At 39.5% G+C, this 162,253-nt stretch carries 151 protein-coding genes and 2 pseudogenes; 89 read left to right on the top strand and 64 right to left on the bottom strand.

The genetic code is table 11. From position 1 onward, the window contains the following. Together E0H94_RS18565 and E0H94_RS11235 are read left to right on the top strand one after the other, a co-directional pair. Window positions 1-183: hypothetical protein (locus E0H94_RS18565; protein WP_205679298.1), on the top strand; the 183-nt coding region annotated here is incomplete at its 5' end. Between the two features lie 324 nt (window positions 184-507). Continuing rightward, window positions 508-1,686 (top strand): MFS transporter, encoded by a 1,179-nt coding sequence (locus tag E0H94_RS11235; RefSeq protein WP_131326607.1) that lies wholly within the window; start codon window positions 508-510, stop codon window positions 1,684-1,686. On the opposite strand, the gene E0H94_RS11230 is transcribed toward E0H94_RS11235, so the two are convergent. Both E0H94_RS11230 and E0H94_RS11225 read right to left on the bottom strand, forming a co-directional pair. After that, on the bottom strand, window positions 1,676-3,166 hold the full coding sequence (locus E0H94_RS11230; RefSeq protein ID WP_131326606.1) for an amidase: 1,491 nt from the start codon (window positions 3,164-3,166) through the stop codon (window positions 1,676-1,678). The genes E0H94_RS11235 and E0H94_RS11230 overlap by 11 nt on opposite strands. A 35-nt stretch (window positions 3,167-3,201) precedes the next feature. After that, the gene (locus E0H94_RS11225) at window positions 3,202-4,428 is read right to left on the bottom strand and encodes a GGDEF domain-containing protein (RefSeq protein ID WP_227548581.1); all 1,227 of its coding nucleotides are present in this window, start codon (window positions 4,426-4,428) and stop codon (window positions 3,202-3,204) included. On the opposite strand from E0H94_RS11225, the gene E0H94_RS18705 reads away from it, so the two are divergent. Together E0H94_RS18705 and E0H94_RS11220 are read left to right on the top strand one after the other, a co-directional pair. Continuing rightward, on the top strand, window positions 4,418-4,585 hold the full coding sequence (locus E0H94_RS18705; protein WP_227548580.1) for a hypothetical protein: 168 nt from the start codon (window positions 4,418-4,420) through the stop codon (window positions 4,583-4,585). The two genes, E0H94_RS11225 and E0H94_RS18705, sit on opposite strands and share 11 nt — an antisense overlap. A 278-nt stretch (window positions 4,586-4,863) precedes the next feature. Then, entirely contained in the window at window positions 4,864-5,364 is a 501-nt protein-coding gene (locus E0H94_RS11220) for a hypothetical protein (protein WP_205679297.1), read from the top strand. Window positions 5,365-5,446: 82 nt separating this feature from the next. Here the strand turns inward: E0H94_RS11220 and accC are convergent, their stop codons facing one another. The 5 genes from accC to E0H94_RS11195 form a co-directional block, all read right to left on the bottom strand. Next, entirely contained in the window at window positions 5,447-6,817 is a 1,371-nt protein-coding gene (gene accC / locus E0H94_RS11215) for an acetyl-CoA carboxylase biotin carboxylase subunit (RefSeq protein ID WP_131326604.1), read from the bottom strand. A gap of 17 nt (window positions 6,818-6,834) precedes the next feature. Next, window positions 6,835-7,257: an acetyl-CoA carboxylase biotin carboxyl carrier protein gene (gene accB, locus E0H94_RS11210; protein WP_131323339.1), complete on the bottom strand. Its 423-nt coding sequence runs from the start codon at window positions 7,255-7,257 to the stop codon at window positions 6,835-6,837. Between the two features lie 22 nt (window positions 7,258-7,279). Further along, window positions 7,280-7,729 (bottom strand): type II 3-dehydroquinate dehydratase, encoded by a 450-nt coding sequence (gene aroQ / locus E0H94_RS11205; RefSeq protein WP_116763306.1) that lies wholly within the window; start codon window positions 7,727-7,729, stop codon window positions 7,280-7,282. A gap of 237 nt (window positions 7,730-7,966) precedes the next feature. After that, a complete protein-coding gene (locus E0H94_RS11200; protein WP_131326603.1) occupies window positions 7,967-9,295 on the bottom strand; it encodes a Y-family DNA polymerase in 1,329 nt (442 codons plus the stop codon). A gap of 9 nt (window positions 9,296-9,304) precedes the next feature. After that, on the bottom strand, window positions 9,305-9,901 hold the full coding sequence (locus tag E0H94_RS11195) for a LexA family protein (RefSeq protein ID WP_131326602.1): 597 nt from the start codon (window positions 9,899-9,901) through the stop codon (window positions 9,305-9,307). A gap of 141 nt (window positions 9,902-10,042) precedes the next feature. Here E0H94_RS11195 and E0H94_RS11190 point away from each other — a divergent pair, with 141 nt between their 5' ends. Further along, complete coding sequence (locus E0H94_RS11190; RefSeq protein WP_131326601.1) at window positions 10,043-10,381, top strand: hypothetical protein; 339 nt, start codon at window positions 10,043-10,045, stop codon at window positions 10,379-10,381. 256 nt (window positions 10,382-10,637) lie between these two features. Continuing rightward, window positions 10,638-11,132, top strand: a complete 495-nt coding sequence (locus E0H94_RS11185) for a winged helix-turn-helix transcriptional regulator (RefSeq protein WP_131326615.1) — start codon at window positions 10,638-10,640, stop codon at window positions 11,130-11,132. 11 nt (window positions 11,133-11,143) lie between these two features. Here E0H94_RS11185 and E0H94_RS11180 read toward each other — a convergent pair whose 3' ends face one another. Genes E0H94_RS11180 through tusD form a run of 4 tightly spaced genes read right to left on the bottom strand, consistent with a single transcriptional unit; the run spans window position 11,144 to window position 12,539 of the window. Then, complete coding sequence (locus E0H94_RS11180) at window positions 11,144-11,455, bottom strand: TusE/DsrC/DsvC family sulfur relay protein (protein ID WP_131326614.1); 312 nt, start codon at window positions 11,453-11,455, stop codon at window positions 11,144-11,146. A 19-nt stretch (window positions 11,456-11,474) separates the two neighbouring features. Next, the gene (locus E0H94_RS11175; RefSeq protein WP_131326600.1) at window positions 11,475-11,759 is read right to left on the bottom strand and encodes a DsrH/TusB family sulfur metabolism protein; all 285 of its coding nucleotides are present in this window, start codon (window positions 11,757-11,759) and stop codon (window positions 11,475-11,477) included. A gap of 16 nt (window positions 11,760-11,775) precedes the next feature. Then, complete coding sequence (locus tag E0H94_RS11170; RefSeq protein WP_131326599.1) at window positions 11,776-12,126, bottom strand: hypothetical protein; 351 nt, start codon at window positions 12,124-12,126, stop codon at window positions 11,776-11,778. A 44-nt stretch (window positions 12,127-12,170) separates the two neighbouring features. Beyond that, window positions 12,171-12,539 (bottom strand): sulfurtransferase complex subunit TusD, encoded by a 369-nt coding sequence (tusD, locus tag E0H94_RS11165; RefSeq protein ID WP_131264952.1) that lies wholly within the window; start codon window positions 12,537-12,539, stop codon window positions 12,171-12,173. 71 nt (window positions 12,540-12,610) lie between these two features. Between tusD and galE the strand changes: the two genes are divergently transcribed. The 4 genes from galE (at window position 12,611) to E0H94_RS11145 (ending at window position 16,616) form a co-directional block, all read left to right on the top strand. After that, window positions 12,611-13,615: a UDP-glucose 4-epimerase GalE gene (gene galE / locus E0H94_RS11160; protein ID WP_131326598.1), complete on the top strand. Its 1,005-nt coding sequence runs from the start codon at window positions 12,611-12,613 to the stop codon at window positions 13,613-13,615. 124 nt (window positions 13,616-13,739) lie between these two features. Continuing rightward, window positions 13,740-15,134 carry a class II fumarate hydratase gene (fumC, locus tag E0H94_RS11155; RefSeq protein WP_131326597.1) on the top strand — a complete coding sequence of 465 codons (1,395 nt, stop codon included), beginning with the start codon at window positions 13,740-13,742 and terminating at the stop codon, window positions 15,132-15,134. 90 nt (window positions 15,135-15,224) lie between these two features. Beyond that, the gene (locus tag E0H94_RS11150; RefSeq protein ID WP_131326596.1) at window positions 15,225-15,719 is read left to right on the top strand and encodes a hypothetical protein; all 495 of its coding nucleotides are present in this window, start codon (window positions 15,225-15,227) and stop codon (window positions 15,717-15,719) included. Between the two features lie 294 nt (window positions 15,720-16,013). Further along, window positions 16,014-16,616 (top strand): nitroreductase family protein, encoded by a 603-nt coding sequence (locus E0H94_RS11145; RefSeq protein ID WP_131326595.1) that lies wholly within the window; start codon window positions 16,014-16,016, stop codon window positions 16,614-16,616. 238 nt (window positions 16,617-16,854) lie between these two features. On the opposite strand, the gene E0H94_RS11140 is transcribed toward E0H94_RS11145, so the two are convergent. Then, window positions 16,855-17,772 carry a LysR family transcriptional regulator gene (locus E0H94_RS11140; protein ID WP_131326594.1) on the bottom strand — a complete coding sequence of 306 codons (918 nt, stop codon included), beginning with the start codon at window positions 17,770-17,772 and terminating at the stop codon, window positions 16,855-16,857. Window positions 17,773-17,864: 92 nt separating this feature from the next. Between E0H94_RS11140 and E0H94_RS11135 the strand changes: the two genes are divergently transcribed. The 8 genes from E0H94_RS11135 (at window position 17,865) to E0H94_RS11100 (ending at window position 26,102) form a co-directional block, all read left to right on the top strand. After that, entirely contained in the window at window positions 17,865-19,103 is a 1,239-nt protein-coding gene (locus tag E0H94_RS11135) for an acyl-CoA dehydrogenase family protein (RefSeq protein WP_131326593.1), read from the top strand. Window positions 19,104-19,158: 55 nt separating this feature from the next. Beyond that, window positions 19,159-20,280: a phosphotransferase family protein gene (locus E0H94_RS11130; protein ID WP_131326592.1), complete on the top strand. Its 1,122-nt coding sequence runs from the start codon at window positions 19,159-19,161 to the stop codon at window positions 20,278-20,280. After that, entirely contained in the window at window positions 20,277-20,975 is a 699-nt protein-coding gene (locus E0H94_RS11125; RefSeq protein ID WP_131326591.1) for a histidine phosphatase family protein, read from the top strand. The genes E0H94_RS11130 and E0H94_RS11125 overlap by 4 nt, the downstream gene beginning before the upstream one ends. Window positions 20,976-20,989: 14 nt before the next feature. After that, entirely contained in the window at window positions 20,990-21,733 is a 744-nt protein-coding gene (locus E0H94_RS11120) for an SDR family oxidoreductase (RefSeq protein WP_131326590.1), read from the top strand. 472 nt (window positions 21,734-22,205) lie between these two features. Further along, a complete protein-coding gene (locus E0H94_RS11115; RefSeq protein WP_165495603.1) occupies window positions 22,206-23,543 on the top strand; it encodes a glycosyltransferase in 1,338 nt (445 codons plus the stop codon). Next, window positions 23,540-24,496, top strand: a complete 957-nt coding sequence (locus tag E0H94_RS11110) for a hypothetical protein (RefSeq protein ID WP_131326589.1) — start codon at window positions 23,540-23,542, stop codon at window positions 24,494-24,496. The genes E0H94_RS11115 and E0H94_RS11110 overlap by 4 nt, the downstream gene beginning before the upstream one ends. Window positions 24,497-25,144: 648 nt before the next feature. Beyond that, entirely contained in the window at window positions 25,145-25,495 is a 351-nt protein-coding gene (locus E0H94_RS11105) for a DUF3147 family protein (RefSeq protein WP_131326588.1), read from the top strand. Window positions 25,496-25,517: 22 nt separating this feature from the next. Beyond that, window positions 25,518-26,102 carry a uracil-DNA glycosylase family protein gene (locus E0H94_RS11100; RefSeq protein ID WP_131326587.1) on the top strand — a complete coding sequence of 195 codons (585 nt, stop codon included), beginning with the start codon at window positions 25,518-25,520 and terminating at the stop codon, window positions 26,100-26,102. Between the two features lie 26 nt (window positions 26,103-26,128). Here the strand turns inward: E0H94_RS11100 and E0H94_RS11095 are convergent, their stop codons facing one another. Further along, complete coding sequence (locus E0H94_RS11095) at window positions 26,129-26,992, bottom strand: DMT family transporter (protein ID WP_131326586.1); 864 nt, start codon at window positions 26,990-26,992, stop codon at window positions 26,129-26,131. A gap of 138 nt (window positions 26,993-27,130) precedes the next feature. On the opposite strand from E0H94_RS11095, the gene E0H94_RS11090 reads away from it, so the two are divergent. Next, window positions 27,131-28,573, top strand: a complete 1,443-nt coding sequence (locus tag E0H94_RS11090) for a PLP-dependent aminotransferase family protein (RefSeq protein WP_131326585.1) — start codon at window positions 27,131-27,133, stop codon at window positions 28,571-28,573. A gap of 41 nt (window positions 28,574-28,614) precedes the next feature. Here E0H94_RS11090 and E0H94_RS11085 read toward each other — a convergent pair whose 3' ends face one another. Next, window positions 28,615-30,168: a phospholipase D family protein gene (locus E0H94_RS11085; RefSeq protein ID WP_131326584.1), complete on the bottom strand. Its 1,554-nt coding sequence runs from the start codon at window positions 30,166-30,168 to the stop codon at window positions 28,615-28,617. A gap of 122 nt (window positions 30,169-30,290) precedes the next feature. Between E0H94_RS11085 and E0H94_RS11080 the strand changes: the two genes are divergently transcribed. The 4 genes from E0H94_RS11080 to E0H94_RS11065 all read left to right on the top strand — a co-directional run bounded on the left by E0H94_RS11080 (window position 30,291) and on the right by E0H94_RS11065 (window position 35,323). After that, window positions 30,291-31,406, top strand: coding sequence for an S-(hydroxymethyl)glutathione dehydrogenase/class III alcohol dehydrogenase (locus E0H94_RS11080; protein WP_131326583.1), 1,116 nt, complete (start codon window positions 30,291-30,293; stop codon window positions 31,404-31,406). A gap of 240 nt (window positions 31,407-31,646) precedes the next feature. After that, window positions 31,647-32,672 carry a flavin reductase family protein gene (locus E0H94_RS11075; RefSeq protein ID WP_131326582.1) on the top strand — a complete coding sequence of 342 codons (1,026 nt, stop codon included), beginning with the start codon at window positions 31,647-31,649 and terminating at the stop codon, window positions 32,670-32,672. Window positions 32,673-32,696: 24 nt separating this feature from the next. After that, on the top strand, window positions 32,697-33,839 hold the full coding sequence (locus E0H94_RS11070) for a fatty acid desaturase family protein (RefSeq protein WP_131326581.1): 1,143 nt from the start codon (window positions 32,697-32,699) through the stop codon (window positions 33,837-33,839). A gap of 440 nt (window positions 33,840-34,279) precedes the next feature. Beyond that, window positions 34,280-35,323, top strand: a complete 1,044-nt coding sequence (locus tag E0H94_RS11065) for a 3-deoxy-7-phosphoheptulonate synthase (protein ID WP_131326580.1) — start codon at window positions 34,280-34,282, stop codon at window positions 35,321-35,323. A 51-nt stretch (window positions 35,324-35,374) separates the two neighbouring features. On the opposite strand, the gene E0H94_RS11060 is transcribed toward E0H94_RS11065, so the two are convergent. The 5 genes from E0H94_RS11060 to E0H94_RS11040 all read right to left on the bottom strand — a co-directional run bounded on the left by E0H94_RS11060 (window position 35,375) and on the right by E0H94_RS11040 (window position 40,729). Continuing rightward, window positions 35,375-36,550, bottom strand: a complete 1,176-nt coding sequence (locus E0H94_RS11060; RefSeq protein WP_131326579.1) for an MFS transporter — start codon at window positions 36,548-36,550, stop codon at window positions 35,375-35,377. Between the two features lie 257 nt (window positions 36,551-36,807). Then, window positions 36,808-37,182, bottom strand: a complete 375-nt coding sequence (gcvH, locus tag E0H94_RS11055) for a glycine cleavage system protein GcvH (RefSeq protein ID WP_131264932.1) — start codon at window positions 37,180-37,182, stop codon at window positions 36,808-36,810. A gap of 70 nt (window positions 37,183-37,252) precedes the next feature. Continuing rightward, window positions 37,253-38,281, bottom strand: coding sequence for a helix-turn-helix domain-containing protein (locus tag E0H94_RS11050; RefSeq protein ID WP_131326578.1), 1,029 nt, complete (start codon window positions 38,279-38,281; stop codon window positions 37,253-37,255). 142 nt (window positions 38,282-38,423) lie between these two features. Then, window positions 38,424-38,876 (bottom strand): MaoC family dehydratase, encoded by a 453-nt coding sequence (locus tag E0H94_RS11045; RefSeq protein ID WP_131326577.1) that lies wholly within the window; start codon window positions 38,874-38,876, stop codon window positions 38,424-38,426. Beyond that, on the bottom strand, window positions 38,876-40,729 hold the full coding sequence (locus E0H94_RS11040; protein WP_131326576.1) for an ABC transporter ATP-binding protein: 1,854 nt from the start codon (window positions 40,727-40,729) through the stop codon (window positions 38,876-38,878). The genes E0H94_RS11045 and E0H94_RS11040 overlap by 1 nt, the downstream gene beginning before the upstream one ends. Before the next feature lie 298 nt (window positions 40,730-41,027). On the opposite strand from E0H94_RS11040, the gene E0H94_RS11035 reads away from it, so the two are divergent. The 4 genes and pseudogenes from E0H94_RS11035 (at window position 41,028) to E0H94_RS11020 (ending at window position 42,993) form a co-directional block, all read left to right on the top strand. Continuing rightward, window positions 41,028-41,255 carry a hypothetical protein gene (locus tag E0H94_RS11035; protein WP_131326575.1) on the top strand — a complete coding sequence of 76 codons (228 nt, stop codon included), beginning with the start codon at window positions 41,028-41,030 and terminating at the stop codon, window positions 41,253-41,255. Window positions 41,256-41,467: 212 nt separating this feature from the next. Then, complete coding sequence (locus E0H94_RS11030) at window positions 41,468-41,662, top strand: hypothetical protein (RefSeq protein WP_131326574.1); 195 nt, start codon at window positions 41,468-41,470, stop codon at window positions 41,660-41,662. A gap of 282 nt (window positions 41,663-41,944) precedes the next feature. Then, window positions 41,945-42,555 (top strand): annotated as a pseudogene (locus E0H94_RS11025) (LysE family translocator). Window positions 42,556-42,672: 117 nt separating this feature from the next. Then, window positions 42,673-42,993: a hypothetical protein gene (locus tag E0H94_RS11020; RefSeq protein WP_131326573.1), complete on the top strand. Its 321-nt coding sequence runs from the start codon at window positions 42,673-42,675 to the stop codon at window positions 42,991-42,993. A gap of 106 nt (window positions 42,994-43,099) precedes the next feature. On the opposite strand, the gene E0H94_RS11015 is transcribed toward E0H94_RS11020, so the two are convergent. Beyond that, the gene (locus E0H94_RS11015) at window positions 43,100-44,383 is read right to left on the bottom strand and encodes a mechanosensitive ion channel family protein (protein WP_227548579.1); all 1,284 of its coding nucleotides are present in this window, start codon (window positions 44,381-44,383) and stop codon (window positions 43,100-43,102) included. A gap of 284 nt (window positions 44,384-44,667) precedes the next feature. Between E0H94_RS11015 and E0H94_RS11010 the strand changes: the two genes are divergently transcribed. Further along, window positions 44,668-46,824 (top strand): TonB-dependent siderophore receptor, encoded by a 2,157-nt coding sequence (locus tag E0H94_RS11010; RefSeq protein ID WP_131326572.1) that lies wholly within the window; start codon window positions 44,668-44,670, stop codon window positions 46,822-46,824. Window positions 46,825-46,880: 56 nt separating this feature from the next. Here E0H94_RS11010 and E0H94_RS11005 read toward each other — a convergent pair whose 3' ends face one another. The 6 genes from E0H94_RS11005 to plsB form a co-directional block, all read right to left on the bottom strand. Further along, complete coding sequence (locus tag E0H94_RS11005; RefSeq protein ID WP_131326571.1) at window positions 46,881-47,417, bottom strand: DUF2058 domain-containing protein; 537 nt, start codon at window positions 47,415-47,417, stop codon at window positions 46,881-46,883. Between the two features lie 17 nt (window positions 47,418-47,434). Then, complete coding sequence (locus tag E0H94_RS11000; protein WP_131326570.1) at window positions 47,435-48,103, bottom strand: YoaK family protein; 669 nt, start codon at window positions 48,101-48,103, stop codon at window positions 47,435-47,437. A 52-nt stretch (window positions 48,104-48,155) separates the two neighbouring features. Continuing rightward, window positions 48,156-49,349: a serine/threonine transporter SstT gene (gene sstT / locus E0H94_RS10995; protein ID WP_131326569.1), complete on the bottom strand. Its 1,194-nt coding sequence runs from the start codon at window positions 49,347-49,349 to the stop codon at window positions 48,156-48,158. A 228-nt stretch (window positions 49,350-49,577) separates the two neighbouring features. Further along, window positions 49,578-51,311, bottom strand: a complete 1,734-nt coding sequence (locus E0H94_RS10990; protein WP_131326568.1) for a SulP family inorganic anion transporter — start codon at window positions 51,309-51,311, stop codon at window positions 49,578-49,580. A 78-nt stretch (window positions 51,312-51,389) separates the two neighbouring features. After that, a complete protein-coding gene (locus E0H94_RS10985) occupies window positions 51,390-51,710 on the bottom strand; it encodes an ArsR/SmtB family transcription factor (protein ID WP_016168045.1) in 321 nt (106 codons plus the stop codon). Between the two features lie 174 nt (window positions 51,711-51,884). Beyond that, window positions 51,885-54,386 carry a glycerol-3-phosphate 1-O-acyltransferase PlsB gene (plsB, locus tag E0H94_RS10980; protein ID WP_131326567.1) on the bottom strand — a complete coding sequence of 834 codons (2,502 nt, stop codon included), beginning with the start codon at window positions 54,384-54,386 and terminating at the stop codon, window positions 51,885-51,887. A gap of 222 nt (window positions 54,387-54,608) precedes the next feature. On the opposite strand from plsB, the gene rutD reads away from it, so the two are divergent. The 8 genes from rutD (at window position 54,609) to cysK (ending at window position 62,086) form a co-directional block, all read left to right on the top strand. Further along, window positions 54,609-55,424, top strand: coding sequence for a pyrimidine utilization protein D (rutD, locus tag E0H94_RS10975; protein WP_131326566.1), 816 nt, complete (start codon window positions 54,609-54,611; stop codon window positions 55,422-55,424). 341 nt (window positions 55,425-55,765) lie between these two features. After that, a complete protein-coding gene (gene rutA, locus E0H94_RS10970; RefSeq protein ID WP_131326565.1) occupies window positions 55,766-56,884 on the top strand; it encodes a pyrimidine utilization protein A in 1,119 nt (372 codons plus the stop codon). Further along, window positions 56,881-57,636, top strand: a complete 756-nt coding sequence (gene rutB, locus E0H94_RS10965; protein WP_131326564.1) for a pyrimidine utilization protein B — start codon at window positions 56,881-56,883, stop codon at window positions 57,634-57,636. Before rutA ends, rutB begins: the two co-directional genes overlap by 4 nt. A 14-nt stretch (window positions 57,637-57,650) precedes the next feature. Continuing rightward, window positions 57,651-58,040: a pyrimidine utilization protein C gene (rutC, locus tag E0H94_RS10960; RefSeq protein WP_131326563.1), complete on the top strand. Its 390-nt coding sequence runs from the start codon at window positions 57,651-57,653 to the stop codon at window positions 58,038-58,040. Between the two features lie 35 nt (window positions 58,041-58,075). Then, window positions 58,076-58,642 carry an NADH-dependent FMN reductase RutF gene (gene rutF, locus E0H94_RS10955; protein WP_131326562.1) on the top strand — a complete coding sequence of 189 codons (567 nt, stop codon included), beginning with the start codon at window positions 58,076-58,078 and terminating at the stop codon, window positions 58,640-58,642. 32 nt (window positions 58,643-58,674) lie between these two features. Next, window positions 58,675-60,033, top strand: a complete 1,359-nt coding sequence (gene rutG / locus E0H94_RS10950; RefSeq protein ID WP_131326561.1) for a pyrimidine utilization transport protein G — start codon at window positions 58,675-58,677, stop codon at window positions 60,031-60,033. A 22-nt stretch (window positions 60,034-60,055) separates the two neighbouring features. Continuing rightward, window positions 60,056-60,931: an NAD(P)-dependent oxidoreductase gene (locus tag E0H94_RS10945; RefSeq protein WP_131326560.1), complete on the top strand. Its 876-nt coding sequence runs from the start codon at window positions 60,056-60,058 to the stop codon at window positions 60,929-60,931. Window positions 60,932-61,087: 156 nt separating this feature from the next. Beyond that, entirely contained in the window at window positions 61,088-62,086 is a 999-nt protein-coding gene (gene cysK / locus E0H94_RS10940; RefSeq protein WP_131326559.1) for a cysteine synthase A, read from the top strand. A 63-nt stretch (window positions 62,087-62,149) separates the two neighbouring features. On the opposite strand, the gene E0H94_RS10935 is transcribed toward cysK, so the two are convergent. From E0H94_RS10935 to E0H94_RS10915, 5 genes are all read right to left on the bottom strand, one after another. Further along, window positions 62,150-63,052, bottom strand: coding sequence for a hydroxymethylglutaryl-CoA lyase (locus E0H94_RS10935; protein ID WP_131326558.1), 903 nt, complete (start codon window positions 63,050-63,052; stop codon window positions 62,150-62,152). Next, window positions 63,049-65,037: an acetyl/propionyl/methylcrotonyl-CoA carboxylase subunit alpha gene (locus tag E0H94_RS10930; protein WP_131326557.1), complete on the bottom strand. Its 1,989-nt coding sequence runs from the start codon at window positions 65,035-65,037 to the stop codon at window positions 63,049-63,051. Before E0H94_RS10930 ends, E0H94_RS10935 begins: the two co-directional genes overlap by 4 nt. A gap of 19 nt (window positions 65,038-65,056) precedes the next feature. Beyond that, the gene (locus tag E0H94_RS10925; RefSeq protein WP_131326556.1) at window positions 65,057-65,851 is read right to left on the bottom strand and encodes an enoyl-CoA hydratase/isomerase family protein; all 795 of its coding nucleotides are present in this window, start codon (window positions 65,849-65,851) and stop codon (window positions 65,057-65,059) included. An 11-nt stretch (window positions 65,852-65,862) separates the two neighbouring features. Continuing rightward, entirely contained in the window at window positions 65,863-67,515 is a 1,653-nt protein-coding gene (locus E0H94_RS10920) for a carboxyl transferase domain-containing protein (RefSeq protein ID WP_131326611.1), read from the bottom strand. A 90-nt stretch (window positions 67,516-67,605) separates the two neighbouring features. Then, window positions 67,606-68,802: an isovaleryl-CoA dehydrogenase gene (locus E0H94_RS10915; RefSeq protein WP_131264883.1), complete on the bottom strand. Its 1,197-nt coding sequence runs from the start codon at window positions 68,800-68,802 to the stop codon at window positions 67,606-67,608. 143 nt (window positions 68,803-68,945) lie between these two features. Between E0H94_RS10915 and E0H94_RS10910 the strand changes: the two genes are divergently transcribed. The 5 genes from E0H94_RS10910 (at window position 68,946) to E0H94_RS10890 (ending at window position 74,076) form a co-directional block, all read left to right on the top strand. Further along, window positions 68,946-69,575, top strand: coding sequence for a TetR/AcrR family transcriptional regulator (locus E0H94_RS10910; protein ID WP_131326555.1), 630 nt, complete (start codon window positions 68,946-68,948; stop codon window positions 69,573-69,575). 103 nt (window positions 69,576-69,678) lie between these two features. Beyond that, window positions 69,679-71,370 (top strand): AMP-binding protein, encoded by a 1,692-nt coding sequence (locus E0H94_RS10905; protein WP_131326554.1) that lies wholly within the window; start codon window positions 69,679-69,681, stop codon window positions 71,368-71,370. 97 nt (window positions 71,371-71,467) lie between these two features. Next, complete coding sequence (gene bioB, locus E0H94_RS10900; RefSeq protein WP_131326610.1) at window positions 71,468-72,460, top strand: biotin synthase BioB; 993 nt, start codon at window positions 71,468-71,470, stop codon at window positions 72,458-72,460. Between the two features lie 83 nt (window positions 72,461-72,543). Next, a complete protein-coding gene (locus E0H94_RS10895; protein ID WP_131326553.1) occupies window positions 72,544-73,221 on the top strand; it encodes a class I SAM-dependent methyltransferase in 678 nt (225 codons plus the stop codon). A gap of 57 nt (window positions 73,222-73,278) precedes the next feature. Beyond that, entirely contained in the window at window positions 73,279-74,076 is a 798-nt protein-coding gene (locus tag E0H94_RS10890; RefSeq protein ID WP_131326552.1) for a thioesterase family protein, read from the top strand. A gap of 15 nt (window positions 74,077-74,091) precedes the next feature. Here E0H94_RS10890 and E0H94_RS10885 read toward each other — a convergent pair whose 3' ends face one another. After that, window positions 74,092-75,081 carry an ABC transporter substrate-binding protein gene (locus E0H94_RS10885; RefSeq protein WP_131326551.1) on the bottom strand — a complete coding sequence of 330 codons (990 nt, stop codon included), beginning with the start codon at window positions 75,079-75,081 and terminating at the stop codon, window positions 74,092-74,094. 3 nt (window positions 75,082-75,084) lie between these two features. Next, the gene (locus E0H94_RS10880) at window positions 75,085-75,672 is read right to left on the bottom strand and encodes an ANTAR domain-containing response regulator (protein WP_131323402.1); all 588 of its coding nucleotides are present in this window, start codon (window positions 75,670-75,672) and stop codon (window positions 75,085-75,087) included. A gap of 474 nt (window positions 75,673-76,146) precedes the next feature. On the opposite strand from E0H94_RS10880, the gene E0H94_RS10875 reads away from it, so the two are divergent. The 14 genes from E0H94_RS10875 (at window position 76,147) to E0H94_RS10810 (ending at window position 92,400) form a co-directional block, all read left to right on the top strand. After that, window positions 76,147-77,487 (top strand): MFS transporter, encoded by a 1,341-nt coding sequence (locus tag E0H94_RS10875; protein WP_131326550.1) that lies wholly within the window; start codon window positions 76,147-76,149, stop codon window positions 77,485-77,487. A gap of 24 nt (window positions 77,488-77,511) precedes the next feature. After that, complete coding sequence (gene nirB / locus E0H94_RS10870) at window positions 77,512-80,058, top strand: nitrite reductase large subunit NirB (RefSeq protein ID WP_131326549.1); 2,547 nt, start codon at window positions 77,512-77,514, stop codon at window positions 80,056-80,058. 14 nt (window positions 80,059-80,072) lie between these two features. Beyond that, on the top strand, window positions 80,073-81,692 hold the full coding sequence (nirD, locus tag E0H94_RS10865) for a nitrite reductase small subunit NirD (RefSeq protein ID WP_131326548.1): 1,620 nt from the start codon (window positions 80,073-80,075) through the stop codon (window positions 81,690-81,692). A 59-nt stretch (window positions 81,693-81,751) separates the two neighbouring features. After that, complete coding sequence (locus E0H94_RS10860; RefSeq protein WP_131326547.1) at window positions 81,752-84,532, top strand: nitrate reductase; 2,781 nt, start codon at window positions 81,752-81,754, stop codon at window positions 84,530-84,532. Continuing rightward, window positions 84,529-85,140 carry a molybdenum cofactor guanylyltransferase gene (locus E0H94_RS10855; RefSeq protein ID WP_131326546.1) on the top strand — a complete coding sequence of 204 codons (612 nt, stop codon included), beginning with the start codon at window positions 84,529-84,531 and terminating at the stop codon, window positions 85,138-85,140. The genes E0H94_RS10860 and E0H94_RS10855 overlap by 4 nt, the downstream gene beginning before the upstream one ends. A 128-nt stretch (window positions 85,141-85,268) precedes the next feature. Next, a complete protein-coding gene (gene moaA, locus E0H94_RS10850; protein WP_131326545.1) occupies window positions 85,269-86,279 on the top strand; it encodes a GTP 3',8-cyclase MoaA in 1,011 nt (336 codons plus the stop codon). A 1-nt stretch (window position 86,280) separates the two neighbouring features. Next, on the top strand, window positions 86,281-86,544 hold the full coding sequence (locus E0H94_RS10845) for a MoaD/ThiS family protein (RefSeq protein ID WP_131326544.1): 264 nt from the start codon (window positions 86,281-86,283) through the stop codon (window positions 86,542-86,544). An 11-nt stretch (window positions 86,545-86,555) separates the two neighbouring features. Beyond that, window positions 86,556-87,080: a molybdenum cofactor biosynthesis protein MoaE gene (locus tag E0H94_RS10840; RefSeq protein WP_413773012.1), complete on the top strand. Its 525-nt coding sequence runs from the start codon at window positions 86,556-86,558 to the stop codon at window positions 87,078-87,080. A 22-nt stretch (window positions 87,081-87,102) separates the two neighbouring features. After that, window positions 87,103-88,026 carry a bifunctional molybdenum cofactor biosynthesis protein MoaC/MoaB gene (gene moaCB / locus E0H94_RS10835; RefSeq protein WP_131326542.1) on the top strand — a complete coding sequence of 308 codons (924 nt, stop codon included), beginning with the start codon at window positions 87,103-87,105 and terminating at the stop codon, window positions 88,024-88,026. Continuing rightward, complete coding sequence (locus E0H94_RS10830; protein WP_131326541.1) at window positions 88,026-89,252, top strand: molybdopterin molybdotransferase MoeA; 1,227 nt, start codon at window positions 88,026-88,028, stop codon at window positions 89,250-89,252. The genes moaCB and E0H94_RS10830 overlap by 1 nt, the downstream gene beginning before the upstream one ends. A 40-nt stretch (window positions 89,253-89,292) precedes the next feature. Further along, complete coding sequence (gene modA / locus E0H94_RS10825; protein ID WP_131326540.1) at window positions 89,293-90,057, top strand: molybdate ABC transporter substrate-binding protein; 765 nt, start codon at window positions 89,293-89,295, stop codon at window positions 90,055-90,057. Window positions 90,058-90,067: 10 nt separating this feature from the next. Then, window positions 90,068-90,751 carry a molybdate ABC transporter permease subunit gene (modB, locus tag E0H94_RS10820; protein ID WP_131326539.1) on the top strand — a complete coding sequence of 228 codons (684 nt, stop codon included), beginning with the start codon at window positions 90,068-90,070 and terminating at the stop codon, window positions 90,749-90,751. A 3-nt stretch (window positions 90,752-90,754) separates the two neighbouring features. Then, window positions 90,755-91,393, top strand: a complete 639-nt coding sequence (locus tag E0H94_RS10815) for an ATP-binding cassette domain-containing protein (protein ID WP_131326538.1) — start codon at window positions 90,755-90,757, stop codon at window positions 91,391-91,393. Between the two features lie 113 nt (window positions 91,394-91,506). After that, window positions 91,507-92,400 (top strand): LysR substrate-binding domain-containing protein, encoded by an 894-nt coding sequence (locus E0H94_RS10810; RefSeq protein ID WP_131326537.1) that lies wholly within the window; start codon window positions 91,507-91,509, stop codon window positions 92,398-92,400. 69 nt (window positions 92,401-92,469) lie between these two features. On the opposite strand, the gene E0H94_RS10805 is transcribed toward E0H94_RS10810, so the two are convergent. The 5 genes from E0H94_RS10805 to E0H94_RS10795 form a co-directional block, all read right to left on the bottom strand. Then, window positions 92,470-94,281 (bottom strand): monovalent cation:proton antiporter-2 (CPA2) family protein, encoded by a 1,812-nt coding sequence (locus E0H94_RS10805; protein ID WP_131326536.1) that lies wholly within the window; start codon window positions 94,279-94,281, stop codon window positions 92,470-92,472. Between the two features lie 240 nt (window positions 94,282-94,521). Then, the gene (locus tag E0H94_RS18490) at window positions 94,522-94,683 is read right to left on the bottom strand and encodes a hypothetical protein (RefSeq protein WP_165492945.1); all 162 of its coding nucleotides are present in this window, start codon (window positions 94,681-94,683) and stop codon (window positions 94,522-94,524) included. 230 nt (window positions 94,684-94,913) lie between these two features. Beyond that, window positions 94,914-95,702, bottom strand: coding sequence for a crotonase/enoyl-CoA hydratase family protein (locus tag E0H94_RS10800; RefSeq protein ID WP_131326535.1), 789 nt, complete (start codon window positions 95,700-95,702; stop codon window positions 94,914-94,916). A gap of 161 nt (window positions 95,703-95,863) precedes the next feature. Further along, on the bottom strand, window positions 95,864-96,004 hold the full coding sequence (locus tag E0H94_RS18485) for a hypothetical protein (protein WP_165495602.1): 141 nt from the start codon (window positions 96,002-96,004) through the stop codon (window positions 95,864-95,866). 159 nt (window positions 96,005-96,163) lie between these two features. Continuing rightward, on the bottom strand, window positions 96,164-97,579 hold the full coding sequence (locus tag E0H94_RS10795) for an aspartate ammonia-lyase (protein WP_131326534.1): 1,416 nt from the start codon (window positions 97,577-97,579) through the stop codon (window positions 96,164-96,166). Between the two features lie 140 nt (window positions 97,580-97,719). Here E0H94_RS10795 and E0H94_RS10790 point away from each other — a divergent pair, with 140 nt between their 5' ends. Beyond that, window positions 97,720-98,592: a LysR substrate-binding domain-containing protein gene (locus E0H94_RS10790; RefSeq protein ID WP_131326533.1), complete on the top strand. Its 873-nt coding sequence runs from the start codon at window positions 97,720-97,722 to the stop codon at window positions 98,590-98,592. Between the two features lie 176 nt (window positions 98,593-98,768). Here the strand turns inward: E0H94_RS10790 and E0H94_RS10785 are convergent, their stop codons facing one another. Further along, entirely contained in the window at window positions 98,769-99,704 is a 936-nt protein-coding gene (locus E0H94_RS10785; protein ID WP_131326532.1) for a LysR family transcriptional regulator, read from the bottom strand. 89 nt (window positions 99,705-99,793) lie between these two features. Between E0H94_RS10785 and E0H94_RS10780 the strand changes: the two genes are divergently transcribed. Beyond that, window positions 99,794-100,438, top strand: a complete 645-nt coding sequence (locus tag E0H94_RS10780; RefSeq protein WP_131326531.1) for an alanyl-tRNA editing protein — start codon at window positions 99,794-99,796, stop codon at window positions 100,436-100,438. Further along, window positions 100,435-101,073 carry a LysE family translocator gene (locus tag E0H94_RS10775; RefSeq protein ID WP_131326530.1) on the top strand — a complete coding sequence of 213 codons (639 nt, stop codon included), beginning with the start codon at window positions 100,435-100,437 and terminating at the stop codon, window positions 101,071-101,073. The genes E0H94_RS10780 and E0H94_RS10775 overlap by 4 nt, the downstream gene beginning before the upstream one ends. A gap of 651 nt (window positions 101,074-101,724) precedes the next feature. On the opposite strand, the gene E0H94_RS10770 is transcribed toward E0H94_RS10775, so the two are convergent. From E0H94_RS10770 to E0H94_RS10735, 8 genes are all read right to left on the bottom strand, one after another. Beyond that, window positions 101,725-103,479 (bottom strand): tannase/feruloyl esterase family alpha/beta hydrolase, encoded by a 1,755-nt coding sequence (locus tag E0H94_RS10770; protein WP_131326529.1) that lies wholly within the window; start codon window positions 103,477-103,479, stop codon window positions 101,725-101,727. A gap of 32 nt (window positions 103,480-103,511) precedes the next feature. Beyond that, window positions 103,512-103,904 carry a PaaI family thioesterase gene (locus E0H94_RS10765; RefSeq protein WP_131326528.1) on the bottom strand — a complete coding sequence of 131 codons (393 nt, stop codon included), beginning with the start codon at window positions 103,902-103,904 and terminating at the stop codon, window positions 103,512-103,514. A gap of 53 nt (window positions 103,905-103,957) precedes the next feature. Then, complete coding sequence (locus E0H94_RS10760) at window positions 103,958-104,494, bottom strand: DUF3237 domain-containing protein (RefSeq protein WP_131326527.1); 537 nt, start codon at window positions 104,492-104,494, stop codon at window positions 103,958-103,960. Window positions 104,495-104,546: 52 nt separating this feature from the next. Beyond that, complete coding sequence (locus tag E0H94_RS10755) at window positions 104,547-105,800, bottom strand: OprD family porin (RefSeq protein WP_205679296.1); 1,254 nt, start codon at window positions 105,798-105,800, stop codon at window positions 104,547-104,549. Between the two features lie 82 nt (window positions 105,801-105,882). Further along, window positions 105,883-107,022, bottom strand: coding sequence for an acyl-CoA dehydrogenase family protein (locus E0H94_RS10750; protein ID WP_131326526.1), 1,140 nt, complete (start codon window positions 107,020-107,022; stop codon window positions 105,883-105,885). 74 nt (window positions 107,023-107,096) lie between these two features. Next, entirely contained in the window at window positions 107,097-108,983 is a 1,887-nt protein-coding gene (locus tag E0H94_RS10745) for a feruloyl-CoA synthase (RefSeq protein WP_171462067.1), read from the bottom strand. 77 nt (window positions 108,984-109,060) lie between these two features. Further along, complete coding sequence (locus tag E0H94_RS10740) at window positions 109,061-110,578, bottom strand: aldehyde dehydrogenase (protein WP_227548578.1); 1,518 nt, start codon at window positions 110,576-110,578, stop codon at window positions 109,061-109,063. 37 nt (window positions 110,579-110,615) lie between these two features. Continuing rightward, on the bottom strand, window positions 110,616-111,449 hold the full coding sequence (locus tag E0H94_RS10735; protein WP_131326524.1) for a p-hydroxycinnamoyl CoA hydratase/lyase: 834 nt from the start codon (window positions 111,447-111,449) through the stop codon (window positions 110,616-110,618). A gap of 255 nt (window positions 111,450-111,704) precedes the next feature. Here E0H94_RS10735 and mhpT point away from each other — a divergent pair, with 255 nt between their 5' ends. The 3 genes from mhpT (at window position 111,705) to E0H94_RS10720 (ending at window position 114,284) form a co-directional block, all read left to right on the top strand. Next, the gene (gene mhpT, locus E0H94_RS10730; protein WP_131326523.1) at window positions 111,705-112,931 is read left to right on the top strand and encodes a 3-(3-hydroxy-phenyl)propionate transporter MhpT; all 1,227 of its coding nucleotides are present in this window, start codon (window positions 111,705-111,707) and stop codon (window positions 112,929-112,931) included. A gap of 67 nt (window positions 112,932-112,998) precedes the next feature. Next, window positions 112,999-113,475, top strand: a complete 477-nt coding sequence (locus E0H94_RS10725) for a MarR family winged helix-turn-helix transcriptional regulator (protein ID WP_131326522.1) — start codon at window positions 112,999-113,001, stop codon at window positions 113,473-113,475. 125 nt (window positions 113,476-113,600) lie between these two features. Further along, on the top strand, window positions 113,601-114,284 hold the full coding sequence (locus tag E0H94_RS10720) for a GntR family transcriptional regulator (RefSeq protein ID WP_131326521.1): 684 nt from the start codon (window positions 113,601-113,603) through the stop codon (window positions 114,282-114,284). A gap of 48 nt (window positions 114,285-114,332) precedes the next feature. Here E0H94_RS10720 and E0H94_RS10715 read toward each other — a convergent pair whose 3' ends face one another. After that, entirely contained in the window at window positions 114,333-115,277 is a 945-nt protein-coding gene (locus E0H94_RS10715; protein WP_131326520.1) for a PDR/VanB family oxidoreductase, read from the bottom strand. A 10-nt stretch (window positions 115,278-115,287) separates the two neighbouring features. Further along, entirely contained in the window at window positions 115,288-116,364 is a 1,077-nt protein-coding gene (locus tag E0H94_RS10710; protein WP_131326519.1) for an aromatic ring-hydroxylating oxygenase subunit alpha, read from the bottom strand. Between the two features lie 508 nt (window positions 116,365-116,872). On the opposite strand from E0H94_RS10710, the gene E0H94_RS10705 reads away from it, so the two are divergent. Both E0H94_RS10705 and E0H94_RS10700 read left to right on the top strand, forming a co-directional pair. Further along, entirely contained in the window at window positions 116,873-118,219 is a 1,347-nt protein-coding gene (locus tag E0H94_RS10705) for an MFS transporter (RefSeq protein WP_131326518.1), read from the top strand. 33 nt (window positions 118,220-118,252) lie between these two features. After that, window positions 118,253-119,536: an OprD family outer membrane porin gene (locus tag E0H94_RS10700; protein WP_131326517.1), complete on the top strand. Its 1,284-nt coding sequence runs from the start codon at window positions 118,253-118,255 to the stop codon at window positions 119,534-119,536. 139 nt (window positions 119,537-119,675) lie between these two features. On the opposite strand, the gene E0H94_RS10695 is transcribed toward E0H94_RS10700, so the two are convergent. From E0H94_RS10695 to E0H94_RS10685, 3 genes are all read right to left on the bottom strand, one after another. Next, a complete protein-coding gene (locus E0H94_RS10695; RefSeq protein ID WP_165495601.1) occupies window positions 119,676-120,881 on the bottom strand; it encodes an MFS transporter in 1,206 nt (401 codons plus the stop codon). 285 nt (window positions 120,882-121,166) lie between these two features. After that, window positions 121,167-121,295 carry a hypothetical protein gene (locus tag E0H94_RS18915; protein WP_264757559.1) on the bottom strand — a complete coding sequence of 43 codons (129 nt, stop codon included), beginning with the start codon at window positions 121,293-121,295 and terminating at the stop codon, window positions 121,167-121,169. Between the two features lie 378 nt (window positions 121,296-121,673). Continuing rightward, window positions 121,674-122,096, bottom strand: coding sequence for an Lrp/AsnC family transcriptional regulator (locus tag E0H94_RS10685; protein ID WP_131326515.1), 423 nt, complete (start codon window positions 122,094-122,096; stop codon window positions 121,674-121,676). Window positions 122,097-122,307: 211 nt separating this feature from the next. Here E0H94_RS10685 and E0H94_RS18910 point away from each other — a divergent pair, with 211 nt between their 5' ends. From E0H94_RS18910 to E0H94_RS10660, 6 genes are all read left to right on the top strand, one after another. After that, window positions 122,308-122,439 carry a hypothetical protein gene (locus tag E0H94_RS18910; protein WP_264757558.1) on the top strand — a complete coding sequence of 44 codons (132 nt, stop codon included), beginning with the start codon at window positions 122,308-122,310 and terminating at the stop codon, window positions 122,437-122,439. A 90-nt stretch (window positions 122,440-122,529) separates the two neighbouring features. Next, complete coding sequence (locus tag E0H94_RS10680) at window positions 122,530-123,759, top strand: aspartate aminotransferase family protein (RefSeq protein ID WP_131326514.1); 1,230 nt, start codon at window positions 122,530-122,532, stop codon at window positions 123,757-123,759. Continuing rightward, complete coding sequence (gene astA / locus E0H94_RS10675; protein ID WP_131326513.1) at window positions 123,760-124,797, top strand: arginine N-succinyltransferase; 1,038 nt, start codon at window positions 123,760-123,762, stop codon at window positions 124,795-124,797. Continuing rightward, entirely contained in the window at window positions 124,794-126,260 is a 1,467-nt protein-coding gene (gene astD / locus E0H94_RS10670) for a succinylglutamate-semialdehyde dehydrogenase (RefSeq protein WP_131326512.1), read from the top strand. The genes astA and astD overlap by 4 nt, the downstream gene beginning before the upstream one ends. A gap of 518 nt (window positions 126,261-126,778) precedes the next feature. After that, entirely contained in the window at window positions 126,779-128,242 is a 1,464-nt protein-coding gene (locus tag E0H94_RS10665; protein ID WP_131326511.1) for an amino acid permease, read from the top strand. A gap of 241 nt (window positions 128,243-128,483) precedes the next feature. Beyond that, complete coding sequence (locus tag E0H94_RS10660; protein WP_131326510.1) at window positions 128,484-128,954, top strand: hypothetical protein; 471 nt, start codon at window positions 128,484-128,486, stop codon at window positions 128,952-128,954. Between the two features lie 299 nt (window positions 128,955-129,253). On the opposite strand, the gene E0H94_RS10655 is transcribed toward E0H94_RS10660, so the two are convergent. Continuing rightward, window positions 129,254-130,321, bottom strand: a complete 1,068-nt coding sequence (locus tag E0H94_RS10655; protein ID WP_131326509.1) for an asparaginase — start codon at window positions 130,319-130,321, stop codon at window positions 129,254-129,256. 304 nt (window positions 130,322-130,625) lie between these two features. On the opposite strand from E0H94_RS10655, the gene E0H94_RS10650 reads away from it, so the two are divergent. The 3 genes from E0H94_RS10650 (at window position 130,626) to E0H94_RS10640 (ending at window position 133,217) form a co-directional block, all read left to right on the top strand. Beyond that, on the top strand, window positions 130,626-131,915 hold the full coding sequence (locus E0H94_RS10650; RefSeq protein WP_131326508.1) for a dicarboxylate/amino acid:cation symporter: 1,290 nt from the start codon (window positions 130,626-130,628) through the stop codon (window positions 131,913-131,915). Window positions 131,916-132,710: 795 nt separating this feature from the next. Further along, window positions 132,711-132,935, top strand: a complete 225-nt coding sequence (locus E0H94_RS10645) for a hypothetical protein (protein ID WP_131326507.1) — start codon at window positions 132,711-132,713, stop codon at window positions 132,933-132,935. A 168-nt stretch (window positions 132,936-133,103) separates the two neighbouring features. Then, window positions 133,104-133,217, top strand: coding sequence for a hypothetical protein (locus tag E0H94_RS10640; protein WP_116763000.1), 114 nt, complete (start codon window positions 133,104-133,106; stop codon window positions 133,215-133,217). 114 nt (window positions 133,218-133,331) lie between these two features. Here the strand turns inward: E0H94_RS10640 and E0H94_RS10635 are convergent. Next, window positions 133,332-134,195, bottom strand: a pseudogene (locus E0H94_RS10635) (PLP-dependent aminotransferase family protein); the annotation flags it as partial. Window positions 134,196-134,660: 465 nt separating this feature from the next. On the opposite strand from E0H94_RS10635, the gene E0H94_RS10630 reads away from it, so the two are divergent. The 6 genes from E0H94_RS10630 (at window position 134,661) to E0H94_RS10605 (ending at window position 139,027) form a co-directional block, all read left to right on the top strand. Continuing rightward, the gene (locus E0H94_RS10630; protein ID WP_171462066.1) at window positions 134,661-135,176 is read left to right on the top strand and encodes a hypothetical protein; all 516 of its coding nucleotides are present in this window, start codon (window positions 134,661-134,663) and stop codon (window positions 135,174-135,176) included. Further along, a complete protein-coding gene (locus E0H94_RS10625) occupies window positions 135,118-135,549 on the top strand; it encodes a hypothetical protein (protein WP_227548583.1) in 432 nt (143 codons plus the stop codon). The genes E0H94_RS10630 and E0H94_RS10625 overlap by 59 nt, the downstream gene beginning before the upstream one ends. A 28-nt stretch (window positions 135,550-135,577) precedes the next feature. Further along, a complete protein-coding gene (gene rpe / locus E0H94_RS10620) occupies window positions 135,578-136,255 on the top strand; it encodes a ribulose-phosphate 3-epimerase (protein WP_131326506.1) in 678 nt (225 codons plus the stop codon). Window positions 136,256-136,283: 28 nt separating this feature from the next. Beyond that, window positions 136,284-137,345, top strand: coding sequence for a uroporphyrinogen decarboxylase (gene hemE, locus E0H94_RS10615; protein WP_131326505.1), 1,062 nt, complete (start codon window positions 136,284-136,286; stop codon window positions 137,343-137,345). 19 nt (window positions 137,346-137,364) lie between these two features. Beyond that, window positions 137,365-137,802, top strand: a complete 438-nt coding sequence (locus tag E0H94_RS10610) for a MarR family winged helix-turn-helix transcriptional regulator (RefSeq protein ID WP_131326504.1) — start codon at window positions 137,365-137,367, stop codon at window positions 137,800-137,802. A 424-nt stretch (window positions 137,803-138,226) separates the two neighbouring features. Beyond that, window positions 138,227-139,027: an MBL fold metallo-hydrolase gene (locus E0H94_RS10605; protein ID WP_131326503.1), complete on the top strand. Its 801-nt coding sequence runs from the start codon at window positions 138,227-138,229 to the stop codon at window positions 139,025-139,027. A 425-nt stretch (window positions 139,028-139,452) separates the two neighbouring features. On the opposite strand, the gene E0H94_RS10600 is transcribed toward E0H94_RS10605, so the two are convergent. Beyond that, window positions 139,453-142,932 (bottom strand): indolepyruvate ferredoxin oxidoreductase family protein, encoded by a 3,480-nt coding sequence (locus E0H94_RS10600; RefSeq protein ID WP_131326502.1) that lies wholly within the window; start codon window positions 142,930-142,932, stop codon window positions 139,453-139,455. 203 nt (window positions 142,933-143,135) lie between these two features. Here E0H94_RS10600 and E0H94_RS10595 point away from each other — a divergent pair, with 203 nt between their 5' ends. Further along, window positions 143,136-144,074, top strand: a complete 939-nt coding sequence (locus E0H94_RS10595) for a LysR family transcriptional regulator (protein ID WP_131326501.1) — start codon at window positions 143,136-143,138, stop codon at window positions 144,072-144,074. A 605-nt stretch (window positions 144,075-144,679) separates the two neighbouring features. Next, the gene (locus tag E0H94_RS10590; RefSeq protein WP_131326500.1) at window positions 144,680-145,852 is read left to right on the top strand and encodes a Fic family protein; all 1,173 of its coding nucleotides are present in this window, start codon (window positions 144,680-144,682) and stop codon (window positions 145,850-145,852) included. Between the two features lie 455 nt (window positions 145,853-146,307). On the opposite strand, the gene E0H94_RS10585 is transcribed toward E0H94_RS10590, so the two are convergent. Together E0H94_RS10585 and lipA are read right to left on the bottom strand one after the other, a co-directional pair. Continuing rightward, complete coding sequence (locus tag E0H94_RS10585) at window positions 146,308-147,399, bottom strand: transcriptional regulator (protein WP_131326499.1); 1,092 nt, start codon at window positions 147,397-147,399, stop codon at window positions 146,308-146,310. A gap of 233 nt (window positions 147,400-147,632) precedes the next feature. Next, window positions 147,633-148,607, bottom strand: coding sequence for a lipoyl synthase (gene lipA, locus E0H94_RS10580; RefSeq protein WP_131326498.1), 975 nt, complete (start codon window positions 148,605-148,607; stop codon window positions 147,633-147,635). Window positions 148,608-148,949: 342 nt separating this feature from the next. Here lipA and E0H94_RS10575 point away from each other — a divergent pair, with 342 nt between their 5' ends. Genes E0H94_RS10575 through E0H94_RS10550 form a run of 6 tightly spaced genes read left to right on the top strand, consistent with a single transcriptional unit; the run spans window position 148,950 to window position 155,773 of the window. After that, a complete protein-coding gene (locus tag E0H94_RS10575) occupies window positions 148,950-149,912 on the top strand; it encodes a thiamine pyrophosphate-dependent dehydrogenase E1 component subunit alpha (RefSeq protein ID WP_044740668.1) in 963 nt (320 codons plus the stop codon). A gap of 15 nt (window positions 149,913-149,927) precedes the next feature. Further along, window positions 149,928-150,947: an alpha-ketoacid dehydrogenase subunit beta gene (locus tag E0H94_RS10570; protein WP_131326497.1), complete on the top strand. Its 1,020-nt coding sequence runs from the start codon at window positions 149,928-149,930 to the stop codon at window positions 150,945-150,947. Window position 150,948: 1 nt separating this feature from the next. Next, window positions 150,949-152,484, top strand: a complete 1,536-nt coding sequence (locus E0H94_RS10565; protein ID WP_131326496.1) for a 2-oxo acid dehydrogenase subunit E2 — start codon at window positions 150,949-150,951, stop codon at window positions 152,482-152,484. An 11-nt stretch (window positions 152,485-152,495) separates the two neighbouring features. After that, window positions 152,496-153,896: a dihydrolipoyl dehydrogenase gene (lpdA, locus tag E0H94_RS10560; protein ID WP_131326495.1), complete on the top strand. Its 1,401-nt coding sequence runs from the start codon at window positions 152,496-152,498 to the stop codon at window positions 153,894-153,896. 11 nt (window positions 153,897-153,907) lie between these two features. Continuing rightward, entirely contained in the window at window positions 153,908-154,693 is a 786-nt protein-coding gene (locus E0H94_RS10555; RefSeq protein WP_131326494.1) for an acetoin reductase, read from the top strand. Window positions 154,694-154,714: 21 nt separating this feature from the next. Beyond that, window positions 154,715-155,773, top strand: a complete 1,059-nt coding sequence (locus E0H94_RS10550) for a 2,3-butanediol dehydrogenase (protein ID WP_078389304.1) — start codon at window positions 154,715-154,717, stop codon at window positions 155,771-155,773. A gap of 330 nt (window positions 155,774-156,103) precedes the next feature. Here the strand turns inward: E0H94_RS10550 and E0H94_RS10545 are convergent, their stop codons facing one another. The 4 genes from E0H94_RS10545 to E0H94_RS10530 all read right to left on the bottom strand — a co-directional run bounded on the left by E0H94_RS10545 (window position 156,104) and on the right by E0H94_RS10530 (window position 158,417). Then, window positions 156,104-156,340: a VF530 family DNA-binding protein gene (locus E0H94_RS10545; RefSeq protein ID WP_131326493.1), complete on the bottom strand. Its 237-nt coding sequence runs from the start codon at window positions 156,338-156,340 to the stop codon at window positions 156,104-156,106. Window positions 156,341-156,671: 331 nt separating this feature from the next. Next, window positions 156,672-156,968: a hypothetical protein gene (locus E0H94_RS10540; RefSeq protein WP_131326492.1), complete on the bottom strand. Its 297-nt coding sequence runs from the start codon at window positions 156,966-156,968 to the stop codon at window positions 156,672-156,674. A gap of 35 nt (window positions 156,969-157,003) precedes the next feature. Beyond that, entirely contained in the window at window positions 157,004-158,227 is a 1,224-nt protein-coding gene (locus E0H94_RS10535) for a phage/plasmid replication protein, II/X family (protein WP_131326491.1), read from the bottom strand. A gap of 1 nt (window position 158,228) precedes the next feature. Further along, window positions 158,229-158,417: a hypothetical protein gene (locus E0H94_RS10530; RefSeq protein ID WP_131326490.1), complete on the bottom strand. Its 189-nt coding sequence runs from the start codon at window positions 158,415-158,417 to the stop codon at window positions 158,229-158,231. Between the two features lie 130 nt (window positions 158,418-158,547). Here E0H94_RS10530 and E0H94_RS10525 point away from each other — a divergent pair, with 130 nt between their 5' ends. Further along, the gene (locus tag E0H94_RS10525; protein WP_131326489.1) at window positions 158,548-158,745 is read left to right on the top strand and encodes a hypothetical protein; all 198 of its coding nucleotides are present in this window, start codon (window positions 158,548-158,550) and stop codon (window positions 158,743-158,745) included. 2 nt (window positions 158,746-158,747) lie between these two features. Further along, the gene (locus E0H94_RS10520) at window positions 158,748-159,161 is read left to right on the top strand and encodes a hypothetical protein (protein WP_131326488.1); all 414 of its coding nucleotides are present in this window, start codon (window positions 158,748-158,750) and stop codon (window positions 159,159-159,161) included. Window positions 159,162-159,472: 311 nt separating this feature from the next. Here the strand turns inward: E0H94_RS10520 and E0H94_RS10515 are convergent, their stop codons facing one another. Both E0H94_RS10515 and E0H94_RS10510 read right to left on the bottom strand, forming a co-directional pair. Continuing rightward, window positions 159,473-159,802: a hypothetical protein gene (locus tag E0H94_RS10515; RefSeq protein ID WP_131326487.1), complete on the bottom strand. Its 330-nt coding sequence runs from the start codon at window positions 159,800-159,802 to the stop codon at window positions 159,473-159,475. 12 nt (window positions 159,803-159,814) lie between these two features. After that, the gene (locus tag E0H94_RS10510; protein WP_116760561.1) at window positions 159,815-161,290 is read right to left on the bottom strand and encodes a phage/plasmid replication protein, II/X family; all 1,476 of its coding nucleotides are present in this window, start codon (window positions 161,288-161,290) and stop codon (window positions 159,815-159,817) included. Between the two features lie 76 nt (window positions 161,291-161,366). Between E0H94_RS10510 and E0H94_RS10505 the strand changes: the two genes are divergently transcribed. Beyond that, window positions 161,367-161,615, top strand: coding sequence for a hypothetical protein (locus tag E0H94_RS10505; RefSeq protein ID WP_413773011.1), 249 nt, complete (start codon window positions 161,367-161,369; stop codon window positions 161,613-161,615). A 351-nt stretch (window positions 161,616-161,966) separates the two neighbouring features. Here the strand turns inward: E0H94_RS10505 and E0H94_RS10500 are convergent, their stop codons facing one another. Beyond that, window positions 161,967-162,155, bottom strand: a complete 189-nt coding sequence (locus tag E0H94_RS10500; protein WP_131326486.1) for a hypothetical protein — start codon at window positions 162,153-162,155, stop codon at window positions 161,967-161,969. Window positions 162,156-162,253 lie beyond the last annotated feature (98 nt).

The following is a 162,253-nucleotide window of genomic DNA, read 5'->3' as shown; positions in this document are numbered from 1 at the left end:
TATCTTTCTGAAGAAGATGCAGTTAAATTCACTAAATTATTAAAGTTAAATAATTTATCCAAAGACTCGGGCATCAATGTGCAGGCTTTAATATACGGTGATTGGTCCAAAGAGGGTTTACATGAAAATTTTAAAATTAACCTTAATATTTCCAAAGACCTATCTGATTCTGAAATTGAATAATTATGTCGTAAGCGATTTTAGTTTTTCAATCCACTTTGTATAAGCTTGTGTCTGCTGGGGAATGTACTCATAGTAATCATAGTGTGGCTAGAGATGAAAATAGAGCCAACTTTTCATTTTTCTTATACCTTCTATGGCGGCTTACATCTAAAGTGATAAAATATGGCATATTTTTTAAAGTATACAAATTTTGAAATAATTTTCTTAAAAAAGATTTGTATACTATTTTGTATACCTTTTATCTCCTAATTGAGCATTTCAGGTACAAACGGATACAACTTTGAAAAATATTAAGCCCTTGTAAATACTAGAGAAAACGACCTGATGCTAACCCTTCCAATGACTACTAAACTAGGTGGTTTCTATCTTTTTTACTATTGTATTGTTGGGACATTCATGCCGTATTGGAGTCTTTATTTAGAAGATCAAGGCTTCAATTTTCAGGAAATTGGTGTTTTATCTTCTATTGCGATTATCACTCGTTTTTTTGCACCATTCATATGGGGGTGGGTGGCTGATAAGTCTGGAAAACGGATGTTATTGGTTAGAATTGCAACTTGGATGGAAGCGTGTATATGGTTCTTAATTTTTCTTATACCAAATAGTTTTCAGTCGATTGCCTTACTGATGTTAATTTTTAGTTTCTTCCAAAATGCAATTTTAGCGCAATTTGAAGGTGTGACACTATTTTGGTTGGGGGAAAAAAGGGCCGAGTTATATGGCAAAGTTCGAAAATGGGGGTCTATCGGTTTTATCACGGGTGTATTTTGTATAGGGGCATTGTTAGAAATAATCCCTATATCTATGCTGCCCATTCTATTACTTTGTATCTCATTTTTAGCTTTTCTGTGGTCATTTACTATTCATGAACCTAAGAGTGCACCAAAATCACAGAAAAAACTTGAACCGCTATGGCCAATTATAAAAAAACCAGTAGTCGCATCTTTTTTTATTATTGAATTTATTATGTTGCTATCACATGCACCTTTTTATAGTTTTTATAGTAATTATCTTAAACAGGTCGGTTATTCAACAACAGAAATTGGTTTTTTATGGGCGATTGGTGTGATTGCAGAAATTATTATGTTTGCTTTTGCTAATATCTTTCTTAAAAAATTCTCGTGGCGTTTCTTGGTGAGCATTTGTTTGATACTGACGGGTGTTCGATGGTTAATCGTCGGCTTTTTTCCGAATATGTTTTTGATGCAATTATTTGCTCAAACGATTCATGCTTTTAGTTTTGGTCTTTTTCATATGATTGCGATGCGTATTATCTTCGAAAATTTTATGTCTGGACAGCAGGGACGTGGACAAGCACTGTACAGTACAATGTGGGGATTAGGGGTTGCTTCTGGTAGTTTATTGGCAGGTAAGTACTGGACTGAAATTTCAGGTGAACATGTCTTCATGATTGCAGGACTTTCTGTATTTATGGGCTTAATCTTCGTTGTGGGATTGCCCAATAAAGTACAGAAAGACCATTTAGCTGAGCTTAAATCTTAATTTGACTATATTTTTTTGCCCAAGGTTGTGCCTGCTCCAATTGTTGTGCCAATTGTAAAAGTCGATCTTCTCTGCCGAAGGGTGCAACAAATTGTGAGCCTAAGGGAAGTTGATTGTTGTTCCAATAAAGTGGAACGGACATTGCGGGTAAGCCTGTAATATTGGCCAATTGGGTAAATGGTACCCACTTCAGATTTTCTTTAATAATTTTTTCAATAAATTTTCCTTCTGCAAGTCGATGTGCTTGTCCTATTTTAAGAAGAGTTTTTAATAATTGTTTCTGCCATATTGGTGTTTTCACTTCACCATTTTTAGGTGCGGTTGTTGCAGTAGATGGAATCAGATATAAATCATATTGTTCAAAAAAATGATTCATCTGTGCTGCATATTGTCCCCAATTATTAAGGTTATGAATATATTGTAATGCTGTTGTGGTTTCACCAAATGCAGCCAACGCGAATGAATCCAGTTCAAAAGCATCATTTTGAATATTAAGCTGAGACCGTGTTTCCTGAATGGTATAAGCAAACTGGCTAAACCACGTGGTAATAAAGTCTTTGGCTAATGACATGCCATTGATAGGTGGTTGAGCCTCCACAACAATGTGTCCTAAAGATTCGAGTAACTGTGCAGTATGTAAAATGGCTGCTTCTGCTTCACTAGAAACCTTGGTTCCTATAGGAGATTTCACACTATAAGCAATTTTGAGTTGTTTGGGTGGGCGTTGAATAATATCTAAATAGCTTTGTTCTGGGGTGTGAATTGAAAATAGAGAATGTAGTTCAGAGCCGTGTGTAGCATCTAGCATGGCTGCACTATCTCGTACCGATTTAGTCAACACATGTTGCATAGCGGCTCCATGCATGGCTTCACTTAAATGTGGCCCCCATGGTGTTCGACCTCGACTCGGCTTTAGACCGAACAGGCCACAATAAGAAGCTGGGATACGGATAGAACCACCACCATCACCTGCACCTGCAAGTGGCACTATTCCAGCGGCAACAGCAGAAGCAGAACCGCCTGAAGAACCGCCACTATTGTGTTTTAAATTCCATGGATTGTGGCAGGTTCCCCATGCTTCTGGCTCGGTAATGCCTTTTATTCCAAATTCAGGTGTATTGGTTCGGCCAAACGTCACAATACCTGCTTTTTCCCAACGATTAACAATTTCAGAATTGGTTTGTGCAATATAATTTGCCCGTTTAAATGCTTGGCTACCAAAGGTACTTGGATAGCCTTTAAACTCTTGAAATAAATCTTTTACCAGAAAGGGAACGCCTGCAAAGGGGCCTTGAAGAGATTGCTGAGAGCGTTTTTGCGCATAGTCATGCATTGGAATTGTAATAGCATTGAGCTTGGGATTGACTTCAGCAGCCCTTAACAGTGCTGTAAGTAGTAATTCATGAGGATGAACTTCTTTTTTAGCAACCAGTTCAGCTAATCCTAAACCATCGTGCTGTTGATATTCCGAAAACTTCATTATTGTTTTACTCCAGATTTACTGTCTTATATTCATTAAGTTGAAATAATAATCTGATTTCTCCCTTGTGCTTTTGCACTATAAAGGGCTTGGTCTGCTCGAACAATCAGCTGTTGCAATGTTCCAGATAAAGGTAAGGCTTGATGCTCAATCCCAATGCTGATGGTCATCTGAATTTGAAACTGATTTTCAATATTTAGAACAGCGGTTTCGACGGTATGGTGAATGTGTTCAGCTAACTGAATTGCTTCTTCAAGTGATGTATTCAACGTTAACACAGTGAATTCTTCACCCCCAATACGTGCGAATAAGTCATTAACCCCAATTTTCTGTTTTACTAATTTTGCGAACTCTTGTAAGACTAAATCACCTATATGGTGACCATATCGATCATTCATTTGCTTAAAGTGGTCAATATCTATCATGAGAATGCTTACAGATTTGTTCTGTGGCTCTTGAATCAATAATTGACTTTGTTCCAGAAAATATCGTCGATTCAATGTATTAGTTAAACTGTCATGATTGGCATAGTCGAGAACTTGACGATAAAGTTTCTGACGATTTTGGCTGATTGCGCACAGAATAAGCGGTGCAATTCCAAGCATACATAACCCAATACGAATAGATATGGTCGTGCTTAAGAAAGCATTAGATGAAGATGATAAGTAAAAATAGGTTAAGCTATGATAGGTCACTATGCAGACGACACTATTAATAAATGCAACAGAAAATAATCTATAACTCAGTGCTGCCCAAATTAAGGCCGCTAGGGGATAAAGTAATGAACCTGGGCCAAAAAATATGTGTGTGAAAGCGACTGAAATGATAATCGCGATAAAAGGCAAAATGTCACTGGTTTTTAGAGGCTCAGTAAAGAGTTCAAAAATCCATTGCTGGCTTTCTTCCTTTGTTGGAAAAGTAAGAATTAAGGGAAGAAAAGTTACAAAGTTAAAAATTTCTCCTGTCCACCACATGCCAAATTCAGTCCAAAAACGTTCAGGTGACATAAAGCTGTTCGGTACGTGTGTGATCGTCTGAACTGCAAAAATAGCACTTAGCAGACAGCCACCCAAAGTACACATGGCGAATAAATATAGAAAGCTTAAGCCTTTATTATAGTCACGATAATCCAGTTTTGTGAGATGAACCAGAATTAAAGGGATGGAGACACTAATTAAATTCGATATAGTTAAATATAGCGTAATTTCAATTGAATTCCCTGTAATTAAATCAGCAATAGCATAAGCAGTAATGGCACCCAACCAACCTCCAAAGAGATTGAGTTTTGGAAATCGTAAGAATAATCCTAATAACACAGGATTAGCAGGCCATAATAAGGCTAAAAAAGTGATTGGACGTGTAAATATACCAATGAGACAGCAAGCAAAAATGACGGTTGCGATTATTAAAAAAGCATAAGATTGTTTTTGAATTGAAGGAGTTATAAGTTGTCTGATTTGCATTTGCAAATAATTATCCTTAATTTAAGCGTTATGATTTTCTAGCAATTGAAGAAAATAAAAGTAAACTCAATATTAGCTTTGATTTTGAAAGCTGTCGGAAATCATTCTATAGATTTCAAAGAAGAAAGTGCTAGTACTATGATAATGAAAGTGCATTTTTTTATACAAATAGATTGTAGTGAAATGGTTATAAGTGATGGTTTTGCTTAAAAATATGATAACGTATTTGCAGGGATGCAATGGCTGATTAACTATATGAAAAAAGCATATCTTACAGTGGTCTTGATGTTATGTTCAGCAATGAGCATGGCAAATGAAAGTTCTACTGCAACGCAAAATGCTCAAGATGAGGCAGATCGTGGTGCCAATACAATTCGTATTATGACACGACCTGAAATTGTAGGTTTGTGGGGAATGGAAATTCCAAATAATAAAAAATGTATTGAATACTATAATTTTAAAAGTAATAACGACGTATTCATTAAAAGTGGTCAAGAATGGTCTACAGGAATCTATGATTATCAGGCTTCGAGGGATGTTGCAGCTCAACTTCCTGTTTTAATGTTACAGGTGAAATACGATAATAATGAAACAGACTGTTCTGGGTATAAGCAAGACCAGTCAGGTGAAATTTCTCAGTATTTTGTACAATGGAAAAATCCGACGACCATTAACTTTTGTAATAATGAAAAAGCAGGACAATGTTTTGCAACTTTACGCCGGGTCTTACCGTGAGTTTTTTCTGATAAACGACTTTATATGAAGCAATAAAAAGCCAGTCAATTGACTGGCTTTTTATTGAGTAGGGATGTGCTAATTAAGAAGCTGCTTTTTCAGTTTGACCTTCAAGTTGCTTCAACAAATGCTTTTCTAGATAGTGAATATCCATTGCATGTTTGCAGAAGTTTTTGTCTTGTAGAATTAAATCCTTATGTAAAGGAATATTGGTTTTAATTCCAGTCAGGATCATTTCATCTAAAGCTTGGCGCATACGAGCAATACAAGTTTCACGATCTTTACCATGCGCAATTAGCTTGGCGATCATTGAGTCGTAGTAAGGCGGAATGCTATAACCCTGATAGATATGTGAGTCTAAGCGAATGCCTGCACCACCTGGCGTATAGAAATGCTCGATTTTACCTGGAGACGGCATAAATGTAGAAGGATCTTCTGCATTGATACGGCATTCCATGGCATGACCTTTACATTCAACATCTTCTTGAGCAATTTCAAGTCCAAGACCTGCGGCAATACGCAATTGCTGCTCAATAATGTCAATGCCTGTAACCATTTCTGTAACAGGATGCTCTACTTGAACACGGGTATTCATCTCGATAAAGAAGAACTCACCATCTTCAAATAAGAACTCGAATGTGCCAGCGCCACGGTATTGCATAAGCTTACATGCATTCACACATGCTTCTAAAATGTCAGCGCGTGCTTGTTCTGGTAAGTTTGGTGCTGGCGCTTCTTCAAGCACTTTTTGGTGACGACGTTGTAAAGAGCAGTCACGATCAAATAAGTGGATTGCATGACCATTACCATCACCCAGAACTTGGATTTCGACATGACGTGGTTTTTGCAGGAAGCGTTCCATATATACCGTATCATCACCGAACCACATTTCTGCGTCACGTTGAGCTGCTTGTACAGACTCAAGTAGGGTGTCTACCTGTTCTACAATACGCATACCACGACCACCGCCACCTGAAGCTGCTTTCACAATCAGTGGAAAGCCAATTTCTTTTGCTTCAGCAAGAGCATTTTGTGGCGTTACTGCATTTGCAGAACCTGGTACGGTTGGTACACCTGCTTTACGCATTGCAGTAATTGCAGAAACTTTATTCCCCATTAGGCGAATATGTTCTGGGCGTGGACCAATAAAGATGAAGCCAGAGTTTTCTACAATTTCAGCAAACTCAGCATTTTCAGATAAGAAGCCATAACCAGGGTGGATGGCATCTGCACCTGTAATTTCTGCTGCAGTAATAATTGCAGGAATATTTAAATAGCTCTCGCTACTCGCTCCTGGACCAATGCAGACAGCTTCATCACAAAAACGTAAATGCATTAGGTCTTTGTCAGCATCGGAATAGATACCAACCGTTTTGATTCCTAATGTTTTGCAAGCACGGGTGATACGTAAAGCGATTTCACCCCGGTTTGCAATTAGAACTTTTTGCAACATTGTGAGACCCCGTGGTGTTATGCGCGATAGCGGAATAAAGGTTGACCGAATTGGATCACTTCACCGTTTTTCACAAGAATTTCTTCAATTACGCCGCTTTGAGTTGCTTCAATCGGGTTCATGATTTTCATTGCTTCAATAATGCCAAGAGTTTCACCAGCAGTTACAGTTTGACCCACTTTAATAAATGTTGCTTCGCCTGGGCTTGGTGCTGCATAAAACACACCAACCATTGGTGAAGTTTCAACTGCACCACGTGGTGCAGATTTTGGTGCAGATGGGGCACCAGCTGATGGAGTTGGCATTGCAGGAATTGCTGCAGCAACGACTGGACTACGACGAGTCAATGCAATCGATTGATCACCTTCTTTGACTTCGATCGCTTGTAAGTCAGATTCAATCATCAAATCGATGAGTTTCTTGATTTTACGAATATCCATGAGACAGTATTCCTAATTATGATTACTTAGATGGTTGAATTTTTTCGAGGGCGTAATCGAGTGCCGCGGTATAACCCTTAGCACCTAAACCGCAAATTACGCCAACGGCTTTATCGGAAAGATAGGAGTGATGTCGAAATGCTTCACGGGCATGAACATTTGACAAATGCACTTCAATAAAAGGTATTGCTACGCCAAGAAGAGCATCACGTACTGCAACTGAGGTATGTGTCAGTGCGGCAGGATTAATAATGATGAACTGTACGCCTTCTTGTTGCGCTTGATGAATTCGGTCGACAATGGCACCTTCCCAATTACTTTGAAAAGTATTGAGCGTTGTTGATGCTTTTTGCGCTTGAGAGATGAGTTGCTGATTGATATCCTCTAGGGTCAAGTAACCATATACTTCAGGTTCTCGTTTTCCTAGTAAGTTTAAATTCGGTCCATGAATGACCAAAATGGTCGAACTCATTCAGCACGCTCCAATTTTAAGTTTGCAATATTGCTTTGCAAGATCTCTGCAAAGTTTGCTTATTATGGCATAGTATCCTACAAGTCTTTTGATTTTTATTTGAATTGTTGTAGAAAGCATGTACCAGAACTTGGAACATATATTGCGAACTTTGCTAACAATTGGCAATGTTAAAAAATGACAAAATTTACGATATAGCAGTTATTTTCTTTTAAAGTATAAATTGACCAAAACAGCTCATTTACATGTCTTTTGGCTGAATAGAGAATCATCAATTGTTAACATTTCATTCCAACATGTTGTATAACGGGGCGAACGATGCAGTTGTTTCATCTGCCATGTAGTACTGTTGGAATGATAACCAATTTGTATGCAATCTGAACCATAACGATGTTTCATTTTGTACAAGGTTTTCATCAGTTCTTCGCGTTGTTGAATCAAGTTGATGGGTTGCCATAAGTCATCAATATGCTGGCTTTTGGGATGTAGAGCAGAAAGCATGATTGCAACCTTCACATACTTCTTATTTTCTTCAAATAAAACATCAATTTGCTGAACAGAAGCTCTGCTTAAAACTAGAAGATCATCACTGGCATATTCTAAACCTACGGCATGTGAGTGGCTTTTTTTATGTGGTGATTGAGGGATTTTTTCATATAAAGAAACATGGATGCAGGCGCAGAGTTGCTGCTGTTGCATGAGGCGTTTATGTACACGATTGACATGAAAAATCAGTGCTTGTTTTATGATCTCTTTCTGTGACAGTGATTTGGCAAAACTGCGCGATGAAAGTATGTTTTTTGCTGGTAATGTCGGATCATCTAATGCAATACAGGACTGACCTTTTAGCTCACGGATTGTACGTGCAATGAGTACAGAAAACTCTTTACTGAGGTAATGCTCATTGGCAAAAGTTAAGTCAAAGCTATTATGAATTGCATAATGCTGTAATTTTTTACCGATTTTTCGTCCAATACCCCAAATTTCTTCTACAGGCGTTTCGAGTAGCAGCCCTTCAAAACTGCATAAGTCCAATGCAGGCAAAAAACAGACTTGATTAAAGCTCTTTCGTTTCTTAGCAAAATGATTAGCAAGTTTCGCCTGAGTTTTGGAATAACCAATTCCGATACAACACGGTAAGCCAAGCCATTGTGCAATTTTGTTCACAAGTTCTCGACAATATTGTTCGATATCGAAAAGTTGTGCGTAGCTCGTGAGCCGTATAAAACATTCATCAATCGAGTAGGGTTCTAAGTCCTGATCATTAAAGTGCTCACCTAAAATCTCAAAAAAACGACGTGACATATTGGCATAGAGCGGATAATTACTAGATAAGACTTGCACACCTGCTTTTAATGCTTCCCGTTCAATTTCATGCCACGGCACTGCCATAGAAATATTCAGGGCCTTGGCTTCATTGCTACGTGAAATGACACAACCATCATTATTACTGAGCACGACTACAGGCTTATCATTCAATTTTGGGTTAAATACACGTTCACAACTGACATAACAGTTGTTAATGTCAATCAGTGCATAAAGTTGTTGATGATAAAGCTTGTCCATAATCGTCACTTATTTGAGCTTTTTTAAAATACAGATGACAACACCCCAAATTGCAATATTTTCCTCACCACGCGGGTAGATGTCAGGATAGTCAGGATTCTCTGCTTTTAGCCAAAATCTAAAGCCATGATCCGTATGTTTATCTTGCATAAAGCGTTTAACCGTAAATTCATTGTTGATGAGTGCTAATACAATATCGCCATGTTCGGCATTTAATTTACGGTCAATCAGAATTTGGTCTCCAGCATCAATTTCTGCATTTTTCATCGATAAAGAATCCACGCGTAAAATAAAAGTACTGGCTGGGTTTTTAACCAAATACTTATTTAAATCGATGTAATCTTCTATATAGTCTTGCGCGGGCGAGGGAAATCCAGCCGCAACAGATTCGAGTGGGGACGGAATTGATAATTCAGTTTGTAAATGAATTGGATTCAGTTGAATGGTGTTCTGACGGTCATCTTCTGGTACAGGTTTTAGCCATTCTTTAATGGCCATTACTTTAGACTCGGGCACGCGCATAACGACTGTTTTTTCAGTGTAATGAGATTTGCGTCCTGCATTGGCACGTTTGCCGCCGTGAGAGGTTATATTTGACTCGCTCATAATTCACCTTGATAAAGTTACATAATCAAGATTAGCAGAAAAATAAACCGCGTGACAGTATATTTTGTGTAGGGATGACTTGAGGCAAATTGCACTTGGTTCTAAACTGCGGAACATAAATAATTGTATTTGGAATCCACAATGGATTTAATCACGGAACAAAAACTGGTATGTGAAGAATATGGCTCGGCGTATATTGCAGTGCATGAGGATGATGTGATTGCTGTTGCTGTAGATTCATTACACCAAGAGCCAATTGTCGGTATTCGTAACAAGCCAGAAGCTGGGGAAGATGTCACCTGGTTTATTTATGCGGGTGAGCATGATGACCGTGAAGATTTTTTTCAAACGGTTTGTGTAAAGGATTTGCAGGAACTTTTACCCGAAGTGCTCCCATTTTTGGCATTGGAACATGGTTATCGTTTTATGATTGATCGGGAAGAATACGAAGATGTATGGAAAGAAGGTGATGCAATTTAAGCGTATTGCTTAAATTTGACTGAAAATGATATAAAAATGACGGGAAATGATACGTTGAATACGATCAAAATAGTTATGTTGAAAGGGCAAATCCTTTTTAGCGAGCAACTACTTCCCTAATTGTTATTTTTACCTCTTAATAGCCATGTGAATAACATGGCTTTTTTTATTACTGATCTAGATGTAGACAGTAATGTTGTCAAAAACGTCACAATCCGATACTTTTGAAGAAGAAACAGTTGGAATGACGAAATCTATGAAATGGGATGAAATTGGCGAACAGCCTTGTTCAATCGCACGAGCCCTATCGATTGTTGGAGATCGATGGACATTATTGGTCTTGCGTAATGCATTTATGGGCATGCGTCGTTTTGACGATTTTCAGCAGCAATTGGGTGTGACTCGACATGTCTTGGCTGATCGCTTAAAGCGTTTGGTTGACCAGCAAATTTTAGAAAAAAAACCGTATATTGAAAGACAGCAACGTTTTGAATATTGCTTAACCGAAAAAGGTCTAGAACTTTATCCTGTGCTGATGAGTATGGTGACTTGGGCAGATAAGTGGATGGATGATGGTACGGGTAAGCCTATGCAGCTGATGCATAAACAATGCGGTCAAATATTTACAGCCATAACAGTGTGTTCAGAATGTAAAGAACCGTTGAACGCACGGCAGGTGAAACCAATTTTTCGTCATCATCCATTCCAATTAGAGGCTGTTCAGCCTGTTGATCAAACCAAACAGGCTTAAGCATGTTTGGCTTATAAACAATTAGCAGGTTTTGGAATACCAGCAAGGCGACTTAAATGTCGGGCAACAAGACCTGTATTAAATTTTTCTTGCAGAACTGCATTGTTAATATCTGAGCTTACGCTTTTCATTAAAAATTTAATGAGCGGACGAGTTGCAGGGGAATGTCCAAATTGCTGATAAAACTGACGTACAGCATGTAAAATACTCAAATGCCAGTCGGTCAATTCAAGTTCAAGACTATTTGCCAGCTCTTGAGCGACTTGAGGTGTCCAGATGGTGTAATCGACCAAATGACCATCTTGATCAAGTTCTAGATTCATCATGATATTTTTAAACCTATTATTTAATGGTCATGCAGCGCGTATGTGCCAAACAAATGTCGGCAAATTGAGCATAAGAAATGACTTGGATGTGTGTTGGCAATTGTTGAATCAGTAATGCAGCATCCGTATCTAGAACATAGAGTCGCTCGACATGCTGTAATGTATCATGCTGTGCGTGTAAGACAGCATCTCCCATCAGTACGACACTGTCACTGCTTTGTAATACGGATTGGAGCTGAACGAGTTTAGTACTTGCGGAAGAATAATCTGATTGAATTAAAAAAAGTGTAGATGTCAGCATAAAAAATATTCATCCGTTACCAATATAAAACGTGGTCGAAGTCTTGTAAAAACTGGGCATTTAGTTCGACAAATTCAATTTCTTGTTGTGCTTGAGCCACAAAAGGGTGGTTTTGATTCACACTTTCCACCAAAACTGGGGTTAGGTCGTAAAATTCAAAGCTATCAACCATATTGGATGCCAGTTTAAAGGCGTGTTTAATCGCTTCAAACTGTTGTTCCGCTTGTAATAAGCTGAGCGCAGCATTCATGAGTAAAACCTTGACTTCACACCCGAATGTCGCTAAAACCATAGTCGCAGCAAGGCTTTCATGCACGTGTAAGCTGGTTAGGTTGGCTTGGGTTAATATCACGAGTACAGTTTTCACACAATTTACCTTTTAAATGCAACAAATTCGCCAAAAATAACCACTTAAAATTGAATTAGACGTTCAGTGGATTGTACGGCATCGGCAAGTTCACCCAAACCGACCAATTCAAAGCCATACGCTAAGTTATGTTGGTCAATATTGTGTCTTTTTGCATTTTCTTCATCTGTGATACCCCTTGCCAAAGCTGCACTTACACAAACAGGTAAGCGAATACTGAGTTTTTGCCACTCTGTCGTGAGGTTACGTTGGTCATCGGGTACCCATTGCAGGGCGTTGGCTACGGAAACGCCGTCTTGATAGAAGAAAACACGGAATGCTTCTTGCTGTGTATGTAACGCTTGTGCAAGCCCGAGTGCATGCCAAGCATGAATAGATGTAGGAGCAGAGGTAATTAACAGTAATGTACTCATGGAATTCACTTAAAGGCTGTACCAATCGAAACTTGGAACGTCCAGACTTCATAAGAAAAAGGTAGTATACAATGATTTTAGTAACTGGTGGATTAGGCTTTATAGGCTCGCATGTCGCTCTTAGCTTAATGGCTCAGGGGCAGGAAGTCATTATTGTAGATAATTTGTCCAATGCCAATCTACAGACCTTGGAACGATTAGAATACATCTCTGGGATGTATGTTCCATTTGCAAAGCTGGATATTCGCAATACGCCCGCTTTGAATAAGGTCTTTGAACAATACACAGTCAATGCTGTTGTACATACGGCGGGGTTCAAATCTTTACAAGAGTCGGTGTTAAAGCCACTTGAGTATTACAATGATAATGTCAGTTGTATTATGAGTTTAATGCGTGCCATGCAACGAACGGGTGTACGACATTTGGTGCATTTATCGAGTTTAGCGGTATATGGTGAGTCGGGTCTTGATCTTCAGGAAGATATGCCATTTAACTATGCTTACCCCAATCCGTATATTAAGTCTCAACAAATGATTGAGGAAATTATACGTGACACCTTTAAGACCGATGAAGAATGGAATATTGCCATTCTAAGACTGGGTAATGTGGTGGGTGCATTTGAACATGGTGTTCTAGGTGAGTTTGTACAACCATTACCGAAAAATATTGTGCCGTTGGCCATGCAAGTTGCAGCACGACAACGCGAATATATTGATTTACATAAGCAGGCTAAAACGGCTGATGGTACTGTAGAGCGCGGATTTGTACACGTTCTGGATAGTTGTGATGCGGTGATTGCTGCTTTGAAATGGCTATATACCCAACAGCATACGTGTGAGGCGTTTAATATAGCAGGTGCGAATTATTCGATTCAAAGTTTGTTGCAACAGATTGCGCATGTGACAGGTGCTGAAATCAAGACCATGGATACAGATTACTTGATTGGTCAAGAGCTGGATCAGGTTGGAGCAAATACAGAGAAAGCCGAGCAACTTTTAGGCTGGAAAGCACAACGTAGTTTGACCCAGATGTTGGAAGATGAGTGGCGTTTTTATCAAAATACGTTGCGAACTTAAATAAATCAAAATCGGAGTAAACGATAATAATTATCGTTTACTCACTATTGGTATTGCATTAAAATAACAAAGCTATTCAATACCTGAATAAGTAAAAAGATCATAGATAAAGATAGAGGTAAACATGCATACACGTATTGAACATGACACCATGGGTGAAGTTGAAGTTCCCGTAGACGCAATGTGGGGGGCACAGACTCAACGTAGTTTGCAGAACTTTAAAATTGGCGGTGAACGTTTACCTCGACCAATGATTCGAGCAATGGGGCTTGTGAAAAAAGCTGCCGCATTGACCAATTCAGATTTGCAGCAAATACCACAAGAATTAGCACACTATATTGTCGATGCAGCAGAAGAAGTGATTCAGGGGCAGTGGGACAGTCAATTTCCATTGGTGGTGTGGCAAACAGGCTCGGGTACGCAAAGTAACATGAACTGTAATGAAGTCATTGCCAATATCGCGAATCAAAAATTAGGCAATCCTCTTGGTGCACAAAAACCTGTACATCCAAATGACCATGTAAACCGTGCACAATCGACAAATGATTCATTCCCAACCGCAATTCATGTTGCAGCGAGTCTGCAAATTAACGAATTATTGATTCCAGCGGTAACACAATTGCGAAACACCTTAGATGCTAAAGCTCAAGAATTTAATGATATTGTGAAAATTGGGCGTACTCATTTACAAGATGCAACGCCGTTAACTTTGGGCCAAGAGTTTAGTGGTTATGTATCCCAGCTAGATCATGGTTTAAAACGCTTACATCAGGCATTGTCAGGTTTATATGAGTTACCTTTAGGGGGAACGGCTGTTGGTACTGGACTGAACGCGCATCCTGATTATGCGGAAAAAGCAGCAGAGCAATTAGCTCAGTTAACAGGGCTACCTTTTGTCACTGCACCGAATAAATTTGAAGCTCTAGCTGGACGTGATGCAGCAGTGTTTGCATCTGGTGCATTAAAAACACTGGCAGCGAGTTTAAATAAAATTGCCAATGATATTCGTTGGTTGGCCAGTGGTCCGCGCTGTGGTTTTGGTGAAATTCGTATTCCCGAAAATGAGCCAGGTTCAAGTATTATGCCAGGTAAAGTCAATCCAACCCAAAGTGAAGCAATGACGATGGTAGTTGCACAAGTGTTGGGGAATGATACAACCATTAATGTTGCAGGTGCTTCAGGGAATTTTGAGCTGAATGTATTTATGCCTGTAATCGCCTATAACTTATTGCAGTCTATTCAACTGCTGGGTGATGCATGTAATAGCTTTAATGAGCATTGTGCGGTCGGAATTGAACCAAATAAAGAAAAAATAGATTACTTCCTACATAACTCACTAATGTTGGTAACAGCATTAAACCCAGTGATTGGCTATGAAAATGCGGCAAAAGTGGCCAAAACCGCTTATAAGGAAGGAAAAACCTTAAAACAGGTAGCTGTAGAGCTGCAATTGGTCACAGAAGCGCAGTTTGATGAAGTGGTACGTCCAGAAAACATGGTTTCGCCGAACGTAAAATAAGCTTCTGTAAAACGAAATAAGATCAGCGGTTTTTATCTGACGCAGATGTGCGTACAATATGCATTAGATTTTTACCGCTGATGATGACCTATGCTAGATATATATTTGACAGATGTGCAGAAACATGTGCAGTTTAAGGATTACCCTGGCGAGCATCCTGTTAAATTTATTCTTAATTTCAAAAAGATTTTTCCTAGTGTAATGGAGCTGCTACTTCCAGTATTACCGGAAAATGAAAACTTAGAAGAAATGACGTGGGAGTCGACGACTCAAGATTTTGAGCTATTTAAGTTGCTTTTAAGTGGTTGGGGTGTAGTTGAATTACGCTTAAGTGCATTGGCAAAATTTAAAGACAAAAATTTTGCAGATGGATTGGTAAAACGTGCCCAACAAAAGCGCAAAACAGATGCCCAAAAACATGCAACATTGAAAACAGTAGAACTCGATTATCTATTTATGCACGAAATTCATGCTTTGATTGATGCAGAATTGGTTGAGCTGGGTGAGAAGTTTTATTTACCGACACTAAGAGATCTTTGGAAAAACCATATCTCGAATGATGTATTACAAGCAAATTTATCATGAGTTTTGTATAAAAAATCCTCTGATTCAAAAAATGCAGCCATTTAGTAATTGAAGCTAAATGGTTTTCTAGTTTAGAAAATTGCATTGTTAGATCCTAGTATTATGTTGTGATTTACGTTTAATAGAATAAATAAAATTTAAATTGGTTTTTACCAAATATAAAAAATATGAATATGAATTTTCTTAATATTTATAAGTAAATTGGAATTATTTTTGCATAATATTCAATATCAGCAAAGTGCTGGGTAAGCATTCTCATTTTACGAAAACCATCATTCAAACAAGGCAAGCAACATGGCAAATGAATTCCTGAACTTAATTGAACAACGCCGTACCATTTATGCATTGGCAAAAAATGTAGCGCAAACACCTGAATATTTAACGGATTTGATTCAAAGAACGATTCGTGAAAGTCCATCATCATTTAATTCACAGTCTTCACGCGCCGTGATTTTATTGAATGCAGAACATGAAAAATTTTGGAACTTTGTAAATCAAGAGCTACAGACTTATGCAACGGATGAAGCCGCTGCAGCCAAAACAGCAGCGAAGATGGAGAGTTTCGCAGCAGGGTTGGGGACAGTTTTATTCTTTGAAGACATGAGTGTAATTGAAGATTTACAAAACCGTTTTGCCTTATATGCTGAAAATTTTCCAATTTGGGCTGAGCATTCAACCGCAATGGCGCAATTTGCAACATGGACAGCGTTGCATACGGAAGGATTAGGGGCTTCTTTACAGCATTACAACCCAATTGTAGATCAGCAAGTTCATGCAGAATGGAACATTCCTAAAAATTGGAAACTACGTGCTCAACTGGTATTTGGTTCAATAGAGGCAGAAGCCAAAGCAAAAACTTATATTGAAAATACGGAACGATTTAAAGTTTTCCAATAAATCAGATACCACGATTAGGAAATAAGCCTGTGGCTTTTTCCTTTAAGGGAGATGTAGGTTTTAATGGATAGAACACATTAATTTAGATGATAGAAAGTCAATTTATATTTGATTTTCTATCAATCAAGCTTTGACTTTAAAGTGGTTTGCGATGCAAGCCACTTTTTTTGTTACAAAACCACAATCATTTAAAGACTTAAAATAGCCTAAGCAAAATGATGTTTATTAAATAAATAGCCTAAGCAAAAATGGAATTTATCTGCTCACGCAAAAAAATGCACCTTTTATTTTCATTTAAATCTTTATGCCAAAACATACCCATTTTCATATTAGGTAATTCAACTGGCACAGAAAAAATATTTAAAGATAATCCGACTTGTAAATGAGAAAGAATTGTCTCGGGCAAAGTTAAAATCGCTTGAGCATTTTGTTCTAATATTTGTAATGCAGTGGAGTAGTGTTGGCAACGTAACAAAATATTCCGATTGAGTTGCTGGCGTTGTAAGTAAATGTCCTCAAGTAATAATCCCGTACGGCGTGAAGATACGCCTATATGTGGAGATGCAAAATAAGTAGCTTCATCCATCTGGGTTTGTTGGGTGCAAGCAATAAAACGGTCATGTACCAATGCTTGAAATTGAATTTTTTCTCCAAAGTTTTGTTCTAGATCCATCACAAAATCGATTTGCTGGGCAGCCAAATCCGCAACAACCGTTTTACGATCTAATTTAATACTTGTAAATTGAATATCTAAATTCAGTTGTTGGAAATGTTGGAAAATACGAGGAAAGATGATGGGTTCAATTTCATCATGTACTGCAATTTTTAATGTTTTAACCATATCCGGTTCAAAACTTTGTTTCTGAAGTGAAATACTTTGAATAGCATGCAGTGCATTTTTAATGATGGGATAGGATTGTTCAGCAAAAGGTGTAGGTAACATCTTATGACCAGCGCGAATGAATAAATCATCTTGCAGTTGTAAGCGCAAACGTTGTAAGGCGTGGCTAGCAGCAGACTGCGTAATATTGAGCATATGCGCTGCTTTAGAAATACTTTTTAGCTCAAAAATGGCAATAAAAAGAGGATAAAGATTGATATCGATACGGTAAAAGTTTGCTAAGTCCATATCAACATTATTATGAATAGTATTCATAAATTTCTATTAATTAAAATCATTTCATTCATATTAAATTTTAAGCTAATGTTCTGTAAAGCGAATGATTACAAAATCTACAGGATGCACTCATGTTTGAACTTTCACCACGTGCTCAAGACTATATTGAGCGCACAAAAGCTTTTATAAAAAATGAAATTGAACCTGTAGAAAGCGAGTTTTGGAATGAAATACATCATTTAAATCCTAATGGAAATTGGACGCAGTGGCAGTGGCCAGCGCAACTTGAAGTCTTGAAAGCTAAGGCTAAAGCTGCGGGTCTATGGAATATGTTTTTGCCTGATCCTGTATTAGGTGCAGGGCTTTCAGTACAAGAATATGCACATATTGCAGAATTGACAGGTCGAAGCCTAATTGCGCCAACAGTATTTAACTGTAATGCACCAGACAGTGGCAATATGGAAGTGCTATGGCGCTATGGCAGCGAACAACAAAAACAACAATGGTTAACGCCGTTATTGGACGGAAAAATCCGTTCAGTATTTTGTATGACCGAACCTGAAGTTGCTTCCAGTGATGCCACTAATATGCAGGCAACTGCCGTAATTGAGGACAATGAGATTGTTCTGAATGGGCGTAAATGGTGGTCATCGGGCTTGGGTGATCCAAATGCCAAAATTATTATCTTTATGGCGCATACGCCTGATGAAACCAAAGACCGTCATCATCAACATTCTATGGTACTGGTTCCCATCGATTCTGAAGGTGTAACCATTGAGCGCATGTTACCTGTATTTGGTGATTATGATGCGCCACATGGTCACGGTGAAATTAGCTTCAATAATGTGCGTGTTCCTGTATCTAACTTTATTGGTGGTGCAGGTCAGGGCTTTGAGATTGCACAAGGTCGCCTTGGGCCAGGTCGGATTCATCATTGTATGCGCTGTATAGGCGCAGCGGAAAAATCATTAGAACTGATGATTGACCGTGGTATGAGTCGAACTGCATTTGGAAAAGAAATTCTGAAACTAGGTGGCAATTTAGAACGTGTTGCAGAAGCTCGAATTGCGATTGATCAGGCACGTTTATTGACTTTGTATGCTGCCTACAAAATGGATACTTTGGGCAATATGGCTGCCTTAACTGAAATTTCAGCCATTAAAGTGGTTGCACCAAGTGTATTGGAAAAAGTGGTGGATATGGCAATACAAATGCATGGTGGTGCAGGTGTTTCTCGTGACACACCATTAACAGGATTCTTTGCTCAAGCACGTAGTTTACGTTTGGCTGATGGTCCCGATGAAGTGCATAAAGGGATGATTGCCAAACTTGAACTGAAAAAACGTGGATACGGCGCGCGTAAAAAATAAAGCTGTGGTAAAACTAAGTAAAGCATTCATATTCTAAGAACTAGGGATAACGAGTATGTCGGTAATTGATGTTGGTGGCAGCGTGCGTGAAGGTGAAGAACTGGATGTACAAGCTGTAGAAGATTGGCTTAAGTCACAAGGCGTCGTGTTAGAGGGGCAAGTTAGAGTCACACAATACTCGGGTGGGGCTTCAAATTGGACGTATCGCCTAAAATATGACAATACTGATCTTATTCTACGTTGCCCACCCAAAGGGACTAAAGCAAAATCAGCTCATGATATGGCACGTGAATATACGGTGCAGAAAAACTTGGCACCGTTTTATCCTGTCTTACCAGAAATGGTTGGTCTTTGTCAGGATGAGTCTGTATTGGGTTGTGACTTTTATGTCATGAAACGGATTGCGGGTATTATTCCACGCGCAAAACTTCCACCAGAATTACATTTTTCTGAAGCGCAAGTGCATCAGTTATGTGTGAATGTGATTGATAAACTAATCGAATTGCACCAAGTACCCTATCAAGGCACAGAACTGGAAAAACTAGGCAAAGGTGAAGGTTATTGTCGCAGACAGGTTGAAGGTTGGGATCAGCGCTTTGAGAAAGCACATACGCTCAATGTGCCGACCTTCAAATTTGTACGTAAATGGCTGATTGACAATATCCCTGAAGATTCGGCAACCTGTTTAATTCATAACGATTGGCGTTTTGATAATGTCATTTTAGATCCTGAAGATCCAACGCAAGTGATTGGGGTTTTGGATTGGGAAATGGCGACAATTGGCGATCCGCTGATGGATTTGGGTTCGGCATTGGCTTATTGGGTTGAAGAAAAGGATAGTAAAATTTTTAAAGCGACGCGGCGCCAACCCACCAATATGCAAGGAATGTTTACTCGTAAGCAAGTTGTAGAATATTACTTGGAAAAGACAGGATTACAGCCAGAAAATTGGACTTTTTACGAAGTGTTTGGCATTTTCCGTTTAGCGGTTATCGCGCAGCAAATTTACTATCGTTATTTCCATAAGCAAACCAATAATCCTGCCTTTAAAGATTTTTGGGTCATTATTCATGCCTTGCATATTCGTGCGTTGAAATTGATTGGAATGCAAAAGCTGGAAGCCAATGAAATTGCACATAAATATATGGAAAAATTTAAGGACATCTTAGAGAAATGACCACCATTTATTTGATTCGTCATGGACAAGCTTCTTTTGGTGCCAAAAGTTATGACAAACTTTCGGAGAAAGGAGAATTACAAGCGCAACGATTGGGGCAATATTTCAAACAAATTTTAAAAGAATCACCGTATGTGATTGCCGGTTCCATGCATCGCCATCAACAAACAGCGCAATTGGCTTTGGCGGAATGCTTTCCACATAGCCAAGTCGTGACAGATTCACAATGGAATGAATTCAACCATCAGCAAGTTTTTGCTCAGTATGAGCCAAGATTCAACGAGCCGCATTTATTAAAATCTGATGTCGCGCAGCATGTAAATCCGCGTGCCTATCTGGCAAAAATTTTTGAAGGCGCCATTGAACGTTGGACGGGTGGTGAACATCACCATGAATATGAAGAGTCATGGCCGACATTTAAAGATCGAGTCGAAACAGCTTTGCAAGATTTGTGTAATGAATTAGCACAAACCAAGCCACGCTATGCGGTCGTGTTTACCTCTGGTGGCGTCATTTCTGTGGCTGCAGGAAAAATTCTCGAACTGAATCCTAATCGTACATTTGCATTGAACTGGGCGATTACTAATACCAGTATGACCACTTTGCGTTTAGTTGGAAACGAACCGCAATTACTCAGTTTAAATGAGCATCATTTTATTAAAGCAGATGATTCAGAACTTTTAACATGGATATAACAAGGATTTCACCCATGGCAAAAACCATTTTAATTACAGGGGCGAGTTCAGGTTTAGGCGCAGGTATGGCGCGTGAATTTGCACAAAAGGGCTACAATCTCGCCATTTGTGCGCGACGTATGGAACGTCTAGAAGCACTTAAACAAGAGCTTGAAAGTCAGTATGGTATTCAGGTGATTGCCAAAACTTTAGATGTGACCAATTATGACCAAGTCTTTGATGTGTTTAAGGCATTCCAACAAGACTTTGGCAAACTAGATCGAATTATTGTGAATGCGGGAGTCGGACAAGGTCGTCGTATTGGTAAAGGCAATTTTGAGATTAACCGCGCAACTGCAGAAACCAACTTTATTTCAGCATTGGCACAATGTGAAGCAGCGGTTGAAATTTTTCGTGCTCAAAATTCGGGGCATTTGGTGGTGATTTCTTCCATGAGTGCGATGCGTGGCTTGCCAAAGCATCTCTCAACTTATGCCGCGAGCAAAGCTGCGGTAGCACATTTAGCCGAAGGCATACGTGCAGAACTCATTGATACACCCATTAAAGTTTCGACTATATTCCCTGGCTATATTCGTACTGAGTTAAATGAAGGGGCGAAAAAGTTACCGTTTGAAGTCGATGAAAAAACGGGTTCACATTTACTTGCAGAAGCGATTGAGAAAGCTCCTGTCAAAGCGTATATTCCAAAGTGGCCGTGGTTACCAATGAGCTTAGCGATGAAAGTTTTACCTTTGCGGATTGTAAATAAATTGGGGTAACTTTATTTTTTAATTGGAATAAATTTATGGAGTCCATGTTACATATGTGAAGAATAAAAGCCGACTGATTTCAACGTGGACTTTTTTCGGCTAGTTATATTAAAGCAACAGTATTGTTGATTTAACAAGGTTTCAATTCAGTCTGATAGGCTTACTTCCGAGAACGTTTTAACATCTGCTTTCATAAGCGAACGGGCTTGGTCAATTCTGCAGTTTTCACCGAAATTTTTCAGATAAATCAGATCAAAGTGAATCTTGTGACACTCATAATGTTCTCTCCTATACAAAAAGAATAGACTAAATTTGTCTAGGAGAGTGGTGGCAGTCCATATCTAATTAAAAAGTGTCTACAAAGTTGAGCGCATTTGGTACAAAAATAATCAAGACTTCATATAAGTTTGGTAATTATTGAATTTATTTTTGAGCCGTATTAAGTATGATTATAGTTATACTTAATTAATGGAAAAATATAATGATTAGTACTGAGATTGACAAAGGAATATCTCTACTTTATTTTTCGATACGATTAAAATTTTGTATTGCTTTAAGTGGTGCTTGTCTTTGGACTTGGTTTTCAATATGGATAGCACAAGCGTGGATACATGACCTCAGTACACACATTGGTCTGTTTGCTGCTATTTTTCTGATTTATGGGATTGCCATTATTCCAGGCTTTATGAATTCATTCGCTGCTTTGAGCTTGATGATGGATAAAAGGCCTCGTCGACAGACACTTTCATTTTATCCAGGCGTCAGTATTCTGATTGCTGCTTATAATGAAGCTGCTTCGATTAAAGATACTTTGGTGAGTATCAGTCATCAGAATTATCATGGTAAGTTACAAGTCATTGTAATTAATGATGGTTCTAAAGATGAGACAGCCGATATTGTTAAAAATCTACAAGAACAGTTTTCATGGCTTACTTTTCTTGATTTGGAGAAAAATGCGGGTAAAGCGCATGCCTTGAATGAAGGATTTAAATTGGTTGAACATGACCTTGTAGTCACAATCGATGCTGATTCATATTTACATCGTATTGCGTTGATTAATATTGTTGAACGCTATCTTTTAGACCCACCAAATACTCGTGCTGTGGCTGGTAAGATTTTGGTTCGTAACTCTCGAGAGAATTTACTGACTAAAACTCAGGAATGGGACTATTTTCTTGGAATTTCAGCAACCAAGCGCATGCAATCACTTTACCAAGGTACTCTAGTTGCGCAAGGAGCTTTCTCTATTTACGATCGTGCTGCATTGATTGAAGTGGGTGGATGGCCTGAATGTGTAGGCGAAGATATTGTACTCACTTGGGCATTGCTCAATGCTGGGTATAGAGTTGGGCATTGTGAGGATGCCTGCCTTTTTACCAATGCACCTACGACACTCAGAGTTTTTATGAAGCAGCGCCAGCGATGGGCACGAGGCATGGTGGAAGCTTTTATTAAACATCCATCCATTTTAGTCAAGCCACGACTGTCAACATTCTTTATTTATTGGAATCTGCTTTTTCCTTGGTTAGATCTGGCCTTTACCTTTGGATTCTTGCCTGGGTTAGTATTGGCATGTTTTGGCTATTACTGGATTGTCGGCATTATGACGCTGGTTTTGCTTCCAATGGCTTTATTGTTAAGTCTCTTAAATTATTTTATTGAACGTCAGATGTTTAATGAAATGGAGCTGAAAGTTCGGAAGAACTTTGCTGGTTTTTTGATATATGTTCTCGCATATAGCTTCTTATTACAACCTGCTAGTATTCTCGGGTATTTGGATGAAATATTGAGAACGCGAAAAACATGGGGAACGAAATGAAAACAAAACCAACAAATTTATGTATCACTATTCCTTTATTAATGATGATTAGCATGGGCTGTTTTGCTAATGAATTAGAAGAAAAAAAAGGGACCAGTGGGCGTGCTGTTGGAACAGAATTCTTTTTCAGTGATGATAGTGAGGGATTTCAAACCCGTAAGTTATCAGCAGAATTTTTTCCAAAATATGAAAGTGGCGATAGTTATCTAGGTGTGCGTGCTAGTGCTTATCAATATAAGGCCGATAACTGGAATCGGGATGGACAGAAAATATCATTTGTAGGAAGAGATATCGATTCTGCCACTGCGAATGGCTGGTTTTTAGATGCAGGCCTATTCGAGCAAAATAACCATACATTATTAACTCTTGATGGTAGTTATCGGACTCAGTTTTTCGATAAAACTGCCTTAGACGTATTTGTGAATCGTGACTGGGTCGAAACGCAATCTGCTCTGGATCAGGGGATTAATTTCACTTTCGTGGGTGCTGCTCTGGATCAAGGTTTAGGTGATCATGTCACTCTCGTCGGTTTGGCTGGAACCCAATTTTTTTCAGATGATAATCGTCGCGATCATGGTCGAATTAAATTGATTTATCAACCTTCACTCAATCTAGGTCTTACGGTCCAAGCCCGTTATCGAACTTATCATAGCAGTCAAGAGGATGTCGGTGGTGCGTATTTCAACCCAAAGAATTATGAAGAATCTATGCTGGCACTTGGTTGGCGTCAGCGCTTTGCTAAATGGTCTTCAGGCTTAACAGTTGGCCTAGGACGGGAAAAAATCAATGAAGCTCCAAGTCAGTCAACTCAACTTTTTGAACTGAACTTGCAAAGTCCAATGTATGGATCTCAATTTTTTCGCATGAATGCTGGATATAATAAAAGTGCCTCTTTCAACGGCCCGAACTATAATTATCCCTATGTGAAAGGTGAATGGATTTTACAGTTTTAGATATTTTTCATAAGTTAGAAACGATATTCTGGTTGATATTAATCTGTACCGAAAATATGACAGGAATCCTGCATTTCAGTGTATCAAATGCATCAATTTAATACCGTTCTAACTTACTCACTTTTGCTTGGATTGCCTTGGAGCCGTGAATGCTGGTTCTTCTAAAGGAGAACATCAAACTCTTAAATGAAAAAGGTAAATTTGATAACAGGTACCAGTAGGGGAATTGGTCGGAGTATCTGTGAAAAATTATTAAAAATTTACATAAAGCACTGATATTAAAGTAAATATAAGATATGGATTTTTATGGAAAATATTTAAACAATGTTGATCAAACTCACTAATCATCCCGAACCATTAAGTAAAATTAATTTAGAATCATTACATGATGTCAGGAACAAAACGTAGTGAAGCCCTTTATGGAATAAAGGAGCTGCTTATTTATCAATTAGAATACAGACTAATTTTTTTTATCACATAAAACAATGGTTTATATTAAGTATTTGAAATTAAATAAAATTTTTTATTGGTGTGATTATGGATTACTCAGATTATGTCTCTTATTTCGAGTAAATAGTTTTATAAGTCTCTATAAAATTTAAATTAATTAAACTATTCTTGCATAGGTCATTTTACGTGGAGAAGTAAATGCTTCCTCTGATTGTTAAGTATGCAATAACAGCAGGTATGGTTATACTTATTTCCGAAGTAGCAAAACGTAGTGACCGTTTAGGCGGGTTAATTGCAGCATTACCTCTAGTAACAGTTCTTGTTCTGATCTGGATGAAATTAGAAGGACAGGAACCTCAAAAAATTGCCAATCATGCTTGGTATACTTTTTGGTATGTCATCCCGACTTTACCGATGTTTTTAGCATTTCCTCTATTGTATCAACGTTATGGTTTTTGGATTGCTTTAGGTACTTGTTGTGTTATAACGATAATTATATTTTTGCTTTGGGCAAAGCTTTTACAACATTTTGGTATTCATCTCATTTAAATATAAGTGTTAATTTTAAGAAATGTCAGTTATAGAAACCCATCCGCTCGAACCATTTTTACCAGCAAATGCAAAATTACTGATGCTGGGCAGTTTTCCACCACCCAAAACACGTTGGAAAATGGATTTTTACTATCCGAATTATCAGAACGACATGTGGCGAATCTTTGGGCTGATCTTTTTCCAAGACAAAGCGTATTTTCTAGACCTTCCCAATAAGAATTTTTATGAGCAGAAAATCCGTGATTTCTTAATAGAAAAAGGGATTGCTATTTTTGATACGGCATATCAAGTTGTTCGTTTAAAAGAGAATGCCTCAGATAAATTTTTACATATAGAAACGCCGACCGATCTAACTTCGTTATTAGCCAAGATTCCTCTTTGTCAAAACATTGTCACCACAGGGGATAAGGCAACAGACACGCTCATGTTATCCATGCCTGAAAGCACTGAAAAACCTATAATTGGGGCAAGTTCACAGACATTTTTTGCAGAGCGTGTGTTAACTTTATCTCGAATGCCATCCTCTTCGCGTGCTTACCCATTAGCATTAGAGAAAAAAGCTGAAGCCTATCAACAACTTTTCCAAAAAATTGGTTTAATCTAAGTAGATGTATCTTTCAAGTTAGAGCTTTAAGCATACTTTTTGGCATAGAAGACACATATAATGACGGCGAAACACACGACAATCATAGCAAAATCGATAGATTCATGAAGTACTAGAGTGCAAAGTATGAGCCCCAAAAAGGGTTGTAATAGTTGAATTTGCCCAACACGTGCAACGCCGCCTAATGCCAAACCTTTGTACCAAAACACAAAACCAATCAGCATGCTAAATAGGGAAACATAGAACAATCCTGCATATGCTGTAAGAGGAATAGATGCCCAATTGTCAGGATAATAAATTCCAAATAACAACAACATTAAAGGTAACGCAATAATCAATGCCCAGCAAATGACTTGCCAACCACCGAGCTGTTTTGAGAGTTGTCCACCTTCGGCATAGCCTAAACCACAAACCAATACAGCAATCAGCATATATAGATCAGCACTAAGATGAAAACTTTGCTGATCTTGAAACCACATAAATATGGCAACAAAGCTGCTGCCTATGATTGCAGAAAGCCAAAACTTACTCGAAGGTCTTTCGCCTGCACGTAACACGGCAAAAATGGCGGTAGCTAAAGGAAGTAATGCCACAAAAACAAGGGCACGTGCCGCAGTCATGTGTTCTAAAGCAAGTGCTGTGAAAAATGGAAAACCGAACACAACGCCAAATGCAATTACAATTAAAGATTTGATTTGTTTAAAGGTTGGAAAGGGTTGTTTAAACAATAGAAGGCATAACATTGCGAGTCCAGCAGCTATCACAGCACGAGCGCCTGTGAGAAATTCTGGGCTGAATCCCACCACCGCAAGACGTGTAGCAGGCATAGAGCCTGCGAAAATGACCATACCTAGAAAGCCATGTATCCACCCCATATTACTTTGCTTCATGTTCAAATCTCATTTATATATAGCTCAATTACATGCCAAATGAGAAGCTCTAAACAGATACAATCCAGTACAATCTTAAATAACTGTATTGGTATACAATTTGTATTGTCAGTGATCTATTAACTTGAATACTCAGCTATGTATACGCAAAGCAAAATTGATATTGTGATGGAACAAATCAAATCCCAAATTTCAAACCAACGTTTTGTTGCTGGTGCGCGCTTACCTTCGGTACGGCGTTTAGCGCAAGATCTGAATTTTTCAATTTCGACAGTTGTGGAAGCGTATGCACGTTTAGTTACTGAGGGTGTACTTGAGGCAAGAGCAGGTTCAGGGTTTTATGTTAAAGGTCAGATGCAAACGAAGAAAATAGCAGAACATCATGTTCAATATGATCGAGAAATTAATCCTTTATGGATTTCGCGCCAATCTTTGGATGCGAATGAGGAAACGCTTAAACCCGGTTGCGGCTGGCTACCTCCAGAGTGGATGCCTGAAAGTAGTTTACGTAAAGCTCTCAAACATGCAGCGAAATCATCTATAAAGATGCTGGTAGAGTATCCTGTACCGCATGGTCATCTGGGCTTAAGGCAATGGATTGCCCGTAAAAATAATCAATATGAAATACAAGTTGAACCCTCACAAATCTTAATTACAGATTCTGGGACTCAGTCTATCGACTTAATTTTTCGTGTGCATTTGAAAGCTGGGGACGTCATTCTAGTCGATGATCCATGCTATTTTAATTTTCAAGCCTTGATTCAAGCCCACCATTTACAGGCCATTGCCATTCCATTTACAGCTCAAGGTCCTGATATTGAATGTTTTGAACAAGCCTTACAATATCAACCTAAACTCTATTTAACCAACTCTGGAATTCATAATCCGACAGGTGCGACTTTATCTATACAACGAGCCTATCAAGTTGCCAAATTAGCAGATCAAGCGAATCTATTGATTGTGGAAGATGATATCTTTTCAGAATTTGAATATGTTCCCGCACCACGATATTCCACACTTATGGGTTTAGGGCGGGTGATTCAAATTGGCAGCTTCTCTAAAACTTTAACCGCTTCGCTGCGCTGCGGTTATATTGTTTCTAGTCAGCAAGATATTGAAAAATATATTGATTTAAAAATAGCAACTAATTTTAGTAGTGGACATTTAAATGCGGAAATTGTATTTGCAGCACTTATGGATAGTCAATATTTAAAACACATCGAGTCATTAAAAAAGAAACTCAATACCAGTATGGGATTGTGCATTCAACGATTAAGGCAACTGCGTATAGAACCTATACTCATTCCTAAAGCTGGAATTTTCTTATGGTGTAAACTGCCTTCAGATATTGATGCAGCAGAATTATCACGACGTTGTTTAAAACGTGGATTAATTCTTGCTCCAGGACATGCCTTTAGCCAATCAGAAGGTGCAAAACATTTAATGCGTTTTAATGTGGCGCAGTGTATGAATCCCCAAATATTTGAGATCATTGCGCAAGTGATGGATAGTTTTAGTTTTGATCATGAAAAACCTAATTCCGAAATGTTGATCAACAACAATGAAACACAATCGAATTAAGCTTTTTTGATGCGAAAATGGATGATGTAATGATTTTGTCATTACATCATCCATTCAATCGGTAAGTAAGACAAACTTTTAAAAGTAAAACGCTGAAACTTTGTGGTGTGCGGATCAACATTATATTCAGTCACTTGACCATTCTCATGATGTTCTAACCAAATAATTTCACCTTGAGGATTAAGTTTTAATTCGTATGCAATCCGGGGTAAGTAACGATCCATCGCATGTGTGACTTGGTTTTGTAAATGATCCGATTCGACCACCAAGCCCACTTCAGTATTTAAGTTCACAGAGCGTGGGTCAAAATTAAATGAACCAATAAAAACTTTGCCATCTACACCAAAAAATTTGGCATGTAATCTTGACGAACTTTTTCCTTTGGCAGGAATTGCATTACCTGTTAATACCTCATACCAAGTACGCTGTTTTCGTTGAATATCAGGTTTAAACTCATAAAGTTGAATGCCATTTTTAAGCAGCTCTTTCCGATATTTTTGATAGAAAGCATGGACCAAAGCCACATCATTGGCTAAAAAAGAATTGGTTAAAACACGAACTTTAATATTTTGATGTGAAAGATCAGCAAGAAAAGCAGCTCCTTCTTTAGTGGGTACAAAATAAGCCGATACCAATTCCAAATGTTCTTTAGGAATACCCATTGCATGTTTGAGTTGAGAATACAGCAATTTATCTTGAGCAATATTGCCCAGCGTTTTTTCTGGATCATCAGCCAAAAATTGTGCTTTAACCCATTCAACCTGACGTTCCTGCAATTGAGCCATGATGTGTTTCTGCGCCAAATCTAGTTGGTTAATGAACCGTTCTTTTTCATGATCGTTCACCGCATAATTTTTACGAAGTTGCGCCAGTTCATCTGCCGATCCAACCCCAATCAGTTGTTGTACTGAATAACTCAGTTCACTATTCCAGAAGTTAATGAAAATTTGATTGGCAGATTTTACTGCATTACCAAAGAACAAGATGTCCATGTCGGTAAATTGAAAATCATGACCTGCATCAAAATATTCGCGGCTAATATTACGTCCCCCAGTCACTGCAATGGCACCATCGGCAATAATTAGCTTGTTATGCATACGATGATTGATCTGTTTCAACCGAAAAGCATAATCAATAACCCTAAAATTTCGATATTTATAAGGGTTGTAGAGTTTGATTTCGAAATTCGGATGTGTAACTAACTTTTCAAGTAACGGATCTAATTTGGTGCCATTTTGATCATCAATCATGAGGCGGACTTTAACACCGCGATCTGCTGCTTTTAATAGTTCAGCCAATATCATATGACCTAAGGAGTCGTCTTCCCAAATATAATATTGCAAATCAAGCGTATGTTTCGCATCTCGTATTAAATGAATACGTGATGCGATACTCATAAATGCATCATCTAATGCTAAATAGGCAGTAAGTCCTTGCTGGAGTTGGGCATCAACATTTTGGTGTTGTATCCAATGTTCCGTGTGGTAGTTTGAAGCAGATTCTTTCTTTGCCTGGTTTGGTGGAAGGCTACAAGCCGTGAGTAAACCTAAGTTTGCACATAATAATAAAGAGAAATATCTGGTATTTTTTTGCATCTTGTTCTAATTCATTATTACCAAGATAAATACATATTATCATGCGGTTATGGTTGAATTAAGGCTTAAAAAGCGGTTACTGTAGTCCATCTGTTAAATATCGATATAAGGATGAACATGGCATGAAATCACGTGCAGCCGTAGCCTTTGCGCCAGGACAGCCACTTCAAATTGTAGAAATTGATGTTGCACCACCTCAAAAAGGGGAAGTATTGGTTAAAATTACCCATACGGGTGTATGCCATACCGATGCGTTTACTCTATCAGGTGATGATCCGGAAGGCGTTTTTCCTGCTGTATTGGGGCATGAAGGTGCAGGTATTGTTGTAGAGGTTGGTGAAGGCGTAACCAGTGTTCAACCTGGGGATCATGTTATTCCACTCTATACCGCAGAATGCGGTGAATGCTTATTCTGTAAATCAGGTAAAACCAATCTTTGTGTTGCGGTTCGCGCAACTCAGGGCAAAGGTGTAATGCCAGATGGTACGACGCGTTTTTCATATAATGGTGAGCCAATTTATCACTATATGGGCTGTTCTACCTTCAGTGAATACACTGTGGTTGCAGAAGTTTCTTTGGCAAAAATTAATCAGGAAGCCAACCCTGAACACGTGTGTTTATTGGGCTGCGGTGTAACGACAGGGATTGGCGCTGTACATAATACAGCCAAAGTACAAGAAGGTGACACAGTTGCTGTATTTGGTCTGGGTGGTATTGGTTTAGCCGTAGTACAAGGCGCGAAGCAAGCGAAAGCAGGTCGTATTATTGTCGTAGATATGAATCCTGACAAATTTGAATTAGCGAAACAGTTTGGTGCGACGGATTTCTTAAATCCTAAAGACTACGAACAACCAATTCAGCAAGTGATTGTTGAAATGACAGGTTGGGGTGTGGATCATTCATTTGAATGTATTGGGAACACCAACGTCATGCGTTCAGCATTGGAATGTGCACACCGAGGTTGGGGACAATCAGTGATTATTGGTGTAGCGGGTGCGGGTCAGGAAATCTCAACACGTCCATTCCAATTGGTTACAGGGCGTAAATGGATGGGTACAGCTTTTGGTGGCGTAAAAGGACGTACACAGCTACCAGGCATGGTTGAAGATGCGATGAAAGGCGATATTCAACTGGCACCTTTTGTGACCCATACCATGGGCTTAGACAAAATTAATGAAGCATTTGATTTAATGCATGAAGGAAAATCCATCCGTTCAGTCGTTCATTTTTCTGAATAAGTTAGTCTAGTCACGACAAAAGACCGAGCAAATGCTTGGTCTTTTTTTATCTACATCTAAAATTTTTATGTAAGTAGATTGGCAAGAAGTAACTTTTGTTAGACAAAAAATGATAATAAATGCCAAATGATATGTTTTGTCCTCATCTGACATAGAGCACTACCACAGTTAAATTTATTGTAAACTCAGCAATAAAAGACAGTTGTATAAAAATATAGATTGATTCAGATAGGTACAATTATGGGAAATCATGTGCAATATAAGCCAGAGTGGATACGCGAAGACTTTGTCGATTTTATCGCAGAAAAAATTCATCCAATTTGGGCGTGGAAAAAAATTAAGGCTCAAATCATTGCGCGTAAAGCATTAAGTGATGATTTTATTCAGTTAAAGTTACGACCAAATCAAAACTTTAATAGCACTCAAGTGCTTGCAGGGCAAAGTATTTTGCTCACGGTTGTAATTGCAGGCATACGTCAACAGCGCAGTTATTCTATAGTCGACATCCTCGACAATGGTGATGTGCTGATTGCCATAAAACAACAGGGATCTGTTTCAAGAGCTGTAACCGACTTAGCTTTAGGCGCAGTCATTGAAATCTCTCAAGCTCAGGGCGAGTTTGTATTTAAACCACAATCGAATCAAGCAAACTTATTCCTTGCCTCAGGGAGTGGTATTACCGCCATTTATGCTTTAGTCAAACAGGCGCTGAAAAGCACAGAGCATCCTATCGATTTGATATATTTTACCCGTGATACTGCCTACCACACAGAACTAGAAGCTTTAGCAGCACAATATCCACAGTTTAAATATCATTCATTTAACACATTGAAAAATAAGCAACATCTTAGTGAGTCACTACTTCAGCAACTCGTACCAGACTATCAGCAGCGTGAGTGTTATGCCTGTGGTGCGAATAACATGATGAAGTGTGTGCAGCAGCTTTATACCGATCAAAGTATCTCGCATTTGCTCAAGACAGAATATTTTAAAATCCAGATTGATCAAACACTCGAAGCACAACCTGTGACTTTCCTCCGTGCGCAGCAGGAATTTTTAGCAACAGATAATTTGTTGGAAAGTGCTGAAAAAGCAGGGCTTAAACCCGCACATGGCTGCCGTATGGGTATTTGCAATACTTGTTCCTGCACCAAAGTACAAGGGGCTGTTCGAAATGTGCTCACAGGCGAAATTGATGAGCAGTGTAATACTCAGATCAAACTGTGCATTTCACAGGCGATTAGCCCAGTTGTGATTAATTTATAAAAGTTTAATGTAGGGACAAATAAAATGAATAAACCCGTTAATTTCCAAAGCAATAGCAAATCTCGGTATCTAACGGATGAAGAAATTCAGTCCTTTGGAGAGAAGATCGAAGCCATTCGCCGTGAAACGATGCAAAGTTTAGGTGAGCATGATGCCGCTTATATCTATAAAATCCGAAATTTTGTCCGCTATAGTGAAATTGCCTCACGCGGTATGTTGATGTTCGCTGGCTGGTTACCACCTGTTTGGTTATTGGGGACAGGGCTACTGGGGATTTCTAAAATTGTTGAAAATATGGAGTTGGGGCATAACGTGATGCATGGTCAGTTTGACTGGCTGAATGACCCAAGCCTAAATGGTGCAAACTATGATTGGGATACCATCGCAACAGGCGATGATTGGAAATATACCCATAACTATGTACATCATACATATACCAATATTGTTGGAAAAGACCACGACGTCGGCTATGGACTCATTCGAGTAAGTGAAAGCCAACCTTGGGAGCCAAGATTTTTATTTAACATTCCGTTGACTATTCAGCTCATGGTTTTTTTTGAATGGTATGTGGGTGTGCAAAACCTACATCTGGAAGATGTCTATGTATATAAAACCAAAACCTGGCGTGAAGTTTGGCAAGATTCAGTCAAATTACGCAAAAAAGTAACGCGCCAAGTGATTAAAGACTATGTCTTTTTTCCATTGATTGCGGGACCAAATGCTATTCCAGTATTTGCAGGCAATGCCGTAGCCAATGTGATCCGTAGTTTATGGGCATCAGCAGTGATCTTTAATGGACATTTTACTGAAGATGCTGAAACCTTTGAGTTAGACAATACTGAAAATGAAACTCGGGCAGAGTGGTATTTACGTCAAATTCGGGGTTCGAGTAATTTTTCGGGCACGCAAGGGCTACATATTTTAAGTGGTAATTTAAGTCATCAAATTGAGCACCATCTATTTCCAGACATGCCCGCCAATCGTTATGCAGAAGTAGCGCCAAAAATTAAAGCATTGTGTGCTGAGTATGGAATTCATTACAGCGAAGCCAGTTTCACCAAACAGTTTGCAAGCGTTTGGGTTCGACTTGCCAAAAGTTCATTACCCAATGACTGGAAGGAGCAGTTGAAACTGACCATGCAAAATAAATTGAAGCGATGGGTTTAAAATCTCGATCATTCAATGAATTGATAAGTAAAAGTTGTTCTAGACATAACTATTATTCCTAAAATAAAGGTTGTCAAAGGCAATAATAAGGCGTATTTTAAATTTCAGATACTTTTTTGATGAAACAAAGATGTTAAAGCAACCTTTAATCGCAAACGCTTATTTTTATTTCTGGCAGTTTAGCTAATTGCCTGAACGCGTTTGGGCAAAATAAGGTTGCCCACCAGTTGATACCTGATCGGCAACCCCGGTCAGGTTTTTTTATGCTTTGTTTTTTATAAATTTTTAGGAGATTCACATGTACGCATTTAACACTTCATATTTTAGTAACGGTTATTGGTTTTACTTTAGTCAGTTTATGACTCAATCCTTATCATCCCATAGACCCAAAACGCACAAATAAAAGATCGGACTGAACAGACAGTCCAAAGGAAAGACCAATGAATGCTTTAAATACTGCACTACAACATCAAACGAATACACAAGAAGCTCTATTGAGTTTGCCTCAGCAACTCAAAGCACAACTTCCTCTTTCTGCACTACTTGCGGCTCAGATTGCCGAACATCGTCAAATTATTCAAAATATTTTATCTGGTGAAGATTCACGACTATTGGTGATTACAGGACCATGTTCCCTTCATGACCCTGTCGCAGCTTTGGAATACGCGCAAAAACTACAACAATTACAAGCGCAAGTTTCTGATCAAATTTTTCTAGTAATGCGTGCTTATATTGAAAAACCACGCACCACAGTGGGCTGGAAAGGCTTTATGTATGATCCTGACTTAGATGGTTCATCCAATTTACAGTCAGGTTTGGAACAGTCTCGTCAGTTATATTTAAACATTATTGAAATGGGCTTGCCAATTGCGAGCGAAATTTTAAGCCCAATGGCTACAGCTTATTTTGATGATTTATTGGCATGGGGAGCGATTGGTGCTCGCACCAGTGAATCACAAATTCATCGTGAAATTTCGAGCCAAATGCCCTACAGCATTGGTTTCAAAAATGGCACTGATGGTTCTATTCAAATTGCCTTAGATGCCATTCAATCGGCTTCAAATGCGCATCAATTCTTGGGAATGAGTCAGTCCGGTTTACCTTGTATGCTTCAATCTCATGGTAATCCACTGGCACATTTAATTTTACGTGGCTCAAATACCGGTCCGAACTATCAGGCAGAAGAAATCAACAAAATTAAGGCTAAAACCAAAGGGGTTTTACCTGCTTTAGTGATCGATTGCAGCCATGGTAATAGCAATAAGAAGCCAAAATTGCAGTCAGAGGTGCTCCGTCAAATTGTGAGTGAGCGTGAGCAAACCAATGTTCGTGGGGTTATGCTAGAGAGTCATTTGGTCGAAGGGAATCAAAAGATTTCATGCGACATGATTTATGGTCAGTCTGTAACAGATGGTTGTATTGGTTGGGAACAAACTGAACACTTATTGTTAGAAGCTGCACAGCAATTAAGAAAACCACAATAATAAAATATTGATTGTAAAAAGCCCCTGAAATCAGGGGCTTAATTTTGTATGCTATTTTGTGGTCGTGACCACACAGAATTTATAAAACAATAGGCTCAGTAATACGATGATCGCACATAAGATATAGGACATGCTATAACCTTGTGCTGTGATTAGAATCCCTAATAGTATTGAACCCAATGCAATGCCCAAATCGTAAAAAGTGAAAAAGGTGGATGTTGCATGACCAATTCGTTGAGGTGCCGCACGTTGAATAGCCAGTGTTTGTAGGCAGGGTTGTACTGAGCCGAATCCCATCCCAATAAAAATAGCTGCGAGTATAAATCCAATTAAGCTATTGATTTGACTTAAGATAATAAGCCCTACTGAAAACAAAGCTAAAGCTGGGTAAATGACATAGCTTGGCCCCTTACGGTCATAAATTTTTCCAGTGAAAGGGCGCAAGCTAATCATCGAAATTGCGAAAACAATAAAAAATAGACTGGCATAAGCAAGTAAGTTTTTCGATGCGGAATAGGTCGAGATAAATGACATGATGCTGGCATAAGCAAATGAAACCATCATCGCCATAATAGAAACAGGCAGCGCTTTTTTCTCAATAAAATCATGAATGGAGAGTTGTCTTTTTTGTGGAGCTAGCGTGTTCGAAGTAGTGGTATGAATAGGGATTAAAAAACAGAAGATAAAACCGAGACAGACAATTGCAGCGAGAATACTTGCAACAACAGCATAGGATAATGGTTGAATGAGTGATAAACCAATTAATGGACCTAAGACAATCCCTAAGTTGACTGACATGACGAAATAGCCCATACCTTCGCCACGGCGTGAATCTGGAATGAATGCATTGGCAATCGGAACAGTAACTGTCGTTAAAATACTAAACCAAATCCCATGTAAAAAACGTAGCCAGAGTAAAACCTCTAGATTATCTGCAAAGATATAGGCAACGGAAAATAAACAGAACAAAAGCTCAGAGATAAAAAGTGTTTTTTTTCGACCAAACTTTTCAATGATTAATCCACTAAAAGGGCGTACCGCAATAGAAGATACCATAAATAAAGTCATGGCTAATCCAGCTTGAGCAAGGCTGCCATGTAAGTCTTGTAAAATATAGATGGGTAGAATTGTGGTTTGCGCGAAATAAAAGATAAATAGAAATAAGTTATTGGCTAGACACAGTATAAAAGACTTATTCCAAAGCTGAATTGTAGATGAATGTGACATAATTGACCCAGAAGTAGAAAGGGAATCACGACAATGTGGCTATCACTATTTTATGTATTCCCTGCGCATACCAAGGTCATGAAGATGAGGTTTAATCATAACCAAGTAAAGAAGAAAAATAAAGTAAATTGATATTTTGATATATTTTTTTATATTAATATTTCTTATATTTAATAAAATTATCATTATTTGATTATTAGCGAGTTTTAAATATAAAAAATCAGCCCGAAAGCTGATTTTCAAGAAGCGTGGATAACTTAAAGTCCTGCTTCATAGTCCGTACTAGACAACAATGTGTTTACATCATCGATGTTATTTGGCTTGATTTTATAAATCCAACCTTTGCCATAGGGTGCGTCATTTACAAAGTCAGGATCGTCTTCCAGTGCTGTATTCACTTCAACGACAACACCTGAAATAGGCGCATGAATGTCAGAAGCTGTTTTCACAGATTCAACAACACCCGCTTGTTCGCCGGCCGTCACTTGTTGTCCCACTTCTGGCATTTCGACATAAACTAAATCGCCTAAGGCATCCTGCGCATGGTCTGAAATCCCAGTTACAACAAGATCACCTTCAATTTTCACCCACTCGTGCGTGCTCGCATATTTCAAATCTGAAGGATGATTCATGATGACTCCTCAAAAGTATTCATTTATTTTTGTCATGCTTTATACATGTTTTTACCTAAAAACAAAAGGCTTATAGGTATGGATCTTTACGCCAATTACTTGGGCTACGTCCACTCCATCTTTTAAAAGCACGACTGAAATTGGCAACATCACTATAGCCTAGTTCATCTGCAATTTGTTCAAGAGTGTAATCTGTTCGGGAGAGTAGCGACGTTGCATGTCGGTAGCGAACTTCATCGACAATTGTTGAAAAGGAGGTTCCTTCGGTCGCTAACTGGCGCTTCAAGGTTCTATCAGACATATGTAAGCGATATGCTACATTTTCAATACTTAAATAATGCTGCTCTGAATGCGTCAAAATGTCGCGAACCGCCATAGAGAGCCGTCTGCGTTCACCTAAAGCCGAAAGTTCGGCTTCACATTGGTTAATTGCAATTTGGCTCGCAATCGGGTCAGCATTCATCATTTTTAATGCGAGGTATTTTTTATCAAAGCTCATCAATAAATGGGGTTGATCAAAACGAAACTGATGATTTGGAAACTTGGTAATATAGCGTTCAAAACCTTCGGGTTGGGGAAAATCAAAATCAATCTCACCGCCCAAATCTGTGACACCTGTCATGGCTTTGGCCATAGAAATAATGCCAATGGTTAACGTAATACAAATTTCTGAACGTAAGGGTTCTATACTGACATCACTTCGAAGCTGCAAAGTTGCTTGTTCAGCGAAAGTAGAAAAATAGATTTGTAAGAAGGGCAATCGTAATTGCACAAAGCGGTTGGCGAGGACAAGCGCATCGGTAATATCATTTGCAGTCATAATGGCATAACCAATAAAACCATGGATAGAAATACGCATTTGCGTACCTAAATGATAACCAAGTGTTGATTCACCGGTCAGGATCAAGGCATGTTGAATTAATGCATTGGCAACTGACGTCGAGATTCGAAAATCTGGCTCCGCTAATTTTTCACTATTGAGCTGGAATGGAGCAAATAAAGTATCTGCATTATAGCCCCAGCGTGACACGACATCTAAAAGTAACAGACCATAGACTCCCGGAATTCCTTGGTCTTGTCTAGACGAAATAGTATTCATGCGCGATCCATTGCACGTTTAATGTTGTTATATCAGTTAGTTTTTATATTGGCATGAAACATAAGTACACGCCTGATAAATTGTTCGACAAATTAGATAAAGTGGATTCTAAAACCACGAATGATTTTAGAACCATCATCTTTTAAAGATCAGGTTGATAGTTTTTACTAAACACTAAAATTTTGGTATTGCCTAGTAATACTGCTTCACCATTTTGATTGAGTGTTTCGGTGGTATAACTCACAATAGCTCGATCAGGTTTTGATTTTGACAGTTTAATTTCGGTTATTTCTACCTCAACATGGATCTGGTCACCTACACGGGTCGGCCTAGGCCATCGTACTTGCGCTTCGGAACCGATTAAGCCATACGCTACAGGAAAACATTCTGTCCAAAGTCGCATGGTGACTGCGGAAGTATGCCAACCGCTGGCAGCCAAACCTTTAAAAATTGGATGGTTAGCCGCTTCTACCTCATTGGTATGAAAAGGCTGCGGGTCAAATTGATGCGCGAATTGCTTAATTTCATCGACAGTCATTTCATAGGCACGACTAATAAAGCGATCACCGACGTGTAGATCTTCTAAATACAACATCAAGCACTATCCTTATTTTTCAGTTCATGTTGTTCAATTAAAAAACCACCAGTTTGACGTTGCCATAATTGCGCATAAATACCATTTAAAGCAACCAATTCATCATGCGTACCTTGTTCAGCAATTCGACCCTGATCTAAGACAATCAGACGATCCATTTGCGCAATGGTAGAAAGACGGTGTGCAATTGCAATAACTGTTTTATCTTGCATTAAATCATCCAGACTGGACTGAATTGCAGCTTCAACTTCAGAGTCTAAGGCACTGGTGGCTTCATCAAGAATTAGAATCGGAGCATCTTTTAAAAATACTCGTGCAATGGCGATACGCTGACGTTGTCCACCCGAAAGTTTTACTCCACGTTCGCCCACATAGGCGTCATAACCTTTACGACCACGAAGGTCAGTCAGTTGCGGAATAAAATCCTCTGCTTTGGCTTTACGAACTGCATCATACATATCTGCATCACTGGCATCTGGACGTCCGTATTTGATATTTTCTGCAACGGTACGATGCAATAGCGATGTATCTTGTGTGACTAAAGCAATACTTTTACGCAGACTGTCTTGGCTTACGTCCTCTATATTTTGCCCATCAATTAAAATACGCCCTTGGTTAAGGGTATAAAAATGTAATAACAATTGAATCAGCGTAGATTTACCAACACCAGAACGCCCGACAATACCAATTTTTTCACCTGGACGTATGGTGAGATTAAAGTGATCAATGACATTTTTTTCATTGTAGGCAAAACAGACATCTTCAAACTTAATTTCGCCGTGTTTCACCTCAAGCGTAGTTGCATTCGGTTTATCCTGAATACTAATCGGACGCCCTAATGTTTTCATACCATCTTGAATGGTGCCGACATTTTCAAATAAAGCAGATGTTTGCCACATCATAAATTCGGCAATACTGTTGAGTTTTAAAATCATGGCAGTCGTTGCCGCGATAATGCCCAGCTCTGCACGACCTTCGATCCACAACCATAAAGCTGTTCCAAGTACACCGGTATAAAGCACAATACTGAGCGAGTTAATGCTTATTTCATAACCTGAACCCAATCGCATTTGCTTATAGACTGTTCGCATAAACTCTTGCATGGATGACTTGGCATACTGGCTTTCACGGCCGGCATGGGCAAACAGTTTTACCGTTTGAATATTGGTGTAGGCATCGGTTACACGACCTGTCATTACCGCACGAGCATCGGCTTGTTCATTGGAAATTTTGCTGAGTCGTGGAATGAAATACCATGCTGCAAGCAGGAATAAAGCCAACCAGACCAATAGGGGAATAATCAGAAATGGGGAGATTGAGCCGAGTACAATACTGACTGTAAAGAAGTAGATCAGGACATAAGCCAGCATATCCCCCAAAATCATCCAAAACTCGCGCACTGCAAGCGCTGTTTGCATGACTTTGGCAGAAAGTCGCCCTGCAAAATCATTATGAAAAAAATCAAGGCTTTGTTGTAATAATAAATTATGGAACTTCCAACGCAGCCGCATGGGAAAGCTACTAAACAGAATTTGATGTTTAATAATGGACTGGAAGTTAGCAAAAAAGATATTCCCCAGTAATATCATGCTCAGTAGTATTAAATTTTGACGATGTTGTGCCAAGAATGTATCAGGTTGACTTTTACTGAGCCAATTGACTAAGTCGCCAATTTTGGCATACAACAAGGCTTCAAAACTTGCAGCACCTGCGGTACAAAGCACTAAAATAAGCAGGTAAGGGCGTATACCTTTAGATGCACTCCAGACAAATGCAAAGAAAGTTGTAGGCAGTGGATCTTTTAAACCTTTACTAGGATAGGGATCTACACGCTTTTCGAACCATCTAAGCATTAATATTAACCTCTTGGTAAAATTGCATAATTTAGAAATGACAATAAGATAAATAAAATTTTTACAAGAAAAAATCGGGATTATATTTTCAAAGATAATGGATGAGGAAGATGAAAACGTTCATTTATCCTTAATTCACATGTAAAAGTACAACCGAAATTTGCTTGAATTCATTGTAATCCATATCAATCTAACGCACCATCATAAAGTCGGCTAACACGGAAGGTGTTGATGTTCACATTTTTGTCATGTTTTTCAATTATAAAAAAGTAAGCCTAATCCGAAACTTTAAAAACACATGAATGATTTATCTGTAAAGAAAATAAACAAGCAAATTGACGAATTTACACAAACTGGAAAAATACCGAGTGAGTTAGTTTTTGGTTATAAAACTTATGCGGTACTCATGCAAGATGATAAATTCGCAGATCAAATCATGAAAGGAAATGAAGATCCAATCCATAGATTTTATAAAAAACTCAGAATTACTTTGGTTACGGATAAACACTATTTTCAAGTGAAATAACTGGGAATTGAATTGAAAATAATGATCGGTTATTTCTATAGAAATATATTTTAATATGGAATACGCCGTCGATAATTATTAGAAAAATGTGAAAAAAGTCGTATTTTTTCTGGAAAATAATGATAAAATTTTTATCGATACAGGCTTGTTGATAACTTTAATACCCTGTAATTGTTAACTTAAATAATTGAATCAATAATAAAGGTGGCAATATGAGAGGAAGTGTAGAACGATACGATTCTCAAACACAATTGGGCATGATTCGTGATGAGTGTGGTGAGTGGTTTTATTTTGCGGTAGAGCAGTGGAGCGATCCTAATAATTTACCGATTGATGGTTTAATTGTTGATTTTGTCATAGATGGTGCTGAAGTGACTTCTGTTTGGGAAGTAACAAATACGCATTAGTTTTATTATTTTGAGCATTATTCACTTATAAAAGAACATCTATAAAGGTCTACTCAGGTAGACCTTATTCATTGAATATGAATATCTGACTAACAAATTGATGATTACGTTGCGTAAGATTAATATAAATGCGGCAACTGCATTTAAATTTTTTAAAATACTTTAAGTGCTTATATCGACTTTATGGTAATACTCATTTTTACGTGAGTTTACTCATAAATTTTGCTCAATATATATGCATCCACGCCGTATTGAGTCTGTTTGAAAAAAAGTGAGTCAGATATGTTTGAAATACTCATCCCTTATACAATTGCAATCGTTATTTTGACCATTACCCCAGGTTTAGATACCACGTTAATTATTCGTACAGCCACACTTGAAACCCGTCAAAAGGCTTTTCAAACCGCTTTAGGCATTAACTTCGGATGCATGGTATGGGGGATTATTGTTGCATGTGGGTTGGGAGCATTATTGGCAACCTCTGAACTCGCTTTTAATGTCTTAAAATGGTTTGGAGCCGCTTATCTAGCTTGGTTAGGATTACAGTTGTTGGTTAAACCACGTAGTAGTCTAGAAAACAACATCAACATACAAAGAACACCCAATTGGTTTTTAAAAGGATTTTTTTGCAATATTCTTAATCCCAAGGTTGGGCTTTTTTATATCACTTTTTTACCGCAGTTCATTCCAAATGATGTCACCCCCTTTATTTGGGTTATGGGACTAGTTGCCATACATGTTGTGCTAGGGTTCTTTGGTCAAGCATACTTATTTTTATGATGCAGCCAATTTCCAGATTTTTGAAACAACCCAAAATTGTTCGACGTTTAGATCAAATTACAGGAACTATTTTCTTGTTATTTGCCCTAAAGCTTGTAATGAGCAAGCGTTAGTTAAAGTTATGAAACAAAATAAGATGGCAATACTTTCATTTTAGCCCAACAAGAAATTACAGCAGCTTCACATTCCACTTGTTAAAATTGAACTAAAGCACATAAAACAGGTGCATTATGAAAAAAATAATAATGTGTTGCTGCTGTTTGTATTCTGGAGCGTTATTTGCCTCTGTTCAAGATAGCATTAGCTTTTGTCAAGCAATTGCGATTGTTGCAGAGAATGTGATGCAAGAAAGACAAGATGAAGTTCCGCTCAGCCTCCAGAAAAGTATTGCACTTGAATATGAAGATGGGGCAAAGGAGTTGTATGAGGCAATTGTAGAAGATGCCTATGATCTCCCAATATTTCCAAATGAAACCCAAAAGCAGCAAGCCGTAGAAAGTTTTAAATTAGAATATTTTGATTATTGTGAACACGCTGAAGTGAGTGAATAGTTTTTAAGACTCAAGAAGTTATAAAATGCAAATAGATCGAGTCGTTACCTATTTATAACTCGACTTGAACCGAAATAAAAATCCCCTCTTAGTGAGGGGATAAAAGTTATTCACTATGCGATGTAAAACGATTTATATCATGTGCTGTTTGAGCAAAATGCTGTGCCAATGCGTTCATGTCTGAACCAGACGGCGCTTGGTAAATTCTTAAACCGAACTCAGGTAAAATTGCAATTAAATGATCAAAAATATCGGCTTGAATGGCTTCGTAGTCTTTCCATACCGTGGTGTTGGCAAAGCTATAAATTTCCAGAGGTAGGCCTTCGCTGGTTGGTTGCAATTGACGCACCATAATAGTTTGATGTTGTGTGATACCAGGATGTTGTTTTAAGTAAAACTCGACATAGGCACGAAATGTCCCCAAGTTGGTCAGACGACGTTGGTTATAAATGGCCTGATTTGAGAGTTGCAAATTAAACTCTTCTATTTCTTCTTGTTTGCTATTTAAATATTGATCCAATAATAAGAAATCTTTCAATTTTTGTTGCTCGTGATTACTCATGAAGTGAACACTACTCTGATCAATAAAGATCGAGCGTTTGATACGACGTACACCTGCTTGTGCCATACCACGCCAATTTCTAAAGGTATCCGTCACCAGTTTATTGGTGGGAATGGTGGTAAACGTCTTATCAAAGTTCTGTACAGTAACTGTATGTAATGACATATCAATGACATCGCCATCTGCATTTAACGAAGGCATTTCAATCCAATCGCCAATGCGGACCATATCGTAAGATGAAATCTGTACAGAAGCCACCAAGGATAAAATGGTATTTTGGAACACCAACATCAATACGGCTGCCATGGCACCAAAACCAGCGAGTAGCGTAAAGACATCTTTTTTCAAAAATGTGCCAATAATCATCAAAGCACAGACCACAAAAATGACCAGTTTCACCAACTGCAAATAGCCTTTAATAGGCTTGTTTCTGGACTTTGGATTGCGTTGATAAATCGCATTAAAGATATTTAAGCTTTCACCGATGGCAAGCGCGAAGGTGAGAAAAATAAAAGCTTGTGTCGCCATTTGTACCAAGCTAATCAATTTTTCAGATAAATGAGGTATTGTCACAATACCGTTCATGATGACTAAGGCAGGAACAATATTGGCAATTCTACGAATGACATGATGTTGAGTAACGATATCACGATTGGCAAATTTTAGTTTGGAGATGACTTTACGAATACCGCGAACAACAATTTTTTTCGCAATAAAATTGGTTAAAATCGCAAGTAATATCAATAGGCTTAAAGATAAAGACATATCTAACCAAGCATATTGATTTGACCACGCTGTAATACGTTCAATAAAAGTAAAATGCGGCAAAGTTTTCCTCAATGCAAATTTTTAATCGATTTATATTTTATAAATTAACCGCTTCGGAATGAAGTTGAATAACATTTCTTAAACATAGCATGATTTTCTCAAGGGTCTGTAAAGGCTAAAAAACAGTCTGAATTTTTCTAATTTGATTAAAATAATTGAACAATAGTAAAAATTATTTAAAAAAATTACATAAGATAAATAATAAGTATTCTCATTAATATTGGCTGGCGCTAGAATATGCACAAAATTTAAAACACCCCCTCCCAAATCGAGTTTACAACCTAGTGAAATCATTACATCCACTGAGCCTAAGCATTAAAGTTTTTTTAGGATTGACCACGACACTCAGCTCAGTCTGGGTTTATGCAGCCGAGATACAGACATCTGAAATATTAGAAACCATTCATTTAACTGCAAAACAGGCCGAACATAAGAAAATAGGGCAGCAAACGGCAAGTACCTTAAAAGGACAACAAAAGAATTTGGAAACACCACAAACGGTGAATGTGGTTTCAAATCAATATATTGAAGATTTTAAGCCTGCAACTTTAGATGCTGCATTGACTCAAGTCAGTGGGATTACGCAAGGTAACACGTTGGCAGGAACTCAAGATACGGTAATGAAACGGGGTTTTGGTGATAACCGTGATGGCTCTATTATGATTAACGGCATGCCAATTGTACAAGGTCGTGCAATGAATGCTGCGGTTGAGCAAGTTGAGGTACTTAAAGGGCCTGCATCACTTTTATATGGCATTATGGACCCTGGTGGCGTGGTCAATGTGGTGACGAAAAGACCGCAACGTGAACAAGCATCTGAAGTTTCTATTTATGGTTCAAGCTTTGGAAATGGCAAAAATGGTTTAGGTGGCAGCGTAGATACCACAGGTGCTATTGGTCAGAGTAATTTTGCTTACCGTTTCATTGCAGATTATTCAGACCAAGATTATTGGCGCAATTTTGGTTATAACCAGCAAACTTTAATTGCACCATCGTTGGCATGGGATAATGGTCAAACTCAAGTGAACTTGAGCTATCAATATCGTGATTTTGATGTGCCTTTTGACCGTACGACAGTTTTTGACTTGGCTACCAATAAAGCTTTGCCAATTTCAAAATATACTCGTTTAGATGAAGCCTTTAATCAGACCAATGGTGAAGACCATTTGGCTCAAGTGAGTGTCGATCATCAAATCAATGATCAATGGTCAGCACATTTAGGTTATAGCTATAATTATGAAACCTATGATGCAAATCAATTACGTATTACCAAACTGAATACCACTAATCATACAGTCACACGACGAACCGATGGTACATTGGGTGCTGAGAGTGTTGATAGTGCGGGTCAAGCGTATTTAGAAGGGCACTTTAATGCGCTCGGATTTAAACATGACCTTCAAATTGGTTCTGATATCGAATACCGAAAATATTATCGACCAAACATGGTTCGAGGCAGTAACAGCACCCTTGATTATTTAAATCCTGTTTTTGGCAAAGTGACTGCGTCTAGCAGTATTGATGCAAATGCCAGTGAACAAACCGATAAATTGCACACTTATGGCTTCTATTTACAAGATGCCATTCATCTAACAGATCAGTGGATTGCCGTTTTAGGGGGGCGATATACGCATTATCAGCAAATGGCAGGACGAGGACGACCATTCAGCATTAATACCAATACCAATGATGATGCATGGTTACCACGTGCAGGTTTAGTGTATAAATGGAATGATCAGTTATCCGTATACACCAGTTATACCGAGTCATTGAAACCCAACTCTTCAATTGCGCCGTTAAGTGGTGGTCAAATTGATTCAGATGTACAGCCAGAACAAGCCAGATCCTATGAAGTTGGTTTGAAGTATGAATTAGACGAACGCTTAAAAGCTAATTTTGCCTTATATGACATTAAAAAACGCAATGTTTTGGCGAGTGTAACTAATGTTGAAACTGGCGAAAATGAACTACATACCTCAGGTAAAGTGGGGTCTAAGGGTTTGGAGCTTGATGTGACGGGGCAAATTACCGATCAGCTTGATGCCACATTCACCTATGCATATACCGATGCCAAGGTATTACAGGATGAAGATACAGATTTAATTGGCAATCGCTTAAATAATGTGGCTAAAAATACCGCTTCTTTAAGTTTTACTTATGATTATGGCCAATTGGGTCTTGGAAACCTAAGAATGGGACTCAGTGGTAATTACGTTGGTAAGCGAGCTGGGGATACTGAAAATAGCTTTACTTTACCAGACTATACACTAGCCAACGCTTTTGTTAGTTACGACACTCGAATTGCCAAGCAAGATGTCAACTTTAAACTCAATCTCAATAATCTCTTTGATACGACCTATTACACCGCGAGCGTCAGCAATTTAACGGTTTCACAAGGTGATGCGCGACAAGCTGTTTTAAAAGCAACGATGAAATTCTAAAGATATTTTTTATCATTATTGAAAAGGGCGTCTAGATGACGCCCTTTTGATTCTGATTACCACATTAAATCATCTGGAATCACATAAGCCGCGTACGGATCTTCTTCATCTGTCACTTCTTCATTCTTTTCAGAATTGTTCACAATAATAAAGCCCGTCATTTTTTCATTAATGCGATCTGCCAGTGCTTTAGGCAAATATGCATAACTGTCTTGATCTTTGGCAATCACTAAACTGCCAGATACCAATGCGTTATACACTTGCTGCTGTAAATACACTTTTTTGATTTTGGTTTCATCAATAAATTGATAGACCACATCACCAGCAACATCTTTAATTTTATGTTGCTGAATCATTTGCACAATTGAGGCTTTTAATTCTTTCTCTTGTAAAATACTTTTCTTTTCTTGCTCAAGGGCTTGATCTTTTGCCATTTTATCTTGTTTGTCTTGGGCAATTTTTGCTTTGATCTCAGCATCGTCATTTTGTCCAGTGCGTTGCTCATGCACCGCCTGTTTAGACAGTTTTTTTGCCTTTTTATTGTCTACCAGACCCGCTTTTAATAACTGTGCCTGTAAAGCATTTTTAACCATAATAAATTCCAAAAGGGTTAATGATGACGATATTGAAAGTAAATGATCCAGTACACCAGACTTAAGCAGAAACTTAAACCGACTGGAATGAGATACGCGTTTAATTTTAAATAAGGATAAATCAGGCTTGCAACCAGTCCACCTAGCAGAAAGCCAAATAAAATGAGTAAATGCAAAATTATTCGCCGCTGCCCAACTTTTAAACCTATCAATCGGTAACCTAAGGCAAGCCCCAAGTCGGTGAGAACACCAGATAAGTGGGTGGTACGAATAATAGTCCCCTTGTAATGACTGACCATTGCATTCTGGATTCCCATAGCCGCGCAAGCCCACAACAAAGCATAACGCGGTAAATAGGGCAAAATGAGCCAACACAGTAGGATAAAGAGAGCAACTAGACTCAATGGAATACCATAGCGTCGACCCAGTTGGAACGTGCTATTTCCAAGTATAAGTCCGCTATAGCAAGACCCCGCGACATAGCAGAGGATAACCAGAAGGAGATAGAGAATTGAAGCAGGGTCCCAATGGACAATAGCCATCGATAACATACTCACGTTTCCAGTCATGTGAGAAACAGACTGGTGCAATACCGTGACCAGTCCGAGTACGTTAATCATGCCCGCATTAATTGCGAGAAAGAATGCCCCTAGTTGCATCCAAAACGGTAAAGTTTGAAATGGCATATCGCGATACAACCATCCAATAAATGTCTAAATTATTATTTATAAAATAATATTAACGTGATGCACGATCAACTGCTACAGTAAATAAAACATCTGTAGATGAGTTTAATGCCGTTTCAGTTGAGTCTTGTAGAACACTAATCACCATACCAATAGCGACCACTTGCATTGCGATATCAGAAGAAATACCAAATAAACCACAGGCAACTGGAATTAGTAATAATGAGCCACCCGCAACACCCGATGCACCACAAGCCGAGATTGAAGCCACAACAGATAAAATTATCATGGTGGTAAAATCAACTGAAATACCTAAAGTATGGACTGCTGCTAAAGTTAAGACGGTAATGGTCACCGATGCACCTGCCATATTCACAGTAGCCCCTAAAGGAATGGCAACACTGGCTGTCGCTTCATTTACCCCTAAACGTTTTGCCAAATCAAGGTTGACAGGAATATTGGCAGCCGAACTACGGGTAAAGAATGCAGTAATCCCACTTTCACGTAAGCATTGCAATACAAGCGGGTAAGGATTTTGACGAGTTGTTAAAGCAACTAAAATTGGGTTAATGACCAATGCAACAAAGAACATTGTTCCAAGCAATACAGCTAAAAGTTGAGCGTACGTCGATAATGTTTTTAAACCAGAATCTGCAAATGTGACTGCGACTAAACCAAAAATACCGACTGGTGCAAAGTTAATCACAATACGGATGACATGATTTACAGCATTTGCCGCATCTGCAATAAATACTTTGGTGCTGTCATGTGCGTGACGGAAGGCTAAACCAAGAGCAATCGCCCAAGCTAAAATACCAATAAAGTTGGCTTCGCTAATTGCTGTAACAGGGTTTGCAATAAAACTTAAAAGTAAATTCTTTAAAATCTCTGCCAAATTTCCTGGTGGTTGTAATTCACCTTGTGCAGGAACGTCCAAAAATAAAGTACTTGGGAAGACCAAGCTCGCAGCCACAGCACTGAACGCAGCTAGCAACATGCCCACTGCATATAAGATCATAATTGGACGAAGATTTGCACTATGTCCAACTTTAAAATTGGAGATGGATGCCATCACCAATACAAAAACTAAAATAGGTGCAACAGATTTTAGGGCCTTAATAAATAGGTCACCTAAAAGGCTCAAATAAGGAGCAGCATTTGGGAACAAGAAGGCAACTGCCATCCCTAAAATAATGGCGATGAGGATTCGCGTAACTAAACTTAAACGCGCAAAAGCTGAAAACATAGGTTGACCTTGTCAGTACTACGAGGGCAGAGAATAAAATTAAGTGAGCAATTCTATACCTAAAATTTAAAATGGATAAAAGATATTTTGATATAAAAACTAACTTATTCTTTTTAAAGTTGATATTTTTTGATTTAAAACAAGGAAAAACCGAATTTTATTGCAAAAAATACCTTTCTGAAGGAAGCCAATCTGAAATAACAGCTTTGAAATTATTTACTTAGCTTTTCAAGTTAAACTTAAAAATTCTGGATTTAAAGCCTGAATGGCTTGGTAATGGGTTAAATGAATGCGTCCATCTAACTTCTCATAAAGTCGGGAATGAATCAGTTTATCCATTACAGGTCCCTTGACTTCGGAAAGATGCAGTTGAATATTGAGTTTATGCAGTTCAGCATCTAATTCTTCCAAAACCTCTAACGCACTATAATCAATACTACTGACCCCAGAGCAATTTACGATCACAAATTGCACATGTTTCTTTTCACTGACTGCATTAATAAAAAAGCTTTTAAAGCTACTGGCATTTAAAAAATTCAAACCTTCATCTATCCGCAAGGAAAGAATAGAGTCGACTGTTTTAACAGGATAGCGCTGCTGATTCCGAAAATGCTGTGTACCTTCAACCAAACCAATCACAGCCATATGCGGACGACTAATACGCCAGAGCATTAACAGAAAGGTTGAAATAACCCCTAAAATTAAACCTGTAGAAATATCAATGCAAATAACCCCAAAAAATGTAATCCACATGGCAATACCATCTGCTTTAGAATAATGCCATGTTTCAAAAAAGGGTTTTAAATCAACTAGCTTCCAAATTGAAACGATAATCGTTGCAGCCAGAATAGCCACAGGAAGGTTTTTAAAAAATCCAGTAAAGAATAAGCTGACAACGACTATAAAACAGGAAGATAAAATACCCGCCATAGGTGTTTTTGCTCCTGCATCGGCATTCACGACGGTACGTGACAAACTTCCAGTGACTGGAAAGGCAGAACTTATGCCTGCACTCAAGTTCGAAAGTCCTAATGCAATTAGCTCTTGATTACTATTTAAAGCACTACGTTGCTGTAACGCTGTTGCTTGAGCAATTGAAAGCGATTCGATAAAACTAATCATGGCAATCATGCTTGCGCCAGGAAGAAGTTGCAGTACTAAATCCCAATTCCAGTTGGGAAGCTTTAAAGGTGGAAAGCCAGATGGAATTTCACCTACCGTTTTAATCCCTACATGTTCAAGTTGTAAAACAGAAACCAAAGTAATAGACAAAACCACGAGAAGCAGCGGTATCGCTTTAATCAAAAAGCCTGAAAATTTAAAACGTTGTTGGATATGACCTAAATTTAGCAATTTGGGCATATAAATTAAAAACAGCATGGCTGCCACGCCAAATAGCAAAGTACCCAAATGTGCATGCGTTATATTGTGATAAAAGCTGATGATCAGTTCAGGGATATTGTTTGATTGAAGGGGGATATCCAGTAAGAACTTGATTTGCCCCAAAGCAATCAGTAATGCCGATGCAATAATAAAGCTATGAATGACAGGGTGGCTGATCAGTTGGATGAGAAAACCAAATTTGAAGATGCCCAATAAGAAAGAAATAATCCCGACCATCATCGCCAGTAAACAGGCTGCTTGAATATATGCTTCTGAACCTGCCTCAAAAAATGGCGTTAGTGTGGCAAAGGTCATCATCGAAATAATAGCCACAGGGCCAATCGAAAGTGTAGGGCTACTGCCAAAGAATGCATAAACAATCATGGGCAACATGCTAGCATACAAACCTATAATCGGAGGTAAGCCTGCGAGCATGGCATATGCCATGCCTTGTGGTACCAACATGGCAATTACAATGACTGCGGAAAGCAAATCAGATTTAAAGTTGGAAAAATTGTAATCTGCAAGCCAAATACAAGCTGGAAAATATTTTGAATATGATTTCTTTGAATTAGACATAGGCTGATCTAAAGCGCAACTTTAAATATATTATGCACAGAAATCACAACAAGAAAGAAAATAGAATAATGATTTTATTTAACTTAATACAGACTTAGTACAATACAGTTCATATAAAGTTTGCAGTACCTGTACTAATTTTTCATCTTTAATCGAATAAAAGATTTGCTTACCGTCACGGCGTGTGCTGACCACATCACTTTTTCTTAACATCATCAATTGCTGAGACAGCGTAGGCTGAGTAATTTGCGTGATTTGTTCAATTTGCGAAACATTCAGTTCTTGTTTTGCCAAATGACATAAAATGAGTAAACGGTCCGTATTAGCCAGTGATTTTAAAATACTCACCACATGTTCAGCGGAATTTCGCATCGATGTAATTTCAAAATCATTTTCCATTGGTACGTCTCATTAAAATCAGCTTACTATTATAAGCGTACAATGTGCAGATTAGATGTAGCTAAAATTTCAATCTAGATGGTTTTTAATGAAAACAATTATCAGATTTTCTTATAAATAATGCTGATTACGGCATGCAATTTGATTAAAATGACATGCCGTAATTGATGGCACTTAACTCTTTTTTACTTTTACACTGTCATAAAAATGTTTCAGTTCTTTTTCATTAAATAGGCTCGCATGATCAAATGCATCTTGATGCTCTTGCGCATACCATGCTAGACGATGTTGCATCTGGGTCACAAAATCTGGCGCGAGTAATAGATGTTCGCGGGTAACTTCAGCAAGTCCCAACTTTTTCAAAGTCGTCAAATAGCCTTTTAAAGTAGCACTGTCGAAATAGTAGCCTTGAGTAATGACTTTGTTTTGACTTAATTGCTGTAATGCTGCTTTTGCCATTTTCTCAAACACTTTTTCAGAGAAGGTTTGCGTATTTGCATATTGAGTAAATATGCTTTGCATGACAACGAAGTTATTTAAGCTATGCTCAGACAATGCTGCAAGCGTTTGTAATCCAGTGCTTTCAGTTGATGATTGCATAACGTGGCCAGCATCACGCTTAATCCACTGTGCATCCTCAAAATGATCTAAAATGGCGTGGATCTGCATTTCGACATCTTCAAGTTGCCATTTCAAAAAGAATTCTTCTTGAACAAATGGATATAAAGACTGTACCAATTGAATTAATTGAGAAACCTCAATTTTTTCATAATGTTGGATAATACGTGCAACCAAGGCAGGTAAAATAAAGCAATGCAGAATGTTATTACTGAAATAGCTCAATAGAATTTTTTGGCTCTCTGAAACACGAACCCATGTTTCTGAATTTTGATGATGAATTTCAACTTGCTTTAACTTCAAGGCGTATTGAATGATGTCTGCACTAGAAAGTTCAGAAATAATCATTCGATCATCATAGCGATTCTGTTCCAGTAATTTCCGATACTGATCAAGCGTTGCGACTAAACTTGATTCAGTCAATTGATGCGCTGGAGCATTCAATAAAATTAAAGAAATGATTGAAATCGGGTTAATCACCACAGCTTTATTGATGTTTTCTAAAATTGATTGTGCTGTTTGATCGACAGTATTTACCACTGAAGCAGGCAGTTTATCATTAAGTTTTAGTTTAATTTTTTCAGCATCTTGCTGTTTTAATACAGTATCTAAAAAAACAGGCTCGCCAAAGTTAACGTACACTTGCCCAAAAACTTTCTCAATTTTACGCGCTGAACTTAAAATTCCCCAAAGTGATTCAGCTTCTTTAGGCTTACCACTGAGTTCATTTAAGTACGAAGTGCCTTCCAATAGTTTTTCATAGCCAAAATAAGTCGGAATAAAGACAATAGGTTTGGAATTTCCTCTTAAGTGACTTTGAATAGTCATTGATAACATGCCTTTTTTAGCAGGCAGTAATAAACCCGTACGTGAGCGGCCACCTTCAATAAAGTATTCTAAAGGCGTGTTACGCAGCAGTAGACTATGCAAATATTCTTTAAATACAGAAGTATAGAGTTCATTACCATTGAAACTACGGCGAATAAAGTAAGCACCCGCACCACGGAACAATTGACCAACAATCGGTAAATTCAAGTTAATGCCTGCGGCAATGTGCGGCACCATCAAACCACGGTTAAAAATCACATAAGACAGCAAGAGGTAATCGATATGACTACGATGGCAGGGGGCATAAACAATTTCATAGTCCTGCGCCAATTCGCGGACGGTATCAAAGTTATGAACTTCAATGCCATCATAAAGTTGAGTCCATAATTTGGTTAAAGCAAGATAGCCAAAGCGTAGCGTGGAATAAGAAAAGTCAGAGGCGATTTCAGTTAAATAGTGTCGTGCACGATGCTCAGCTTCAAACATACTGATATTTTCATCGATACTTTCTTTGCGAATGGCATGTTTAACACCATCGCTAATCAAAAGGTTATTAATGACATTACGACGGTCAGACAAGTCTGGTCCTAAAATTGCCTCTTTATATTTATTAAAGTTGGCATTCAGTTCTTTTATTACATGATGTGCAGGCGAGAAATGAGGACTTAATTCCTTCGCTTCGGTTATTAACTTTCTTAAAGAAAGTGGCTTGTGAAATTCCAGATAATTTTCACGTCCATATAAGGAAATATTCATGGCTTGTTTGAGTGGCGATGGCGTTGACCATGCATCAGCAAATAAGGCTTTATACCAAGAATCTTCGTATTCTGGTGCACGTCCCCACAACATAGTCACAGGTACTAAATCTACATCCAATTCTGAATTTTTTTCTAAAATTTCAATTAAATGAATGAGTTTAGAAGGGTAATGTAATCCTTGTTTAAGATGGTTCTTTTCGTTCAGAACTAAAATGGAATCTTCTTCTTGAACTGTTCCAATCCTTAAAGGTTGATAGACTGAAGGTAACTGTCTCTTTTGCGCTTCATTATCAATCAGTACCGTATTACTGAGCGAAGCATCTTGTAATACATAGCAAATAGGGGTGTCGGACGAAGCTGAATATTGCTGTTCCAGTTCAGAGGTCGTGCCTAATACTTGTGGACTCACCACTTTATTTAAAATTTTCTGTGTGAGTTGACGATAAAATTGGCGATAACCTTTATTGGACATTGTTATTCCTATGAACCATGTTTCGAGGATTATTTTGTTCAATCTTGTCTAAGAATACAAATGCTTTTGTTGCTAAATAGAACATAAAGCATGTAACAGATCGTATCTTTAGAAAATACGACCATAAAGATCAAAGCGATTGTTTGAATCATTGAAGAAAAGTAAATGGGCATATTTTTTGCTGAACTCTAGGAAATATATTTTTCTTAGAGGCCAATCATTATGCATTATCAGGTTTTTCCATCACAAAAAATATCTGCTGAATATATTGTTTTATCGGCAGGTTTAGGTGGACATGGACAGTTTTGGACACCGCAAATACAAGCATTACAACAACATTTTCATGTGGTGATTTATGATCAAGAAGGTTGCCATAAAAATGCAGCCATTCTTGCAGAAAACTACAGTATGACTCACTTAGCCAAACAGGTCATGGATTTATTATCCATATTGAACATTCAAGAATTCCACTTTGTTGGGCATGCTTTAGGGGGTTTTATTGGGGCAGAGCTGGCCGTTTTATTGGAAAAATCTGAAAAAACCATGTTGTCGCTTACGGTTATCAATGGCTGGGCGCAATTAGATCCGCATACGCAGAAGTGTTTCAATACTCGTATATCATTATTGCAATATGCGGGTGTCGAAGCGTATGTCCGAGCACAGGCATTGTTCTTATATCCGCCAGCATGGATTTCTGCACATATTGCGGATTTAGAAATTCAGGAAAATAAGCAGATCGAACAATTTCCTCCTTTGCTAAATGTCTTCACGCGTTTGAATGCTTTAATGAGTTATGAACTGAAGGCTGCAACAATTTCGAGTTTAAATAAAATTCCAATCTATTTAATCGCGACTGAAGATGATTTTCTGGTGCCGCATCAACAAAGTTATCAATTAAAACAGCTATTTCCACATGCTGAATTAGATATGCTGCCGCATGGCGCACATGCGGTAACGGTTACACAACCTGAAATATTCAATCAATTGTTATTAGAAAAACTAGTGAAGAAATTAGCTGAAAATTTAGCGGCAAGTTAACAAGTCAGGTTCATTTTCACCATCATATAGGTTGATATAAAAATTCAAAAAGGCACTGCTTAACCCAGTGCCTTTTTTCTTTTCGTTATTTTTCCATTTGGTAAAAAATGTGCACACATTTAGATCATGAATCACAAAAAAAGTGCACATTAAAAATGTCAATTTTACCTTTCGGTAAAATACATAAATATTTTAATGGTTTTAAATTATTGATATTAAATTAATTTAAAAAGTTGGCACACTCCATGCACTCATCAAGTTAAGAATATAAAGATTTATATCCCAAAAAATAACAGGGTATAGGTTTTGAGAAATTTCATAATTGAATGAGGATGTAACACATGAAAATAGGTGTCTTTTGCCCAATCGGGAACAATGGCTGGTTACTTTCTGAAAATGCGCCACAGTACATGCCGAGCTTTGAACTCAACAAAAAAATTGTACAACGTGCCGAGCATTATGGTTTCGATTTTGCCTTGTCCATGATTAAACTGCGTGGCTTTGGTGGCAAAACCGAATTTTGGGATCACAACTTAGAAACCTTCACACTCATGGCGGGCTTAGCTGCGGTTACCAGCAAAATTAAAATTTATGCAACCGCAGCAACTTTGGTGATGCCACCTGCAATTGTTGCACGTATGGCTTCAACTATTGACTCCATTTCGAATGGTCGTTTTGGCTTAAATGTCGTGACAGGCTGGCAAGCGCCTGAATATACGCAAATGGGGATGTGGCCAGGAGATGAGTATTTTGGGAAGCGCTATGACTATTTATCTGAATATGTGCAAGTTCTTCGTGAACTGTGGGCTACAGGTAAGTCAGATTTCAAAGGCGAACATTTTGAAATGCAGGATTGTCGTGTCAGCCCAACACCACAAGCGGATATGAAAATTATCTGTGCAGGTCAATCGGATACAGGACTGGCATTTTCTGCGCAATACGCGGATTACAACTTTGTGTTTGGGAAAGGTTTAAACACACCAACCGCTTATGCAGAAATCAATGATCGCCTAAAAGCACATACTGATAAAACAGGACGTGATGTTCAAACTTATGTGTTGTTTATGGTAATTGCTGCTGAAACTGATGAAGAAGCATTGGCGAAATGGCAAAGCTATAACGATGGCGCAGACATGGAAGCAATTAACTGGCTGATGAATCAAGGCGGCAAAGACACTACTTCAGGAACCGATACCAATATTCGTCAAATGGCATCGAGTGTATCTCCCGTCAATATCAACATGGGCACCTTGGTAGGTTCTTATGAAAAAGTCGCAGCGATGTTAGATGAAATTGGTGACATTAAAGGCACAGAAGGCATTTTATTAACTTTTGATGATTTCGTTCAGGGCGTCGAAGATTTTGGTCAAAAAATTCAACCGCTTATGCAATGCCGTCAACATGTTGTGATGGATCTGGCAGAACAAGCACCTGTAACAGTTTTGGAGAAATCAGCATGAGCCAAGTCAATACACATACAGTCATCAGCGATTTTACCGAAGCTACAGGTCAAGGTAAAACCTTAAAAGCAGAACCTGAAAATATTCAGTTTGCACCTGAGCAAACGGCCTTAATTGTCATTGATATGCAGAATGCCTATACCTCAATGGGTGGCTATCTGGATTTAGCTGGTTTTGATGTTTCAGCGACCCAACCTGTGGTACAGAACATTAAAAAGGCAGTTGAAACGGCACATGCAGCCAATATTCAGGTGATTTACTTTAAAAACGGCTGGGATGATCAATATGTAGAAGCGGGAGGACGCGGTTCACCAAATTTTCATAAATCCAATGCACTGAAAACTATGCGTAAACAACCTGAACTACAAGGCAAATTACTGGCAAAAGGCGGTTGGGATTTTGAGCTGATCGATGAATTGCAACCCTTGGCGCAAGACATTGTAATTGAAAAACCTCGCTACAGCGGTTTCTTTAATACTGCATTAGACAGCATGTTACGTGCCCGCGGGATTCGTAATTTAGTCTTTGTTGGTATTGCGACCAATGTTTGCGTGGAATCGACCTTAAGAGATGGTTTTTTCCTCGAGTACTTCGGGGTGGCATTAAAAGATGCCTGTTATCAGGCGGGTTCAGCAGAAATTCAAGCTGCAAGCCTCTATAACATCAAAACCTTCTTTGGCTGGGTGTCCGATACGCAAAGTTTTGTCGACACTTTTGTTCCCAATACCGACCAACTCGCTAAAACTGCTTAAAAGGAGCGATTACCATGCCTAAACAAGTCATTATTCCAGCAGGAACATCAAAACCTTTAGCACCCTATGTTCCAGCCACCAAGGCAGATAATATTGTGTATGTCTCAGGCACATTGGCTTTTGATGAAAACAACAATGTGGTTCATGTCGGCGATGCGGCTGCTCAAGCACGACATATTTTAGAAACCATTCAATCAGTATTGAAAGAAGCAGGTGGAAGTATGGAGGATGTGACCTTTAACCATATTTTTGTCAAAGATTGGGCAGATTATGCTGCGATTAATCAAGTCTATGCCGAGTATTTTCCAGGGGACAAGCCTGCACGTTACTGCATTCAGGCTGGTTTGGTGAAGCCCGATGCCCTCGTTGAAATAGCCAGTGTTGCCCATGCCGCTACTGCTTAGGTAGTAGCAAGACTAGCCACGATAGGAGAACCAAGATGAATGCAGAATTACTCAAAAGCTTAATCAAAGAAGAATGTTTAGAAAAAATCTATAACACGCAAAAAACCACGCATATTGATGTCGATCAGAAAGCATTCCGCGAAGGCATGTCAAATTTGGGTGCAGCAGTAAATGTGATTACTACTTCTGGACCCGCAGGTGTCGCAGGTTTTACCGCATCTGCCGTATGTAGTGTGACGGATACACCACCGACATTGTTAGTATGTCTCAATCGTTCTGCATCTGTATTTGAGACTTTTAAGATCAATAAAGTTTTATGTGTGAACACCTTAGCTTCACATCAGATGGTACTTTCCAATGTTTTTGGTGGCAAAACACCAATGCCTGAACGCTTTGCTGCGGGTCAGTGGGAAACGCTGGCTACTCAAGCGCCTGTTTTACAGGATGCCTTAATTAGTTTTGACTGTGAAATTGTGCAAAGCATGAGTGTGGGGAGTCATGATGTTTTATTCTGTCAGGTCAAAGCCATTCAACACAATCAGGGCTTAAATGCGTTGATGTATTTTAACCGTGCTTATTGTGAACCACACCGTATGTGCTAAAGAACAAACCCTATAAGAAGGAGGGGAAACCCATGCAAGAAAAACAATCGTGGTTTCCAAAATTTAAGCCTTACCAAGGCGACTTAGATACAACCCCTGTTCAAATTGATGAATATCTCCCAGTCGGACGCAGTATCGTTCTAGGCTTACAACATGCTTTTGCCATGTTTGGAGCAACGGTACTGGCGCCATTGTTGATGGGCTTCGATCCTAACTTAACCATCTTCATTACAGGAATAGGCACGATTTTATTCTTCCTGATGACGGGCGGTCGTATGCCAAGTTATCTGGGGTCAAGTTTCGCCTTTATTGGGGCAGTCGCGGCCGCAACAGGTTACGCAGGTGTAGGTTCAAATCCAAACATTGCTTTAGCTCTTGGGGGAACAATTGCTTGTGGTCTAGTGTATGCAGGTATTGGTCTTGTGGTGATGAAGACGGGAACAGGTTGGATCGAAAAGTTGATGCCCCCGATTGTTACAGGTGCGATTGTCATGATCATTGGTTTGAACCTTGCACCCATTACCATTAAAAGTGTATCTACCAATACATTCGATACGTGGATGGCGGTGATTACCATTGTCTGTATTAGTGCTGTTGCTGTGTTTACTCGCGGCATGGTGCGTCGCTTGTTATTACTGATTGGGCTGTGTTCTGCTTATCTTGTTTATTTCTTGCTTGCCAATGTCATGGGGTTCGGCAAACCAATTGATTTCTCAATCATTGGCAATGCTGCATGGTTTGGATTACCGATGTTCCATGCACCCGTTTTTAACGCCAATGCTATGTTACTGATTGCACCTGTCGCGATTATTTTAGTGGCAGAAAACTTAGGACATTTCAAAGCAGTTTCAGCCATGACAGGGAAAAACCTGTCGCCGTATATGGGCCGCGCATTTTTCGCAGATGGTGTATGTACCTCTTTATCCGCTTCGGTTGGTGGTACAGGCATGACCACCTATGCCGAGAACATTGGCGTAATGGCAGTCACCAAAGTTTATTCAACCACCATTTTTGTCGTCGCAGGGATCTTCGCCATTTTACTTGGCTTATCACCAAAGTTTGGCGCCGTGATCAGCACCATTCCAGTCGCACTTTTAGGTGGGGCATCTATCGTTGTATTTGGTTTGATTACTGTCGCTGGAGCAAAAATCTGGGTCGATAACAAAGTTGATTTTACCCAAAACAGCACCTTAATTATTGCAGCCGTGAGTTTAATTATGGGCGCAGGTAACTTCAGTTTACACATCGGATCATTTGACTTGGGTGGTATTGGTACCGCAACACTGGCAGCAATTCTACTCAACCTATTTTTAAACCGGGGTGAAGAGACTGTAACCAAAGTGCAGGACGTGGATAGTGAAGTAAATAGTAGTGTTGCACAAGGCTCTTAATGAGCCTGATTGGAGAGATCAATTGAGTCAAAGTATTGCTTTTATTGGATTAGGCGCGATGGGTTGGCATATGGCTTCCCATCTTCCCAAGCTCGGTTTACCCGTGTATGTCTGGAACCGTACAGCTGAAAAAGCAGAACATCATGCACAGCAATTTGGTACACAGGCTGTGAGTTTGGAACAAGCCGCACAAGCTGATTATATTTTTTCCTGTCTGCCGACCAGTGCAGATGTTGAACAACTGATTGCCGAATTTCCACCCAAAACGGGTAGTATCTGGATTGACTGTACCAGTGGTGTGCCAGATTCAGCACGCAAGTTATCTCGGCAGCTTGGGCAAAATCAGGTTGCTTATTTAGATGCACCTGTGTCAGGTCAAACGATTGGTGCGGAACGGGGAACCTTAACCGTGATGTTAGGTGGAGATGAACAAGCCTATCAGCGCGCTTTACCGATCATTTCTGCATTTGCAGGCTTGGTCGAATATGTTGGATGCAGTGGTTCAGGCTTTGCGGTGAAAGCCGTGAATAATGTGTTGATGGCAACCCATTTGTGGGCTTTGGCGGAGGGACTCACTATTCTTAAGCAACAGCAAGTTGATGTTACGGGTGCCTTAAACTGTATTAATCATTCAAGTGGTAAAAGTACGGTGTCTGATTCGATCATGGCGCAAAAGGTATTGAACCGTAGTTTCCCTAAGACTTTTGCCCTAAATTTATTGCAGAAAGATATTGGCATTGGCTTGAATTTAGCACAGCAGCAGGATGCAAACGTGCCGATTTTTGAAAGTATTCAAGCACTGTTTAAGCAGATTCCAACAGCGCAAGCCGAGCAGATGGATTTTACCGCGGTAGTTTCTGTGCTTGAACAATGGAACCAAACAGTTTTAGAAGCTTAAACTTAAAATGGCATAGGGACGTGCTGAAATTGAGGTTTTTAAAATGTATGTTTTTAAAGCGAAATCTACAGAAAATTCCGCGTGCATTCTGTATTTCAGCAAAATTGGTTGTATCATGATTCAGTTCTAAATAGTCAATAAACTTAGGGATATAACATGAGTACTGATTCAGCCTTTCCAACACCCAATAATTTAGGTATTGCAGTTTATAGTAACAATGCCGAAGCGATTGGTAATACACCATTAGTACGCATTAATCGTGTCATTTCGGGTGGTGCAAATGTATTTGCCAAAGTTGAAAGCCGAAATCCTGCTTTTTCAGTGAAATGTCGTATTGGTGCGGCACTGATTGCCGATGCAGAAAAACGTGGCGTGTTAAAAGCAGGGATGCATATTGTAGAACCAACCAGTGGTAACACAGGCATTGCTTTAGCGTTTGTTGCTGCGGCAAAAGGCTATGATATTACTTTAACCATGCCAGCCAGCATGAGTATTGAACGTCGTAAAGTGTTAAAAGCATTGGGCGCAAACTTGGTGTTGACTGAGCCAGCTAAAGGGATGAAAGGTGCAGTAGATGAAGCTGTTCGTTTAGCGACTGAACAACCTGAACATTATTTCCTGCCACAACAATTTGAAAATCCAGCCAATCCGCAAATTCATGAAGACACAACAGGCCCTGAAATTTGGGCAGCGACCAATGGTCAAGTCGATATTTTAGTGGCAGGTGTGGGTACAGGAGGCACAATTTCAGGGATTTCACGTTTCTTTGAAAAAGTGAAAAACCAGCCAATTTACTCGGTTGCAGTAGAACCTGCCGAATCTGCAATTATTAGTCAAACCAAACGTGGTGAGGCGATTACACCAGCACCACATAAAATCCAAGGCATTGGGGCAAACTTCATTCCGAAGAACTTAGACCTTGATTTAGTCGATGAGGTTGTGGCGATTACTAGCCAAGATGCAATTGATTGGGCGCGTAAAACTGCGACTCAAGAAGGGATTTTAGTGGGTATTTCTTGCGGTGCAGCGATGGCTGCAGCAGCACAATTGGCAGCTCGTCCTGAAAATGCAGGCAAGAATATTGTGGTGATCTTACCTGATAGTGGTGAACGCTATTTATCTTCAGTTCTGTTTGAAGATATTTCTGCTGATTAAGTTGGTTTGATCAGTATGAAATGTAAATCAGCCGCTGAATAAGCGGCTGATTTATTATCTTTGTTAAGCACAACGCGTTTGCAAATAGGCATTGGCAAAGTTCGAGGGATTTTTTCGGTCTAAACGCTGACTGATGTTTTGACTGGCTTGCATCAGTGCTTCAACATTAATGCCTGTTTCAAAACCCATGCCATTGAGTAAATACAATAAATCTTCGGTACTGACATTACCCGAAGCGCCTTTGGCATAAGGACAACCACCTAAACCCGCAATTGAAGAATCAAAAACACGAATGCCTTGTTCTAAGGATTGGTAAATATTGGCAATCGCCATGCCGTAGGTGTTGTGGAAATGTCCTGCCATGAATTGAGCATCCAATTCGCTTAAACAAGCTTCCCACATGTTTTTGACACGGTTGGGAGTGGCTGTACCAATGGTTTCACCCAAAGAGACTTCATAACAACCCATATCAAATAAACGGGTTACAACTTTGCTGACTTGTTTCGGATCAATTGCACCTTCATAAGGACAATCAACCACACAAGATACATAGCCACGAACTTGAATGTCATGTTCTTTGGCGGCTTTTAGAATATCTGCAAATTTTTCAAAGCTTTCATCAATTGAACAATTAATGTTTTTTTGCGTGAAACTTTCAGAAGCTGCGGTAAAAACCGCAACTTCTTTACATCCGACAGCCAAAGCAGATTCAAAGCCCTTCATGTTTGGGGTGAGCAAACTGAATTGAACATTCGGATCCTTGGGCAATTGAGCATAGAGTTCATCACTCAATGCCATTTGTGGCACCCACTTCGGAGACACGCAAGAACCGACTTCAATGGCTTTAAGTCCCGTCTGCATTAAATCCAAAATCAGTTGTTTCCGATCTTGAAGGGTGAGTGAGGTTTTCTCATTCTGCAAACCATCACGCGGACCGACTTCAACAACTTTTACAAATTCAGTCATGCCACTTCCTCTGCTAAAGCCTGAAATTCCACCAGTTCATCACCTGCTTTAACTTGATCACCGGGTTGGAAGTAGGCTGAAGTAATCACACCATCGCGTGGAGCACGAATAGCGTATTCAATCTTCATGGCTTCTAAAGTCAGTAAAATGTCATCTTTTTTGACTTGCGCATTGGCTTCAACCAAAACTTGGGTAATCACACCAGGCATTGGCGCTTTCAAATTGCCCTCATTATGTTGGGTATCGACATTGCCATAGTTCGGACGGATATAAGCAAATTTATGCGTTTGTCCATTTTCGAAAACAGTTAAATGGTCTGCATCAATGCTAAAGGCCAATTTCGATTGTTTGCCATTCAGATTAAGTTGAGCTAAATGTACATCTAGCAGTTGACCCTGAACTGGATATTGCTGACCCTGATAGTGTGCAATAAAGCCGTTATCGATGGCAGTAAAGCATACCTCAATAGCTTGTTGATTCAGTTGCAATTTTACGCCGTATTGAGTCTTCACATTGACACGCCAGAGCGGTGTTGATGACCAAACAGGATTTGCATTTTGCTGCTGATGAAAACGCTTCAATAGTTCAATAAATGCCGCTGATACAATGGTTTCATCTGAAGCTGTTTCTGCATTCATCAAGAAAGCATCTTCACGTTGAATCAGATTGGTATCTAGTTTGGCATTTTTAAATGAATCACAGCGAATGATACGGTCTAAGAAGGCAATGTTATTGCCTAAACCTTCGACATGAAACTGACTTAAGGCATGGTGCATTTGAACCAATGCTGCTTCACGGTTTTCACCCCAAACAATTAACTTGGCAATCATTGGGTCATAGAACGTGGTAATTTCATCGCCTTCAACAATTCCGCTATCCACACGGACATGCTGATTTTGATTTGGATAATGTAAATAACTAATTTGACCAATCGCAGGAAGGAAGCCTTTTTCAGGTTCTTCTGCATAAACCCGCGCTTCAATCGCATGACCATGAATTTGTAATTCATGTTGTTGCTTCGGTAATGGCTCACCATAAGCCACGCGGAGTTGCCACTCGACTAAGTCTTGTCCTGTAATCATTTCAGTTACAGGGTGTTCTACTTGTAGACGAGTATTCATTTCCATGAAATACGCCGTACCATCTTGTTCTACAATAAACTCCACTGTACCCGCGCCGACATAATCCACTGCACGTGCAGCATCAATTGCAGCTTGGCGCATAGCCTCCAGTTTATGTTGTGGCATCAGTGGAGCAGGTGCTTCTTCCAGTACTTTTTGGTGGCGACGTTGCACTGAACAATCACGTTCGAATAAGTGTACATAATTACCGTGGGTATCACCAAAAACTTGCACTTCGATATGGCGTGGTTGTATCACATAGCGTTCAATTAACACGTCATCATTAGCGAAGCTTGATTTGGCCTCACTTTTACAAGAAGCAAGCGAACTTAAAAAGTCAGCTTCACGTTCAACCAAACGCATCCCTTTACCACCACCACCAGCGCTGGCTTTAATTAACACTGGATAACCAATTTGATCTGCTTGCTGTTTTAGGAAAGTGGCATCTTGATTGGTACCGTGATAACCCGGAGTTAAGGGCACACCAGCTTTTTCCATGAGTGCTTTGGAGGTTGCTTTTAGACCCATGGCTAAAATGGCAGCAACAGGAGGACCAATAAAGGTAATATTGTTTTTTTCACAAGCTTCTGCAAACTGGTCATTTTCAGACAAAAAGCCATAACCTGGATGAATCGCTTGTGCGCCAGTAGTTAGCGCCGCTTGAATAATACGGTCAATCTGTAAATAGCTTTGAGAAGCAGGGGATTCACCAATATAAATTGCTTCGTCTGCTTGTTTAACATGCTGAGAATTTGCATCAGCATCTGAATAGACAGCAACTGTCGCAATGCCGAGTTTTTTAGCAGTGCGAATAACACGACAGGCAATTTCACCACGGTTTGCAATTAGAATTTTTTCAAACATTGTTCTGTCCTTATTATCGTTATGCCGTTGCCTTAATCCAAGCTGGGCTATGTTTATTTAAGAATGCATTTAGTCCATTTTTTGCTTCTTCGCCTTGACGTACATGGGCAATGTGTTGCGCAGTTTTAAGCAGTAGGCTTTCATCAACACTTTGCTGATTCACCATTTGAATCAGTTGCTTCGACGCAGCTTGTGCTTCAGGTCCACCTAACAACAGTGCTTGTACAATTTCATCGACTTTGGCATCAAGTAATTCAGGTGTGGTTACTTCATGCGCTAAACCGATCTGTAATGCTTGCTCAGCCGTAATACGTTCTGCTGTGAGGAAGTAACGTGAAGCCTGACGTGCGCCAATTGCACGAATTACATAAGGGCTAATGGTTGAAGGTGCCAAACCCAAACGGACTTCCGATGTGGCAAATTTCGCATCTGTACTGGCCACACAAATATCACAAGCCGAAGCAAGTCCCATACCTCCACCAAAGGCAATACCTTGTACACGCGCAATGGTTGGCTGTTTTAAAGTTGCTAAGTTTTGCAGCATTTTCGCAAGTTTTAACGCATCGGCTTCATTGTCTGCTTGTGAGGCTTGTCCCGCTTGTTTCATCCAGTTTAAGTCCGCACCTGCCGAGAAGCTTTTGCCACGACCCGCTAAAATCACCACACGAATGTCATCTCGTCCATTTAACTGCTGAAAGCAGTGATGCAATTCTTCAATTACCGTAGTATTGAAGGCATTATGCAGTTCAGCACGATTGATCCAAACCGTTGCTACTTGCTGTTGCTGTTCGAGTTGTAAAAATTGATAGTCCATTTTTCACCCCCTTACATGCGGAACACGCCGAACTTGGTTGGTTGAATTGGCGCCGTCAGCGCCGCAGCCAAACTTAAACCTAACACTTGACGCGACTGAGCAGGGTCAATTACACCATCATCCCACAAACGTGCAGAAGCATAATATGGATGACCTTGATGTTCGTATTGATCACGAATGGGTTGTTTGAATTCATCTTCTGCTTCGGCAGACCAAGATTCACCTTTTTGTTCAATTTGGTCACGTTTGATGGTCGAGAGTACGCTCGCTGCCTGTTCGCCACCCATGACTGAAATCCGAGAGTTCGGCCAAGTCCATAAGAAGCGTGGCGAATAGGCACGACCGCACATACCGTAGTTTCCTGCACCAAACGATCCGCCAATAATTAAAGTCAGTTTAGGTACATTGGCTGTGGCAACCGCCATTACCAGTTTGGCACCATGTTTGGCAATGCCTTCATTTTCATACTGACGACCCACCATAAAGCCTGTGATGTTTTGTAAGAACAATAATGGAATATTGCGTTGTACACAGAGCTCGATAAAGTGCGCGCCTTTTTGTGCTGATTCAGAGAATAGAATGCCGTTATTGGCAATAATTCCGACAGGCATACCGTAAATTTTGGCAAAGCCCGTAATTAACGTGGTACCAAAACGCGCTTTAAATTCGTCTAGGCGTGAACCATCGACAATACGGGCAATAATTTCACGTACATCAAACGGTTTACGGGTATCACTTGGCACAATACCGTAGAGTTCTTCGGCAGGGAAAAGTGGTTCTTCAATTCCTTCCGCTGTTTTATTCGGCTGAATATTTAAATTCGCTACAATATTTCGCGCAATCTGAAGGGCATGTTCATCATTTTCTGCCAAATGGTCAGCGACCCCAGAAAGGCGGGTGTGTACATCACCACCACCAAGGTCTTCGCTGCTGACCACTTCACCTGTTGCTGCTTTCACCAATGGTGGACCACCCAAGAAAATGGTGCCTTGGTTACGCACAATAATGGTTTCATCCGACATGGCAGGGACATAAGCACCACCTGCGGTACAACTGCCCATTACCACCGCAATTTGAGCGATACCTAAGCTCGACATACGGGCTTGGTTATAGAAAATACGCCCAAAGTGATCACGATCTGGAAACACTTCATCTTGCATAGGTAAATACGCACCGCCTGAATCCACCAAGTAAATACAAGGTAAGCGGTTTTGTTCTGCAATTTCTTGTGCGCGTAAGTGTTTTTTCACAGTAAGAGGGTAATAGGTACCGCCTTTTACCGTAGCATCATTGGCAACGATCATGCAGGTGACACCATTCACTTGACCAATCCCAGCAACTACGCCCGCAGCAGGAACATCATCGGGATAGACGTTATGTGCCGCCAATTGTCCAATTTCAAGGAAAGCGCTGCCTGCATCAATCAGTTGATCAATACGGTCACGTGCCAACAATTTGCCACGAGCAATATGCTTTTGGCGCGCGCTTTCACCACCACCTAAGGCAATTTTCTGGCTGATCTGTTTTAAATCTTGCACAAGATTCAACATCGTTGCCTGATTGTTTTTAAATTCTTCACTGCGGCTGTTCATTTTGCTTTGCAGTTGATTTAAATCTGAGCCTTGGTTTGCAAAAGTGATGTTTTGATTGCTCTGTTTTGGCATTTTCACCAGATTCAACTCTTCATGACCGCTTTGCATTTGGGTTTGTAATTGATTCATATAAACTTCCTTGTATAAAGTGAGCCAGAAGCATTAAGCCGTTTCGTTAAATAATTCACGACCAATTAACATGCGGCGGATTTCAGAAGTCCCTGCACCAATTTCATAAAGTTTTGCATCACGCCACAAACGACCTGCTGCAAATTCGTTGATATAGCCATTACCACCCAATGCTTGAATGGTTTCACCTGCCATCCATGTGGCTTTTTCAGCAGCATAAAGAATGGCACTGGCAGCATCTTTTCGTAAGCTACGGCTATGTTCAGCTTTGTCGCACTCAGCACCCACGGCATACACAAGCGCTTTACAAGCTAACCAAGTTGAATACATATCGGCAATTTTGCCTTGCATGAGCTGGAACTCACCAAGCGCTTGTCCAAACTGTTTACGATCATGAATATAAGGAATCACGGTATCCATGCAGGCATCCATAATGCCTAGAGGACCAGCACTCAGTACCGCACGTTCATAGTCCAGACCGCTCATCAGGACTTTTACGCCATTCCCCACGCCACCGAGCACGTTTTCTTTGGGTACTTTTACATTGTCAAAAAATAGTGGATACGTATTTGAACCACGCATCCCCAATTTATCGAGATGGTTACCGTAACTAAAACCTGGCATGTCTTTTTCAACCAAGAATGCCGTCATGCCTTTAGCACCTGCCTGTAAATCAGTTTTGGCATACACCACCAAGACATCAGCATCACCGCCATTGGTAATCCACATTTTCGAGCCATTTAAAAGGTAATGATCGCCTTGTTCTTCCGCTTTTAATTTCATGCTGACCACATCAGAACCTGCATTCGGTTCAGACATTGCCAATGCACCGACAAATTCACCAGAAATAAGTTTAGGCAAATAACGTTGTTTTTGTTCTTCGTTACCATTTCGCTTAATTTGGTTCACACATAGGTTAGAATGTGCTCCGTAAGACAATCCTATAGCGGCAGATGCGCGTGAGATTTCTTGCATAACAATAATATGCGCTAAATAACCGAGGTTAGAACCACCATACTCTTCGCTTACTGTTAAACCATGTAAGCCCATGTCACCCATTTTCTTCCAAAGGTGTGCAGGGAATACATTGTCACGATCCACTTGCTGAGCAATTGGTGCAATTTCTTTTGCACAAAATGCAGCAACTGAATCACGCAGTGCGATCAAAGTTTCATCTAAACCGAAACTTAAGGTTTGTAGATTAAGTTGTAATGGAACGTGTGCGTTCATGCTGTTCATCCTGAGGTTATATTTGTTGTCCAATAAGCATTGTTGTTGTGCTTGTAGTTTTACAATACATCTATTTTTTAAAAAAGTGAACTAAAATTCACAAAATGATTTACAATTCATTTTATCTGGATGAGAATAAGATTATGAGCTATAAAAGATCGACATTGATGCAAGAGCGAATGGAACAAAATCGTCAATCGATTTTGCAATCTGCGCGAGAACTTATTGCTCAAGGGGGATTTAAAGATGCCCAAATTCAAGCGATTGCGGAACGTGCAGGCGTTTCTAGTGGCTTGGTTTACCGCTATTTTGATAATAAAAGTGAAGTCTTAATTGAAGTGTTGTCTGAAGCGATTCAGCATGAAATTCATATTCTGAATACGATTGCGAGCAGCGCAGAGCTAACGGCACAACAAAAATTACATAAGGCAGTCACGACCTTTGTTAAGCGGGCACTGAATAGTCCTCAACTGTCGTATTCACTCATGTTCGAACCTGTAGATCCAATTGTTGAGCATGAGCGTTTTCGCAGTAAACAGTTAATTAAACAAACAATTAACGAGATTCTTGCCGAAGGGAAAGTCAATGGTGAGTTCGGTTTTGAAGATTTAAATACGGTGGCGTTATGCATTGTCGGAAGCATGACTTTTGTTGTAATTGAACCTTTAAATCCATCTCGTAATGTCATGTTTGATCAAAACTACAAAGATTACTTTGTGAAACAGGTTGCAGACTTTTGTGTACAAGCTGTGCAATTACAGGATCGTAATTAAATAGTCTTATATGCAAAGGAGGCAAATCCGTACAAAGTAATCTCTGTGATCAAAATAAAACAGTAAGAATCAGAATTACAAAGAATCAAGGAGAGTGATTCAAATGACACAGGTACGGTTAAGCTATGCGTATGGAACCAGCAGTCAACCTTTACTGGGCATGACGATTGGTGAAAAATTTGATCAGGCATGCGCGCAATATGCAGATCAGGATGCTGTGGTCAGTGTGCATCAGAATGTACGGTTAAGCTATCAAGAGCTACAAGCACAGGTGAATGCTTTTGCTTGTAGCTTACTCAAACTGGGGTTCAAAAAAGGCGATCGGCTTGCCATTTGGTCCCCCAATTGTGTGGAATGGACCATTACTCAATTCGCTGCATTTAAAGCGGGCATTATTCTTGTTAACCTAAACACTGCGTATAAAAGTAACGAGCTAGAATACGTGCTGAATAAGGTGTCGTGTAAAGGTTTAGTCATTGCATCGCAATTTAAAACCACCAATTATCAAGAGCTTTTAACCAAAATTGCACCAGAGCTGCAAGAAGCTGAAGACAAAATCTTAAATGCGCTACGTTTACCTCATTTAAAACATGTGATTAAAATTGATGATGCAGTACATACTGGTATTCATCGTTTTCAAGATCTTTTGGGGCAACCTACCGCAAAACAACTAGATCAATTAGAAGTGGTTGCAAGTGAGTTGCAATTTGATGAAACCATCAATATTCAGTTTACTTCGGGAACGACAGGTAACCCGAAAGGCACCATGCTCACGCACAATAACATTTTAAATAATGGTTATTTTGTGGGTGAAGCGATTCATTTGACTCCACAAGATCGCGTGTGTATTTCAGTACCCTTATTTCACTGTTTCGGCATGGTGATGGGGAATTTGGCCTGTATTACGCATGGTTCAACCATGGTCTATCCTTCTGCTGTGTTTAATCCTTTAGATAGTTTAAAAGCCATTCAGCAAGAGAAATGTACAGCAGCTTATGGTGTGCCCACCATGTTCATTGCCACTTTAGAGCATGAACAATTCAACGACTTTGATTTGAGTAGTTTACGTACAGGCATTATGGCTGGTAGCCCGTGTCCGCGCGAAATCATGCAACGTGTCATGGAGCGAATGCACATGACGGAAATCACCATTTGTTATGGCATGACCGAAACGGCACCTGTGAGTGCACAAAGCTCGACCAGTGATACGGTGGAACAACGTGTTGGGACGGTAGGTCGCGTACATCCGCATTTAGAAATTAAAATTGTGGATGAAGCGGGCAAAGTCGTACCACGCGGCAAACTCGGTGAACTCTGTGTGCGTGGTTATTCAGTGATGTTGGGTTATTGGGAAGACAGTGAAAAAACCCAAGAAGTGATTGATAACGCACGCTGGATGCATACGGGTGATATTGCCGAAATGGACGATGACGGTTTTGTCAAAATTAAAGGTCGCATCAAAGATGTGGTAATTCGTGGTGGTGAAAATCTGTTCCCGAAAGAAATTGAAGATTTCTTATATACCCATCCAGATGTCAGTGATGTACAGGTCATTGGTCTGCCAGATGCACGTTATGGTGAAGAATTATGTGCCTGCATCATTTTGCATGAGCACCATGAAACGACAGAAGAAAGTATTCGACGTTACTGTGCTGAACATATTTCACATAATAAAGTGCCACGTTATGTGCGTTTCTTTACCGAGTTTCCAATGACCGCCTCAGGTAAAGCACAAAAATTCCGACTTCAAGAATTTATGCGTAAAGAGCTGAATTTACTGGAAGATATTGCGTAACGTGATCTTCTGACTTGGAGTTTCCCTTTACTCTGCTTCAGGGTAAAGGGAGAAAATGAAAAAGTCTGAATAAACCAAACAGAATAAGGAAATCATGATGGAACTTCGTCACGATTGGACTCGCACAGAAATACAAAATCTATATCAGCAACCCTTTTTAGATTTGGTTTTTCAGGCACAACAAATCCATCGACAAAATTTTAGTGCGAACCAGATTCAGGTCAGCACTTTGCTTTCTATTAAAACAGGCAAATGCCCTGAAGATTGCAAATACTGCTCTCAATCTGCACGTTATGATTCAAAACTAGAAGCAGAAAAGCGTATTGCTGTAGACAAAGTCATTAGCGAAGCCAAAGAAGCCTTAGAGTCTGGTTCTTCACGCTTCTGTATGGGGGCAGCATGGCGTAACCCGCATGAGCGCGATATGCCTTATGTGCTTGAAATGGTTCGTGAAGTCAAAGCTTTAGGTTTAGAAACTTGCATGACTTTAGGCATGTTAAACCAGTCTCAAGCTGAACGCTTAAAAGATGCTGGACTCGATTACTATAACCACAACCTTGACACTTCGCGTGAGTATTATTCAAATATCATCAGTACCCGTACTTTCGATGATCGCTTAAATACGCTTGAATATGTACGCGGTGCAGGCATGAAAGTCTGTAGCGGCGGTATTGTGGGTTTGGGTGAAGACACTGCCGATCGTATTGGTCTATTACTTGAACTTGCGACTTTACCTATTCATCCAGAATCAGTGCCAATTAACATGCTGGTTCCAATTGAAGGCACGCCATTGGCAGATGTTGAAAAGCTCGATGTGACTGAATGGATTCGTACCATTGCCGTTGCACGTATCATTATGCCAAAAAGCTATATTCGTCTTTCTGCGGGTCGTGAATCTTTATCTGATTCAGATCAAGCATTGGCATTTATGGCAGGTGCAAACTCACTGTTCTCAGGTGAAAAACTGCTGACGACACCTAATGTCGCACAGGGCAAAGATCAACAATTATTTCAAAAATTAGGTTTAACGGTTGAAAAACCAAAACCATCGATTGCGGAACTGACTTTGGATGCAATGTCGGTGGCTTAAGCTAAATCTGAAAGCAGTACACAATGATGAAAAAGCATTTAGCACATTCATATCATCTACATAACTATTAAATAGAGTGCAATATGGCGAAAGACTTTAATAACCAACAAGTGGTGGATGGATACGATGACCATATCCGCAAGCTTATTCCAGGCTATGAGTTAACGCATCAGCAGGTCGATGCCATTTTAACTCATCATTATGCCGAACAAGAACATGTAGACATTTTGGTGGTGGGCTGTGGAACAGGATATGAAATTCAATATTTGGCGCAAAAGCATCCAACTTGGAACTTTACTGCGCTAGATCCATCGCATGTCATGTTATGTAAGGCAAAGCAACATCTAGACAAACAAGGTGTTTTAAGCCGTATTCGCTTTATTCATGGCGATACAAAATCCATTGGCACAACTCATACTTTTGACGCGGTATTATCTATTCTGGTGGCTCATTTTATTCCATTGGAATCAAAGCAAAACTTCTTTAAAGACATCTTTGCTCAACTAAAGCCCAATGGAATGTTGCTGACTTATGACTTAATGAAAGAAACCGAAGCACATGAGATTTTTGTACTGAAGCAACTGTGTGAAAATAATGGCTTAACCACGCTTCAAAGTGAAAAAATGGTTGAACGATTACAGCAAGATTTTTTCTTGGTATCGCCAAGAATGGGGCAGCAGCTCTTATCCAATGTTGGCTTTAAAAAAGTTAAAACCTACAGCCAAATTCTAAATTATTACGGATTTTGTGCAGTCAAATAATGCCCCTTGAAACAACGAACTTAATTAAGGAATACACAAAAGACAAAGGATATGAATATGCCTGCTTATTATCGTTTAATACAACGCGAACAACATGCGGATGGAAGTGTAACTGCACATTATCAATCGAACTTGCATGCACAAGGTGCTTGGAATCCAAATGAGCAACATATGGCGCCAGCAACAGGCGTAATTTGTGCAGAATTGGAACAGTTTTTACCTCGAGATGACATGCGAATAGGGCGCATTAGTCTCGATATTTTTGGTTTAATTGGATTTGGCGATTTTAGCATTACCACACGTATGATTCGGGGTGGGAAAACCATTGAGCTAATTGAAAGTGAAATGCAAGCCAATGGTAAAACCTGTATTGTGGCTCGTGCATGGAAAATGCTTACACAGGACACGCATAGTATTGCGGGACTTGAAGACCAAAAAGTTCAACATCCAGAGCAATTACCTGTTTGGGACGGCATGAAGTGCTGGCCAGGCGGTTATATTCAGAGTATTGAAACCCGTGCTGAAGCGTCCCGTAGAGCAGGAAAAGGACTCGTTTGGCTAACCAATCCATGTAATATGGTGGAAGGTAAAACCACGTCAGATTTTGTCAAACTGATGGGCATGGTGGATACTGCAAATGGTGTTGTGCCACGTCAGGATCCTCAAGCGGGCTGGGCATTTCCAAATTTAGATTTGCAAATTCATTTGTATCGTATTCCTCAGGGACAATGGTTAGGTTTAGATGTCGAACAGCAATACGGTACAGATGGTATTGGTTTGACCAGTGCAGTCCTGCATGATGTACATGGTCCTTTTGGTCGCAGCGAACAAATCTTAACCTTGCGAAAACTCTAATCTAAACCATAAAAGCTAAAGTTGAATGATACATTGCTGACTTAAGTTTTTAAGCTCAGCATGATTCACTTGAACATTGCTCCATTTTGCCATTTGCTGAATCAGCCATTCAAAATCTTCAACTTTAGGGGTGGCTGTATCTTCTATGAAATTTCTAATAATATTTTGAATTTTATAAAATTCTTGAACATGGATGCGATCTGAACATTCGAATTGCAGAATCTCATATTCAGTTAATAATGCCCAAATTTGGCTAAAATCCTGCATGGTTTTGATTTCATGCTGGGCTTTTTGAATGGCTTGAGTGATTGCTTGTAAAGTATTCGGATGTGCTGTAGCCCATTCTTTGGTCACAGCTAACACTTTATCGGCAATTTCAGGAATGACATCTTGACTAGAAGCCACAATTTGACTCAATCCTAAAACTTCACCTTGAGTATTCCAAGGCTCCCCGACACAGAAGCCATCAATCACCTGATTATTTAAGGCTTCTACCATATAAGGTGGCGGTAAAATTCTCAGTTTAATGTTTTGGGCTAATTCTGCATCTGCCAGTGCGAGCCATTCACGAATACAAAAATGATGAATGGAATTGGCAAATACATGTGCCAATTGAATATTTTGTCCGTGTTGAATCGCGGTCACAACTTTAGCCGCGACTTCCTTTGCGGTGTCATTATGGGTAATGCCCAGATCAAAACATAATTTTTGACTTAAACTGATATAAGCGCGATTTACACTTAAAACCAAAGGGGTTTGAAATGGAATGCCAATATGATCTGTACCGATTGAGGCTGCGGGTAAAATACCGGATAAACAGTGTGCCGCATCTAATAATCCAAAAGCCAAACGATCTCGCAAACTGGCCCAAGAAGCTTCTTTAACCAGTGTGACATTTAATCCAAGTTCATCAAAATAACCACGATGTTTTGCCCAAAGTATAGAAATACAATCGAGTAATGGAATATAGCCAAGTTGAATATGTGTTTTTTCTAATGTAGACATAGTTTAATCCTTCAACTTGGTTTGTAGTAATTCTTGCGCATCGAGTAGGCGACGCGCCATTTCTCCCATGGTAATTCGATGGCTCATGGCATTTTTACGGAGTAACTGAAATGCTTGATCTTCAGTGAGTTGATGCAGTTGCATCAAAAGAACTTTGGCTTTTTCGACATCTTTCCGATCGGCGAGTTTACTTTTGGTCTCTTTCAAATCTGCTAGTAATTTCTTATGTTTTTTGAACTGTTCAATAGAGATTTCTAAAATACTGTCCAATTTTGCAGGATCAATACCATCGACAATATAAGCTGTAATTCCAGCATCAATGGCACTCTTAATCATGTCTTTTTGGCTATTTTGGGTAAATAGCACAGTCGGTAAATCAAACTGACTCACACAACTTTCAATAATGTCACGATGTGGATGATCCATATCCAGCAAAATGACATCGGCCTGTAAATGCTCTAATTTGAACATATTTAAATGATCGATGGTTAAGCAGGCAACCACGTCAAAATCGTGCTGAAGCAGTGAATCTTTTATATAGTTGGCACGATCTTGATCATCATCGATCAAGGCAATTTTAAGCTTTGGCATATTTGAGCTATCGCTATTGGGCTGCTAATCAGGGCAGAACTGATGTGTATTTTGTAGCATTAATAATAAGCAATAAACATGCCGATGTACTATTTTGGTGATTAAACATACAAAACAATACAAATAAGCAAATTCTAAAATTTATTGATGCACCATTACAAAGCAAAATGTGCAATTTAGTGGCAAAAGCTCAGATTCCGATGTTTTTCTAGTAATCATCCAATACTTGAGATTAAACATAATTTCAGTATCAATATAAAAAACAATCGTAATTTATAAATTTATTTTAATAAAACAGTATCTTAAGATATTAATATTAATATTGGCATAGCAATTGCATTATTCCTTATGAGTCAAAGACGACTCTTAAAAAATTTGTAAGACGGCCAACGATGTCCGTTCTGATCGACCTGTAAAGCAGAGAAACCTGCCGAGTGGGAATTTATATACGTTCAGTTCAGGAAGGAGAGGGTTATGTCTTCAAATTTATATGAGAAAAAAGCCACAACAATAAGTCTTTTTAATTTTAAGACTTCAGCGATGCGGGCCTTCCACATGAGTTGGCTCGCCTTTTTTGTCTGCTTTTTTGCATGGTTTGCCTGTGCACCACTCATGCCTGTCATTGCAGGCGAATTCCATCTGACTAAAGATCAAATTGCGAATATTAATATTGCAGCCGTTGCGATTACGATTTTGGTTCGCTTGATTGTTGGTCCACTCTGTGACAAATACGGTCCACGCAAAACTTATACTGCGTTACTTATTCTTGGCAGCATTCCTGTCTTTGGTGTTGCATCAGCCAACAGTTACGAATCTTTTCTGTTCTTTAGGCTGCTTATCGGTGCAATTGGCGCAAGTTTCGTCATCACGCAATACCATACCAGCATCATGTTTGCCCCGAATGTTGTCGGGACTGCAAATGCCACTACTGCGGGTTGGGGAAATGCGGGGGGCGGTGCCACTCAAGCCTTAATGCCACTTTTACTTTCAGCTTTAGTGATGTTCGGTGTTGAACAAGCTATGGGCTGGCGTATTGCCCTACTTGTTCCTGGCGTCATGATGCTGATTGTGGGCGGGCTGTACTGGAAATACACACAAGATTGTCCGCAAGGCAACTTTAAGGAATTACGCGCTCAAGGCATTCAAGTTGGCAGTGAGAAAAAAGGTGGCTTAAACATCTTAATGCATGCAGCCCGCAACTATCGCGTCTGGATTCTATTTGGCTCTTATGCGGCATGCTTTGGTATCGAAATTTTCATTCATAACATTGTCGCAATGTACTACGTGGAAAACTTTGGCTTTGGACTAAAAGAAGCAGGTTTGGCTGCGGGTATTTTCGGACTTTTGGCACTGTTTGCCCGTGCTTTAGGCGGCATTATTTCGGACAAGGTTGCAACCAAAAAAGGGCTGGATGGGCGTACTAAAGTCTTGTTCGGCATGATCCTGATGGAAGGTCTGTTCCTGATTGTATTCTCACAAATGAACACTGCGATGTTGGCCATTTTAACCATGACAGTATTTGCTTTGTTTACTCACATGGCTTGCGGCGCAACCTATGCCTTGGTGCCATTTATTGATCGTGATGCCTTAGGTGGGGTTGCAGGCATTATCGGCGCGGGTGGCAACGTTGGTGCGGTTGCAGCAGGTTTTCTACTCAAAGGTGTCTTAGATATTCAAACATGCCTGATGGTTCTAGGTGGACTGGTAGTCATTGCAGCAAGTTTTGTGCTCATGATTCGCTTTTCAGTCGAACACAAAGAGAAAGAACAACGTTTATTCGAGCAAGCCGTGCTTGATCGTAACAACATGGCATAAGTAAAAAATTTAAGGAGAAAGAATATGAAACTACTTATGATTGGTCACGGTATGGTCGGGCACAAGTTCATTGAGAGTGTACTTGAGCAGGCAGGTGACGAAGTAGAAATTACCATTTTGGCAGAAGAACCACGTTTGGCGTATGACCGTGTGCATTTAACCGAATACTTTTCTGGTAAAACTGCCAAAGATTTATCACTTGCACGTGCAGACTTTGCCGATGCCTATGGAATAGACCTACGTTTAAATACCAAAGCCCTTGCAATTGATCCAGAAAATAAATTGGTGACCACCAATCATGGTGAAACACTTAGCTATGACAAATTGGTTTTAGCCACAGGCTCTTATGCTTTTGTACCGCCAATTCCGGGGAATGAACGTCAAAACTGTTTTGTTTACCGTACCATTGAAGACTTAGATGCCATTAAAGCTGCAAGTTTAAATGCAAAAACAGGTGTGGTGATTGGTGGTGGCTTATTAGGACTTGAAGCAGCGAAGGCACTCTGTGACCTAAACTTAGAAACACATGTGGTAGAGTTTGCGCCACGCTTAATGGCTGTGCAAATTGATGACTTAGGCGGCAAAGTATTACGCACCAAAATTGAAAACCTCGGGGTTAAAGTTCATACCCAAAAAGCCACTCAATCTATTGAAGATGGGGCGTCCGCTGTTCATGTAATGAAATTTGGCGATGGCTCAGAACTCGAAACCGATATCGTTTTATTCTCTGCGGGCATTCGCCCACGCGATGAACTTGCTCGCTCAAGCGGTTTAGCCATTGGTGAACGTGGTGGTATTGTCATTAATGATTATTGCCAAACCAGTCATGAAGATATTTATGCCATTGGTGAGTGTGCGCTTTGGAACAATAAAATCTTTGGTTTAGTCGCACCAGGCTATGACATGGCACGTATTGCAGCCAAGCATGTGATGCAGCAAGAATGCAACATTTTCGCTGGTGCAGACATGAGCACCAAATTGAAGTTGATGGGTGTAGACGTGGCATCCATCGGTGATGCACATGCCATGACTCCAAATTCATTGAGCTATTTTTATGCTGATGAAGCTGCATTGGTATATAAGAAAATTGTAGTCAATGCAGAAAAAACCCAACTTTTGGGTGCGGTATTGGTAGGTGATGCCAAAGAATATAGCGACTTGCTACAAATGATGCTGAATGGTCTGGCATTACCCGAAGTTCCAGAAAGTCTCATTATGCCAGGGTTTGCCGACTCGGGCGCGAAAGCAGGCGGCAGTGGCGTCGATTTACTACCAGACAGTGCCACGATATGTTCATGTAATAACGTGTCGAAAGCCGATATTTGTCAAGCCATTAGTGACGGCTCAACTTCTTTGGGTGCCTTAAAGAAATGTACCAAAGCTGCGACCGCTTGTGGTGGTTGTGCTCCTTTAGTTACGCAGGTATTGAAGTCTGAATTACAACGTCAAGGTGTCACTGTCAATAATCATATTTGCGAACACTTCCCATACTCCCGCCAAGAGCTGTATCACTTGGTTCGTGTGAATGAAATTAAAACCTTCGATGACTTGATTCATCAGCATGGGCATGGTTTGGGCTGTGATATTTGCAAACCAACGGCTGCAAACATCTTGGCGTCTTGCTGGAATGATTTCGTACTTGAACCAAGTCATGCCGGTTTGCAAGACAGTAACGACTACTACTTAGGAAACATCCAAAAAGATGGTTCTTACTCGGTTGTACCACGCATGGCTGGGGGTGAAGTCACACCAGATGGCTTAATTGCTGTAGGTCAAATTGCAAAAAAATACAACCTGTACACCAAAATTACGGGCGGACAACGTGTTGATATGTTTGGCGCGCAAGTGCATCAACTGCCGTTGATTTGGGAAGAGTTGAATGCCGCAGGTTTTGAATCTGGTCATGCTTACGGTAAATCATTACGTACAGTTAAATCTTGTGTTGGCAGTACATGGTGTCGTTATGGTGTAGATGATTCAGTCGGTTTAGCCATTTTCCTCGAAAACCGCTACAAAGGTTTACGCTCACCACATAAATTAAAAATGGCGGTTTCGGGTTGTACCCGTGAGTGTGCTGAAGCTCAAGGTAAAGATGTTGGCGTGATTGCCACTGAAAAAGGTTGGAACCTCTATGTCTGTGGTAATGGTGGTATGAAACCACGCCATGCAGAATTGATTGCATCTGACTTAGATACCGAAATGTTGATTCGTTATATCGACCGTTTCTTTATGTTCTACATTCAAACCGCAGATCGTTTACAACGCACCAGCGTATGGCGCGACAACATGGAAGGCGGCTTAGACTATTTAAAATCCGTGATTATTGAAGATTCACTGGGTTTAGCCACAGAACTTGAACGTCGTATGCAGCACATTGTTGGGACTTATCAAGATGAATGGCGTACCGCAGTTGAGAACCCTGAAATTCGTAAACGCTTCCAAACTTATATCAATGCCAATGCTGAGCAGCAAGCTGATCCGCATATTCAATTTACCCAAGAACGCGGACAAATTCGCCCATTAAACAGCGCAGAACGCGCTGAAGACCGTATTCCAATGGTTGAAGCATAATAAGGAGAACGCAAATGACTATTTTAAATGATAAAAATATGCTTCCAGATCAAAACTGGGTTGAGGTCTGTGATTTAAATGACATCACCCCGAATACGGGCGTAGGGGCTTTGGTTGAAGGACAAGCAATTGCTTTGTTCCGCGTAGGGACAGAAAAACGTGTTTATGCGCTGAGCAATAAAGACCCTTTCAGCCAAGCCAATGTCATGAGCCGTGGCATTATTGGCGACTTACAAGGTGAACGCGTCATTGCATCGCCCATTTATAAGCAGCATTTTAGTTTAGCCACTGGACGTTGCTTAGAAGATAAAGATCAAAAACTACTGGTGTTCCCAACCAAAATTCAAGATGGTCGTGTTTGGGTGAGTCCTACAGCACAAAAGACTTATATCACCAACAATGGACCTTCTTCAGAAAAAATGAAGTTGGTTTTGATTGGAAATGGTTTGGCAGGTATGCGCTGTCTGGAAGATTTATTGGATATGGCACCAGATCGTTATGAAATTACCGTAATTGGTGAAGAACCATGGGGCAACTATAACCGCATTATGCTATCGCCAGTGTTATCAGGTGAAAAAACAGTTGAAGATATTATGCTACACCCACATGCATGGTATCGCGACAAAGGTATGCGCTTTATTGCAGATGATCCTGCCGTCAAAATTGATCGTCCACGCAAACAGGTCCATACCCAAACAGGCATTGTGGTGGATTATGACCGACTCATTTTAGCCACAGGGTCTAAACCTTTTGTGCCACCAGTAAAAGGCGCAGACCTAAAAGGTGTCGTGAGTTTCCGTGATATTTATGATGTCAATACCATGCTGGAATATTGTGAAAACAAACGTAATGCTGTGGTGATTGGTGGGGGGTTACTTGGTTTAGAAGCGGCTTACGGTTTGAAGCGCCGTGGTATGAATGTCACCGTTTTACATTTAATAAATCGCATTATGGAACGTCAACTGGATGATCGTGCCAGTCAAATGCTTCGCCATAGCATTGAACAAAAAGGGATTCAAATTATTACCGAAGCCAATACTGACGAGCTAATCGGTACTGATGGTCAAGTCAGCCAAGTGCGTTTAAAAGACGGTACTGTGTTAGATGCGGATTTGGTGGTTTTTGCAGTCGGCATTCGACCAAATATCAGTTTGGCACAAAGCGCAGGACTCAGAACCAACCGTGGCGTCATGGTCAATGACACCATGCAAACTTTTGACCCAAGTATTTATGCAGTGGGTGAATGTATTGAACATCGCAGTCAGACCTTTGGTTTGGTCGAACCTTTATGGGGACAAGCTTTTATTTGCGCGAGTCACTTGGCAGAACATGGTAGTCTGACCTTTAAAGCCCCAACGGTTCCGACCCAATTAAAAGTCAGTGGTGTCGATGTGTTTTCGGCAGGGAATTTTGAGCCTAAAGATGATTTTGAAGACATCATTTTAAATGATGAAAAACGTCAAATTTATAAACGTATCATTATTCAACAGGACAAAGTCATTGGAGCAGTCTTGTTTGGAGATACAGAAGATGGCGCTTGGTATGCCGAATTAATTGCAGATCAAACCCCAATTTCCAATATTCGCAATAAGCTGCTTTTTGGTCGGGATTTTGCATTAAAAAAAGTAGGCTAATTCAACAACCATTATATTTTTGCTGCCATGAGTTTTAACCTAAGAAGAGGGAGCACCGTATGACCAGTATTCCATTTGTGGAACTCCAAAGTTCGACTGCTCCAGTGACCGAGAGCACAAAAACCACTTGTCCTTACTGTGGCGTGGGGTGTGGTGTAGTCGCACATGTCAAACATACGGCGCAAGGTCAAGTTGTTAGTGTAGAGGGGGATGTTTCACATCCTTCTAACTATGGAAAATTGTGTATTAAAGGCAGCAATTTGGCGGATACCATCGGGTTAGAAACGCGCTTATTACAGCCCATGCTCGGAAGAAATACACAGCAAAAAATGACAACTTGGGATACTGCACTCGATCAAATTGCGCAGCAATTCCAAACCTGTATAGAGCAATATGGCCCAGAAAGTATCGCATTTTATGTATCGGGGCAATTACTGACCGAAGATTACTATGTGGTGAATAAATTCGTGAAAGGCTACTTAGGTACAGCCAATATTGATACCAATTCCCGTCTATGTATGTCTTCTGCTGTGGCAGCACATAAACGGGCTTTTGGTGAAGACATTGTTCCTGCCAGTTATCAAGATTTTGAACAAACAGATATGGTGGTTCTGGTCGGATCAAATACGGCATGGTGTCATCCAGTATTGTATCAACGGATTATGCAAGCCAAAGCTGAACGCGATATTTTTGTGGTTGTGGTTGATCCGCGTTTTACCAGTACTTGTGAGCAAGCCGATTTACATTTGCCCATTCTTCCAGGGCAAGATATCGCTTTGTTTAATGGACTCCTACAATATTTGCATCAAAATGGATGTGCAGATCAATCCTTTATTGATGCACATACGCAAGGGATTGAAGCTGCTTTGCTCAGTAGCCAAACGGAACAAGATATTGAAGATGTCGCTCAACAAACAGGAATTACACTAGATAAATTACAACAGTTTTATGCAAAATTTGCACAGACTGAACGAGTAATGACCCTATTTTCAATGGGGGTCAATCAGTCTTCACAAGGCGTGAATAAAGCCAATGCCATTACCAATTGCCATTTATATAGTGGGAAAATTGGTAAAGTTGGGGCGGCACCATTTTCAATGACAGGTCAGCCGAATGCGATGGGTGGCCGTGAAGTGGGTGGATTAGCCAATATGTTGGCAGCTCATTTAGATATTGATAACCCTCAACATCAGCAATTGGTACAAAACTTTTGGCAAAGTCCTGTCATTGCTAAATCCGCTGGATTAAAAGCAGTTGATTTATTTGAAGCCGTTGAAAGTGGCAAAATTAAAGCACTTTGGATTATGGCCACCAATCCTGTAGTGAGTTTACCTAATGCAGATCAGGTCAAACGTGCCTTAGAAAAATGTTCTTTTGTGGTGGTTTCGGATATTTGCCAAAATACCGATACGACAGCATTTGCCGATGTTTTACTGCCCGCTTTAGGTTGGGGAGAAAAAGATGGCACAGTGACCAATTCTGAGCGACGTATTTCCAGACAACGAGCATTTTTAGATGCACCGGGAATTGCTCAAGCAGACTGGTGGACAGTTTCGCAAGTGGCAAAAAGAATGGGATTCTCTGGTTTTAATTTTGAAAATGTCAGTGAAATTTTTAACGAGCATGCACAACTTTCAGCCAGTGAAAATGTCCCCTTAGCACAACGTGATGAATCAAAGACTTTTCGTTATTTCAATTTACAAGGTTTAACAGGGCTAACAGGACAAGAATACGATGATCTCAACCCCATTCAGTGGCCAGTATGGGATAAACAGCAGGCCATTGAAATGGTACGACATCTCTATGCCAATGGGCAATTTAGCCATCCTGATGGTAAAGCCAAGTTTATTGCTGTAGAAAATATTGCTCCTGTAAATGCCTGTACCAGTGAATATCCTCTGGCTTTAAACACAGGTCGTATTCGTGATCAGTGGCATACCATGAGTCGAACAGGATTATCCGCCAACTTAAGTACGCATCGTGCAGAACCATTTTGTGAGATTCATGCGCAAGATGCTTTGAAATATGGCTTGAAAGAAGGGGACTTGGTCGAAGTTGCATCGACTTGGGGGCGCTGTGTTTTAAAAACTGCTATTTCTCAAGGTATCCGTCGTGGGCAAATTTTTGCCCCAATCCATTGGAACGATCAAGTTGCTTCAGATGCCCGCATTGGTCGCGTGGTTAATCCTGTGGTGGATGCTATCTCAGGTGAGCCAGAATTTAAGCACACACCTGTTATGCTGCAACCTTTTTATACTCAATGGCAGGGCGTATTTTATGCCCGTAATGAGTACGCCACTATGGTCAAGACCTCTATAGAGGCCTGTGTTTGGTGGACCAAAGTGACCACTGCCAAAGCTGTACGTTATGAACTGGCAGATCGCCGTAAATACGATGACATTACCAAACATTTAAAAGAACTTTTACCATTTCAAGATGAAAGTTTTGAATGGTTAAATGTCGATGATCATTCAGCACAAATCAGTCATAGCATTGTCTTAAAAGATGGCATTCTGATTGCCAGTTTATATATTGCCCCACGTGCTTTACTGCCAGATCGAGACTGGGTTGCAGGATTATTTAAACGTGAACGATTGAGTGCCATGCATCGTAAAGCACTATTGGCGGGGCAACCGATTTCAATGCGCAATAATGAAGGGCCATTGGTGTGTAGTTGCTTCAAAGTGGGTAAAAATCGAATTATTGAAACCATTAAAGAGAAAAACATTACCAATGAAAAGCAAGTTACCGCTTGCTTAAAAGCTGGAGGTAATTGTGGTTCTTGCTTACCTGAAATTCGTGGCTTAATTAAAGCCTGTCAAACGGAGGATGTGGAATGATTAAAGCTTATCCTGCCACTGATCTTGTCATTCTTGCAGGAGGACAAGCGCGACGTATGAATGGGATGAATAAACTTTTGCAAACTTTTGATGATCAGATTCAGCTTTTAAAAATTCATCAAACCCTAAAACATAAAGTGAATTCTATCTGGGTGAATAGTCATCGTGACTATTCACTTTACCGTGCATTGGTACCGAGCATTGCCTATTATCAAGATGAGGAATCTGGATTTTTAGGTCCACTGATGGGCATGAAAAGCGCTTGGACACATGTCTCATCGGACTATGTTCTATTTATTCCGTGTGATGTGACCTACATTCCATCCCGTGTGCTTGAGAAACTTCATACCGTACTGGCAAAAAACGCACAGGCAGAAGTGGCTTATGTCGAATTGAATGGACGCGCACTGTATCCGTTCTGTTTGTTAAAACGTAGTGCACTAAAGCAACTACAACAGCATATCGAACTAAAACAGTTCAGTCTAAAAAAGTGTTTTGCTGAACTGCACCCTCAAGTCGCACGGTTTAATAATAAAAATCTATTTTTTCACAGTATTAACTCACTCGATGAACTACAACAGTACCAACAATTAAAATTTCTTAACTAAACCCAGAGATAGCACAAAGCTGGAACACTTATTGCTTCTTAATTCATAGTTATTAGCACAATGAAAGTGCAATCAGTAAATAAGCACAATCTTTGTGCACTTGCTCATTTCCACATGGAATAACATGCATGACAGTATCTATGGTAGAAACCCATGCTGCATTTATAGATCAATTTGGTCGCAGCAAGCGTAAACTCAGAATTTCAGTGACTGATCGCTGTAATTTTAAGTGTGTCTATTGTATGCCTGAACATCCTGAGTGGATGAAGAAACATCAAATTTTGAGCTTTGAAGCTTTATTTCAGTTTTGCCAGTTTATGGTGCAAAACGGGATTGAGCATATCCGCATTACAGGTGGGGAACCTTTAATGCGTCAAGGTGTTGTGCATTTTGTTGCAGAACTGCAAAAACTGAAAAAAATAGGACTGAAACAAATTTCAATGACCAGCAATGGTCATTACTTAAAAAAATATGCGCAAGATTTAAAACGTGCAGGACTAGACAATATTAATGTCAGTTTAGACAGTTTAGATGCGGCACAGTTCTTTCAGCTCACACAAAAACAACTTCAGCCTGTATTGGAAGGCATCCAGGCTGCTTTAGACGTCGGTTTGCCACTGAAAATCAATAGCGTACTGATACAAGGCAAAAATGAAGACCAAATTATTCCCTTGGTACAATGGGCAGCAGATTTAGGTATTGCTCTAAGGTTTATCGAATTTATGCCTTTAGATGGAGACCGACACTGGAACGCTGACCATGTGGTCAGTGAACAGCAAATTTTAGATACGCTTGCAACCAAATTCAGAATAAAACCTTTAACAGACAATACTCGAAGCCCAGCCAGACAATATTGGGTAGATGGGCATCAGATCGGCATTATCTCCACCATTACCCATGCTTTTTGTGGTGAATGTGATCGTGTTCGACTGACTGCTCAAGGTGAGTTTTATAACTGTTTATTTGCCACACAAGGGCTAGCGCTTAAAGCTGAAATTGAACAACTCCAGACAAAACAAAATGCAAGTGTGTTTCAGCAGAAACTTGAATCTTATATCTGGAACAAAAAAGCAGGGTTTCATGCTATTCAGGCCCAGCAAACTCATCGAAAAATTAGTATGCACATGATCGGAGGTTAATATGTTGCAATCAAATTCAACCATCCAAATTAAAATTGAAGCTTATGGTGCAGTTGAAAAATTATTGCCTGCAAATCTTGTCATTTACAGCCCACCCCATAGTGATATTGGTGCAGCGTTAAGCCAAGTTATAACACTTTATCCCGAAGCAAAAAACTTGATTGAACGCTGTGCCTGTGCAGTGGGTGAAGACATTATCCCGCGTCATTCCATTATTGAACATGCGATGACCCTCGTATTGCTATCACCAGTGGCAGGAGGTTAAGTCAGATGAGCTTGAAGAATTTCCCACGTGTTCAAACCACCGCGTTAATACAAAGTGATTTTGATGGTATCCAACATTTTCCTGAATGTGGTGGTATTGGCATCTTTATCGGGACGGTACGTAATCACCATGAAGGCAAAGCGGTCAAAGCATTGAAATATACCGCTTATGCTCCCGTTGCCGAAAAAATGATTCGCGCCATTGAGCAAGAGATCCAAGCCAAATATCAAGTGTCCTATGTTCGGGTGGTTCACCGCATTGGTGCTTTAGATATTGGCGATACTGCAATTATTGCCATGGCTTATGCAGCACATCGTCGAGAAGCCTTCCAAGCTTGTGAAGAAGCAGTGGAACGGGTCAAGCATGAAGTCCCTGTCTGGAAGGAAGAGTTTTATGCAGATGGTAGCAGTCAATATGTAGAAGGTTGCTGTATCCGTAAAGATCAGGATTATGTTGCCGTGACAACGCCTGTTGCACCACAGACCCATCATGGATCATGCCAACACCATCATCACACCGCAACGGCAACCGTTTAATATTCAGCAATAGGAGTACGTCATGAAAAATGTAGGCATGAAAGCCGAAAGCTATAGAACCGCAGTAGCAACGGGTATTTTGTATGCGCCTGCACATTGTATTGAACTGCTCCGTAATGGCAATACTGAAAAGGGCGATGCACTAAAAACTGCCCGTATCGCAGGAATCCTTGCAGCAAAGCGTACAGATGAGCTGATTCCCTTGTGTCATCCCTTACCTATTTACCGTGCGGATGTGGAATATGAACTATTCGAGCAACATGTCTTAATTACAGCAACGGTTGAAACCATTGGTCCAACAGGCGTGGAAATGGAGGCATTAACTGCAGTCAGTTTAGCGGGATTAACCCTCTATGACATGCTCAAACCACATTGCGAACCAGAAGATTTATGCTTAGACCAATGTAAACTGGCGAAGAAAAAAGGGGGCAAGTCTCATTATACTCGCGCGCTAAAAGAAGCCATTCCAGCTTCAATCATTGTCCTCTCCGATACTGTTGCCGCAGGTAAAAAGCCAGATACCGCAGGTTTAAATGTGTTGGAGATCCTTCAAGACGCCAATTTTAAAGATATTGCTTATCAGGTGATTCCAGACAGTCCTGAACAACTGTTGGCATTAATCGAACAGCAAAAAAATCATTATCCTCTTATTCTGACCGTGGGCGGAACAGGGCTTGGTCCGAAAGATCTTACCGTAGAAACCTTACAGCCATTAATGAAACGTGAAATTCCGGGGTTGATGGAAGCATCACGGAGTTTTGGTCAGAAACGTACACCTTATGCAGCGCTTAGCCGTGGTGTTGCAGGTTATATCGATCAGAGTCTAGTCATCACTTTGCCCGGAAGCCGTCAGGGTGCGAAAGAATCCCTCATTGCAATTCAACCTGCATTAATTCATCTGTTTGATGTACAGAAAAATATTCCCCATGCCGGAGGATATCAATAATGTCGGGTTGTGGTGCTGAAAAAGGGCTGATTGGTGTAGATCAAGCCCTTGCGACGATTGTAGATCGGGTTCATGCATTAGCCAGTGAAAGTATTCCACTGCAACAAGCATTGAATCGATACTTGGCAGAAGCCATTTATTCTGAAATTGATTTGCCCTTGTTTAGTCAAAGTGCGGTCGATGGTTATGCCATATGTAGCACTGAGCCAATCCTTGAGAATAGCAAGTTTGAATTGGTTGGTGAAATCCGTGCAGGGCAAGACACAAATGTGACCTTAAATCACGGTCAGGCACTGCGTATTTTCACAGGCGCAAAAATTCCTGAAGGTACAACAACAGTGGCACGACAAGAAATTGTCACACCATTGAACTCTATTGAAATTCAGATCAATATCGCTTTAGATACACATGCCGATATTCGCGATGTTGGGGAAGAATTGAGTCAAGGACAACTCCTGGCAAACCAAAGACAGCATTTAAGCGTTGGGGCAATCGCTGCACTGGCGATGGCAGGAGTTCAACAGGTTAAAGTCTATCAATTTCCAAAAGTTGCCGTGGTGATTACTGGAGATGAAGTCGCTAAAACGCTAGATGATTTTACTTCGGGTAAAATTTTTGATGCCAATGCACCATTAATCCAAGCATGGTTTGAACAACAGCAGCAAAACGTCAACATTTATCATGTCGAAGATACCGAACTGGCGCTACAACAATTGATTCAGCAACTCAAACAAGAGTGTGACGTCATTTTGACTACGGGTGGGGTTTCAGTCGGAGACTATGACTTTGTGCGGCCCGTTGCATTAGAGCAAGGCTTTCAGCAAATCTTTTGGAAAGTGAAACAGAAACCCGGTAAACCGATGCTCTTTGCAGAATATCAACGTACATCTGGCGATGCCTGTTATTTATTAGGACTACCAGGTAATCCCGCTGCGGTATTTGTCGGCATGCAAATTTATACTGCAACCTTATTACACGCATTACAGGGTCAGACTAAATTGCCCAACTGGTTTAGTGCAACCTTAAAGCAATCGATCAAGAGTGATTCAAGAGAACGTTTTCTGAGAATGTTTGCTCATTTTGAGCAAGGGCAATTATGGGTCGAAAATTTATCGAAACAGCAATCACACATGTTGAGTAATCTGATGCACGCCAATTGTTTGATTCGAATACCAGAAAATCAAGTTTTAAGTGCAGGATCAACGGTACAAGGGCTTTTTCTGTAAGCAAACTAAAATTATCGCTAAATTGAGAGGTTGGAATTGTATGAAAATTAAACCTGCTTTAGTCCTTGTTACAACCTGCTGTTTGAGCATTCTAGGTCATGCAGATACAGTAAAAATTTATGCTGCGGCAAGTTTAACCAATGCTTTAACTGATATTTCAAAACAATATCGGGCAAAATACCCACAGAGCGAAATTGTGCCTGTATTTGGCGCATCTTCCGCCTTAGCAAAACAAATTGAGGCTGGTGCCAGCAGTGATATCTATTTCTCTGCGGATCTAGATTGGATGAATTATCTGGTACAAAAACAGAAAATTAGCAATAAACAAGTCCATCCTTTTTTATTGAATCAATTGGTTGCAATTAGTCCGCGTCAATTAAATATTCCATTTCAAGCCAAACCACAGTTTAACTTTGCAGGGGCATTTCAGGGATACCTGTGTACAGGGCAAATGGAATCTGTTCCAGCGGGGAAATACACCAAGCAAAGTTTAATTAAACTAAATTGGTTGAATGCGTTGAAAGGTAGAATTGTGGGAACCGATGATGTACGCGCTGCTTTGGCATTTGTTGAACGCGGGGAATGCACTGTTGGAATTGTCTATAAAACCGATGCGCTCATTAGCCAGAAAGTTAAAATAATTGGGACTTTCCCAGCCAACTCACACCATCCGATTATTTATCCAATTGCACTGACCCAGCAAGGCACAGCAAATCAAGACGCCATACAATTTGAAAAATATGTGCGTACTAATAGCCAAGCCAAGCAAATTTTTCAACGCTATGGTTTTGTTTTAAAACAATAGGACTGAATCCATGTTAAGCCCAGAGGAACTCAGTGCATTATATTTATCAGCCAAAGTTGCATTGTTCGCGACATTGCTGAGTTTACCCTTTGCAATTGCATTGGCTTGGGTTTTAGCACGTTATGAGTTTCGGCTTAAATTTTTGTTAGAAGCCATCTTACAAATGCCGATGGTCTTACCGCCTGTAGTTTTGGGCTATTTACTCTTGGTTTTATTTGGGCAACAAGGCTGGATTGGGCGCTACTTAAATGAACTTGGTATTCAGGTGGTTTTTAATTGGAAAGGCGCTGTACTCGCCTCGATGATTGTGGCTTTTCCATTGATGGTACAACCCATTCGTCTGTCTTTTCAATTGATTAATCAACAACTTGAACAAGTGGCAGCAACTCTAGGAGCAAGCCCAATACGGGTGTTTTGTACTATTAGTTTACCTTTGGCAATTCCAGGCATCATTATTGGTAGCATCTTGTGTTTTAGCCGTAGTCTGGGTGAGTTTGGGGCAACCATTACTTTTGTTGGCAATATTCCAGATGAAACACGGACTATCCCGATTGCAATTTATTCATTTCTACAACAACCCAATGGTGAAGAAATGGCAATGCGCTTAGTTGCACTTTCTATGCTACTGGCATTTACTGCATTAATTGCCAATTATTTGATTTTGCAGAAATATCAAAAGCGATTAGGAGTTTGAGCCATGTTGAACTGTAAATTCGATTATCAAAGAGCCGATTTTAATTTAAATATTCAACTTGAAATGCAGCACCCAATTTTAGGCATTGTCGGTTCATCTGGGAGTGGTAAAACCACCTTACTCAAAAACATAGCAGGATTATTGAATCCGAAATCGGGTGATATTCAATTGGGTTCTCAAACTTTATTTGCTTCATCTCGGAAGATCAACTTAGCTCCCCACCAACGACAAGTTGCTTTAGTCTTTCAACAAGCATTGTTATTCCCACATTTAAATGTTCAACAAAACCTAAAATATGCAGAAAAACTTCAAGATTCTAAAGATGTTAAATTTCATTCTGCACAAATTGTAGAATTATTAGAATTAGAACATCTGATTCAACGCAAAGCCCATCAACTTTCAGGGGGCGAAGCACAGCGCGTTTGTATTGGACGTGCATTACTGTCGTCACCCAACTTATTACTTTTAGATGAACCGCTTACAGGTCTAGATCGTCAACTCAAGCAACAAATATTGCCTTTTTTAAAACGCATTAAAGATGAACTGGATTTACCCATGATTTATGTCACGCACCATATTGATGAATTAAAAAGTTTAGATGCAGAGATTCTTACCATGCATGAGGGAAGATTATTGGCTTAGAGTCTTAAGAAAATACATACAATCACAGAAAAAGATAGAATTTGATATTGGCGTAAATCTGAAAAAAAGCGATGATATATGCCTATTGAAATAAGATTAGGATTTCTATTTTAGTGTTCGAACTTGACTGTAAACTTCTTAGCATTTTTTTCTATGTGTATAAATTTAAAAGTGTTTCGGTTGCCGCAGAACAACTCTGCATGAGCCAACCTGCGGTCAGTAATAGCTTAAATAAAATCCGTCAACATTATAACGACCCGTTATTTTTACGTATTGGCAATGAAATGATGCCAACGGAACTTTCCAAGCAGCTCTTTCCTTTGGTCAGTGAAGCGTTAAACCGAATTGAATTAATTAATAATTTTACTATCGATTTTGATGAAATGAATTCTCATCAGCAATTTAACATTGCCATGACGGATGTATCGCATTTGGTGTTATTGCCTAAGATGTCACAATACCTGAAACAGCACGCACCCCATGTCAGATTAAATGTGCGTCCAATTACCTCCGAAACCAGTTATCAAATGGCGAATGGTGAAATTGATCTAGCGATTGGTTTCTTGCCACATATGGAAAATGGCTTTTATCAGCAATTGTTATTTGAACAATACTATGTGGTGATTGCCGCGAAAAACCATCCTCGTTTAACGCCAAATCATTTGACTATTGAACAGTATTTGGCAGAGTCACATATTGATATTGATGCTGGCATTGGTCATTATCATATTGAAAATGAGCTGTTAAATTTAGATTTAAAACGCAATATTATCATGCGTTTACCAAGCTACTTAGGTGTGGGTTTGGTGGTACAAGAGTCCGATGCGATTGCCACAGTGCCTTATTACCTAAGTGAAGTATTATTATCACGTGGTAATTTACAAATTTTTAATGCGCCTATTTCATTTCCAACTTATAGCGTAAAACAATTTTGGCATATGTCATGTCATCATAAGACCAGCCATCAATGGCTGAGACAAATGTGCCATGAAATTTTAGCGCGATAGAAATTTCTCAACATATAAAAAAGAGGTCTAATTCGACCTCTTTTTTATTGATGAATTTTACAATCTTGATTACTGTTGTGTGTCGCATTCATTAATAATTTGCCCTGTATGCTTAGGCGTGATTAATGGTGCAGTCGGGCGTGGCCCTGTGTACTGTAAGCCAATACCAGCATAAACATCATCTGCTGCGACTTCTGTTTCAAAGCGTTCTTTGTCGCGTTCACGAATTTCACGGCTAATTTCTTCCACCTCGTTTAGGTCAACGCCAAGCTCTTCTAAAATCGCACCACCAAATACCATTGCTGACTCAAAGGTTTCTCGGATCATGTAATCCACATTTTGTTTGGCCAAATGTAAAGCATGTTCACGGTCATAGGAACGTACCAATAGTTTGGTTAAAGGAAATTCATGCTGCACCAACTCTACAATTTTATTGGTGGTGTCTTTATGGTCTACGCAGACCACAATCGCTTCAGCGGTATCCGCTCCTGAGGCATGTAAAATATCTAAACGGGAACCATCTCCATAGTAAATGGTAAAACCGAAACGTTCCGCGTTTTGAATCATGTCAATGTCATTATCAATAATTGTGACATCAACACCACGCGCGAGTAGTAATTGACTGGTGACTTGCCCAAAACGACCAAAACCAATCATCAGCACTTTACCTGAAAGACCATCTGCAATGCGGATATTGTCTAATGAAACTTGTGCTGTTTTTTGGGTAAATCGTTTAAATAAAATACCGATAATTGGTGTAAGAATCATCGACAACACCACAATTGCAGTAAGGTTCGAGCGTTCGACAGCGCTGATTACTTGAGCGCTCATTGCTGCCGTGAACAGCACAAAAGCAAATTCCCCACCTTGCGCCATCAGTAATGCACGATCAAGGGCTTCGATATGCGGGCTTTTGGTTAAACGAGCGGTAAGATAGATCATCACTGCTTTAACAAACATTAATGCAATGACGGCACTGAGAATGAGTGGCCAATTACTTTGCACCACGTTTAAGTCTAAGGACATGCCAACGCCAAGGAAAAACAAACCAAGTAAAATCCCACGAAATGGCTCAATATCAGCTTCAATTTGATGACGGAAGGTCGATTCGGAGAGTAATACGCCCGCTAGAAAAGCCCCCATTGCCATAGATAGACCACTGACTTGCATGAGTAAAGCTGCGCCTAATACAACCAATAATGCTGCTGCGGTCATCACTTCACGCGCTTTAGCGGCAGCCAATAAACGGAAGAGGGGATTCAGTAACCAATAGCCAGCAGCAATTAAACCTGCAATCGAAATTAACCCAATACCAATGTTTTGCAACCGTACCGAGGTACTTTCAACAACATGATTCGGCGCAATAAACGCCACAATTGCAAGTAAAGGAACAATCAGTAAATCTTCAAATAAAAGAATAGAGACAATTTTTTGCCCCCGAGGTTGTGCAATATCGCCTCGATCGCCCAAAAGTTGCATCACAATTGCGGTAGATGTGAGGACAAAACCCGCAGCACACACAAAACTCACTTGCCAAGAATAACCATAAACTAAACCAACGCCTGTCAGCCCAAGTGAACATGCGATAATTTGCAAAGTTCCGAGTCCAAAAATCTCTTTTCTTAGACTCCATAAATGTGAAGGACGCATTTCTAGCCCAATCACGAATAGATACATTACAATTCCAAGTTCAGCGATATGTAAAATTGATGCTGAATCATAGAAAAAAGCCAGACCAAATGGCCCAATAATTAATCCTGCAATTAAATAGCCTAATACAGAACTCAACCCCAATCGTTTGATCACGGGTACAGCAATGACTGCGGCTGTAAGCAAGATCACAGGGGAGATGAGACTAAGAGAATCTGCTTCTGCACTCATATATTTCTCATATTTATTGAATTATTTTGAAAAATATTAACTGATTATGTTGTCATAGGACATCATAATTTGAGTGTGAAGAAGGTTGATATACAAGAAGATAGGCGCGTATAAATTTTGCGACTATTCCTTAATGAGCTGATTTTAAGTAAAAAAATCATATGACATCAGAAACATATCTAAATTTTTTTATTTCTGATGCCAACGGTTTATAAGATAGCGTTATTTTGTACTTTGTAATTAAGGCATAAATGCAGAGTCGGCATTCACCACAAAAATTACACAGATACAAAAAAATGCGCAGTATAAGAAAAACCAAACAATCATTCGCTTAAAGGCTTTATCCGAAATAGAACTGTCCGCATATTTTTCTGGCTTTCTTGAACCTTGATCATCATTCATCTCAAAACTCACTCTATTATGATTTGTAGTGATTATGGCTAAGTTTTGCAAACTGAAGTAGGTACACTTTTTGAATAACAAACTATAACAGAGAAAAGTGATTTTAAGCTTCTGCTATGTTTTTCCTCATACAGGTCCTCTATATTTTAAATCCATTTGCTCACTTGAGCCTTATAAAATGACGTATCTATCCTTTATTGAATAAAGCTTTCGGGTCTGGAATAAAGCTGCTATTTTCCCTTAAACTCAGGTTTTCTTTTTTCTAGCATTGCCATTACACCTTCATGTGCATCTTCAGATTGGAACAAAGCGGGTAAGTAAGATGCTAAATTTTGTAAGGCATATGCTGTGCCTTTTTGTTGTGCTTCTTGCGCAGAACAGATTAAAGCTTGAACTGCCAAAGGTGCTGCAGTAGAAATTTCTTGAGCAACTTGAATTGCTCGAGCAAACTGTTGACCACAAGCGACTTTCTCAGAAATAAGATTCAAATCTAAAGCAGTCGTGGCTGTAAAACTTTTCCCAGTCAATAAATATGGCATCGCTTTTTGCCAACCTGCTGCTTGGACAAAGCGTACTGTTGCGCCACCAAATGGCATAATGCCACGCAATACTTCCATTTGTGCAAACGTACAATCTTCACTGGCAATCACAACATCGGCATTTAACATCAATTCAATTCCCGCAGTAAAACAGGTGCCTTGTACAGCCACCACCACAGGCTTGGTTCGGGGCTTTCCACTTACTCCCCAAGGATCAATCTGATCAGTAGCAAAATTAAAAATTCCCTGAGCCAATTTATCTTGCAATTCAAGTAAATCCAACCCTGCTGTAAAATGATCACCATGTGCAAAAATAACGGCACATCTTAAAGATGGATCTGCTTCATATTCGGTAAGTGCCTGAGATAAAGCCAAGATCATATGACTATCAAAAGCATTTCGTTTACTGGCACGATCTAAACCAATGAATAAAAGATGATCTTGGACTTCACGACTCACTGTTCCATTTATTTTATTCATCGTTATATACCTAAGTTATTTTGTTTAGTGATGTTCTTTTATTATGGAATGACTTTGATGAAGATAAAGTGAAAAACTGTATGCAAATGATATTAAGCCAACTCCACTGTAAAAATTGTAGCAGAATATAAAAATTAATTTTAAATCAGCGTAATACAAAATTAATTGGATAAATTTTTCTTCTGGGAATGTACAACCGCTTTTAAACCTGCCAAAGAAAAGGTTTTAAAATGTTGAGCCAATTGCTTGGCTGGTATGTAACGCATATTCTGCAATGGACCTGATGCTGCCATACTGGTCATGATTAGCATTAAGCAGGGTGCAACAACACTAAATATATAAGGTAAAAGTGTTGGATCAGTTTCATCTAATTCAGTTTTTGCTTATTGGATTGATTGGGTAATACAGACGAAAAAAGGAACTTATGACTAAGTTCCTTTTTGAGCTATTACATAAAAATATTATGTAGATTGCTTAGGATGTACCATGTTTTGTACTGAAAGTACGTCTGCTAAAACTTCATCAGAAAGCAAGTTTTCAGCTTTAATGAGCGCAAGAATACTTTGACCAGATTCGTTCGCTTCTTTGGCAATACGAGTTGTCGTTTCATAGCCAAGGTATGGGTTCAATACAGTAATAATACCAATTGAGTTATCTACCAAGTGTTGGCAATGTTCAGCATTCGCAACAACATTTTCAATACATTTTAGTTGGAACATACGCATTGCTTTACCTAACAAATCAATTGATTCGAAAAGTTTAAAGGCAATTAAAGGTTCCATTGCATTTAACTGTAACTGACCCGCTTCAGCAGAAAGGGTAATCGCTAAGTCATTTGCAATAATTTGGTAACACGCCAAGTTCATTGCTTCAGGAATTACTGGGTTCACTTTACCTGGCATGATTGAACTACCTGGTTGGCGTGGTTCTAAGTGAATTTCATTTAGACCTGCACGTGGACCACTCGACAATAAACGTAAGTCATTGGCAATTTTAGCAAGTTTAGTCGCCGTACGTTTTAAGAAACCTGACAATAGAACGAAATCGCCCATGTCTGAAGTTGCTTCAATTAAGTCAGGAGAACTTGAAATATTCTTTTGCGTAATTTGTGACAACGCTTCAATGGCGTGTAAACGGTATTCAACTTCAGTGTTAATACCTGTACCAATTGCTGTACCTGCTAAGTTCACAACACTTAATGCATTCGGCATGATGCTGTAAAGCATATTCAAGTCATTTTGTAAGGTATTAGCAAATGCACCAAACTCTTGACCTAAAGTCATAGGCACAGCATCTTGCAACTGGGTACGACCCATTTTTAAGATATGCGCAAATTCTTCAGATTTTACACGGAAGCTGTTAATTAAGCTTTGGAACGGTGTGTTAAGTTGATCTAAAGAAAATAATAAACCAACTTTAATTGCTGTAGGGTATACGTCATTGGTTGACTGTGACATATTTACATCATTATTTGGGTGTAAATATTTATATTCGCCTTTTGCATGTCCCATGTATTCCAAGCCAATATTTGCAATTACTTCGTTTGCATTCATATTGGTTGAAGTACCAGCACCACCTTGAATCATATCAATTGGGAATTGATCATGATATAAATCATTCATCAACTGCTCGCAAGCATGTTGAATTGCATTGTATTTATTTTCTTCTAATTTATTTAGTTTAAAATTTGAAACTGCACATGCAGATTTAACCATTGCCAAAGCTTTAATGAAGATTGGGAAATGGCTTAATTTATTCGGACTTAAATTGAAATTTTCCAATGCACGTAGCGTTTGTACACCGTAGTAACAATGGAATGGGACTTCTTTAAAACCGAGTAAATCTTTTTCAGTCCGTGATTTAATTTCAATATTCATTAAGAAATGCTCTATAGCGGGAATAATTTTATCTTAGAGCGAGAAGACCTAGCCTGACTAATGTAAAAAAATATTTATTCATGCAATTTTTGCATAACACTGTATAATTATTAACATCGCTTAGATTATGGACAGTGCAAATGTCATTGGAAATTCGTTGGATTGAAGATTTACTTGCTTTAGAACAAGAAAAATCTATCTCAAAAGCGGCCGAACTCAGACATGTGACACAATCTGCCTTTACACGCAGAATTCAAGCTATTGAAGATGCTTTAGGCTTTCAAATTTTAAAACGCTATAGCAAAAATGTTGACTTTACGGATGCCGGTCAAATTTTGCTATCATCAGCAAAAAACATACAAAATCAATTAGATACAACTATTAAGTATCTGGAAAAAAACATTAAAAATAATGAGCTTTCCATCAAGTTTGCAGTATCTCATTCATTAATTACACAATTTTTCCCCAACTTCATTCACAATTTATATACAGATATTAAAGATCTACAACTTGAAATTATTGCAGCTAATATGAAACAGGGCATGCGACTATTGAAAGAAGGTTCATGTGATTTCTTAATTTGCTATTGTGATGAAGAAACGCTAAAACAGTTAGACCATGCAATTTTTGCATTTCATAAAATTGTGAAAATGGAAATTCTTCCTGTGGCTTCTGCACGTGATAAATACGAAAAATACAGTTTAGATCAACATTTTCCTTTGCTGTCTTATAGTAAGCAAGCTTATTTAAGAAAATGTGTTGACCGTGAAATTGAAGATAAATTGGATTATCGAATTTTATATGAAACAGACAATGCTGGAGATCTAAAAGCTTTGGTTTTACAAGGACTAGGCATTGCTTGGTTACCTAAACTTTTAGTAGAAGAAGAAATTGCTGAAAATAAATTGCGCGTCTTAGATAATTATCACTTCTTCCAAGATATTTATATTATTCGCAGTAAAGTTATATATTCTCAACGCATGGACTATATTTGGAATACTCTCATTAATTAATAATCTTTAGGCATTGTATAAATAATTTTTTATCTATTAAATTTTCATTTATACAATGTCTACTTTTAATATTTTGAGCATAAATAACACACATTAATCTTTATTTTTTGTCAATTTTCACATTTCTAAATTTCCCTATTGATTGCTTTGCCGTACAACTTTTTGAATGTTTTTTATCAATCTGGTCTTAACAATGTTGGTTCTTGTTCCAATTTTTGAGCAAGAAATTCAATCAATACTTTTAGTTTTGGTGGCAAATGTTTTGTCACTGGGTATAACAGCCATGCTCCACCACTATAATAGGTTTTAAAATACCAGTCTGGCAAAACTTGAATTAACTGCTTATTTTTCATTACCTTATTTGCTACAAAGAACGGTAAACTGGCAACTCCAAGGTGCTGTAAAGCAGCATCAAGACGGACTCCAGTATGATTCGCCGCGTAGCGACCTTTAACATGGACTGAAAGACTTTTGTTTCCTTGCTGAAATTTCCATTTTGAATCAATTGCTTGCTCACCCAAATAGATACACTGATGTTCTTTCAAATCATGTGGATGCTGAGGTGTGCCGAACCTTGATAAATATTCAGGGGTTGCACAAATTACATGGTCTATTTCTAAAAGTTTCCGCCCCATTAAACCATCATGTGGCTTTTCCGTAATACGAATAGCAAGGTCTACTTGATCTTCAATTAAATCAATGTAGCGATCTTCTAACAGTAGTTGAATATCAATTTTAGGATAAAGTCTTAAAAATTCAGGCAAATAGGGATGAATAAGATAATGTCCAACTGCTTTAGGCACACTCATTCGAATTTGGCCTTGAGGCTCTGAGTGAAATTTTTCCGAACTTTCCATCACAGCTTGAGCCGCATTGACCATGTCTAGACATCGCTCATATACGGCTTGCCCACTTTCACTTATGCGCAACTTACGGGTTGTTCTTTGTAGTAGTCGAGTCCCTAACGCTTTTTCGAGACGTGAAATAGCTCGACTGATTGCTGAAGGCGTTGTTCCAAACTGACGTGCCGTTTCAGAAAAACTGCCTGTTTCAACCACTTTTACAAATGTCACCATTTCATTCAGTAAGTTTAAATTTTGATTTGTGCTCATGAGGCAAAAGTTATTTGATAATTTTCTAGATTATCACCCCATAGACAAAGTTATACAATTTTTTCATATTTAGATACTGTTGTTATTTCATGGTAAAAAATCTTTATTTATCTGGTGTTACAGAAAGTTATGTGGAAGTTGTGGCTTGCACTTTACTGGAAAATGGTCAATTTGAAATTAAATTAGAGAACACGCCATTTCATCCTCAAGGAGGAGGGCAACCAAGTGATACAGGATATATTGCAGACAGTGAAGTTTTGCATGTGGCATTTATAAATGGAGCCATTGTTCATCGATGTAACCGCGCTGTAGCATTAGGTCAGGCATATGCAAAAGTTGATATTCAATCCCGTCAACTTCATAGTCGGTTACACAGTGCAGGACACTTAATTGGGCATATTATTGAAACTTACGGTTGGCAGCCAATCAAAGCACAACACTGGCCCAACGATGCAAAAGTGCAGTTTTTAGCCACTGAAAAGAGCGAGCTTATAGATTCTGTTTATTTACAAACCCTAATTCAGATGTTTGTAGATGCCAATTTACCAGCAAAACTTACGATTAATGCAGCTGGATTTCGTGAAATTCAGTTTGGTGAATTGAATACCTATCCTTGTGGGGGAACACATGTCCAATCTTTATCTGAAATTGGTCCTGTCGACATTCTTAAAATGGAAATCAAGAAAGGGAAGCTTTCTGTACATTACGCTTTAGCTACAGGTATTTCTAGATGAGTGTGTATTACCATGAATTTCTAACCTTGGCGCTCATACATTTTCTTGCAGTGATTATTCCAGGCCCCGATTTCATTATTAGTGTGCGGCAAAGTACCCAACATGGTTATCGAATCGGTTGTATGACAGCAGTAGGAATTGGTTGTGGCATTTCCGTTCATGTGTTTTATACGCTCATGGGGGTTGGGCTGGTTCTGTCACAAAATCATATTTTCATGAGTCTTTTTCAAATAATGGGTGCCTTATATTTACTCTATTTGGGCTGGAATTGTTTGAAAGGAGGATCGACACCGATTGAAATCAATATGCAGGCTGCTTCTGGACACACCAACATGTCTTATCATCAAGCATTCATGACAGGTTTTTGGACCAATGCACTGAATCCTAAGGCAACTATTTTTTTCTTGGCCATTTTCACCAGTATAGTCAGTACAACGACACCTTTGTTCACACAGATACTGTATGGTGGCTGGATGTGTCTGGTAAATACTTTGTGGTTTGTTGTTGTCAGTTTGATCTTTACACAACCTAAAATCAGATCAGGCTTTCTAAAATATAACTTTATTTTAGAAAAAGTGATGGGACTGTTATTGGGCGCGATCGCAATACGATTAATTTTAGGCGTTGAATTTTAATCATCAATAAAGCACAACTAAATTGTAATCCGCTTAAAACCAACCCCTTAAAAATAAAATCTTTAAAATACAACTAGGTGAGATGTTTTAAAGCACCTAGTTTTTCAATTCAGATGATTTGATAAATGCAAGCGAGAGTCTAAATGAGTCTAATTTTTGACTTTAAATCCGACCAAATACCACGCTATTGTCATGTCCTTAAATGCCGTGCTGCACAATATAAAAACCATTCAAACGTACTAAAACAGTGTGATTGAAAAATATTGATGAATACACGCTCTCATCATGGAGAGCAACAGCTTTTGTGTAGAACATGCGAATGCGCTAGATGAATGAACTAGAAAATTCACCAATCGACGTAGTCAAAATTTAGGCGAATCTTGTCGTTTTTTACCGTCATTATGTTCATTTAGAGTTAAAGGGCAATATTTATGAAATGCCGCAGGCATCAATATCTCGCTGCTTATCATAATGTTTCAGTCGCGGACATCATTGGGTAGAAAGAATACCTGAGCAAGAATTTGCAGTCATTAAAGTTGAATAATATTTCACAGCTTTAAAATAGAGTCGAAATGACAAGTTTTCTAACTAATTCAAACAAAGAAAGAGCTATGTTTAACTCTTTCTTTGTTTCTAAACACTTATTTTTGATTACAATTTACAGCTAAAATTCTCGGCTTGCTCACTGTCGCCCTGACCGTTATAACGCGCAATCAAAGGATATGGACAAAGTGGACGAGTGCGGTTTGCTGACCAATCGCTAGGCAATTCCGTATTCACTTGCCCACTGGCATTGCCTTCACCACGTGCGCCAGCAATCATTCGATCTGGTGCCTGACCATATTCCACCCAATTGACCAAAGCTGTGAGTGCATCAAATTGATCGGTTGCGATACCACCACGAGAGTGATTCATACCCGGAACACGAAAAAAACGGACAAAACTTGGAGCATTGCCAGAGGCATTATTTTGATATTTTTGCAGCAATTTATCGTACCAGTTCTGGGTATCATCCACAGAAAATACCCCGTCGGCCGTACCTTGCACCACAATCATTTTGCCACCACGTTGCTGTAACTGATCCAGATTTAATTCATTGGGCGGAATCATGAAAGACATGGCACTTTCTTGATAGGTTTCATTGGTAGCTGATAATTTTGCATAGTCCACGTCAAAATTAAAATTGAAGGCAAATTGTCGAGAGTTTTGTATCATACTTGGATCTGGTGGAACCTGAAAAATAATCCCAACCGCTACAGGGTCACGTGCCGTACCGACAGACGAGTCAAATTTCCAACTGGCCCAATTACTGCCCATTAGTCCCGGATCAAATGGTTGTGTGGCATATAATGCTTCACCTGTTGCATTGACAGGACCACGATAGATATTGGCAAGCACATCAATTTGATCTGTAGATAAACAACTTCCATCACGCTCAACTGCACACACAGGCACATCGCGATGAATATCGAAAGCAGTACGACACGCTTCTACATCTTGGACTAGGCCATCATTAACACCATCTAAACCATCACATTGAGCTAGAATGGCTTGTGCAAGAACTTTTCGTTCAGATAGCGTGAGGGCTGTACTCAAATCATTTTCATCCGTAGCCACACGGCGCAATTGTTGTGCAGTATAAAGTTGAGCTGCAGCAGCACGTGGTAGATGGAAACCCGGTGTACTGGCAAGAATGCCATCATACTGATCTGCCAAACGGGTTGCTGCCATCATGGCATGGCGTCCACCGTTTGAGGTTCCACCTGCATAAGAACGGTCTGGCAGTTTTCCATAAGCGGCTTGAATCAGATTTTTTGCCATGGGAGTGAGTTTGGTAATCGCACCGTAGCCATAGTCTATTCGAGCTTGTGGGTCTAATCCGAACAATGGATTTTGTGAAGCATTGTGTCCAGCATCAGATGAAATAACAGCAAAGCCATCATGCAGGGCATTGGTCAGTGGGCCACCGCTGCCCACTTGACCCGTAGCTGTGACAATATTGCCATCGGTTCCGCCATTGCCTTGATAAAGAAAGCGACCATTCCAGTCCAGTGGTAAGCGCATTTCAAAACCAATTTGATAGTTTTGCCCATCAACAGGGCTGACTCGCGGGTACATGTAGCCTGTAATGCGACAGTGTGCCGCAATATCTTGACCTGCAACTTTTAAGCTGCCTGCTGCTTCTAAGCTTGCAGAAGTGATACTGGTGTTTGCATATTGAAACCCTTGTAAATCCGCGCATGCACCTTTTAAGTTGGTTCCGACGGCTGGAGAAAGTTTCGGAATTGTGGCTGTGGCTTGTGTCGTACTTGAGCTGTCATTATCGCCACAGGCTGAAAGACCAACACATAAGGTCAATACGCTTAACGGTATGAACCAATTTTTTTGTTTTAACTGCTTTTGCATGATTGAAGTTCCATATCAAACAATGTCGTAGGTTAGGGGTTAAGGACCATAAAATTTGCAGTACTTCTGGCAATCAGTTTCTGGTTTTGCCACGCTTCGCTTTCAATATTGAGAATGACTTTGCCTTGCTTGATAAAGCGACATTTGGTGAGTACTGTACCGACTAAGCAAGGGCGTAAAAAATCCATAGTCAGATTAATGGTGGTTGCTGGGGTTTGATTATTGGCAAGATAAGCAAACAGTCCCATCACATCATCCAACATGGCACAGACCATACCACCTTCTACGCTGCCTCTGGGATTGGTAAAGCTGTCTAGCGCCACGTAACTAATTTCTAGTTCAGTCTGGTCAGCATTCCATTGGATATTGTGACCTCCCAAAAGATGATGAATGGGAGGCAGGTGTTCTAAAGTTTTCAGTGTCATTTCGAAAGATCCTTATTTCAAATGAAGAGGAGAAAAATGAATGAGTTGCCTGATCACTGAAGCGTGTAAGCGTCATAAATTACGGCTTTGCCTAAACGCATGGCACTCCCGACGGCTACCGTTTGGTTCAACCAAGCATATTTGGGTGAACTGGTTTCAAATTGCATGGTGATTTTGAAATAGTATTTGTTCGGATCGACATTTTGACCCTCTGCAAGTTGTTGCAGTACTTGGGTTGATCCATGTCGATAACCTTTGGTTTGAAGATAAATCAGCGCACCATCATCTGTTTCTAACAGGTAACGCGTATCAATAATCGCAAGTCCCTGACTGTCCACAATTTGCCAATCTGCTCCATTATTTAAAATACGGCCTTTGAGTTGTTTCCCTTGGAAGGTGCCACCTGTAATTGGAATAATTCGACGTTTGCCACTATCGCTAGTGGTTCCGAGTTCCCACACAGGAGCATTTAAATCGACACTAAATTGAGCCAGTGGTTCTAAATGAGGGGCTGGTGGATGATATCGAGTTTCAGCATGTGTCTGGCTAAGTAAGTACAATCCAAAGAATAGGCTAAGTCGTTTTTGCATGAATTTCCCCTCAAAAAATGGAGGTTCTGATCAATGCAGAACCTCCATTTGCTTATTTAAATTTCCATGTGTAATCAATGTTAATGCGTGTTTCGTTGGATGGTTTGATGTTGGCTGAGGAGAGCATATTGTTGTCATACATGGCATAACGTGCGCGTAAGCCAAGGTTTTTGAACATACCTGTTTGCACCGTATAACCCAGGTCAAAATCAGTTTCATGTTCTTTCAAATCGGTTCCACCCAAATTTGGTGCATAAATATTGTCACCAGTGGTGTAACGGGTCATAAAGCGTAAACCAGGTACATAGTTTTTGAAGTCATATTCATAACGAAAGCTGTAAACACGCTCTTTGGGATTTAAAAATTCCGCTGGCCAAGTGTCGATCAGCAAGCCTGTTTCACCGCCTGTTAAGTAGGGAAATGCGGTATCACCGCTATGATGAAAAGTCGCCAAAATAAACTTATGGTTTTGATGTTTATATTCAAAATAGGCATGAATCAGATCATTATCCACCAAACCTGCTTTGGCTTGACCTTCATCACGGCTGCGGTAGTAGCGCAATTGTGAACTTAAATTATTGTTCTCATTGAACTGATGATTGTAGGTGACCCCAAACATGGATTGGTCATATAAATCTTCAACATTCATATAAAAACTGGTGAGTTTAGTATTGGGGATGAGTTGGTAATGTCCTCCCAAATAATAGAGCCCATCTGTTTCTGCACTTTTAAAGCGCCCATTTACACCTGATATTTTAATGTTTTCATAATTGCTTGAATCACGATGATTGACCTTGTCGATATAAGCCGATTGAAAATCAAGGTTTTGAATATCTTTCGATTCTAACGAAATCCCACGATAGGTTTGTGGTAATAAGCGTGCAGGCGAGGCAACCAGTACAGGGTTCATTGGTCGAAGTGTTCCGACCTTTAATTCAGTTTTACTGATTTTAGATTTTCCCGTTACCCCAATTTCTCCATAACTTGAAGCAGGTTCATTGGTCACAGTATCCCGCGGTAGGTTTCCCGTCCCCGCATAATCTGCACTGGCATCCAGTTTAAACCCAGCCGTCGCTAATATATCCAAGCCAAAACCAACTGTTCCTTCGGTATAGCCCGAATTGGCTTTTAGAATAAAGCCTTGCGTCCAATCTTTGGCGGCAGGGTATTTAGACTGTTCTTGATAATCACGATCAAAATAAAAATTTCGGGTGGTTAAGTCGACCGTGCTGTTATCAATAAAGCTACCTGCAAATACTGAACTGGAGAGCATAAGGGTAGAGTACATCCATAATTTAGACTGCATTGCATTTCTTCCTGAAATATCATTGTTGTTTTACATTCAGACCTCGGATCGAGGTCTGTTCTTCATTTGTTGTTTAAACGAATTATTTTCCGAGCATTTCCCGCGCGACAATTTCTTTCATAATTTCATTGGTGCCACCGTAAATTTTTTGCACACGTGCATCGACAAAAAAACGTGAAATCGGGTATTCCTGCATGTAGCCATAGCCGCCAAACAGTTGTAGTAGTTGATCAATCACATCGCATTGGGTATCGGTAATAAAGCATTTCAAGGCAGCGACATGACTGACGCTTAAAGCATCTCGACTGTATTGTTCCGCACATTGATCGACAAAGGCCTGAGCTGCTTTGGCTTTAATTTGCGTATTAGCCAACACAAAACGTGTGTTTTGCATATGACTTAAAGGCTGACCAAAAGCTTTACGTTGCTGGACATAATCACTGGTGAGATCAATAGCGCCTAAAATTGAACCTAGAGCCATCATAGAAATACTTAGGCGTTCACGGGGCAACTCTTGCATTAGATAGGAAAAACCTTGACCTTCTTCGCCCAATCTTTGGTTCTTAGGCACTTTGACCTGATCGAAAAATAACTCAGCGGTGTCTTGGGCATGGAGTCCAATTTTTTTCAAAGATCTGCCTTTTTCAACACCATCTAATGCAGCATCAACCAATAACAGGGAAATACCCTTTGCTCGAGCTTCAGGATTAGTCTTTGCCACCAAGACAATCAGGTCAGCATGTATCCCATTAGAAATAAAGGTTTTTGAACCATCCACCAAATAATGGTCTTGATCCAGAATAGCTTGGGTGCGAATGGCTTGTAAGTCTGAGCCTGCATTGGCTTCGGTCATGGCTATCGCAGTGACGACCTCGCCAGTAACCATTTTTGGGAGCCAATATTGCTTTTGTTCTTCACTGCCTAAGTTTTGAATATATGGAGAAACCAGTTCATTTTGTCCACCGATTGCAACAGCTAAGGAGGTAAAACCTGCTTGCGCAGTTTCCTGTACCAGCATCAGAGAATAGTGTACAGGGGCGCCATAACCACCATATTCTTCAGGCACATCGACACATAAAAAGCCGTTTTCACCTAACTGGTTCCATAATTGTCTTGGAATCAAACATTCTTCTTCCCACTGTTCATAATGCGGTGCGACATATTCTTTTAGAAAGCGGCGATAGTTATCGCGAAACAGTTCAAATTCAGTATCTTGTTGCATACTTAACCTTTTTTTGGCAAAAGTAAGGGTAAAGCCCAAAATAAATTGAGCTTTTTTACTGTTATTTCAGTGACTTAGTTGTTTAAAGTTGGAATTCGAATAATCAGTGAATTCTCAGTTTGTTTTTGATACAGCTCTTCAATTTTTTCGGCACGGCGTTTAATAATATTGCCTTGATTGAGATTGCCTTTATCCGTAACTTCACCTGCATCGAGCTGCGGTGGTTCAGTCATCAGATACAGCATCGAGGCGCGATTTGAACTCCCCGTTGCATCTTTATTGAAGGTCATCAGAAATTGGCGGAACCAGTGCTGTACTTTAGGGTGTTTCAAGATCTGATCTGCTGAGTTTTCTGCTAGTGAAAGTTCCGCGTATTCAGCACAGGCATCTAATTTAGGGAAAATCAAAAAGCCAATTGCATTTAGATTTGAACCGGTAATACAGACATCCTGAATCAGTCGATTGCCTTGAATTAAAACCTTATTGCGAAGGGTTCCGACATTTACAAACGTGCCTGTATTGAGTTTAAAGTCTTCTGCAATACGGCCATCGTACATTAAGCCCTGAGTTGGATCATTGACATCGACCAAGCGAACCGCATCTCCAGTATGGAAAAAGCCTTCTTCATCAAAGACTGTACTTTGCTGATCTTCATTTAAGCGCCAATAACCTTTCATGACGTGTTTGCCACGGACACAAAATTCAAGTTTGTCGCCATAAGGAACCAACTTGATTTCGCAGCCCGGTGCTGGGTAGCCAATAAAGCCTGCCATGACGCGTGGTCCTGTGGTAAACGCACAAGAAGGAGCTGTTTCCGTCATGCCAAGCCCACTCATAATACGGATTTTTTCGCCACAATGTTGCTGTGCAATTCGGTCTAGTCGGTTCCAACCCGCTTCAGATAACGCAGCACCTGCAAAGAATAAAATTTTCACTTTTTCAAAGAAACGGTCACGCAGTTCAGCATCTTGTTCCAATGCATCGGTGAGTTCTTCCCAACCTTTGGGTACGTTTAAATAAACTGTAGGTGAAATTTCTTTTAAGTTTCGAATCGTCTCATCGAACTTGCCTGCAACTGGTTTACCATCATCAATATAGATGCTTCCGCCGTTATATAAGGCAATCCCGACATTGTGGCTACCGCCAAAGGTATGATGCCAAGACAACCAATCCAATAATACAGGCGGTGTTTCTTCAAACTCTGGGAAGGTTTGTAATAACATTTGCTGGTTGACGCTTAACATCAAATGCGTGGTTGGTACCGCTTTCGGCAGTTTGGTCGAACCCGAGGTAAATAAAAACTTGGCAATTTGATGTTCGTCTAAACTTTGATAATACTCTTGTACATTGGTGACAGGCGTATCTAAAAGCGATTGAAATGAAGTACAACCATGTTCACCCAGAATCCCTTTATTCGTAACTATTTCAACCTCTGCTTGAGCACAACTCTGAATGGCTTTAGCAAAAGCTTGACCGTCACTGGCGTAGACCATGCCCGGAGTGAGCACATCGAAAACATGTTTAAGTTTACCAAAATCTTGTGAAATCAGTGAATAAGCAGGGGATATGGCAGAAAATGGAACACCAGCCAACATCGCAGCCATCGACAGCGTTAAATGCTCAAGATCATTGCCCGATAAAATAAGCAAAGGGCGTTGTTCGCTCAAATCGCGATTATGTAAGGCTTGGGCAATATGCCAAGCACGTTGCAAGGTGTCGGCATAACTGAGTTTGACCCACTCACCTTGAGTATTTCGTTTTGCCGCAAAAATATGTTCTGGCTTGGTTTGTGCAAAATGAATCAGACGATCAGTCAGTTTTTGTGGGTAATTTTGAAGTTGTTCTTTAGGATGAAGATACAAGACCTGATCTCGATAGACATAATCGACATCATGGCTCCCCAGTTTTACGAAGCGTTCGCGATCTTGTGATTGAGTGGCATTCATTTGCATTGGTTTCACTCCATGGAAAGCGCATCACTGCGCTTTATATTTTTGCTTCATGCATTTTTATTGAATATTAAGGTCAAATCCAATTGTTAAATTGGATAATGACGCGGCTGTGTTTGTATGGTGATCCAACGCAATTCTGTAAATTCGGCAATCGATGCTTTACTGCCAAAGCGTCCATATCCACTGGCTTTGGTTCCACCAAAAGGCATTTGTGCTTCATCGTGTACCGTTGCCCCATTAATATGGCAAATACCTGAGTCAATTTGTTTCGCAACATCCAGTGCTTGTGCAATATTTTGACTAAACACAGCAGCAGATAAACCAAACTCACTGTCGTTGGCAAGGGCAATGCCTTCTTCAACACTATTAAAACGTTGAACCGTGCAAACAGGGCCAAAAGATTCTTCACGATACAGCAGCATCTCGGGTTGAATATTCAAAACCAAAGTTGGTTGCATAACAGTGTCTTGTATATGAATGCCGAGCGGTAAATTTGCACCTTGGCTTTGCGCATCTTCTAGTAAATGTCGAATGCGATTTGCTGCGCGTTGGCTTTCCAATACACCAAGCGCATGTCCTTTAAAGGTTGGATTGCCTGCATGAATGGTGCGGGTCTTTTCAATCAGTTTTTCAATAAATTGATCCGCAATCCCATCTTGAACGAGTACGCGTTCGGTAGACATACAGATTTGCCCTTGGTTGAAGAACGCACCAAATGCAACCGCATTGACAGCTTCATCGACATCAGCTTCATTCAATACGACCACAGGCGCTTTTCCACCAAGTTCGAGTAGAACAGGTTTTAAGTATTTGGCTGCGGTTTCTGCAATAATTTTCCCGACTTTGGTAGAGCCAGTAAAATTAATTCGTTTGACCGCAGGGTGCGAGATCAAGCGCTCCACAATTTGCGGTGCATCTTCAGCTGCATGGGTGATGACATTTACCACACCATCGCCAAGTCCTGCTTCATGCAACACTTGCCCAATTAAACGCTGGGTTGCAGGGCAAGCTTCGGACGCTTTGAGTACCACAGTATTACCGCAGGCCAGTGGCATCGCCAAAGCACGGGTCGGTAAAATCACAGGAGCATTCCATGGCGCTATACCGACTACAACGCCACACGGAACACGAATTCCCATCGCCATATTTCCTGGCACATCGGATGGAATAAGACTGCCATCCATTTGTGTGGTCATGGCTGCTGCTTCACGCAACATGTTGGCAGCAAGATGGACATTGAACCCATACCATGTCGCAGTTGAACCTGTTTCACGCATCCCAATTTGAATAAATTGATCCGTTCTTGCATCCATCAAGTCCGCAGCTTTGAGTAAGCGTAAGCGGCGTTCAGTGGGGGAAAGTTTCGACCAAACAGGAAAAGCCTTTGCTGCCGATGCTATCGCTAAATCGACATCTGCTAAAGTTGCCGCCGCTGCAATACTAGCGACTTGACCATCAACTGGACTAATTCGTGCAAACGTCGCTTGATTCGATGCATCGACAGACTGCCCGTGAATCAGCAATTGCACCGTATGGACGTTTGGCGCGGATTCAAAGCTTGATGTGTCCACAGTTTCATCTTGTTTTAACTGTACATTGTGCATGGGTTGTATCCTTACTTAACCATTTAAAAACCAGAAATTAGCCCGTACGCTTGTAGCTTTGTAAACCCGGCTTAATTGATTTTTCATCTAGGAATTGTTTCAGACCTTCTTGGCGTCCGCCTTCAGTATCGCGATGGTTACATTGATCTAACTTGGCATATAAATAATCTTCATTTTGATCCCAAGTGAGTTCACGACAACGTTTAAAACCATTTTTAGCAGTACGCAATACCACAGGGTTTTTCTCTTGCAAAATATTGGCAAGTTCAGTGACTTCTGCTTTAAGTTGAGCTAACGGTACGCTTTTATTGACCAAGCCCATATTTTCCGCTTCTTTTCCGCTAAAAGTCTTGCCCGTCATAATGTAATACAGCGAGGTACGGTGTCCAACGGTATCTGCCATTGCCTTACTAACCAAGTTGCCCGGTGGAATTCCCCAGTTAATTTCAGACAAACCAAAGGTTGCTTCATCTGCTGCAATAGCAAGATCACACGCCACCAAAGGAGAGAAGCCACCACCGAAACACCATCCATTGACCATGGCGATGGTTGGTTTTGAATACATACGTAATAATTGCCACTGCCAGCGACAAGAATCACGACGAATACGTTCTTGTACAATTTCTGGTTGACTATCTACTTCACGGAAATATTCTTTCAAATCCATGCCTGCTGTCCAAGAGTCCCCAGATCCTGTTAATACCAACACGCGAGCGTCTTGATCAAGTTCTAATGTTTCGAGAACATCAATCATTTCACGGTTTAATGTTGGACTCATGGCATTTTTCTTTTCTGGGCGGTTTAAAATAACCCATGCAATACCATTTTCAATTTTTACATCAACAGTTTCCCAACGGTTTTCATATGTCATGTGCTTGCTCCTTGAATGACAGTCTGGTTGTTCTTTACTTAAATTAATATCAGTTAAACTTACATTCAAGTGTTTTTTGAATTATTTTTCATAAATTTTTCATATCATTGAAAAATATAATTAAAATAATTTTTATAAAAAATAAATTAATTTTTGTATTGATTTTTAAATCAGTCTAACTGATATTCTACGAGTGTTCGATGAACAGCACAAAACAACAAGATGTTATGGAAATACCAAAAGAAGGATTTAGTTATGGATAAAGTGCATCATCCCTCAGGAAGGGCCAAACTCACATTGCTGTTATGTTTTGCAATCGCAATTTTTGAAGGTTTCGATCTTCAATCTATGGGGGTTGCCGCCCCGCGTATGCGTGCAGAATTTATGTTGGACAATGCCCAGATGGCTTGGGCCTTTAGTGCAGCCATTATCGGAACTTTACCAGGTGCAATTATCGGTGGGCGGCTTGCTGATTATATCGGTCGTAAAAAAGTATTAATTTTCAGTATCTTAATTTTTGGGGCGATGTCATTAGTGACTGCCTTTGCTACAAATTATGAACTCCTGTTAGTCATCCGTTTCTTGACTGGACTAGGTATGGGCGGTGCTTTACCGATGATGATTACCTTGGCATCCGAGGCGGTATCATCTGACCGTAAAGGCACAGCGGTGAGTATTATGTACAGTGGTATTCCCTGCGGTGGCTTACTCACTTCTGTAGTTGCAATGCTTTTGTCTGGCGATGCAGAGTGGCGTCATATCTTCTATGTGGGAGGAATTGCCCCAATTCTATTAATTCCACTATTGATGAAATTCTTACCTGAATCAACTGATTATCTAGACCGTAAAACCCAATCGGCAACGCCTTTTTTGGAAGTGCTATTTGCCAAAGAACGAAGAATGTCGACCATTCAAATTTGGATCAGTTTCTTCTGTACATTGGTGGTGCTGTATTTCTTGCTGAATTGGCTGCCTCTATTGATGGGTGCTCAAGGTTTAACCAAACCACAAGCCAATTATGTGCAAATGGGCTATAACATTGGCGGGGCTTTCGGCTCAATCCTAATGGGCATGATGTTAGACAAAATGCGCATGAGTTTTGTGATTAAATTTATTTATCTCGGCATTTTGGTATCCTTGTGTTGTCTGTCTTTTTCTCCAACTGTGGCGGTGCTGGCACTCTCTGCGGTGGGTTGTGGGTTATTTATTGTGGGTGGACAGTCTGCATTATATGGACTTGCTGCCATTTATTATCCAGCCGAAATGCGAGGCACAGGCGTAGGGGCAGCAGTTGCCGTCGGTCGTATTGGCTCTTTTGCAGGCCCACTCCTTGCTGGTTTTTTACTGTCTTTGGGGCAAAGTGCCACAATCGTGATTGGTTCAAGTATTCCAGTGATTCTGATCGCAGCAATTTCTGCCTTGATGCTTGTCAGAAAGCCTAAACAGCCTGTACAGTTAATACAAAGTACGACAGCTCGTTAAATACAAGGAAGTATGAGAGTTCACTCTCATACTTCTTTTTTAGTTTTAGCTTTTATGATGAAAAATTATGATGCGTTCAAATACCGTTGATAAAAAAACAGAAGATGGCCCACGTTTAAGCTATACCATTGCACGTATAGATCGGGTAATTAGTAAATATTTAACAGAACATTTAAAAGATTTAGACATCACTTTGCCTCAGTTCACGGCGTTATCTGTTTTGGCCTCTAAAAATAATTTATCGAATGCCAAACTCGCAGAACGTTCATTTATTAAGCCACAATCAGCCAATAAAATTTTGCAGGATTTATTGCAACAGCAATGGATTGAGAAAACCCCAGATCCAACCCATGGTCGTCGCATTTTGCTTACGGTGACAGAAAGTGGTTTGGCTAAATTAGCCGAGTGTAATGCGGTGGTTGAAGCGTTGGAAACTAAAATGTTGCAAGGAGTTGATATGAATTTGGCTTATTTAATTCGCAATAATTTAGACATTATGGTCAATAACTTAAAACAATCTCAAGTTGAAGCACCTTCAGACTAAGTCAGGATTAAGCTTTAATATACCAACACCTATCATGTAGACCTTTTCTCCGTTCAAAATGTATTGTCACTTGAGGATTGAACTTGTTAGCATGACTTTGAAATATTTGAACAAGTGTGGCTAGGATGTCTTCAGGGCAACAAGTATTAATTAAATTAAGAAAAATGATTATCGCGGGTGAGCTTGAAGGCGGTAGTCGAATTGCAGAAATTCCAACAGCAGAATTGCTTGGGGTATCCCGTCAGCCTGTGCGTATAGCTTTTCGGCTTTTAGAACAAGAAGGGTTATTAATTAAAAACCCCACACGTGGTTATACGGTACGTGAAATTTCAAATGAATTGGTCAATGATGCTTTGGAAGTTCGCGGCGTGCTGGAAGGGTTAGCTGCCAAAACTTTAGCCGAACAAGGTTTATCGGAAATACAGCAGCAAACTCTCAAAAACTGTATAGAACAAATAGAACAACTTTTTGCAGAGCATACTGAATTTGGGGATGAAGAATTAGAGCGTTATCATGAATTTAACGTGATTTTCCATGACACGATTATTCAAGGTGCACAAAATATTGCACTTATTCAAGCCTTGGCAAAAAACAATCAATTGCCTATGGCTTCTGTTCAAGCCATTACTTATGACGAATCACGTGCCTTATCTGAATACCGTCGCTTACACTACGCGCATTTGCAGCATTGCTCTATTTATGAAGCTTTACTTCAGCGCCAGTCGGGCCGTGCCGAAACCTTAATGCGAGAACATAGCAGTGTCGCTTTACTCGGTGAAACCGTAAAAAATATATTGAGCGAGGTGTAATGAAAAACTCCCGCCCAATCAGTTTGAGCAGGAGTAAAACGAGTGTTCCTATAGCTCAATCACCAAATGTTTGGATTTAGCGCGAGAGCAGCAAGGCGTGAACTGATTATTCAAGGCACGTTCTTCATCCGTCATAAATACATCCCGATGATCTGGAATGCCTGAAACAACACGGGTAATACAAGTACCGCAGATACCTTGTTCGCAGGATACAGGCACATCAAAACCATGCGCTATCAAGGCATGAGTTACGGTCTGTTCTGGGTGAATTTCAATTCGCTGTCCCGTGCCAGCAATTTCCACAGTAAATGCTTCATCGTTTTCCTGCTTGCTTTGCTGTGCCACAAAATGCTCTTGATGCAGTTGTTCAGGCTGCCAACCTGCTGTTTCAGCCGACTGCATCACAAATTGCATAAAGCCCGTAGGCCCACAGACATATAGGTGTTTGCCTGAATCGGGCTGTTGCAATACTTTTGCCATATCACATTCGGTATCAGCTTGGTTTTGAATGTGAAAATGAACTTGATCTGTAAAGTGTTGGGTTAAATTGCCATAAAAAGCGAGCATTTCGTAGCTACGTACAAAATAATGTAGCTCAAATGGAATCCCTTGCGCTTTTAAACGGTAAGCCATTGAAAGAATAGGGTTAATTCCAATTCCACCTGCAAACAATACGGCTTTTTTCGTATTGTCATGCAATGCAAATAAATTACGTGGCTGTCCAATACTTAAGACATCACCTTCTTGATAGTCATGATGTATGCAGCGTGAACCACCCCGTGAATTTTCATCGTGTAGTACGCCAATCACATAACGGTTGTTTTCACTCGAACAGTTCGAGAGAGAATATTGTCGAGTGAGTCCATTTTTAAGATGGACATCAATATGCGACCCTGCCTCAAACGGCGGCAGAGCCGAACCTGATGTGGAAATAAGTTCAAAGGCACGAATAGAAGGCGTAAGCTGATGAATCTTATTGATAATCACGTTCATGTTTTTATCCTTAAATCACATGAATATTTGGAAATTTAGCCACTTCAGGTTTTACCGCAGCCTGTCTTTCTTCATTCAGTAAGCGCTCAATAATTTTGCGTGATTGAACTCCGCCAGCATCAATGTTCAACATCAGTAATTTGCGCTGCGGATTATTGAGAATGTTTTGTTGTTGTTGCTCTAACATTTCCAAATCCTCCGTAAAAATTTTGCCTTGCCCTTCACGAATTTGATCCGTCAATTCAGCATTTTCAGGCTGGAAGTTACGTGCCATGCCCCAGAAATACCAATGTGAAGTCTCTGTTTCAGGCGTAATAAAATCTACCACGATCGAAGACACTTTCTTGTCCTTAGGTGCGTCATAACCGCCATGACCTGCATGTGCAACACCCACTTCAATATGTACATTACTTGGGGCAAAGAAATGACAACGCTGCCAGCGATCTACAGGTACATCATCTGCGAGATGATTCCCCCGAAGGGCCATTTGCCAAAAAGGAGGGGCAATCACATTGTCCATATAACGTTCGGTAATGACATGATCACCATCTACTTTGGTGATTGGCAGTGATTCATCAATCTCTTTTTGACCAATGCTGCTAGAGTGCACATAGGTTTCATGGGTTAAGTCCATGAGGTTATCAATCATTAGGCGATAGTCACAATGAATGTGGAATAAGCCTCCGCCATAACTCCACTCAGGATGATCGGCCCATTCTAGTTCAGGAAGTTTGGATTCATCTGCAAGATTTTTCTCACCCAGCCAGACCCAAACAAAGCCCATTTTTTCAACCACAGCATAGGCTTTATTGCATGGGAAACCGTTCACACGTTGTGCTGGCATTGCTACAGTTTTTCCTTCACAGCCCATGACCAGTCCGTGATAGCCACAAACCAAATTGCCATCTTCAACATAGCCAAGTGAAAGTGGTGCACCACGATGCGGACAGAAGTCTTCAACAGCAGCAACTTTATTTGCTTTGCCACGATAGAAAACAATTTTTTCACCGCAAATCGTACGACCTAATGGCTTATCTTGCAGTTCCTCAGGGCGGCATGCGACATACCAAGCATTTTTTATGAACATTATGATGACTCCGTGTCAATTATTGGATCCAATTTATGTTTATTTTATCATTTTGTCAAATGCGATCTGGGTGTTTTTAATGATAATCAACACTAAAACCATTAACTTCAACAGATTTTGTATTTTCTATAAGATTCAATCTATGGATCCATTTTATTGCAAAAGATCACTTTTCGAGCAACTCATAAATGGATCCACAAAAAATCATTTAGATAATTTTAAAATGCTAATCGCTTTTTTTCAACTAACACATATAAGTATTATTATGATTTATATAGCTTTTTAAGAAGATAGTAAAAATGCGAATAAATTTGTTGATTTTTTGGATCCAATTATACAGTATAGAAAAAGAGCAGGATGCTTCATAAAAATGATCTCGATGTATATCGGATCACTTTCGTTCTTAATTATCCCTTCTAGGCAATTATGGATATGGATATGCATAATCACCCAATGTTGTGTTCCCACATGGTCGTGTGTATTTCCGTTCCTAATTGGGAGTTACACAATGCAAAGAAATGTTTTAGACGAAATTAACCATACTCAAATGAGCCGTTACCAATGGTTCGTGATTCTGATTTGTCTATTTCTGAATGTCATTGATGGTTTTGATGTCATGGTGATGGCGTTCACAGCACCGTCAGTATCTGCGGAATGGGCTTTGTCTGGTGCACAAATCGGGATACTCCTCAGCGCGGGTCTATTTGGCATGGCCGCAGGTTCCATTTTCTTGGCACCGTTAGCAGATAAAATTGGTCGCCGTTTCTTAATTTTAATTTGTTTGATTATTGCAGGGTTGAGCATGTCTGCATGTGCGCTTGTGCAAAGTCATAGCATGTTGGCTGCACTACGCTTCATCACTGGTGTTGGCGTTGGCGGGATCTTGGCAAGTAGTAACGTACTGGCAAGTGAATATGCAAATGCGCGTTGGAGAAGCCTAGCGGTAAGTTTGATGTCTACAGGATATGGTATTGGCGCAACTTTAGGAGGCGTGCTTACCTTTGTTCTCATTGAACATTTGGGCTGGCGTTCAGTCTTTTTAGCGGGTGGTATCACAACGCTGATCATGTTCGCTTTTGCTGTGTGGTTATTACCTGAATCGCTTGATTATTTGTTGGCAAAAAAACCTGTACGCGCGTTGGAAAATACCAATATGATTCTGCAACGTATGCAGTTGAAACATTTACACGTGCTGCCAGAGTCTGTACAAGCGGAACAACAAAAGGGCAACGATGTTGCGAAACTGTTTCGTGGACATCTAGGATTCCAAACCTTGTGTTTATGGTTCTCGTTTTTCTTGGTCATGTTTGGTTTTTACTTTGTGATGAGTTGGACACCTAAAATTTTAATTGCGATGGGCATGTCGCGAGATCAAGGTGTCAGTACAGGCATTCTAATCAGTATTGGGGGTATTTTTGGTGCAGCAATTATTGGACTTTTAGCTTCACGGATTAAAATTTTCTACGCGCTCAGCTTATTTTTAGGCTTAACAGCACTCTGTATTTTCCTATTTGTTGCAGTTTCATCACAAGTGAGTATTGCACTGCTGGTCGGTTTATTACTGGGTACACTCATTAACGGCTGTGTTGCAGGACTCTATTCAATTTCACCGACCATTTATGAAGCGGATATTAGAAGCCGAGGCGTGGGTTATGCAATTGGATTTGGACGTATTGGTGCCATTTTATCCCCAACCATCGCAGGTCTATTTTTAGATCAGGGTATGACACCACAGCATCTTTATGCGTACTACGGCGTTGTATTTATCTTGGCAATTTTCCTGATTTTAATTTTGGGTAAAGCGGTGTATCGACATCAAAAAACTCAAAATTATTCACTCAATACATCCATCTAAATATCTGTTTTAAAATCAAAAGCTGAGATAAAAATGAAAAAGACATCTTTATGGATGGGGATCTGCTTGTGCCCATTTTTTGCCAACATGGCACATGCACAGTTCATTGCAGACAGTCAGGCCGAAATCACATTACGAAACTTCTATTTTGATCGGGATTATAAAAATGATCCTTATCCTTATACCGCAGCTCGAGATTGGGCTCAAGGTCTGATCTTTAAAGGACAATCGGGTTATACCGATGGAACCATAGGATTTGGGGTAGATGTCCTTGCAATGGCTGGTTTTAATTTATTGGGCAGTCAAGCAGATGATTATGCACGGACTGGTTTATTGGCTGTCAATTCGGACAACTCAAGAGATGATGATTATGCAAAAATTGGTGTAACAGGCAAAGTTCGATTGAGTAAAAATGAACTTTTTGTGGGAGATCTGGTTCCGCAACTTCCGACAATTTTTTCTTCTCCAGCAAGATTATTCCCGCAGACTTATCGTGGTGTGAGATTCGTTTCTACAGAAATTCCTAAGCTGCAATTAGACGGGTTTTATGTTGATAAAGTCCGCCAACGTGATTCTATTCGCTACACCGATGTGGGTATTGATAACATCAATCATCGTTTTGATCGGGCTGCAACCACTGATCATTTCTATACACTTGGGGGAGCTTATCAACTCAATGATGCCTATCGCATCCGTATGTATCACGCTGAACTACAGGACATTTACCAACAACAATTTGTAGGTATTTATGGCAAGCATTCTATTTCAGATCAATACAATTTTTTAACCGATATTCGCTTTTTTAACAGTAATGATACGGGAAGTGAAAAAATAGGCACTGTGGATAATCGTCACTTAAGTGGGTTGTTTGGTCTCAACACGCAGGGACATACGCTCTCGATTGGTTATATGCAGTCTTTTGGAAATACCGGTTTACCATTTTTATCCGGTGCTGAAAGTCCAGTTGCCCTAGATTTTATGAGTTCAGATTATTCAAATAAAGATGAAAAAGTGATTTCTTTGCGTTATGACTATGATTTTAAAAATGTCCGTCTAGGAGAAACTTCACTCAATGGTCTGCGCTTTATGACACGCTATGCCAAAGGGGATGATATTGATTTATTAGCATATGGCAGCCAACGTTTTGAAGAAGAGTCTTTAGAGTTTGAACTGGGTTATCGCATACCCGAAGGGAGTTTAAAAGGCTTGGGACTTAGAACGCGTTTTTCTCATTATCGAAATGATATGCCAACCAATATGACATTCCATTCAGCAAATGAAACACGTATTAATGTGGATTATAGTTTTAAATTTTAATACGATTTCCCCCTAGTCTTTTTAAAAGATAGCTTATTGATATTGGATATGAATAAGCTATCACACAGCAATTAAACTTATAAATTAACTTATTTAAATTAATATTTTAGTTAAAAATCAATTTACCAAGAATAAAACTTCATTCGGTTTTTGATATCGTTTTATAAAAACCCAAGATCCCTAAAACAGGACCAAATAAAAGAATCCAAGCAGAATCTAAACCTATATGATCGAAGGCATAGGTCGTAGATGCAATGGATACGATGGTTATCGCAAAGCCAATAGAATTCTGAATAGAGAGTGCTGCACCCAATTTCTCTGGAGGACACGCAGCAGAGGCGAGTGCAGAAAATTGTGGTGAATCTGCAATGACAGATGCACTCCATGTAATAAGAATGATCAGCAATGACCACGCAGGCAAATAACGCCAAGCCAATGCAAAAATCAGACAACATAGACCAGAAAGAAATAAAGCCCCCATGGCAACGCGATCACTGCCATACTTTTTTGACCAATATCCACCTAAAAGACAACCGACAGCACCACATGCCATAATTAAAAATGTGGTCAATGGCACATTTGATAAGCCGAGGGCTTTTAAAACGCCTGAATGAGCAATAAAAACTGGCAATATCGTCCAAAAAGCATACAACTCCCACATATGACCAAAATATCCAAGTGCTGAGGCTTTAAATTTTTTGATCTTAAAGACCTGAAAGGCATTTCCATTCGCTATGCTTTTTTTAGTAGCTTTCGCAGTTTGGTCATCACCCAGCATAAAAATAAGCAATGCGGCAACTAATGCCAAAATGGATGAGAAAGTAATCACATAATGCCAGTTTAAATTGGCTGATAAGCCATTCAGGGCATGGGGTAATGCCGTCCCCAATGTGAGCATGGCGACTAAAAGTGCCAAAACTGCTCCAGCTCGATGAGGCGCCCATTGCACCACCAACTTCATCCCAATGGGGTAGATGCCAGCTAAACAAATCCCCACGCAAAAACGATAAATCATGCCATCGATTAAGCCTTGCGCTAACCAAGCAAAACACAAATTGAAAAATGCACCCAACAGTGCTGCACCAGTAAAAATAGAACTTGCTTTAAAGCGATCTGCAAAACCCGTAAAGGCAATGAAAAAGGTTCCAATAATAAAACCCGCTTGTACAGCATTGGTCAGCCAACCGATATCCGCAACAGTAATGTGCCACTCTTGAATTAAATTGGCTGCTGCACTATTTGCACTAAACCATAACGATGTGCCAAAAAGCTGGGCAAATGTAATAATCAAAATTGCGTGTGAAGAAAAGATGTGATGGGTTTTACCGTGTGACTTAAAATCCATACTCGCTATCCTTAGCTTGAGCGCATAAATAAAGTTTTTTGAGCAATACTATTTATTCTTATGCAAAGAAAAATTTCAATGCTTTATTCATTTTATCGCTATTTTATTATTTTAAAATTTAGTTTTCTTCATAAAGCATATAAGCACTGCCATTAAACTACTTATGATAAAGAGTGATACAGTCGAGATTTAATCGTGGAAATACAGGTGATAAAATCCAAGACCGATCAGAAAAGACTAGAGGAAACTGGACTTTTAGCATTAGAACAATGTCTTCTAGATGTTTTAACCTGCACAACCACAATCAGTACGGGTTCCTGTGTGAGCATTTTCACCCATCGTTTGGTAGCCATCCCGTTTCCACCAGTCTAGACAGCCAATCAGTTCTTTAACCTTAAAGCCTAAAATCGCCATTTTTAGCGCTGTTTTGGTCGAGGCATTACAGCCAATACCCTCACACTAAGTGACATATAAAACAGTTTAATTCAAATGCACCAATGTCTGCTGTGTAATACTTCAATGCGGAATATGTTCATGTTGATAGGCTATTTCGCTACACCTATCAACCACAATAATTTTTTGTCCTTGATTTAAGGCTTCAAACAAATCCCAAGAGTCCATTTCATAATTTAACTTGGCTTGATAAAATTCCGTTTAAAATACTTAAAAAACAACTGATGAAAATAGAGAAATTTTAGTTCATAAGAAATAAATAAAAATTAAAGCTTATCTATATTTTGGGTTGTTAAGCATTCTGATCACGAGACTACTTAAATTTAAGTTTTATGAAAATTAGGTTTTAAAAGTTGAGAGTAAGATACTGGTTTCGCTATTATAAATACCAGCAATACATCGAATTCTTTCTAGGACTTTATCAAAGTTTTCCAAAGAATCCGCTTGAATTTCAACCAAAATATCCCATTTCCCATTCGTTTTATGTAAGCGCTCAACCGCTGAATCTAAACGTAATTCACTAATGACTGATCTGGCTTTAGTACCTTCTACCATGATACTCATCCAAGCACGAATAATATTTTTCTCTACATCTGGACGGTAGCGCACAGTATATCCGGTAATGATGCCAGAGGACTCCATATAGTCAATTCTACTCTTGATGGTTGGACGAGATACCCCTGTTTTTTCTGCCAAATCTGTAACAGATATTCGAGCATTTTCTTTTAGCAAACCGAGAATTATTTGATCTATTTCACTCATTTTGCTTCCTGCAATTGTCATTTTGGAAAAAAATAATTCATTTTAGAAAAAACTACAAATTTTTTAAGTCATTTTGATCCTTAATAATAGAAAAATGCGCTAAGCCTGCTGAAGATTCAGCTCGAGATCGAATCAACATCTTGTTGATCCGCATGTATCTCTAAGGGTTTTTAAGCGCATATGGAAGCTTAAGTCGTTAAGGAAAAAATAGATGACTACAAACTTAGAAAATCATACTCGTAAGACGATTGCAGGCTCTTTTCCTCAATCCTTGATTTCATACGGTCTAAAACAGTCCACGCCAGTTTTTGTTTTCTATAACGAAAAGCTACACGAAATTTAAGTCCATCGCACAGGAACATTAGGAAATAGCTTGAGCGATTTTGGTGAAACACCAAAAAATGAATTTAGAAGATATTGGAGAGACAACAGAATGAATAACTTAGCAGTGACACGCCAAAACTTTAATGATTGGATGGTTCCAGTTTTTGCCCCAGCAAATTTTATCTTAGTTCGTGGCCAAGGTTCTCAGGTTTGGGATCAGAATGACAAGCAATATATTGATTTTGCAGGCGGCATTGCAGTAAATGCATTAGGTCATGCTCATCCAGTTGCAGTTCAGGCCTTGACGGAACAGGCGACTCAACTTTGGCATATTGGCAATGGGTATACCAATGAGCCTGTTCTTCGTTTAGCAAAGCAGCTCGTTGAAAACACATTTGCAGACAAAGTTTTTTTCTGTAATTCAGGTGCAGAAGCCAATGAAGCTGCTTTAAAACTGGCACGCAAAGTCGGTTTGCTCAGTGGTCATGCAAATAAAAATCAAATTGTTGCGTTTAAGAATGCCTTTCACGGTCGCACGTTATTCACTGTAACCGCGGGTGGTCAACCGAAATACTCTCAAGATTTTGCACCTTTACCAGAAGGTATTCAACATACTGCATTTAATGATCTAGAGCAGGCAAAAGCCGTGATCAATGAAAATACTTGTGCCGTTATTGTTGAACCTATTCAAGGTGAAGGCGGCGTACTTCCTGCTGATCTTGAGTTTTTAAAAGGCTTGCGCCAACTCTGCGATGAACATGGCGCAGTCCTGATTTTTGATGAAGTCCAAACAGGTGTTGGGCGTACTGGCTCACTCTATGCCTATATGAATACAGGTGTTACTCCTGACATTCTAACCACGGCCAAAGCTTTAGGTGGCGGCTTCCCAATCGGCGCGATGATTACCACAAATCAATACGCCAATATGTATGCAGTGGGTGATCATGGCACAACTTATGGTGGTAACCCATTGGCTTGTGCAGTGGCAAATGCGGTATTTGAATTTATCAATACACCAGAAGTTTTAGAGGGTGTTCAGCAACGATTCGATTATTTTGTCACTGGTCTAAATAAGATTAATGCCAAATTCAATGTTTTTGAGCAAATTCGTGGTCAAGGTTTACTCATTGGATGTGTCCTAAAAGCAGAACATGCTGGTCAAGCCAAAACTATTGTCAATTTGGCAGCTGAGCAAGGCTTACTGGCGCTAGTTGCAGGTCCAAATGTTGTTCGTTTTACACCTTCACTGATTATTCCATTTGAAGATATCGATGAAGGGCTAAGCCGTTTTGAACAAGCTCTAGAAAAATTTTCTCAAGAATTGAAGGAGTGCGCATAAATGATGATTATTCGTTATATCCGAGAAGATGATATCAATGACATCTATCAACTTGCCGAAAAAGCAGGCTATGGGCTTACATCATTACAGCCCAACTTGGAAATTTTGTCAGCGAAACTGAAACGCGCTTGCGATACCGTACGCGGCAAACTGAGCAAAGCAGATCAAGGTTATTTCTTTGTTTTAGAAGATACCAGCATCAACAAAGTGGTTGGACTCTGTGGGATTGAAGTTGCTCTGGGCTTAAGTGAGCCTTGGTACAATTTCCATGTGGGCACTCAAGTGCATTCTTCAAAAACACTGAATGTGTATAAGGCGCATCAAACTTTGTTTTTAAGCAATGACCATACGACCTGTAGTGAATTATGCACGTTGTTCCTCGATCCTGATTATCGTAAAGAAATGAACGGAAAATTTCTTTCAAAAATCCGCTTCTTGTTTATTGCAGCATTCAGAAATATTTTTGAGAAACGCATTGTTGCTGAAATGCGCGGATATTCGGATGAAGTCGGGAACTCTCCGTTCTGGGATGCAGTCGGACATAAATTCTTCAATATGGAATTTAGGAAAGCAGATTATCTTAGTGGTACAGGACAGAAGTCTTTTATTGCAGAACTGATGCCGCGCTATCCTTTATATGTCGATATGTTACCTGCAGCGGCTCAAGAGGTGATTGGTAAAGTCCATCCAAATACTTTGCCAGCATATAAATTACTGTTGGGTGAAGGTTTACGTTTCCAAGGTTATGTCGATATTTTCGATGGTGGTGCGACTTTAGAAGCCGATGTAGAGAATTTACGTTCAATTAAAGAAAGTACTGTTCTTCCAGTTGAAATTGTTGAAACAGTAACGTTGAATGAAGCGGAACCCTACTTAATTTCAAATGACCATTACCAAGACTACCGTGGTCTTTTGGTTCAGCATGATCCTGAACAAAAAACCATACAGCTAACGCAAGCACAGGCTGAACAACTCCAAGTAACTCAGGGTGATGTGGTTCGTGTGTTGTCCTTAAATCCGAAGGGACACAAAGCATGATTCAGGGCAAACAATTTATACAAGGGCAGTGGCTAAATGGGCATGGTGCAGAATGGATTAAAACAGATCCAGTCAACAATCAAGCCCTCTGGGCTGTACAAGCAGCCAACCAAGAGGATGTCGAAAAAGCCACACTTGCTGCACGTCAAGCCTTTCCTGCATGGGCGAAATGCTCATTAGAACAACGTATCGAGGTCATTGAACGTTTTGCAGCATTATTGGAGCAGAATAAAACTCGTCTGGCGGAAGTCATTAGTCAGGAAACCAGTAAACCGCTTTGGGAAACACTGACCGAAGTTCAGTCCATGATTGCTAAAGTGGCAATTTCTGTACGCGCTTACCATGAGAGAACGGGTGTGAGCCAAACTGTTATGGCAGATGGTGTTGCATCATTGCGTCATCGTCCGCATGGGGTATTGGCTGTATTTGGACCTTACAATTTTCCAGGTCATTTGCCCAATGGGCATATTGTTCCCGCATTAATTGCAGGAAATACCCTCGTATTTAAGCCCAGTGAATTAACCCCGTGGACTGCTGAAGAAACGGTAAAACTCTGGCAGCAAGCAGGTTTACCTGCTGGTGTTTTGAATCTGGTACAAGGTGGACGTCAGACAGGTGAAGCATTGGCTGCTTCAGCACAAATTGATGGTTTACTTTTTACGGGTAGTGCCAATACAGGTTATCACTTGCACAAGCAAATGGCTGGCAGTCCAGAGAAAATTCTTGCTTTAGAAATGGGGGGCAATAATGCACTCATTATTGATGAAGCTGTTGATGTAGACGCCGTGGTTCATTTGGCGATTCAGTCTGCTTTTGTTTCAGCAGGGCAACGCTGTACGTGTGCTCGCCGAATTTTGGTAAAAGAAGGTGCCAATGGCGATGCTTTTATACAACGTTTTGTTGAGGCTGCTCAAAAATTAGTAGTGGGTCACTGGAATCAACAACCACAGCCATTTATGGGTGGAGTGATTTCATCTCAAGCTGCCGATCTGATGCTGAAAGCACAACAACACTTATTAGCCTTAGGCGCGACTGCGCTACTAGAGATGACACGTCCTGACGCTGCAAGCTCACTACTTACGGCTGGAATTCTTGAGGTTACAAAGGTTGAAGTCCCAGACGAAGAATATTTCGGGCCTTTAACCACCATCTGTCGTTATAAAGATTTTGATGAAGCCTTAAGTCTTGCAAATAAGACCCGCTTTGGGCTGTCTGTAGGTTTAGTTTCGCCAAATCGGGACTTGTTCGATCGCTTAATTATTGAAGCGCGTGCAGGAATTGTAAACTGGAATAAACCCTTAACAGGTGCATCTAGTGCTGCGCCATTTGGAGGTGTAGGGGCTTCTGGAAATCATCGTGCAAGTGCTTTTTATGCAGCGGACTATTGTGCGTGGCCTATGGCTTCATTAGAAAGTGACAAAGTTATTTTACCTGAGAAACTTTCACCCGGTCTTTGCTTATAAGTATCAGAGTTTTTAAATACTCAGAAAATCCATAATTGAATTGATGGTTTTTATTTTAAACCATCAATTCTTAAAATAAATTTCACTAGACTAATGGATAATTGCAACTATTTACTCGCATATTTTTTAACTAAATGTGTATTTTAAACTAAACAAGTGGTTTTAAATTAAGCAAAAACAAAGTGTAATTAAACAAAAAAATCTAAAGTGTACTGTATGATTCATCAGAAATTTTATTAGGTTTAAATGCCGAACTAAACTAAATCAACCTCATTATTGGTTAAATATTTATTTTAAATTTTTGGAACGATTATTGGGTTTTAAAAAATCATATTGAAGTCATCCATTTAATTAAAAGCGATCAAGCCAGACTTAAGAAAGCAAAATAAATGGATTTTTACTCTCAATTATTTAAATTAATCTTATGTTGAATTTAAATAAATAAGTTTATTCATTATGTGGGTTAAGTCGTTATTAAAGGATTTGTAACGGTTGTTATAAATTGGAGTAAACATTACATGAGTAAGAACAAGGGAAAGCAATTTCTAGAAGGAGACCTTCTTGGCAGTCAACACATGACTGAACAAGATGAAGAAAAATTGCAACGCTCATTGACAAATCGTCATATCCAGATGATTGCGATTGGTGGTGCAATTGGTACTGGACTATTTATGGGTTCTGGTAAAACACTGAGTATTTCAGGAACTTCGATTATTCTGACATATTTAATTATTGGCTTTTTCTTTTTCTTTGTGATGCGTGCAATGGGAGAACTATTGCTTGCAAATACAAATTTTAAAACCTTCGCCGATTTTGCGACCGCATATTTAGGCCCATGGGCAGGTTTTTTTCTAGGTTGGTCTTATTGGTGTAACTGGATTATTACCGCGATTGCAGATGTTATTGTCATAGGGGGATATATGCAATTCTGGTATCCCGATATGCCCGTATGGATACCTGCCTTTGCGTCACTCGCCATTTTGACGATATTAAACTTTGTTGCAGTCAGAATGTTTGGTGAATTAGAATTTTGGTTCTCCCTAATTAAAATTGTTGCGATTATCTTATTTATTGTCGCGGGGCTGTATTTAATTAGTACCCACTATGTTTCTCCAAATGGTGTCACAGCATCTTTCTCACATTTACTTGAAAGTGGCTCCATGTTCCCATACGGCTTAACTGGTTTCTTGGCTGGCTTCCAGATTGCTATTTTTGCCTTTGTCGGTATTGAATTGGTCGGAACCACTGCTGCCGAAACCAAAGACCCGCACAAATCACTCCCTAAAGCCATCAACTCTATTCCATTACGAATTTTGTTGTTTTATGTGGGTTCATTGATTTGTATTATTGCCGTGACATCTTGGTCACAAGTCTCACCAGAAAAAAGCCCATATGTAGAAATGTTTACCCATGTTGGCTTACCAATTGCGGCGGGTCTAATTAACTTTGTCGTTGCGACATCAGCTCTTTCTTCTGCAAACAGTGGTATTTTTGCGACCAGTCGTATGTTATACGGTTTATCTTTAGAAAATGATGCACCTAAAAGCTTTAGCAAGTTATCAAAACGTAAAGTTCCGATTCGTGGCTTAGTTTTCTCTATGCTGTGCGTAACACTTGGAACATCAATTCTATTTATTGTGCCAAATGTCATGACTGCATTTACGATTATTTCTGCATTAACGTCAATTCTATGTATTTTTACATTTATGTTGATTGTACTTTCTTATATTGCATATCGTAAAAAAGACCCTGAATTACACCTCAAATCAAATTATAAGATGCCAGGTGGACTCTTCATGGCGTGGTTTACTATGCTGTTCTTGGTATTCACAATTGTAATTTTAGCTTTCGATCATGATACTTTAATTGCGCTTGCACTTTCTCCAATCTGGTTTATTGGTCTGTTTATTGGTTATCGCTATAAAAAGAAAAAGATATTAAAGCTTAATCTATTAGATCAAAGCGAGGTGGATTACGTTTAAAACGTTTCTCTAAAATCGATTTGAATAAATAGCTAGAACGAGATGCTCTAGCTATTATTTTAAATGAATAAATTATAATTTTTTATAACGTGTTGATTAGAATAAAATCGTCCGAAAATAAGGATAAAATTCAACAAGATTTGTTTTATTTGAAACAATTTCAGCTCTTCTTTTTTTGAAAAAAAAGGCTTAGAGTATTTCTATAACAATAATCTTCTCAAGGATCACGGGGAGTCATAAAATGAACAATACCCAGAGAATAATTTATGTTTTATGTTTCATTGGCCCATTTTTTTCTATAGCTCAAGCAGAAACCTTATCTGAACATTCTGATTTGGCAAGTATTACAGCTAGCTCTGGAGAAAGTGAATCAAATCCATCAGATCAGTATGCAACAGACACCACAACATTTTCTAATGCAGCTTTATCCATCGCATCCTTTTCTGCCTTAGCTCAGTATGAACGTGCCAGTAATAAAAAAAATGAAAGCATGCAAATGCCCCCCGAAATAAAAAACTTGGAAGAAACAAAAGCAAATGCAGCAAACTCTGTCTTTCGCCGATACAACTATCTATTGACCAGTCGCTCGGCAGATTATAGCTCGAAGACCAATTATTGGTGGAATGCCAGTAATTACAGTTGTATCGCAACAATTTCATACAATGGGCGAATTAATGCGGTGAATAGAGTCAATTCTTCTGATTGTCAGTGATTTCAATAAGACCAAAATCGAAGTGAGAGTGAAATTTTCAGTCTTAATAGGGCAGGATGAGGAAGATTCAAATTATTTTTGCCAAGTAGTGACTGGCAAAATATTACAAACTTTAAAAAAATATGTTTTTTAGATACCAAAAAAGATCTAGAAAACAACAAAAAACATCACAAAAAAGGTTTCTTAGAAAAAGAGCCGAGTGATTGAAAGTATAAAAATTAAAAAAATAAAAGGCAGATTCATCTAATTTTTGCTGAATCTGCCTTTAATGTTTTAGATCAATAAGGTTAATTTAACGCTTAGTAGTTCCAGAACATGTTTTGAATTTCTTTTGCATCATTGGTTTTAGTTAATGCTAAAGCCATTAAAAGACGTGCTTTTTGTGGATTCAAATCATGTGCTGCAATCCAGCCATATTTATCATCAGGTTGTTCGGCATTACGAAGAACAAAGCCTTGTGCAACACGTGATGAACGTACAATTTGAATACCTTGTTCATCATGTAATTTTCTTACTTCAGGGACTAAATAATTCGCCATTGAACCATTGCCCGTACCTGCATGAATAATTGCTTTTACGCCAGCTTTAGCAAAAGCTTGGTATGCATCAGGCATCATGTTGTCCGAACCATACACAATTTGCACAGCTGGAAGTGCATCACCCTGAATTTTTTCAATGTTAAACTCAGAGTTATTGGTATGTTTTTTTACAGAACTTCTAAACCAGTAAGGTTTGCCTTCAACCAGAGCGCCTAAAGCTCCCCATTGACTTACAAAGGCATTGGTATGAATGTTGATTCCTTTTGTCACATCACGTGCAGCAAAAATCGAGTCATTCATTAGTACCATCACGCCTTTGTTTTTTGCTTCATTAGATGAAGCAAGCGCGACTGCACTATACAGATTTAAAGGACCATCTGCCGATAGAGCAGTAGATGGACGCATAGAACCTACCAATACAATTGGCTTATCGGTATGTACAACTAAGTTAAGGAAAAAAGCGGTTTCTTCCATGGTGTCCGTACCATGAGTAATCACTACACCATTCACTGACGGTTTCTTGACTAGATCATTGACTTGACGGGCTAAAGATAACAATTCCTTATCTGTAATACTTTCAGATGCAACTTGAAGTGCCTGAATACCCGTGACATTTGCTAAATCGTTTACTTGAGGGACTGCTTTAATTAACGCATCAACAGGTACTTTTGCAGCACTATAAGTTGCGCTGTTTGTTGAACTTGCACCCGCACCAGCAATAGTTCCACCCGTAGCAACAACAACAACATTGTTTTTTGCATAAAGCGACATAGATGATGCAAGGAGGGTAAGTGCCAAGCCACATGATTGGAGAGTTTTACTTATCATTAACCAAATCCTAGTTCTTTCAATTCCAGTAACTATAATGTTTGATTTCAACAAACATTACCAGTATTTAAGTTCGTTTAATTCAAACAGTCATTGGCATTTTGTATAAATACTTAATAATCTCTATGCATTTTTTGCATAGAAAAATACTTTTTTGCATTGTTAATTTGAATTGATATTGTTTAGATTTTGCCAAACACCCCTAAGTCAAATGGATATTTGGCATAGTAGGAAGAAAATCATAACATCCTATAAAACAATAGGATGTTTTTATCGATTTTAGGGTATTAAAAGGAAATTTTATATGAATCAGAAGAAACTATTAAAATTTATTCTAGTTGCCATGGTATCTGGAATATTAATTGGTTGGCTTTTTCATAGTAATTTGAGCGTTACTCAGGCTGAAAACATCGCTTCATATTTTAAGATTCTTACAGATGTATTCTTAAGATTAATTAAAATGATTATTGCACCATTGGTATTTGCGACGATCGTCTCTGGTCTCATCTCAATGGGTAAATCATCATCTTTAGGTTCAATTACACTTAAAGCAATGAGTTGGTTCATTGGCGCTTCACTTATTTCTCTACTTTTGGGTATGGGTTTAGCCAATTTATTTCAACCTGGCGCTGGTATGAATCTCCCAATACCAACTGCACCAGTTGATGTAGGTGTAACAGCAACGAATCTAAGCTTACAAGGCTTCATTACGCATATTTTCCCAAAAAGCTTCGCTGAAGCCATGGCGAATAATGAAATTCTACAGATTCTGGTATTCTCCATTTTCTTTGGTTCTGCATTAGCATACGTCCATCATCAGCAAGATGAAGGTACGGTCATTGCAAAAATTATTGATGAATTGTGCCGTGTCATGTTCCGTATTACAGACTATGTCATGACATTTTCACCAATCGCTGTGTTTGCAGCAATTGCATCGGCGATTACCTTAAAAGGTCCACAGATTATTCTCGACTATAGTGTTTTTATTGGCGAGTTCTATGCAAGTCTATTGATTCTTTGGGTCATCATTATTAGTGTCGGCTATATTTTCCTTAAAAAAGATGTTTTCCGTTTACTTAAAACAGTACGTGAACCAGCCGTTTTAGGTTTTGCCACTGCAAGTAGTGAATCAGCTTATCCAAAGCTTATGGTTGCTTTAGAAAAATTTGGTGTACCTAAGCGTATTACCAGTTTTGTACTACCATTAGGTTATTCATTTAATTTAGATGGCTCAATGATTTATATGTCTTTTGCGGTGTTATTCATTGCGCAAGCCTATAACATTGAATTAAGCCTATCTCAGCAAATCTTAATGCTTTTAACCTTGATGATTACCAGTAAAGGGATTGCAGGTGTATCTCGTGCATCATTGGTGGTAATTGCGGCAACATTGTCGATGTTTAAACTACCAGAAGCAGGCATTTTGCTTATTCTTGCAGTCGACCATTTCCTAGATATGGGGCGTACCGCAACCAACATTATTGGTAACAGTGTTGCAACTGCTGTAATTGCTAGAACTGAAGGCAATAAAGTTGAAGAGCACGAAAGCGTTTTGGCGCAACCACTCATTCCAAATGATCAAAAGGCATCCTAAGCAATCAAAATCATTGTATTGTTGAAAAAACATCGCCTAGGCGATGTTTTTTTATGATCATAAGACAATAATTTCTAATAAGATTCAAAGGTGAATGCTAAACGTTTTTACTTTTTCTTATTATAGAAAAAGATAAGCAGCACCAGAATGATCGCTAGGATGAATGTAATAATAATTGTTTCCATAGCTTGACCTATTTGTCATAGATTTACTCTAATTTTAACATAGACTTAAAGACTCAAACCATTTTTCCTTGAGAATTCAGTTTTAAGTTAGACCCATGTTTATTGGCTTTTACGCTTATAGAACCCTCTGTTGAATGACCACACAAAGTGCATAACACTGCTCCTTATGTTTGGTCTCTAATTCTTTTATGTAATTGATGCTCACTTTCTTCAATTTTCATCAATCAATTTGGAATTTATAAAGTAAATCTTATGTTACATAATTTTTTTCTGTTTAACGCTACATTGCCGAAAGTCGATTAATTACACATGTGTTCTCATTCCTATAATTACCAAGCTTTTTTGCAGTATTGAAACTTAAAAATAGTCGTCTATTCAAAAGTACGCTGTGCTAGCAACGAGCTTAAGCGGGTTTCACATTCAATATCAGCTTCTTTTATGGCTGTAAAATTGTTAAATTAATAAAGTAAACTTAATCACAGAATGATTAAAAATAGAGAGCTGTGTTTAAAAATTAACGATGAATAACGACAGGTGATGAAGACAAAAAACAGAGGATGTTATTCAATACAACGTCTCTAAATTTATTCCGTGACTTAGGATATTCCTTATGTCGAATTTTATCATTGTTGCTAAGCAATCGGGCGTAGAAGTGTATTATGGCACTCGCCAGGATAAGCAAACTATACTGGGTTCACTTCCAGAATGGTTGGCTAGCTTAAGTGATGGTGACTGTCACTATACGGAAAAAAGAGCAAAATCCTTAGTGCTACTTTTGCAATCCCATTATCAGAATTCTGATCAAATCACGGATATTTCTATTCGAGAAATATAAAGCATTCTATCGATTATTTTTCCAGATATAAAAATAAGCCAAAAACCAACGTTTTGAATGATATACATATCCTATCTGTTATATTGATTTCGACGTGAACTGTACCTATTGTTAAATTTTATGGACAGTAAAATAACAACAAAGTTGGCGCAGTTCTAGGTATTCACAATGAATTTTTTACTTAAAAAAAATAAAGCATGGTTTGTATTCTTTATCATTACCTTATATTCATTTCTCGGGTTTTTCATCGGCTTCATTATCTGGGAATATTTTTTAAACTAAGCTCTCCTTTTACTAGTAAGGTAAGGCTCACTTATAAATAGATAAACACTTTCCATATCTATATTGCTCGAAACTAATCGAGTAAATCTTTATATATTTGCTGAGAAAAATTAGCTATCGCTCTGAAATCTGGGCGATCAAAAGAGCTAAATTTTTAATCATTTCATCGTTCATTTCGAAAGAACAGTTGATACGAATCTGGTTTTGCTTTTTATTTGTTCGATAAAAAAATATTTGGTGCCACACCAATATCATTCAAAATGAGTTTTTCATCAATGCGACTGCTATCAATATGTTCTGGTAGGGGTAATCCATAGAAAATAGCCAGATGGCTAATAACCGACCTGACAGTCTTCGGGCAAAGCTTTTATTGGATATTGATAATATTGGTTTTTTAATCGATTCAGTGTATTTCTTAAGCTTTAAATGTTTTTCGTCATGGCGATGCGTCAGATCATCCGCCAGTGCATTTTGAATAAAAGAGTTTACTGAGATGGTGCTCATTAATTGTACATGCTGTATATGTTCAGAAAATTTTCCTGCATAGACCCAACCGACACGAAAGCCTGCACCCAGCGTTTTGGAAAAAGAAGAGCAGTGTAGTACCAAATTTTGCTGATCATAATATTTCATTGAAAGTGGCTTTTTTTGATCGGAATAAAGCTCCTCGTAAACATCATCTTCAATTAAATAAATTTCATGCTCATGTAAGAGTTTTGCAAGTTCAAATTTTATGTCTTCATTTACCGTAAACCCAATTGGATTATGGCTATTCAGCATAAGCAAACAGACTTTAATCGAGTAGGTTGTGATTGCTTTTTTAAAGACTGCCAAATCTAAGCCATGTTCAGAATGCTCTGGAATGGTCATAACTTTTAAACTCAAATTTTCAGCGGCTTGCCATGCACCATAGAAAATAGTTTCTTGTAGAAGAATATAATCGCCCGCTTGAGTCATGGCTTTTAAAACTCCGTTCAGACACATAGCAAAAAACTGAGCGGTAAAAAATAAATATTTGAGTTTGCTCAATGCACTGCCACATATTTAATCACATACTTACGCTCACAATCCTCAAATATCTCAATGTCTAAGTTATCTGATCAAGATAGGATCATTCGTGTTCGGTTAAAGTCATATATTGAAGAAACGCATGCGGAATAACGCTGAGCTAGTTAGCTTAAGTGAACTAATCTATCGTCAAGACGGAGTTTTCCAATAAAGAAGTATGTTATTAAGCATGGAAGTAAACTGATAACTGCCCAAACGCAGGAGGTTTTAAACAATTGTTTAAAGCTAGTGACAGTATTTTTTAAATATCCTATTTGACATAAAACCATTTGAGTTGCAATTATCCAAAAGAATACTTTGCGCGCAAAGTAATATTTTTGTAGAATACCGCCCGAATTATAGAAGTACAAATTATTTTATTGGAATTTTTTAAAAATGAATCTATCTATAGATATTTTATTGAAAGTAAAACAAAATTTTGGAACGCCAACTTATATTTATGATGAAAGCCAATTAAGAAAAAGCTTCCAAGAATTAAGAAATGCTCTGCCAGAATGTGTTGATATTTTTTATGCACTCAAAGTTAATCCTAACTTATCGGTTGTCAAATTAATTAAATCTTACGGCGGCAATACAGAAGTATGTTCTTTAACTGAATTAGAAATTGCAATAAAAGCAGGTGTGAATCCTCAAAATATAATTTTCTTGGGGCCAATGAAAAAAGAAGAAGAACACAGACGCGCTTTAGAATTAAATATTTTTGCCATTGTGGTTGAATCTGAAGAAGAACTGGAAAAATTATCAGAATTAGCCGTGAAAATGGGGGTTATAGCACCAGTCGCAATACGTATTAATCCAAATTTTTCAGCATCTGGTTCTCCATGGAAAATGGGTGGTCGACCAACTCAACGGTTTTTCAGAAAAGAATCAACCTCAGTTTTCAAGTGTTGAGGTTGCAGTGAAAACCCGACAGAAAGTGGTTGGGGGATTTATCTTTTTAGACAGTGCCAGACGGATTGCAGAACGGGATCTTCGAGCCGTCGAATCAGGCTATCGCTGGCGACATGATCCTCGGCTTACTACACCCGAACCAATTCAGTTGACTGATGAACAAGCTGGTCGCTTTCTAAACCAAATTGATTGTCCTTTGACTATTCTGCTTGGAATAAGTGGTTTATTTGTTGGTGATAAATTTCATTCGAAATCACAGTATTCAGGAAACAATGCAAAAGTAAACTGGTACGAAGGTGGTCATCACTTACATTTAGAAAACTTAAGTCACGAGATGATTTTGGATATCAAATCCTCTCTTGTAGATCATTGATAATAATTTTTATATTTAGGCTCTTTATATGAATGATATTTGGATTGCTCCCTCAATTCTAGCAGCAAATTTCGCCCGTTTAGGCGAAGAAGTGAAGTCGGTATTAGATTCTGGTGCTGATATGATTCACCTTGATATTATGGACAATCACTATGTTCCCAACTTAACCATGGGGGCCCAAGTTTGTTCTGCACTTAGATCTGAAGGAATTCAAGCACCGATAGATGTGCATCTGATGGCTTCACCCGTGGATTCCTTGATCGTTGATTTTGCAAAAGCGGGTGCAAACTATATCTCTATTCACCCTGATGCCACTATTCATTTAGATCGGTCAATTCAGCTCATTAAAGACCTAGGATGCAAAGCGGGTTTGGTGTTCAACCCAGCGACTTCACTAGATTCATGTAAATATCTGATGGATAACATCGATTTAATGCTCATTATGTCGGTAAATCCAGGATTCGGCGGGCAAAAGTTTATACCAGCAGTACTTCCTAAAATTGCTGAGGCGCGAAAGTTAATCGATTCAAGTGGTAGAAATATTCGTCTTGAAGTGGATGGTGGCGTGAATGCGAGCAATATCGCTGAAATTGCTAAATGGGGCGCAGATACATTCGTAGCTGGAACGGCGATCTTCAACACGCCTAGTTATCAAGATACTATTTCAGAAATGAAAAACGCTGCGCGTCTTGGTCGAATTAGCTAAATATTCAACTTTATAATTAGAGTCTCAAATGACAAACTTTGTACCACTTCAGAACAATAATTTTATTCGAGCATTACAAAAACAACCCGTAGATCGAACACCAATCTGGATGATGCGCCAAGCTGGACGCTATCTTCCTGAATATCGAGCAGTACGTAAAATGGCAGGAAATTTCATTAATTTAATGAAAACACCTGACTATGCAACTGAAGTAACTTTGCAGCCTATTCGACGTTATGATTTAGATGCAGCAATTGTATTTTCTGATATTTTGACTATTCCTGATGCAATGGGTTTAGGTTTATATTTTGAAGAAAATCATGGACCTAAATTCAAAAACCCTATACGTTCTGAACAAGCGATCAATAATTTAGAGATTCCATCGCAAGAATCTTTATCTTACGTATATCAGACAGTCAGCCAATGCCGTCATGAGCTCAATGGTCAAGTTCCACTGATTGGTTTTTCTGGAAGTCCGTGGACATTGGCCTGTTACATGGTTGAGGGACAGGGTTCAAAAGATTTTATAACGATAAAAAGTGTGCTTTATAGCAACCCGAAAATCTTACATCAATTACTAGAAAAAAATGCCCAAGCTGTTACACAGCATCTTAAATGTCAGGTGGAGGCTGGCGCACAGGCCATCATGATTTTTGATACTTGGGGTGGGTTGTTAAGTCGAGCTGCTTATCAAGAGTTTTCTCTCAGGTACATTACCTTTATTTTAGATAGTTTAAAAAACCAGTTAGGTGAGCGTTCTGTTCCTTCTATCGTATTTACAAAAGGAGGTGGTCAATGGCTTGAAGAAATGGCAGGATGTGGAGCTAATGCTTTAGGACTTGACTGGATGACTGATCTAGAAGTTGCGCGTCAGCGAGTAGGTTCTAAAGTTGCCTTACAAGGTAATCTCGATCCAGCCGTATTACTTGCCCCCGGTTCTGTAATTCAAAATGAAGTGAATAACGTCATGACATCTTTTGGAAAGCAAAAAGATGCTACAGGATTTGTTTTCAATTTGGGGCATGGAATTTCTAAGGAAACAAACCCAGATTCGGTGTCCGTGTTAATTGAAGCTGTTCATCGTTTTTAATTTTTTCAGGACATAACAGATGAGTTCGATGCTAGATACATTTAATTTTGACAAAATGCTCTGTTTTACACTGTATTCGACGATGAATGCTATGATGCGAAACTACACCAAACCATTATCTGAACTTGGAATAACATATCCTCAACTTCTGGTATTGGCGGCTCTCTGGAATCAAAATCACTTGTCATCTAGCGAACTGAGTGAACAAACGCTGTTTGATCTTGGTTCACTCACCCCGATCATTAAACGACTTGAAAAAGCGGGTTTTGTCGTTGTATCAGTGGACACGCTCGACCGTCGTCGAAAATATATTTCATTAACTGAATCTGGTCAGGATTTAAAAGATCCTATTGCTAAAATCTTCCAAGATACCAAGTGCAAACTCAATCTTGATGAAAGTGAAGTGGATTCGACATTAAAAGTCTGCGCAAAAATTAAAAGTGAACTCAAGCTTTAGAGATGGCAATGGTCTAGAACCACTCCAGATTACTGTGTGGGGTGGCTATAGAAATTAGGTGAGGCAAGAGTAATCCTATCTGCATACAAATGGCCTCAGTTAGCACTAAACATTTTTATTTTTCTCCCATAAGCTATAAATAAACTTAGAGACGTCAATATTCTTTGTCTAATTGAGATCAATCAAGGTTCTATCTTCTAGACAATTAGCGATTAGACTTTAAATGTAAATTATTGAAAAATAATAATTTTAATTTTCTAAAGAATCTGAGATCAGCTTTTTTTTAGTTGAATACCATCTTTAAGTTTGTACCCTCTAATTTGAATAGCGCCGTTTTGACATTTCAATTCATATTGCACCATTCGGTAAACTCATTGTAAGGTCATATCTCTACTTTATAGCAATAAAACTGACAGACTTTACAATGAACATTCATCATTTACGTAGTGCTACTTTTATCATTGAAACTGGGAATAATTTCATTCTTATTGACCCAATGTTGGGTAAAAAAGGTTCTCTCCCTGCATTTTCCTATGTGAAATTTAAGGCTGAGAAAAATCCGTTGGTTGAACTTCCCGACAATGCAGCGGAACTTTTAGAAAAAGTCACACATTGTTTTATCACACACAGCCAAACCTTCAATATCAGAGCATTCCAGCATACCGATCATTTAGATCGAACTGGAGAGAAGTTTTTAGCGGATAAGCAAATTCCTGTATATACGTTTAGTAATGATGTACCTTACCTGGAAAATCTGGGTCTAAACGTTCAGGCTGGAATTGATCATTGGAAAGAAATCCAGTTTTTGGGTGGTCGTCTCGTTGCTGTCCCTGCGAAGCATGGGCATGGTTGGATCAGCAAATTTATGGCGAATGGTTGTGGGTTTTTTATGGATCTACCGAATGAACCATCAATTTACATCAGCGGTGATACTGTGCTCACTGAGGATGTAAAAACTGCGACTTTTCAGTTTAATCCAGATATTACTGTTGTTGCAGCAGGCGAAGCACAAATGGATGTTGGGAAACCCATCTTAATGACTGAAAGTGAAGTCAGAAAATTTATCCAACTTTCCCCAAAGCATGTGATTGCGAATCATTTTGAGGCGTTAAATCACTGCCCAGTGAAAAGAGCTGATATTCAAAATCTTGTTACCGAAATTGGGGAAAAAGATCGTGTCTATATTCCTGATGATGGACAAACCCTGAGTTTTCATCTGAACTAGTACATCAGCGAATACGAAAACCATAGGGCTTTAGTACAAAGTTCAAGAATGACATCAATGTTCATGATGGAACTGATATAGATAATGGTAAACGTAGTCAACAGGGCGCTAGGGAAAAAAATTTTCTTTAGCGCATTTATCTTTATTTGTTTTGTGTAGGCTATAGCCTCGTTCATAAATAATTTTAAAATTTATCTATAACTTCCAGCATCTTATTCATATAAATTATTTGTTTAAAACCATCATGGCTGATAAATCCAACAAAAGTGATGCGTGGTGACTATTCAGAGATGAGCTTCACTGTATTTATGCTCGTTATTAGATTGTAAATAAAAAGTAGCTGAACCTGATCAATATAAGCTTAGTATGAGTACAGCCTAAGTTTGATCCTGTATCAGCTACTTATTTAGATAAATCTCTTTCCTTTATTCATGTTCTTTACGAAGACTCAATGAAAGCTCATCCCAACGTTGTATCGCTGTTTCCATCGCTTGCATTTTGACATGACCAAAACCGCGTACCTCTGCTGGTAATTGAGCAATTTTCTCGGCAACAGATAAGTCATAGCTTTCAGGGGCAGAACTAATCGCTTTCACAAAGGTGATATAACGATCACGCCAAGCATGTTCTTTTTTACGTTCTTGTTGTAAAGCAAATGGATCAAGGAATGTTTCTCTGAGCCATTGTAGACGAGCAAGCATCATCATTGGAATACGCATCCAATAGCCGAAAGCACGTTTGCGTATAGCACCATGAGCACCCAAAGTAGGAGGAGCTAAGTGATAGGTTAAACGTAGCCCTTGACCAAACTGCGCTTCAATCGATTGTTTAAAGCTTTTTCCTGTGAGTAAGCGTGCAACTTCATATTCATCTTTATACGCCATGACTCGATAGAGCTGCGTCGCAATGGTTTCAGCGAGTTCTTCGGGTAATACTTTGGCAGCTTGTTCAGCAAGATTTCGATACTGCGTTGCATAATCTTGATTCCAATACTCGACCAGACGTGCAGAACGATCTTCAACGAGTTCAGCCAAAGTGGTTGGTTTACGCATCGTTGGTATGGTTGCAATAATGCGTTTGGCTAAGTCAGGGTCACTCATCAAATGACAACCAATGCGGAATGCTTCTAGGTTTTGTTCAGCCGCAGTACCGTTCAGATCAATTGCTTTTTCAATACTCTCACGCTTCAACGGAATTTGCCCTGATTGCCAAGCCATGCCGAGTAAGATTTGATTGGCAAAGATTGCATCACCGAGCACTTGTGTAGCTATACGTGTTACAGGTAAAGAGAAAAATTTATCTTGTGAAGTTCGACCACGAAGTCGATGAATTAAATCTGTAATCGGTGCGTACCAATCACGAGACTCAAGGAAATTGGAAGTAGGGGAACTATCTTCATTAACAATAACCACAGCACCTGATTTTAAACGAGATAGTGCTGCCTTACTCCCTGCAACAATGGCATCTGCACCAATTAATAGATCACATTGTCCCGCAGGAATCTTAGTTGATGAAATTTGATCATCTGCTGTTGCGAGTTGTACGTAGGAATAAACTGTACCACCTTTTTGAGCAAGTCCAGCCATATCCATAATCCGTGCAGCTTTACCTTCCAAATGTGCCGCCATACCCAGTAAAGCACCTGAAGTCACCACACCTGTTCCACCTACACCACCGACCATAATACGCATTGGATCTTGCGCAAGTTCGGCAATGATTGGCTTTTCAGGCCAACCAGCTTGTATGCCTTCAAATATTTCTGGGCGTTTCATATCGCGGGTATGTACGGTCACAAAACTTGGACAGAACCCATTGATACAAGAGAAGTCTTTATTACAACTACTTTGATTGATTTGACGTTTCGTTCCTAGCACTGTTTCAACAGGTTCAATCGATAGACAGTTCGACTTTTTAGAACAGTCACCGCAACCTTCACAAATCTCACTATTAATAAAAACTCGCTGAGCAATATCAGGATAAGCATTGCGTTTACGACGACGGCGTTTTTCACTGGCACAGGTTTGAACATAAATGAGCGCCGTAACGCCAGAAATATCACGTAATTTGCGTTGAACGGTATCTAACTCATTTCTGTGGTAAATCTCGACATGAGGTGCAATACCTTCTTCAGCATGAATTAACTCAGGTTCATCCGTAACAATCACTTGTTTGGTAATGCCTTCAGCATCAAGCTGTCGGGTTAACTGCGCAACACTGAGATGACCATCGACATGCTGTCCACCCGTCATAGCGACAGCGTCGTTATAGAGAATTTTGTAGGTGATATTGAGTTTTGCAGCGATCGCTTGACGGATTGCAAGATAGCCTGAATGGAAATAGGTTCCATCGCCTATATTGGCAAAAATATGTTTTTCATTGGTGAAATGAGAGGCACCCGCCCAACTCACGCCTTCACCACCCATATGTGAGAAAGTTTCTGTCCCGTGATTCTGTAAAACTGCAATATAGTGACAACCAATCCCGCCCAGTGCGCGACTGCCTTCGGGTAATTTTGTAGATGCGTTGTGCGGGCAACCACTACAAAAGAAAGGTTTGCGTTCAGCAATATCCAACACACGTGCTGATTCTTGCTCTGCTTTTTGTAATAGCTCAACTCGATTTTGGATTTGGGTTTTTAAGCTTTCTGGAAGATCTAATTTTAAAAATCGCGCTGCCAACATTTTGGCAATCGGTTCAGGTTGATACTCAAAGTAACCAATCAAAGGGGCTTCCTCAATCGAGGTGCTCCATTCGCCTTTTCCATCACAGGCTTTACCGATCACACGCGGGCGTTTGCCATCTGGCAGTGCATAAAGCTCATCTTTAATTTGTGCTTCAATAATCGGGCGTTTTTCTTCTACGACGATCAGTTCTTCTAATCCTTCAGCAAATTTTCGAAGTCCTTGTGGCTCTAAGGGCCAAATTAGAGCAACTTGGTATACACGTAGTCCAAGCTGTTGGGCGGTTTCACCTTCAATTCCGAGTATCCGTAAGGCTTCAATCGTATCTAAGTATCCTTTACCACTGGCAGCAATACCAATGCGTGCATCAGGACAATCCCAAGTGATCTGATTCAGTTCATTTTCACGGGCATAAGCGAGAACAGCAGGTAAGCGATATTTATACAAACGTTCTTCTTGCTGAATACCATGATCAGGCCAACGAATGCTGACACCATCTTCAGGCATTTGAACATTTTTCGGTAAAACTGGCGTAACGCGATCTGAATCTACATGAACTGATGCAGAGGTTTCGACAATTTCACTGACCAACTTCATCGACGTCCAGACACCCGCAAAGCGTGACAATGCGACCGCATGAACACCTAGATCAAGAATTTGCTGGATTGAGGTCGGGTAAAAAATGGGAATACCACAACCGATCATGACGTGTTCAGACTGGTGCGGAACACTTGAAGATTTACAAGAGTGATCATCACCAAAAAAAGCTACCACACCACCAAGTTCAGAAGTGCCGGCAAGATTGGCATGACGCAAAACATCTCCAGAACGATCTACACCAGGACCTTTACCATACCACCAAGAAGTCACACCATCATATTTGCCTTGACCTGAAAGATTGGCTTGTTGAGTACCCCAAATTGCAGTAGCTGCGAGATCTTCATTTACGCCAGGTTGAAAAACAACATGATGGTCTTTCAGTATGCCTTCAACTTGCCAGAGGAAATTATCATAATTTCCAACAGGGGAACCACGATAACCAGAAATAAATCCAGCAGTATGATAACCGTTTAAAGTATCCCGCCGTGTTTGCGCGAGTGGTAAACGCACCATTGCCTGAATACCAGTCATGTAAGCAGTACCGAAATCACTCAGATATTTATCGTCAAGTGATACATCCTTGGTTGGAATTTTATTTGGAGTAAATTTTGTCGCGATATTCATTTATTTCTCCTTGGAATTTTGTAGTTCGAGCTACTTTCTTTTCTCAACATCCCGTTGAATATTTGGAGTAAATGACATACTCGAAAAAGGATTGATCAGTTCATTCAGGACAATAAAAACTGTTCAATGTATGTACATTAATGTCATTGTGATTGATCCAGACTGGTGCAACAATGCGTAATTAAGCAAAACATATTTACGTTATGCGCAAAAATCTTGATGGTGGATTACTCCATGCAATGCATGCTTTTCTAAAAGTCATTGATAGTGGAAGCTTTACGGCTGCCGCAGAGCAGATGGAACTAACAACAGCGCAAGTGTCCCGACTCATTAGTGAATTAGAAGGGCGTTTAGAAACAAAATTACTACAACGAACCACGAGACAGCACGCGCTGACCGATATTGGTGCAACTTATGCAGAGCAATGCCGTCAAATACTCGCAATGGTGGAAGAAGCTGAAGCACAAGCGATGGGAATGGCGACCAAACTACAAGGGAAGTTACGTGTTTTAAGTATGGCAAGTTTTGGGCATCATTATGTGTCTCCAATGATGGCCGAGTTCTGTCAAACCTATCCAGAACTTACAGTGGAGTACCGTACTTCGCAGAATGTTCCCGACCTTTTAGGTAAAGGAATTGATGTAAGTTTATATCTTACGGAATCTTTAGCTGACTCAAGATTTATGGCGCGTCAAATTGGGATCATATTTTCATTACTTTGCGCATCACCAGCCTATTTAGAAAAATATGGCGAACCAAAATCATTAGATGATTTACAAAAACACGCATGTTTAAGATTGGTGAACCCATCTATTACACCGCAATGGCATCTTGTCAGTGAGAACAGTTGTTCGTATCAAATTGATATTACAGGGCCATTGATTGCAGATACACCAGAACTCTTACTGGACATGGTGCAGCAAGACATGGGCATCGCATTGCTTCCAACCTTTACAGTGATTGAGGCTATACGCACTGGAAAATTACGTCGCATTTTAGCAGATTGGAGATCACCTGATATTGGTGTTTATACCTTACTACCATCACGTCATTTTATTGATGCTAAAACAAGAGCATGGTTAACGTGGGTTGAGCAGCATATTTCGCCTAAAATTCAGAGTGATACAGACTTTTTTTTATAATCTTAACTGGCGATTAAGATCATTCTAGTATCCATATGTACATAGTATTGGCATATACAGTTCTTTATATATTTTTGGATAACTAACACGAACTATATTTTTGTACGTCAACTGGATGACCATTGGCAAATAATCGCATCTCATTCATAACAATTTCAGGCTATCCATTTCCTTCAAAAGTGCCTCAGTAGGTTTTTCTCAATTTCAGATTTGCTACAAGCAACTAAAATTACAGTGATAAAGATAGATAAGATAAATTTAAATTTTCTTCCTATAGAGCCGTAAATTCACATGGCGGACTCTAACCCCCAAAAACATAAATTCACCACTTAATTTTATATTTAAAGTATTTTCCAAAAATATATCGCTTCGCTTCTTAAACTTACACAACAAAGCTTTTGGGTTAAAAGCGGTAAATGAGCCGAATATTCCCTATATTTGGCTCACTATATGATCCGTTTGAGCCATTTATTCGGCTCACAATATCTGTTATATAAATTATTTTTGGGCCATACTCCGTAAAATGAGCCAAATAGCCTCAATAAACAGCTCACAGCATGAGCCGAATGAGTGTTATAATCGGCTCATGCAGTAGGGGAATGCTTATGAAAAAATGGGTATGGCAAAAAGCAAATTGGACTAAATTTAAATGGGATGAAGCACTCGTTACGGTAAAACTGCGTTTAATCCATAAGAAGATAGGTCAATTGGTCGGTGAGAGCAAAGCATCACCAGATGCTGAAGCATTACCATTAGATATGCTGCTAACAAACCTCGTAGCATCCTCTCTCATTGAAGATGAGAAGTTGAATGTTCGTTCACTCAAATCCTCGTTAGCTCGGCGTTTAGGGGTAACAGAAGAAAATCCTGCGCCACTTCAAGATAAAACTGAAGGTTTGGCCAATATCATGATGGATGCTGTGAGCAACCATCATGCGCCATTAACTATGGAACGCTTGTTGCAATGGCATAACTGGCTTTTTCAAACCATAGAACGCTTCGATTATGCTGCCCAGAAAATCAAAGTGGGCGAAATTCGTGATAATAAGACACCAATGCAGGTTGTTGGTGGTTCTCCTTATGGCACTACAACCAAGGTTTACTTTGAAGCGCCTGAGGGTGGAGAACACTTACAGGGGCTAATCGATGAATTTTTAGAATGGTTCAATAGTTCCAAAGAAGATGTGATGCTTGATCCTTTATTGCGAGCTGCTCTTGCTCATTTCTGGTTTGTGACATTACATCCATTTGAAGATGGTAATGGTCGTATCACTCGTGTCATCACAGACTTGGCCTTAGCACAAATGGATCACCAGAGTATCCGTTTGTACGCTATGTCAGTAGCCATCCATGAAAACCGTAGTAGCTATTATGACGTTCTTGAGAAGTGCCAGAATAACACTTATACGATCAATGAGTGGTTGGTCTGGTTCTTAGATACCTTAGAGAAAAGTATCGACAGATCTTTACTCCGACTGGATAGAACGATTGCGAAAGCGAAATTCTGGAGCTCTTATTCTCATATCGAATTCAATGAATCTCAGAATAAAGTTTTAAATCGTTTACTCAATGGAGACGAGAATGATTTTCCTCTGGGGATCAATGCTTCTCAGTATCAAAAAGTCACTGGAGTAAGTAAAGCTACCGCAACACGCCACCTAGGCGAACTTTTGGAAGGTGGGGTACTGCATAAACTTGAAGGTGGTGGACGTAACACTCGTTACGTGTTGAAAATTGATAAAGAAAAGTTTGCTCAAAACACTCAAGCTGACAGTTAACTTATATTAGACCTCTAAAACCTCGCTACGGTGGGGTTTTTGTTTGGAGAAATTAATACAGATCAAAGTATGGATGCAGGTGATTCAGAATGCGTCTGAAGATAGCGACGGATTTTGCATAACGAATATTATATTACTAAGGTACTCAGCATCATGAATACAATTTTTCAAATTCATGATGCTGAGCTATAGCAACAACAGCGTTGTGTAGGCTACAGTCTTGGATATCTTATTTAACTTATGTTTACCTGAAATTAATTTCATCAATAACTTTTAAATTTATTATTTATTTACAACATCTTACAACCATAGATGATTTAATTTAAATAATCATGGTTTATGAGTTCAATAGATTTACTCTTTTTATCTCTCAAGATAATCGGGCTTCCTTTTCTATCTGTTACACAATAAAAACTCATTCAATGAAGCTTTGGCATTAAAGCCATAAATCAGATTTAAATCAGATTTAAGAAATAGCTACGGTGGGCGCTATCTTGCGGTAAGAGTTCTAATAAGCGTTGTATTGCATCAATACGATCGTGAGTTTGACCAATAATTCGCAACAATTGATCGATATCTTTTATTTGATAAATCATTTGGCTTAAACGAGCATCAAAACAATGCCTCCAGGTACTCAGTAAAGGGCTTTCTGATTTAGATAAAAAGCTCCCTTTATATAGCGAAAATGTACTGGCAATAAGATTCGCATTTAAGGATTGTTCAGCACGTAAAAAATCACATTGAACCTCACAGGTCAGCCTATAAATACGAGCTTCAATGCAATGTGGTAATAAAGTCCGCAATTGTGAAAGTTCAGCCTTTAGGGTTTTTAGGCTGACACTACGTTCACCATAAAGGGCATAGTGTAACTCTTCTAAACCAATGCCATAGGGATACAAAGCTAAAATGCAAAGTATTTCAATTTGACGGTGACTCAAGTTTAAAGTGTGCCCATTAAATTGAACCCAAGGTGAACCTAGCGCTTTAATGTATAAAAAATTTTGCTGCTCAAGTTTTATGGCTCGCTGTATTAAATCTGCACAGCGTTCAACTGCGAGCAGTCCTAAAGGAGTATGTTTTTTGTATTTTGTGGAAAGGTTAATAATGCCGTGAAATTGTCCTGATGTCGGGTCCCAAATCGGTGCGGCATAACACACCCAATCACGAACACTGTCCATTTGGTTTTCATGAGAATAGACACAACTTGATATTTGGCTGTTCAACGTCATACCAATTGCATTGGTTCCAACTGCCTGTGTAGACCAATGTCCGCCCTCAATAAAATGTACCTGTTCAGCAGAAGAAAGCATGGCTGAACTACTCCATGTCCATAAGAGAGTTCCATGATGATCTGTAAGACCAATCGCCATATCTGAATCATCCGCTATTTTGAGTAAGTCAGCATAATTATGCTGAATAGAGCGGCGGAATAAAGACGTTTGATCCTCTTGAGGCAATGCTAAAACAGGGGCTGCATGCACAGTAGTTTGATTAATTAAATGCGTCGTTTGCAGCTGTTTTGCAGATGCGGTATTGAACAGGTTCATATCATATTCCTTTATGATGAGACTGTAATATTTTTAAACTTTAGAAATGAGTTTCCAAATTTATAGTCATTTACGTCATTTCTTCTTGCTTAGATTTTAAATGCTTTTATCTTTGCTTGGTTAAAGCATATCTTTTGGCTTTACCAACTTTTAAGTTACTTTAAAAGTGTTCTTATGAGCTGAAAATGACTATTTCCATCTGAAATGTTAATAAACGTAAATATGATGAAAAGTCATTCGCTCATGTAAGGGTTAGGGACGGCCTCACCATGATACTGACGGTCTGCAAAATAACTTGATCGCACCAATGGCGCACTCCAAATATTTTTAAACGCTAAGCGCTCTCCATGCGTTTGATAGTGCTTAAACTCTTGCAATGTAACAAAGCGATGAATTGGCGCATGAGATTTGGATGGCTGTAAATATTGACCGATTGTGACATAGTCCACTTGATAATCTTTCAAATCATTTAATAACACGATAACCTCAGCCTCGACTTCTCCCAAACCGACCATCAAACCGCATTTGGTTGGAATGTCAGGACAGTAGTGTTTAAATTTTTTGAGTAAATCCAATGAATGCTGATAGTTAGATCCCGGTCGCATGGCTTTATATAGACGTGGAACGGTTTCAATATTGTGGTTAAAGACATCCGGTGGGTTTTGGCTCAGAATCTTAAGGGCAATATCTGCACGACCACGAAAATCAGGAACCAAAATTTCGATCAAAGTCTCTGGACTGGTTTGACGAATTTCTCGAATGCAATCGGCAAAATGCTGTGCACCACCATCTTTTAAATCGTCTCGATCAACCGAAGTGATCACGACATACTTTAAATTTAGATTCTTGACTGTTTCAGCCAGATGCTTTGGCTCATTAATATCTAGGATATTAGGACGACCATGAGCAACATCGCAGAATGGACAGCGTCGAGTACAAATATCTCCCATAATCATGAATGTTGCTGTCCCACTGCCAAAACATTGCGGCAAGTTAGGGCAAGCCGCTTCTTCACAAACCGTATGTAGTTTTTGTTGCCGTAATAAATCCTTAATGATTTGAACGTCTTCAGGTTGACTAATTTTGGTCCGAATCCATTCTGGTTTTTTTGGTGTCGTTTCCGTTGGAACAACTTTAATCGGAATACGTGCCATTTTTTCAGCGCCACGTAACTTCTTTCCTGTTAATACTGTGTTATTTAAATCCATTTAAAACACTCCGTCGTTTAAAACAATTAATATAGATCCTGATATTAAATAAGCTCTTTTAGTTGCATTAATAATATTAAAACAGTGCAAAAAACTTATCATATAAAATAAAGGTTGGTTAAAGGTTTGTTTTCATATGTGATTGAACTATTGTAAAATTTTACAAAAATTTTTAAGTTCATAACCTTCTGTTTTTAATATTTATCTCATCTTTTTATGCATTATATTTTTTTAGTCTAATATGAAATTAAATAAAAATATCTTTATATAAATATACGGTTTAAAAATCCAACCCTTCATTTTTGGATTTTCTTTTAAGCGTAGTTAATAAGGAACAAAGATATGCAATTAACGGAAGAGCAATTGCTAGCAGCATACAAAAGAATGCGCGACATTCGTGAATTTGAGGATCGACTTCACGATGAAAACAATACTGGTGATATTCCCGGTTTCATCCATTTATATAGCGGTGAGGAAGCTGTTGCAGTAGGGATTTGTGAAAATTTAACAGATAAGGACTTCATTACATCAACGCATCGTGGTCACGGACATTGTATTGCTAAGGGCTGCGATATTCACGCCATGATGCTAGAAATTTTTGGCAAAGATGATGGTTTGTGTCGTGGTAAAGGCGGCTCAATGCACATTGCGGACTTAGATAAAGGCATGTTGGGCGCAAACGGTATTGTGGGTGGTGGCCCACCTTTAGCGATTGGGGCAGCTTTAAGTGCCAAAACGCTCAAGAATGGTGGGATTGGTCTGTCATTTACCGGTGATGGCGGGTCAAATCAAGGCTTAACTTTTGAAGCCATTAATATGGCTGTGGTGTTAAAGCTTCCTGTCATTTTTGTTTTTGAAAACAATGGCTTTGGTGAAGGTACTGCACATGACTATGCCGTAGGCAGTAAAGACATTGCAGGCCGAGCAGCAGGTTTTGGCTTACCTGCTGAAAAAGTAGACGGAACAGACTTTTTTGCAGTGTATGAAGTTGCACAAAAAGCCATTGAACGTGCCCGCCGTGGAGAAGGTCCGAGTGTGATTGAAACAGTAACCAACCGTTTTTATGGACATTTTGAAGGTGATCCGGGGCTTATCCGTTCTAAAGAAGAGCTGGATTATGTCAAAGAACATAAAGACCCATTGAAAATATTCCGTGAAAAAGTCAAAGGCAAAATTGACGAAGCCAAACTGGATGCGATAGATGCTCAATCTAAAGCCAATGTAGACGATGCCGTTGCAAAAGCACGCGCCGCTAAGTACCCAGAAGTCTCTCAGTTACTTACTGATGTTTACGTCTCTTACTAAAGGAATAGTAGAAAAATGCCAAATAAAAGTTATCGAAATGCGATTAAAGAAGCAATTGAATTAGAAATGCGCCGTGACCCAAGTGTCATTGTAGTCGGTGAAGATGTACGTGGTGGGCATGGTGGTAAAAATACCGATGAGAATAAACTGGAAGGTTTTGGCGGTGTACTTGGTGTAACCAAAGGCTTATGGACTGAATTTGGTTCTGAACGAGTCATTGATACTCCAATTACAGAGTCGGCGATTATTGGTATGGCAGCAGGTGCTGCTGCAACGGGTTTAAGACCTGTGGCCGATTTAATGTTCATGGATTTTTATGGTGTGTGTTATGACATGCTGTATAACCAAGCGGCTAAATTCCGCTATATGTTTGGTGGCAAAGCCAAAGCTCCACTGGTCGTACGAGGCATGATTGGTGCAGGTTTTTCCGCCGCAGCACAGCACTCCCAGTCTCCATATAACGTGTTTGCCTCAGTGCCTGGTTTAAAAGTCGTGGTGCCTTCGAGCGCCTATGATGTGAAAGGGTTATTGATTCAAGCCATTCGAGATGATGACCCAGTGGTCTTTTGTGAACACAAATTGTTGTATGACATTAAGGGCGAAGTACCAGATGAGGCTTACACCATTCCTTTTGGTGTCGCAAATTATACTCGTGAAGGCACTGATATTACCATTATTGCCTTAAGCCTGATGGTGCATCGTGCCAATGAAGTGGCTGACAAGCTCGCAAAAGAAGGCATTTCGGTTGAAGTGGTTGACCCTAGAACCATTTCTCCATTAGACGAAGATGGCATTTTAGAGTCAGTGGCTTCAACAGGTCGTGTGGTGATTGTAGATGAATCTGCGGCGCGTTGTGGTTTTGGACATGATGTGGCTGCGCTTATCGCCCAGAAAGGCTTTCATTATCTTAAAGCCCCAATCGAGTTAGTCACTCCACCGCACTCACCCGTACCATTTTCACCAGTATTAGAAAAAGAATGGCTACCAAGTGTAGAACGCATCGAACAGGCTGTACGTAAGACGTTGGAGGCTTAGGATGAGCGAAATTAAAACCTTAGAAATCCCAAAATGGGGTTTGTCCATGGAAGAGGGCACGATTGCCCAATGGCTGATTCAGGAAGGTACGCAATTTAGTAAAGGGCAGGAAATTTGTGAAATTGAAACCACAAAAATCGTCAATGTTCTAGAAGCGCCTTTCGATGGCTTGCTACGAAAAATTATTGCTAAAGATGGCGACACCCTGGTCGTAGGTGGAGTCATTGCAATTTGTGCAGACGCTCAAGTTTCCGATGCAGAAGTTGCAGCATTTGCACAGTCCTTAGGTGGAACACCTGCTGTAACTGAAAATAAAGTGGTAGCAGCGGTTCCTGAAAAAGTAGCTTTAGCTCAAGTTGAAACCAAAGTACAAGCTGCTCCTAAACAGAACAGTGTTGGTCATAGATCAAAAGCTGTGCCTCAGGGTGGATATTCAATTCCTGCTGCATTACAAGGCTTCCAACAAAGCGATGATATTTTTGCAACGCCACATGCCTTGAAATTGGCTGAAAAGCATAATGTAAACTTGTCTCAGATTACTGGTTCTGGACGTGAAGGCCGTATTAGTGTTCAAGATATTCAGGCCGTAGTTCAAGCTGCTGGCGGTTCTTGGCCAGATGTACGTCATCAAGCCAGTACAAAAGCCGCGAAATCTAAAGCAGATGATAGTTATGTTCTAGCAACACCTGTTGCCCGCCGTTTGGCAAAACAATGGGGCATTAATTTGCATGATTGTCGTGCATCGGGTTCACGTGGACGAGTCTGTAAGGAAGATGTTGAAGCAGTATATCAACGTGAAAACCCTGTACAAGCTCAACATGCTGAGCATGCGCATCCAACAGAGTCAGTAAAATTCACCACCGTGGCTATGAATGGTATGCGTAAAGCAATCGCTTCACGGCTACAAGCAGCAAAACGCAATGCACCACATTTTCGCTTAACGATAGACTTAAATGTTGAGTCGGTTCAGGCTTTGCGTCAGCAAATTAACAGTACCGTACCGCAAGTCAAGCTGTCCATTAACGATATGCTGATTAAAGCTGCAGCTGCTGCACTGATCAAAGTTCCACAGGTCAATGTTCAGTTTGATGAAGAAAATCAGCAAATTTTACAGTTTGAACAGGCTGATATTTCTGTTGCCGTGGCCATCGAAAACGGACTGATCACGCCAATTATTAAAGCAGCGAACCGTAAATCTTTGGCGCAAATTTCCAATGATATGCGTGATCTGGCGACACGTGCCAAAACTGGAAAATTAGCACCTGATGAGTTTCAAGGCGGCAGTTTCAGTATTTCCAATTTGGGAATGCTTGGTATTCAACAGTTTGATGCCATTATTAACCCGCCTCAAGGTGCAATTCTGGCCTTAGGTGCAGCAGAGAAACGTGCTGTCGTCGAAAATGATGAGATTGTTGTTCGTCAAATGGTCACAGCAACATTGTCTTGTGATCATCGTGTCATTGATGGTGCGTTGGGTGCCCAATTCCTATCGGCGTTTAAGCAGTTTGTCGAAAATCCTGCATTAATTTTGGTGTAGGAGGAACAGCCATGTCAGATACACAATTTGATCTTGTGGTTATTGGTGCTGGTCCTGGAGGATATGTCGCTGCGATTCGCGCAGCGCAACTGGGATTAAAAACTGCAATCGTTGAAAAACAACACTTAGGCGGAGTGTGTCTTAATTGGGGATGTATTCCAACCAAGGCATTATTGAGCGGGGCTGCGCTTGCGCAGCAGTTCAAACACGCAGAGCAGTTTGGCTTTACGCTTAACACGGTTGATTTTGACATTCAAAAACTGGTCCATCATAGCAGACAGGTTTCTGAACAACTGATACAAGGTATCGGTCAATTATTGAAAAAAAATCAAATCACTGTTTTTAATGCAGTAGCCCAATTTATTGCCAAAGAGCAATTAGAGCTTACAGATGCGAATGGTCAAAAACAGCAGATTTCTGCACCGCATATTATTGTCGCAACAGGTGCACGTGCGGCTAATTTGCCTCATATTCCTGTAGATGGTGATCAGGTCTGGAGTTATAAAGAGGCTTTAGTTCCAGAACAATTACCAAAGTCTTTACTGGTCATTGGTTCGGGTGCTATAGGCAGTGAGTTTGCAAGCCTATACCAAGACTTAGGTTGCCAAGTCACCTTGGTTGATATAGCCAAGCAGATTCTCCCTAGCGAAGACATTGAAGTTGCCAAGTATGTACAAAAGCAATTTGAACAGCAGGGTATGCAGGTTTTAACCGAAGCAACGGTAAAAAAAATAGAAACTGATCAGGCTCAAGTGCATTGTCATATTGAAACTGCCACAGGTGTGCAAATCATTACTGTTGAAAAGGTACTTTCGGCTATTGGCGTGAAACCGAATGCTGAAAATCTGGGTCTAGAAGCTTTGGGGATTGAATTTGAAAATGGTTTTATTAAAGTCAATTCATGGTGTAAAACCAATGTTGTCGGCGTTTATGCAATTGGCGATGTCGCAGGCGCACCGTGTTTGGCACACAAAGCCAGTCATGAAGCCATTCTTTGTGTGGAGAAAATTGCAGGACTGAGTCATGTACATGCTTTAGATCGTACACAAATTCCAGGCTGTATCTTTACCCATCCTCAAGTGGCCAGTATTGGTTTGACAGAACAGAAAGCAAAAGCTGCGGGCTTGAATATTAATGTGGGTAAGTTCCCTTTACAAGCCAATGGTAAAGCATTGGCTTTGGGCGATAGCGCAGGATTTGTTAAAACCATTTTTAGTCAGGAAACGGGTGAATTGTTGGGTGCTCACATGGTCGGACATGAAGTCACCGAACACATTCAAGGTTTTGCCATCGCAAAATACCTAGAAGCAACGGATGAAAGCTTAGCACAGGTCATTTTCCCTCATCCTACTTTATCTGAGGCGATGCATGAGTCGGTCTTGTCGGCAATGCAACGTGCAATCCATATTTAAGGAGTCGCAACATGCCTAGAGGTTTAAACAATAAAGTTGCATTAATTACGGGTGCGGCACAAGGAATTGGACGCGGTATTGCTTTACGTTTGGCGCAAGAAGGTGTTCATATTGCTTTGGTCGATCTTCATCAAGAAAAGTTAAATGCTGTTCAACAAGAGATCGAAGCCTTTGGCGTAAAAGCCACCACATTTATTGCGGATATTTCAGATCCAATACAAGTAAGTCATGCAATTGATCATGCCGAATCGACACTTAATGGTTTTGATATCATGATCAATAATGCAGGTATTGCCCAAGTCAAAGCATTGGCAGAAGTAACACCGAGTGAATTTAACCAAATTATGAACATCAATGTTGGTGGTGTACTTTGGGGGATTCAAGCCGCAGCAAATAAATTTAAACAACGTCAACAGGCTGGAAAAATTATTAATGCGTGCTCAATCGCAGGCCATGAAGGTTTTGCTTTACTCGGTGTTTATTCGGCAACTAAATTTGCAGTTCGTGCATTGACGCAAGCTGCGGCTAAAGAATATGCCAGTGCTAAAATTACTGTAAATAGCTATTGTCCGGGTGTTGTAGGTACAGACATGTGGGTCGAAATAGATCAGCGGTTCTCTGAAATTACAGGCGCACCAATTGGTCAAACGTATAAAAAATATGTAGATGGTATTGCTTTAGGACGTGCTGAAACACCAGATGACGTGGCTGCATTAGTTGCATTTTTAGCCAGCGAGGATGCAAACTACATTACAGGTCAGTCTATTTTGACAGATGGTGGAATGGTTTACCGTTAATATCAACATAAGGAATAAATAATGAAAGCAGCTCGTTTTTATGATCGAGGGGATATTCGGATTGAAGATATTCCTGAACCGAAAGTACTTCCAGGCACAGTTGGAATTCAAGTTGCATGGTGCGGTATTTGCGGTACAGATTTACATGAATTCATGGAAGGCCCTATTTTTATTCCACCTTGTGGTCATCCACATCCAATTTCGGGAGAATCTGCACCTGTAACAATGGGACATGAATTTTCAGGCGTGGTTTATGCAGTTGGTGAAGGTGTTGATGATATCCAAATTGGGCAACATGTCGTAGTTGAACCCTACATTATTGCTGACGATGTGCCGACTGGCCCCAATGATAAGTATCATTTATCAAAAAATATGAACTTTATTGGTTTAGGCGGACGCGGTGGTGGTCTTTCTGAAAAAATTGCGGTTCAACGACGTTGGGTACATCCTATTTCAAATGATATTCCCTTAGATCAAGCAGCGTTGATAGAACCTTTGTCCGTTGGTCATCATGCCTATGTGCGAAGTGGTGCAAAAGCTGGCGATATCGCACTGGTTGGTGGAGCAGGCCCTATAGGCTTACTTTTATCAGCCATTTTAAAGGCCAAAGGTCTCACGGTGATCATTACTGAATTGAGTGCAAAACGTAAAGAAAAAGCGATAGAAGCGGGTGTTGCAGATTATGTACTAGACCCATCACAAGTTGATGTGGTCGCTGAAGTGATGAAAATTACAGAAGACCGTGGTGTAGATGTCGCTTTTGAATGTAGTAGTGTCAATAAAGTCATGGATACACTGGTGGCAGCGATGAAACCAACAGGGGTGGTCGTCATTGTTTCTATTTGGAGCCATCCTGCCACAATTAATGTGCATAGTGTGGTTATGAAAGAGCTAGATATTCGTGGCACGATTGCTTATGTCAATGATCATCAGGAAACAATCCGCTTAGTTGAGCAAGGTAAGATTAATCTAGAACCTTTTATTACCCAACGTATTGCATTAGATGATCTTGTTTCTAAAGGCTTTGAAACGCTGATTCATAATAATGAATCGGCTGTAAAAATTATTGTTCATCCGTAGTAAAGCCTAATTTTAACGACAAATTTGAATAAGCTAGAAATAAACTCTATGTAGCTATTTCTAATATCTTTAGCGACAGGGAATGAATCTGTACGTACAGATTCATTCTCAAATTTACAGTGTTGAGTGTCAGTATGATTTTGATCATACAGCCTAGTAAAGATAGAAAATAAGTTTTTAAATAAACCATAGGGATATAGACTAAATTTTTCTAGGAGAGGGGTGGCAGTCCACCACTAATTAAAAGGTGTCTACAAAATCAGTGGCTATTCAATAATTTTAGTTTACTATTTGGTATAAAATATTATGCTGAGGTTGGGGTTTTGAAAGCTACGATTTCTGTTTGGCTTTTTGGCGTAAGATATACAAATATAAGCTTTCTACTTTTTCACGTGCCCATGGTGTGGTACGCAAGAATCGCAATGATGACTTAACACTTGGATCTATGCAAAAACATCTAATTTCAATTTTACGACTTAAGCCTTCAAAGCCACCGTAGTAATCCAATAATTCATCCAAAATGTCAGCAAGTTTTTTGCCGTGTAGAGGGTCATTGGAGGCGTTCATAATAGATCAACCATATTTTGGGAGGCCATCATTATAACCTGAGCTAGTTGAAAAATGAGAAGTATCTCGAACAGATCTGTGAGCTAGATACAGACAATCACGAAGAAATAGATCAACTGAAATTACTGTTTATCAAATTAGATCATCATATCCAGCGCATGAGATAGCGAAGGATTTCGGCATAACGAATATTATGTTCATTCACGTACTCGAGGTCTTAAATATAATTTCCAAGATTTAAGACCTCGAGCTGTAGCAACAACTGCGTTGTGAAGGCTACAGTCTTGGATACGTTATTTAACATAATATACATTATACGAAATATCGTATATTAAGGCTTTGATTCCGTTGGGTTTTTCTTCGGCAACGGCTTAACGCTAAAAATCTGCATCTGTGCACCAAACTTGGTTTGTTGCTCTACAAACTGAATTTCTACTTCTTGTGCGTTGTCTGCGCATTCTGCTAATACAGCTTGAATTTGTTCGACTGGCATAACACCTGCTGCTGGCGTTAAGTTGTAGCGTTGCGGTGAAAACACTGTTGTAGACAGATAGACTTTTTCGACCCCGTCTTTCTCGCTACGATAAACAGACGGTAAAATGGTACGAGTATTAAATTGAACTTGCATTGTTTAAAACCTCATTGGTAACTTAGGCTATTTTATTAAGCCACTAGATATAAGCCCGTTTTTGGACTGTATTGTGAAACTGGTAATTGATAGTCAGTTGGCAATTGATCGCCTAACTTGAGTTCTAAAAGACGTACAAATGGAATGACTTTCCCGTTTGGATTTGCGTGTAGGTTTTGCAGGTGTGATTTGCTTATTCCGCAATCAGTTAAATATGCAATAAACTTATAAAATCTAGATTCAGCGTGACGAGCTTTAACTTTTTTCCAACCATCAACACGTAAAGAACGATAAAAATCTAAGGTGTTATAAGCCTTTACATAACTAGGATTACCCTTTTTGGTATAAGTAACCAAATTGGTCATAAGAACTTGAAGTAGCTCATCATCATTAGCGAAATTCATATATTTACCCTTCATTGTGTCTAAGATCGGGTCAAAAGCTACGTGCCAGAGTCGTAGCAATAATTCTGGCTGTTGTTTCTGCAACTCAATAAGTTGCCATACGTTTGATGGATAACCATTCTTGGTCAAATAATCTTTAGAAATACGTGCTTCAAGACGTAAAACAGCATTTGCAAACGGCAAAACATCATGCATAGCCATCACAAGTGTTTTAGACCTCATACAGCCCTTGTCTGCTTGTTTTTGAATTTTATTGAGTTGGCTTTTTACTTCCTCAAATTTGCCATAAGCCTTTGGGCGAACGCTGGCTAAATCATTACCCCAAGAAATATAGTTGTGATATTTAACTTCTCTAGCTTTACGATGACCAGATGCAAGATTAGACATATAGTCCAAAACAGGTTGAACCATATTCTGATGTGGTAAACGAATAATTTGAGTTGTATCAAGACAAGATAGTTGTGTATTTGGCAAATCAAGAATTGGAGCAAGTTTAGGAAATGCTTCAAGCAACATACCAACCATGTGATACGTACCTAACTCAAGACAGTCAAAGCCATAAACATTATGGCCTTGCAACAATTTAAGCGGTGAACCTTTAATCTCAACGTATGGCGGTGTATTTGTTGTACTTGTATAGAACTTCATTGCCATATCAGTAAAATCTGAATGAATCTGTTCATATGGGTGATACAACTCCCCTGTTATTGTTTTACCGTCATCATCTTTAGAAACATGTCGAGTCGCAGCAGGCACACCATAATCACGAATATCGCCATTGAACCAATAGCGATTATCGAGATTACATACATGTGTTGGGATGATTGGAATCATGAGTCGTTCAAAATCAAGCATATTAATCACCTGAATGAAAAACGAAGAAATGACGAACCATACTGTTTTTAGTAATGGTTTTATTGCAAATAGAACAAGTAATAAAACGATTTGATTTTTTAGACTTCTTCTTCAAATCATCAAGAACAGAAAAGTCCAATAGCTCAAATGAACTATCAGAATTTTTTAAAAGTTCGTCTTGTTTATGCATTGTTATATACCAAGTGATAGACACAGTGACACACTGAATCAACAATGACAAAAAGACACCATGACACAATGTGTCATTGCAACAAGATATATAATTATGAATCAGTGAATCAATGACACAGGAACTACTCATGGCATCAGTACAGAAAAGGATTCAAGTAGAGCTAATGGATAAAGTTGAAAATATGAAATGGGAAATAAAATATAAATTGCGTCTAGAAATACAAGATACGGATGTGATCAATGCCCTTATTTATCACCATCTAAAAGATTTAAGCGCTGATGAAGTCTTAGAGTACAGACGTAAATTTTTAGGAAAAGATGAATAAAAATGGCTAGAGAGATGTACGACGAGTTGTATGAAGAAATATCAAAAGTATTTGATAAAATAACGCCATCAGGGAAAGTATCAAAAGTTAGAAGTAGAAATATATACTTCTTTCTATTGCGTACTATTGGAGATGGCATAGAAAAATCAAAAAAACTAGAAAGAATCAACAATTTCAAAAAATATATACGAGATCTAGAAAAATGCGGAATAACAGAAGAATTCATAAAAGAGGAACATAAAAAACAACCTCCTAGAATTGAAAATACACAAGTTACATATGTAGAACTTGTATTTGATCTAAATGACCAAGTACCTGAAGGATACGAACCACCCAAAAGCAAGTACAACATGAAAGAAATACTGGGTAATGCGAACGGAAAAGAACAAAATATAATCAAATTTCAGAATAAATGATAAAGTTTATCATTTCCTCTGAAAGCTCCGTTATATATAGCTCATAGAGCAAATTGAAAAAAACTTCGAGGAGTCAGGCACACTATTAGACAGTAGTGTGCCCTTCTCAAATTCTCAGATTATTCAGCGGATCGGTTAGTCGGGCGTCGGAGCTCCTACTCCCGCCCTCACCGCTGAATCCTTCGATATTCGTATAATGCAGATTGATGTTAAAAAACCCCATGAGTGGAAATTATCTCATGGGGTTTAGTAACATAATCAGGACACATTATACGAAATGTTCTATAGATAAGCCTTTGATAACTATAAAGTTATGCCGTCTTAGCTACTTGCTGTTCTACAGCTTTCTTTTCTTCAAGCATTAACGGCTTACCGTCGCCAGTCGTTTTATAGTAGATATTGCGCTCCATCGAAGTCATTTCGATTGGCAGATAAATCTTACGACCTTTGTAAGACAGATAAAAATCTTTCATGTGATGATGATCTTCAATGACTTTTACGCCTTGAGAACATGGAACGATCTGTTCTAGACCTTTGTCATAGCGTTGTGATGCAAATACAAGTCGCATGGTCAACTGAGCGTCCTTGTTTACACCAGTTTCAACATTGATAAGTTTGGCTTTAAAGATAAATTGAGACATAGTTAATTCCTCTTAGGCTATTTTGAGGTTGAATGAAGATTTAGGTTCGATGAAGTTTTCAGGCACTTGTTGATCGAAGTTGATTTCTACATATTTGATAAATGGAATAATATTGTTGGATGTTTGAGAATGAAGGTTTTGAAGTTCACCTTTTGAGAAACCGCAGCTTCTTAAGGATGCAATACGCTTTTTAAATTGAGCAGAACTGTACTCATTACGAACAGTGTCATAACCATAGTCACGCAATTCTTTATAGAACGTATGCAAATTACGAGCTTGTGTAGCTGAAGCTGAACCAGCCTTAACGACCTTTTTAAACTCTCGAAATACAAAGTTATAAGCCGATAAATGATCCATATTTTCAAGCGGATTAACATGCAAACGGACTAAATAATTCTTAGCAAATCCACACTTAAGCAAATTTGAGAAATTACGAAAGAACTTCTCATCACCCATTTGAGTTTGTAGCGTTGTACAACCTACATTCTCTAAATCTCTGTAAAATTTAAAAACAGTATCAGCAACAGAAGCAGAAATTGAATCTTTAGAATTCGCCAGTTGCAACTCAGAAAGTATCTTGTTGTAAATAGAATCATCATCGGTAAGTTTCACATTTTGCCCCTTGAGAGCTTCAAATAGTTCTCTATTTGCACTAGTCCATAAATTGCGTAGAAAGTTTGGGTTTTGACGTTGGTAGCGAATTAACTGAAATAAATTAGTTGGTATATTGCGTTCTTTAAGTACGTAGGCTTTGACACCAGTTTCAAAGCGTAAAAGCCCTTGAGTAAATGTAATCAAGTCAGGATCAGACATTACTTTTACAACAGCTTGAGCAGCTTTATCATTCGACTTTGCTAGCTTAGTTTGTTCTATAAGTTGAGCCTGAAACTCACATGATTTACCGTAAACTTTACGAGCGAAACGCTTGCAACGTTCAGAGCCGAAATAGACAGTATTTTTATAGATGGCAGCTTTACTTGATTTGCGAATGTGTTGTGTGGAGATATTCCGCAAGAAATCTAATGCGCGTTCAACTTCCCGATCATCACGTAAACGTGCGTGATAAGTAACGTCAATCTGCATGACCTCAGTTTCACCAATTTCAAGCATGCCGTATAAAGTCGGTTGAGCCTGTGCGAAATGACCAAGCATTTCCATAGCCCCTTCCTCTATCCAGTCCGTTCCATAAACGTTATGCCCCTGCAATATCTTTGCAGGTGAAGCTTTCAATTCAACATGTGGCCATAACTTACCTTCATGATGAAATTTCCAAGCCATCTTGGTGAATGACGTTGGTAATCGATCATAAGGATGGTTCAGGACTTGGTTGACCACGTTCCCCTCTTCATCCTTAAAAACGCATCGAGCTTCTACACGCGGTAAGTCAAGATCGAGTAAGTTAAAACCAAAGATGCAATGACGGCCTTCACTGTCTACATCAACATGTGAAGCCTTAATTGGCATCCGTAGCTTTAGCATATCGTTCATAAAACGCCCCATGTGTGCATGCATGCATTTATGCATAAGGCGGAATTTACCACAATGATGCAAGCATGCACAATACATGCATGCAAAAATACATGTATCATTTTCTACATGTGCAACATTGGAATTTATTGAAATGGTTCAGAGCGTAAGATTGAACGACAAGGAACAAGAACTACTAAGAAAAAAGGCTGTCGAATTAAACAAAGCTCTAATTAGTAAAGGTCAACAACCAGTAAGAGACAGTGAATTAGTTCACATTCTAATTGAAGAAGGTTTAGACCATATTGAAGTTACAAACAGCGGGAAACTGACAATACCCAAATAAATTGAGGTGAAAAAGCTCATTTTCGAGCCTTAAGTCCACTCTAGAGACGTGGACTCCCCTATGATTCTGCTCAATCGGTCGGTCGAACGTTCCTCCTCCCTCCCTCAATCACAGAATCCTCGATGTCGTATAATGCAGATTGATGTTAAAAAGCCCCGTGAGGAAAGCATATTTTCTCACTGGGGCTTAGTAACATAATCAGGACACATTATACGAAATCTCAGCCTAATAATTATTGTGATCACGATCCAGATAAATAAACAAAAAAAGAGCAAAAGGCATAGAAAAGCAAGCAAGTAAAAACCAATGCTCGAATGTAATATTTTGCCAATCAAACAAAAATCCCATAACTCATACATAAGGATGGTTCAGGACTTGGTTGACCACGTTCCCCTCTTCATCCTTAAAAACGCATCGAGCTTCTACACGCGGTAAGTCAAGATCGAGTAAGTTAAAACCAAAGATGCAATGACGGCCTTCACTGTCTACATCAACATGTGAAGCCTTAATTGGCATCCGTAGCTTTAGCATATCGTTCATAAAACGCCCCATGTGTGCATGCATGCATTTATGCATAAGGCGGAATTTACCACAATGATGCAAGCATGCACAATACATGCATGCAAAAATACATGTAT

Source organism: Acinetobacter sp. ANC 4173, assembly GCF_004331255.1.
Taxonomy (GTDB): domain Bacteria; phylum Pseudomonadota; class Gammaproteobacteria; order Pseudomonadales; family Moraxellaceae; genus Acinetobacter.
Note: the sequence above shows the minus strand (reverse complement) of the source record. Positions and strands in the feature narration are given on the sequence as shown.

Excerpts from the sequence above, each read along its gene's own strand:
- E0H94_RS11235 (WP_131326607.1), top strand. The coding sequence starts at position 508 with ATGCTAACCCTTCCAATGACTACTAAACTAGGTGGTTTCTATCTTTTT.
- E0H94_RS11230 (WP_131326606.1), bottom strand. The coding sequence starts at position 3,166 with ATGAAGTTTTCGGAATATCAACAGCACGATGGTTTAGGATTAGCTGAA.
- E0H94_RS18705 (WP_227548580.1), top strand. The coding sequence starts at position 4,418 with ATGGCACCCAACCAACCTCCAAAGAGATTGAGTTTTGGAAATCGTAAG.
- E0H94_RS11220 (WP_205679297.1), top strand. The coding sequence starts at position 4,864 with ATGCAATGGCTGATTAACTATATGAAAAAAGCATATCTTACAGTGGTC.
- accC (WP_131326604.1), bottom strand. The coding sequence starts at position 6,817 with ATGTTGCAAAAAGTTCTAATTGCAAACCGGGGTGAAATCGCTTTACGT.
- accB (WP_131323339.1), bottom strand. The coding sequence starts at position 7,257 with ATGGATATTCGTAAAATCAAGAAACTCATCGATTTGATGATTGAATCT.
- aroQ (WP_116763306.1), bottom strand. The coding sequence starts at position 7,729 with ATGAGTTCGACCATTTTGGTCATTCATGGACCGAATTTAAACTTACTA.
- E0H94_RS11200 (WP_131326603.1), bottom strand. The coding sequence starts at position 9,295 with ATGGACAAGCTTTATCATCAACAACTTTATGCACTGATTGACATTAAC.
- E0H94_RS11195 (WP_131326602.1), bottom strand. The coding sequence starts at position 9,901 with ATGAGCGAGTCAAATATAACCTCTCACGGCGGCAAACGTGCCAATGCA.
- E0H94_RS11190 (WP_131326601.1), top strand. The coding sequence starts at position 10,043 with ATGGATTTAATCACGGAACAAAAACTGGTATGTGAAGAATATGGCTCG.
- E0H94_RS11185 (WP_131326615.1), top strand. The coding sequence starts at position 10,638 with ATGAAATGGGATGAAATTGGCGAACAGCCTTGTTCAATCGCACGAGCC.
- E0H94_RS11180 (WP_131326614.1), bottom strand. The coding sequence starts at position 11,455 with ATGAATCTAGAACTTGATCAAGATGGTCATTTGGTCGATTACACCATC.
- E0H94_RS11175 (WP_131326600.1), bottom strand. The coding sequence starts at position 11,759 with ATGCTGACATCTACACTTTTTTTAATTCAATCAGATTATTCTTCCGCA.
- tusD (WP_131264952.1), bottom strand. The coding sequence starts at position 12,539 with ATGAGTACATTACTGTTAATTACCTCTGCTCCTACATCTATTCATGCT.
- galE (WP_131326598.1), top strand. The coding sequence starts at position 12,611 with ATGATTTTAGTAACTGGTGGATTAGGCTTTATAGGCTCGCATGTCGCT.
- fumC (WP_131326597.1), top strand. The coding sequence starts at position 13,740 with ATGCATACACGTATTGAACATGACACCATGGGTGAAGTTGAAGTTCCC.
- E0H94_RS11150 (WP_131326596.1), top strand. The coding sequence starts at position 15,225 with ATGCTAGATATATATTTGACAGATGTGCAGAAACATGTGCAGTTTAAG.
- E0H94_RS11145 (WP_131326595.1), top strand. The coding sequence starts at position 16,014 with ATGGCAAATGAATTCCTGAACTTAATTGAACAACGCCGTACCATTTAT.
- E0H94_RS11140 (WP_131326594.1), bottom strand. The coding sequence starts at position 17,772 with ATGAATACTATTCATAATAATGTTGATATGGACTTAGCAAACTTTTAC.
- E0H94_RS11135 (WP_131326593.1), top strand. The coding sequence starts at position 17,865 with ATGTTTGAACTTTCACCACGTGCTCAAGACTATATTGAGCGCACAAAA.
- E0H94_RS11130 (WP_131326592.1), top strand. The coding sequence starts at position 19,159 with ATGTCGGTAATTGATGTTGGTGGCAGCGTGCGTGAAGGTGAAGAACTG.
- E0H94_RS11125 (WP_131326591.1), top strand. The coding sequence starts at position 20,277 with ATGACCACCATTTATTTGATTCGTCATGGACAAGCTTCTTTTGGTGCC.
- E0H94_RS11120 (WP_131326590.1), top strand. The coding sequence starts at position 20,990 with ATGGCAAAAACCATTTTAATTACAGGGGCGAGTTCAGGTTTAGGCGCA.
- E0H94_RS11115 (WP_165495603.1), top strand. The coding sequence starts at position 22,206 with ATGATTAGTACTGAGATTGACAAAGGAATATCTCTACTTTATTTTTCG.
- E0H94_RS11110 (WP_131326589.1), top strand. The coding sequence starts at position 23,540 with ATGAAAACAAAACCAACAAATTTATGTATCACTATTCCTTTATTAATG.
- E0H94_RS11105 (WP_131326588.1), top strand. The coding sequence starts at position 25,145 with ATGCTTCCTCTGATTGTTAAGTATGCAATAACAGCAGGTATGGTTATA.
- E0H94_RS11100 (WP_131326587.1), top strand. The coding sequence starts at position 25,518 with ATGTCAGTTATAGAAACCCATCCGCTCGAACCATTTTTACCAGCAAAT.
- E0H94_RS11095 (WP_131326586.1), bottom strand. The coding sequence starts at position 26,992 with ATGAAGCAAAGTAATATGGGGTGGATACATGGCTTTCTAGGTATGGTC.
- E0H94_RS11090 (WP_131326585.1), top strand. The coding sequence starts at position 27,131 with ATGTATACGCAAAGCAAAATTGATATTGTGATGGAACAAATCAAATCC.
- E0H94_RS11085 (WP_131326584.1), bottom strand. The coding sequence starts at position 30,168 with ATGCAAAAAAATACCAGATATTTCTCTTTATTATTATGTGCAAACTTA.
- E0H94_RS11080 (WP_131326583.1), top strand. The coding sequence starts at position 30,291 with ATGAAATCACGTGCAGCCGTAGCCTTTGCGCCAGGACAGCCACTTCAA.
- E0H94_RS11075 (WP_131326582.1), top strand. The coding sequence starts at position 31,647 with ATGGGAAATCATGTGCAATATAAGCCAGAGTGGATACGCGAAGACTTT.
- E0H94_RS11070 (WP_131326581.1), top strand. The coding sequence starts at position 32,697 with ATGAATAAACCCGTTAATTTCCAAAGCAATAGCAAATCTCGGTATCTA.
- E0H94_RS11065 (WP_131326580.1), top strand. The coding sequence starts at position 34,280 with ATGAATGCTTTAAATACTGCACTACAACATCAAACGAATACACAAGAA.
- E0H94_RS11060 (WP_131326579.1), bottom strand. The coding sequence starts at position 36,550 with ATGTCACATTCATCTACAATTCAGCTTTGGAATAAGTCTTTTATACTG.
- gcvH (WP_131264932.1), bottom strand. The coding sequence starts at position 37,182 with ATGAATCATCCTTCAGATTTGAAATATGCGAGCACGCACGAGTGGGTG.
- E0H94_RS11050 (WP_131326578.1), bottom strand. The coding sequence starts at position 38,281 with ATGAATACTATTTCGTCTAGACAAGACCAAGGAATTCCGGGAGTCTAT.
- E0H94_RS11045 (WP_131326577.1), bottom strand. The coding sequence starts at position 38,876 with ATGTTGTATTTAGAAGATCTACACGTCGGTGATCGCTTTATTAGTCGT.
- E0H94_RS11040 (WP_131326576.1), bottom strand. The coding sequence starts at position 40,729 with ATGCTTAGATGGTTCGAAAAGCGTGTAGATCCCTATCCTAGTAAAGGT.
- E0H94_RS11035 (WP_131326575.1), top strand. The coding sequence starts at position 41,028 with ATGAATGATTTATCTGTAAAGAAAATAAACAAGCAAATTGACGAATTT.
- E0H94_RS11030 (WP_131326574.1), top strand. The coding sequence starts at position 41,468 with ATGAGAGGAAGTGTAGAACGATACGATTCTCAAACACAATTGGGCATG.
- E0H94_RS11020 (WP_131326573.1), top strand. The coding sequence starts at position 42,673 with ATGAAAAAAATAATAATGTGTTGCTGCTGTTTGTATTCTGGAGCGTTA.
- E0H94_RS11005 (WP_131326571.1), bottom strand. The coding sequence starts at position 47,417 with ATGGTTAAAAATGCTTTACAGGCACAGTTATTAAAAGCGGGTCTGGTA.
- E0H94_RS11000 (WP_131326570.1), bottom strand. The coding sequence starts at position 48,103 with ATGCCATTTCAAACTTTACCGTTTTGGATGCAACTAGGGGCATTCTTT.
- sstT (WP_131326569.1), bottom strand. The coding sequence starts at position 49,349 with ATGTTTTCAGCTTTTGCGCGTTTAAGTTTAGTTACGCGAATCCTCATC.
- E0H94_RS10990 (WP_131326568.1), bottom strand. The coding sequence starts at position 51,311 with ATGTCTAATTCAAAGAAATCATATTCAAAATATTTTCCAGCTTGTATT.
- E0H94_RS10985 (WP_016168045.1), bottom strand. The coding sequence starts at position 51,710 with ATGGAAAATGATTTTGAAATTACATCGATGCGAAATTCCGCTGAACAT.
- plsB (WP_131326567.1), bottom strand. The coding sequence starts at position 54,386 with ATGTCCAATAAAGGTTATCGCCAATTTTATCGTCAACTCACACAGAAA.
- rutD (WP_131326566.1), top strand. The coding sequence starts at position 54,609 with ATGCATTATCAGGTTTTTCCATCACAAAAAATATCTGCTGAATATATT.
- rutA (WP_131326565.1), top strand. The coding sequence starts at position 55,766 with ATGAAAATAGGTGTCTTTTGCCCAATCGGGAACAATGGCTGGTTACTT.
- rutB (WP_131326564.1), top strand. The coding sequence starts at position 56,881 with ATGAGCCAAGTCAATACACATACAGTCATCAGCGATTTTACCGAAGCT.
- rutC (WP_131326563.1), top strand. The coding sequence starts at position 57,651 with ATGCCTAAACAAGTCATTATTCCAGCAGGAACATCAAAACCTTTAGCA.
- rutF (WP_131326562.1), top strand. The coding sequence starts at position 58,076 with ATGAATGCAGAATTACTCAAAAGCTTAATCAAAGAAGAATGTTTAGAA.
- rutG (WP_131326561.1), top strand. The coding sequence starts at position 58,675 with ATGCAAGAAAAACAATCGTGGTTTCCAAAATTTAAGCCTTACCAAGGC.
- cysK (WP_131326559.1), top strand. The coding sequence starts at position 61,088 with ATGAGTACTGATTCAGCCTTTCCAACACCCAATAATTTAGGTATTGCA.
- E0H94_RS10935 (WP_131326558.1), bottom strand. The coding sequence starts at position 63,052 with ATGACTGAATTTGTAAAAGTTGTTGAAGTCGGTCCGCGTGATGGTTTG.
- E0H94_RS10930 (WP_131326557.1), bottom strand. The coding sequence starts at position 65,037 with ATGTTTGAAAAAATTCTAATTGCAAACCGTGGTGAAATTGCCTGTCGT.
- E0H94_RS10925 (WP_131326556.1), bottom strand. The coding sequence starts at position 65,851 with ATGGACTATCAATTTTTACAACTCGAACAGCAACAGCAAGTAGCAACG.
- E0H94_RS10920 (WP_131326611.1), bottom strand. The coding sequence starts at position 67,515 with ATGCCAAAACAGAGCAATCAAAACATCACTTTTGCAAACCAAGGCTCA.
- E0H94_RS10915 (WP_131264883.1), bottom strand. The coding sequence starts at position 68,802 with ATGAACGCACACGTTCCATTACAACTTAATCTACAAACCTTAAGTTTC.
- E0H94_RS10910 (WP_131326555.1), top strand. The coding sequence starts at position 68,946 with ATGAGCTATAAAAGATCGACATTGATGCAAGAGCGAATGGAACAAAAT.
- E0H94_RS10905 (WP_131326554.1), top strand. The coding sequence starts at position 69,679 with ATGACACAGGTACGGTTAAGCTATGCGTATGGAACCAGCAGTCAACCT.
- bioB (WP_131326610.1), top strand. The coding sequence starts at position 71,468 with ATGGAACTTCGTCACGATTGGACTCGCACAGAAATACAAAATCTATAT.
- E0H94_RS10895 (WP_131326553.1), top strand. The coding sequence starts at position 72,544 with ATGGCGAAAGACTTTAATAACCAACAAGTGGTGGATGGATACGATGAC.
- E0H94_RS10890 (WP_131326552.1), top strand. The coding sequence starts at position 73,279 with ATGCCTGCTTATTATCGTTTAATACAACGCGAACAACATGCGGATGGA.
- E0H94_RS10885 (WP_131326551.1), bottom strand. The coding sequence starts at position 75,081 with ATGTCTACATTAGAAAAAACACATATTCAACTTGGCTATATTCCATTA.
- E0H94_RS10880 (WP_131323402.1), bottom strand. The coding sequence starts at position 75,672 with ATGCCAAAGCTTAAAATTGCCTTGATCGATGATGATCAAGATCGTGCC.
- E0H94_RS10875 (WP_131326550.1), top strand. The coding sequence starts at position 76,147 with ATGTCTTCAAATTTATATGAGAAAAAAGCCACAACAATAAGTCTTTTT.
- nirB (WP_131326549.1), top strand. The coding sequence starts at position 77,512 with ATGAAACTACTTATGATTGGTCACGGTATGGTCGGGCACAAGTTCATT.
- nirD (WP_131326548.1), top strand. The coding sequence starts at position 80,073 with ATGACTATTTTAAATGATAAAAATATGCTTCCAGATCAAAACTGGGTT.
- E0H94_RS10860 (WP_131326547.1), top strand. The coding sequence starts at position 81,752 with ATGACCAGTATTCCATTTGTGGAACTCCAAAGTTCGACTGCTCCAGTG.
- E0H94_RS10855 (WP_131326546.1), top strand. The coding sequence starts at position 84,529 with ATGATTAAAGCTTATCCTGCCACTGATCTTGTCATTCTTGCAGGAGGA.
- moaA (WP_131326545.1), top strand. The coding sequence starts at position 85,269 with ATGACAGTATCTATGGTAGAAACCCATGCTGCATTTATAGATCAATTT.
- E0H94_RS10845 (WP_131326544.1), top strand. The coding sequence starts at position 86,281 with ATGTTGCAATCAAATTCAACCATCCAAATTAAAATTGAAGCTTATGGT.
- moaCB (WP_131326542.1), top strand. The coding sequence starts at position 87,103 with ATGAAAAATGTAGGCATGAAAGCCGAAAGCTATAGAACCGCAGTAGCA.
- E0H94_RS10830 (WP_131326541.1), top strand. The coding sequence starts at position 88,026 with ATGTCGGGTTGTGGTGCTGAAAAAGGGCTGATTGGTGTAGATCAAGCC.
- modA (WP_131326540.1), top strand. The coding sequence starts at position 89,293 with ATGAAAATTAAACCTGCTTTAGTCCTTGTTACAACCTGCTGTTTGAGC.
- modB (WP_131326539.1), top strand. The coding sequence starts at position 90,068 with ATGTTAAGCCCAGAGGAACTCAGTGCATTATATTTATCAGCCAAAGTT.
- E0H94_RS10815 (WP_131326538.1), top strand. The coding sequence starts at position 90,755 with ATGTTGAACTGTAAATTCGATTATCAAAGAGCCGATTTTAATTTAAAT.
- E0H94_RS10805 (WP_131326536.1), bottom strand. The coding sequence starts at position 94,281 with ATGAGTGCAGAAGCAGATTCTCTTAGTCTCATCTCCCCTGTGATCTTG.
- E0H94_RS18490 (WP_165492945.1), bottom strand. The coding sequence starts at position 94,683 with ATGAATGATGATCAAGGTTCAAGAAAGCCAGAAAAATATGCGGACAGT.
- E0H94_RS10800 (WP_131326535.1), bottom strand. The coding sequence starts at position 95,702 with ATGAATAAAATAAATGGAACAGTGAGTCGTGAAGTCCAAGATCATCTT.
- E0H94_RS18485 (WP_165495602.1), bottom strand. The coding sequence starts at position 96,004 with ATGACCAGTATGGCAGCATCAGGTCCATTGCAGAATATGCGTTACATA.
- E0H94_RS10795 (WP_131326534.1), bottom strand. The coding sequence starts at position 97,579 with ATGAATATTGAAATTAAATCACGGACTGAAAAAGATTTACTCGGTTTT.
- E0H94_RS10790 (WP_131326533.1), top strand. The coding sequence starts at position 97,720 with ATGTCATTGGAAATTCGTTGGATTGAAGATTTACTTGCTTTAGAACAA.
- E0H94_RS10785 (WP_131326532.1), bottom strand. The coding sequence starts at position 99,704 with ATGAGCACAAATCAAAATTTAAACTTACTGAATGAAATGGTGACATTT.
- E0H94_RS10780 (WP_131326531.1), top strand. The coding sequence starts at position 99,794 with ATGGTAAAAAATCTTTATTTATCTGGTGTTACAGAAAGTTATGTGGAA.
- E0H94_RS10775 (WP_131326530.1), top strand. The coding sequence starts at position 100,435 with ATGAGTGTGTATTACCATGAATTTCTAACCTTGGCGCTCATACATTTT.
- E0H94_RS10770 (WP_131326529.1), bottom strand. The coding sequence starts at position 103,479 with ATGCAAAAGCAGTTAAAACAAAAAAATTGGTTCATACCGTTAAGCGTA.
- E0H94_RS10765 (WP_131326528.1), bottom strand. The coding sequence starts at position 103,904 with ATGACACTGAAAACTTTAGAACACCTGCCTCCCATTCATCATCTTTTG.
- E0H94_RS10760 (WP_131326527.1), bottom strand. The coding sequence starts at position 104,494 with ATGCAAAAACGACTTAGCCTATTCTTTGGATTGTACTTACTTAGCCAG.
- E0H94_RS10755 (WP_205679296.1), bottom strand. The coding sequence starts at position 105,800 with ATGCAGTCTAAATTATGGATGTACTCTACCCTTATGCTCTCCAGTTCA.
- E0H94_RS10750 (WP_131326526.1), bottom strand. The coding sequence starts at position 107,022 with ATGCAACAAGATACTGAATTTGAACTGTTTCGCGATAACTATCGCCGC.
- E0H94_RS10740 (WP_227548578.1), bottom strand. The coding sequence starts at position 110,578 with ATGCACAATGTACAGTTAAAACAAGATGAAACTGTGGACACATCAAGC.
- E0H94_RS10735 (WP_131326524.1), bottom strand. The coding sequence starts at position 111,449 with ATGACATATGAAAACCGTTGGGAAACTGTTGATGTAAAAATTGAAAAT.
- mhpT (WP_131326523.1), top strand. The coding sequence starts at position 111,705 with ATGGATAAAGTGCATCATCCCTCAGGAAGGGCCAAACTCACATTGCTG.
- E0H94_RS10725 (WP_131326522.1), top strand. The coding sequence starts at position 112,999 with ATGATGCGTTCAAATACCGTTGATAAAAAAACAGAAGATGGCCCACGT.
- E0H94_RS10720 (WP_131326521.1), top strand. The coding sequence starts at position 113,601 with ATGTCTTCAGGGCAACAAGTATTAATTAAATTAAGAAAAATGATTATC.
- E0H94_RS10715 (WP_131326520.1), bottom strand. The coding sequence starts at position 115,277 with ATGAACGTGATTATCAATAAGATTCATCAGCTTACGCCTTCTATTCGT.
- E0H94_RS10710 (WP_131326519.1), bottom strand. The coding sequence starts at position 116,364 with ATGTTCATAAAAAATGCTTGGTATGTCGCATGCCGCCCTGAGGAACTG.
- E0H94_RS10705 (WP_131326518.1), top strand. The coding sequence starts at position 116,873 with ATGCAAAGAAATGTTTTAGACGAAATTAACCATACTCAAATGAGCCGT.
- E0H94_RS10700 (WP_131326517.1), top strand. The coding sequence starts at position 118,253 with ATGAAAAAGACATCTTTATGGATGGGGATCTGCTTGTGCCCATTTTTT.
- E0H94_RS10695 (WP_165495601.1), bottom strand. The coding sequence starts at position 120,881 with ATGGATTTTAAGTCACACGGTAAAACCCATCACATCTTTTCTTCACAC.
- E0H94_RS18915 (WP_264757559.1), bottom strand. The coding sequence starts at position 121,295 with ATGGCGATTTTAGGCTTTAAGGTTAAAGAACTGATTGGCTGTCTAGAC.
- E0H94_RS10685 (WP_131326515.1), bottom strand. The coding sequence starts at position 122,096 with ATGAGTGAAATAGATCAAATAATTCTCGGTTTGCTAAAAGAAAATGCT.
- E0H94_RS18910 (WP_264757558.1), top strand. The coding sequence starts at position 122,308 with ATGACTACAAACTTAGAAAATCATACTCGTAAGACGATTGCAGGCTCT.
- E0H94_RS10680 (WP_131326514.1), top strand. The coding sequence starts at position 122,530 with ATGAATAACTTAGCAGTGACACGCCAAAACTTTAATGATTGGATGGTT.
- astA (WP_131326513.1), top strand. The coding sequence starts at position 123,760 with ATGATGATTATTCGTTATATCCGAGAAGATGATATCAATGACATCTAT.
- astD (WP_131326512.1), top strand. The coding sequence starts at position 124,794 with ATGATTCAGGGCAAACAATTTATACAAGGGCAGTGGCTAAATGGGCAT.
- E0H94_RS10665 (WP_131326511.1), top strand. The coding sequence starts at position 126,779 with ATGAGTAAGAACAAGGGAAAGCAATTTCTAGAAGGAGACCTTCTTGGC.
- E0H94_RS10660 (WP_131326510.1), top strand. The coding sequence starts at position 128,484 with ATGAACAATACCCAGAGAATAATTTATGTTTTATGTTTCATTGGCCCA.
- E0H94_RS10655 (WP_131326509.1), bottom strand. The coding sequence starts at position 130,321 with ATGATAAGTAAAACTCTCCAATCATGTGGCTTGGCACTTACCCTCCTT.
- E0H94_RS10650 (WP_131326508.1), top strand. The coding sequence starts at position 130,626 with ATGAATCAGAAGAAACTATTAAAATTTATTCTAGTTGCCATGGTATCT.
- E0H94_RS10645 (WP_131326507.1), top strand. The coding sequence starts at position 132,711 with ATGTCGAATTTTATCATTGTTGCTAAGCAATCGGGCGTAGAAGTGTAT.
- E0H94_RS10640 (WP_116763000.1), top strand. The coding sequence starts at position 133,104 with ATGAATTTTTTACTTAAAAAAAATAAAGCATGGTTTGTATTCTTTATC.
- E0H94_RS10630 (WP_171462066.1), top strand. The coding sequence starts at position 134,661 with ATGAATCTATCTATAGATATTTTATTGAAAGTAAAACAAAATTTTGGA.
- rpe (WP_131326506.1), top strand. The coding sequence starts at position 135,578 with ATGAATGATATTTGGATTGCTCCCTCAATTCTAGCAGCAAATTTCGCC.
- hemE (WP_131326505.1), top strand. The coding sequence starts at position 136,284 with ATGACAAACTTTGTACCACTTCAGAACAATAATTTTATTCGAGCATTA.
- E0H94_RS10610 (WP_131326504.1), top strand. The coding sequence starts at position 137,365 with ATGAGTTCGATGCTAGATACATTTAATTTTGACAAAATGCTCTGTTTT.
- E0H94_RS10605 (WP_131326503.1), top strand. The coding sequence starts at position 138,227 with ATGAACATTCATCATTTACGTAGTGCTACTTTTATCATTGAAACTGGG.
- E0H94_RS10600 (WP_131326502.1), bottom strand. The coding sequence starts at position 142,932 with ATGAATATCGCGACAAAATTTACTCCAAATAAAATTCCAACCAAGGAT.
- E0H94_RS10595 (WP_131326501.1), top strand. The coding sequence starts at position 143,136 with ATGCGCAAAAATCTTGATGGTGGATTACTCCATGCAATGCATGCTTTT.
- E0H94_RS10590 (WP_131326500.1), top strand. The coding sequence starts at position 144,680 with ATGAAAAAATGGGTATGGCAAAAAGCAAATTGGACTAAATTTAAATGG.
- E0H94_RS10585 (WP_131326499.1), bottom strand. The coding sequence starts at position 147,399 with ATGAACCTGTTCAATACCGCATCTGCAAAACAGCTGCAAACGACGCAT.
- lipA (WP_131326498.1), bottom strand. The coding sequence starts at position 148,607 with ATGGATTTAAATAACACAGTATTAACAGGAAAGAAGTTACGTGGCGCT.
- E0H94_RS10575 (WP_044740668.1), top strand. The coding sequence starts at position 148,950 with ATGCAATTAACGGAAGAGCAATTGCTAGCAGCATACAAAAGAATGCGC.
- E0H94_RS10570 (WP_131326497.1), top strand. The coding sequence starts at position 149,928 with ATGCCAAATAAAAGTTATCGAAATGCGATTAAAGAAGCAATTGAATTA.
- E0H94_RS10565 (WP_131326496.1), top strand. The coding sequence starts at position 150,949 with ATGAGCGAAATTAAAACCTTAGAAATCCCAAAATGGGGTTTGTCCATG.
- lpdA (WP_131326495.1), top strand. The coding sequence starts at position 152,496 with ATGTCAGATACACAATTTGATCTTGTGGTTATTGGTGCTGGTCCTGGA.
- E0H94_RS10555 (WP_131326494.1), top strand. The coding sequence starts at position 153,908 with ATGCCTAGAGGTTTAAACAATAAAGTTGCATTAATTACGGGTGCGGCA.
- E0H94_RS10550 (WP_078389304.1), top strand. The coding sequence starts at position 154,715 with ATGAAAGCAGCTCGTTTTTATGATCGAGGGGATATTCGGATTGAAGAT.
- E0H94_RS10545 (WP_131326493.1), bottom strand. The coding sequence starts at position 156,340 with ATGAACGCCTCCAATGACCCTCTACACGGCAAAAAACTTGCTGACATT.
- E0H94_RS10540 (WP_131326492.1), bottom strand. The coding sequence starts at position 156,968 with ATGCAAGTTCAATTTAATACTCGTACCATTTTACCGTCTGTTTATCGT.
- E0H94_RS10535 (WP_131326491.1), bottom strand. The coding sequence starts at position 158,227 with ATGCTTGATTTTGAACGACTCATGATTCCAATCATCCCAACACATGTA.
- E0H94_RS10530 (WP_131326490.1), bottom strand. The coding sequence starts at position 158,417 with ATGCATAAACAAGACGAACTTTTAAAAAATTCTGATAGTTCATTTGAG.
- E0H94_RS10525 (WP_131326489.1), top strand. The coding sequence starts at position 158,548 with ATGGCATCAGTACAGAAAAGGATTCAAGTAGAGCTAATGGATAAAGTT.
- E0H94_RS10520 (WP_131326488.1), top strand. The coding sequence starts at position 158,748 with ATGGCTAGAGAGATGTACGACGAGTTGTATGAAGAAATATCAAAAGTA.
- E0H94_RS10515 (WP_131326487.1), bottom strand. The coding sequence starts at position 159,802 with ATGTCTCAATTTATCTTTAAAGCCAAACTTATCAATGTTGAAACTGGT.
- E0H94_RS10510 (WP_116760561.1), bottom strand. The coding sequence starts at position 161,290 with ATGAACGATATGCTAAAGCTACGGATGCCAATTAAGGCTTCACATGTT.
- E0H94_RS10505 (WP_413773011.1), top strand. The coding sequence starts at position 161,367 with ATGCATGCAAAAATACATGTATCATTTTCTACATGTGCAACATTGGAA.
- E0H94_RS10500 (WP_131326486.1), bottom strand. The coding sequence starts at position 162,155 with ATGAACGATATGCTAAAGCTACGGATGCCAATTAAGGCTTCACATGTT.